The 230,686-nt window shown below is 45.5% G+C and carries 232 protein-coding genes, 4 pseudogenes and 1 riboswitch (2 of these 237 only partly in view); of the genes and pseudogenes, 42 read left to right on the top strand and 194 right to left on the bottom strand.

Annotation, left to right across the window (positions count from 1 at the left end; translation table 11 throughout):
- From BI182_RS05365 to BI182_RS05345, 5 genes are all read right to left on the bottom strand, one after another.
- Positions 1 to 545, bottom strand: the 5' end (the start) of a protein-coding gene (locus tag BI182_RS05365) for an AAA family ATPase (protein ID WP_286806021.1). The gene continues 4,372 nt to the left of window position 1, outside the view; only the first 545 of its 4,917 coding nucleotides appear in the window; the start codon lies at positions 543 to 545; its stop codon lies beyond the left edge, outside the window.
- 42 nt (positions 546 to 587) lie between these two features.
- The gene (locus BI182_RS05360; protein ID WP_070370774.1) at positions 588 to 1,709 is read right to left on the bottom strand and encodes a response regulator; all 1,122 of its coding nucleotides are present in this window, start codon (positions 1,707 to 1,709) and stop codon (positions 588 to 590) included.
- 153 nt (positions 1,710 to 1,862) lie between these two features.
- The gene (locus BI182_RS05355) at positions 1,863 to 3,446 is read right to left on the bottom strand and encodes a diguanylate cyclase domain-containing protein (protein ID WP_286806018.1); all 1,584 of its coding nucleotides are present in this window, start codon (positions 3,444 to 3,446) and stop codon (positions 1,863 to 1,865) included.
- A gap of 116 nt (positions 3,447 to 3,562) precedes the next feature.
- The gene (locus tag BI182_RS05350) at positions 3,563 to 5,401 is read right to left on the bottom strand and encodes an ABC transporter ATP-binding protein (protein WP_286806016.1); all 1,839 of its coding nucleotides are present in this window, start codon (positions 5,399 to 5,401) and stop codon (positions 3,563 to 3,565) included.
- A 3-nt stretch (positions 5,402 to 5,404) separates the two neighbouring features.
- Positions 5,405 to 7,132 carry an ABC transporter ATP-binding protein gene (locus BI182_RS05345; protein ID WP_286806014.1) on the bottom strand — a complete coding sequence of 576 codons (1,728 nt, stop codon included), beginning with the start codon at positions 7,130 to 7,132 and terminating at the stop codon, positions 5,405 to 5,407.
- Between the two features lie 367 nt (positions 7,133 to 7,499).
- Between BI182_RS05345 and BI182_RS05340 the strand changes: the two genes are divergently transcribed.
- Positions 7,500 to 7,949, top strand: a complete 450-nt coding sequence (locus BI182_RS05340) for a hypothetical protein (protein ID WP_286806012.1) — start codon at positions 7,500 to 7,502, stop codon at positions 7,947 to 7,949.
- A gap of 33 nt (positions 7,950 to 7,982) precedes the next feature.
- On the opposite strand, the gene BI182_RS05335 is transcribed toward BI182_RS05340, so the two are convergent.
- From BI182_RS05335 to BI182_RS05270, 14 genes and pseudogenes are all read right to left on the bottom strand, one after another.
- Positions 7,983 to 8,483: a DUF2798 domain-containing protein gene (locus BI182_RS05335; protein WP_070370771.1), complete on the bottom strand. Its 501-nt coding sequence runs from the start codon at positions 8,481 to 8,483 to the stop codon at positions 7,983 to 7,985.
- A 188-nt stretch (positions 8,484 to 8,671) separates the two neighbouring features.
- A complete protein-coding gene (locus BI182_RS05330; protein ID WP_148638579.1) occupies positions 8,672 to 9,181 on the bottom strand; it encodes a ferritin-like domain-containing protein in 510 nt (169 codons plus the stop codon).
- Between the two features lie 278 nt (positions 9,182 to 9,459).
- Entirely contained in the window at positions 9,460 to 10,197 is a 738-nt protein-coding gene (locus tag BI182_RS05325; RefSeq protein ID WP_070370769.1) for an SDR family oxidoreductase, read from the bottom strand.
- 82 nt (positions 10,198 to 10,279) lie between these two features.
- Positions 10,280 to 10,372, bottom strand: a pseudogene (locus BI182_RS05320) (cupin domain-containing protein); the annotation flags it as partial.
- 61 nt (positions 10,373 to 10,433) lie between these two features.
- Positions 10,434 to 10,754 (bottom strand): carboxymuconolactone decarboxylase family protein, encoded by a 321-nt coding sequence (locus BI182_RS05315; protein WP_286806008.1) that lies wholly within the window; start codon positions 10,752 to 10,754, stop codon positions 10,434 to 10,436.
- A complete protein-coding gene (locus BI182_RS05310) occupies positions 10,754 to 11,239 on the bottom strand; it encodes a flavodoxin (protein ID WP_286806006.1) in 486 nt (161 codons plus the stop codon). The genes BI182_RS05315 and BI182_RS05310 overlap by 1 nt, the downstream gene beginning before the upstream one ends.
- 47 nt (positions 11,240 to 11,286) lie before the next feature.
- The gene (locus tag BI182_RS05305; RefSeq protein ID WP_286806004.1) at positions 11,287 to 12,426 is read right to left on the bottom strand and encodes an aldo/keto reductase; all 1,140 of its coding nucleotides are present in this window, start codon (positions 12,424 to 12,426) and stop codon (positions 11,287 to 11,289) included.
- Positions 12,427 to 12,517: 91 nt separating this feature from the next.
- Positions 12,518 to 12,934 carry a cupin domain-containing protein gene (locus tag BI182_RS05300; RefSeq protein ID WP_286806002.1) on the bottom strand — a complete coding sequence of 139 codons (417 nt, stop codon included), beginning with the start codon at positions 12,932 to 12,934 and terminating at the stop codon, positions 12,518 to 12,520.
- A gap of 75 nt (positions 12,935 to 13,009) precedes the next feature.
- Complete coding sequence (locus tag BI182_RS05295) at positions 13,010 to 13,588, bottom strand: DapH/DapD/GlmU-related protein (RefSeq protein WP_070370764.1); 579 nt, start codon at positions 13,586 to 13,588, stop codon at positions 13,010 to 13,012.
- Positions 13,589 to 13,633: 45 nt separating this feature from the next.
- Positions 13,634 to 14,092: a hypothetical protein gene (locus BI182_RS05290; RefSeq protein WP_228879926.1), complete on the bottom strand. Its 459-nt coding sequence runs from the start codon at positions 14,090 to 14,092 to the stop codon at positions 13,634 to 13,636.
- Positions 14,050 to 15,234, bottom strand: a complete 1,185-nt coding sequence (larC, locus tag BI182_RS05285; RefSeq protein ID WP_286805999.1) for a nickel pincer cofactor biosynthesis protein LarC — start codon at positions 15,232 to 15,234, stop codon at positions 14,050 to 14,052. Before larC ends, BI182_RS05290 begins: the two co-directional genes overlap by 43 nt.
- Positions 15,231 to 15,977, bottom strand: coding sequence for a nickel pincer cofactor biosynthesis protein LarB (larB, locus tag BI182_RS05280; RefSeq protein ID WP_286805998.1), 747 nt, complete (start codon positions 15,975 to 15,977; stop codon positions 15,231 to 15,233). The genes larC and larB overlap by 4 nt, the downstream gene beginning before the upstream one ends.
- Before the next feature lie 188 nt (positions 15,978 to 16,165).
- Positions 16,166 to 16,555 (bottom strand): MerR family transcriptional regulator, encoded by a 390-nt coding sequence (locus BI182_RS05275; RefSeq protein WP_070370760.1) that lies wholly within the window; start codon positions 16,553 to 16,555, stop codon positions 16,166 to 16,168.
- A 159-nt stretch (positions 16,556 to 16,714) separates the two neighbouring features.
- Positions 16,715 to 17,866 carry an aldo/keto reductase gene (locus BI182_RS05270; RefSeq protein ID WP_286806236.1) on the bottom strand — a complete coding sequence of 384 codons (1,152 nt, stop codon included), beginning with the start codon at positions 17,864 to 17,866 and terminating at the stop codon, positions 16,715 to 16,717.
- 262 nt (positions 17,867 to 18,128) lie between these two features.
- On the opposite strand from BI182_RS05270, the gene BI182_RS05265 reads away from it, so the two are divergent.
- Positions 18,129 to 18,731 carry a hypothetical protein gene (locus tag BI182_RS05265; protein WP_286805996.1) on the top strand — a complete coding sequence of 201 codons (603 nt, stop codon included), beginning with the start codon at positions 18,129 to 18,131 and terminating at the stop codon, positions 18,729 to 18,731.
- A 109-nt stretch (positions 18,732 to 18,840) separates the two neighbouring features.
- Here the strand turns inward: BI182_RS05265 and BI182_RS05260 are convergent, their stop codons facing one another.
- The 9 genes from BI182_RS05260 to BI182_RS05220 all read right to left on the bottom strand — a co-directional run bounded on the left by BI182_RS05260 (position 18,841) and on the right by BI182_RS05220 (position 26,600).
- The gene (locus BI182_RS05260) at positions 18,841 to 20,193 is read right to left on the bottom strand and encodes a diguanylate cyclase domain-containing protein (RefSeq protein WP_286805995.1); all 1,353 of its coding nucleotides are present in this window, start codon (positions 20,191 to 20,193) and stop codon (positions 18,841 to 18,843) included.
- A gap of 169 nt (positions 20,194 to 20,362) precedes the next feature.
- Positions 20,363 to 21,160 carry an SDR family NAD(P)-dependent oxidoreductase gene (locus BI182_RS05255; protein ID WP_286805994.1) on the bottom strand — a complete coding sequence of 266 codons (798 nt, stop codon included), beginning with the start codon at positions 21,158 to 21,160 and terminating at the stop codon, positions 20,363 to 20,365.
- A gap of 214 nt (positions 21,161 to 21,374) precedes the next feature.
- On the bottom strand, positions 21,375 to 22,025 hold the full coding sequence (locus tag BI182_RS05250; RefSeq protein WP_250934177.1) for a DUF3786 domain-containing protein: 651 nt from the start codon (positions 22,023 to 22,025) through the stop codon (positions 21,375 to 21,377).
- Positions 22,018 to 22,560: a DUF2284 domain-containing protein gene (locus BI182_RS05245; RefSeq protein ID WP_250934178.1), complete on the bottom strand. Its 543-nt coding sequence runs from the start codon at positions 22,558 to 22,560 to the stop codon at positions 22,018 to 22,020. The genes BI182_RS05250 and BI182_RS05245 overlap by 8 nt, the downstream gene beginning before the upstream one ends.
- Before the next feature lie 72 nt (positions 22,561 to 22,632).
- Complete coding sequence (locus BI182_RS05240) at positions 22,633 to 23,070, bottom strand: MarR family winged helix-turn-helix transcriptional regulator (protein ID WP_070370753.1); 438 nt, start codon at positions 23,068 to 23,070, stop codon at positions 22,633 to 22,635.
- A gap of 141 nt (positions 23,071 to 23,211) precedes the next feature.
- On the bottom strand, positions 23,212 to 23,532 hold the full coding sequence (locus tag BI182_RS05235) for a hypothetical protein (protein WP_148638592.1): 321 nt from the start codon (positions 23,530 to 23,532) through the stop codon (positions 23,212 to 23,214).
- Positions 23,533 to 23,608: 76 nt separating this feature from the next.
- Positions 23,609 to 24,670, bottom strand: coding sequence for a HAMP domain-containing sensor histidine kinase (locus BI182_RS05230; RefSeq protein WP_286805991.1), 1,062 nt, complete (start codon positions 24,668 to 24,670; stop codon positions 23,609 to 23,611).
- On the bottom strand, positions 24,667 to 25,341 hold the full coding sequence (locus BI182_RS05225; RefSeq protein WP_286805990.1) for a response regulator transcription factor: 675 nt from the start codon (positions 25,339 to 25,341) through the stop codon (positions 24,667 to 24,669). Before BI182_RS05225 ends, BI182_RS05230 begins: the two co-directional genes overlap by 4 nt.
- Positions 25,342 to 25,478: 137 nt before the next feature.
- Positions 25,479 to 26,600, bottom strand: a complete 1,122-nt coding sequence (locus tag BI182_RS05220; protein ID WP_286805988.1) for a GGDEF domain-containing protein — start codon at positions 26,598 to 26,600, stop codon at positions 25,479 to 25,481.
- Between the two features lie 276 nt (positions 26,601 to 26,876).
- Between BI182_RS05220 and BI182_RS05215 the strand changes: the two genes are divergently transcribed.
- Together BI182_RS05215 and BI182_RS05210 are read left to right on the top strand one after the other, a co-directional pair.
- Entirely contained in the window at positions 26,877 to 28,370 is a 1,494-nt protein-coding gene (locus BI182_RS05215) for a DUF1538 domain-containing protein (RefSeq protein WP_148638596.1), read from the top strand.
- Positions 28,357 to 29,043, top strand: coding sequence for a P-II family nitrogen regulator (locus BI182_RS05210; RefSeq protein ID WP_228879983.1), 687 nt, complete (start codon positions 28,357 to 28,359; stop codon positions 29,041 to 29,043). Before BI182_RS05215 ends, BI182_RS05210 begins: the two co-directional genes overlap by 14 nt.
- Before the next feature lie 130 nt (positions 29,044 to 29,173).
- Here the strand turns inward: BI182_RS05210 and BI182_RS05205 are convergent, their stop codons facing one another.
- The 8 genes from BI182_RS05205 to BI182_RS17240 form a co-directional block, all read right to left on the bottom strand.
- Positions 29,174 to 30,247 (bottom strand): radical SAM/SPASM domain-containing protein, encoded by a 1,074-nt coding sequence (locus BI182_RS05205; protein ID WP_286805986.1) that lies wholly within the window; start codon positions 30,245 to 30,247, stop codon positions 29,174 to 29,176.
- Complete coding sequence (locus BI182_RS05200; protein ID WP_286805984.1) at positions 30,247 to 30,882, bottom strand: TetR/AcrR family transcriptional regulator; 636 nt, start codon at positions 30,880 to 30,882, stop codon at positions 30,247 to 30,249. Before BI182_RS05200 ends, BI182_RS05205 begins: the two co-directional genes overlap by 1 nt.
- Positions 30,883 to 31,033: 151 nt before the next feature.
- The gene (locus BI182_RS05195; protein ID WP_286805981.1) at positions 31,034 to 32,401 is read right to left on the bottom strand and encodes a phenylacetate--CoA ligase family protein; all 1,368 of its coding nucleotides are present in this window, start codon (positions 32,399 to 32,401) and stop codon (positions 31,034 to 31,036) included.
- On the bottom strand, positions 32,398 to 33,042 hold the full coding sequence (locus BI182_RS05190) for a TetR/AcrR family transcriptional regulator (RefSeq protein ID WP_148638601.1): 645 nt from the start codon (positions 33,040 to 33,042) through the stop codon (positions 32,398 to 32,400). Before BI182_RS05190 ends, BI182_RS05195 begins: the two co-directional genes overlap by 4 nt.
- Positions 33,043 to 33,143: 101 nt before the next feature.
- Complete coding sequence (locus BI182_RS05185) at positions 33,144 to 33,620, bottom strand: GNAT family N-acetyltransferase (protein ID WP_148638602.1); 477 nt, start codon at positions 33,618 to 33,620, stop codon at positions 33,144 to 33,146.
- A 106-nt stretch (positions 33,621 to 33,726) separates the two neighbouring features.
- Positions 33,727 to 35,067 (bottom strand): MFS transporter, encoded by a 1,341-nt coding sequence (locus BI182_RS05180; RefSeq protein ID WP_286805978.1) that lies wholly within the window; start codon positions 35,065 to 35,067, stop codon positions 33,727 to 33,729.
- A 107-nt stretch (positions 35,068 to 35,174) separates the two neighbouring features.
- Positions 35,175 to 35,798, bottom strand: coding sequence for a TetR/AcrR family transcriptional regulator (locus BI182_RS05175; protein WP_286805976.1), 624 nt, complete (start codon positions 35,796 to 35,798; stop codon positions 35,175 to 35,177).
- Positions 35,799 to 35,986: 188 nt separating this feature from the next.
- Positions 35,987 to 36,265 carry a GGDEF domain-containing protein gene (locus tag BI182_RS17240; RefSeq protein WP_353744749.1) on the bottom strand — a complete coding sequence of 93 codons (279 nt, stop codon included), beginning with the start codon at positions 36,263 to 36,265 and terminating at the stop codon, positions 35,987 to 35,989.
- Between the two features lie 122 nt (positions 36,266 to 36,387).
- On the opposite strand from BI182_RS17240, the gene BI182_RS05170 reads away from it, so the two are divergent.
- The gene (locus tag BI182_RS05170) at positions 36,388 to 37,617 is read left to right on the top strand and encodes a multidrug effflux MFS transporter (protein WP_286805974.1); all 1,230 of its coding nucleotides are present in this window, start codon (positions 36,388 to 36,390) and stop codon (positions 37,615 to 37,617) included.
- A 68-nt stretch (positions 37,618 to 37,685) separates the two neighbouring features.
- Here the strand turns inward: BI182_RS05170 and BI182_RS05165 are convergent, their stop codons facing one another.
- Genes BI182_RS05165 through BI182_RS05155 form a run of 3 tightly spaced genes read right to left on the bottom strand, consistent with a single transcriptional unit; the run spans position 37,686 to position 42,657 of the window.
- Positions 37,686 to 38,168 carry a flavodoxin family protein gene (locus tag BI182_RS05165; RefSeq protein WP_286805972.1) on the bottom strand — a complete coding sequence of 161 codons (483 nt, stop codon included), beginning with the start codon at positions 38,166 to 38,168 and terminating at the stop codon, positions 37,686 to 37,688.
- Between the two features lie 32 nt (positions 38,169 to 38,200).
- Positions 38,201 to 41,161, bottom strand: coding sequence for a bifunctional diguanylate cyclase/phosphodiesterase (locus tag BI182_RS05160; RefSeq protein WP_286805970.1), 2,961 nt, complete (start codon positions 41,159 to 41,161; stop codon positions 38,201 to 38,203).
- Positions 41,162 to 41,196: 35 nt separating this feature from the next.
- The gene (locus tag BI182_RS05155) at positions 41,197 to 42,657 is read right to left on the bottom strand and encodes an extracellular solute-binding protein (protein WP_286805969.1); all 1,461 of its coding nucleotides are present in this window, start codon (positions 42,655 to 42,657) and stop codon (positions 41,197 to 41,199) included.
- 352 nt (positions 42,658 to 43,009) lie between these two features.
- Between BI182_RS05155 and BI182_RS05150 the strand changes: the two genes are divergently transcribed.
- Entirely contained in the window at positions 43,010 to 43,426 is a 417-nt protein-coding gene (locus tag BI182_RS05150; RefSeq protein WP_228879999.1) for a hypothetical protein, read from the top strand.
- Positions 43,427 to 43,548: 122 nt separating this feature from the next.
- On the opposite strand, the gene BI182_RS05145 is transcribed toward BI182_RS05150, so the two are convergent.
- The 10 genes from BI182_RS05145 to BI182_RS05100 all read right to left on the bottom strand — a co-directional run bounded on the left by BI182_RS05145 (position 43,549) and on the right by BI182_RS05100 (position 53,913).
- Positions 43,549 to 44,088 carry a DUF6144 family protein gene (locus BI182_RS05145; RefSeq protein ID WP_286805967.1) on the bottom strand — a complete coding sequence of 180 codons (540 nt, stop codon included), beginning with the start codon at positions 44,086 to 44,088 and terminating at the stop codon, positions 43,549 to 43,551.
- Positions 44,089 to 44,252: 164 nt separating this feature from the next.
- The gene (locus BI182_RS05140) at positions 44,253 to 45,086 is read right to left on the bottom strand and encodes an AraC family transcriptional regulator (protein ID WP_286805965.1); all 834 of its coding nucleotides are present in this window, start codon (positions 45,084 to 45,086) and stop codon (positions 44,253 to 44,255) included.
- Between the two features lie 10 nt (positions 45,087 to 45,096).
- On the bottom strand, positions 45,097 to 45,603 hold the full coding sequence (locus BI182_RS05135) for a GNAT family N-acetyltransferase (protein ID WP_286805963.1): 507 nt from the start codon (positions 45,601 to 45,603) through the stop codon (positions 45,097 to 45,099).
- Positions 45,604 to 46,056 carry a DUF3795 domain-containing protein gene (locus BI182_RS05130; protein ID WP_070370728.1) on the bottom strand — a complete coding sequence of 151 codons (453 nt, stop codon included), beginning with the start codon at positions 46,054 to 46,056 and terminating at the stop codon, positions 45,604 to 45,606. It abuts the gene before it with no gap.
- Between the two features lie 94 nt (positions 46,057 to 46,150).
- Positions 46,151 to 46,510, bottom strand: a complete 360-nt coding sequence (locus BI182_RS05125) for a hypothetical protein (protein WP_286805961.1) — start codon at positions 46,508 to 46,510, stop codon at positions 46,151 to 46,153.
- 201 nt (positions 46,511 to 46,711) lie between these two features.
- Positions 46,712 to 47,599: a fructose bisphosphate aldolase gene (locus tag BI182_RS05120; protein ID WP_286805959.1), complete on the bottom strand. Its 888-nt coding sequence runs from the start codon at positions 47,597 to 47,599 to the stop codon at positions 46,712 to 46,714.
- A 314-nt stretch (positions 47,600 to 47,913) separates the two neighbouring features.
- The gene (locus tag BI182_RS05115; RefSeq protein ID WP_286805957.1) at positions 47,914 to 48,480 is read right to left on the bottom strand and encodes a DUF4256 domain-containing protein; all 567 of its coding nucleotides are present in this window, start codon (positions 48,478 to 48,480) and stop codon (positions 47,914 to 47,916) included.
- A gap of 152 nt (positions 48,481 to 48,632) precedes the next feature.
- A complete protein-coding gene (locus BI182_RS05110) occupies positions 48,633 to 48,992 on the bottom strand; it encodes a DUF4180 domain-containing protein (RefSeq protein WP_286805955.1) in 360 nt (119 codons plus the stop codon).
- Positions 48,993 to 49,308: 316 nt separating this feature from the next.
- Positions 49,309 to 53,091, bottom strand: a complete 3,783-nt coding sequence (locus tag BI182_RS05105; protein ID WP_286805953.1) for an SMEK domain-containing protein — start codon at positions 53,089 to 53,091, stop codon at positions 49,309 to 49,311.
- Positions 53,092 to 53,289: 198 nt separating this feature from the next.
- The gene (locus tag BI182_RS05100) at positions 53,290 to 53,913 is read right to left on the bottom strand and encodes a CatB-related O-acetyltransferase (protein WP_286805952.1); all 624 of its coding nucleotides are present in this window, start codon (positions 53,911 to 53,913) and stop codon (positions 53,290 to 53,292) included.
- Positions 53,914 to 54,377: 464 nt separating this feature from the next.
- On the opposite strand from BI182_RS05100, the gene BI182_RS05095 reads away from it, so the two are divergent.
- The 3 genes from BI182_RS05095 (at position 54,378) to BI182_RS05085 (ending at position 56,972) form a co-directional block, all read left to right on the top strand.
- Entirely contained in the window at positions 54,378 to 54,845 is a 468-nt protein-coding gene (locus BI182_RS05095) for a helix-turn-helix domain-containing protein (RefSeq protein ID WP_353744746.1), read from the top strand.
- Entirely contained in the window at positions 54,835 to 55,911 is a 1,077-nt protein-coding gene (locus BI182_RS05090; RefSeq protein WP_286805951.1) for an alpha/beta hydrolase, read from the top strand. Before BI182_RS05095 ends, BI182_RS05090 begins: the two co-directional genes overlap by 11 nt.
- A 218-nt stretch (positions 55,912 to 56,129) precedes the next feature.
- Positions 56,130 to 56,972: a nitroreductase family protein gene (locus BI182_RS05085; protein ID WP_286805949.1), complete on the top strand. Its 843-nt coding sequence runs from the start codon at positions 56,130 to 56,132 to the stop codon at positions 56,970 to 56,972.
- 27 nt (positions 56,973 to 56,999) lie between these two features.
- On the opposite strand, the gene BI182_RS05080 is transcribed toward BI182_RS05085, so the two are convergent.
- From BI182_RS05080 to BI182_RS05055, 6 genes are all read right to left on the bottom strand, one after another.
- Complete coding sequence (locus BI182_RS05080; RefSeq protein WP_070370721.1) at positions 57,000 to 57,947, bottom strand: alpha/beta hydrolase; 948 nt, start codon at positions 57,945 to 57,947, stop codon at positions 57,000 to 57,002.
- 111 nt (positions 57,948 to 58,058) lie between these two features.
- Positions 58,059 to 59,177: a radical SAM protein gene (locus BI182_RS05075; protein ID WP_286805947.1), complete on the bottom strand. Its 1,119-nt coding sequence runs from the start codon at positions 59,175 to 59,177 to the stop codon at positions 58,059 to 58,061.
- 9 nt (positions 59,178 to 59,186) lie between these two features.
- Entirely contained in the window at positions 59,187 to 59,336 is a 150-nt protein-coding gene (locus BI182_RS05070; RefSeq protein ID WP_175440916.1) for a hypothetical protein, read from the bottom strand.
- Between the two features lie 173 nt (positions 59,337 to 59,509).
- Positions 59,510 to 60,316, bottom strand: coding sequence for an MBL fold metallo-hydrolase (locus BI182_RS05065; RefSeq protein WP_286805946.1), 807 nt, complete (start codon positions 60,314 to 60,316; stop codon positions 59,510 to 59,512).
- 99 nt (positions 60,317 to 60,415) lie between these two features.
- Positions 60,416 to 61,240 (bottom strand): pentapeptide repeat-containing protein, encoded by an 825-nt coding sequence (locus tag BI182_RS05060; protein WP_084633553.1) that lies wholly within the window; start codon positions 61,238 to 61,240, stop codon positions 60,416 to 60,418.
- A gap of 110 nt (positions 61,241 to 61,350) precedes the next feature.
- Positions 61,351 to 61,905 (bottom strand): helix-turn-helix domain-containing protein, encoded by a 555-nt coding sequence (locus BI182_RS05055; RefSeq protein WP_286805944.1) that lies wholly within the window; start codon positions 61,903 to 61,905, stop codon positions 61,351 to 61,353.
- Between the two features lie 107 nt (positions 61,906 to 62,012).
- Here BI182_RS05055 and BI182_RS05050 point away from each other — a divergent pair, with 107 nt between their 5' ends.
- Positions 62,013 to 62,597 (top strand): LysE family transporter, encoded by a 585-nt coding sequence (locus tag BI182_RS05050; RefSeq protein ID WP_286805942.1) that lies wholly within the window; start codon positions 62,013 to 62,015, stop codon positions 62,595 to 62,597.
- A 90-nt stretch (positions 62,598 to 62,687) separates the two neighbouring features.
- On the opposite strand, the gene BI182_RS05045 is transcribed toward BI182_RS05050, so the two are convergent.
- The 4 genes from BI182_RS05045 to BI182_RS05030 form a co-directional block, all read right to left on the bottom strand.
- Entirely contained in the window at positions 62,688 to 63,464 is a 777-nt protein-coding gene (locus tag BI182_RS05045; protein ID WP_228880024.1) for an EFR1 family ferrodoxin, read from the bottom strand.
- An 18-nt stretch (positions 63,465 to 63,482) separates the two neighbouring features.
- Complete coding sequence (locus BI182_RS05040) at positions 63,483 to 63,800, bottom strand: alpha/beta fold hydrolase (protein WP_286805941.1); 318 nt, start codon at positions 63,798 to 63,800, stop codon at positions 63,483 to 63,485.
- Entirely contained in the window at positions 63,769 to 64,740 is a 972-nt protein-coding gene (locus BI182_RS05035) for a histidine kinase N-terminal 7TM domain-containing protein (protein WP_286805938.1), read from the bottom strand. The genes BI182_RS05040 and BI182_RS05035 overlap by 32 nt, the downstream gene beginning before the upstream one ends.
- 129 nt (positions 64,741 to 64,869) lie before the next feature.
- The gene (locus tag BI182_RS05030; protein WP_286805937.1) at positions 64,870 to 65,400 is read right to left on the bottom strand and encodes a prolyl-tRNA synthetase associated domain-containing protein; all 531 of its coding nucleotides are present in this window, start codon (positions 65,398 to 65,400) and stop codon (positions 64,870 to 64,872) included.
- A 293-nt stretch (positions 65,401 to 65,693) separates the two neighbouring features.
- Between BI182_RS05030 and BI182_RS05025 the strand changes: the two genes are divergently transcribed.
- Entirely contained in the window at positions 65,694 to 66,743 is a 1,050-nt protein-coding gene (locus tag BI182_RS05025) for a phospholipase D-like domain-containing protein (protein ID WP_286805936.1), read from the top strand.
- 216 nt (positions 66,744 to 66,959) lie between these two features.
- Here BI182_RS05025 and BI182_RS05020 read toward each other — a convergent pair whose 3' ends face one another.
- From BI182_RS05020 to BI182_RS04985, 8 genes are all read right to left on the bottom strand, one after another.
- The gene (locus tag BI182_RS05020) at positions 66,960 to 67,679 is read right to left on the bottom strand and encodes an ABC transporter permease (RefSeq protein WP_286805934.1); all 720 of its coding nucleotides are present in this window, start codon (positions 67,677 to 67,679) and stop codon (positions 66,960 to 66,962) included.
- A gap of 18 nt (positions 67,680 to 67,697) precedes the next feature.
- Positions 67,698 to 68,414 carry an ABC transporter ATP-binding protein gene (locus BI182_RS05015; protein ID WP_070370701.1) on the bottom strand — a complete coding sequence of 239 codons (717 nt, stop codon included), beginning with the start codon at positions 68,412 to 68,414 and terminating at the stop codon, positions 67,698 to 67,700.
- A gap of 81 nt (positions 68,415 to 68,495) precedes the next feature.
- Positions 68,496 to 69,035 carry a PadR family transcriptional regulator gene (locus BI182_RS05010; protein WP_070370700.1) on the bottom strand — a complete coding sequence of 180 codons (540 nt, stop codon included), beginning with the start codon at positions 69,033 to 69,035 and terminating at the stop codon, positions 68,496 to 68,498.
- A gap of 244 nt (positions 69,036 to 69,279) precedes the next feature.
- The gene (locus BI182_RS05005; protein WP_286805930.1) at positions 69,280 to 71,400 is read right to left on the bottom strand and encodes a hypothetical protein; all 2,121 of its coding nucleotides are present in this window, start codon (positions 71,398 to 71,400) and stop codon (positions 69,280 to 69,282) included.
- A 201-nt stretch (positions 71,401 to 71,601) separates the two neighbouring features.
- Complete coding sequence (locus BI182_RS05000; protein ID WP_070370698.1) at positions 71,602 to 72,015, bottom strand: DUF1810 domain-containing protein; 414 nt, start codon at positions 72,013 to 72,015, stop codon at positions 71,602 to 71,604.
- 308 nt (positions 72,016 to 72,323) lie between these two features.
- Positions 72,324 to 74,288: an oleate hydratase gene (locus BI182_RS04995; RefSeq protein WP_286805926.1), complete on the bottom strand. Its 1,965-nt coding sequence runs from the start codon at positions 74,286 to 74,288 to the stop codon at positions 72,324 to 72,326.
- Between the two features lie 140 nt (positions 74,289 to 74,428).
- Positions 74,429 to 74,995 carry a TetR/AcrR family transcriptional regulator gene (locus BI182_RS04990; RefSeq protein ID WP_286805925.1) on the bottom strand — a complete coding sequence of 189 codons (567 nt, stop codon included), beginning with the start codon at positions 74,993 to 74,995 and terminating at the stop codon, positions 74,429 to 74,431.
- 834 nt (positions 74,996 to 75,829) lie between these two features.
- Positions 75,830 to 76,639, bottom strand: coding sequence for an MFS transporter (locus BI182_RS04985; RefSeq protein ID WP_286805923.1), 810 nt, complete (start codon positions 76,637 to 76,639; stop codon positions 75,830 to 75,832).
- A gap of 37 nt (positions 76,640 to 76,676) precedes the next feature.
- On the opposite strand from BI182_RS04985, the gene BI182_RS04980 reads away from it, so the two are divergent.
- The 3 genes from BI182_RS04980 to rsgA all read left to right on the top strand — a co-directional run bounded on the left by BI182_RS04980 (position 76,677) and on the right by rsgA (position 78,770).
- Positions 76,677 to 76,841 carry a hypothetical protein gene (locus tag BI182_RS04980; RefSeq protein WP_286805921.1) on the top strand — a complete coding sequence of 55 codons (165 nt, stop codon included), beginning with the start codon at positions 76,677 to 76,679 and terminating at the stop codon, positions 76,839 to 76,841.
- Between the two features lie 470 nt (positions 76,842 to 77,311).
- A complete protein-coding gene (locus BI182_RS04975; protein WP_070370421.1) occupies positions 77,312 to 77,728 on the top strand; it encodes an RNHCP domain-containing protein in 417 nt (138 codons plus the stop codon).
- A complete protein-coding gene (gene rsgA, locus BI182_RS04970) occupies positions 77,715 to 78,770 on the top strand; it encodes a ribosome small subunit-dependent GTPase A (RefSeq protein ID WP_286805918.1) in 1,056 nt (351 codons plus the stop codon). The genes BI182_RS04975 and rsgA overlap by 14 nt, the downstream gene beginning before the upstream one ends.
- Positions 78,771 to 78,843: 73 nt before the next feature.
- Here rsgA and BI182_RS04965 read toward each other — a convergent pair whose 3' ends face one another.
- The 5 genes from BI182_RS04965 to BI182_RS04945 form a co-directional block, all read right to left on the bottom strand.
- Positions 78,844 to 79,584 (bottom strand): ABC transporter ATP-binding protein, encoded by a 741-nt coding sequence (locus BI182_RS04965; RefSeq protein ID WP_286805916.1) that lies wholly within the window; start codon positions 79,582 to 79,584, stop codon positions 78,844 to 78,846.
- 10 nt (positions 79,585 to 79,594) lie between these two features.
- Entirely contained in the window at positions 79,595 to 80,134 is a 540-nt protein-coding gene (locus BI182_RS04960) for an FtsX-like permease family protein (RefSeq protein WP_286805915.1), read from the bottom strand.
- 108 nt (positions 80,135 to 80,242) lie between these two features.
- Positions 80,243 to 80,608 carry a hypothetical protein gene (locus BI182_RS04955; RefSeq protein ID WP_286805913.1) on the bottom strand — a complete coding sequence of 122 codons (366 nt, stop codon included), beginning with the start codon at positions 80,606 to 80,608 and terminating at the stop codon, positions 80,243 to 80,245.
- Complete coding sequence (locus BI182_RS04950; RefSeq protein ID WP_286805911.1) at positions 80,586 to 81,032, bottom strand: hypothetical protein; 447 nt, start codon at positions 81,030 to 81,032, stop codon at positions 80,586 to 80,588. Before BI182_RS04950 ends, BI182_RS04955 begins: the two co-directional genes overlap by 23 nt.
- A gap of 327 nt (positions 81,033 to 81,359) precedes the next feature.
- Positions 81,360 to 82,823, bottom strand: a complete 1,464-nt coding sequence (locus tag BI182_RS04945; protein WP_084633519.1) for a protein adenylyltransferase SelO — start codon at positions 82,821 to 82,823, stop codon at positions 81,360 to 81,362.
- A 511-nt stretch (positions 82,824 to 83,334) separates the two neighbouring features.
- On the opposite strand from BI182_RS04945, the gene BI182_RS04940 reads away from it, so the two are divergent.
- Complete coding sequence (locus BI182_RS04940; protein ID WP_286805908.1) at positions 83,335 to 86,217, top strand: methyl-accepting chemotaxis protein; 2,883 nt, start codon at positions 83,335 to 83,337, stop codon at positions 86,215 to 86,217.
- 111 nt (positions 86,218 to 86,328) lie between these two features.
- On the opposite strand, the gene BI182_RS04935 is transcribed toward BI182_RS04940, so the two are convergent.
- The 3 genes from BI182_RS04935 to BI182_RS04925 form a co-directional block, all read right to left on the bottom strand.
- On the bottom strand, positions 86,329 to 87,075 hold the full coding sequence (locus BI182_RS04935; protein WP_286805906.1) for an AAA family ATPase: 747 nt from the start codon (positions 87,073 to 87,075) through the stop codon (positions 86,329 to 86,331).
- A gap of 82 nt (positions 87,076 to 87,157) precedes the next feature.
- Positions 87,158 to 87,844, bottom strand: coding sequence for an epoxyqueuosine reductase (locus BI182_RS04930; protein WP_286805904.1), 687 nt, complete (start codon positions 87,842 to 87,844; stop codon positions 87,158 to 87,160).
- A 155-nt stretch (positions 87,845 to 87,999) separates the two neighbouring features.
- On the bottom strand, positions 88,000 to 88,887 hold the full coding sequence (locus tag BI182_RS04925) for a DMT family transporter (RefSeq protein WP_286805902.1): 888 nt from the start codon (positions 88,885 to 88,887) through the stop codon (positions 88,000 to 88,002).
- 188 nt (positions 88,888 to 89,075) lie between these two features.
- On the opposite strand from BI182_RS04925, the gene BI182_RS04920 reads away from it, so the two are divergent.
- Positions 89,076 to 89,357 (top strand): hypothetical protein, encoded by a 282-nt coding sequence (locus BI182_RS04920; RefSeq protein ID WP_070370412.1) that lies wholly within the window; start codon positions 89,076 to 89,078, stop codon positions 89,355 to 89,357.
- Positions 89,358 to 89,538: 181 nt separating this feature from the next.
- Here the strand turns inward: BI182_RS04920 and BI182_RS04915 are convergent, their stop codons facing one another.
- From BI182_RS04915 to BI182_RS04905, 3 genes are all read right to left on the bottom strand, one after another.
- Entirely contained in the window at positions 89,539 to 90,465 is a 927-nt protein-coding gene (locus tag BI182_RS04915) for a ketopantoate reductase family protein (RefSeq protein WP_286805898.1), read from the bottom strand.
- A gap of 257 nt (positions 90,466 to 90,722) precedes the next feature.
- The gene (locus tag BI182_RS04910; protein ID WP_286805896.1) at positions 90,723 to 91,706 is read right to left on the bottom strand and encodes a serine hydrolase domain-containing protein; all 984 of its coding nucleotides are present in this window, start codon (positions 91,704 to 91,706) and stop codon (positions 90,723 to 90,725) included.
- 249 nt (positions 91,707 to 91,955) lie between these two features.
- The gene (locus BI182_RS04905) at positions 91,956 to 92,630 is read right to left on the bottom strand and encodes an epoxyqueuosine reductase (RefSeq protein WP_286805894.1); all 675 of its coding nucleotides are present in this window, start codon (positions 92,628 to 92,630) and stop codon (positions 91,956 to 91,958) included.
- 171 nt (positions 92,631 to 92,801) lie between these two features.
- Between BI182_RS04905 and BI182_RS04900 the strand changes: the two genes are divergently transcribed.
- Entirely contained in the window at positions 92,802 to 92,993 is a 192-nt protein-coding gene (locus tag BI182_RS04900; RefSeq protein ID WP_084633517.1) for a LysR family transcriptional regulator, read from the top strand.
- On the opposite strand, the gene BI182_RS04895 is transcribed toward BI182_RS04900, so the two are convergent.
- Together BI182_RS04895 and BI182_RS04890 are read right to left on the bottom strand one after the other, a co-directional pair.
- Positions 92,969 to 93,613 (bottom strand): GNAT family N-acetyltransferase, encoded by a 645-nt coding sequence (locus BI182_RS04895; RefSeq protein ID WP_070370408.1) that lies wholly within the window; start codon positions 93,611 to 93,613, stop codon positions 92,969 to 92,971. The two genes, BI182_RS04900 and BI182_RS04895, sit on opposite strands and share 25 nt — an antisense overlap.
- 130 nt (positions 93,614 to 93,743) lie before the next feature.
- Positions 93,744 to 93,941: pseudogene (locus tag BI182_RS04890) on the bottom strand (alpha/beta hydrolase); the annotation flags it as partial.
- A gap of 179 nt (positions 93,942 to 94,120) precedes the next feature.
- On the opposite strand from BI182_RS04890, the gene BI182_RS04885 reads away from it, so the two are divergent.
- Both BI182_RS04885 and BI182_RS04880 read left to right on the top strand, forming a co-directional pair.
- A complete protein-coding gene (locus tag BI182_RS04885; protein ID WP_070370406.1) occupies positions 94,121 to 94,501 on the top strand; it encodes an Rrf2 family transcriptional regulator in 381 nt (126 codons plus the stop codon).
- Between the two features lie 97 nt (positions 94,502 to 94,598).
- The gene (locus BI182_RS04880) at positions 94,599 to 95,198 is read left to right on the top strand and encodes a class I SAM-dependent methyltransferase (protein ID WP_286805892.1); all 600 of its coding nucleotides are present in this window, start codon (positions 94,599 to 94,601) and stop codon (positions 95,196 to 95,198) included.
- 198 nt (positions 95,199 to 95,396) lie between these two features.
- On the opposite strand, the gene BI182_RS04875 is transcribed toward BI182_RS04880, so the two are convergent.
- The 4 genes from BI182_RS04875 to BI182_RS04860 all read right to left on the bottom strand — a co-directional run bounded on the left by BI182_RS04875 (position 95,397) and on the right by BI182_RS04860 (position 98,559).
- Positions 95,397 to 95,795, bottom strand: coding sequence for a VOC family protein (locus BI182_RS04875; protein WP_148638647.1), 399 nt, complete (start codon positions 95,793 to 95,795; stop codon positions 95,397 to 95,399).
- Between the two features lie 220 nt (positions 95,796 to 96,015).
- Positions 96,016 to 96,921, bottom strand: a complete 906-nt coding sequence (locus BI182_RS04870; RefSeq protein ID WP_286805889.1) for an AraC family transcriptional regulator — start codon at positions 96,919 to 96,921, stop codon at positions 96,016 to 96,018.
- A 157-nt stretch (positions 96,922 to 97,078) separates the two neighbouring features.
- Entirely contained in the window at positions 97,079 to 97,519 is a 441-nt protein-coding gene (locus BI182_RS04865; protein ID WP_286805887.1) for a GNAT family N-acetyltransferase, read from the bottom strand.
- Positions 97,520 to 97,689: 170 nt separating this feature from the next.
- The gene (locus tag BI182_RS04860) at positions 97,690 to 98,559 is read right to left on the bottom strand and encodes a PhzF family phenazine biosynthesis protein (protein WP_286805886.1); all 870 of its coding nucleotides are present in this window, start codon (positions 98,557 to 98,559) and stop codon (positions 97,690 to 97,692) included.
- A gap of 207 nt (positions 98,560 to 98,766) precedes the next feature.
- On the opposite strand from BI182_RS04860, the gene BI182_RS17235 reads away from it, so the two are divergent.
- The gene (locus BI182_RS17235; protein WP_353744748.1) at positions 98,767 to 98,931 is read left to right on the top strand and encodes a transposase; all 165 of its coding nucleotides are present in this window, start codon (positions 98,767 to 98,769) and stop codon (positions 98,929 to 98,931) included.
- Between the two features lie 345 nt (positions 98,932 to 99,276).
- Here BI182_RS17235 and BI182_RS04855 read toward each other — a convergent pair whose 3' ends face one another.
- From BI182_RS04855 to BI182_RS04835, 5 genes and pseudogenes are all read right to left on the bottom strand, one after another.
- Complete coding sequence (locus BI182_RS04855) at positions 99,277 to 99,627, bottom strand: TIGR04076 family protein (RefSeq protein WP_286805885.1); 351 nt, start codon at positions 99,625 to 99,627, stop codon at positions 99,277 to 99,279.
- Positions 99,624 to 99,722, bottom strand: a pseudogene (locus BI182_RS04850) (VOC family protein); the annotation flags it as partial. The pseudogene BI182_RS04850 and the gene BI182_RS04855, both read right to left, overlap by 4 nt.
- Before the next feature lie 111 nt (positions 99,723 to 99,833).
- Positions 99,834 to 100,328: an NADPH-dependent FMN reductase family protein gene (locus BI182_RS04845; protein WP_286805883.1), complete on the bottom strand. Its 495-nt coding sequence runs from the start codon at positions 100,326 to 100,328 to the stop codon at positions 99,834 to 99,836.
- A 36-nt stretch (positions 100,329 to 100,364) separates the two neighbouring features.
- Positions 100,365 to 100,892: a putative immunity protein gene (locus BI182_RS04840; protein WP_148637281.1), complete on the bottom strand. Its 528-nt coding sequence runs from the start codon at positions 100,890 to 100,892 to the stop codon at positions 100,365 to 100,367.
- 41 nt (positions 100,893 to 100,933) lie between these two features.
- The gene (locus BI182_RS04835) at positions 100,934 to 101,416 is read right to left on the bottom strand and encodes a DUF7000 family protein (RefSeq protein ID WP_286805879.1); all 483 of its coding nucleotides are present in this window, start codon (positions 101,414 to 101,416) and stop codon (positions 100,934 to 100,936) included.
- A gap of 790 nt (positions 101,417 to 102,206) precedes the next feature.
- On the opposite strand from BI182_RS04835, the gene BI182_RS04830 reads away from it, so the two are divergent.
- From BI182_RS04830 to BI182_RS04810, 5 genes are all read left to right on the top strand, one after another.
- A complete protein-coding gene (locus BI182_RS04830) occupies positions 102,207 to 103,244 on the top strand; it encodes a PAS domain-containing protein (RefSeq protein ID WP_286805878.1) in 1,038 nt (345 codons plus the stop codon).
- A 92-nt stretch (positions 103,245 to 103,336) separates the two neighbouring features.
- Positions 103,337 to 103,810: a hypothetical protein gene (locus BI182_RS04825; protein ID WP_286805876.1), complete on the top strand. Its 474-nt coding sequence runs from the start codon at positions 103,337 to 103,339 to the stop codon at positions 103,808 to 103,810.
- A 21-nt stretch (positions 103,811 to 103,831) separates the two neighbouring features.
- Positions 103,832 to 104,476 carry an HD-GYP domain-containing protein gene (locus BI182_RS04820; protein ID WP_187389216.1) on the top strand — a complete coding sequence of 215 codons (645 nt, stop codon included), beginning with the start codon at positions 103,832 to 103,834 and terminating at the stop codon, positions 104,474 to 104,476.
- A complete protein-coding gene (locus BI182_RS04815) occupies positions 104,469 to 105,029 on the top strand; it encodes an alpha/beta fold hydrolase (protein ID WP_286805874.1) in 561 nt (186 codons plus the stop codon). Before BI182_RS04820 ends, BI182_RS04815 begins: the two co-directional genes overlap by 8 nt.
- 13 nt (positions 105,030 to 105,042) lie before the next feature.
- Positions 105,043 to 105,717 (top strand): uracil-DNA glycosylase family protein, encoded by a 675-nt coding sequence (locus BI182_RS04810; protein WP_353744744.1) that lies wholly within the window; start codon positions 105,043 to 105,045, stop codon positions 105,715 to 105,717.
- A gap of 231 nt (positions 105,718 to 105,948) precedes the next feature.
- On the opposite strand, the gene BI182_RS04805 is transcribed toward BI182_RS04810, so the two are convergent.
- From BI182_RS04805 to BI182_RS04690, 24 genes are all read right to left on the bottom strand, one after another.
- Positions 105,949 to 106,416: a GNAT family N-acetyltransferase gene (locus BI182_RS04805; RefSeq protein WP_286805872.1), complete on the bottom strand. Its 468-nt coding sequence runs from the start codon at positions 106,414 to 106,416 to the stop codon at positions 105,949 to 105,951.
- Positions 106,417 to 106,595: 179 nt separating this feature from the next.
- The gene (locus tag BI182_RS04800; protein ID WP_286805870.1) at positions 106,596 to 107,030 is read right to left on the bottom strand and encodes a GTP pyrophosphokinase; all 435 of its coding nucleotides are present in this window, start codon (positions 107,028 to 107,030) and stop codon (positions 106,596 to 106,598) included.
- A 99-nt stretch (positions 107,031 to 107,129) separates the two neighbouring features.
- Entirely contained in the window at positions 107,130 to 107,255 is a 126-nt protein-coding gene (locus BI182_RS04795; RefSeq protein WP_276495644.1) for a hypothetical protein, read from the bottom strand.
- A gap of 455 nt (positions 107,256 to 107,710) precedes the next feature.
- Positions 107,711 to 110,308, bottom strand: a complete 2,598-nt coding sequence (locus tag BI182_RS04790) for a heavy metal translocating P-type ATPase (protein ID WP_286805867.1) — start codon at positions 110,306 to 110,308, stop codon at positions 107,711 to 107,713.
- Positions 110,309 to 110,321: 13 nt separating this feature from the next.
- Entirely contained in the window at positions 110,322 to 110,696 is a 375-nt protein-coding gene (locus BI182_RS04785; RefSeq protein ID WP_099082814.1) for an ArsR/SmtB family transcription factor, read from the bottom strand.
- A 125-nt stretch (positions 110,697 to 110,821) separates the two neighbouring features.
- A complete protein-coding gene (locus BI182_RS04780) occupies positions 110,822 to 111,199 on the bottom strand; it encodes a hypothetical protein (protein WP_148637645.1) in 378 nt (125 codons plus the stop codon).
- Positions 111,200 to 111,213: 14 nt separating this feature from the next.
- A complete protein-coding gene (locus BI182_RS04775; RefSeq protein WP_148637646.1) occupies positions 111,214 to 111,426 on the bottom strand; it encodes a helix-turn-helix domain-containing protein in 213 nt (70 codons plus the stop codon).
- 179 nt (positions 111,427 to 111,605) lie between these two features.
- Complete coding sequence (locus BI182_RS04770) at positions 111,606 to 113,177, bottom strand: recombinase family protein (RefSeq protein WP_286805862.1); 1,572 nt, start codon at positions 113,175 to 113,177, stop codon at positions 111,606 to 111,608.
- A complete protein-coding gene (locus tag BI182_RS04765; protein WP_148637229.1) occupies positions 113,164 to 113,601 on the bottom strand; it encodes a recombinase in 438 nt (145 codons plus the stop codon). Before BI182_RS04765 ends, BI182_RS04770 begins: the two co-directional genes overlap by 14 nt.
- Positions 113,602 to 115,164, bottom strand: coding sequence for a recombinase family protein (locus BI182_RS04760; protein ID WP_148637228.1), 1,563 nt, complete (start codon positions 115,162 to 115,164; stop codon positions 113,602 to 113,604). It lies immediately after the preceding gene.
- A 61-nt stretch (positions 115,165 to 115,225) separates the two neighbouring features.
- On the bottom strand, positions 115,226 to 115,444 hold the full coding sequence (locus BI182_RS04755) for an SHOCT domain-containing protein (protein ID WP_148637227.1): 219 nt from the start codon (positions 115,442 to 115,444) through the stop codon (positions 115,226 to 115,228).
- A 204-nt stretch (positions 115,445 to 115,648) separates the two neighbouring features.
- Complete coding sequence (locus BI182_RS04750; protein WP_148637226.1) at positions 115,649 to 116,155, bottom strand: phage holin family protein; 507 nt, start codon at positions 116,153 to 116,155, stop codon at positions 115,649 to 115,651.
- Positions 116,156 to 116,219: 64 nt separating this feature from the next.
- A complete protein-coding gene (locus BI182_RS04745; RefSeq protein WP_148637225.1) occupies positions 116,220 to 117,548 on the bottom strand; it encodes a Kelch repeat-containing protein in 1,329 nt (442 codons plus the stop codon).
- Complete coding sequence (locus BI182_RS04740; RefSeq protein ID WP_148637224.1) at positions 117,538 to 119,271, bottom strand: collagen-like domain-containing protein; 1,734 nt, start codon at positions 119,269 to 119,271, stop codon at positions 117,538 to 117,540. Before BI182_RS04740 ends, BI182_RS04745 begins: the two co-directional genes overlap by 11 nt.
- An 18-nt stretch (positions 119,272 to 119,289) precedes the next feature.
- Complete coding sequence (locus tag BI182_RS04735) at positions 119,290 to 120,261, bottom strand: hypothetical protein (RefSeq protein ID WP_148637223.1); 972 nt, start codon at positions 120,259 to 120,261, stop codon at positions 119,290 to 119,292.
- Between the two features lie 15 nt (positions 120,262 to 120,276).
- The gene (locus BI182_RS04730) at positions 120,277 to 121,419 is read right to left on the bottom strand and encodes a phage tail protein (RefSeq protein WP_286805858.1); all 1,143 of its coding nucleotides are present in this window, start codon (positions 121,417 to 121,419) and stop codon (positions 120,277 to 120,279) included.
- A 14-nt stretch (positions 121,420 to 121,433) separates the two neighbouring features.
- On the bottom strand, positions 121,434 to 121,814 hold the full coding sequence (locus BI182_RS04725) for a hypothetical protein (protein WP_148637221.1): 381 nt from the start codon (positions 121,812 to 121,814) through the stop codon (positions 121,434 to 121,436).
- Positions 121,814 to 124,117 carry a phage tail protein gene (locus BI182_RS04720; RefSeq protein ID WP_286805856.1) on the bottom strand — a complete coding sequence of 768 codons (2,304 nt, stop codon included), beginning with the start codon at positions 124,115 to 124,117 and terminating at the stop codon, positions 121,814 to 121,816. The genes BI182_RS04725 and BI182_RS04720 overlap by 1 nt, the downstream gene beginning before the upstream one ends.
- Before the next feature lie 102 nt (positions 124,118 to 124,219).
- A complete protein-coding gene (locus BI182_RS04715) occupies positions 124,220 to 124,387 on the bottom strand; it encodes a hypothetical protein (protein WP_187389214.1) in 168 nt (55 codons plus the stop codon).
- An 11-nt stretch (positions 124,388 to 124,398) separates the two neighbouring features.
- Positions 124,399 to 124,800 (bottom strand): hypothetical protein, encoded by a 402-nt coding sequence (locus tag BI182_RS04710; protein ID WP_148637231.1) that lies wholly within the window; start codon positions 124,798 to 124,800, stop codon positions 124,399 to 124,401.
- Entirely contained in the window at positions 124,800 to 125,375 is a 576-nt protein-coding gene (locus BI182_RS04705; RefSeq protein ID WP_148637219.1) for a major tail protein, read from the bottom strand. Before BI182_RS04705 ends, BI182_RS04710 begins: the two co-directional genes overlap by 1 nt.
- Positions 125,376 to 125,720 carry a hypothetical protein gene (locus BI182_RS04700; RefSeq protein ID WP_148637218.1) on the bottom strand — a complete coding sequence of 115 codons (345 nt, stop codon included), beginning with the start codon at positions 125,718 to 125,720 and terminating at the stop codon, positions 125,376 to 125,378. It abuts the gene before it with no gap.
- The gene (locus tag BI182_RS04695; RefSeq protein ID WP_148637217.1) at positions 125,717 to 126,148 is read right to left on the bottom strand and encodes an HK97 gp10 family phage protein; all 432 of its coding nucleotides are present in this window, start codon (positions 126,146 to 126,148) and stop codon (positions 125,717 to 125,719) included. The genes BI182_RS04700 and BI182_RS04695 overlap by 4 nt, the downstream gene beginning before the upstream one ends.
- Positions 126,141 to 126,473, bottom strand: coding sequence for a head-tail adaptor protein (locus BI182_RS04690; RefSeq protein ID WP_148637216.1), 333 nt, complete (start codon positions 126,471 to 126,473; stop codon positions 126,141 to 126,143). The genes BI182_RS04695 and BI182_RS04690 overlap by 8 nt, the downstream gene beginning before the upstream one ends.
- Positions 126,474 to 126,609: 136 nt before the next feature.
- Between BI182_RS04690 and BI182_RS04685 the strand changes: the two genes are divergently transcribed.
- Positions 126,610 to 126,876, top strand: coding sequence for a DUF1413 domain-containing protein (locus BI182_RS04685; RefSeq protein ID WP_148637215.1), 267 nt, complete (start codon positions 126,610 to 126,612; stop codon positions 126,874 to 126,876).
- A gap of 4 nt (positions 126,877 to 126,880) precedes the next feature.
- Here BI182_RS04685 and BI182_RS04680 read toward each other — a convergent pair whose 3' ends face one another.
- The 33 genes and pseudogenes from BI182_RS04680 to BI182_RS04520 form a co-directional block, all read right to left on the bottom strand.
- A complete protein-coding gene (locus tag BI182_RS04680; RefSeq protein ID WP_148637214.1) occupies positions 126,881 to 127,192 on the bottom strand; it encodes a head-tail connector protein in 312 nt (103 codons plus the stop codon).
- A 37-nt stretch (positions 127,193 to 127,229) separates the two neighbouring features.
- Positions 127,230 to 127,442 (bottom strand): head fiber protein, encoded by a 213-nt coding sequence (locus tag BI182_RS04675; protein ID WP_148637213.1) that lies wholly within the window; start codon positions 127,440 to 127,442, stop codon positions 127,230 to 127,232.
- A gap of 7 nt (positions 127,443 to 127,449) precedes the next feature.
- Entirely contained in the window at positions 127,450 to 128,646 is a 1,197-nt protein-coding gene (locus BI182_RS04670; RefSeq protein ID WP_148637212.1) for a phage major capsid protein, read from the bottom strand.
- A gap of 15 nt (positions 128,647 to 128,661) precedes the next feature.
- Positions 128,662 to 129,348, bottom strand: coding sequence for a head maturation protease, ClpP-related (locus tag BI182_RS04665; RefSeq protein ID WP_148637211.1), 687 nt, complete (start codon positions 129,346 to 129,348; stop codon positions 128,662 to 128,664).
- Positions 129,323 to 130,576 (bottom strand): phage portal protein, encoded by a 1,254-nt coding sequence (locus tag BI182_RS04660; protein ID WP_148637210.1) that lies wholly within the window; start codon positions 130,574 to 130,576, stop codon positions 129,323 to 129,325. Before BI182_RS04660 ends, BI182_RS04665 begins: the two co-directional genes overlap by 26 nt.
- A 74-nt stretch (positions 130,577 to 130,650) precedes the next feature.
- Positions 130,651 to 130,968 carry a hypothetical protein gene (locus BI182_RS04655; protein WP_148637209.1) on the bottom strand — a complete coding sequence of 106 codons (318 nt, stop codon included), beginning with the start codon at positions 130,966 to 130,968 and terminating at the stop codon, positions 130,651 to 130,653.
- A gap of 70 nt (positions 130,969 to 131,038) precedes the next feature.
- Entirely contained in the window at positions 131,039 to 131,413 is a 375-nt protein-coding gene (locus BI182_RS04650; protein WP_148637208.1) for a hypothetical protein, read from the bottom strand.
- Between the two features lie 25 nt (positions 131,414 to 131,438).
- Entirely contained in the window at positions 131,439 to 132,062 is a 624-nt protein-coding gene (locus BI182_RS04645) for a DUF8426 domain-containing protein (protein ID WP_148637207.1), read from the bottom strand.
- 95 nt (positions 132,063 to 132,157) lie between these two features.
- Positions 132,158 to 133,759, bottom strand: a complete 1,602-nt coding sequence (locus tag BI182_RS04640) for a terminase large subunit (protein ID WP_286805848.1) — start codon at positions 133,757 to 133,759, stop codon at positions 132,158 to 132,160.
- A 35-nt stretch (positions 133,760 to 133,794) separates the two neighbouring features.
- On the bottom strand, positions 133,795 to 134,760 hold the full coding sequence (locus BI182_RS04635) for an N-acetylmuramoyl-L-alanine amidase (protein WP_148637206.1): 966 nt from the start codon (positions 134,758 to 134,760) through the stop codon (positions 133,795 to 133,797).
- 100 nt (positions 134,761 to 134,860) lie between these two features.
- Entirely contained in the window at positions 134,861 to 135,310 is a 450-nt protein-coding gene (locus BI182_RS04630) for a gamma-glutamylcyclotransferase family protein (RefSeq protein ID WP_148637205.1), read from the bottom strand.
- 31 nt (positions 135,311 to 135,341) lie between these two features.
- The gene (locus BI182_RS04625) at positions 135,342 to 136,244 is read right to left on the bottom strand and encodes an amidoligase family protein (protein ID WP_476756508.1); all 903 of its coding nucleotides are present in this window, start codon (positions 136,242 to 136,244) and stop codon (positions 135,342 to 135,344) included.
- A gap of 97 nt (positions 136,245 to 136,341) precedes the next feature.
- A complete protein-coding gene (locus tag BI182_RS04620; protein WP_148637204.1) occupies positions 136,342 to 137,016 on the bottom strand; it encodes a virulence protein in 675 nt (224 codons plus the stop codon).
- Positions 137,013 to 137,255, bottom strand: a complete 243-nt coding sequence (locus tag BI182_RS04615; RefSeq protein ID WP_148637203.1) for a DUF4314 domain-containing protein — start codon at positions 137,253 to 137,255, stop codon at positions 137,013 to 137,015. Before BI182_RS04615 ends, BI182_RS04620 begins: the two co-directional genes overlap by 4 nt.
- A complete protein-coding gene (locus BI182_RS04610; protein WP_148637202.1) occupies positions 137,252 to 137,461 on the bottom strand; it encodes a hypothetical protein in 210 nt (69 codons plus the stop codon). Before BI182_RS04610 ends, BI182_RS04615 begins: the two co-directional genes overlap by 4 nt.
- A 90-nt stretch (positions 137,462 to 137,551) precedes the next feature.
- Entirely contained in the window at positions 137,552 to 138,790 is a 1,239-nt protein-coding gene (locus BI182_RS04605) for a site-specific DNA-methyltransferase (RefSeq protein WP_148637201.1), read from the bottom strand.
- 20 nt (positions 138,791 to 138,810) lie between these two features.
- Entirely contained in the window at positions 138,811 to 139,353 is a 543-nt protein-coding gene (locus tag BI182_RS04600; RefSeq protein WP_148637200.1) for a P27 family phage terminase small subunit, read from the bottom strand.
- 107 nt (positions 139,354 to 139,460) lie between these two features.
- A complete protein-coding gene (locus BI182_RS04595; RefSeq protein ID WP_148637199.1) occupies positions 139,461 to 139,814 on the bottom strand; it encodes an HNH endonuclease signature motif containing protein in 354 nt (117 codons plus the stop codon).
- 118 nt (positions 139,815 to 139,932) lie between these two features.
- Complete coding sequence (locus BI182_RS04590; protein WP_148637198.1) at positions 139,933 to 140,349, bottom strand: sigma-70 RNA polymerase sigma factor region 4 domain-containing protein; 417 nt, start codon at positions 140,347 to 140,349, stop codon at positions 139,933 to 139,935.
- 1 nt (position 140,350) lies between these two features.
- Entirely contained in the window at positions 140,351 to 140,617 is a 267-nt protein-coding gene (locus BI182_RS04585) for a hypothetical protein (RefSeq protein WP_148637197.1), read from the bottom strand.
- A 45-nt stretch (positions 140,618 to 140,662) separates the two neighbouring features.
- A pseudogene (locus BI182_RS04580) lies at positions 140,663 to 142,016 on the bottom strand (SNF2-related protein).
- 34 nt (positions 142,017 to 142,050) lie between these two features.
- Entirely contained in the window at positions 142,051 to 142,323 is a 273-nt protein-coding gene (locus tag BI182_RS04575; RefSeq protein WP_148637196.1) for a VRR-NUC domain-containing protein, read from the bottom strand.
- 169 nt (positions 142,324 to 142,492) lie between these two features.
- The gene (locus BI182_RS04570; protein WP_148637195.1) at positions 142,493 to 144,853 is read right to left on the bottom strand and encodes a virulence-associated E family protein; all 2,361 of its coding nucleotides are present in this window, start codon (positions 144,851 to 144,853) and stop codon (positions 142,493 to 142,495) included.
- Positions 144,846 to 145,283 (bottom strand): DUF7768 domain-containing protein, encoded by a 438-nt coding sequence (locus BI182_RS04565; protein ID WP_148637194.1) that lies wholly within the window; start codon positions 145,281 to 145,283, stop codon positions 144,846 to 144,848. Before BI182_RS04565 ends, BI182_RS04570 begins: the two co-directional genes overlap by 8 nt.
- Entirely contained in the window at positions 145,270 to 145,518 is a 249-nt protein-coding gene (locus BI182_RS04560; protein ID WP_148637193.1) for a hypothetical protein, read from the bottom strand. The genes BI182_RS04565 and BI182_RS04560 overlap by 14 nt, the downstream gene beginning before the upstream one ends.
- On the bottom strand, positions 145,511 to 146,275 hold the full coding sequence (locus tag BI182_RS04555; protein ID WP_148637192.1) for a phage antirepressor KilAC domain-containing protein: 765 nt from the start codon (positions 146,273 to 146,275) through the stop codon (positions 145,511 to 145,513). Before BI182_RS04555 ends, BI182_RS04560 begins: the two co-directional genes overlap by 8 nt.
- A 96-nt stretch (positions 146,276 to 146,371) precedes the next feature.
- Positions 146,372 to 149,281 carry a DNA polymerase gene (locus BI182_RS04550; protein ID WP_148637191.1) on the bottom strand — a complete coding sequence of 970 codons (2,910 nt, stop codon included), beginning with the start codon at positions 149,279 to 149,281 and terminating at the stop codon, positions 146,372 to 146,374.
- 72 nt (positions 149,282 to 149,353) lie between these two features.
- Complete coding sequence (locus tag BI182_RS04545) at positions 149,354 to 149,494, bottom strand: hypothetical protein (protein ID WP_187389213.1); 141 nt, start codon at positions 149,492 to 149,494, stop codon at positions 149,354 to 149,356.
- A gap of 66 nt (positions 149,495 to 149,560) precedes the next feature.
- Positions 149,561 to 150,130, bottom strand: coding sequence for a DUF2815 family protein (locus BI182_RS04540; RefSeq protein WP_338076047.1), 570 nt, complete (start codon positions 150,128 to 150,130; stop codon positions 149,561 to 149,563).
- Between the two features lie 12 nt (positions 150,131 to 150,142).
- Entirely contained in the window at positions 150,143 to 151,309 is a 1,167-nt protein-coding gene (locus BI182_RS04535) for a DUF2800 domain-containing protein (protein WP_148637189.1), read from the bottom strand.
- Entirely contained in the window at positions 151,309 to 151,635 is a 327-nt protein-coding gene (locus BI182_RS04530) for an rRNA biogenesis protein rrp5 (RefSeq protein WP_148637188.1), read from the bottom strand. Before BI182_RS04530 ends, BI182_RS04535 begins: the two co-directional genes overlap by 1 nt.
- A complete protein-coding gene (locus BI182_RS04525) occupies positions 151,610 to 151,834 on the bottom strand; it encodes a hypothetical protein (RefSeq protein ID WP_148637187.1) in 225 nt (74 codons plus the stop codon). The genes BI182_RS04530 and BI182_RS04525 overlap by 26 nt, the downstream gene beginning before the upstream one ends.
- Positions 151,835 to 151,914: 80 nt before the next feature.
- On the bottom strand, positions 151,915 to 152,403 hold the full coding sequence (locus BI182_RS04520; protein ID WP_148637186.1) for an RNA polymerase sigma factor: 489 nt from the start codon (positions 152,401 to 152,403) through the stop codon (positions 151,915 to 151,917).
- A 645-nt stretch (positions 152,404 to 153,048) separates the two neighbouring features.
- Here BI182_RS04520 and BI182_RS04515 point away from each other — a divergent pair.
- The 3 genes from BI182_RS04515 to BI182_RS04505 are packed head-to-tail and all read left to right on the top strand — an operon-like array spanning position 153,049 to position 156,276.
- The gene (locus BI182_RS04515) at positions 153,049 to 153,984 is read left to right on the top strand and encodes an ABC-three component system protein (RefSeq protein WP_148637184.1); all 936 of its coding nucleotides are present in this window, start codon (positions 153,049 to 153,051) and stop codon (positions 153,982 to 153,984) included.
- A complete protein-coding gene (locus tag BI182_RS04510) occupies positions 153,963 to 154,445 on the top strand; it encodes an ABC-three component system middle component 2 (protein ID WP_148637183.1) in 483 nt (160 codons plus the stop codon). The genes BI182_RS04515 and BI182_RS04510 overlap by 22 nt, the downstream gene beginning before the upstream one ends.
- The gene (locus BI182_RS04505) at positions 154,438 to 156,276 is read left to right on the top strand and encodes an AAA family ATPase (RefSeq protein WP_148637182.1); all 1,839 of its coding nucleotides are present in this window, start codon (positions 154,438 to 154,440) and stop codon (positions 156,274 to 156,276) included. Before BI182_RS04510 ends, BI182_RS04505 begins: the two co-directional genes overlap by 8 nt.
- A gap of 595 nt (positions 156,277 to 156,871) precedes the next feature.
- Here the strand turns inward: BI182_RS04505 and BI182_RS04500 are convergent.
- The 6 genes from BI182_RS04500 to BI182_RS04475 all read right to left on the bottom strand — a co-directional run bounded on the left by BI182_RS04500 (position 156,872) and on the right by BI182_RS04475 (position 165,350).
- Positions 156,872 to 157,864: an Abi family protein gene (locus BI182_RS04500; RefSeq protein ID WP_148637181.1), complete on the bottom strand. Its 993-nt coding sequence runs from the start codon at positions 157,862 to 157,864 to the stop codon at positions 156,872 to 156,874.
- A gap of 375 nt (positions 157,865 to 158,239) precedes the next feature.
- Entirely contained in the window at positions 158,240 to 159,715 is a 1,476-nt protein-coding gene (locus BI182_RS04495; protein WP_148637180.1) for a restriction endonuclease subunit S, read from the bottom strand.
- Complete coding sequence (locus BI182_RS04490; protein ID WP_148637179.1) at positions 159,715 to 161,184, bottom strand: class I SAM-dependent DNA methyltransferase; 1,470 nt, start codon at positions 161,182 to 161,184, stop codon at positions 159,715 to 159,717. The genes BI182_RS04495 and BI182_RS04490 overlap by 1 nt, the downstream gene beginning before the upstream one ends.
- Positions 161,185 to 161,207: 23 nt before the next feature.
- Complete coding sequence (gene hsdR / locus BI182_RS04485) at positions 161,208 to 163,577, bottom strand: EcoAI/FtnUII family type I restriction enzme subunit R (protein ID WP_148637178.1); 2,370 nt, start codon at positions 163,575 to 163,577, stop codon at positions 161,208 to 161,210.
- Between the two features lie 474 nt (positions 163,578 to 164,051).
- Positions 164,052 to 164,498 carry a group II intron maturase-specific domain-containing protein gene (locus BI182_RS04480; RefSeq protein ID WP_286805834.1) on the bottom strand — a complete coding sequence of 149 codons (447 nt, stop codon included), beginning with the start codon at positions 164,496 to 164,498 and terminating at the stop codon, positions 164,052 to 164,054.
- A gap of 153 nt (positions 164,499 to 164,651) precedes the next feature.
- The gene (locus BI182_RS04475) at positions 164,652 to 165,350 is read right to left on the bottom strand and encodes a reverse transcriptase domain-containing protein (protein WP_286805832.1); all 699 of its coding nucleotides are present in this window, start codon (positions 165,348 to 165,350) and stop codon (positions 164,652 to 164,654) included.
- A gap of 708 nt (positions 165,351 to 166,058) precedes the next feature.
- On the opposite strand from BI182_RS04475, the gene BI182_RS04470 reads away from it, so the two are divergent.
- Positions 166,059 to 166,988, top strand: coding sequence for a recombinase family protein (locus BI182_RS04470; protein ID WP_286805830.1), 930 nt, complete (start codon positions 166,059 to 166,061; stop codon positions 166,986 to 166,988).
- Here the strand turns inward: BI182_RS04470 and BI182_RS04465 are convergent.
- From BI182_RS04465 to BI182_RS04435, 7 genes are all read right to left on the bottom strand, one after another.
- Positions 166,966 to 167,280 carry a recombinase family protein gene (locus BI182_RS04465; RefSeq protein ID WP_148638769.1) on the bottom strand — a complete coding sequence of 105 codons (315 nt, stop codon included), beginning with the start codon at positions 167,278 to 167,280 and terminating at the stop codon, positions 166,966 to 166,968. The two genes, BI182_RS04470 and BI182_RS04465, sit on opposite strands and share 23 nt — an antisense overlap.
- Before the next feature lie 407 nt (positions 167,281 to 167,687).
- Positions 167,688 to 168,986 (bottom strand): group II intron reverse transcriptase/maturase, encoded by a 1,299-nt coding sequence (gene ltrA, locus BI182_RS04460; protein ID WP_286805827.1) that lies wholly within the window; start codon positions 168,984 to 168,986, stop codon positions 167,688 to 167,690.
- A gap of 478 nt (positions 168,987 to 169,464) precedes the next feature.
- Positions 169,465 to 170,844: a 23S rRNA (uracil(1939)-C(5))-methyltransferase RlmD gene (gene rlmD, locus BI182_RS04455; protein WP_148637826.1), complete on the bottom strand. Its 1,380-nt coding sequence runs from the start codon at positions 170,842 to 170,844 to the stop codon at positions 169,465 to 169,467.
- A gap of 26 nt (positions 170,845 to 170,870) precedes the next feature.
- Entirely contained in the window at positions 170,871 to 171,245 is a 375-nt protein-coding gene (locus BI182_RS04450) for a metal-dependent transcriptional regulator (protein ID WP_070372282.1), read from the bottom strand.
- Entirely contained in the window at positions 171,217 to 173,199 is a 1,983-nt protein-coding gene (locus BI182_RS04445) for a YgiQ family radical SAM protein (protein ID WP_286805824.1), read from the bottom strand. Before BI182_RS04445 ends, BI182_RS04450 begins: the two co-directional genes overlap by 29 nt.
- A gap of 32 nt (positions 173,200 to 173,231) precedes the next feature.
- A complete protein-coding gene (gene cobS / locus BI182_RS04440) occupies positions 173,232 to 174,005 on the bottom strand; it encodes an adenosylcobinamide-GDP ribazoletransferase (RefSeq protein ID WP_286805822.1) in 774 nt (257 codons plus the stop codon).
- A gap of 165 nt (positions 174,006 to 174,170) precedes the next feature.
- On the bottom strand, positions 174,171 to 174,446 hold the full coding sequence (locus BI182_RS04435; RefSeq protein ID WP_148637829.1) for an HPr family phosphocarrier protein: 276 nt from the start codon (positions 174,444 to 174,446) through the stop codon (positions 174,171 to 174,173).
- A gap of 169 nt (positions 174,447 to 174,615) precedes the next feature.
- Here BI182_RS04435 and BI182_RS04430 point away from each other — a divergent pair, with 169 nt between their 5' ends.
- The 5 genes from BI182_RS04430 to BI182_RS04410 all read left to right on the top strand — a co-directional run bounded on the left by BI182_RS04430 (position 174,616) and on the right by BI182_RS04410 (position 180,070).
- Positions 174,616 to 174,828 carry a DUF1858 domain-containing protein gene (locus BI182_RS04430; RefSeq protein WP_070372286.1) on the top strand — a complete coding sequence of 71 codons (213 nt, stop codon included), beginning with the start codon at positions 174,616 to 174,618 and terminating at the stop codon, positions 174,826 to 174,828.
- 227 nt (positions 174,829 to 175,055) lie between these two features.
- A riboswitch (Lysine riboswitch) is annotated at positions 175,056 to 175,230 on the top strand.
- A gap of 158 nt (positions 175,231 to 175,388) precedes the next feature.
- The gene (locus BI182_RS04425) at positions 175,389 to 176,387 is read left to right on the top strand and encodes an aspartate-semialdehyde dehydrogenase (protein ID WP_148637830.1); all 999 of its coding nucleotides are present in this window, start codon (positions 175,389 to 175,391) and stop codon (positions 176,385 to 176,387) included.
- Positions 176,388 to 176,699: 312 nt separating this feature from the next.
- Entirely contained in the window at positions 176,700 to 177,578 is an 879-nt protein-coding gene (dapA, locus tag BI182_RS04420; RefSeq protein ID WP_286805818.1) for a 4-hydroxy-tetrahydrodipicolinate synthase, read from the top strand.
- Between the two features lie 9 nt (positions 177,579 to 177,587).
- A complete protein-coding gene (gene dapB / locus BI182_RS04415) occupies positions 177,588 to 178,343 on the top strand; it encodes a 4-hydroxy-tetrahydrodipicolinate reductase (protein WP_070372289.1) in 756 nt (251 codons plus the stop codon).
- A gap of 521 nt (positions 178,344 to 178,864) precedes the next feature.
- The gene (locus tag BI182_RS04410; protein WP_070372290.1) at positions 178,865 to 180,070 is read left to right on the top strand and encodes an aspartate kinase; all 1,206 of its coding nucleotides are present in this window, start codon (positions 178,865 to 178,867) and stop codon (positions 180,068 to 180,070) included.
- Between the two features lie 83 nt (positions 180,071 to 180,153).
- On the opposite strand, the gene BI182_RS04405 is transcribed toward BI182_RS04410, so the two are convergent.
- A complete protein-coding gene (locus BI182_RS04405) occupies positions 180,154 to 180,426 on the bottom strand; it encodes a late competence development ComFB family protein (RefSeq protein ID WP_070372291.1) in 273 nt (90 codons plus the stop codon).
- Between the two features lie 138 nt (positions 180,427 to 180,564).
- Positions 180,565 to 182,325: a diguanylate cyclase domain-containing protein gene (locus BI182_RS04400; RefSeq protein WP_286805814.1), complete on the bottom strand. Its 1,761-nt coding sequence runs from the start codon at positions 182,323 to 182,325 to the stop codon at positions 180,565 to 180,567.
- A 388-nt stretch (positions 182,326 to 182,713) separates the two neighbouring features.
- On the opposite strand from BI182_RS04400, the gene BI182_RS04395 reads away from it, so the two are divergent.
- Entirely contained in the window at positions 182,714 to 189,427 is a 6,714-nt protein-coding gene (locus BI182_RS04395; RefSeq protein ID WP_286805812.1) for a non-ribosomal peptide synthetase, read from the top strand.
- Positions 189,428 to 189,653: 226 nt separating this feature from the next.
- On the opposite strand, the gene BI182_RS04390 is transcribed toward BI182_RS04395, so the two are convergent.
- The 8 genes from BI182_RS04390 to BI182_RS04355 form a co-directional block, all read right to left on the bottom strand.
- Positions 189,654 to 190,460, bottom strand: a complete 807-nt coding sequence (locus BI182_RS04390) for a CPBP family intramembrane glutamic endopeptidase (RefSeq protein WP_286805810.1) — start codon at positions 190,458 to 190,460, stop codon at positions 189,654 to 189,656.
- 80 nt (positions 190,461 to 190,540) lie between these two features.
- Positions 190,541 to 190,909 carry an HsmA family protein gene (locus BI182_RS04385; RefSeq protein WP_148637837.1) on the bottom strand — a complete coding sequence of 123 codons (369 nt, stop codon included), beginning with the start codon at positions 190,907 to 190,909 and terminating at the stop codon, positions 190,541 to 190,543.
- A 98-nt stretch (positions 190,910 to 191,007) separates the two neighbouring features.
- Positions 191,008 to 192,348 (bottom strand): GGDEF domain-containing protein, encoded by a 1,341-nt coding sequence (locus BI182_RS04380; protein WP_286805808.1) that lies wholly within the window; start codon positions 192,346 to 192,348, stop codon positions 191,008 to 191,010.
- Positions 192,335 to 193,246: a BMP family lipoprotein gene (locus BI182_RS04375; protein WP_286805806.1), complete on the bottom strand. Its 912-nt coding sequence runs from the start codon at positions 193,244 to 193,246 to the stop codon at positions 192,335 to 192,337. The genes BI182_RS04380 and BI182_RS04375 overlap by 14 nt, the downstream gene beginning before the upstream one ends.
- A gap of 136 nt (positions 193,247 to 193,382) precedes the next feature.
- Positions 193,383 to 195,653 carry an HD domain-containing phosphohydrolase gene (locus BI182_RS04370; protein WP_286805805.1) on the bottom strand — a complete coding sequence of 757 codons (2,271 nt, stop codon included), beginning with the start codon at positions 195,651 to 195,653 and terminating at the stop codon, positions 193,383 to 193,385.
- Positions 195,654 to 195,818: 165 nt separating this feature from the next.
- Complete coding sequence (locus BI182_RS04365; RefSeq protein WP_286805804.1) at positions 195,819 to 196,622, bottom strand: EFR1 family ferrodoxin; 804 nt, start codon at positions 196,620 to 196,622, stop codon at positions 195,819 to 195,821.
- A 50-nt stretch (positions 196,623 to 196,672) separates the two neighbouring features.
- Positions 196,673 to 197,362, bottom strand: coding sequence for a molybdopterin-dependent oxidoreductase (locus tag BI182_RS04360; protein WP_286805802.1), 690 nt, complete (start codon positions 197,360 to 197,362; stop codon positions 196,673 to 196,675).
- A gap of 39 nt (positions 197,363 to 197,401) precedes the next feature.
- Positions 197,402 to 198,082 (bottom strand): DUF3810 family protein, encoded by a 681-nt coding sequence (locus BI182_RS04355; protein ID WP_286805800.1) that lies wholly within the window; start codon positions 198,080 to 198,082, stop codon positions 197,402 to 197,404.
- A 138-nt stretch (positions 198,083 to 198,220) separates the two neighbouring features.
- On the opposite strand from BI182_RS04355, the gene BI182_RS04350 reads away from it, so the two are divergent.
- Positions 198,221 to 198,787, top strand: coding sequence for a DUF6036 family nucleotidyltransferase (locus tag BI182_RS04350; protein ID WP_286805799.1), 567 nt, complete (start codon positions 198,221 to 198,223; stop codon positions 198,785 to 198,787).
- The gene (locus BI182_RS04345; protein ID WP_148637843.1) at positions 198,774 to 199,151 is read left to right on the top strand and encodes a hypothetical protein; all 378 of its coding nucleotides are present in this window, start codon (positions 198,774 to 198,776) and stop codon (positions 199,149 to 199,151) included. Before BI182_RS04350 ends, BI182_RS04345 begins: the two co-directional genes overlap by 14 nt.
- A 90-nt stretch (positions 199,152 to 199,241) precedes the next feature.
- On the opposite strand, the gene BI182_RS04340 is transcribed toward BI182_RS04345, so the two are convergent.
- From BI182_RS04340 to BI182_RS04290, 11 genes are all read right to left on the bottom strand, one after another.
- Entirely contained in the window at positions 199,242 to 199,574 is a 333-nt protein-coding gene (locus tag BI182_RS04340) for a DUF3427 domain-containing protein (protein WP_286806229.1), read from the bottom strand.
- Between the two features lie 19 nt (positions 199,575 to 199,593).
- A complete protein-coding gene (locus BI182_RS04335) occupies positions 199,594 to 200,181 on the bottom strand; it encodes a type IV toxin-antitoxin system AbiEi family antitoxin domain-containing protein (protein ID WP_070372305.1) in 588 nt (195 codons plus the stop codon).
- Positions 200,182 to 200,364: 183 nt separating this feature from the next.
- Entirely contained in the window at positions 200,365 to 200,532 is a 168-nt protein-coding gene (locus BI182_RS04330) for a DUF3810 family protein (RefSeq protein ID WP_084633741.1), read from the bottom strand.
- Positions 200,533 to 200,804: 272 nt separating this feature from the next.
- Positions 200,805 to 201,536 (bottom strand): type II toxin-antitoxin system HipA family toxin, encoded by a 732-nt coding sequence (locus tag BI182_RS04325; RefSeq protein WP_286805795.1) that lies wholly within the window; start codon positions 201,534 to 201,536, stop codon positions 200,805 to 200,807.
- Complete coding sequence (locus BI182_RS04320) at positions 201,511 to 201,756, bottom strand: HipA N-terminal domain-containing protein (RefSeq protein WP_286805794.1); 246 nt, start codon at positions 201,754 to 201,756, stop codon at positions 201,511 to 201,513. The genes BI182_RS04325 and BI182_RS04320 overlap by 26 nt, the downstream gene beginning before the upstream one ends.
- Positions 201,743 to 202,027 carry a helix-turn-helix domain-containing protein gene (locus BI182_RS04315; protein WP_070372307.1) on the bottom strand — a complete coding sequence of 95 codons (285 nt, stop codon included), beginning with the start codon at positions 202,025 to 202,027 and terminating at the stop codon, positions 201,743 to 201,745. Before BI182_RS04315 ends, BI182_RS04320 begins: the two co-directional genes overlap by 14 nt.
- A gap of 147 nt (positions 202,028 to 202,174) precedes the next feature.
- Complete coding sequence (locus BI182_RS04310) at positions 202,175 to 203,299, bottom strand: GGDEF domain-containing protein (RefSeq protein ID WP_286805791.1); 1,125 nt, start codon at positions 203,297 to 203,299, stop codon at positions 202,175 to 202,177.
- A gap of 72 nt (positions 203,300 to 203,371) precedes the next feature.
- On the bottom strand, positions 203,372 to 203,557 hold the full coding sequence (locus tag BI182_RS04305; RefSeq protein WP_286805789.1) for a molybdopterin-dependent oxidoreductase: 186 nt from the start codon (positions 203,555 to 203,557) through the stop codon (positions 203,372 to 203,374).
- A 334-nt stretch (positions 203,558 to 203,891) separates the two neighbouring features.
- Entirely contained in the window at positions 203,892 to 204,557 is a 666-nt protein-coding gene (locus BI182_RS04300; protein WP_286805787.1) for an alpha/beta hydrolase, read from the bottom strand.
- Positions 204,558 to 204,666: 109 nt separating this feature from the next.
- Positions 204,667 to 206,004 carry an NERD domain-containing protein gene (locus BI182_RS04295; RefSeq protein WP_286805785.1) on the bottom strand — a complete coding sequence of 446 codons (1,338 nt, stop codon included), beginning with the start codon at positions 206,002 to 206,004 and terminating at the stop codon, positions 204,667 to 204,669.
- Positions 206,005 to 206,071: 67 nt separating this feature from the next.
- On the bottom strand, positions 206,072 to 207,274 hold the full coding sequence (locus BI182_RS04290; RefSeq protein WP_070372313.1) for a type II restriction endonuclease: 1,203 nt from the start codon (positions 207,272 to 207,274) through the stop codon (positions 206,072 to 206,074).
- A gap of 247 nt (positions 207,275 to 207,521) precedes the next feature.
- Between BI182_RS04290 and BI182_RS04285 the strand changes: the two genes are divergently transcribed.
- A complete protein-coding gene (locus BI182_RS04285; RefSeq protein WP_286805782.1) occupies positions 207,522 to 207,974 on the top strand; it encodes a very short patch repair endonuclease in 453 nt (150 codons plus the stop codon).
- Here BI182_RS04285 and dcm read toward each other — a convergent pair.
- The 6 genes from dcm to BI182_RS04255 form a co-directional block, all read right to left on the bottom strand.
- Positions 207,959 to 209,161 (bottom strand): DNA (cytosine-5-)-methyltransferase, encoded by a 1,203-nt coding sequence (gene dcm, locus BI182_RS04280; protein ID WP_070369900.1) that lies wholly within the window; start codon positions 209,159 to 209,161, stop codon positions 207,959 to 207,961. The two genes, BI182_RS04285 and dcm, sit on opposite strands and share 16 nt — an antisense overlap.
- A gap of 498 nt (positions 209,162 to 209,659) precedes the next feature.
- Entirely contained in the window at positions 209,660 to 210,385 is a 726-nt protein-coding gene (locus BI182_RS04275) for a hypothetical protein (protein ID WP_286805780.1), read from the bottom strand.
- 261 nt (positions 210,386 to 210,646) lie between these two features.
- Positions 210,647 to 211,048, bottom strand: coding sequence for a phage holin family protein (locus BI182_RS04270; RefSeq protein ID WP_286805778.1), 402 nt, complete (start codon positions 211,046 to 211,048; stop codon positions 210,647 to 210,649).
- Positions 211,029 to 211,574 carry a D-Ala-D-Ala carboxypeptidase family metallohydrolase gene (locus tag BI182_RS04265; RefSeq protein ID WP_286805776.1) on the bottom strand — a complete coding sequence of 182 codons (546 nt, stop codon included), beginning with the start codon at positions 211,572 to 211,574 and terminating at the stop codon, positions 211,029 to 211,031. Before BI182_RS04265 ends, BI182_RS04270 begins: the two co-directional genes overlap by 20 nt.
- 492 nt (positions 211,575 to 212,066) lie before the next feature.
- Positions 212,067 to 212,291, bottom strand: a complete 225-nt coding sequence (locus BI182_RS04260; RefSeq protein ID WP_286805774.1) for a DUF2922 domain-containing protein — start codon at positions 212,289 to 212,291, stop codon at positions 212,067 to 212,069.
- A 261-nt stretch (positions 212,292 to 212,552) separates the two neighbouring features.
- A complete protein-coding gene (locus BI182_RS04255; protein ID WP_286805773.1) occupies positions 212,553 to 212,774 on the bottom strand; it encodes a DUF1659 domain-containing protein in 222 nt (73 codons plus the stop codon).
- A gap of 371 nt (positions 212,775 to 213,145) precedes the next feature.
- Here BI182_RS04255 and BI182_RS04250 point away from each other — a divergent pair, with 371 nt between their 5' ends.
- A complete protein-coding gene (locus tag BI182_RS04250; protein WP_286805771.1) occupies positions 213,146 to 214,576 on the top strand; it encodes a DNA cytosine methyltransferase in 1,431 nt (476 codons plus the stop codon).
- A gap of 39 nt (positions 214,577 to 214,615) precedes the next feature.
- Here BI182_RS04250 and BI182_RS04245 read toward each other — a convergent pair whose 3' ends face one another.
- The 8 genes from BI182_RS04245 to BI182_RS04210 form a co-directional block, all read right to left on the bottom strand.
- A complete protein-coding gene (locus BI182_RS04245; protein WP_286805769.1) occupies positions 214,616 to 215,653 on the bottom strand; it encodes a hypothetical protein in 1,038 nt (345 codons plus the stop codon).
- Between the two features lie 103 nt (positions 215,654 to 215,756).
- Complete coding sequence (locus tag BI182_RS04240) at positions 215,757 to 216,149, bottom strand: hypothetical protein (protein ID WP_286805768.1); 393 nt, start codon at positions 216,147 to 216,149, stop codon at positions 215,757 to 215,759.
- 643 nt (positions 216,150 to 216,792) lie between these two features.
- Entirely contained in the window at positions 216,793 to 219,258 is a 2,466-nt protein-coding gene (locus BI182_RS04235; RefSeq protein WP_286805767.1) for a DNA primase family protein, read from the bottom strand.
- Between the two features lie 293 nt (positions 219,259 to 219,551).
- Positions 219,552 to 221,507, bottom strand: coding sequence for a DNA polymerase (locus tag BI182_RS04230; RefSeq protein WP_286805765.1), 1,956 nt, complete (start codon positions 221,505 to 221,507; stop codon positions 219,552 to 219,554).
- 384 nt (positions 221,508 to 221,891) lie between these two features.
- Positions 221,892 to 222,317, bottom strand: coding sequence for a hypothetical protein (locus tag BI182_RS04225; protein ID WP_286805764.1), 426 nt, complete (start codon positions 222,315 to 222,317; stop codon positions 221,892 to 221,894).
- A gap of 647 nt (positions 222,318 to 222,964) precedes the next feature.
- On the bottom strand, positions 222,965 to 223,651 hold the full coding sequence (gene radC, locus BI182_RS04220; protein ID WP_286805762.1) for a RadC family protein: 687 nt from the start codon (positions 223,649 to 223,651) through the stop codon (positions 222,965 to 222,967).
- A gap of 311 nt (positions 223,652 to 223,962) precedes the next feature.
- A complete protein-coding gene (locus BI182_RS04215; protein ID WP_286805760.1) occupies positions 223,963 to 224,586 on the bottom strand; it encodes a hypothetical protein in 624 nt (207 codons plus the stop codon).
- A 445-nt stretch (positions 224,587 to 225,031) separates the two neighbouring features.
- Positions 225,032 to 227,686 (bottom strand): methyl-accepting chemotaxis protein, encoded by a 2,655-nt coding sequence (locus BI182_RS04210; protein ID WP_148636558.1) that lies wholly within the window; start codon positions 227,684 to 227,686, stop codon positions 225,032 to 225,034.
- A gap of 548 nt (positions 227,687 to 228,234) precedes the next feature.
- On the opposite strand from BI182_RS04210, the gene BI182_RS04205 reads away from it, so the two are divergent.
- Together BI182_RS04205 and BI182_RS04200 are read left to right on the top strand one after the other, a co-directional pair.
- A complete protein-coding gene (locus tag BI182_RS04205; protein WP_286805757.1) occupies positions 228,235 to 230,385 on the top strand; it encodes a lectin like domain-containing protein in 2,151 nt (716 codons plus the stop codon).
- A 281-nt stretch (positions 230,386 to 230,666) separates the two neighbouring features.
- A protein-coding gene (locus tag BI182_RS04200) for a DUF3298 domain-containing protein (protein ID WP_286805755.1) crosses the window boundary here: on the top strand, positions 230,667 to 230,686 show its start. The gene runs 1,210 nt beyond the window's last position; 20 of the gene's 1,230 nt are visible here — the first part of the coding sequence; it begins with the start codon at positions 230,667 to 230,669; its stop codon lies beyond the right edge, outside the window.

Below are 230,686 nucleotides of genomic sequence, written 5' to 3'. Positions count from 1 at the left end.
TCCATTAATTTCAGGATGATCTTTGACACCGCCCTGGGGATAGCCGGATTAAGATAATCGGGCGCCACCGGTTTTCTGGCAATGTGACAATGCGTCAACTCCAACATACTATCCGCCGTAAATGGTTTTTGCCCGGTGATTAATTCATACATCGTCACCCCGAGGGAATAATAGTTTGAACGATAGTCGACGGTTCGGCTTATTCGTCCCGTCTGTTCTGGTGAAATATAGGCAAACCGGTCTAAATCAAGAAATTCTTTTCTGGAGATTGTTATTTTTTTAGGCATCTGCATCGTTGTCATATCATTATGATCCACCGCTGGTTTTGCCATAAAAATATCGGGACTCACAAAAGCAAGAATCTGATTTTTTTTATGAATGTCTTCAATCGCTTTGATCATTTCAACAAATAACTTTAAAACGGCTGATAATGTATCCTTTGAAAGCGGTTGCTTGCCGCTTCTGATGCTTTTCAATAGTTGGCTGTCAAAATTTGCCAATCCCTGACGGTTCAGCTGACTAAAGCCAGGCTTTTGCTCCTGCATGTATCTTGCCCCCATAATTTTTACTTCTTTGACATTCCCTCTTTAAGCTTGTTCAAATGCTGAGTAAGGATTTGAAATCAATGTTTTCATATCAATATTTTCCCATGATTCGGCTTCTTTTTTAACATTCTGATAATGGGCAAGCGCCGCTTTTTTATTATTCAGCAAAAAATAAACCGCAATGATTTTTACATGAATCGAGGCATTAAAGGGAAAATTCTTGGCCAATTTCTTTAAATAAAGCAAGGCCGACTCAAATTTCTGTTTTAGAACCTCGGTTTCAACAATCTTTTCCATCAGCTCCAGATAACAAAGTTCCAATTCAGCCTGTCTTCCTGCTGCCCATAGATATCCATTATGCATTAAATAACCTTCCTGATACAACTCAATGGCCCGTTTTTGCTCTTCCAGATTGAATAGGCTGGCTTTAAATTGTTTATATAAGTCCAAAAATTCATCATAATCCCAATGATCCGGCCGCCATGTCAGGGCGCACTTGCCGCCATCTTTGCGGCTGCTATAAATGGCATTATGCAATCCAAAATGATCCAGATCCTTGCGCAATTGGTAAAGCGTTGTATAAAAAATAGATTGCGCCCGTTCGGTATCCCGATCATACCAGAGTTCTTCCATGATGTTTTCTTTGGAAACAGCATGGCCCTGTTGATGAATTAAAAAAGCCAAGAGTTCTTCCGCCTTGGCCGTCCGAAATTGCATCGTTTCGCCCTGCTCCGAAACCACCGAAAATCGTCCGAATGAACGAACTGACACATAACAATGCTTTTGGGGGCGACCTTGTTCTGCCCGTCTTTTTTTATAGCGCATCAAGGTTTTGTTGATTCGATCTGCGGTTAAGGGCTTTAAGATATAATCAAAGGCTTCAATTTCAAAGGCATCGACCGCATAGCTGTCGTAGGCGGTAACAAAGACAATTGCCACCTCTGGTTTGATTTCGTTGATTCGCCCGGCCAGTTCAAGCCCCAGCATCCCCGGCATTTTTATATCCAGAAAGATCAAATCGACATCAAGCATCGGTAAGGCTTCCATCAGCTCATCCTGATCGGAATAAGAGCCGCATACGTTTACCCCGTCACATGTTTTTAAAACACTTTCGGCTATTTTTAGAGCTGGTAGCTCATCATCTACAATTATTACTCGAATCATTGGTCCATTCTCCCTTAATGTGTTCTTTGTTAATCATATCATATTTTTTAGTTTTTATGTGATGGCGTCGCAAAAACTAGTCTAAAACCGCTACATATAAATGGCATTGAAGGTGATCCGTTTCAGTGTTTCAAACCAATCGATTGGCCTCGCTTAACAGGGCTGGTCGTCATAAAAAACCACTTGATTTCGGCCCGCTTTTTTTGCTCCATATAAAGCTTCGTCAGCCTTTTGATAGAGAGTCGCAAACGAACAGTCCGGCAATTTCTGATTGGTTACCACGCCGATGCTGATGGTAACCCTTTCTTCAAGAATATCGGCGGTTTCTTTTTGAACCATCATAAGAATGTGCTGGATAATCGCCTGGGTTCGTTTTTTGCCACAATCCATCAAGGTCAAGCTGAACTCATCACCGCCAATGCGGCCGATCAAATCATCTTTACGAATGCACTGCTTGATGGCCTCCACAACTTTCAGAATCACGACATCCCCGACAGGATGGCCGTAACGATCATTGACCGACTTGAATTTATCGATATCGATGACCATAAATTCCGCCTGAACCGAGCTGGCCGCATTGACATAGTCAATATAGGCATGCTTGTTGAGGATCTGAATATGACGATCCATCTCCGCCTGACGTTTCAGCATCAGCTTTTCAAGTCTGAAATTAGTCACATTGCGGATAACCGATACACTACCGGAATAATGATTGCGGTCACTGATAAAATGATGCTGATCAATTTCGTAATATAAGCTGTCGCCTGAATCATTTTCCAGTTCGATTTCAAGCGTCCCGTTTTTGCGCTCATCCAGAGCCTTTTGCCATAAGGGCTGGGCCTGCAAAAAGGCAGTATATTCGCTATAATCATAGCGATTCCGGTTTTGAAGCGCAGATTTTTTGTGACCCGGTGGAGCCTCTTTTTCGGTCAGCTGCCCAAAAAATCGTTCTGCCGACTGATTCACTTCAACAATCTCTCCCGCTGCCGATAAAACCACAATCCCATCCGGCAGGGAATTGATAATCCAATCCTTTGCCAGCGGAGCAATCTTTAAAAAATCATACCGATAAACACTGTAGGCAATAAACAGGTTGGGAATTAAAAAGATCACCGACATCGGAAACACTTCCTCGTATCCGGTCATCAGGTAATTTTTAACAATTAACAGCACCAAAGCCAGGGTAAATCCAATCAGAATGTAAAAAACCTGTTTCTGTCCGCTTTTAACAATCCGGATTTGAAACAGCATCAGAATAACGATGGAAGCAAACATCAGAGCAAAACGCAACAACACAAACATGTTTCCTAAAAATGTCAGTTCAACAACCAGATCCCATTGCCCATTTATTTCTACAAACTCCACCGATTTCCGGATCAGGTCGTGGCTCGGATTGGTAAAGGTCAAAACAATCCCAAGCAGGCTGAGCAAGGCTGCCAGCCACACCAAATATTTCAGAAAGCGGTTATTATTTTCGGTATATTCTATCACAAACCAGAGATTCGCCAGCGGAATAAATGCCATCCCTATCTGAATAAAATTTCGCCAGAAGACCTTTTCTTCATAGCTTTGGGCAAACATGCTAATCGTGGAACCTGCCACCCATAACAAAAGCAGGGCCATCGAGCATAAAAATGGCAACCCGCCTTTTTCGCTGCGATGCCGGTAACTGACCAAGACTAAAAAAAGTGTTACCAGTATCGTCGCAATATTAATGATTAAGACTGTCTGTTTCATATGTTCTCATCGCTTCCTGAATTGGCTTTTATTTTGAAGGTTTTTATGTATTGAATAAAAAAAGGGGGGATCCCCCTTTTGAGTTTGTCGCCTGCCAATATTTCAATCAGGCAATATCAGCCCGCCTCTGGCGCACCGGCAAATTGACTCTCATACATCTGCCGATAAAAGGTTTCACCGGCCAGGAGCCCTTTGTGGGTTCCTTTTTCAATGATGTCGCCATCCTTCATCACCAGAATCATATCTGCTGATTTGATGGTCGACAGACGATGGGCAATGACAAAGCTGGTTTTTCCCTCCATGATTTTAGCCATAGCATTCTGGATTGCCACTTCGGTTCGAGTATCGACGCTGGAAGTCGCCTCATCCAGAATCAATAGGGTCGGATTAACCAGCATCACCCGGGCAATCGTCAACAGCTGCATTTCTCCCTGGGACAGGCTGCCATCTTCACCAGCAATCACGGTATCATATCCTTGTGGCAGGGTCCGGATAAAATGATCACACCGGGATGCCGTAGCTGCTGCGACAATCTCCTCCCGGGTGGCATCCATTTTGCCGTAGGCGATATTTTCAGCAATGGTTCCGTTAAACAACCAGGTATCCTGGAGAACCATTCCCACGATCTTTCGCAACTGGCTTTTTGACAGCTCCTGAATATCGGTATCATCAATCAGAATACGCCCGCCATTTAATTCATAAAACCGCATCAGTAGATTAACCAGTGTCGTTTTTCCGGCCCCGGTTGGACCGACAATGGCCACCATTTCATTGGGTTTCACCGACAAACTGACGCCCTTCATCAGCATTTTTTCGGGGATATAACCAAACTGTACCTCCTCAAAGGTCACTGCTCCCCGGGTTTTGGGCAATTCTTGCAGCGTGGAGTGATCTGGCCGCTCTTCTTCCTCATCCAATACATCGAAGACCCGCTCCGCTGATGCCATCGCAGACTGGAAGGAATTAAGAAAATAGGAGGCTTGGGTAATCGGCTCGGAAATCTGGTTGACATACTGCAAAAACGCCTGGACAATCCCAATGGTCATGGTATTATTGACAACCAGAATCCCGCCGACAATCGCCGTCATGACAAAACCCAGCTGGGTTAGAAAGCGAATCACCGGATAAATGGCAAACATCACAAACTGGGCTTTTTTATTGGCTTCATATTGGCGCTGGCTGATGGCTTTAACTGTTCCCCGCACTGCTTCCTGACGATTAAAGGTTTTGATGATCAGATTCCCGGTGTACAGCTCTTCGATTTGACTGTTTAATTCCCCTAACGCCGACTGATTATCCAGAGCCACCTTGAAATTCTTAGCTGAAATCCATTTAGTAACGACTACACTGATAGACATGGCCAACAGAATCAACACCGTTAAAAAAACATTGAGCGACAACATCACCACGATACTGACTGCAATATTGACCGTACCATTAATAAACTGGAGTAACCCGGTTTTTAATACTTCTGCCACCCGATCCAGATCATTGGTGGTTCTGCTTAAAAGATCGCCGGTCTGGTGGGAATCATAGTAGCGCAGCGGCAGCCTGGTTATTTTTTCACTGATTTTCTGGCGCAGGGAAAGTACCAGCTTTTCACCCACACTGGCCATGGTATACTCTTGCACAAACGAGAAACAGGCACTAAGTAAATAGGCCGCTGCCAGCAGCATCAATGGCACACCAATAATTTCTGCCAACTCGGAAAAGCCTCCGCCGGGGCCGTTTACCCTTAAGTTGTCAATCAGAGCATCGATGGCCCATCCCATAATCAGTGGGGTCACAGCAAACAAGCCAATACTTAGCAGTGTTGACAAAATAATCAATACTACAGCAACTTTTTGCTCTAAAAGCAAAGCGATTAGTCGCTTAATGGTTTTTCTGGTATTTTGGGGTGCATCCGCCATTTCCGGGTCTAACCCTGATCGATCTTGTGTATTTTTTTCATCCATGACTTAACCCTCCCTTTTAACCTGAGAATCTGCAATTTCCCGATAGAGACTACAGTCTCTCAGAAGCTCTTCGTGACGGCCAATTCCCGCAATGCTTCCGTTATCCAGCACAATGATCTGATCCGCATCCATGATACTGCTGATGCGCTGAGCCACCACTATCAGACAGGCATCTTTCATAGCCAGTTTCAGTTCACTTCGCAGCGCCGCATCGGTTTGATAATCGAGTGCTGAAAAGCTGTCATCAAAAATATAAATGGGTGCTTTTTTTACCAGCGCCCGGGCAATACACAGACGTTGCTTTTGTCCGCCTGAGAAATTGCTGCCACCCTGGGCCACCGGACTCTGATATCCAGCTTCCAGCGTTGTAATAAAGGCCTCTGCCTGAGCAATTTTAACCGCCTGCCGTAAATCCGCATCAGTGGCATCGGGCTTACCAGTGCGCAAATTTTCAGCAATGGTGCCACTAAACAAAAATGCTTTCTGAGGGACATAACTGATGGACTCCCGCAGATCGTGCTGGGTCATTCTTCGGATATCATTTCCCGCCACCAGAATCTGACCTTCCTGAATGTCATAAAGGCGCAGCATTAATGCCGCAATGGTACTTTTACCGGAACCCGTCCCCCCGATAATGGCCGTGGTTTTTCCGGCTTCACAACAGAAGCTGAGGTTTCTCAAAACCGGTTCTTCCGCCCCCTGATAAGAAAAACTGACGTCATTAAAGACGATTAGCTTGCTGCCCTTTACGCTTGGCGATGCTACTGCTTCCCGATCATCGGCTATCTCAGGCGCTGTATCCAACACCTCGCTGATCCGTTCCAGACAGGCAATCATCCGGGGTACCATCACAATAACCATCGCCGACATCATTAAGAACATCAGAATAATCACGGTATATTGCATCACTGCCATAATGCTGCCGATCTGAGTGGTGGCCTGCAACACCAGATATCCACCAAACCACACCACCGCCACCATGGTAATCCCCATAATTGCCCACACCATGGGATTAAACATTGCAAAAATCCGATTGAGGTGAATCACATTGTCGGCATAGGCCACAAAGGTATCATCTGAGCGTTTCTGTTCATAGCTGGTATTATCAAAAGCCCGGATCACCCGCACCCCGACAACCGATTCCCGAACAATCCGATTCACCCGATCGACCCGTGCCTGAATGGTTCGGGAAACCGGGCTGGCTTTTTTAAAAAGAACCAGAATCAGAATCATAAAAATTACCATTGCCGCCAAAGGAATATAAACCAGCTCCATGCTGACCATCCCCGTCATCACCACAGCAGCCACCGCAATAAGCGGGGTTGGTAAAATCAATTGGGTGATCATGATCATGGTCTGTTGAATAATGGTAATATCCCCGGTGGCCCGGGTAATCATCGATGCTGTTCCGAATTGATTAAACTCGCTGATGGAAAGAAACTGAGTTTTGTCAAAAATCAGCTCCCGCATGTGTTTGCCGGTTAGTGATGCCAGATCGGCACACAGATAACTGCTCCAAAGCGAAATGAGGGCCGTGATTCCGGCTGCTGCCAACATCTCCAGACCAATCCAAAGAATGGTGTCAATGTCTTTTTCCATGATGCCCACGTTGATAATTTGCGCAACAAAAAACGGAACCAATAAAATTCTAAACACCTGCATCAATGTTACCAGGAAAATCACCCCCAGCATCCCTTTTTTGCTTTTTAGAAATGTGATTAAATGATTCATCTCCAAACTCCTCCCTTTTTACCCGAAGGCCTTGAGTAGCGATATTGCTATTTTTGCTTTATCATCATATTTAAAATTTCTACCCCCTATTTATTATTATATTTATCCAGATTAAACCGAATTTGAACAAAAACCTTATTTGCGTCCCGACGCTCCGAGCGTCCTTGCTTCTTTATGTTTAACCGAACAAATCAAGGGTATCAGAATAAGGCGATGCGGTAATGCTAGCCAATCTTATTTCAAGGACATGAACTCATGAGTAAAGTAAAAGAAACACGTCTGCCTTATCTAAACAATAGTCACTCCAACACCAACTAAACACTCTGCTCCCCGGGTTACTTATTTTCAACAGCTGTTCAATAATTGGATGACCGACTTTGGGTTAAATATGTTCCGGGGGCTGATTATCGGCACCACCATTGTGACTGACGACAATTTTGTCCTGATCGCCCCCACCCTGCTGCGCAGTGTGGATACAACCGGTTTTATCTCTGGGGTCATTGTCACCTTTATGACCGTCCCCTCCGTTTCCCAAGAAATTATTTTTTCGGTTGACTCCGGGAAGACCAAACCACTGACAGAATCAAATCCCTATGTCGCCTGGCTGCCCAAAAACCGTTGGCTACTGACTGTCGTTCTCTGCCTGCCGATCATTGTTCTGACCACCATCGTCTATTATGTGGTCATGAGCTTTTTCGGATTTGAGTCCCTGAATTTTTTCCAGTTTTTCTTTATCCGAATCGCTTATACAACCATGCTGGTGAAGGCGCTGGTTCCGCTTATTATGTTTCGCTACTTGCAGCCCCATGCGGTTTAAGCTCGGCCAAACAACACTCCATAAATTTTATAATCAGAAGCTTTCCGTATCCAATCGGCCATCTTTAATCTGATGCAATTTTACCATTACCAGTCTGGCCAACGGCTGGGCAATCAACGCTTCCACGGCAAATGAAATCGCATAATTTCGAGGCCATTTATAAAAAAACGAGCTAATTGGCTCCATGCTCACTTGCCGACTGCCGATCCAGGTACCGATGACTGTCAGAAAGATTGACATCAGGAAAACACTGCATAAAATATTCGCCAACATATGGGCAGAAAAACTGTCCTCTCTTGCGACAATCTTGCTGGTTAGCCAACTGGCCGGTTTGTAGGTCATTAACACCAATGCAATCACGGTTATCCAGATCAGCGGCATAATTCTAATCGCCTGGGCCCACACATCCATCCGAAAGCCAACTTCAAAACAGGTAATCAGCGGCGCAATGATGTTCACCGAGATGACTGAGATCACCGCCATAAACAAGGCAAACTCTTTTTTGCTTCGTGGCAATTTCATGTAAAAATCCATAAGCCATTTCCTCATTTCTTAATTTTTGAAATTCCGGCAAAAAAAAAAGCGCAAGACCAAAGTTGATCTCACGCTGAACCATTATACGCGCTAAAATTTCAATGCTTGTATTATACCCGAAGTAAAAACATTTTGTAAGTGAATTTTTTATTTTTTAAATTCGATCAGCCTGTTACAATACCCTGTTTTTAGCGACCAACTGCTCTTTCAAACGCTGCCAGATGACTTTCAGAAGCCAGCATTAGCGATTCAAAGACAGTTCGCACATTTTGAGGCAGGTCTTCAGCCAAAAAGCGCTGATACATATCAATGTTCATGATTTCTGCATCTACTCCGACCTGGTAGCTGGCTTTTAGCGAATCGGGAAGGACCACGTCAGCGGCGGCATCATTTACCGGGACAGCGAACCCTGACGCTTCAAACAACGGCAGTAAGGCGCTGATATGCTTTTCCTCAGCTTTCACGATGTTTTTATACGGCTTTACCGAACCATAAACGCTGATAATTTTTGCATATTCGGCCTGGGCTGCATATTCATCCTGAATGGCATAGGTCAACATTTCTTCCAGGGTGTAGCTGTCATCTGCCAGAGCCGCTGCAGATCCTTTTGAAACCTCTGCAGCCATAACATTGGCGGTAGCGAATAGAATCGACAAGACAAGGGCAGTAATTGACAGTAATTTAGCTTGTTTTTTCATACGACTCAACTCCTTAATCGTTTTTTCTATAGAAACATCTTAAGCCGATTCTGTGTCAAATCGATGTCAAAACGACTAATTTTGAAATTATCTTAAGCTTTCGTTCGTTTCGGCCTTGGATGAAACGATTGAAAAATTCACTTGCACCATGGAACATATCCGGCCTGGCCCATGACCTCCCATTCTGGAATGATGACATCAGACATACTTATTTATCTAATCGACAACCGAGGGCCCTACCGGATCATCACGACGATCATCCAATTCGAATTGATAAACTAGCCCCGATATTCCCAGTTCCAGTCGCCATGATAGATCATCCGTTTGTTCATCCCGCCATCAATGGTAATGGTTTCTCCGGTAATAAAGCTTTGCCCGATCAGAAAGAATACCATTTGAGAGATGTCGCTGGGATTTCCCACCTTACCAGCCGGGATCGCTGCCTTATCGGTTTGGCTGTGATCCTCCCGACCGTTTACTTCAATCCACCCCGGGGCAATGCAATTGACGCGTACCGCTGGCCCCAGTGAGATCGCCAAGGCATGCGTCAGGGCGACAATCCCGCCCTTGGCACTGGCATAGCTTTCGGTATCCGGCTCTGATTGAAAGGCCCGGGACGAGGCAATGTTGATGATATGACCCTGGTTTTTTATGAGCTGATCCCGGCACAGGCGGCTCAGTTCATAGGGTGCTTTAAGGCCCACTGAGAGGACATAGTCAAACATTTCATAGCTTAAATCGGACAAAATCCCTTTGTTTCCCTGACAGGCATTATTAACAAGCACATCAATTCGCCCAAGCTTCTTCATGGCAAAATCCACAAATGCTTTCAGACTTTTGGGATTGGCCACATCGCCATAAAAGTAAAACAGCTTGGCGTACTGGGCTTCAAATTCCCGGGACAAGGCTTCATCAAAATCCATAAAACAGACCTGATCCCCCGCCTCAAGAAAATCCAGACAAATCTGTTTTCCAATTCCATGTCCACCCCCGGTAACAAGAATTCCTCTATTCATCGCAAACCCCTTTCGATTCCTATATTTTTTTATTATATCACAACCCATAAAAATGTAATCCGTGGTTGATTACGCTCATGATTTACAATTGATCATAGACCACATCGGTTACCGGCTCCAGCCACTCATTGCTGGCACCTTCCTGGGGGACGGATAGCGACAGATGGGCAAATGCCGATACGTGTTCCAGTTCGTATTTTTCCATTTAATTTTCCTCTCGCTGAGTGTTTAAATGACTAAGCTTCATAAACTTCTTTGGCCAGAGCAAAGGTGGCCCAGGCATTGGGCCAGCCGACATAAAAGGCCAGGTGGGTAATCATTTCCGCCATTTCCTCGGCGCTGACGCTGTGATTTTGGGCATTGAGTATATGATACTTAAGAGAATTATCAAAAATCCCCTTGGTCATCAAAGCGGTTACGGTAATCATGCTGCGATCCCGTGCCGATAATTGATCCTCCCGGGACCAGACCTCGCCAAAGAGGACATCATCATTCAGTTCTGCAAATTTAGGAGCGAATTCGCCGAGGGCATCCCGGCCTGCTGTTTGTTTTTTCATCACTCCACCCCCAGTTGATTAACCCATTCGACCATCTCATCCTTTGACATTCTTGTGTTAAGCAGCCCGCCCTCTTTGATAATCGTTGTTGCTGACATACTGCCTTTCAAGTTTTCAATAGTCTTGCCAAAGCCGCTGCCCCCGGAGGTGGCAAACAGCACAACGGTTTTGCCGGAGAAGTCGTAACTCTCCAGAAACGTGTTGATCAGATGCGAGGCCACATACCACCAGATGGGAAACCCGATGAAAATAACGTCATAACTTTCCACATCCGCATTTTTATCCGCCAGCTCCGGTCGTGAGGCCGGATCATTCATCTCCAGGCTACTGCGACTCTTTTTGTCGTTCCAGTTTAAATCAGCTAATGTATAAATAACAGCCGGTTTAATTTGATATAGATCTGCCTTGACAGCCTCTGCTAACATCTTGGCAACCTGTTCCGTTGCGCCGCTGGCTGAAAAATAGGCGACTAATTTTTTGCTCATGCCAAAATTCCTCCTAACAATATTTTTTTAACTATTTTGTAACCGCATCACCAGGCCGGATCTTCGTCAAGCATCTTCTGGAAATCTTTCAGGGCTGCGGGAATGTCGATATTCTGGGGACAGACCTGTTTGCACTGGCCGCATTCAATGCAGGCACTCGGACGTTTGTCCTCAGCCATTCCGGCAATGGCCATAGGCGCAATAAAGCCCGGCTGGAACTTGTGGTCATTGTAATGATGCAACAGGGTGGGGATATCCAACTCCTGGGGACATTCCGCACAGCAGTATTTACAGCCCGTGCAGGGCAGCATCGTCAGCATACCATCTCTTATTTCTTCGACTACGGCCAATTCTTTTTCGTTCAGCGGTTTTGAGTCCTCAAAGGTTTTTAAATTGTCTTGTAGCTGTTCCCGGTTTGACATTCCGGATAAAATCATCTTGATGCCGGAGAGGCCCTGTAAAAAACGGAAAGCCCAGGCGGCTGTGCTTTCATTTGGTCGCAGTTCACGGAGCTTATTGGTGTTTTCTTCTGAAAAACTGGCCAGAGCTCCACCCCGCACCGGTTCCATCACCCAGATCGGGATGTTTTTGGCGACCAGCATTTCATAAATTTCATTGGCCTTCTGCAATTTCCAGTCCAGATAATTGAGCTGAATCTGGCAGAATTCCATGTGTTCACCATAGCGTTCCAGAAAACGCTCAATGGTAGGTTTCAGACCATGGGTCGAAAAACCCAGATGCTTGATCCTGCCGTTTTTCTTCTGCTCAATCAGGTACTCAACAATGCCCCAGCGCTCATCAAAATACACCTCGATGTTTCGTTCGTAGACATTGTGGATCAGATAAAAATCAAAATAATCAACACCACATTTCTCCAACTGTTCCTCAAACTGCGCTTTTACATCCCAGCTTTCCCGAACCTCATAGCCGGGGAATTTGCTGGCCAGGTAAAAACTGTCCCGGGGATAATTTTTAAGTATTTCTCCCATCGCCCGTTCCGAGTCTCCACCGTGATAGCCATAGGCGGTATCAAAGTAGTTTACCCCATTTTTAATCGCAACATCGACCATCTGAGCCGCTTCTTCCTGATTAACCGGGGCAAAAAAGCCTTCTCCGATGGTGGACAGGCGCATGCCACCAAAACCCAGCGCCGACAATTTTTTATCTTTAAACTCCTGATAAATCATTTTTTCCTCCAATTTCTAAATCGCAAACTTTTTTTATCGCTTTATTGTTGATGATGAATCGATTAACCCCTCGTAACTGATGGTTCTGTTTTTACTGGATTTTCAGTTTGTTATACACTTCATCAGTCACCGGTTCCAGCCATTCATTGCTAGCCCCTTCAACTAAAACCGATAAGGAAAGATGCGCAAAGGCTTCGTTGCTCACGGCCCCATGCCAATGCTTAATTTCCGGTGCAATGTAAACCACTTCGCCACTGTTTAAAAGCCGGGCATCCTTTCCCGCTTCCTGATACCAGCCACGGCCGCCAATACAAATCAGGATCTGGCCTGCGCCATGATGGATGTGCCAATTGTTGCGACACCCTGGTTCAAAGGTGACATTATAAATCCCCACCTCTTTGTCATTTAAGAGACTTAGATAGCTTTTACCAATAAAATAGGGGGCAAACGCCAGATTTTCCTCACCTAATGCGAAATCGGATACCTTTTCCAGTGCTTCTTTTTCCATAATCTCGCTCCTTTTTTGCTTTCATTTTTCATTATTTCCATGAAATTTGGGACAGTTCTTTTATGATTTCGTTATTTATTTCTGATTTACTTCAATCATTTTGATGCTCTTGGCCGGGACCCCGCCGACAATCACTTTAGCCGGGACATCTCTGTTAACCACCGCCCCTGCGGCGACAATGGCCCCGTCACCAATGGTAACCCCGGGAAGTACTGTTGCCTGGGCACCGATCCAGACATTGTTTCCAATTCGAATCGGCGCTGGATACATATCACTGCGTTTTTGCGGATTACTATCATGGTTGAGGGTAGCCAACACCACATTATGGCCAATCAGAACTCCGTCACCAATAAAGATGCCGCCCTGATCCTGAAAACGGCAACCTGAATTGATAAACACATTTTTACCGACGTGAATATTTTTACCACAATCGGTAGAAAATGGCGGAAACAACCCAAAAGTTTCATCCACTGGTTTACCTGTCAGTCTGGAAAATATTTCTCGAATTTCTTCCGGCGGATGATAACTGCCATTGAGCTCGGTTGTCAGTTTCAGAGCTTCCTGGGAGATGGCATGCATCATCAAATGGACTTTCGAGCCACCTTTAACTACTTCTCCCTGATTTAAGTGTTCTAAAAATTCATCAATATCCATTTATTCTCTTTAATCCTCCTATACTTTATCATTTGATCATCCCTGTTATTTTCCAAAAACAGTTACAGCCTGTTTCATTTTCTCAATTATCGGCACGCCAAAGGGACAGTTTACGATGCATTGACCACATGCGATGCATTCTCTGGCGTGGTGGTTAAGCAGCGCATAATGATCTTTAAGGGTCTCCGGCACCGCTTCCTGAATCAAGGCCAGATCCAGATATTTATTCACAGCGGCGATGTCAATCTTTTTTGAGTAGGGGGCACAATGGCCGCAATACATGCAATGTCCCCGGAATGAAGCATCAGGGGCATTTGCCAATATCTCACTATAGTCTTTCTCTGCATCACTTGCGGTTGCATAAGCCACCGTCGCCTGGATCTGTTCCTGACTGGATACCCCCACCATCACCGCGGCTACCGCCGGACGGGTTAACGCATAATGGAGGCATTGCACCGGTGTCAGCGCCTGTCCAAAGGGCGATTCTTCCTGACTGAATAACACCCCGGCAGCATGCGTTTAATGGTCCGCTTTAAGCCGGTGCTTTCCATCTGAATCCGCCGGATCCCGATGGTGGTGGTTTCCTCAAAAATAATCTGTTCCAAGGTTTCGATATCTGCTTCGCTACAGATCACATTGAGGAGATAGGCGGGTCGGTTCTTCTTCATATAGACCGGGATATAATGGACATCTCTGGCCCCAGCTTCAAATAATCGCTCCATCACAAAGCCCAGAATCTCACCGCCGCAGTCATCGATATTGGTTTCCAGTTTATAGATATCGCCGTTTTTCTTTGATTTGTCAGTGATCAGCATCGCCCGCAGCAGGCTGGGTCGATCATAGGTCCGTTTGCCAGCTCCGATGCCGGTTTTTTCAATCGCAAACTGCCTGGGCAACTGGTCACAGGTTTTGATGGCCGCCACAATGGCTGCCCCGGTGGGGGTAATCAGCTCACCGTTTGTATCGGTAATATGCAGATTCAGCTGATGGCTGGCGGCAATATGGGTCACTGCTGGCACCGGCACTGGAATCACCCCATGCTGACAGCGTACAAAGCCCCGGCCTTCATAAACGTCCGGCACAATCACTTCCCGGATATTAAGATTATCCAGACAAACAGCAACGGCCACAATATCGACAATCGAATCCACCGCACCCACCTCGTGAAAATGAACCCGCTCCCGGTCCACCCCATGGGCTTTGGCTTCGGCATCGGCAATAATCGAGAAGATCCGGATGGCCAGTGCTTTGGCATGATCGGTGATTTGAGCCTGGTTGATAATCTCAACAATTTCCGGTAAACCCCGATGATCATGGGAATGGTTCTTTTTTTCCTGATGCGGATGATGATGTCCTGGTTCTGTTAGGTGATGATGGGTGTGTTTTTCGCCCTGATGGTGGTGATCATCACCATGCAGATAGGCCATATCGTGATCATGGTTGTCCTGATCCAGAATGACCTGAAAATCACAGACATCCAGCCCCGCCTTTTTCACCCGGCTGATGACGGTCTCAAACCCGGTGATGGGCAAGCTTTTTAAAGCCTTTTTCAATAGCTGCTGATCGGCCCCCAGATCAAGCAGCGCTGCCACTGTCATATCGCCGCTGATGCCGGAATAACATTCCAGGTATAAGGTTTGGCTCATGATCGTACCCCTAAGCGGTTAATCTGGGTGGCCGTATAGCCGGCACCATAGCCATTGTCGATGTTCACCACCGAGATCCCGTTGGCACAGGAGTTGATCATCGTCAACAGCGCCGAAATACCACCCAGGCTGGCGCCATAGCCAACAGAGGTGGGCACCCCGATAACCGGCTTATCCACCAGTCCGCCGATGACACTGGCCAGGGCGCCCTCCATCCCGGCCACTGCAATCACGCAGTTGGCGCTCTGGATCACCTCAAGCTGCGAAAGAATCCGGTGAATCCCGGCAACCCCTACATCATAAAGCCGTTCCACATGTGAGCCAAAATACTCAGCAGTCTGGGCAGCCTCTTCGGCCACCGGGATATCCGCTGTTCCCGCCGAACAGACAGCAATTTTTCCAATTCGCTTCTTCCCCGTTTTTTCAATTTTAAGAATCCGGGAAATTTCGTCGTACTCAACTTGTGGATAAACGGCTTTGACCAATTCATACTGGTGGCGGGTGGCCCAGGTTCCCATGACTTCTCCATCTTCTTCATAAAGTTTCCCAAAGATACTCAGCAAATGAGCATCTGCCTTGCCGCTGCAGAAAATCACCTCGGCAAAACCGGATCGCAACTTTCTGTGGGTATCCAGTTTGGCATAACCCATTTCTTCAAAAGGTTGCCGACGAAAAAAAAGCTCGGCTTCCTCAATCGTCAGCTCCCCGTTTTGTACTTTTTTTAATATTTCCTGTGTTTTCATTTTTCCTCGTCTTATCACTTCTTTTTATTTTTTCTTTAATATATATTCTTTTTTAATTCGCTTTTATTACCTTGATACTATCAACTCTACCACCTGGAGTGCGCTCCAAGTCAATAGCCTATCTCAATTCTTAAAAAATCTCCGTCCTTTTTAAGAAACAGAGATTTCTTGCCGCTTATTTAATTCAGTTAAACATCCTTTTCTTTATCCCAGGACAGCACCCCGGTCACTTCGGCTTTTTCATAGATATCAATTTTGTAATTCAGCCGTTCCAGTGTCTTTTGCATATCATCCATTTTTTCCTGAAGCTTTTTTCGTTCATCTGTCAACAGTTCTTTCCGGGCGGAAATAGTTTCATCACCCTGCTGGGTCAGGGCACAGTATTCAATCAGGGCTTCAATGGGAATCCCCGCGGAGCGCATGCATTTTGCCAGTTCAATCCAGGCACAGGATACCTCATCATAATCGCGAACGCCGCTCTTAGTCCGTTTCACCGGCGGGATCAGGCCAATCCGCTCATAGTACCGCAGCGTATCCGGGGATAAATCATATTTTTTGCTGACTTCAGTAATGGTCATCACATATCACCTCGAATTTTCAAATTTTCTTATATATCATTTTAATGTTTTTATCTTATCTTAACCATATCACTTGGAGTCCACTCCAAGTCAAGCAAAATACTTTATTTCTTAAAAAAAATCTCCGTCCAATTAAGGCGGAGATTTTTAGCTTCAACTTTATTCTAAGGTGGCTCTGACATTTTTTAATTCCTCAATAATCGCAATGTTCTGGGGACAGTGTTCTTCACATTTGCCACATTCCATACAATTGGAGGCTTTGGCAGCTTGCGGAAACATCGTCTGGTATAGACCTTTGGCTTTGGGGAGGGCATCAAATAGATAGGCATTATTATAAAGTGCAAAATGTCCGGGAATATCGACCCCGGATGGACAGGGCATACAATACCGGCAATTTGTACAGTTGACTTTCATCTTTTCGGTGATTGTTTTCCTGGCAAAATCCACTAACGCCAGTTCTTCATTGGTTAGTGAATGGGCTGCCCCGGCATTGGCCGTATTGACATTATCAACCACCTGCTCTATCGTCGTCATGCCACTGAGCACCACCGAAACTTCTGGATGATTCATCACCCACCGCAGCGCCCACTGGGCCGGAGTTCTTTTGATTGGCGCATTCTCCCAGGCGGTTAAAACGTCCTGGGGTAATTTATCAACCAGGGCCCCTCCTCTGAGCGGTTCCATAATGGTAATCCCCAGTCCTTTTTCAGCCGCATATTCCAGACCTTTTTTACCTGCCTGATAGTTTTCATCCAGATAATTGTATTGAATCTGACAGAACGACCAATCATAGCTGTCGACAATTTCGATAAATAAATCAAAGTCATCATGAAAGGAAAAACCGGCATATTTGATTTTGCCGTCTTTGATGGCCTGATCCAGAAATTCAAGAACGCCCAGACCTTTCAGATTTTGCCAGAAACCGCGATTAAGACCATGCAGCAGGTAGAAGTCAATGGTATCCGTTTCCAGCCGTTTCAGCTGTTCAGCCAATAATCGCTCCATATCCGCCCGGGACTGAATCAGCCATGACGGCAGCTTTGTGGCAATTTTAACCCGCTCCCGATAGCCGCCCTTTAAGGCCCGGGCCACAAAGGGTTCACTCGCACCGCCTTGGTCAAAGCCGGTGCCATGATACGGATAGGCGGTATCAATGTAATTCACGCCATGATCAATGGCATAATGAAGCATGGTGATGGCCTTCTCATCATCAATCTTATTTTGAACCCCATCGATAACCGGTAACCGCATGCAACCAAATCCTAAAACTGAAACCTCTTCATTTGTTTTTCCGAATTTTCGATACAGCATCATTCAATCTCCCTTGTATTAAATTCAAACAATCTGATTATTGATCTACTCTTATTATAATCCCGTCCGAACTTTAGTCCAAGTCAATTTTTAACAAATCTACATTTTTTACTATTTTTTTTGCACCTGATTCTTAACAATCACGAACGTGCGATCTCCTCAACCACAGATTTCAACCATCGATAACCTCAACATCACCAGATCATCACAATACCCTGTTATAGTAATCCCATCACAAATAAAATTGAAAGGAATTTTAACCATGATAAAAAATAAAAAACTGCTCCTGACCCTGCTGGTTACAGCCACTATCAGCGGTCTTTTGCTGACCGGCTGTACTTCAACCACGGCAGAAACTAAAACGGCCACCACCAATGAGGCCGCCGCGTTTGAGGATAACGCCAGTTACGGCGAGGTAACCGCCGTCAGCGGTAGCACCATCACCTTAGCACTAGGCACCATGAATATGGGCGGTGGTCAGACCCCACCCGATCAAGGGCAGGCCCCGACTGAAAACACGACTACCGGAACTCCGCCAGAAAAACCGGCTGATGATCAGACCACGCCCCCAGCTGATGGCAGCACAACAGCTCCCAGCGAGGACACGACCGGAACCATGCCAGAATTTTTAACCCTCACCGGTGAAACCGCCACGATTGAATTAACCGATGCCATCACCCTGACGCAAATGAGCAATCAGAAGCCCGATCAGCAAACAGCTGGAAGTACCACCGCTACCGCGGCTGATATCACTGTTGGCAGTATCTTGAGAATCATCTATCAGACGGACTCCACTGAAATAGAGTCCATCGAAATCATGATGACCCAGTCAAACACTGCAGCCACTACCAACACGGCCCTTTAATCTTCTCTGAACGATCCTTTAAAAAACGCCTGATTTTCACTAAGAAAATCAGACGTTTTTTTACTCAGGTCCCAAGCCCTGTTAACCCATTTTCTCCAGGCCACTTGGGTTAACTGAGGGCCAGTCTTGATTTTTGTTCTTTCTTGTCAGCATACATCTCTTCATCGGCAATCTGCAGCAGGGCATCAATGTCCTGTCCATCCTCAGGATATAAGGAAGTCCCAATACTTAAGGTTAGTTTCTCAGAAAGGTCTGCCAGCGAAAACTCACTGGCAAAACTCTTTGCCAAGCGTTCTTTGGCTTGCCTAAGCTCCTGGCGATCTTTGATGTCCGGCAGGATCATCAAAAATTCATCGCCGCCCAGTCGGAAGGCCGCTTCATTGGCCCGAACATTTTTCTGCAAAATCCGGGCAGTCTCAATCAAAACCAGATCGCCGGTGTTGTGTCCATAGGTATCATTGATTTTTTTGAAATGATTCAAATCCATACTCATCAGCCCCACCTGGCGATTGTTTCGTTGGGCCGCAGCCAACACCATGGTCTGATACTCATTTAAATAATGACGGTTAAAAAGTCCGGTCAGGGAATCGTGACTGGACATAATTCGCAATTGATAATTGATTTTCAATGCACGGAAAGTCAGCCTCCCGGCCCCGGCGGCCATTAGAACCGCCAGCACAACGGCAATCCCTAAAATCAGCTGATTATTTTCCCAGCCGCCCTGAGGTGAAACAGCTACCTTCCAGTCAATAAAACCCGGATCGATGTCAAAGGTTAAGGACGACTCGCCAACAACAGAGGTATCCCCGTAAAATGGCTGCTCCGGATTCTGATTATTAAAGAGAGCGACATTTAATCCGGCCTTGTCGGCATAGCTATTGATTTCTTCGATAATCTGGTCGCCTTTAAGAACAATGCTGATCTGCCCCCAATATCCACTGTCTTGACGGACGATTGGCAGCCGGATAATAAAACCGGTTCCCCCCTGAACCAGATCGACTGGCCCCTGAAAGATTGGTGCCTGGTCATTCTTTACCTTGAGAACCAGGTCTTTCTGACTTTCAACCTTGGCCAGGTCAACACCAATGGCGGCGCTATTGCCTTCTTTAGGATAATTCCAGATAATGGTTGTATCCTGAATTACTCCAATATTTCTGATCTGATTTTCATTTTTGGATAGGAGATTATCCAGATAGGTATAAGCTGCCGTCTCATCGAGACCGGGATTTGTCTGGATATAAGCCTCAAAGCCCTGAACCAAGGTTTTATTGGTAAAAACCAGATGTTCCAACTGACTTTTGAAATTTATAAATTTATCGGTTGTTTTTAACATCTCCTGCTGTTTGAGGTTATGCATAAACATGCCAATGATCAATAAAAAAACGGTCAGCAGAAAAAGGGCTACTGTAATTGAAACAAGGATTGCCAGATTCTTTTTAAAATAGTTGCTACTCTGATCCATCTTTTTCTCCTGTTGCTGCATCAATGTTTTCTGACTTTAGTTTATCATCAAAACCGCATAAAGACCACTAATTAATCCCTGCTTCTGCTATAATTATCGACCGTTTATTCTGAATTTTTAGTCCTGGGGATTGATCCAAACGATCACGCAGCGGCTTTCACTTCGCCCATTAATGTTCATTAGCTGCCATCACCTTATTGATCATCCCCATGGCAATAAACGAATTGACTTTATAAAGAAACTTCATCACGTTGCAATCTTTACCAATATATGCCCGCAGCTTTTTCTTCTCCATGGTCTTGATGATCAATTCCGCCGCTTTTTCCGGGGTTAACACCATCTTAGCCTTGCTGCTGTCGGTTGATTCATTGCTTGCCAGGCTGGAATTTTTCTTGATATCGGTCGCAATCCCGCCGGGAATCACCACCGAGACTTTGACATTTGTATCTTTTAATTCGGACGACAACCCTTCGGTCAGTAGTTTTACGGCTGCTTTGGAGGCGCCATAGACACTTTGCCCCGGTACCGGTAAAAAGCCGCCCATACTGGAAACATTGACAATATGGGCTTCCGGACGACTCAGTAAATGCGGCAAAAAGGCTTTAACCATGTAGAGGGTGCCGTAGAAATTGATAGCCATGACCCGTTCGATTCGCGCCATTTCCAAGTCATTCAGCTCAACAAAGGGCTGAATAATCCCGGCATTGTTGATGATCCCATCAATCTTCCCATATTTTTCAATGGCATTTTTGGCAAATGCAAAGACAGCCTCCTTATTGGAAATGTCAACCACTTCGGTAAAGAGTCGGGGATTTTTCCCGGCCATCTGCACTGTTTCGTCCAATGCTTCGGGATTAATATCGACCGCCACGACCATGGCCCCTTTGCTTAAAAGCTGTAATACCAATTCTCTGCCAACACCATTTCCGCCACCCCTTACAACAATATTTTTTGCATTTACGTTCATTATTTTCTCCTTTTTTTCCTAAAAAATTTTTGATTTTTTATCGGCTTATTACCGGTTCTCTTGTTAATTTCTTGTGATAGCCTTATCATACGCCGCAACTATTTCATAACGTTAATATTTTGTTAAGTTCGTGTTAAAGTGACTATTTTCATATTTTTTGCACAAAAAAACACCGAAAAAGTCGGTGTTCACTTAAAAACCAGATGGAGGGTTGCTACTCCCATCCGTCCACGCTTCCATATTCCGCCGTTTTAAGCACTGCTCTGACAAGGCAGCCACATAAAAAAGCCAGACATTCAAATTCCAGAAATTCCGGTGCACTTTCATCAAATAGGGTTTGAATTTCAACTGGAAAATCATCATCGGCTTCCCGATAGATAAACTTAACCGGGATTTTAGGCAACACTTCCAACAGCCAGCTGCGACTATAGGAATCTCTAGAAAGCTCCGGTTCTCCGCCTAATTTTATAATGGTTTTGTCCAATTTATCAACGTCATTGCCAAAAGCTTTAATCAGCGGTGCGTCCATCATGTTGGCTTTTCCGGTGTCGCCACTTGAAAAAATAGTGGTCATCCGAAAAAGGTGTTTGAACAAATAAACCGGATCACCGGTACCCTGAGACAACACATAATGGATCAGGATGGAGCGATTATTAATATTGACCGGTTTCTCATCAGCTGGTATGACACCGGTATTGGTAATGAGATAATCGCGTTTTAAAAAATTGATGGTTATCTGCCCATCAGAATCAATGGGCAGGTTAAAACGGGCGGCGCTTTCCGCCAGGTTACACTCAGCCAACTTGGGCAATAAGGCTTCGTAAATAATATCGTAAGAGCTCGGCCTTGAGTACCGCTTATTCATTAAACAACACCAGGCTAAAATAGGTCACCGTATTGGCCCCATTATTGTATCGGATATTTAAGGCCGGGGCCATCTGCATCACCATAATCCCATAACTTTCGGTGGCCGGATACATTCGGTCAGGAAAGCGGCAGGGAGCATCGGGGTAAGTGCATTTTTTACAGACGGTGCATCCTTCCGTCGATAGCATCAAGGCATCTTTATCAAAGCTACGAAAAACCGCAGCCACCCGATCCGTCAAAGCCTCATGCTCGATCAGAGCCTGCATCCATCCTTTCATATCAAAACTGCTGGCTACTGCGGTGGCCGTGGTAAAGAGCATCGCCTTTTCATAGCCATAACATTTTTCCTTGCAGCTCTCCACACTCCCCACTGCTGGCGGGCAGGCCCAGGATTTATTATACATACCGCAGCTATTGCCTTCACAGAGATCCCGGACTTCTTTTGAAAAAATAATTTCATCGGGTTTTAAAAAAGCATATTCCAGAATCGGCAGTTTGGCCAGCTCTTTTTCAATTTCAGTTTGCTTATTCATTGCTACCTTCCTTACATTTTTTGTTTTTCCAACTTCACCTTTTAGTGTATCTACACGATATTGTTAAAAAAATCAAGGTTCTAAAACCTCAATTTTTAATAACAGCTCCTGGAGAATTTTTGTATCTTCCAATCCCAACTGTTCTTCAATTCTTTCCTGAGCCTGTTGCCAGTAAACATGGGCCAGTTCAATTTTTTCTTTACCAGCTGCCGTTAAACAAAGCTGCCGGTTTCGTGTTCCCGGCTGTGCAATATCATGGATCAACCCCTGCTGTTCAAGAGGCTTTAAATTGCGAACCAAGGTGGTCCGATCCAGCCGGATTTCAGCGGCCAACGCACTGACACTCACCGGTTCAATTGCCCGGATGTGTTTTAAAATTGAAAACTGACTGACACTGAGCTGGCTTGGAGCCAGGTAATGGTCGTAGATTTCGGTTATCGCCAGTGAGGCCCGCCGCAGATTGAGACAATTGCATACTGACGATTTTTTGTTTTGGTTTTCTGTTTTCATGTGATCACCTTTTTTCAGTGTATATACACGATTAGTATACATGAGTTTTGTTCCTTTGTAAAGTTGATTTGAATAATAATTTATTCAAATCAACTAAAAGATTGTTTAAATAATTTTACCCCTTCATCATGATAAAATCTTTCAATCGAATAACTGACTGGCCTTTTCACAGGCTTCATAAATCACATCGAAATTGCTTTCAATCATCGGATTCACCTGTTCAGTGCTTTTCTTGACATTTTTTTTATAAAGGAAATAGGGTAATCCCCAACCGATAAATCCCGGAATGGCCAGAACAACACACAGCGGAGTCATGGCAGCCAGGTAGGCAAAGGTTGCTCCGGCCATAAACACCGTCCCAACTATTCCCGCCCCCAGGGCTAATGCCATTGCTTTGGTATTTTTGGCACGTTCTAGCTTTTCAATATTGTTAAATGCTCTTTTAGCACTTAACCTTAACATTTTGTTCACCAAAAATGCCGCCAATAAAAAATCTCTCACTTTTTAGGTAAGAGCTTTATCAATTCAATATTAATTTTTATAATTTTAACGTTACCGTAAATGTTGTCCCCTTACCCAGCTCACTTTCAACTACAATGGTTCCCCCAATCAGTTCCACCACCCGCTTAACCAGGGCCAGACCCAGTCCGTTGCCTTCCTCAGCATGGGAGGTGTCGCCCTGATAGAAGCGGCCGAAAATCCGACGGCTGGTTTCGTCACGCATCCCGCAGCCGTTATCACTGACCCTGACAATGGCCAAACCAGCTGCGTTTCGCAACTCAATTTTTACCAGGCCACCTTCTGGGGTAAACTTGATGGCATTGGTCAAGAGATTATTCCAGACAATTTCCAACAAACTTTCGTCGCTGGCAATGGACACTTCATCCAGGTCGGCATCAAATTCAATGTTCTTTTCATCAAACTTTTCTTCCAGCGCCAGCATGCAGCAACGCAGCTGTTCATCCAGAGAATAGGTCTCAGTCTGAATGATCTCCTGGTTTTCCAGCTTGTTGAGCTTTAAAATATTGGTCACCAAGGTGGATAGTTTTTTTGATGCCTCGACAATGGTATCAATATATTCCTGTTTTTCATCCTGGGGCAAGGCTTCTTTTCTGAGCGCTGAGGCATAGCTTTGGATAATAGCCAGGGGTGTTTTCATTTCATGAGACACATTGGCAATAAAATCGCTCTTTAAGGTTTCAATAGTAGCTAATTCCTCCACCATCTTGTTAAAATCATCAATCAGCACCTCCAGCTCATCCTTTTTATTGTCTTTGCGCTGAGAATGAACGTGGACAGTAAAATCACCGCTGGCCACTTTTCGGGCCGCCTGACCGATTTCGGTCAACGGCCGCTGAAATCCGGTATACATAATAAAACGGGTCCCCAAACTGACAATCAGTCCCATAAACAAGGCATAGGACATCCCCACCAACGCCATGATCCAGGGATTTGCCTGGTCCAGCATCTGCTGATTAAAAATCAGCACCTGCCCGGCACTGCAAATTAATACCACCCCAAAGATAATTAAAAATTCTTTCCAGAAAGACCGCCTGGCATTGATCCGTTTATCTTTCTGCTCCCGATAACGAATTTTCATCCTTTAATCACCGCCTTGTAGCCCAATCCCCGGACGGTTACAATCTCCACGTCCTGACAGTCCGAAAGTTTGTCCCGCAGTTTGGTGATCGAAACATCCACGGTTCGGGGGCTGCTTTCGCTGTCATAGCCCCAAAATTCATCCATCAGCTGGGTCCGGGTAAAGGTTCGTTTGGGGTAAGATAACAACTTAAATAGAATGTTAAATTCTTTTACCGTCAACGGCAATTCGACGTCGTTGAGATAGGCAGTGGTTTCCTCTTCGTTTAAGACGAGCGACCCCGCCGTAAGTTTTCGCTCATTGCGGATATTAGCCCGCCGTAATAAGGCTACCACCCGTAAAAGCAGTTCATCCATCTCAATCGGTTTGACCATATAATCGTCAATGCCCAGACTATAACCTTTCTGCTTGGCCCCCATATCATCCCGGGCGGTCATAAACAGAATCGGGATGGCTTTATCCTGTTTTCTGATTTCAGCGGCAAATTCAAAACCATCCATTTCCGGCATCATGATATCCGAAACAATCAGGTTCACCGGTTCTTCCAGAATCCGGTCAAAGGCCTCGGTGCCGTTTTTACAACTGATGGCATGAAAGCCGTTATCATTTAGAAAAGCGCAGACAATGTAATTCAATTTGACATCATCTTCGACGACTAAGATATTGATCATTCTTCTTTCTCCTAAACTTGAGTAGCGGAAGTCATTATATCCTGATGATGTTAAAGATTTGTTAAAGTTTACCTGATAAAATTAAAATACGCCCGGTTCATTCCTCGTCAACCGGACGCATGGTGCTGGATGCGCTGCTAGGCTTCCAGCCGTTTTTCATAAATCTGATTCTGATTTTTCCCGCAGTTTTTGGCCAGATATAAAGCCTGATCAGCTTTTTCAAAAAACTCACTGGTTGACCAGCCGGAATCGGCATACTCGGCAATTCCACAGCTGAAGGTGATCTTCCCGCCCTCGTTAAAACCAAAATCATGGGCGCCGAATTCCTGGTGCATGTTATCAATCATAGCAACCACCTCGCCGATGGGGTGACCGCTGAACAACAATACAAACTCCTCACCCCCATAACGAAAAACCTGTTCCGTCCCCGGTGTATTGCGTTTGAGTATCTCTGCCAGAGCGATTAGCACCTCATCCCCCTTTCGGTGTCCATAGGTATCATTAACCTGTTTGAAATCATCCAGATCAATCACTGCCATGATCAGGGGTTTCCTAAATGTCTCCTCCTGATAAACCGCCTGACCCAAAACATCAACCATCGCCCGGCGATTTAAAAGTCCGGTGAGGGGTTCGGTTTTTGCTTCCTGAATCAGTTCCATCTGTTTTAAATAACTGTCATGGATACTCTGGGCCTGTTCGCTGGTGTAACGTGTCAGCACCGTTGCTACTAAATAGGCACAAAAGATCATGATCCCCGCCACCACACAATCCAGAAAGATTACTTCAACCGCCCTGTCCGCCTCAAACCGGGCGATCAGGAAAGCCAAAATCAACGAACCGTAGCTCAACCCGAAAATAAGACGGGTCAAGTTGATATCCAGGAAAATAACGGTAATAAATACTGCAATACAGGGCACACATAAAATTGCCGGAAAGGTATAGTGAAAACACTGCACACAGGCACAAATCAGAAAAAAGAGTAAGGCAACCGTGTAATTTTTGGCCTTCTCACTTGTTTTTTCAGATTTCAGGATAAAATAGGCTCCCACTATAAAGATAAGATTCAAAAACGTAGGCAAGGCCAGATAAAATACAAGATAGCGGATAATGACTGGGCTAAAGGGTTGATCATGTTTATTAAATACAAAGATAAAAAATTCCGCAACAAAAATAATGACCCCGATATAAATGCAGGTGCGAAACAGAACCTGTCGCCATTTTTCATGAAGTTCATGGTTGATTGTTATTAATTGGCGCATTTACATCCCTCGTTTCCACAAAATAAACCTTTTGTTCTAATTCACTTAAATAAATACTACTTTTAATTTGATCGATTTATGTTAAATTATATCATAAATACTAAATTTTGTTAAACTCTGGCTAGCCATTGTGCTAATTCTTTTTCTTTAGTATAATAAAGGCAGAATTGTTATCCTTGTCTTCGTTTCCAATTATAAAGCTTGCTTGATAATTCAAAACGCTGGCTGATTTTTATCTAGCAGCTTAATCGAATACAGTGGAAGGAGGTTGATCATGTGAATATACTTTTTGAGAAATTCAAAGAAGTTCTGGTTTCGGTTCTGCCAATCACCTTGATTGTCGTCATGTTAAGTTTTACCCTTGTTCCCATTGACACCCCTATCATGCTGCGTTTTTTGCTGGGAGCGTTTTTGATTGTTGTCGGTTTGACAATTTTTCTCTTCGGCGTAGATCTGGGTATTACCCCCATCGGAAGTCTGATGGGAACCCATATCGCCAAAAGCAATAAGGTTTCAATCGTCATTCTTTCTGGTTTGATACTTGGTTTTTTCATCTCGGTGGCAGAACCGGACCTCCATATTCTGGCCGGTCAGGTGGCGCTTGTTTCTGCCAATGTCATTACTAAAACCGAAATCATTCTCTGTGTTTCGGTCGGGATTGCGCTGCTGCTAACAGTTGGTTTTTTGCGCATTATTTATAACAAATCCCTAAGCCTGCTCCTGACGCTCATCTATGGCGTCATTCTGATTGTTTCTTTCTTTTCTTCCCAGGAATTTCTGGCGATATCTTTTGATGCCTCCGGAGCCACTACCGGGGCACTGACGGTTCCCTTTATTCTGGCACTCGCTCTGGGAATTTCATCATTAAAGAAGGGTAAAGCCTCAGAAGATGACAGTTTTGGTCTGGTTGGCATTGCCTCGACTGGTGCCATCCTGGCGGTAATGATTATGAGTGTTTTAAAGGGTACCAAAGAAATCAGCGGCAGTCTTGACAGTAGCCTTTCTGCCTCAACTGCAGTAATCCTGCCTTTTATCAATAAACTGCCGACGGTTCTTTACGAGGTGGTGCTGGCTCTGCTGCCGATTGTTATCATCTTTATTGTTTTTCAGATGATCTCCTTTAAATTAAAAAAGAAGCCTCTCAAACGCATTATCAAGGGTTTAGTTTATACCCTGATTGGTCTGGTGCTTTTTTTAACCGGAGTCAATGCCGGATTTATGGACGTGGGAACCCTGGTCGGTTATACTATTGCCAGCATCGACAATAAAGCGGTGCTGATCGCCATTGGGGCACTCTTGGGTCTGGTAGTTATTCTGGCTGAGCCAGCAGTTTATGTATTGACCAAGCAAATTGAAGATGTCACCAGCGGCTACTTAAAGCGAAAGGTCGTTCTGGTTGCCTTATCGCTGGGGGTATCGCTGGCGGTGGGCTTGTCGATGTTGCGGATTATTGTTCCTGAAATTAAGCTCTGGCATTATCTGCTGCCCGGCTATATCCTGGCAGTGGTTTTAAGCTATCTGGTGCCCAAACTGTTTGTCGGGATGTCTTTTGATTCCGGCGGAGTTTCTTCCGGCCCAATGACAGCAACCTTTATCCTTGCTTTTGCCCAGGGTGCGGCCGAATCCATCGAAGGCGCCAATGTGCTAGTCGATGGTTTTGGACTGATTGCCATGGTTGCCCTGATGCCGATTATTGCCCTGGAAATTCTGGGCCTGATCTTTAAAATTAAAACAGTTAAAGGAGGACTCTCCGAAAATGAGTACTCATGAAAATTTAATCACAAAAAAGAACTATGAAATCCTGGCCGTCATTGTCAATTTCGGGGTTGGTTCCAAGATCCTGCAGCTGGGTAAAAAATGCGGGATTTCCGGTGGAACGATCTTTTTGGGAAAGGGCACCCAGCATTGCCTGGTCAATGATTTTCTGGACATTTGTGATGAACGCGTCGAAGTGGTTCTGATGATTGCCCAGACCGGAAAAATTGAAACAGCTGCTGAGGAAATCAGCCGTAAATTCAAATTTGCCAAAGCCCATCACGGGATTGCCTTTACAGCTGAGTTAAATAATTTTTTAGGCGTTCGAAATTGTTCCTATGATAAAATACATGAAGACAAAGGAGTCAATAAAACAATGTATGAGGCCATATTTGTGATTGTCGATCGCGGCAATGCGGAAACGGTTGTCGGCGCAGCTGAGGCCGCCGGTGCCAACGGCGGAACCATTATTAATGCCCGGGGTTCGGGTGTTCATGAATACGCAAAACTCTTTGCCATGGATATTGAACCGGAAAAAGAAGTCGTGATGATGATTTTGGAAACAGAAAAGACGGAAACGGTTGTCAATGCCATCCAGGATGCTACTGAAATGGACAAGCCGGGAAATGGAATTATCTTCACGATCGGCATCAACCGAACCTATGGCTTATACCAAAATAATCATTGAGACAGACCCTCGGCTGATGATTGAAAACTTTTTTTATCGACTTTTTCTGAAATGTCAAACAGCATCGTATGTTTTAGGCAAACACACGATGCTGTTTTTAGTTTGATGTTTTAATCGCTTATCCTAACGGCTAAGCCCACAATTTTTCAACCTGTTCTTTTTCCTCAAATAAGGTACACCCACCATGATGTCCGACCCGTTCGGCCAGCTCTCGGAGATCTGCAAAATATTGGGAGCGGAGTACCGCTTCCACCGAATCACTGGCCAGGTTCTGTTTGGCGTGGGGTGAAAAGGGACAGGGCTCGGCATCACCCGTGGGATTGATATGAAAAAATCCCCGCCCGGAAGCCAGGCAGCCGCCCATTTCCTCCTCATCACCGGGAAAAGACAAAATCACCATCCGACGAAAGCTTTTTCGGAGCTCAAGGCAAAGGGCTTGAAGTTGCTTTATTTGGGTTTGCATAAGAACCAGATCCTCGGTTCCTTCTTCCGCCGGGACATATTCCACATAGAGGGTCACACCGCAACCCTTATCCTCCAGCACTTCAAGAAAGTCATTGCTGGTCACCAGCGGCAAGTTTTGCCTGGTGACAGTAATGGCCGCCCCAAACAAAATATTGCGTTTTTTTAAAGCTCCCATGGTCATTTCAATCTGCGCATGGGTCCCTGCCCCACGGCGATCATCAGTTTCTTTGGCATTGCCTTCGATGCTGAGAATCGGGATCAGATTGCGATGGCTGTCCAGAAACTCAATGGTCTCCTGGTTCAGCATCGTGCCATTGGTAAAAATCGGAAAGATCACATTGGGGTAGGCTCCGGCCAGATCCAGGATATCCCGGCGTAAAAAGGGTTCCCCGCCAGCCAGCAAAATAAAGGCAACGCCCAATCTTGCCGCCTGATCAAAGATATGTCCCCATTGCCCGGCATCCATATCCCTTTTTCCGCTACTGGTACCGCAACTACCGCCAGCCCGGGCATAACAGCCAGCGCAGTGAAGATTACATTGCGAGGCAATACTGGCAATCAGAAATGGCGGTACATGGAGCCCTGCTTTTTCCTGCTGCTTGCGACGGGCCGTACTTTTAGCCAGCTCCGGCAACAGTCCCATTAAAAAGGCCCGGCCTTTGGCATTATTCAGATAGAATCGGCCAGCGGTTGTCATAATCTGGGCGATGCCCTGATCCATCATTTTATTTAAATTCATCAGCTTTCCTCATTTCGTATTTGATAAATGGCTGCAAACTGTTCAATATGCGCCATCAGCAGAGCCAGTGCTTCAGCTTCTTTTTCCGGCCGCTGGTCATATTGGCATAACAGGGTGTAAAAGGGCCCGTAAAATTGTAAGGCAATGATCTGGGGTGGCCCGTCTCTGAAACTTCCCTGCCTGATCATCTCCCTAAATAAGTCGGTCTGAAATAAAATCGCATCGTTAAAAAACCAGTTGTACAAGGTTTTGGCGGCATCATCACTTTTATACTGCTCAATCGTCAGCATTCGACGAAACTTGGCAGCCTGTGGGTCTTTCAAAAAAAACAGAAAAACAGCCTCGCAGGCTTTCTTAAGCCAGATCAGATCATTACGGCCATATTCCCGGGCGACACTTTCCATCTCGCCCTGGGGCAACCGGTAAAAGGTCACGGTTTCTTCAAACTTCTGATTCATCCACATGAGCAAGGTATCATAAATGGCCTGCTTACTGGAAAAATGTTTATAAAGCGAGCTGTCTTTGATGCCCACCGCCTTAGCGATTTCTTTAACCGTTACACTCTGATAACCTTTCACTGCAAACAGACTCAGTGCTTCTTCTAATATTATTTCCCTGGTATTACGTTTTGTCATCACTTCTCCTTAATCATCCTGCTAAAACAAAAGCTAGTGTTCACTAGCCTTAGTATAGCTAATGAACGCTAGCCTGTCAAGCTGTGTTTCAAAAATTTATTTTGATTAGGATATCTGCATCGGCTATTTCTATCAGGATCGCCACTTCAAATTATTCGGGTTTATTGATAATATGCTTAAACTTTCCACTTTGCGGATGCTGCATCGGCATCAATTCAGAAAAAGCGATCTGGGCATTCGTCACCCCATGATTGGCCAGAAAATCCGCCAGGTTTTTCTGTGCTGCTTCAAATAAGCGCTGTGGATCATACCCGGTACCAGGGATGATTCGCAACTCAAGCTGATTCTGTCCATGAGCAATCAGCTGAAACCGGAGGATCCCATGGATTTCTTTAAGGGTTGCGTAAATCGCCAAAGGCGAAATTCTGATGGTCTTTCCATTTTCATAAAAGGTCAGAATATCATCGGTACGGCCCTCAAGGGTCAGCCAGGGTGAGGGATTGTTGCAGGGGCAGGGTTCATGATGCATGACCACCCGATCAGTGATCTCGTAGCGGATGAATGGCTGGGTATAATTATAAAGATTGGTAATCAGGATCTTATCCGACTGCACCCCATCCGGTACTGGCTGATTTTGATGGTCAACTGGCTCGACAATGATCCAATCATCATTGATATGAAAATGCTTTTCTGGACATTCACAGGCAATGGTGCCGCCTTCAGTACAGGAATATGTAGTTTGAACCGGGCATCCAAAGGCATCTTCCAGATCCTCACGAAGCTGATCACTCAGGTACTCACCACCAGTCATAATGATAACCGGAGCGATCTTAAGATGGCCCTTTTTTTGTTCATCAATAAGCAGTTCAAGGATGGTCGGATAGCCCCCTAACATCGTCGGTTTAAAGGCATTCAGTTCAGCGACGATCCGGGGAAGTGGATAAAGGGCACTGATCACACCAAACTGTCTTTTTTTCCAGGGCATCGATAACAATCGGGCCCGAACCGAACTATTACCCAAATAAAAACCGCCCGTTGCAAAAACCCCCATGGTTTTTCCGCCGCCTTTCAAAAAGGCCATAAAATCTGCTCTTCTGGCAAAGCTTCGCATGATGTTGATTCCCGCCATGACATTATTGGTGGATCGGTCGCATAGAGCTACTAAAGGATTACCCGTAGAACCACTGGTGGTAAAGACCAGATACTTCCCTTTGATTTTTCGCCCAATATTGTCCAGATCGGTCATAAAGGTTTCCACTTCCTTTAAGGTGATGTCTTTTGTGGTTATCCAGTCATCAAAATGTGCCATCAGATCGACTTTATTCGTTGGTGGCAAATCACTCAGATTAAAATTCTCGCCAATGTTTTGATAGTGCGCACGATAGTAGGGACTATTCTGTTTGGTATATGCCACCAGGCTGCTCAGCCGCTCTGCTCTAATTCTGTTTTTTTCAGAATCGCTCATTTTTCTATCGCGATAACAAAACCAAATCGCCTTCATTAAGCTGATTTTTTTCATACTGATCCACCTTCCTTAACAACTCCATTTAACATGAAATCAAGGTACTCTTTTATTTCTGTTTTAATCTCTGCGGAATGCTCAAAAAATAATTTCGGATTCTCTTTATACCGTTCCAGATATCTATTTATAATCGCCCCCAAATAGATCGTTATGGCATCTTTTAGTTTTTCTATATTTATTTCTTTCAGTTCAAGCGCTGCAATGGCTTTTTCCATAAGCTGCTGGGATTTTTCACGGGTGCTGATCATATACCGCACAATCAGTTCATTCTTTTCATTAAGCACCTTCGCACTCATTTCCCGGGCCGCCATATTGACTAGGTGCATTTCGCTGGGATATTTTTCGCATAATTTAAACTTTTCATCCGCATAGGAAAAGATCATTTCATAAAAACCGGTCTGATCCGGTGTGGGAATATCTGTAAGCAGCCGTTTTAAGGCAACCTCCAAACAATATAGATAGAAATTTTTCTTATTGCCAAAATAGTGAAACAGGAGCCCTTTTGAGATCCCACAGCTTTTAGTAATCTCATCGGTACTAGCATCCATATAGGATTTTTTCGAGAATTCAGTAATTCCGCTCTGGATGATGGCCACTTGTTTTTCGTCCGATATTTTTTCAAAAGATTCGCTTGCCATAAAAACCTCCTTTGACTCGCTAGTCAATATGTGATTTAAGAATACACCCTATTGACTGACAAGTCAATAGGGTGCCGATAATTGTCTCCGCTTTTCAGGAACTATTTCTCTTTTTGATAAACCCCGTAGTGTTCATCAAAAATATAGCCATTGGCTAACAGGGCTTTGCAGGATCCCCGGTTCTCAGGTTCCGGTTGAACAACGATCCGTTTTGAGTCGGAAAGCCCAAAAATCATTTCAGTCAGCAATTGAACCGCCTTTTTGCCATACCCTTTGCCTAAACAGTCCGCCTCTCCAATGAGATAGTCAATGCTGTAGGTGCCGTTCTGCGGGATATGGGAATAGCATGCCTCATTGGCATCGAGACATTTATAATACTGGCCAAACCCGATGGGCATTTCTTCCCACTCGACAATGAAGTGGGTGATCCATGAAAAGGTACTGTCTCGCAATGTCACTTCCGCAATCCAGTCTTCCGGTTCGGTATACCATCTTTTGACATGGTCTTTTTTTAGCCACTCCTTAAATATGGGTAAGTCATTATCTTCAAATCGTCTGAGTTTTATTTTTTGAGTCACCGTGTGTCACCTCCCTTGTTCAAGCTTAGTCGATTTCTTGCCGGAAATCAACTGTTAAGGCCACTCTGCTTTGTTGTTTTTTTCTAACCTCATCAGAAAATTATTGCTACCAGGATTCTAGCAGCTGTTCATCTTTGACTGCCGTCGCTTCCAGAGTTCTGACACTTCTTAACCGGGCTATCACAATCCCAACGACGGCCAATCCGATTCCGGTGATGATAATCAGCAGGGCGTTGCCTCTGCCAACTCCAGACCCGATTATTGCACTAATTCTCATGGCCAATTCGGTGTCGCCCTGCATAAACGGTTCAAAGATTCCATCAGCTAACATTCCCACTGCCAAAAATGAGAGAATATAACCCATCTGGGTAATCAGACCAATCAGACCAAAGGCCCGTCCCTGAACCGAATTATCCAAATTAGTTCGAATCAGCACCTCGGCGCCAATCTGGATGGCTGGCATAAAGACAAACATCATAAATCCAAACCCGGCGATCAAAACCAGATTTTCGCTGACCCCAATCAGAGCAAAGAAAACGCCACAGCCAAACAATCCCATTGACAGCATCCGCAGATAAGATTTTGGTTGCTTGATCATGCTGATGCCGATGCTTCCAACCATCATTCCCATGGCAATGACAGTGGTCAGAATTCCCAGCTCCCGTTCACCAGCAATGGCCAGGATCAGTGGCTTGCTAAGCATCTGCACAAATCCCAGACAGAAGGTGGCAATCGTCATTACGATAATCATCGTGATGATTCCTTTTTTGCCCCGGACGGCGGTGATACCCGCCCTCAATTCACACAGAAACCCCGACCCGATCACTGTACTTTTTTTGCTGGTCAAGCCTTTTCTGACAAATGCGATAATCAGAACCGTGGTAAAAAAAGTCAGCATATCGAGGATAATCAGGGTGCTGACCACAGTCACTTGCAGCAACAGACCGGCAACGACTGGAGAAATCAACAGCTTGGCACTGCCAGCCAACTGAACCATGCCACCCGCCCGGACAAAGTCTTCCTCCGGCAAGAGGTCGGTAATCGTGGCCTTAAAGGCCGGTTCTGTCAGGGCTGAAAAAATTGAGCTGATCCCCACGCCAATACAGATTACCACCAGGGAGGGCTGAGGGCTTAGCACCGCTGCCAGGCAGATCAGTACCGCCAATCCGGATAGTAACTCACCCAGAATCATCATCAACCGTCGATCATAGCGATCCGCCAATACACCACCCACTGGGGCCAGTAGGATCGCTGGCAAAAAGGCGCAACTGGCAAAAATACCGGTGGCTCCCACTGATCCGGTTAGCTTTAAAATATAGATGGCAAGCCCAAAATCAGTCAAGCCACTGCCGATGCTGGAAATAAAAGCGCCCGCTACCAAAATCATAAACTTCTTCATTGAGTGCTGTTGTTGTACGCTACCTGCCTGTGTTTTTTGCCGTTTCATAATTGTTCCTCCTGTTATTCTGGATTTTTATCACGCATCAACCCGTGTATCGACCCACGGTCGATACACGGGTAAAATTTTTTACAAATGTCCACCTATCTATTAAGTTAGGCAAACATTTGTAAAAAGTCCTCTAGTTCTCCTGCTCGGGTTCCCAGCATTCTTTCCATATTGGCCAGAAAGCCCTTAACCTTGACCGGATAAGCATCCATTTCCCAATCCATAATATTGCAGTCAAACAACATATGTCCCAGTAGTAAAATGGTTTCAATCGTTTCCCTTGGATAATCCAGATGAAAAAGATCAGCAGCGATTCCTTCGGCCACTGCGACTTCCAACAGCGGCGTCATCCGCTTGAGCATGGCCTTGGTGTATAGCTGTTCCAGTTTGGCATTCTCCACCTTGTGCATTTGGTCCCTGATTTCCTCCGATCCTTCAAACTCCGGAGACTGAGCCATAATCGCCATCATAATCCGATCGATCAGCGGCACCGATTGATCTTTTAGGATGCGTTCCGCCCGTTTGGCGCCTTCTTCGACAATATCCAGGATGATAGCCGCCAGCACCGCTTCCTTGGAAGCAAAATAATAATAAAAAGTACCTTTGGCAATATCCACAACCTTTAAAATATCATTCACCGAGGTCTGTTCATACCCCTTCGTGACAAAAAGCTCCCGGGCCACCATCAGGATTTCCCGTTTGCGGACTTCTCCTTCTTTGACAGTCTTCATTGAGCCCCTCTCATTCTTTCGACCTTCGGTCGATAATTGAATAATAAAATAAATCTTGCTCTCTGTCAAGATTTATTTTTATTACGGTTTTGAGGAACCCATCAACTACAATGAACGTTCCGATAATTTCTCCTAACTAAGGACTCGCCAAGAGAATACTGTATAGCAACAGACCGCTTCAACTGGTTTTATTGTACCGCAATGGTAAGCTTTGTTTTGCGCCTTTGTTTTTTTTCAAGTTTATCTGCATACATTTGCTGATCGACATGATGATAAAATTTGGTTAGATTTGACCATGTCTTGACATCGTATACGTCTGTCCCGATTGCCACCTCAAGGGGATATTCCACCTGGTTTTCGGCACATTTAAGATATTTTATCATCTGGAGAATCTTGAGCTTAATGGCTGTTTCCTCGGTATTTTCCATCAGGATGGCAAATTCATCGCCACCAATTCGATAACATATCCCTTCCGTCTTTTTATCTTGATCTATCGATATAATTACTTGAAATCTAATCTATTTGCATTATAATATTAAATAGGGTTAATAAGTAATACCCACTTAAATTTATAGGAATGCGAGAAACGATGAAAAAACAAACAACTATTTCTAATAAAAACACCAGTGGACAAAAATACCTGGGTGATCGGGGTTTATTGATCTTCCTGGTCTTTCTAAGCGCTTTTGCCCCGCTATCTACCGATCTATATCTGCCAGCGCTACCGACCATGACTGCCTATTTCAATGTTCCCGAATATCTGACAAATCTGACCCTGATTCTGTTCTTTATCTTTTTTAGCGCCGGTATTCTGGTTTGGGGGCCGCTCAGTGATAAATATGGCCGCCGCCCGATTCTACTGGTCGGAATCACTGGCTATGCCATTGCCAGCCTACTCTGTGCCGTTTCCGGCAGCATTTATCAGCTGATTTTTTTCCGGGTTTTGCAGGCCATCGGCGGCGGTTCTGCCAGTGCTGTGGCCACTGCCATTGTCAAAGATGTCTACCATGAACGACAGCGAGAGAAAACTCTGGCCTTGGTTCAATCGATGGTCATTATTGTCCCGGCTGTTGCCCCAGTTATCGGGGCTCTGTTACTGACCTTCACCTCTTGGCGGGGGGTCTTTATCATCCAGGCTCTACTGGGACTCATTATCCTCTTGGGTTCCATCATTTTTCAGGAATCAATCGCACATCGGGGATCCGGAAATATTCTCCATACTTTGGGGCGACTGGGGGTCGTTCTTAAAAACCCGGGTTTTACTTCCCTGCTGATTATTTTTTCCCTTTCCAGCATCTCCGGATTGGCCTTTATTTCATCATCTTCTTATATTTATCAAAATGATTTTGGAACCAGCAGCCAGGTTTACAGTTACTTTTTTGCCTTTAACGCCCTGGCGATGCTGTTGGGACCCTTGATTTATATCAAACTATCCAACCATTTCAAGCGCTTTTCGATCATTAATCTCTGTTTTGGCATTACCATCTTAAGCGGTCTGGCCATTATTCTGTTCGGTCAGAGCAACCCCTTTATCTTTGCCCTGGCTTTATTTCCCGCTACATTGGCCGGTAGTTGCTCCCGTCCCCCCAGTGCCTACCTGATGCTGGATCAACAGCCTGAGGATGCCGGTTCAGCCTCTTCACTGATGGGTTCTTTTGCCACCATCATGGGCAGCTTGGGGATGATTATCATTTCCTTTAACATGGATCATCTGATTCCCGTTATCGGCGGGCTCAACATTATTCTGGGCTTGCTTTCCGGCGGATTATGGCTGGCCGTGACTAAAACACCACTGCTTCGTAAAATCAGAGAGACCTGATTGCTGTAAATTCTTTTGAATGAATAAAACTGCCTGATCCGCAAAACGTCGGGTCAGGCAGTTTTATTTTATGCGCCAATCAGTTTGCTGATTTGTGCTAATTTTTCATTAATATTTTTGTCCTGCTGCTGTTTGGGTTCTGAAAAATCAAAATTGCCAAGAATTTGATTGCCAGCGAGATGGGTCTTCATTTTCTCAAAACACTTGTCTGCACCACCGCCACGATGGGTGGCGATCAGAACAATCTTCTTTCCCGTGATATCATAATCTCTGAAAAAAGTATTCAGTGGCGGTGCCAGGGTATCGGCCCAAATCGGCGTGCCAATAATCACCGTCTCATACTTTGACAGATCGATGGCCGGATTGATAAGTTCCGGACACTCCCCAAATTTGGCGCCTTTCCCCCCAACCACATACTTGCTGATCTTCCCGGTGGGATACTCTTTCTGCGGTTTCAGTCGATAAAGATCAACCTCCGCATTTTTTCCAATTTGCTGAGCGATAAAATCCATATTCCCTTCCAGTGAATAATAAATAACAGCGGTTTTCATTTTTTTGCCCCTTTCATTTTTTAATCATTGTTTCATTCTTCCAATAAACTTTGGGTGACTTTCTTTTGTAATGCCTGAATTTCATTTTGCAATTCCGGATCGATTATCGCAAACTCAAACGTCGGCCGACCCAGATAAAACCCCTGAGCATAATCAATGCCCATCGCAATAACCGTGGCCAGATCATTTGAGGCTTCAATACCTTCGGCCACCACCTTGACGCCCTTGTTATGACAAAATTCGACCAGATTAGCAACCAAATTCTGTTTGTCCGCATTGTTGTTAATCCCCTGAATCATCTCCATATCAATCTTTATAATATCCGGCAACAGCGATAAAATCCGGATCTCATTGGAATAACCGCTACCAAAATCATCCAGAGCAATCGCCATCCCATTGTTTTTGATATAGTGTATTTTTTCAGATAAGAGCTCGATGTTGCGGCTATCTTCCTCGGTAATCTCGATGACAACCTGTTTGAAATGTTGACGATATTGCGTTTCAACAAACAGGTGATCTTCATCATTCAAACGCTGGCTGGGAATACTGTTGATAAATATTTTGCGTTCTTCAAGTTCCTCGGCGTACTCATCAAAGATCTGAAACGCCATCAAAATGATCATTCGTTCCAGTTGTGCCAGTTTTGACTGAGCTGCCGCTACGGCTAGAATTTCTCTGGGATTTTTGAAATTGTCCAGTAGGGGCCGCATCAATGCCTCATAACCCATAATTTCGCCGCTTTTTAAATCAACGATAGGCTGAAAGGCAAAGCGAATCAGCTGTTCATCCAATAAACGATTAATGGCCTCACGGTTTTCCAGCAGATAAGACATCTGCTGATAATACTCCCGATTGAATTCAAACAAACGACCTTTTTCCTTGTGTTTGGCCTCATACATGGCAAAATCTGACCGTTTCAGTAAATCCAGAACGTTGCTGGCATCCTGGGGATACCAGGCCACCCCCGCCGAAAAACGAATCTGATTCTCATTACCATCCGGTGTGGTCAATAAAAAAGACTTCCCGTAAGGATAGAGGTTTTGAATTATCTGGCGGAGCTCATCCTGATTGCCGTAATCATGGAGGTAGATGGCAAACTCATCCCCGGAAATCCGGGAGACAATACCGCTAAACTGTTCGAAATAGCGGAAAATTTCACTGGCCCGGATAATCAGCCGATCCCCCACATCATGGCCAAACGTGTCATTGATATATTTGAGATTGTCCAGATCAATGAAAATCATCGCCCCAATTTCATCGGGCTTTTCTGCTATTCTCCTTGTCGCTTCCCGTTTCAAGGCGGTGTTGCTAAACAGCCCTGTCAATGCATCATAATCCAGCTCATTGGTTAACCGTCGTTTTTCTTCAATGTCGTCGGTGACATCCTGAATCACCCCGACCAGTCCATTGGGCGACTTGGCCTCGAGAATCCGCAGCCACATCTGTTTTTCGGTATAGGCATCGTAATACTCATAGATATTTTCCTGCCCTGCCACCGGTTTTTTGGTCACCTGCTGATAGTAGCGGGACCAGTCATCCTGAGATACCACACTACCGGGATCCAGATGGAGCAGCCAATAGACAAAATCGGTGAGGATCACCTGGTTGTTTTCCAGCACTTCGTAACCGCCAATCGGCAACAAACTCAATTCCAGTATTTTAGAGGTGGTTTTAGAGACATTCATCAAGCGCTGGTTTAACAATTGCACGGCTGTCGTCAGGTCATCAACCTCCCGCATACCCGTGGGTTTGAAATAAATCTCATCGTAGGGCGACAGTTCCCGGACGTATTTTGACAACCGCGAGATCTTCCGGGTAAAAAAGTAAACCAGTACAAAAACGGCCCCAAAAGCCAGGACGGTGGTCAGCAAAATGCTGTATATCAGTTTCTCCCGCACGGATACCGAATTTTCCCGCAAAACATCTTTTGGCACCAGACAAGCCAGGGTCCAGTTCTGATCGGCAAAAGGCGAATTATCACTATATACTTTCAGTTTCTGAACGGAAGCAACCATTGTCCCCAGTGCTCCCAATCGGGTTTCAAAAATTCCCTCGTCCTGTCCTTTTGTGAGTTTCAATTGCTCTCCACTTTTTAAATAGGTTTCTGCTAAAACCCCACTGGGAATAAACCAGTCCAGATTCAGGGTCTGATCAATCATTTGGGTAATCACATAAAAACTGTTGTGATAAAGCAAGTCAGAATCCGGTAGATAATGCTGGCTGAAATAAGGCATATCAATTTCGATCCCCATCACTCCATAGCCATTCCCATTTTCATCCAGAAGCGGCAAGGTATAGGTAACAACCTGCTGATTGTCTTTTAGCAGATCCCGGGGCGGCGCCCAATAACCATACCGCTCCATTTCAGCATTTTTAAACTGACTGCTGGCCCAGATTGGTTTCTCATAAAAATCGAAGACTCCGGCTGAATTTTCTCGACGCAGATCCAGATTCCAGCGGATGCTGGTAGCCATGGTGTATTGTTTAGATACCGCAATCGGACCAATTTCCAGTAAATAGTTTGACGTCGCACCACTATCCGGAGTACTGTTGCGAATATATACCGCCGAATGCGCCGCAGAATCACCTTTATTCGAATTTGAACCATTCAAAACAAAGAAGGCCCCGGTCACCTGGTTTTCTTTCAGGATTGTTACCAGCGACTGACTGGCCAGCAAAGCCGTTTCATTATACGCCAAATCATTGAGATACAACTCATCGGGAGTACTGCCCTGCTGCTGAGCTAACAAAATTAAGGCGGCATTGAGTTGTTCGGTCTCGCCGGTGACATTCGCAATCGTCTGACCCACCGACGCATCAAATGTTTTCTTCCGTGTTTCGGTGGTATTGTTCAACAATCGCACCGCTTCAGCATCCAGAATGAAAAAGACCTGGGATACCCACAGTGCCGATAGTAAGGCCAGGCTTTGAAAGGTGACAATCAGCGCCAATAATATATTTAACTGTCTTCGAAGGGTCCAGGTCTTTTTCATGTAAGTTTCCTTATCAACTGTTTTTTTAAGCTTGATTATTTTTCAACATAGGCTATCCCGGACTCATCAAGCTGGCTGCGAATAACGGTCAACCACTCTTCAAACCGGGCATTAAGATCCAGCGCTACCAGTATTTCCGCTTCTGACATGCCCTGTTCCTTTAATACCATAGCATTTTGACGGCCAGCTTCACCCATTGCCGTCAATGATTTTTCCAGCGTCGTTCGCACCTCATAACTGCCTTTAAAAGGAAGTGACGCATAGGTTTCCCGTTCCATGATCTGATCCAGAGCGATCTCATAGACTTTTGCAATATTTTGATCAGCCGCTGTTCCAGCACTTAAAGTCCCCAACGATGTTTTAAAGGCTTCATTCTCGTAAGCGCCAGCTTGCACTGGCAGGTACCCGGTAGTCATGGCAAAATCAATATTCTGCGCTTCTGCAGTAAACCATTTTAGAAAAACGGCCGCCCCTTCCTGCTTAGCTGGGGTCGAGTTGGTCACACTCATCCCTGCCCCCTGCTGGATTGCGTCGGGGCTACCACCGGTAAAGACCGGGTAGGACAGCGCCAGAAAATCGATGGGTTGCTGTGTATTGTCTTTTTCGATCCAGGTTGGGAAATAGGCTGCACCCGATGATGAACCAACGTAGGCTACCAGATCCCCGGCTTTAATATCATCTGACCGGAATTTGCCGACCGCGTTGAAGTAACCCAGGCTCATACCTCCGTAATAGGTATCAAAGATCTTTTTCATCACTTCCCGGTTTAACACGACCTGCTGATTTTTGCCATCGATGACTTCAACCCCCAATTGCTTGTTGCCGATGATGATATAATTTGCCACCGAATCAACGCCCATCAGACTTTTACCATCCCCGGTGGTTTCCGGTGTCTGAGCATCGGTCCAGTTATAATAGCTCTGCGCCGCTGCATAAACCCCTTCCCAGGTGCCAAGCTTACTGGCATCCAGACCACTTTCTGCGGCAAATTTACTCCAAGCAGTTTTATTAACATAGAGCAGCTCGGTACTTTTGACAATCGGCAGAATCAGTAGCCGCTCGCCATCAAATTGGCCACTGTTTAAAAATTCTTCCACATACAGCCCCTTTTCGGCTTCGGTAAAGTAATCGTTTAAATCACACAATTTTCCCAACGCATCTATTTCTAACGCCTTATCAGGATAACAGGAGAACAAATCCGGCATGGCTTCGGCATTGATCACGCCATTGGCGGCATCAGTCACCGCTTTTTCGAGTTCCGCAACACTGCCTTTGGCAACCGCATTAACCACCACTCCTTTTTCGGAACCCACACTGGTGTTAAAGGCATCCACCGCTTTTTCCAGGGCAATCTTATTATCCCCCACATAATAATGCCACAGGGTAATCGAAACCGGATTTTTAGGATCGAGTGCTGTCTTTTCCCCGGTTGAGCAGGCTGTCAGGGTGATCAACATGCTTAAAACCAGACAGGCTAGTTTAATTCTTCTTTTCATTTGCTTTTGCTACTCCTTTAATTTATGAATCCCAAGATTTTTACGCTGTCACTAACACTTGCCCTCAACTGCTGATGCTTTTCTGATTTTAGCTTGTGTATTTTTTGTTGCTCTATTTCAGAAATTTTCTGTCATTTACTGAATATTTTATCAGAGGTTTGACTCAATGAAAAGAACTATTCCAGAAATAAAAGTCTCCCAAAGTCTTTTGATATGATAAAATTGCGGAAAATTAACGACGTTCCGAAATCGCCCAAAATACAACCATCTCATTTTTTGAAATAACTTGAAAACCTACCCTCAATCCTTTATACTTTAGTCATTTCTATTTATTGTAACAAGGGAGCTCAAAATGACAAAAAACATTTGGATTCACGGATTAACCTTGCTTTTGATCGTGATTTTATGCGGCTGTTCGGTCAAACCGGTTGCTGAAAGTCAACCTTCATTAAGTAACAATGACCCAGCTCAACTCATTGGTAAATGGGAATTCGTGGGCGACAATGGCTACTATGAAACCTATGAGTTTACACCAGATCATCAGGTTATTATTGAAAACCGCACCCTGGGGAAATGGGTGAAGGTTGTTTATACGTACGAAGATGTCTCGGGGCTACTTGTCCTCACTAATGGGCAGCGCTTTGAAAGTGATCAATTCATTGGCACACTGGATAACCTTGGGATGATCAATTATCATGTTGATAACCATGCTTTATTTATTTTTAATAATACCTATAACCGTGTTGATTCCTTTTCTCAATCTCATTAAGCTTGTTTCCTTTTACGTCCACTACCCCAAAAAGACAAACGCCGATGCGGCATTTTTATCTGCAACATCGGCTTAGGCCTAAACTTTGGTTATGCTCTTTAGTATTTCTCCTGACAATATTTTTACTTCCAGATATCTTTTTCAGGAATAATTTTCATCAGACAGTTGTTGTCACCCATTTTGATGCTTTTCAGAAGCTCCACCTCTACCTGACACTGGAATGCTTTTTCGAAAAGCACCTGGCTGTAACCGGTGGTGCATTGACACCAGGTATCCGTCTCCAGCCGGTCAACGCCTTCTAACATTGGGCAAGGGCAAAATGGAAATTGGAGATAGAGCTCCCCCTTATTACTATAAAGCCCCGCAGCATTGGCTTTGGCCTGACTACCGAATTCTTCCAGACTCGCTGATTCGGCGACCAGCTCATTAAGTAGCGCCAAGCGCTCATCCATGCCGTAACCACACTGGCAATTTCTGCGAATCTGCACAACCGTGTCGCGATCAAACTGCTTTTCCAGCCGTTTCATTGTCGCTTTAACCCAGCTCGGGTTATTCTCCGATTCATCCGAACCAACTACGATTGCTTTAGCAACCGCCTCGTTGCTTTGATCTTTGACCGCCTGAAAAATAACCTGTTCCTGAATTTTTCTGATATCAAACATTTTAACATCCTCCGTTTTTGTTTTATCATCCGTTTGGCTTTTTGAAGCAGGCCGTTATTTGTTTATTTTCCAATAAAAAAACAAACCTCTTTCAAATCGACCCCTGTCTCTTGACAACTATCATTATAAAAAAAAGTCTGTTTCATTACTTCTGAATTCTTGCGCTATTTAACGGGAATGCATAAATCCATGATCACCTGGCTGTGCGCTCGGTCAATTTGGCGATAAATATTAAGACCATAGCGTTCATCCATTTCATAACCGCTGTCTGGCAGCCAGATATTATAAATGCCCTGAAGGGTTTCATAGATATCCTTGATCAGCCCATCAAAGCGGTAAACCGCAAATTTTCCAGCGCCGATCATCGTGCTGTTGGAACACTCACCGTTGGCATCGATAGTCATACACAAATCGTATAAACATTGGCCGACCCGGGTAATGGCCGGATCATCATAGTAGCGTTCAATGAGGAGGGTATCGGCATGAATCTCTTCATGATGTTTGGCCGTAAAAACTTCCCACTGGGCGCCCAGATCAAGGTAATTTCCCAGATACCGCTCATAAAGCACCCGGAATTCGGCTAGTTGCCGGATCTCAATCTTCTGATCATACCTTTCAAAGACCTGAAATCGTGCCAGTTGATCGGGACGATAGGGGTGAGGGGCATCGCTGGTATTCACGGTTTTGCGAAATTCTGCCGGGGAACGATGATGGTGCTTTTTAAATGCGGAGCTGTAGTTTGACGAACTGTAGCCATAACTGCTTCCGATAGTGGTAATTGATTTATCTTTGCCGAGCTTCATTTCAATAGCGCTTTGTTCCATTTTTAAACGCTTGATAAAGGCATACACCCCTTCACCAGTTTCGGCTTTGAAAATCCGGCATAAATAATACTTGGACAGATGACAATAATCCGCCACATCAGTGATGGTGATTTCCTCATTGAGGTTATCAATAATAAATTCAATGGCTTTACAGACGCATTCATTTTTTAGCATCGTTTTGTTGTTATTCCCGGATTAACGCATAGAGTTTCATATCCTCTATCTGATCATTTTTGACAGCATTCTTTCTAAGGATTCCTTCCACCTGAAAGCCAGCTTTTTCAAGAATGCGGCATGATCCCAGATTTCTAACAAACGGTTCCGCAAAAATCCGGATGATATCGGTTGTTTCAAAAATCAGTTCACAGATCTGTTTAACCGCCCGGGTTCCATGTCCCTGACCCCAGTCGGACTCGGCAATATAATAACCCAGCTCGCCAGTTCGAAAATGGATGTTTTCTTTGCGAAACACCCCAATGCTGCCTACGATCCGATTGCCATCGGTAACGGCATATGCAAAGATTTGATCCTGATCGGCATCCAGCATGGCCTTTATATATCCTTTTGCATCGTCAATGGTATAGGGATAGGGTAAGCCGTCCCGTAGATTCGCCAGAATTTTCGGGTTGTTTAGCATCTCTGAAAGTGGCTCCGCATCTGTCATTTTCCATTTGCGTAGAGTTGTTTTCAATTATCTTTCCTCCTCATTCCAGCGGTAGCGTTTATTTTTTCGCAAAGTCTCAAGATCACACTGCAGACAGAGCCCATTATGACAACAAATTGGTTCCCCACATTTAGGACATGCCCACCGCTTTGTTTCGCTTTTTAGAAACGCCGCCATCCCATTTTTCTGGAGCGCCTTCAGGTTTTCAATCATACTCATATGATATTTGGTCCGATAACGCTTATCAAGGCCCTTTAGGCGCTTACAGGGGAAATCACGACATTCATAACAAAAACGAACCTGCCCATTTTTTAAAAGCTCACAGCTGTCACCCATATGGGTGCAGTTTTCGCCCCTTGGAATACAGCCGGGGCAGTATTTCCGATTAAAACCCTGTTTTTTTAAATCATACTTTTTCATTTGATAGGCGACACATAAGCTGCAATTCATGCCGCAGGGGGCAATCAGGTTTTCTTCCATCACGAACACCTCTCATTATTCATCGCACAATTTTCTATAAAACATTGCCTTATAAACATGAAATCATTTGAAGCAAACTAAATGCCAATGGCTATCAGCCGAATGGTATGGCAATTTTGGCATACATCGTCAATAAACTTAGGCCAACGATAACAACATATGGTGAATACTTAAACAATGGATCTTTAAGCAGTTCGACAAACATGATAAACAGTCCGACCAGGAAAGCGACCAGTCCAAAATTAAAAAAAACGGTCCTGATACTAATGATTTCCCACGGCAACATGATAAAATTTATATAACCCGAATGTGAAAAACAGATTAATAAACAGGCCACTGCCACAAAGGCATTTGACAGTCTAATTGATGGCTCAATATTTTTTATTGTCCTTGATAGCATGATCAAATACACGACGATAAGCATAGCGCCACATAATAGCAACAGATCATTCATCTTCAGCCTCCAGTTTTGTTTTTTTGTCACATCTTCGCTGTTTGGCTTTTACACATAAACAACGACTACCGATTGTTTATTTATTGTAACATGTTGTTTCTGAGCTGACAAACAAAACGTCCTTTTTGCTTTTTAAATCGATCAAAAAAAGAGCGTGTTACACTACGCTCTCTTATCACTGATAATTCAGAATCCCGTCATCTATTTAATCGAAGCTTCATAAATCGATTGGATCGATTCATCTAATACCTTGTCAAATTCTGCATCACTCTGACCAACATTGAGACCTTCGGTCAGAGCTCTTGAGAAACTGGCAATCAGTTTCGGATTTTTAGTCAGTTTGATGTTGGACTCTTCCCGGGAATACCCGCCGGATAAGGCAACCGTTCTAACGACATTCGGATGGGCAATTACCTCCTGATAAAAATTATCAACGTCGGGAATGGTCAGCTTAAACATGATCTGACAACTTGGCTCCAGCGCTTTCAGATGTTCAAGAATTTCCTGCTTGAGAATCGCTTCCGCTTCTGCCTTGTTGGGAGTATGAATATCCACTTCCGGCTCCAGAATTGGAATAAAACCGGCCGCCACGATGGCTCGCCCGACTTCAAATTGTTGATCAACAATGGCTTTAATACCAGTTGGATTTGCTTCTTTGATAACGGACCGCATTTTGGTTCCAAAGATATTCCGTTCTTTTGCCCGAGCCAGCAAGGCATCGAGATCCGCAATCGGTTTCATCAACTGAACACCATTCCCCAGATCCAACAACCCTTTATCCACTTTTAATATCGGTACGATTCCTTTAACATCCCAAAGATAATCGGCACTGTATTTATCATCCACTTTTAAATCCATTGTTTTTTCAAATAGAATCGCTGCCAGAATTCTTTCTTTAGTAAAGGCAGGACTTTTCATAATTCTTGTTCGCATTTCATGAACCATTTGAAACATCTCAGCTTCATCCGCATATGCTTCTTTGGGAATGCCATAAATCGCCAACGCTTTTGGAGTGCTGCCTCCGCTTTGATCCAGGGCGGCAATAAAACCGTTGTCATTTTTCATCCGTTCCAACTGTAACATATTCATCAATACACCTCCGCTTATTTTATGCTCTATTTGTTTTATGCTCTATTGTATTATACACCTTTCGAAGGCTTTTGGAACCACTTTTAAAATATTTTTTACAAAAGAATTTTTCAAGGGATTTATTTGATCCCGCAAGGACGCTTGTTTCTAGGGTTTTTGAAAGAAGCAATAAGTTATTCTTATTTAATCACCATTAAATATTTTCATTATAAGAATATATGTCGATTTTTTTGCACTATATAAACTGCATCGGCAAATGTTTTTGTGATGCTCATGCCCATAAATCCGTTTCTTCGGAAACCATCTGTTCAAAGTCAGACTCTTAGCTCCCCACGAAAGCCTCTTACCCCATAATAAGAAGGAGCACTGTTGTGATAGACAAAAACATGGTCGTAACGACGATCCCCAAAGAGCGCACCGCCACGTTTTCTGATCTCAGCCGGTGTTTTTAGCCAGCTTGACGTTTTTGTATCAAAACTCCCCAGTTTCTGTAATTCCCGGTATTGTTCTTCAGTTAATAGTTCGATGTCCATGGCGGTTGCCATATCAATGGCGCTATTCTCCGGTTTATGTTCTTTCCGTGAATCCAACCCTTCACGGTCGTAACAAACATTTCTACGGCCTTTAGGACTTTCTTCAGAGCAATCATAAAAAATGTATTCCTTCGTATCCTGATCATAGCCAACCACATCCGGTTCACCGCCGGTTTCTTCCATTTCATTGAGCGACCATAGTTTTTCTGGTTTAACTTCCAGTTTTTCCTGAATCTCAACCCAAGTTAAACCTGGATGCCGGTTCATATTATTCTTGAAACGGACACTCAAAAGGTTGAGTAGCTTTTCACGCTGTTCTAAAGGCAATTCTTTTATTACATTTTTCATCATGAAACCTCCTTGAAATTATCAGAATTCATTATTGAAATGTTGCGTTTGCATTAAGCTTTTTCCATACCTGCATCTAAAGCCACTTATTAAATTGTTTAAAACAGATTTTTCATTACATGATCATGATCGCTTTTTTGACGAATATTATTTTAACCTAGTTTCTTCAACGCTTCTTCCACATCTGAAACAAAGTACAGATGTTTGCCCTGATTCGATTCATAAATAAAATCACGGAGCGCCTTGCTCGTATGCCCCGAAAAATCACCGATGATTACCAGCCGGATGCCGTAATTCACATATTTTTGGGTGATTTCTCCGGCAAGCCGGGTCTTCAAATCAAAAAAATCTTCTGTTATGGCTTCTTTATCGACAATGATCGCGTCACATTCGGTTTCATAGCGTACTGTCGCCATCAAATCCAATGCTGACTGAACATCGGTAAGGATCGGCGTGCTTGTGCGGACATAGGCAATATTTTTGCCTTTATTGTTTAGTGTTTCGATTTGCATGTTTTCCTCCGTTGTTTTAAATTTCGTTTGGCAAAGGGGTTTGTCTTTAGGTTATGTTAATGTAAATTTTATTGGAAATCAATAAGCATGGCAATTCTAGTCTTGTATTTTAATCCATATAGTTTCCTATTTTTCATGATTGATTAAATAAAGTTTACCTTTACTTATTGTAAAACTGATACTCTGATAGTTGTTACCAGGAAAAGTTTTCAGCCATACTATTTTTTCATATTTTAATTAGATCAGTGTTTTTGCTTAACATTTTTTGCAATATAATATTTCATAAATTGATAACTGTCTCTTTTTCTCTTTGTTATCACTCAACCATGAAATAATTATAAACAGAATCATCACCTAACCAACATGCCATTGCACGACTCCTCACAGTAGAATCTGGATGGGCTACCATCTTTTCCAGATAATCCTTTCGATCATCTCCATTTAACCATTCTTGATTATTTAACCGCCTTATGAAATTGAGTGTTAATACGGTTTCCTCCCCATTGGCCAATCTCAAAATCGATTCTTTCCTATCTTTCAAACAATGACTCGGCAAATCTAAAATAACTGAAAATATATAATTCGGTACTTGCCGGTTTATCAATCTTTCAAGGCAATTATCTAAAAATACACCATCCTCTACTAGTATCTGCTCTAATCCAGCTCTAGCTACCTTTGACATATCAGAATTTTCATGACCTATATATGTTATAAGATCCTCTTTGGGACATTGCTGCATAGCTAGTAGCACCTCAATAAAACTACCGAGTGGTAGATCTCCACCTGTATTGCATTTAGGACAAAAACCTCTCTCGTCTAAAATTGCTCCGGATTTACACTGTTGACAAGTGACTTTTTTATTAAGCCATAATTCAAATTGTTGTTTTATTGTGTTTATAAGTGGTTCTTTGATGTTTTCAGGATAGGATTCCTTTTTTTCGTTCAATAGATACTTGAGCACAGCTTTAGCTACATCGGGTTCATCACTATTAAGACCCTTTTTTACAATTCGTAGCCATTGCTCCCAATTAATTGGTCCTTGGCAATCGTTCAAATTATCATAAAGTTCATGGTAACATGGTAGATCATTACTATCCAAGCGCTTCAACATTAAGCTCATGGAATTTTCTTTGAAAATACGCGGTAACAACCAGCCGACCCGTGCCATCACGTTAGAATCTCCACGGAAAAGCAGCTCACGAATTCCCCCCTTCATTCCTTCTTCCTCTGAATTAGCCAGAGCAATTAACGCTGACGGAATTCCCAAGATGTCTGAGTTACTACAAAGACCTTCGACAATATGACCAATAGGTATCACTCCTCCGGTTCTCTCCCAAAGACATTCTGCTGAAAGATTGCATCTAATCTGATCAAATCTGGATGTCTCCATATCTTCTCCGTTTTTTAGCAAATAATACAACTCCTCTTTTAATCTATCCACATCAATCCCACCAGCTAGACAAGCTGCTTTCAAAATCGATTTGGAATAGCTATTCGACAAATCGTATTGCAGAACCATCAATTCACTGATAGGCATTTCCATCAAGCCAATAACCTGTAACAATTTTGAATACTCTGGACATATCTTCATCGGATTTTTTATCTCTGTTGTCCCATATATATCTACTAATATCTGAACCAGCATACCTAGATTATCCTCTAATTTCTGGTGCGATTTCATGAAATCAGCAATAGAAAATTTGCTCTTCTGTTGATAATACTCATCAGCCCACTCTTTTTCGCCTACCTGCTCCAGATATTCCTGTAAAATTTTCATTCCAGCAACCGTGCAGTGATCGTAGTAGATATGCTTAATTGCATCTATGACCGGTAGATCTCTCTCTGCAATTTTTAATCGTTTTACGGTTTCTTCCATATTTTTTTTAGCAAGCCCCTGATACCCTCTATCCGGATTTTTACCATAACAAATAATGAAATTCCTAAGAACATCGTAATCCTGTTCCTCTACAGGAATACGCAAATACACGCTATAGGATGAATCACGAATCCACATGAAATTTGTTTGAAGTAAACGCAACAACACCTCAGTATGCCAATTTAGGGATTTTCCTTCCATTTGCCATATAGCTTTTGCCGCTTTGTTCGATAAATATGGATTATCGGACTGCAAATACTCCAGTAATTTATCATACAATGCCTGTGGACCTTTTGAAGAATGTTTCTCTCCCACTCCTTCTGCTGCTAAAAAGATAGCTCCATTAGGCAATTGACTCCCTTGTTCTATCTCCAAAAGCTTCTCGATAATTGATATTTCATCCTCACAAGCAATTGCCATTCGTATCGACTCATGCCAGATGCTTTGACGATAATGCGAATTAATCCACTCTTGTTTACTTATTTCTGTCATTTGACTGATGTATTTACCTGCAAGAAACTCACCGATATTCAAGTGCAAAAACAGGTACCGTTCCTCTCCCTGAAAATAACTACAATCTAAGATCCCTCTCTCTGACCAGAAATCTACACATATTTCTGCCTTCTGCCGTCCTACCAGCTTTCGACACTCTAGTTCTTCCTCAAAGCACGTTCCGACATATTCTACAATCTTACTTTTCGTGTACACCCCTTGGTACATTTCGTCAACATGATTCAGCATATAAAATGCAATAATTTCGCTTCCTCGCAACAATTCTGATTCACTAATTTTTTTCGCATTTTCTCTACTAGATCTTTGCAACCACTCCATCAAAATCTGTTCGTATAGTTCACATCGATACTGTCCGAAAAATTGCTTCCTTATACTCATCTGAAGTAAGAACCCCAATAAGAGGGGGCTCCGACATGCCAAATCTCGTATCTTTCTCTGAATTAGTTGTTTCTCAAACCACCCTATACATGATTCCAAATTCTCCGGTTCGAGCTCTTCTAATATTTTTTCCACATACGAATTCAAATGATCCGGATTCAGTGTCTGTATCTCCAGATGCTCAAAATCTTCCAAAGGCAAAAAATCATAACCAATAGGACGACTAGTCACCACGATTTTTACAGATTGATGACCTGTAGACCATGCACTGATTTCTTGAGCAACTTTTCTCCTGATATCCCCGCATTCGTCCAAACCATCCAGAAATAAAAATTCAAACTGTCCCTGAACCTCTTCCTTTTCTAGTTGAAAATCTAAGGACTGAACCATGGCACTGCGAAGTGCTTCATCAAACGACTGTCCAGTTCTTATGTATCCAGCCACATCCATCAGGGATACTTTAATTGACCGACAACCTCTTCTTAAAGCTATAAAGAGCAACTTTTTGCATAAGGTGCTTTTACCCATTCCTGGCCCTGCTAGAACGACGGTTTTTCTTCCTGTCTCCAATACGGTTTCCACATCATATACATCTTTGTCTCTGGTTGAATACTCATGGTATGCTGTCAGCATTGTTTCTTTATCATTTTTGGATGTTTCCATCTTCAAAAGATCATCTCTCTTGATCAACTGTAGTTGAATCCAAGTTTTCTCTATTGGTAACTGTTTTCCCAACCCAATAATCATGATATGGCTATTTTCCCTCTTGACCAGCTCCATATAGGCATCTATTTTTTCAATACTCGCATGATTGACAGAACCGTCGCATTTCAGCTCCCATTCTAAATACTCTGTCAATTCCTTAAGCTTTCCTGGCTCCATAGACTGACAGTAATTTAAGATTGTACCGAAATCTAAAATATCACTTTCAACATCGAATTGGAGGTAACTTTCCCAGCTTTGATTGTCCAGTTTGTATGTTGCTTTTTTTCGACCAAGGATAAAGATCTTTAATTTTGGAAATGTTTTATATCCTTCATTTCTAATTACCATTTCGATGGTTTCTCTAAATTTAGTTACATCATTTCTTCTTGTTACCTGAATACCAATTCCATTTTCTCGATTTCCTAAGTCGATTCCGGGGAAATTTGCTTTTTCCTGGTTGAGGTTTTCCGTATTATAGGTAAAGCAGATATTTAAAATTCGGTTTGTAATATCTTCCCATACAATGTTCGCATTATTCAGATTATTCTTCGCTAGACTTTTTAATTCTATTTCCGCAATGGAGAACATCCTGTGTATTCTATTTATATAGTCTTCCCTGCGAGTCATAACATTCGCTCCCATCCTCGATCATTAGATATTATTTATCTTTAATACTACTAGTTCGTTTCGTTATCATATTTATTCCATTATACCTCTTTGTTTCGCTCATTTCTACAAAACCCTCAATCAAACAATAAAAAACGAGGCGCCAAAATTTTTCATCTCAACGTCTCGCCATTTATTTTTTATTGCAAAATCACATTTTTATAATTGACCGATATTTCCACACATAATATCATTTAATTTTTCACGCAGTTGTTCCTTATCCCAATCCCACCAACAAAGCGACTGCAATTTTTCAATTGTTTCATCGTCGAATCGCTTTTTAATCGGTATTGCAGGCACACCACCGACGATTGTGTAGCGCTCAACATCTTTAGTGACAACGGCTCTGGTTCCGATGATTGCGCCATTGCCAATATGCACTCCCGACATAATAACAGCTTCATAGCCAATCCAGACATCATTTCCAATCACAATATCACCTTTTTTATCCCAGGCTTGGGTAACATCTTTCTGTTCAAGGCCATATTCTTCCCAAAATAACGGAAATGGATAAGTCGACAGCGATTTCAACGTATGGTTGGCACTGGTAAAAATGAACTTTGCACCGCAGGCAATGGAACAGAATTTACCAATAATCAATTGGTCATGATTGATGGGATAATGATATAACACATTATTTTTTTCAAAATCAATGGGATTATTTACGAAATCGTTATACATGGTATAGTCGCCAATCTTAATATTATGATTGGTAATAACAGCATTCAGATAAATGGTCTGAGTATCACCAGTCCGCGGATAGGTTTTTCCCGGAATGGACATTTCAAATCCTCCTAATCGTTTAATAGATTTACTTGTTTAATAAATTTTCAAATCTATTCCAGCCTTTACAATGCAACATTTCATTACTTTCCCACCTTTCCTATTCCATTTTAATTTAACTGAAGATGACCTTCAATCTTTTTTTCTAAAGCACTTCTCGCTATTGTATCGAAGCACATGATGATAAGCGAAGCCTTCAGTTACAAGTATATATTCTGTCTAGGCTTATCCACATCACCCTCCTTATTTTGCCTTAGATATTTTATCAGATTTTGAACGTTTTGTTTTGACCATTCTTGCTGTCTTTTATCACTGATTGTTCTCACCCGTCGTTTTCATTGTGAATACAATGTGACGACGTTGCATAAAGCAACCAAAGCTGACATTTTTTGCACCATTGTGTTAACATCAATTGATGGATGTCGTTGCGGAAAACTGGTAGAATAAGCTCAGGTGGTGAAAATATGAAAAATATGATAAGTGTGAATTTGCAGACCCTGCGAAAAACCCATCAGTACACGCAAGAAGATGTGGCTGAGAAGATCGCCGTTTCCCGACAATCCGTTGCTAAATGGGAAAACGGTGAAAGCTTACCGGATATGAATAAATGCATTGCCCTGGCAGCACTTTATAACATTTCCCTTGATACCCTCGTCAACGGTATTGAAACAGTTGGCGTACCCCTACCGCCAAAAGGCAAACACGTTTTTGGCACGGTGATTGTCGGTGAACGCGGACAAATCGTCATACCCAAAAAAGCCCGGGACATCTTCCAGATCAACCCCGGCGACAGCCTGATGATTCTGGGTGATGAAAATCAGGGCGGTCTGGCCCTGATTGATACCAATCAATTCATCAGTCAGTTTGAATTTGTCAAACAAAGTTTGAGCAATGCCGATCAAACCGCGAAGGACAACGAAAGTGAAGATTAAAAAAATGCAACTAGCCCTGATTGTTCTGGTATTTGTGGTAATCGGCATTGCCGTTGCCCTTGGTTATTTTTTTTACAGCAACTTACATCCGATCGATGATCACTATCTCAAACAAACCCTTGCCGCCGGCTTTACCGAGCAAACAGTCACGCTTGATAGTGGTTCGGTTATTAATTATGGTGAGGGCCCAGATAACGGCCCCGCTCTGCTGTTAATCCACGGTCAAGGCGTATCCTGGGAGGATTATGCGGCAGTTCTGCCTAAATTGTCGAAGAACTATCATGTCTTTGCAGTGGATTGCTTTGGCCACGGTCAATCCAGTCATGATCCGGCGCTTTATTCCTGCGCGGTAAATGGCCAAGCGCTAATCTGGTTTATGGATCATGTCATCGGTGAAAAATGCTTCGTATCCGGTCATTCTTCTGGCGGTATTCTGGCGGCCTGGCTAGGCGCCAACGCACCCACACGGGTTAGCGGCCTGGTTCTTGAAGATCCCCCGCTCTTTTCCGTCACGCCAGCGGAAATGCAAGAAGGTGCTGGCTGCTTCGCCTGGAAAGATACCTTTATGACCATTCACAGCTTTCTAAACCAAACAGAGGAAACCGATTTTGTTGTATACTATTTTAAAAATGGTTACATGACGTCCCTTTTTGGTGGTCTGAAAGAACGGGTGGTTCTAGCCGTCGAAACATTCCGCCAAGAGCACCCCGACCAGGGGCCCCGAATTTTCTGGATTCCCTATTCCTGGATGCGGTTGATGAACACCATTGATCATTATGATCTGGCCTTTGGCGAAGCCTTTTACGACGGTTCATGGATGCATGGGATCGATCAGGAAACCCTGCTAAAAGCGATTCCAAGTCCGACGATTTATCTCAAAGCCGAAACGAATTATGGTCAGGACGGCGTTTTGTATGCCGCCAATAGCGATGCCGATGCCGAAAAGGTTCAGACTTGCCTCTCCAATTACGAAACCATGACCATTAAATCCGGTCATGACATCCACTATGAACATCCCGACTTTTTTGTTTCTGCATTAAAAAAACTGCAGGACAAAACAAAATAATTTGCCCTCCTAACCAACCTGATGGCTGGCTTAAAAAATTCAGAACTTCTTGCTGCTTAAAAACCGGCGATTGTCATTGACAATCGCTATTTATGTTGTGTAAAATATAATTGTCTAAAATATTGTCTGTTTTGTATTTCAGGCAATGACGAACGTACTGCAAATGCTGCATTCCGTTTGTCAAACGCCTATGGATCATTATTCGAAGGAGAATCATCATGAAGATTAAATTTCCAGTTGAAGAAACCGTAAAAAAACGCTATAGCGTCCGAAATTATCAGGAACGAGTCATTGAAGCGGATAAAATAAGCGCCATTGCAGCTTTTATGAAGACGTTGAATAATCCTTTTGGCCCAACTGTCACCTTTCACACCCTTGATATTAAAGCCAACCAAACCAGCCAAAAGCTTGGCACCTACGGGGTCATCAAGGGTGCCAGTCACTATATTGGTGCAACAATTACCCCGGAACCCATGGCACTGGAAGCGCTGGGGTATGAATTTGAAGCCCTGGTTCTTTATCTGGCTGATCAGGGTCTTGGCAGCTGCTGGTTAGGGGGCACCTTTGACCGCCGCAGTTTTTCTACGGCAATGCACATCGATGACGGTGAACTTTTTCCGATTATCAGCCCCTATGGCTACGCTGCCGAACACAAGCATTTTAAAGAAAAAGCAATGCGTAAACTAATCAAGGCCGATCAACGTAAAAACTGGCCGCAATTGTTTTTTAAGGATGATTTTCAGACCCCACTGACCGAAGCAACCGCTGGCGATCTGGCCTTTGCTCTGGAAATGGTCCGGTTAGGGCCATCGGCCTCCAATAAACAGCCCTGGCGGATTGTCTTACTCGATGGTAACTGTCATTTTTATGAGGCAAAAGAACCGGGCTATAGTAAGGCCTTTGCCTACGATATCCAGCGGGTTGACTTGGGCATTGCTGCGGCCCACTTTGATTTTGCCACCCAGGAAGGCAACATCAACGGGCATTTTGTCACCACTGCTGCGCCGGAACTGACCTTACCGCAGCACCTGGAATACGTCTTTTCGTGGATCAGGGAATAATGTGACCGCAGCAAACCTGTTTCAGCATCATCGGTTCAGCTCGATTTCACTGTGGTAAAAAGCCTTTTTCAGGGCCTCAACCCGTTTATCAAGACTTTGTCTGACAATTGCACTGTCTTCGGCGATTTCAAAGCCGTGGATGGTGCCTTTGGTCTGGTGCAATTCTGCCATAATTCCGTTTTCTTTTAGGGTCTCGGCAAAAAGAATGCCCTCATCCCTAAGACAATCAAACTCTGCCACTTCTACATAGGCTGGCGGTAAATTGACAAACGAAGCAGCTTCCATCGGCGATGCATAGCCCCGTTCCAATGAACAACCATCCTTTAAATAGAGTTTCCACATCTTTTCATTCTGCCTGGCATTCCATAGTGGCGTATCGATGTATTCTTTCATCGAATGGGTATTAAGCCGGGCATCCGTAACCGGATAAATCAGCATCTGAAAACAAAGCGCCGGCGCCCTTCGATCCCGGGCCATCAGACACAGACCGGCAGCCAGAGCGCCACCGGCACTGTCCCCGCCGACCCCTATTCGACTGGGATCGATGCCAATTTCGGCGGCATTCTGATAGACCCAGTGAAGGGCAGCATAGCAATCCTCCAGCGCAACCGGAAACGGATGCTGGGGTGCCAGCCGGTAATCCACAAAGACCACCTTGCAAGGAGTATGGCTGGCGTAGTCACAGATCAACCGCTTATGAAAAGCGGCCGATTTCAATACAAAGGCACCACCATGAAGATAAATCAGACAGGGCAGCCGCTCCTCTGACGCTTCCGGCTCATAAATAATCAGCTCCACCGGTTCATTTTGATAGCCACCAATTATTATCCGGGTTTCTCGAACCCCTGGCTCCGGCGGTCGTTTATTGAAACTTCGTTCAATCACCCCATTCATTAACGGCAACAATCTTTCGGGAATTGGTGTTTTGATTTTTTCATATTTTTTAAAATCCGGATGGATTGGGTATTTGGTCACGTTTTCTCCCCCTGGGTCAATACAGCGCTGCAAATTTCATCGCTTTTTCTTTTACCAACTGTCTTTGACAGTTCATTTTTCAGCTACTCACCGCTACTTGATTATCCCTTTTTAAATTGTCAACGGCCGATAAGCCGCCGGCAGTTCTTCTTCAGTCAGAAATTCAAAGCCCTCATCCCGCAAAATCGGCAGGAAAAAGGTGTAAGGAATCCGGGAAAATTCACAGGAATAGTTGCTGGCCCCAAACCACATACCCGCTTTGCCGCTTACGTTTAACCCTCTGGCAAACTTGGTATCATTTGAACAATCATGAACCACCAGATCCCAGTTTTCGGTATCGGCAATGGCCATCAATTTCAAGGTCAACTCACGACTCCAAATCGGCGAGATATAACCCCGGCGGGCAATATACATCAACTCACCCATATAGTTATCAATATTATTTGGATTCAGGTGCAGCTCGGCGCAATTGATAAAATCAAGTCCGGTTCCCAAAATGGCGGCTTTTTTCTGGAAAAAGGCGTCAAAAAATTCGGGGGTCATCGGAGTTTCGATCCCCACCTTGGCAATGTATTTTTTAGCCGTCGCAATCATTTCAATCACCTTATCGGAGCAGTTGGAGGCTCCCAAATTAAAGCGGATCTCATTTAAACCGGATGCCCCCAGTTCTTTTAAGGTTTCTTCAGTGGCCAGGGTTCCATTGGTATAAAGATGCTGATAAATACCGGCCTCACTGAATTTTTTAATTACCGGATAATACAATTCAATTTCCATAAATGGCTCTAAAAAGACGTAAGCAATCCCCGTCGGGTGTTGTTGGATCGAAAGCAGCAGATCGAGATCTTTTTCATAGAATTTAGTGCCGCCAATTTCCCATAATCCTTCGCCCACCGGGGCAATGTCGTCAAGTTCGCCGTAGTTGTAGCAGAATTTACATTCGATATTGCATTTATTGGTTTTGCGGATCGCACTTAAACCCGTCCCCAGCAGGCAGGAACGGCAGCCCGGGGGAAACTTGCTTTCATCCCCAACATAAAGGGTGCGCTGCTCCAGGGATTTCAGATTTTTAATGTCTTTTTTCAGTTTAGTGTTGCGGTGCTCGATGGCCGCCTCAATCTGGGCAAAAGTCGCATATACGATTTCCTGCTGATTGGCCATCAGTTCTTCATCTTCCGGCAGCATCGCAAAAAATTCAAACCACATCAACGCATCTTTTTTTGATATTTTCAAACTATTCTCCTAATCATTGGCTTCTTCTTGTTTTTCAATGGTTCTGAGGGCATTGCGCAATGCATCCCGAACCGACTCTTCGATATGGTTGGGAATTACCATTACCGCATCAAGGGCATCGATCAAAATCCGGATCTTATCTTCCTTGCTCATTTTCATCTGTTTGTTTCCTTTCATATTTACACAGCTTTTTTTCATTATCCCTATTCTATTGGTTTATCCTGAAAAAATCAACCCTTGGGCTTAACCCAGATAACTGCGCCATCGACATTGCTTATCAGCCGGTTGGTGGCGCTATTGGTTATTGCTGTTATTGCTGTTTTCGATATATGTCACCATATCAAGGATAATCCCACCGCGACTTCCCGGACGGGAATCTTCTCATTTATTTTTGCTTTCACCGCAAAAGAAACACAATGACAGGGGTAAAGGTTTATAATCTGGTTTTCTGCAAAATAAGCCTGGGTTTTAAAGAGCTGTTCATCGAGTTCAAAGAGATGAAAGCCGCCGATCACCCCATTAATCCGCTGATCCTGACAGATTTCTTTGGCATACTCAATAATATTGCAGATACCACTGTGGGAACAGCCAGTGATAATAACTAGTCCCGTCTCACTCTGATAGACCAGCGCCGAATCATCCAAAACGGCATCTGCAACCCATTGATCATTTTCACAGCTCATCCCGATTGGCTGCTGTCCTTCAAAATCAAACCGCCGGGGAATTTCCCCCAGAAACAGAAGCTTCTCACTGAGCCAGGTGGGCTGACTTATCAGTGACAGCTGGCAGCACTGATCGAGCTGCTGGCGTGATAGTGGTGAACCAATTGCTTCACCTTCATCCTGTTTTTGATTAAAACACCGGGGATGGGCTATCAGCTTTGTGTTTTGGAGACTCATCTGATTCACCAGATATGCTAATCCGCCGGTATGATCATTATGCCCATGGGATAAAACAATGGTATCCAGCAGATTCAAATCAACTCCCAATTTTTTTGCATTGTGAATCAAAACGTCCGAATATCCGGTATCAAACAGAATTTTCTGACTCCCCTCCTCAATATAAAAACTCAAAGCCGGCTCGCCCAGAAAATACTGATCAATATACGTGTTGTTATCAACTAATACCGTTAATTTCATCTTTTTCTCCTGATTCAATTACACAAGCCCTCCCATTTGGAAGTGCTTTTATTTCTGCGATCACCATACCACTATTGATGATGATCCGTTGCCTCACCGCTACCAGTGCAAAGGCCGCACCAGGTTTTTAGGTAGTTTTGTTTCTGTATTTCCGCTGGCTGCGTTAATCTGCATCTGGGTTAAAAACAGACTCTTGCTTAAATCCGTATTTTTGATGTTTGCGTCACGAAGATCTGCACCCAAAAAATTGCTTCCGCGCAGGCTGGCCCCTTCCAGATTGGCAGCAATCATCAACACCATGCTGAAATCACTGCCGTCAAAATTTTTCCCACTCAAATTCTTGCCAAGAAAATTCTTGGTCATCTTTTTATTTGCGGGCATCACCGCCACCTGGTGGCTGATCTGTTTAAGTATTCGATTAACCTTTTCCCGATAAGCCGCTACATCCGTGTTTAACATTGCATCCGCTGCCTTCGCGGTCAGCTGCTCATTCTCCACAATCAACGCCATGATCTCTGTTTGTTGCTTCTGATCAGAGCTTATCTCCCGGGCTTCCAGCAGGTACCAGGCCATTTGATGGAGCTGAAACACCACCGTAAAGGTCTGAAACAGTTCCTTTGCTTTTTGAGGATTGGTTTTCCAATTCCCATCTTCACCCATCTTTTGAGTCACTTTCTGACCGGCGCCAAAGCAGTCGTAGCCCAGACACCCTTTCATCTTTTGCTCTGCCAAACGGTCATGGATATCACAACGAAAATCTGAACGCAGATGCCGACAGGGCACCCCCGCTGCTTTATTCTCTGGGAATCCATCGGTTTTCATACAATATAGAGCGACACAACACAAGCCGCAGCATTTTTCGCAGTCAATGCGAAGGGCCTTCTGCAAATCGGCCACTTTATCCATCATTTCACTGTTTGTCATTCTCTCACCACCGGTTCATTGTTTCTATTATTTGATTCATCCTGACCAGACTATTAATCATTTTTGATACATCCATCCGATGCTATATTTTTGTCTATCTTGGTTCGATCTCAGTTCTCTGAATAATAAATAATCATACTAAGACTGGCCGTGGTTATCCCCATGTTTCGATAGGCATGAGGAACATCGGCTTTAAACCGAATTGAATCTCCTTTTTCCAGCCGAAAGGTTTCTGCCCCGACAGAAATCTCCACCGCCCCTTCAAAAACTGTGACGTATTCTTCGGTTCCCTGAATGTGGGGTTGGGCAGACATCTGCCCATTTTCAACAATTTCAATACGGTAGGTCTCAAACAACTTTTTTTCATCAAAAGGAAAAACAGGATAATTGATGTATTTTCCATCGTCTTCCACCAGTGGTGTAACCGATTGAGCCAGGATCACCATGGTCTCTTCCGATTGTAAATTTAATAAAGATGAAAAGGATATTTTATAACCGTTGGCAATTTTCCACAGCACCGAAATCGTTGGATTCACATCCCCCTTTTCTATCTGGGCCAACATACTCCGGGAAACTCCGGTTTCCCGGGCTGCGGCATCCAGAGTCAGCTTCTTAGCTTCCCGTATCTCCTTGATATTTTTTCCAATAATTAAAGTGATGTCCAAAAAAACCTCCTATTGACAATATATTAAACTTAAAGTACAATATATTGAATTCTTGTATAGTGTACTTTAAGTTTAATATACCATCATATTCTTAGGAGGTCAATTCGATGTTCAGTTTTTTCAATTTTTTAACCTATGCAGTGGTAACGGCAGTCACACCAGGCCCCAACAACCTGATGTCCATGTCCATTGCCCGGCAATCAGGATTCAAACAGGCCCTCCCTTTCAATTTCGGTGTTTTCTTTGGATTTTCAGTGGTGATGTTAATATGCACCTTCTTTTTCACAATGCTTTCATCCATGTTTCCCATGATTAAAACCCCGATGGTGATCATCGGGGCTCTCTACTTGCTGTTTCTAGCTTATAAAACGTATCAAAGTTCATCTGAAATCAAGGAAAGTCTGACCAAAAGCAGCTTCGTCAGCGGTTTCTTGCTGCAGTTTATCAATCCTAAAATTTATCTCTATTGCCTGATCTCCATGGAAGTCTACATCCTCCCTTATTTTTCTCATGATTTTCCTATGCTGGTCTTTTTTTCTGGCGTGCTGTCGCTGATTGGCTTTGCCTTTACCCTGTGCTGGGCCTTCTTTGGCGCTCTCTTTCAGACGCTTTTCTCAAAACATGCCCGGCTCACCAATACCATACTAGCCCTGCTTCTGGTTTATTGCGCTGCTTCCTTATTTTTTGAGTAGTGAAGGCAGTTAGAATTTGTCAATGATGTCTATTCCTCCGTTTCTATAAAAACCATGGTGTCATAAATTTAACGCCTTCGGTATTCGTAATCAAAAATCGTCGCTGTACAACTGGTGAATTCCCGGATATTGTTTTTTAACCGGGGCATGCAACAAGACCGTAATTGCTTGTTGCGGACACTGGTTGACGCAGCGATAACAAAGGGTACATTGACCGTTTTGCAAAATCCCGCTGTCTACCTGCTTCAAATTTTGCATCGGGCAGATTTTTATACATTTACCGCAGACAGTACAGGCGGCACTAATTTTTACATCTTTTTCTGCTTTTTTCTCAAGCCTCACAAAGGAACGGCGCTGTAACAAGTACCCGCTATATTGGGACAAAACATTAAAACCCCTTTTTTTAACAATGCCGCTGCTTAAATCCCTGCCGACCCGCTCTAGTTTTGCTTCTGCTTTACTAAGATAGCGGTTGATTTTTTTATTGTCCTGCACCGGAAAAATCGGCAGATTGCAAATGTTGTTGGGCATATTGAAATGCTCCGCATATAAAATTTCCACTGCAACACCATCCAGCAGATCGGTAAAGATCCGGGCTCCATCACCCGAGAACATCAGCTGCGTACAAAAAATAATCAGCTTTTTGCCCTCAAAACAGCTTTGATGGGCGATAATAAAATCCCGCATAATACGTGGAACACAGGAACCATAAATCGGGTAGCAGACCGCGACGGTGTTTGTCGTTGTCAATACTTCACTAAAATCAATCGCCTCTTCAATCGAAAAACAGGCGGCATTCGTTTTCTCTGAAAAACGCTCGGCAATGTATCGGGAATTTCCGGTGCCTGAAAAATATATAGTAACCATTAATCCTCCTCGTCGGCTTTACTTTTCTATCCTGCCACAACTAAAAAAGTTGCTCAACAGCGGATTTAACACCGCTGGCATTCGCAGCGAAAAATCATGTCGCCCCCCTTTTAAAAAAAGTGTCTGACAATTCTGATTGCGTTTGCCCAGCTCAACAACCGAGGTTTTTATTTCACTGAATTCTTTTTCACCACAAACTGCCAGCATGGGAATTTTCACTTTGGCATAATTTGGTTGTTCATCCAGAAAAATTCGATCCTTAAACCAGGCCACATACTGTTCGGGGGTAATTTTTTGGGTGTAATCAACCAGAAAATCCTCCTGCACCTTGGACAAATGCCAGTATTTTGCCTGCAGTCGCAGCAGCCCCGACAGCCTGGACGTCCGTTGTGTCCAGATCCCCTTCGGTCAAGGAAATACCCAGTTCTCCCAAAAGCTGACTGGCCATTTTGTTGTAATCGATGATGATATTTTGCTGGCTGACCAGCAGGATGGCGTCCCGGTTGGACTCAAAAGCCTTACTCCGGGCCCGAGCCTTGGCCGACAGAAAATCATACTTCCAAATAGCGATAACCACCATCAGGCAGGTTAAGGGCAGACAGATCGCCATATAGTCGATGATAAATCCGAAGGGTTTGAAATATGAAAGCAGCAATCCGATTGTTGCCGTGATAGACGCAATCACAATCAGCCGAATCTTCCCGATCTTCTGCTCCCGGTTTTTCATAAAATACACAAAAAACAGCCCCAGGGTAATAATAATCATCAGCATGGAATGGATACTCTGGACAAACATCCACGGCCCGTAAATTCGGTTTAACAAAAGTTTGTCGCCCTGATATACGAAATCAACCGTGGCAAAATAGAGATGATGATAATCGTTGGTTAATCGCAACACCATGGTTATTACCGGAATAACATAGATAAACAGACTCAGTAACACCCGGTGTCGGGCAAAGTGACCGGTATACATTAATCCCGCGGTTAACCAGAAGGCTGAAACAAACGGAATCCCCAAATACTCAAACTGGTTCCAGAAGAGGATCTGGGCTTCGGTATTGGAATTGAGTTCCATGGCATAACCAAATATGTAGATACCAATCGCAAAGCTCAACGCCAGCATAAACGTTGCATAACCAGTGCTATTAACTGACTTGATATGGACCGCCCAGTAAATTGCAGTAAACAGCATCACAAAAAAATAAATATTGATTAGATTGTAACCAATCATTAAAGCTACCCCGTTATTGTGAAAATACTTCTGTGCGCTTATCATATCATATCCCACCCTCAGTGTGGATGATTTTCTTTGGGCGACCAGCTTAAATATCAAACCCATTTTATTTTCTGGCCGAAAAAACGGCGCCTGTGAAACGCATAGAACGCTGCGTTCTTTTTCGATTGCTTATCCGAGGTTAATCACCGCAACCGAACTGCTATGGCTTTTAATCAGCTCAATTAGCGCCTCTGTTTTCAGCCAGACTGTCATCGTATTTTCATTTGGATGAATGCCGATCAAACGATTGCGAAAGAATTCATCGATAAATACTTGGACTCTTTTGTCCTTGTCGTTTAAGACGCCAAATGGTGTTACCGAGCCTTTCTGCAGTCCCAGAATTTCATTCAAATCCTTTTCGGAAGCAAAACTAAGCCGCCGTGAGCCAATTATTTCCTGGAACTTCTTAAGGCTAACGAGCTTTTCTTCGCAAACAGAAATCAAATAATAGTGTTTTTTCTTATCATCCCGGACAAACAAATTCTTCGCAATGCAATTGGCATGCGGTAATCCCAATTTCTTCATTTCATCAATCGTATATACCGCTTCATGTGCAAGGGATTCATAGAAAATGCCCGAATCATCCAATAATTTCAACACCTCTTGTTTTTTAACCGGCATACTGATCACCCACCAGGTTTTCATGACTGATCGTAACAATATCCATCTCACCACCATAAAATTTATCCATTATTACTCCCTCCGATTCACTCTAACTATGTATCTTTTAGCACCAAAAGCTTCCTTGACCATTATTTTCATTATACGCCTGTCATCCACCTTCTTCAATTCTGCAGATCTATTTTATCAACTTTTATTAGCACCACAGGATCTTCTCGCCTTTATCACTGATCCCATATTGTTTCCTTGTGATTTTATGATTAATCTTGAGTTTAAACGCAGATTCGTTATATAATGAAAACGATTCATTATGATAAGGAGATATGATCACAATGGCTAATAGACTATGTTCCAAAAAAACGTTTTTCCTGAAACTATCAACATTGTTCGTAACCGGGATTCTCATGGGAGGATTGCTACTGGGATGCAGCAACCCAAAAACAGAGAGCAAGTCCGAACCCCCTGCCACGCCAACTTACACCCTCATTACCCTGCCGGATGATGGCTATCAGAAGATTTATGATTTCATCGATTCCGCCAATAAAAGCATTGATATGACCATGTATGCATTGATCGATTCCAATGCTGAAGCGGCTCTGATTGCAGCGGCGCAACGGGGAGTCAATGTCCGGGTTCTGCTGAATTCCAATGCCTCTGACGGCGGCACTGTGGGAATGAATCAGCCAGCCTATGATAATTTATCGGCTAACGAGGTTCAGGTTGTCTATTCCTGGGACGGTGTTTTATGGCATCAGAAAAGCATCGTGGTGGACAATCAGAAAGTGGCTATCATGAACTGCAATCTGGTCGCCCAATATTATCCGATTCTCCGCGACTACGTGGTGATCACTGATAATCCGGCCACCGTGGCAGGGGTTTCCATCACCTTTGAGGCGGATTATACCAATAACACTGTCGCGCCTGTAGCTGGCGATGTCCCGGAAGGCTCTGAACTGGTCTGGTCCCCCGGCGCCGAGAAACACTTTACCAAGCTGATTGACTCTGCCCGACCCGGCACCACCCTCTATGTTGAAACCGAGCAACTTGATAGCACGGTTCTGGAGAACGCCCTCATCGATGCGGTCAAGCGGGGCGTAACGGTTAATTTTACCATGACCAATACCGGTGAGTTTACCGACGGCTTCGATACCCTAAAGGCTGGTGGTGTCAATGTCCATCTCTTTCCACAAAATGCGCCCATCTACATTCAATCCAAGGCCATTTCGGTGAATAATGAAACGGTCTATATTGGCAGCACCAATTTTACCACGACCAGTACCAATGCGGATCGAAATGTGGGCATTATCACCCAAAAGAAGGACATCGTCGATGGTCTGACAGCCACACTAATTCAAGATTTTCAAGAAGCCCCTGCATACTAAAAAACAACCAGAAGGCCGGATCTTTTTAGATCCGGCCTTCTGGTTAAGCACTCAGCAACGATCAACAAACCGACTGCTTTTGCCAATCCAGGGGGGAATTACTACTGCTACATGACCACTGTTTCAGATCAGCTTTATCCATTGTCTCTATGCCATTGCTTTATCACTCAACCATCAATCCTGACGGTTACGCATGTTATTGCGTTGCGACTTCTGTCAACGCTGATCATTGGCTTTCAATGACCAGATCGCCAGTAATAAGGCCAACCCAAGAAAACCAGCCAGCACGAACAAACTGAAGCGCCATTGCAGATAATCCCGAAGGAGAGCACCCCGCAGACCGTTTAGAAACCATTGGAAGGGATTGAATCGGCTAAGCTGAATAACAATGGCCGGGGCCGCATCAAGCGAATAAAAAGCGTCACTGAGCAACAGCAGACTCATCGAAATAAGATTTGCGGTAATGCTGGTTTGCGCTTCGGTTCGGCAAAGACGGGAGACAAAAAAGCTGAGCAAAACATAGCCCATCCCTGCCACCAGACAGACCAGCCCGGTCATCAGTAGCGCTTCTGGGGAAAGGCCAATCTGAAAAGCCAAACTGCCAACCGTCAGAACCAACAGGCCGCAAATCAATGAAACCAGCGTACCCGCCCCGGAGGTACTGACAACAAAAGCAGATAAGGGCAACGGGGTAACTTTGAGCAGCTGAAAGACGCCCCGACGACGCTGTGCCAGCAGTGAAAACACAGTGGTCGTCAAACCATAAAACAAAATCCCCATGGCCATCATCGCCGTTGTGATGCGGATCGCATAGTCGGGTTGATGAACCAGATAGCCTAAAATGAGGGTCCCGGCAATCGGCACCTCAATCGACCAGAACAGTAAAAACGGTTCCCGCAGGGCCGATTTGAGGGACAGCATAAAAATAGTATTCATATTAAACACCTTCTCTTTCTAATTGATCGGCTGAACAGCCGGTGTTTGGGTTAATTTCAAATACAGTTCATCAAGATTGGCAACGCCGTTTTCGGTAATCAGTTGTTTCGGGGCTCCTTCGGCAATGATTTGACCATTGTTCATAAAAATAATGCGATCAGCCAGGGTTTCCACTTCTTCCATATCGTGAGAGGAAAACAAAACCGTCTGATTATTGTTGACCATCTGGCGAATCAGCTCCCGAATTTCATGACTGGCCCGGGGATCAAGTCCGGCGGTGGGTTCATCAAGAACGATCAACGTGGGCTGATGGACAGTCGTCACTGCCAGGGCCAGTCGTTTTTGCTGACCCAGTGACAATCGGATCGCCGGAGTATTTCCGGTATCCCCGAGTTGACAGGCTTCCAACCGGTTCTGCAACTCGGCCTCACTAAGCCTGATTCGATACAGAGCACTGAACAAAGCCAGATTCTCCCGGGCTGAATAGCCTTCAAAAAATGGCGTTGTTTGAAGCTGAACGGCCAGATGCTGTTGATAATCGGTTCGCCAATAGGTAATCGATCCCTGATCCGGCGACAGAATTCCCAAAAGCATGGCAATCGTCGTCGATTTGCCAACCCCATTGGGGCCAATCAGAGCTACAATCTCCCCTTGGCCGATAACCATATCCAAACCTTTAATCACCACTTTATCCTGAAATTTTTTTGTTAATCCCTTTGCTTCAATTAAATTCATGGTTTTCTCCTTACTTCTATTTGTATATTCAATGTTGAGTATGAGGGTATTTTTTTCTCCCTTAATCTTAAGGGAGAATTTTCAGTCCTTTGATTCCAGCAGCTTAATGGCATTTTCCACCAAATCCTGCTGTTGTTTGACAATCGCAAACATGCTGTCAAAAATCAGGGTGGTCATCGGTGGGATATTCTGATGCATGGCGATTTCTTTGAGTCTGAGACCGCTTTCCAGAGCTTCCTGCTCGGCCGTCAAATTGTTAAGCTGACGCTTTAAGGCCTTTAATGCCACCTCAACCGGCAACTTCTCAATAAATGACAATCCTGAATACAAACCGGATGGGTAATGAACCGAGGGGTGCCCCAGCGAATCGGCAATCAACTGCGTCAGGTGTGCACGGCCATCGTCAGTGATCCGATATACTGCTTTTTGGCGATTCCCGGTCTGTTCAATCCGTTCGATTTCGACCAGATTTTCTTTTTCCATTTTCTTTAAAGCGTGATAAATTGAACCGATCAAAACGCCCCCCCAACGTTCGGCATCAGAGATCCGCAGCATCTGCTGAATATCATAACCGGACATCGGCTGAACATCGAGAAGTCCTAAAACAAGGATCCTTGTCATATTAATCCCTCCAATACTCTACGTTGAGTATTATATATTGATCATTTAATTTTGTCAACCTGAAATTTGACATTAATCCAACATTCAGAGGAATTTTGTCTGAAAACCTCTATTTCCCGACCACTACAATAAATTCGTTTGCTTTTTTTCTCTCCTGAATATGCAAAAATCGGGACATGGTTTTTCAAGCAAACTTGAATCCATGTCCCGCGCTTTATTGATTACGCTTCATTTTGAACGCTGATCAGGCTGCTGTTTCATAAAAAGCAGCACTACCGGTGTCAAAGGCGGTGCCTTTTTCCACGAGTACAATTTCAATTCCTTCCAGTCGGTATCCGTATCCAGCCGTACCGGACTCTGCGCCATTTGAGGCCCAGCCCAGCCAGCCCAGATTCTCAACCTGAACCCGGTAATAAACATCGTATTTATCGGCTTGTGTCCCGGTTAACTGAATTTTAATGGCTTCCAATCTTAAACTCTGGCCTTCCGTCCCGGACACCGTTCCATCTGCGACATAATCCTGCCAACCAATATTCTGGACATGGGTGGCATATTCAATCCCCAAGCCATCAATCCCACTTTCAATGGTAATGCCTTCCAGTCTCAAGCTCTGGCCGACGGTTCCTGACAGGGCACCGTCAGATACTGCATTTTGCCAGCCGATGTTCTGGACATGGGTGGCATAATTAATATTCCCGGTCGCCGCTAAATCGCCATCATAGGCTACCCCATTAACATACAGGGTATAACCATTTGTATCCAGGCCGCTGGCATCGCCGTCAAATTCGGTGATGTATGAATCCCCGGTGAGCTTCCAGGAACTGCCCTTTTCCAGAGTCACTTTCAGGGTTGCAGCGGTGGTTTTATCACTGTTAATTGAACCAGTAAACGTTGAACTATCCTGAAGGATCAAATCCAGGGTTGAGATGGCATCCACAGCGATATCCCCAGTCAGTGTCTGCTTTGAAGCGGTCAAGCTACATTTCCCACCGTTTGAACCGGCCGTTCCCCAACCCCGGCTGCCATCATTTCCAGCCACGGTTAAGAGATTACTATCAGCCGCCAGAGTCAGATCAACATTGCTTAATGCGATTTGGGACTCGGTATTGGTGACGTAGAACATATCACCGCTATTGGCTGTCAGCGAGCCATCGGTCATCTCAAAGCTGCTGTTTCCGACTTCGGCATCCCCGGACATGCTCTGATACAGCATCACGTTATGGATGTTATCCGCATCGGAATTCCCGGTGGAGCCGGTCATATTTCCGCTGACGGTACAGTTGTTCAATGTAACTGAGTTTAGCCCTTCCACCACAATGGCTTCGGATGTTTCAGCGTTCAGGGTGGCATCATTGATGGTGATATCCGCTGTACTGTAGACGGCTGGAGCGCCGGTGCTGCCGCTGGTGGTGTAGGTACCGCCATCAACAACCATGGTTCCGCCCCCCCGGTCACTTCGAATGGCGGCTTTAACAGTGGAATTAACAGTCAGGTTGCTGGCATAAAGATTTCCTCCACCAGCCACTTCGATGCCGCCGGCATTTCCACCGGTGACATTGATGGTGGTATCTTTGATGTTAATGGTGGCCCCGTTATAGGCAAAAACCCCGTTTGCTCCTTCGGCCGTTGCGGTCACACTACCCCCGGTAATATTCAGGATCGCATTGTCAAGAGCCAAAATGGCGGCATTGAGGCCGTAGAAACTGCTGGCATCACTGCTTGAAGCGGTGCCAGCAGTTTTTTCAACGGTCACCCCATTCAGATGGCCGGTGATGGCTCCTTCAGCCCGCAGGGCATTTTCATCATCGTTGGTTGAACTGTAGGTACCGCCACTTAAGCTTTCACCATCGGCCAGCAGGTATGCCCCGGCACCGGTGGAAACCGTGGCACCGCCGCCACCTCCGGGAGCTGCGCCAGGAGACCCACTTCCCGATATAATTTCAATGGAGGCAATGGTATCGGTGCCAGTGGTATAGGTGATTTTAAGCACTGCTCCGACCACAATGTCGGCCGCCGTGGCTTCTGAGCTTGCAGCTGACGTTTCGGTCGCTGTAGCAGAGCCACCGGTGGTGCCTGCTTCCGGAGGCTGTCCCGGCGACGCCTTGGTAATTGCCATATCATCGGTCAGGGTAAACGTTGAACTTTCACCGGTCAGAGTGAGCATTTCAGGCATTTCTCCCGGCGTTTCTCCCGGTGTTCCGGTATTCTGATTCAGGGTTCCGATGGCGATGGTTACTTCTTTTCCATCCACCTTCGTTACCTTGCCGTAAATGACATCTTCTGAAGCGGCACTGGCTGGAAAGGCCGTCAATGCCAGACAGGCCGTCACAATTAAACTGGTTAATAAACGCTTTGACTTTTTCATTTTTATCTCCTTTATCGATGAATGAATTGTCTCTTTAGCATTTATTGTAATCAGTTAACGTGATGATCAGGTGATTAATCTGTCAAATTCAAGTGATTTTTTCGTAATACCGGTAGGATCTCATGATGGGGACCGGAGCGGGATGTTTGCTGTGAAAACCATATTGTATTCTGCTTTCATTCAGATATGTTGGGTTATTTCTCACTTATCTAATAGATTAACGGTGATTTCATCCAGCGCACCACCAAAATATTTGTCCAGCACCGCCTTAAACGTCGGATTTCCACCGACCAGATAAAACAGGGTCATCGATGATTTCAGCTTCAGATCATCGGGCCGACCAAACACCGCTCTGGCATCACTGGATTCAAACTTTAAGAGTTCACCGGAAATCTCCAACAGCCGCATCCCCAACAGTGGATGCGCCAGATATGCCTTGGCTTCCGCCCGATTCTCAATTCCGTAATACCGGGCAGTTTCACTCCGGCCCAGGCCTTTAAGCTGGGGAAAAATATACCACATCCAATGGCTGCGCTTGCGACCATTTTTAATTTCCATTAGTGCCTGTCCATAGCTTTCTTCCTGAGCTTTGACAAAACGTTCAATTGTATCCATCGGTCTTTCCTCTCTTTCATTATCCTTTGGCAGCTTTTATGATGATTTTATCATAATACGGGCATTAGCGACATCGATTTGATTTTATTTATCATTGCCTTTAAAAGGGAAAATGGCCTGATCCATACAGATTGATATGCAAGGATCAGCCACTATTATTTTCGCTGGCAGGAGGATCAAAAGCATCTGCCTCCCGCCAGCTTTTTAGTTCCTAAATCAATAAAGACCCTGCTTCCATCTGGTTGCAGGGTCTTTACTGGCTATTTTCTTTTTTACATCCATCTCCCAGGTTTTATTCTTCCCGGAACTCAAAGCATCCCGTCTTTTAAAATATCATGGTCTTTTAGTACTTTTTCAATCACGGTTCCCTTTGTAAAATGAATGATTGGTTTTTTTATCAAATTCAGCGGCCCCGGCAATTCAATTTCCAGTGGTGATTTTCCATCCATCAGTTTTACACTGCTGTCGAGCAGCTCCCGAATATCATAGACACTGCCCCAAACTTCCGGCACCCCTCTGTCAACACCAAGCAAACCATAGACCGATTCCATGGCGGTTCTGACTGAATACTCGGTTGTAAAGACGGTATCTCTGGGGGTTTCGGCAAACTGACCCAGAAAAGCAAAATTAACGCAGCCATCCGGAATGACATCTGGTCGATCGCCTTTGGTTCTTGGCATGAAAAAGGCGGTAATATAAGGCATCATGGTTGGCACACAGATGGCACTGTTTTCAGCCAGTTCATCAATTTGATTGACTGGCACACCCAAATGATACAACCATTCTTTGGTAATTTCTTTGCCGGTACACTCTTTCATTGGTTTTTTTACGTAATCTCCCAATACATCTGAGAACAGGCCATAGACCCATACACACACCTTGTTTTTATCCTGATCTTTAAACTGCCCCTGTCTGTTAATGGTCCAGCTGAGCAGCCAGGATGAATCCATGCAGCTGACAATCCCACCGGTGACAACTTTCCCGCTTTTCGGATCGCGCTTACAGATATTGGTGAGATATGGCATGATTTTATCGTCTAAGGTTGTGATTGTTGCTGATTCCCAATTTGTTTTCTTGATATCGGAGCAGAACTTTTCCGGATTTCCAAAGGCCGGATCCTGCTGGGCGATATTTTTCCATAAGCTCCAGCTGCCGCTGGTTCTCACTTCGGCGTCCCCATTTGGCGCATGATTCTGGTCGCCGTAAATGGTGCCCTCGGTACAGCTTCCGTTTGTCACAAATACCAGATCATTTTCTGTCAGCACCAGCCCTTTTTCAACTCCATTTACCTTATATTCAATTGCTTTGGCGACCTTTTTATTTTCCGCAATCTCAAAGATGACATTGGTTACCTCGGTATTGAATTCAAAGTTAACACCAGCAGCTTCCAGATATTTCTGCATCGGTAGAATTAATGATTCATACTGGTTGTATTTGGTAAATTTCAAGGCGCTAAAATCCGGTAATCCGGCAATGTGGTGAATAAATCGTTGAAAATAAAGTTTCATCTCCAGCGCACTGTGCCAGTTCTCAAAGGCAAACATCGTTCGCCAGTAAAGCCAGAACGTCGAATCGAAGACCTCTTCATCAAACACATCCTCAATGGTTTTGTCGTATAAATCTTCATCTTTGGTCATAAAGAGTTTCATGATTTGCATGCAGCCCTTCTGACTCAAGTTAAATTTCCCGTCGGTCTGGGCATCAACGCCCTGGTTTCTGGTAGCTCGACACAATGAATAATTGGGATCTTCTTTGTTTAACCAATAAAATTCATCCAACACCGAGGCGCCCGGTATTTCAAGCGACGGAATACTGCGAAACAAGTCCCACAGACACTCGAAATGGTTTTCCATTTCCCGGCCTCCCCGCATCACATAGCCTCGGGTCGGATCTTCAATTCCATCACAGGCGCCACCGGCGATATCCATCGCCTCGAGAATATGAATGTGGGAGCCCGGCATTTGTCCATCCCGAACAAGAAAACAGGCGGTTGCCAGTGCCGCTAAGCCACTGCCGACAATATAGGCGTTTTTTTCTTCGACGCCTTCCGGTTTTCGGGGGGTTGCAAACGCTTCGTAATTACCATTGGTATAATAGATCCCCTTGCTGTTTTTTTCATGTTTGCCACGTTCGGTGTTCCGGTAATTGGAATCCTGGGAAATTTTCTTTTTCTCTTTATTTTCTTTCAGCTTGTTTTTGACCACCATTGCAGTGGCACCGACGCCAGCTACTGCCACGGTTGCCAATCCGACTTTCACTTTTTTATTTGCCATTAAATTATCCTGCCTTTCATCACGTTTAACGTTAAGTGATTCTTTCTTTATGGTAAAGCTTTTTTAATGATTTATCAATTTACAAAACAGGCAGAATGATAAAAAAACTGATCACTCGGCCTGTTTTGATAAAAAATTCCTTATTCATGACGTTTGGCTGCAAAATTTAAAATTGAATTGGCAATATTGCCGCTGAGGGTTGTGCTCATTTTGTCAACAATGACATTCGGATCCTCGCTCATGCCCTTTTTAATCCAATCCAGCATTATTCCCACAAAACCGTATTTGTAAAACTCGGCAATAAAATTCATCTCTGCCTCGGTGATTGATGTATTTTTGGCCTGTTCTCTAACCACCCCTTCCAGCAGTCCATAGGTTAACTGATATAAATAATTTTCGATCTGCTCTCGGCTCACCGAACGATAAACATTCAAAATAAAGGGTTTGTTCTCTAAAACCGCTTCAAACAGCTGCAGCAAACCTTCCTGCCAGGTATAATAGGTTTTTTTCCCCTGCAAGGCTCTTTTGCCGTCTTCTTCACAGCTCCATTCCACTAAATCATAGATATCCTTAAAATGGTAGTAGAAAGCCATTCTGCTGATTCCGCAATCCGTTGCCAGATCGCTGATGGTAATCTTATCAAATGGTTTTATCAGTAATAGTTTTTTTAAAGATACTTCCAAATCTGCTTTTGTCGAATTTGACATAATCGCTCCCTTCTGTTTATAATTGTTTAAATCGCTCGCCATAATTAAATAAAAAAACTCCGACCAGAATAATTGTCCCACCAATCACTCTCGACTGCCCGGGGATTTCACCGGCAATTAAAAAACCCAATACACTGGTCAAAAATGGGGTTAGAAAGATATAATTACTGACCTAGCGGTCTTTTGGGCTACAGACACACAGAGCCTTCCTCCTGGCAACACAGGCAATGGCGCTGAAGAATAGGCCCGGAATCAGAACATTGACTCATTGCATTGGCAAATCGCAAACGCCAATTCGCTTTACATTTCTTTCGCTACCCCAGATACTCTTAGCTATGACCATTTTTTGTATTGAAAAATGCTATCTGCATATATAATAGCACATTGATAAGCCAGAGATAAAAATATGTTTCGAATTTGGGAAATCTGATACAACACAATAAAATTCTGAAAGAAAAAGTCATTGCCGTTGATAACAGCGCTTTGAATGAAAATAAAAAAGTCCAGAGTGCTTTAGAAATTTTCTGCCTGAACTTTGATCTGGAAAAACCAATGTGGTTTGACAATAACACAAAGAACTGCGTCAGATTTCCATGACAACTTTTCGGGAAGACCCATTTATTGAATCCATTTGGTTTGATTATTTAGAAATCGAGATGATCGACGATGGTAAAAAAGCTGTCAGCAACTTGACAGCTTTTTTATGTTGGATTGAGGGACTATCGTGTTTATCAGGTGCATTCTTTTAATGCCTGTTCAATCATCACGTTGCCAATGCTACTCCTGCGTTCTATCGCCCAATCCTGACTTTGGTTTGCTACCTGGTCGGTCGAATCAGCGATTCGGTAACTCATCCATTATGGCAACCGTTTTTACAGTTTCACCCTTAATCATTTTTAGGCTTCTTGTCGTCGGAGCTTCCCGCAGAAAGAGGGCGCAAACAAATCCAATTGCAGCAATGACGACGCAAAACAGAAAAACATCATGAATTGAATTGGCCAGAACGGTTTTTGCCTGCATATACGCATCGTCGAAATAGCTCAGGTACAACTCCGATACCTGGGATCGAATGGTTGCCACTGTTTGTGGATTTGTAATGACTTGGGTGTTTTTGAGCATTTCCTGTATTTCCTGGGGTAGTTGGGGCATCATCAGGCCTGAAAATCCATCACTCAGAGAATTTGTCATGATCACACCGTAAACTGCTGAACCAATCTGTTCTCTTGGGGCAACGTTTTGCGCATTCACATTGGTAATGGGCATACTCATCCCCACACCAAAACCCAAAATTACCATAAAAAGAATGGCACTGGCATAAGAGGTTTTAACACCCATGGTGGAAAGGAGCAACGCCCCCACACCCATAATAAGAAACGCTGCTGCCGACAGTATTTTTGCTTTACCAACTCGTGAAACAAGCCGACCAGTGATATTACTTGACAGGAGCAAGCCCAGCATCATCGGTGTTATGACAGCTCCGGATGTTGTCGCCGACGAACCAATCACCCCCTGAACAAAGTATGGAAGATAGAGAACCGTTGAAAACATAATCGCCTGAGAAAAGAAGGCAATCATGAAGGATACATAAATCGCACGATCTTTGAAAAAATTCATTTCACCGATTCCAGCCGTTTCGTTTGTCATGCTTGTGTCATTATTCCAATTAATCTTGAGCGTAACCATGGATTCGAAATATAATGATACTGTCTATATCAATAGAACCAAATTTACCATCACCAATACCAATGACGATCGCAATGTGGGAATTATCAATCAAAATACTGACATCGTCAGGAATCTGACCACCACACTGGCGCAGGATTTTGAAGGTGCCACTGCTTACTGAAAATTACGATAAGGGCATGATAAAGATAGGCACCATACTGATCGATATCGCTCTTATCCGGCACAACCGTCACCACCAGCAGATCCTTGGCCACCGTCGGACGACCCTCTAGCACCCAAGTGGCAGCATTCCTCAAAAAATTAATCCCTTTGCATTAGAACAGCAGCGTTCTTTATTCAGCAGATCCAACCAGATTCCAGAAAAAACTTGAAAATAACAGTTGAAAGCATTAGAATAAAGCTGTGCAATCAATAAGATAAACAGCATTTGATCAGCGCCTTTCTTGGGCAGTCACTCTGACAAATACTCCGTTTATCATCCTGTCTTATTTGCATTGATCGTCAGATTGAAAGGAGTCTTTATGTTAAAACAAAATAAAGCAGAGAGTGTGGCAGACCGGGAGGTTTGCAAAATCTAATCTCTGCAAAACCTCCCGCATCGTATCCAACATACTTTCAGGAGGAAAAATAATGAAATATTCAAATAGAGAAAAAAATCTTTATCAGCATCAACCCTGTCAGGAGAGTTTCTTCTGCCAAAATTGTGGCCATGTCGTCTCCTTTACCGGTGCCGGAACCAAACACCGTAATCATTGTCCCCATTGCCTATTCAGTCTTCACGTTGATGTTTTACCTGGCGACCGCTCTGCCAATTGCAGTGGTCTGATGGAACCGATTGGCGTCTGGATTCGCAAGAATCAGGAATGGGCGATTATTCATCGCTGTCGCCGCTGTGGCCACCTTAGCTCCAATCGGATTGCCGCCGATGACAACCCCATCATGCTGATGTCCATCGCCGTCGCCCCTTTGGCCAATCCCCCCTTCCCGCTGGAAAAAATGACCCAGGTTCTAAACGATACCACTGGTGACAACAATGAGCAGGATTGATCTGAGCACCTACGGTTTGAGCCCATCATTGGGTTTGGAAGCCACGCACTATCCGGAACTTTTTGTCGCTCGCATTCTGTCCCAGTCCAAGGGAATCTACCGGGTTATTTCCGAACAGGGCGAATTTTTCGCCGAATTGTCGGGGCGGATGCGCTACGAAACGATTGAGACCGCCAATTTTCCGGCTGTCGGTGATTTTGTGATGCTTGATCGTCCCTCCGGAGACCAAGGCAATGGCATTATTCACCATCTGCTGACCCGCAAAAGCGTCTTTATCCGCAAAGCAGCCGGATCATCCAGTCAGGCACAGGTGATCGCCGCTAATATTGATTCGGTCTTTATCTGCATGTCCGTCAATAACGATTTTAATCTGCGTCGACTGGAGCGCTATTTAAGTCTGGTCTGGGAAAGCGGCGCAACCCCGGTAGTCGTGCTGACCAAAATCGACTTGACTGAGGATCTGCTGGCCAAATGCCGGGCGGCGGCAGCAATCGCCATCGGCGTTGATATCCTCGGTATTTCAACCCTGCAAAATGAAGGCTTTTGGGATCTCATGGCCTATTTGTCAGTAGGTCAGACCGCCGCTCTGCTCGGCTCATCCGGGGTTGGAAAATCAACCCTGATCAATTGGCTAAGTGGCGCCCAACGCTTTGATACCCAGATGATCCGAAGTGATGACCGGGGTCGTCATACCACCACAAGACGAGAATTGATCCGTTTAGCCGATGGTGGCATGCTGATCGATACCCCGGGCATGCGTGAAATTGGCATGCTTGATGTTAACACCGGCTTTGATCGAACGTTTCGTGATGTGGAAGCCCACCTCGATTCTTGCCGTTTTCGCAACTGTACGCACACAAACGAGCCCGGTTGCGGAATCGCAACTGCCATTAAAGCAGGACAGTTATCTGCCCAACGCTGGCAGGCCTATCAGAAGCTGACCGACGAAAACGACTATTTCGAAAATAAAGCGGCCTTCTTAAAAAAGAAGAAGGAAAAATTTTATCAGATCGCCCGTTTAAACCGAAACAATAAAAAATAGTCGTTTCATTAAAAGACCTTGCCCGAATGGTTTTATCCTGGCAAGGTCTTTTTTCATCTCAAAATGCGCCCATTTAGCTTGTCTGGGAATTATTAAATTGTAGCCCTTTAAGCCAATTATCCAGTTCCAAGACCGAATCGCCACCTTTTCTAAGTTCCTTACTGGCCGCAATCTGTCCATCCCGGATGTAAAGGACTCTTTTGGCTTTTGCTGCGACTCTGGGGTCGTGGGTAACGATCATGATGGTCATGCCCTCATTGTTCAGGTCTTCTAGTATTTCCAAAACTTGGTCTGTCGCCTCCGAATTCAGGGCCCCGGTCGGTTCATCCAAAAAGAGAATCTCGGGATTGTTAATCATCGCCCGGCAAATCGACGCACGCTGTAGCTGCCCACCAGACACTTCCTTAATATCACGATTCTCAATTCCGCTAATCGCCATCCGCCTCATCAGTTCCGAGGCCCATTTTCTGATTTTCTCTGGCAACTCTTTTTTTGCTACCAGTCCCGGCAGGATAATATTGTCATAAATCGACAGATTTTTTAGCATTTGAGCATTCTGAAAAACAAAGCCCATCTTAGTCAGTCTGAAGCTGGCCAGTTCCTTTTCTGATAATTCACTGATATTGACCCCCTCAAAGATTACCTGACCGACACTGATCTTGTCCATTCCGCTGACGCTGTATAAAAGTGTTGACTTTCCCGAACCGGATGGCCCCATCACGGCCGTAAAATCGCCTTTTTCAATTCCAAACGAGATGTCATTCAATACGTTTGTGTCCTTAAAGGACTTACTGATGCCTTCAATTTTTATCATTATTGGCTCCTTATTCCATTATTTGATCTCTGATGTGATAGCTTCCAACCGGATTGGTTCCAATCATTACGGTCATAACCACGACCCCTAATTGCACGGCTGGGCAAAGCAGATAAGCCCAGAGTGGCGCTATCAGCAATTTTATTTTAGTAACCCCGACCGTCGCAAGCATACCTGCAAAAATAACTTCCCCAAGGGTATTGGCCAACAGCGTTCCGGCGATAATCGCAAGCACCTGAATTACCAGAAGCCGGATTCCCAACTGGATTTGAATATCCCGGGTGGAAAACCCGATCGCTTTTTTAAGGGCAATGGCGCTGTGTTCTCTGGCCATCATCAGCTGAAGAAACATAACCGTAATCAAAATAGTCAGCATTAAGGAAATCACCGCCGCAACCCCTTGTACCTGGTTCATATTTGCAATAACGCTGCTGAGGGTCTGGAAAACAAACGCATCGCATGGGGTAATCTTACTGTTAGGTAACACCGTTCGCATTTTTGTAACGTGATTATCAATATCAATGCCCTCCCGAAGATCCAGATAGATCATATATCCTTCAATATCCTTACGATCAAAGTCGATGGCGGCTTTGGCGGTTTTTCCGCCATAGGTAATGTCTTGATAAATACCACAAACGTTAAAGACGTGTTCTTTCCCCTAATAAATTATTGTTATCGCGTCGCCGACTTTTTTACCCAGATCAACCGCATTCAGATATGAGAGGGCCAGATCATTTTTTTCTGTGGGGGCCTTCCCTTCCAGGTATTCTAATGGAAAAACCCCATTATCGCCGTTCTGCACCCGTACATATTCCCATTCACCCTCGACATTTTGGGACTGTACATAACCATTCTGGTAGACTGTATAGCGTTCAATATCCGGGTCATTTTCCAAATAAGCTATCGCCTCCTCTTTTTGTTGCTCTAAATTGTTGCTGTATTGTATGTCAATGTGCACATCACTTTTGCCAATGCCCATATAGGTCAGAAAGACCGGGTTATTAATGGTGTTGTTCATATTCATGGGAAGCAGAATCAGGAAGGAGGAAAAGACAAATATCAAGAATATTACCACATTCTCTTTCCATTTGCATTTGAGTTCCCCCAAAGCCATTGTCCATCAGGCACTTTTCCAACGATTCGCCATTGCAGATAATCTGGGCGTTATTCACATCCAGCATCCTGACTACCAGTGCATCCTCCAGATAATCTTGCTGGGTAACAAAATCCGCAACTGCCTGTTCATCATAGTCGCCCTTGTGCATCTGCACATATTCTGGCGGCACGGCCATCTTATTCAAACCATTTAACGACGACAGCATAATCCCGGTAACCCTTAATCCACCGGCCATAAAAACAGCTGAAAGAATCAGAAATACGGCCAGGGCAATTGTGATAACCCGGTTTCTTTTAAAGTCCTTGCGGACAAGATTCAGCAATAGTTTCATATTCAACCTTTCAAATTGTTATCGACTTACCGACCACGGGTCGATATGCGGGTAAAAAATTATCGACCTTCGGTCGGTAAGGAAATTTTACATTTTCTTACTAAATATGTCAAGTACCTTTTCTAATTTTTAAAAATTTGTGTTCTGGAAAATAATCAACTCTTTCACCTATACTAAAAAAAACTGTTTCCCGTCAATTAAAAAATGACTTCTATCCTCAACGTTTGCTTGGTTTTGAGCATAAAAGTCATTTTATCCCACGGGGACATTTTATTCGTCATCCCCATCGTTTCCATCTTTGTTTTGAAACAATGCCTTATTTAAAAATCATGTCCCGCAATAGGTCTTATAGGGATGATTCGATGGTTCGGGTGGGGTCATAAACTCCTGATTAAGCGAATGATAGTCGTATGGTGCTTGCAACACTGCTAATAACCGCTGCAGAGGCGTGAAATCATCCTGTTCATTAGCCGCTTGCAAAGCTTTTTCAACCTGATGATTTCTGGGGATGACCACCGGATTTGCTTGTTTCATTAACTGCTTGCTGTCATCATTTGTCTGCTCCTGTCTTTCGAGGCGGGCTTGCCACCGCTTCAGCCACTCTTTAAAGGCATCACTTTCGTATAATTCAGACGATTGGGTTTTCTCAAGGGTTAAATCAACAAAGGTATTGGTATAGTCGGCCTGATACGCCTTCATTAATCCCAATAAGTCGGCAATCAACCGCTCATCTTGCGGATCTTCATTGGCAATGCCCAGCTTTAAGCGCATTCCCTTTAGCCAGTCGGCCTGGTACAATGACGGATAGATGCGCAGTGAGTCTTCGACTAATTGTAGCGCCTGTTGCTGATTGTCATCGACTAACGGGATTAAGGTTTCGGCCAGGCGGGCCAAATTCCATAAGCCAATATTGGGTTGATTCCGATAGGCGTAGCGTCCCTGCAGATCAATGGAACTGAATACCGTGGTCGGATCATAGTGATCCATAAAGGCACAGGGCCCATAATCGATGGTTTCGCCACTGATGGTCACATTATCAGTGTTCATAACCCCGTGAATAAAACCGACCAGCTGCCATTTGGCAATCAGCGCCGCCTGGGCTTTGATGACTGCATCCAGTAAACCCAGATAGCGGTTTGATTCCGCCAAAAGCCCGGGGAAATGGCGGTTAATGGTATAATCGGCCAGAGCTTTAACATCGGCGGTGGTGCCCCACTGAGCGGCATATTCAAAGGTCCCGACCCGAATATGACTGGCTGCCACCCGGGTTAAAACAGCCCCTTTGAGCAAGTTTTCACGATAGACCGGTTCACCGGTTGTCACCACTGCCAAACTGCGTGACGTCGGAATGCCCAGATAATGCATCGCTTCACTGATCAGATATTCCCTCAGCATCGGGCCCAATGCCGCTTTACCATCGCCACTGCGGGAATAAGGCGTTCTCCCTGATCCTTTGAGTTGGATATCAAAACGCTGGCCGGCTGGTGTGATCTGTTCGCCAATCAGCATCGCCCGGCCATCGCCAAGCATGGTGAAATAGCCAAATTGATGCCCGGCATAAGCCTGAGCGATCGGTTTCGCATTTTCCGGTAAAGCCTGACCGGCTAAGATATCAATCCCGGCCTGACTCCTTAGCACTTCGGCATTCAAACCAAGCTCTTCTGCCAAACGCTGATTCAAAATAACTAGTCGCGGCGCACTGACTGTTTCTAATTTAAGTGGGGTATAGAATAATTCCGGCAATTTTGCGTAACTATTTTCCAAATTCCAACCGCTGTCATTTTTTTCCATTGTAGTAACCATTCCTTTCGCTTCACTCAAGGCTCCAGGTAACCTGAAGCAAGGTGCCATTTCTGATTGCGCCTCCGTCTTTTAGACCACTAGCACATTTGTGATGGCATGACCACAGAAATGACACACTGCCATTCCATATCAAAACGACCAATCTTCTTTACTTTTTCCCTCTCCAGTCCTTATACTCAACATATGTCCATTTTACAGGCATTTAAACAATGTTTATCCGGATGTAATCGCGCATTATGATGTGGATTGATAAAAATACTAAAGAGCTTAATCAGATTTCCAAGACAACTTTCGTGAAGACCAGTTTATCCTCAATCCTCAGTAAACTCAGTCCGCTGATGCTGCTGGTCAAAATGATTTTATTTATAATAGTCATAAAACTAAACACAACCGAACGAAATTTACATATTATTTACATAAACATCGGGTAAACATCTTGATTATTAACCAGTTTTAGTTTATAATTATTATAATTTAAATAAAAATAGGAGCGTTTATAATGAAATGGTTTTACAACATGAAGATCAGAACAAAACTTTTAGCCGGATTTATGCTGGTTACTGCCATCGTCGGCATTGTCGGCTATGTGGGGATCTCAAATATAAAAGCATTGGATGCATCCAGCTCGAAACTGTATGAACACGTGACGCTGCCAACCTCGGCCAGTGGCGACATGGGTATTGAGTTTGGGAAGATCAATAGCTACATCAGAGATATGATCATTTCCGATGACCCCGCAATCATTGCGGAGAATGCCGATAAAATCGCTGCGAGCCGTGAACAAATTACCCAACTATCCGAGTCCTTTGAACAGAATATTCTCGATGAGGAGATGCAGCAACTGTATCAGCAGTTCATCGATTCCCGTCAGGTTTATGCGACCGAGCTGGAAGCGGTGATGGCCTTGGCTGGCCAGAATCAGGACGAAGAAGCCCTTGCCCGGATCGCAACTACCGGGGCTCTCGGAATTGCCTCGCAGGCCGAACAGGATGCCCTGGAAGAACTCCACGATATGACAGTGGAGGATGGTCAAGAACTTTCTGAAGCCAATCACAACCAGACAAACAACGTTGTAACCACCATGACGGCCTTGATGGTGATCGGCGTTCTAATGGCCCTGTCTTTGGGTTTTTTCCTCAGTATAGCCATCAGCCGTATGCTTAAAAAAGCCGAGTATATGATCAAAGAAATGCGGCTCGGTCATTTGGGCGAGCGGCTGAATATGAACAGCCGTGATGAAATTGGCCAGATGGCCATGGCGATGGACGGACTGGCAGATGATCTGCAAAATGTGGTGATTGCAACCATGAACCAGATTTCCGAAGGCGATGTTTCGGCAACGCTTGAAGCCAAAGATGACCGGGACGAAGTCTCACCCGCACTGATAAAGACCATTGCAACCATCCGTGATCTGATTACGGAATCAACCTTCCTGTCCCAGGCCGCAGTGGAGGGACGTCTGGACACACGCGGCACGGCAGATTCCTTTATGGGCGGGTTTAGAGAAATCATTAGCGGAGTCAATGCAATGATGGATTCACTGGTTGGCTACATTGATGTCATGCCCAACCCGGTTCTTATCATTAATAATAACTTCGAAATTCTCTATATGAATGATTCCGGTGCTCAGACGGCAGGCCTTTCCAAAAAAGAAGTCCTCGGCCAGCCTTGTTACCGTCTATTTAAGACATCTGATTGCCATTCGGAAAACTGTGCCTGCACCCGGGCGATGCGTACCGGTAGTGCAGCAACCAGCGAAACCGATGCACACCCAAATGGTTTAGATCTTGATATTTCATATACCGGGTTGCCAATTACCGATCATTCCGGAAAAATTATTGGCGCCATGGAATTTATCACCGATCTGACGGCCATCCGCACAGAAGAACGGCGGATGATAAAAATCTCGGATTATCAGCAAAAACAAACCCAAAAGCTGGTGACCGAACTCACCAAACTTTCCCAGGGGAATACCGATATTATTATTGATCTTGCTGCCTGTGACGCCGATACTCAGACGACCTATAATACCTTCCAGATCATCAGCGACGCTGTCAGTCAATGTGTGGCATCGATCAAAGCACTGGTTCAAGACGTTGGCATGCTGGCCCAGGCCGGTACCGCAGGCAACCTCAATACCCGGGCGGATATCAGCAAACATCAGGGCGATTTTGCCCGGATTGTTGACGGCGTCAATGCGACTCTTGATGCAGTGGTAGCACCAGTTCAGGAAGCATCAGCGACCTTAACCGAGCTGGCCCGGGGGAACCTGAGCGCCGGGATGGTAGGGACTTATCAGGGCGATTATACCATTATCAAGGACAATATGAATCAAACCGTCGCCTTCCTAAAACGCTATATCAGCGAAATCACCACTACCTTAGAAGACATCGGCCGGGGGAACCTCGATCAGCACATCACCACCGACTATCTAGGGGACTTTCAGGCCATCAAAACAGCTCTGAACGACATCACCTCCAATCTCAGCGCCACCATATCCGACATTAATATTGCCGCCAGTCAGGTTGAAATCGGCTCCCAGCAGATTTCCGATGGTGGTCAGGCCTTGTCCCAGGGGACCACCGAACAGGCCAGTGCGATCCAGCAACTGACCGCTTCCATTGAAGAAGTCGCTGCGGAAACCAAGAAAAATGCCATCAATGCCAATGATGCCAATGATCTGGCCTTGCAGGTTCGAAGTAATGCTGAAGTGAGTAATGATCAGATGGATAAGATGGTTGCCGCCATGGTGGACATTAACGACTCTTCAAAAAGCATTTCCAAGATCATCAAAGTCATCGATGATATCGCCTTCCAGACCAATATTCTGGCTCTGAACGCCGCCGTTGAAGCCGCCCGGGCGGGCCAGCATGGCAAGGGCTTTGCGGTGGTTGCCGAGGAAGTCCGCAGTCTGGCTGCCCGCAGCGCTGAAGCCGCTAAAGAAACCACCGGTCTGATTGAAGGCTCCATTGACAGAGTCAATGCAGGCACAAAAATTGCCGATCAAACCGCAGAAAGCCTCAATGAAATCTTGACTCAAATCCAAAAAGTGACCGATCTGGTTGGCAGCATTGCCCAGGCATCGAACGACCAAGCCACTGAAATCGCCCAGATCAACCGGGGCATTGAACAGGTATCCGAGGTCGTTCAAACCAACTCGGCCACCGCTGAAGAAAGTGCCGCCGCCAGCGAAGAGCTTTCCGGCCAGGCTGAAATGCTTAAACAGATGGTGGCTGCCTTTAAAATCAAGGATTCCAACACATCGCGTTCAAGCACATTGCATTCATGCGAAACGGAAACAGTTATCCAACCCGTAAAAACCACCCGTTCACCTTCGTCTGAAATTACGATCAATCTGGATGATGACAACGACAAATACTAGTCTGACATCACATTTATTGGCACGATTTTTTTATTTCGGATTTCGAGTAACCGGGTCAACTCCGCTCATGATGTTTCTCATCTTACGGCATATTAAAGGGAAGTCGGGTCCTTATTCCTCAGCCAAAAGATAATGGAGCATCTTTTCCGGATTCTCAAGAAAACGCCGGGTCAGTTGATAATGTTGGGTCTCCCGATAATTGACCGTATCAATACCGCTATCTGATAACTGATAGATTTCCGCCTGCGGATAAACCATCAGAATCGGGGAATGGGTGGCAATAATAAACTGTGACTTCTTTTTGACCAAGTCATTGATTTGCACCAGCAGAGTCATCAGCCGACTGGGCGAGAGTGCCGCTTCCGGCTCATCCAGTAGATAAAGACTCTGACCCCTAAAGCGGTTGGCTACCAAGGCCAGAAAGCTCTCCCCGTGAGACTGCTTATGCAGCGACCGCTCACCATAAGCTGTTTTTACCTGGCTCCCAAGTTCCGCTTCGTAAACCTCGTCCAAATAGCTGGCTGCATTATAGAAACTCTCCGCCCTCAAGAAAAAACCATCCTTGGGATACGCATTTCGCGTAATGGTCAAATGCTGATGCAAGTCCGAATGCGTGGCACTGGTTGAAAAGTTAAAATTGCGGCTTCCACCCTCAGCATTAAAGCCAAAGGCCACTGCAATCGCCTCCAAAAGCGTTGACTTTCCGCTTCCGTTTTCACCAACCAGAAAGGTTACCGGACTGCGAAAGCACAACTCCTTCATTTGCCTTAAATGGCTTACCACCATCAGCTGATGAAGATAGGAGTCTTCAGCCACCGGCGAGCTGAGTCGTACACTGGCAATATATTTTCGTTCCAACTGAGACTCCTTTCAAATTTAGTTAGATTTTATGGTTAATCCAGACTTTTCCAATCCCGTAAATCAAGACTGCTCATCCAGTTCAGCCAATCACTGTCGTTTTCCCAAAGCGCACTGGACAGACGCTACGGCAGGTATTACATAGCACCGTTTCAAACCCTTTTGCGTTTGTTCCATAAGTATTCCTGCGGCACAACTTCTGAGTAACCGTCCCTTCATTTAGTGCCTGAGCCGGACAACTTGTCAAACAGCGCGTACACCCCTCCAGACAAAGCGGTTCAGCATAGCTATCGGATGTGATCTTGAGATCCGACAGAATTGCCCCGACAGTTAATCGGTTCCCAAACGCTTCATTCAGTAACATGGTATTTTTGCCCATGGTTCCAAGCCCAGCATTCACTGCCGCATGTTTCATGGAGATTAAGCCCCGACCTTCCATTTCTTCACTGTTCCAATAATCATATGGCCAATCACAGGGCACCGGAACCGCCGTCGCATTATACGTATCTTCGATAATTCGTGCTACCATCATTAATATCTGATCGATTTTGGGAATGGTCAGATTATTAAAATAGCCATATAATAAATCCGGTTTCACCTCATACAGTCCCTTAGGCAATGCAAATCCCATTACCACAACTACCTGGCAGTCACGATAAAGATCGTGTGGGTGAAAACCCGCCGGGGCCTCAATAAATCGTTCGATACCGGCAAAACCACAAACATCCGCACCCAGATCCAAAACTTTTTTTCTGATCGCTTCTTTCATATTCCCTCCATTCATGCTCATTGTACCTTATTAGTACCAATGGTGCGTGATCTTCTTTCTTATGTCAAGCGGTTTATTTATTATAGCATTTCCCTTCTTGGTCTGCGCTTGTTTATCGGCATTCTGATTCTTCCAATCCTGTTATACCGCTCGTTTTAGCTAACATTTTCTGAATTTTTTAACCGCTCCCCATAATTAAACAAAAAAACGCCCGCTAAAATAATGATCCCGCCAATCACTGTCGACTGCTCGGGAATTTCACCCGCAATTAAAAAACCCAGTATACTGGTCAGAAAAGGCGTTAAAAACATATAATTGCTGACCTGAGAGGTCTTTTCTGCCAGGGACAAGGCCTTTGTCCAGGCAACGTAGGCAATGGCACTGGAGAATACCCCCAGGATTAGAACATAGACCCATTGAATCGGCGGTGCATGAATTGCCTGGTGCATCGCCCCCGGCAGAAAAACCGCCAGCAGAATCGTTCCCCCAAAAATACTGTAAGTCGCAGTTTCCAGAGGTGCATACGTTTTAGTGAGCTTCCGCTGCAAAAGATTGTAAAAACTTAAAACCAGCGCTGCCAAAAAAAGCCATAAAACCCCGATGTTTATTGACAAAGCCCCATCAATCAGCGTTAAATAGGCCACCCCACAAAATTCCAGTCCGATCGCCAACCATTGCAGCCACGTCAGCTTTTCCCGATAAATGATACGGGCCAACAACGCCGTAAAAACTGGTGCGGTGGCAATGATAATACTGCCGGTGGCTGCCGAAACCATCTGCTGACCCTGATTAAAAAAGATCATATAGAGAAAAAATCCCAGCGCTCCGGACAAGAGAAACATCGGCCAATCGCGTTTTTTGGGCATTTTCATCTTTATCACAACAGCCACACCCAGCAAGCTCAGTGAGGCGATCAGGTAACGCAAAAATCCCAGACTATAAACTGAAAAATAGGTTAAGGCCAGCCGGGTCAGCACATAAGCCAGTGACCAGCACGCAATTGTGATTAACGCATAAAGCTGATATTTTTCCTTAAACCCCATTCTTTTCTCCTTTTGTGTTCTTCGGCATGGCTTGAGACGTTTCGTTCCCATCCCATTCTTCAAGCGAAAACGCAATTCGCTTTACATTTCTCTCGTCACCCCGTATACTCTAAGATATGTTTGTTTATAAGCATTTAAAAATGCATTCCAATTATATAATAGCACATCAATGAACGAGAGGTAATACTATGTTTCGCATTTGGGGAAAACTCATAAAACGCAATAAAATTCTGGAAGAAAAAGTAATTGAAATTGATAACAGCACTTTAACTGAAAACGAAAAAATTCAAACTGCTTTAAAAACCTTCTGCCATGATTTTGATCTGGAAAATCCGATGTGGTTTGACAAAAATACAAGAGAACTGAGTCAGATTTCTAAAACAACGTTTCGCGAAGACCATTTTATTGAATCCATCTGGTTTGATTATTTAGAACTCGAGATTATTGACGATGGTAAAAAGAAAGCTTAACGCTGTCCTGCAAAGCCATTTCTGGAATGTTCGTCAGAAACAGCCATGTAATTTAAAGTCTAAACACCCCTGTCTCATACTCCTGGGGGTATCGTCAGTCGCCTTTTTCAATACTCGATGATAGAGTATTGAGCGCTCTGCCTTCAATATTAACAGCCGAAAACTTGAAAATAAAATGCGCCTATTTAGAAAACTGATGATAGTCCTTTTCAATGGCCATGATTTTATCGTAGAGCATGGCATTTACCGGGGTCTTGATGCCATGCTTTTGACCAAGTGCCACCACCGTTCCAGAGAAGAGCGCCACCTCGCTGGGGCGTTTTGCTTCGACATCCTGTCTCATGGACGGCTTTCCGGTATCGCTCAGGGCATCCACCACGCCCAGCCAGTAGGTGATATCCGCTTCATCCAGAACTACCCCTTCCTGCTTGGCCACCGGAATGACCTCGGCCATGGCGGCAATCATCAAATCCCGGGCTTTACCCGATTTTTTGACGCTACCAAAATTCTGGCCACACACTGAAACCACCTGATTAACCCCAACATTTAGCATAAACTTCGACCAAATTTTACGATCCATCCGGTTATCGATCTGATAGGCGATGCCCACCCGATCAAAAAACTCTTGAACCCGCATTATTTTCTCAGTGGGTTGATCATCCGCCCGATTGCCAAAGCAGATCATCCCGGCATTGGTATAAGTCAGGGCATTACCTGATTTAAGGGTGTCCATCCCCTGGGCACAGGACCAGATCAAATTTTCTTCCCCAAAGGCTTCCCCAATAATGGCTTCACTGGTAATCCCGTTTAATAGTGACAGCATCAGTGTATCCGGCCCGACACATGGCCGGACGGCCTCAATGGCATCTCTTAATCCGTTTATTTTAACGGCAAAAATAATCAGATCGGCTTTCTCAGCCTGTTCCGGTGTTTTATAGTGAAACCGACAGGGTATCCCATTGCAGAAGACACCATTCTTCTGATAGTTATTAATCCGCTTTTGATCGGCGATAATGGTCAGATCATCCCCGATTTGTTGGGCGATCCGGGCTCCAAAAAGAATACCCAGAGCGCCCAAGCCAATGATCGCTACTTTTTTTATTTTCATGCTTGCCTCACTTTTTTAAAGGATTTTAAAAAATTCCTTTCTCGATCCCAAATCGCTATACATTGCTATACATTGCGGGTTTCGATCCAGCTCCTGAAAAATTCCAATTGTTCTTCCGTATGAAAATAATGTTCACCCTGTTCCATTATGGTTAACGCACAATTAAATTTCTGTGTTCTCATTTTACCCTCAATTATCTCTTTTTATAGATTAGACCTGCCATTTTCATTGTTTTTATGTTACTGATCCTTTCGATTTCACATCATCCCGTTTTCAAATGCCGGTTCAATCATCGTTTTGATCAATTCGATGCAATCCCGGGTATCCGGTACTAAAAGCGACGCAATCGCAATCACCATGTTGTTCTTGTTATTGACGTAAATCACATTGCCACCATCGCCCAAGGCTGCAAAGCTGTGAGCCTGATCATCAATGATCCACCAGAGATAGCCATACAAAAGCTTATCCCAGCGGCTATGCTCCTTTGTGCTTTCTGCAATCCAAGCAGCTGAAACAAGCTGTTTTCCCAGCCACCTGCCACCGTCTAAGTGCAGCTGCCCGATTTTTGCCATATCCTCCGGTGTCAGAAATAAACCCCAGCTTCCCGTGTTAATTCCCTGGGGATCAACCACCCAACCACGGGTGGTTTTATCATTCATCACTCTCATATGCTCTTCTTCACTGCGCAACAACAGATTATGGGGAACCGTGATTCCCATCGGCGCAAACAAATATTTCTCAGCAAAATCAAGAATTGACTGACCGGTTGCCCGAGCCAGAATCCCTGCTAAAATGTGGGTACCACCAATGGCCGAATAATTGAATTCTCCGATGATGCCATTTCCACCTAATAAATCAAGCGCATCCTGAATCGGATTTTGACTTGTAAAGAATAATTCATACGGTTCCGTTTCGTACTTATAGGGAGCGGTCATCGTCATCAGATGTTTGAGGGTAATCTTCTGAATGGTTTTTTCACCGTCTTTAACCTGATAATCCGGAAAAAACGCCAACACCTTCTGATCCAAGCTACCAATATAGCCTTGATCAATGGCAATTCCGATCAGCGCCGAAAGTACGCTCTTTGTTACCGAGTAGACATGCACTGCATTATCGGCCGTATACCCATTAAAGTATTTTTCGTAAACTTTGGTGCCGTTTTTTTGCACAATCATACCGGCAATATTCCCATAATCTCGGTTTATTGCTGTTTCAATTTCATTAATTCTTATTTGATTCATTTAATCATTCTCCTTTAAGTGATAAAGGATATCCTTGTAATTTAGGATAAGTTGATTAAAAATTATTTGCAAGCTAATTTTTAAAAAAGATGAACCGATCTTACCTCATCGTTCATTGGTTTCGGTTTAAAATCAGTTTTCTTCTGGTCGCTCCTCAATCGTTCATTGCAGGTGCCTTTTATGTTTGCCTGGAGTTTATTGAAATTAATACCCGGCAAGCCTTTTTTCATACCACCATTGCACATTAGCTTATGCCAGGCCTAATCCCATTGGGCAAACAGTCCGGCATTGATTGCATACGACGGTGTCATGGCCTCGTTTGGTCTTACCAAAACTGTTTACTCGGCACAGTTTTTGTCTGACATGACCTTCGCCAATTGCCGCTGCGAGACAGCTTTTGATACATAAATCGCACTGTTCCAGACATACTTCAGTAGCCAGTTCATCGGATTCGATTTGAAGATCGGTCAGGACACACCCGATTACCAGGCGGTTTCCGTATTCGTTGTTGAGCAACAATGTACTTTTGCCAAGCGTCCCGATTCCGCTAAGATATGCCACATGCTTCATCGACAATAGACCACGTCCTTCCATTTTTTCTTCATCCCAATAGTCATAGGGTGCATCGCAAGGTAATGGTACGCCAATCCCCTGATACGTCTTTTCTAAAAAGACGGCAGTCTGAAAGGCAAGCCGATCAACCAGAGGCAGCGCGAAATTATTATAATACGCATAGATCAGTTGGGCTTCCGCCAGGAAGATGCCTTTAGGAAGCGCAATTCCGAAGGCAATCACACTTTTACAGTCTGGAAATAGATCAGCCGGATGAAATCCGTCTGGTGCTCCTACAAATCGTTCAATGCCTGCAAATCCACAAATTTCCGCTCCAAAACTGAGTGCTTTTTCACGTAATTCTGTTTTCATATCACCCTACTCCTTTTCATATCCATCTTAGTTACTCCTTATTTTATATCAGATACGGGATTTTTATTGTCCCGACAGTAGGTTTACTATAAAATAATCAATCTGTTAAACAAAGTATTTCTATTATAATAATCGAAAATTTCGATCGTATCGAGAAAGGCGTTTACTCTCGTGGACTTAAAGCAACTAAAAACCTTTGTAGTTTTGTCAAAGAACAAGAACTATACCCGAACAGCCGATGAGCTGGGCTACGCTCAATCCAGTATTTCTGCTCAAATTCAGCAATTGGAGCAGGAACTAAACACAAAATGTGACATTTCGTTTGTCATAAAGCATTTTCACCGAATAATTGAATGGCTGTGAATAAAAAATTCTTCCTGACTTGGCTGATATTTTTTCTCCAGGCTTTCCAAACCCGCATCGAAGCGCTCCGCTTCTTGTTCATCGATTTCAAATACCGGACTTTGATGGTAGACCCATTTTCTTCCGTCCAGGACTTCCGGTTTCAGTTCTTTGACCATCATTGCCGATGGATAGATATCATTTTCTAGACAGATATTATATCGCTTGCAACTCTTAAAGCCACGGCTGACATAATTATTCGGATTCCCAAAGATGACAATCACATCATAGCCCAGTGCGACAGCCAGTTCAAAGGAATACTCAATTAGTTTTTTTCCATAACCCTTTCGCTGATACTCCGGCAAAATGCAGACGGGCCCGAAGGTTAAAATCTCTTTTTCTGCCCCGGACTCATCAATCAGTTTTGCTCTCGTATACATGATATTCCCGATGATCTGATTATCAACTTCAATCACCAGATCCAATGCTGGTAGAAAATCTTCGTGGGATCGCATAACATGAACCAGGTAGTGCTCATTACACCCCGGGATATATAAATTCCAAAAACATTTTCTGGTAATTTCTTCTACTCGCTGATAATCGCTTTCTTCTTCATTCCTGATCTTAATTTCTTTGTCCATGTGTCAAACTATTCCTTTCTTCCTACTTAATCGGATCTTGTTGCTTAAGCTGTTAGAATGTAGAGAACAATAGGTATGTCGTCTTCCTTTCTTGGACTTTGCGTCCGTATATTAGACTGATAACCAGCTCCTTATTTTTGTGTTCACCATGCTCCGGCAGATCAAAGTTCAACACCTGATATCCCAGTTGTGTCAATTTTTCCGCAACTGTCACGATGACCGCATCCGTCTTGTTTGACATATTGCCATGAACAGCAATAAATAGCTTCGCTGAATTTTCGCCCCAAATAACTTTTCCGAATGACAAGGGGGCGTTTCGTTTTGCTATACCCGTCACTTCATTGCCGACTTTTTTCAAGTATATCACAGCTTGATGGGCATGACAAAAAAACTCCCTGTGTCATAGGGCAAATCTATTGCTGATAAAAATGTTATTGACATTTCAAATCTTGTCGCTTACAATCAAAGACAAATACAGTCTGTATTTTTCTTTGTGGAGGAGTAATTATGAAATATACGAAAGCAACGGATTATGCCTTGCATATAATGGCCTATTTCATTAAGCAGGAAGGCACTAACAATTTTAGTCTTCAGCCATTAGCGAGTCATATGAATATTTCACCTACCTACCTGTCCAAGATACTAACCCAATTAGTAAAGGCTGACCTTATTCAGTCTACTGCGGGTGTAAATGGTGGCTATAGTCTTAGAAAACCTAAGACTGAAATTAGCTTTTATGACGTCATAAAAGCCATTGAAGGTAGCGGCGCTCTTTTTACTTGTGAAATGAACGAGAACGGTGCTTGCCCAATCGAAAAGGTTATGAGAGATGCTGAAGAGAAAATGGTGAACGATCTTAAGGAAAAACGGTTTTACAACATTATCTAAAAGATGAGCGGGCAACAGATGCAGTTTTAACTGCTCATTTTTTTAGCGCGATCATAGACAAATACAGTCTGAATTATATTTTATAGGAGATTTTATCATGGAACATAACCAACCGGATCAAAAATTTTTAACCAAAATCGCTTTTTTAGATAGTAAACAAAGAGAGAGTCTGATTCCACCCGAAGTGCTTATTAACCAAATGCCCATTCATAAAAACCATACCCTACTTGATGTGGGCGCTGGCTCAGGATTTTTTACGATTCCGATGGCAGCGAGGACAGTGGGAAACGTTTATGCCATGGACCCTGACAAACGCATGCTCAACGTCATCGAAGCCAAAGCATACGAAAAAGGACTTCACAACATTGAACCGCTTCAAGAGACCATTGAGAATTTAAGTCTTCAAAATGACAGCATTGATTTTGTTATGGCTTCTCTAATCCTTCATGAAGTAAGGTCACTGACGACAGCGCTCAGCAAAATATTTGAAGTGCTATCAGTCGGCGGTCACCTATTATGTCTTGAGTATGAAAAGGACGACTTGATTGTCGAAGGCCCGCCCATGTCGATTCGTATTCAATCAGCGGAACTCGAAAAAATATTGTTAACAACTGGCTTTGAGATTGTGCAGAAGCGTAAAATTAATGATGCTATCTATACTGTTCTGGCAGTTAAACCCAAGAAACAACATGTTTAAAAGGGCATTGCAAAAGGGAACTATGTAAAAAATGAGCACGTTGGATTTGCAATCCAAACTGCTCATTTTTTGTCGCAATTAAAGAAAACTCCAGTCTGCCATAGATCACAAGGCATACAAGAAAACCTTTTGTGATCTGCGAAAAAAGGTATCTTTATGACTTAACTTTGCTCATTGCCTCAAGTTTACCAGGGAACATTAATCCTCGCCTTTTACAAAAGAACCAATCTCGATCAGGTTTCCCTCTGGATCAGCAATATAACAGGTGCGCTGACCCCAAGGCTCTGTTGTTGGTGGCATGACCGGCTGGCCACCTTTTGCGGTAATCTCAGCAAACTTTCTGTCCACTTCGTCAAAATTTTCAACACTCAGTGCAATTTCAAAATGTCCATTGACGCCTTGTGCATAGCCAAATCTGCGCCCGGTCATCGCTTCAAAATCCTGTCTGCCAAAGAAAAGAAACAGCGTTCCGTCTTTTTCCAAATAGACATTGCTGGTGTCTTCTGATTCTTTAATTTCAAACCCCAACACCTCCCGATAAAAACGGATCATGGTAGCCATATCCTTTACAAACACCCCGACGCCTTCTAATTTCATTATAAATTTTCTCCTTTGGTTTTTGCCGCCATTTTATCATGGGAAACATGACACCTGTATGTCACGTATGTCTAAAAAAATATTACGGGTGCTGTTATCGCATCTTCTCAAGGTTTTTAAAGAATTGTGAGAGAACCGTCCGAATTATTTCGTTTTATGAACGATCATCAGTTAACATGTCTTCTCACAATTCGATCATTATTCTGTGATAACTTGAAAGCTAATTGGTCAGCTTCAGCCAAACCTCCATGCTTGTCGTTTCGGGTGAATGGCTTGAGTAACGCTCCGCACAAAAGAAATCAGTCGACAAATTTTTATTTGGCAGCCAAACCTGATACAGGTATTGCTGGGCCTTGTATAAAGCATCCATCACCAGCTCTTTGAAGTTCTCGGCTTCAAAACTGCAAACAATGTAGTCTCCTTGCGGCAGCTCCCAACTGCTGATATTTTCCGGAATTACAGCCGCTTGGGCTGTTCCGCCGGCAAAATAACAAAAGTAGCCCTCCTCAGAACAAGGATAGGTCACCCCAATTTCTTCGACATCATCGGGAAGCCCTAATACTGCCCCCTTCTGCCGATGAAAATCCCGCCAAAGGGTATCCAGGGGATCTGCACCGGATTCCGTCCCCAGGCCATTTAAAAACTGGACCGGCAGCTTTTTCTCGAGTCTCACAAAAAAGGCCGGTTCCCTCAGCTTCTGCCGGTTAATCTCGAGGACAATTCCCTCCGTGATAAGCGGTACCCCTTCATCAAGCAGCACATAGTTAAGTAGCAGCTCCGGTTTAGTCATATAATTCAGTGCAGTCGGATTCTTGCGGTATTCACTTGGTGTCATCCCAAAGGTATCCTTAAAGGTTCGGGAAAAATTCTCGTGCGATGAAAAACCCAACTCCAATGCGATATCCAGAACACGCTGATCCGCTTGCAGCAACGCCTCGGTTGCCTTGGCCATTCGCCGTAACCGGATGTATTCGGCCACCGGCTTTTTGACTAACCGGCTAAACAGACGCTGAAAATAAAAGGGTGACAGGGCAGCCATCCCGGCCAGCTTTTCAATTTCAATTTCCTCAGTCAAATGGTCTTCAATAAAATCAATGGTTTCTTGTATTTGTTCCCATGCATGCATTTTAAAGCACCTCCTTGACTGATAGCCTATCACGATATGCCAAACAGCGCTTGACTGGGTCTGCCTTTTTAGCGCAAGCTACTGTAAAAGTCGCTGCGTTTGGCCCCCAAATATAAGCGCTTAAGCCATAACTGGTGATAGTCAGGATCATAATCCTTCATCGCTCTCGCTTCAGGTAGACCATATCAACAAGCTGTGTCCCATCCTCAAACATTGGATGGTCATAATTGTCCGTAAAAAAGTTTTGTATCCGATATGATTCTGTAAATCCACATTTCTGATAAAAACAGAGGGCCGAAGGAACATCACCCGTTCCTACAAGCATTGTCTTGCAATCGCTGTAATGAAAAAACAGAAAATCGATCAGTCCTTTTCCATATCCCTTTCGCTGACAATCGGGCATAACCGCAATGTTCTTAAGCTCATAAATACCCTCTGCCTCTTTCGTAACCACACACTCGGCTTTAACGCCATGATCATCCAAAACAAACATGTCCCCACGCTCAAGGTACTTGTCGATCATGTCTTCCTGTTCATCAGCCAATAAAAGCAAGTCGATATATGCTTTCTTATTGCTTGTAACTTTCCTTATATTCACCAGTATTTACTCCTATATTAAAGCTCAGATCCACACAAAAATCCATTGTAGAGTCTTTCCCGACGCCCCATTCTAAACCCAGGAATCGATCCATCTTCTTTTTCAAGAATCTCACCGTTTGATGGGCATGACAAACGAAGCGTCCCGACGTCATTTGTTATAGCTATTGTTTATACTTCAATATTAATTTCCGTTAGATTTAGAGCTTTTCCACCAACTCGAACTTCATGTATTTCATCGTTTTCCACGCTTATCGAAATCATAATCTCCGATGGCCTGTTCATTGAGTCTCCCTGCGCAAAAGACACGTTTTTAGCGTATTCAGGCGTAATCTGATTATACTTAAGCAAATAACACGCCAATGCGCCGTTTGATGTTCCTGTTGCCGACTCTTCAGGAATACCATATAGCGGTGCAAAGTTACGACAATGGACACTTGAATTGTTGAGCGAATTACGTGCATACAAATGATACCCAATTACGTTGTATTTTTTGCTGATATTAGAAATCATGGAAAAATCCGGCTTAATGCCACAAAGCACATTCATATTTCTGATTGGTATGATGATATCTTTGATTCCAGTCGATACAATCTGTACAGGCAATGCTTCATTTATGTCAGCTACTGAAATATTTAGAGAATCCGCAATTTCCGTTTTTTCTATCATCTCATAAAAGCTTGGCTTCGCTTGATTCATCATAATCGAAGCGTCTTCTCTCACCGCAACATTTAAAATGCCCGCTTTTGTCTCTTGTGTGTAATTTCCACACTGAATATAACCTTTTTTAAGTAACGTCGAAAACGTTCCGATGGTGGCATGACCGCACAAATCGACTTCTTCAGTTGGCGTGAAAAAGCGTACTCTGAAGTCGGCAACATCAGATTTCATGACAAAAGCAGTCTCACTGAGACCAACGATTCCAGCGATCTTTTTCATATCATTTTCAGATAGCTCATCAGCGTTTGTCACAACACCAGCCGGATTTCCTCCTATTTCAGTCTTTGCAAATGCATTGATTTTAAAAACCTTAATTTCCATCTAAATACCCCCGTAGCAAAGTTTAATCGGCGCTGTGTCCCCTCGACTCAATTCACCGTTTTTCTCCCAAATACTTTTCTGCAATTTTTATGCAAGGTCGGATTCTCAGTGATATTTTTGCTTCAATCAGATGCTGATTCGATGTTGAAAATGGCAATTCAGACAATGAATAAAGCTATTTAAAAACCGGCTTACTACGATACCGGAATCAAAGTCTTTATTGGGTATACCAGATATTGGCCCTGTCTATACGCTTGCATGCTTGCAAAATTGGTTCAGATTGAACGGTTTGAAGACAAAGCCAAAATTGCCAAGTATGCCGGGCTTTATTGGAAGCGAAAACAATCCGGCAACTTTAACCGTCACCACTAAAACTGGAAACTACTATCTCGTTATTACCTGGTCGAAGCTACCGACTCGGTCATGCGAAGTGAACCAGTTTATCGTTAATACGATCTCAAAAAGCAACCTGAAGTTCCCAAACATCAGCACAAACGTGCCCCCGTTCTTACCGCAAGAAAAATAGTGCGCATGGTGGATGTGCTACTACGCAACCACCAACTCTATGCACTAGAAAGGAGTGTGTAATATCGATTTTTAAATCGATGCGCATATCCTTTTAAAAGCCTGATACTATTAGGTCTGTTTAGTGTTGCCTCTTTCAAAAATAATCACTAGATTTTTCTTAAACATTATATTGATTTATTACTACAAGTCTCACTGCTGAAAAAAATTTCCTTTATAGAAATTTACATTATCGGTCTTATTTGCCGTCATTTTAAAACAGACACATCCATCCGGACACACATAATCCTTGATATATTTCTCTGATCCACCTACATTCATCAAATCTCCGCCGCTTCTTACTGCCTGCATATCTGCAAAGAGAATCTGCATCATCTTTGAGCAGATTCCATATCCCTGATTATTTACGGGACAACCGTAGGTGCAGGTATATTTATCCCCTATCTCTTCGCCGTTGCGGCAGTAATGCTCGGTATGATCACTGCGAAGAAATCCAGTAACTTCTATCTCAAATTCAAATTCTTCGTCGTACCACTTTTTCATGCTTGCATTTCTCCTTCATTAGTAAATGATCCTATTTCAATCAAATTGCCTTCAGGATCTGCAATATAGCAGGTCCGCTGTCCCCAAGGTTCGGTAGCGCAAACAGGCCTTTCAGTCCGGGGCTCGTGTTGTACTTCTGGGCGATGTCGAACAAGGGCTTCCGTTCTCAGTCCTTTTATATGCATTCGTTGATTGAAAAACTTATTTTAGACCCCAGCTACAATTTTTTGTGCAAAGTCGATTGCTGCTTTTAAATCCTCTGCGTTTGGATGCGTTGCGGAAACAAATAATATCCTACCCTTGCAAACAAATTCGTCAAGAACTTTTATTCCCTTTTCTTCAAGTATATTGCATACCGCAATCTGCCTTTGACTGCCTGAAGCGCAGCTTGTTACCAACGCTGCATATTTGGGCATGGGTGCCTCAAACGTTTTTATGTATGACAATAATTCTGGCATACTGGCACCCCCATAAATACCGCCAACGATAAAAAGCAAATCGACATCATCCAAGGCCGGATTCTTAGCGATATCTTGGGCTGTAGTATTCAAAAATAAACCGATCGCTTCCGCCAATTTTTTTGAATGTTTGGTTTTCGTTGCATAAATGACAGCAGTCTTCATCATTTTCAATACCTCCAGTACTTTAATCATGATAAGGGGGACACTTCCCGCCAGTTCCCAAAGATCTTCTTTCTGCAATCCCACCTGTTTCCCTTTTTTTGCGCTTTGTCCGATTTAACAGTTCCAGTTGATTTTTGCCGGGTTTCTTTCATGCTCCACTGCCATACTGCGCAAAGCGGCTTCGATACGACCACACTCTGCGGCGGCACAGTGTTCAATTTCATCCCAGCTTGCCGCTGTCCCGAGCTGATCATAGGCGACTGCCAAAGCGCCATAAAAAGCCAAACCGATACAATGCCGGGCGGAATGAATGGTCGATGCCGATTGACCAATGGCCCGGGCCACCGCTTGCGCCACCGGATTTCCCTCTGCATCACGGGCAGCGCCATGACAGGCGAGAATTTTCTTTTTTGCCTGGGGCAGTTTAATCGTCCCTGACAACCATTCTCGAGCCGCCTTCAAAGCCTGCTGTGGTCGCAGATCATCCGGGTAGTCCCGCTCCCATAATGGTAGTAGCCTCTCTTCACAATAAGTAATGGCCCAGTTTGCAAGGGTTTCTTTACTCTGCGTTTCAATTAACCTCATCAGCGATTGAATATAAGGCGCTTTCCAGTCACATAGCATTTTTCTCGTTTTCGGCATGGTTATTCCCCTTCTTGTCAGGCATAGTCAGCATCAACTTTTTATTTTATACGATTGACTATCGCCGCAACAAATTTCTCAACTCCATAATCAATCGTATCGATCAAGAGCGCCTGATCTTCAAAATCTGGTGTGCCTGTCAATATGCATTCAGCGACAGCGTCCTGATTATTTTCATCATGAAATACACTTATTTCATCTGAAAGGCTATCAAGTATCGATTGATGTGTCCTGGCAATATTGCGGTTCCGCGCCGAAAGCCATACCTCGAAAGACCCTTTTTCATGTAAATACACAATCGCAATTTTTAAACCTTTTTCTTTTAATGGCTTCGTACTCAAAGAAAAATAGGACATGTCCAGATATCCCTGATAAATGTTGCTGACATCGTAATGTGGGTATTTTTTAATAAAAGCGGCTCTTAATTTACCTATAAATGCCAATATCCCTTTGTATGCAATTTGGATTTCACCTTGCTGCAACTGCTGAGTATACGCCGCTATTTGTTCGTTAATCGTTTTCATCCTTTTACCTCCAACAAATTTGATTTAGCTGTTTTAAATATATCACAAACGAAGCGCCCGCAAGACAAGGGCATGACAATCGAAATCTCCCCATGTCATTTTTTCCACTTCGATCCAATTACATTTGATCGCACCCCGCTTTACTGCCTAGAGAAAATGCTTGTTCTGTTTAAATTCAGCGTTTTTGATGTAAGGATAATCAGGAACTCTTCAATTGCTGCAAAAAAAGCCGGAAATCCCGTTATAATAAGCAGATGATTACCCAAAAAAGGGTAGACGATCGGGCAGAAAAAGAAAAACAGGCCCGACACTTTATTTAAACTGGTATGAATAATTGTAATCTGCTTAAATTTTATTTATGTCCATTTAAATCTTCCCACAGCAATTTGTTTCATTATACCATATAATAATGGTTTCTGCGGCAACGCCCCTCATTTTTTCGATGCAAGTTACTGAAAAGTTTATCAAAATAACGTGCTACAAAAGAAATTTTTCTTTTTCTGCCAAAAACGCACAAACAGATGACAAGGGGACGTTTATGTCATCAATTGAAATTAATGATTTAAAGTTTCTCTTTCGAACGTTAAATGTGTATCCTTGTAAGATAAAAGCTACCAAAATGATGAATCGTATTTTAATGCAGACAAACGTTTACAGCAGAATAAAAAACGATTACATCTAATCGAATGTAACTCTGATTCTCTTCCAAAATTAAATATTCAAACGTTTAATAATATGATAGTATATTTGTAAAGTCGAAAATATATACTATATTTATGAGGAGAGCACGATGAGTAGTGGGCAGGTATATCTCTTTTCAAATGACCATAGAGCAGCATATGAGATGTTTCCAATGCCTCTTGGTATATTTCAGTATATTAATGGTAAAGTAGTTACTTTGTTGGTATCAGACGGCTTGTGTAATTTTATAGGTGAAGAACGAAGTCAACTTATTGATCATTTTAACAACAATATGTTTGGAAATGTTCATCCTGATGATGCCGAAATGCTGGCTAGACTTGGTTACCGTTTTGCAACCAAACAAGATTCCTATGATATTACCTATCGCACCAAGTTATATGGTCAGAATGAATACCGCTATGTCCATGCAGTTGGACAATTTCGACTGATGGAAGATGGTACGAATCTGGCTTTTATTGAATATCTTGATATCACAGATTCAGAACAGATATTAATACAGACGTTACAGGAGTTTGAATCACCAAAAACACGTTTTTTCGATGAAAATATGGGTGCAATGGTGGTGGTCTCCAGAAAAGAAAAACAATTACTCTATTTTAATAAAGCTGTATGTCGCATGCTCCCACCTAAAATCAACTATGACAGTGGAATGACATTTCAACAGTATTTTTATAGCGATTTTCCTAACTCAATGAAAAAAATATTTGATATGGTTGACATAGGGCCAAAAGTGATTGAGGAACCGAATACGCATAGAAATCTGGAGGTAAATGTAATTTCCTCATCTTGGAATGATGAACCTGCCTATACAATATATTTTTATGAATATCAAACAGGGGATTCAGAAATTAACCAGGACAATATGCTTCGACATAAACGGGTGGCTTTTAACAACATCATGTTTACAGGAAGCACCAACAAGCTTCCATTCTATCAAAATGGGTACAGGGGTTTTCGGGTATGGAATTTCACTCAAAATGAAGCGATCCTTGATGAAGGACATGATTTTATTTATGACAGTACAAATGATGGAAAGACCTTTGATAATTACATGAATTGTCTGCATCGAAAGTCTATTGTGAAAGAAGATGACTATTTTTTCAATATCTGTCAAAAAAGCATATGATCTTTAGATATGAAAGCAGATCATACCCAAGAAATAGAACCCTCACACTTCAGACAAAAGAGGGGCGGATCTATATTGCCCTGGAAATAACGATGATGAAATCCCCGGATAGCGGAGAAATATTCATCAAAGTGTGGGAAGAAAACGTCACTGATGAGTTAGTGGCTGATATGATGATGACGCAAATCATCAAAAATGAACATGACTATATTGCCTATATTGATTTGTCGGCTAATAAATGCCGGTTTATTTTCGGCAAAGGCCAGGATCAGAATCGGAAAAATTTCGATGTCAATCTAAAAGCGTATTTTAAATCGTCTCGGGGCTTTCAGCAATTTGCACGTTATTTTGGACAAGAATTTTCCAGCCAGGATGGTATTGTAAATTATATTAATGAGCGCTGTGGAGAAGATGGATCTTTTTTTCATGTTTGTGAACTTCCAAATGGGCAATTAAAAAAAATGTTTGTTCAGACAATTGATCGAAGTAATCTGATCTATTACCTTCAATGCAGTGATGTTACCGATATTTTACGAATCGAAAGAAATCGGGAAAAAGAACTTTAAGAAGCACATTATAAGGTAATGATGGCAAATAGAGATTTGCAGGAAGCAGTTCAGGCAGAGCATGCAAAAGTGGAAAGTATCTTACTGCAAACTATTCTGTCGGTCAATAATGCGTTGGACGCAAGAGATGAATACACTTGCAGACACTCCGAACGGGTATCGGAGTATTCAGCAGAAATGGCACGACGTCTGGGCTGGTCAGAAAAAAAGGTGGAAAATCTTTATAATATAGCCCTCGTTCATGATATTGGCAAAATTGGCATCCCAGATGCATTACTATTGAAGCGAAATGCATTGACCGAGGAGGAATATGAACAGATAAAAAAACATGTCGAAATCGGAAGTATTATTTTAAAAGATTTCACAGCGATTGAAAAGGTTTCAGAAGGAGCTCTTTATCATCACGAGCGCTTTGATGGGACTGGATATGCCTATGGTTTGATTGGAGAAAAAATCCCTATTGAGGCACGAATTATTGGAATAGCCGACGCCGTTGATGCTATGAACAGCACCAGACCATACCGCGAACGACAAACCAGAGATTATATAATTTATGAACTTAAGAATGGTCGGGGAACGCAGTTTGACCCCATGCTTGTTGATGTAATGCTGGAAATGATCAACGATAATATTTTAAACCCAGATTTTGAACCCCAGAATGAATGATACGATTGATGCGAAAAAAATATCGAATGGTGTTGAGAATGTGCCGGGCGGCTTGAGCGAAACGGTCGATTCGCAATTTATCGTATGGCTTTACATAAAGATCCCCGGTATGCTTAGGATGCTTAACCGAAGGTATATTAAGAAAGACCATGCGGCGATGAGAAAATTGCTGGAGTCTATTTATGTGGGTGGTTCAAAACCAACGGATCCGGACCGATTGACTTCAATTCTTGAGGATGAGATAAAGGGTAAATATCACTATGGCGAAAATGACATGGACGACTGGCAGTTGAGCTGCATCGGACCGTTCCGATTAAAGTGGACCCTTCTTGACCGGCTTCCGTTGATTAAATGTCCGACACTCTGGCTAAGAGGAGCGGACAGTGTTCTGGTGAAGCAGTTTGAGATTGCCAACGCGGTAAAACGGGTTACCGACAGTGGCACAAAAGCCGAGTTGGAAGTCATTCCGAACGCAGGGCATATCCTGCCGCTTGAACGTCCTGAACAGGTCAATGCGGCGGTAAAAGCGTTTCTCGATAAGACGCACCAATAAACAGATCTCTACGTTGTTATTCAAAAAAGTGCATCCGTTCAAACAGAAAAACACAAAACCGCCATTAGATGACTTCAAAGGAGTATTAAAAATGAATGTGAGAGCCGAATTAGAAAAAGCAGTTGGCGTTGCAGAAAATATCCAGTTAAATGATATAGAGCTTGATCCCCTGAAAATCAAGACAATCATGATAAACGAGGTCGTTCCAGCCGACCCCACTCAAGATTTTTACGGACAGCGTGATGCCGATTACTTGACAACAACGATACCACTTTTTCAAAAGTCTGGATTGCCAGTCAAGGATATCCAGGATATCTTGCACATGGGTGTCTATATTACAAACGCAGTCAAAACACCTAAGTCAGATTACACAATTGAAAAAAACAGTATCGAAAATAGCTTACCCTACCTGGAAAAAGAGCTTTCCTTATTCCCAAATGTCAAAGTAATTATGCTCATGGGCGACGTTGCCAAAAAAGCGTTTAACATGTTGGCCAAAAAGACAACCAAGAAAAATGTCATTCCGGCGGTTGCGACCTACAAGTTGCGAAATAGCGAAATCTATTATGGGCATATTCGGGTGATGCCGTCTTATATTATGACAGGCAAAAATATTCTTATTGAGAAGTCAAAATTTGCAATGGCTTCTGAGGATATTGCCACAATGGCCCGCATCATCAATTTTTGAATCAGTTCATATAATTATGGGAGGGTTTCCACATAATATCCGATCATATTATTTCTGCATAAATTGTCGATTATCTCTGTGATAATGTCCTTCATCGTTTCTCCCTGGTGGTTATCTACCATGTTATTGTTTTTGATCTCACTCCATATCATCTTACCCGTTCCCTATGACAAAGGGGATGAGAGGAATGTCAATGGAACGCTGTTATGCAATTACCGAATCCTCCCCATATCATGTCTCGAGCAATCCCGGTTTTTTCTCCATAAATACCAGATTCAGATCTTTTGACAGCGGTTTGATTTTGAATTGGACAAAGCCGAGGCGTTTATAAAGTCTTAAATTTCTAAGACTTTGATCACTGGTAAACAGTTCTTGTCGTAGTCCGGAGTTGTCTTTTTCAATTTCTTTCAGCAGTGCTGTGCCGATGCCATTTCCCTGATAATCGGGATGTACAATCAATTTGCCGATATAGAGCGTATCATTGTCAACAAAACCTCTGACCGATCCAATCAGTTCATTTTTTTCATTTACGGCTTGATAGAATGTTCCTTTTTCAAACTCCAGCAATACTTCTTCCAGTGTTTGGGTCAATGGCTGAATTTCATAATTATTTAACAGTCTCGCTTCGCTCTGGTATGCTAAATACTGAAGTGATAAAATATTTTCAAGATCTGCTTTTTCTGCTTTTGTGATTTTCATGTTTTTCCTTCCCCGGGCATTGTGAGGATGCTCTAAAATCTAGTCTGCATAATCAAAGTACCTAATCTATTTATGCAAATACTTTTGTATTATTTTTCTATCTTTTGGGCAAACGGACAAGATACCCAAAGGATTTCCAAACTGAATGCATGACAAACGAAGCATCCCCCGTGTCATATTTATTCAATCTCTGATGATAACGCTGCTAAAATAGTTTCAACCGCTTTTTCATATTTTTTAATCCGTTCCTGATCTTTCTCGGTTGGCTTTTCAATACGTGTTAAATCCATATTATCAGCGATATCTGCCAGTTTCACCCGACAGGCCGTTTCATTTTCTATTACTCTGCCAATAAATGCATCATAACATTCTCCATCGCGCTTAGTCAGGCAATCCAATACCTCAATGACTTCTTCTGAAAACCTCTGTTTACGTAAATCTTCAAAGGAAAACTCCGAATCTTCTACGACATCTTGCAATACTGCACATATTCGTTCCAGATCATTATCTCTTGAAAGCATCACTCGGAGTGGGTGTAATATATAGGGTGCTCCGGCTTTATCAACTTGCCCAGTATGAGCAATTGCAGCAATTTCGATTGCTTTATTTAACATTTTAAACCTCCATTTCGCCGCTATTGCTCACGGCACACACAACTGGTTATCAAAAAGCTTTACGCTATAAATGACGAGGGGCCGTTTCATTTGTCATATTTACCGCTTCAATGCCTGTTCTACTATCATCTTACCCAGACCCAGCACCCGACTCAATTGACGGATACTGCTGTCCGTTTCCTGCTGAATCTGTCGGATCAACTGGTTTCGCTTTTCAACAAACAATTCGCCCAGATTTTAATATTCGCTGTTCTGACTCAGCATATCTTAAGCTGTGCATCACTCAATCTAGATTTTTGATTGGTTTCGAGGCATCCTGATTTTCTTTCTCCGAAAAAACGAACAAAATCTGCCACCGTTGGGAAATAGTCTTTGATAATCTCAACATCAAGTGCAGTCGGATTTCCCTGATAGCCCTGGATAACTTTATCATAACTACTCCATGGTCATTCTTCCAGTCAGGCAATCATTCCCGCTTTTAGGGATTACGGTGAATGTACCGAATTACCCTCTTCTGATTTTTTCAGGTGTATCACAGCTTAACGGATATGACAAACGAAACGTCCCCGTGTCATCCAAATCTTTTTCATTTCGCAATTACCTAAGATAAATTTAAATACAGATACCCCTTGATTTTATCTTTGAGGAAATAAATCAAGGGGTTAATAATTCATGTAGGCTTATATACTTTTTGTATTCATTACTCTCATTGCATTTAATATTGCGATTATTGCCACACCCATGTCAGCGAATACAGCTTCCCACATAGTTGCAACTCCCACCGCACCAAGTGCAAGGAATATGGCTTTAACCCCTAATGCAAACACAATGTTTTGCATCACAATGTTCCTGGTCCTTTTTGCTACTTTAATTGCAGTGACAATTTTTGATGGTTCATCCGTCATGATAACTATATCAGCTGCTTCAATTGCAGCATCAGACCCCAAGCCGCCCATTGCCACGCCGATATCCGCTCTTGCAAGTACCGGAGCATCGTTGATGCCATCACCAACAAATACAATTTTCCCCTTATGAGATTTCTTGGCTTCCAGGGACTCGATTTTTTCTACCTTGTCAGCCGGTAGCAATTCTGTATATACCTCGTCGATACCCAGCTGGGCTCCTATTTTTTCGCCTACAGACTTCCTATCGCCGGTTAGCATTACTGTAGTTCTAACACCTACTGCCTTCAATCCTTTAATCGCATCAGCTGAATCTTCCTTCACAGCGTCTGATATTACAATATTTCCTGCATACTTCTTGTCTACTGCAACATGTACTACTGTACCTAGAGTCTCAACTTCCTGATATATAATGTTTTCTTTATTCATCAGCTTGCTGTTTCCGGCAAGAATCTCTTTACCACCAACTTTAGCCAGAATCCCATGACCTGCAATTTCCTCATAGTTTTCAATTTTAGTAATATCGACATCTTTGTTATAGACTTTCAGAATGGACAGTGCAATTGGATGACTTGAATGACTTTCAGCAAATGCCGCATATTCAATCAATTCCTCATCAGTAAAATCGGCTTGGGGGTTAACATCCACAACCTCAAATATACCTTTAGTTAAAGTACCTGTCTTATCGAAAACAACCACTTCAACATTGTTCAACGCTTCAAGATAGTTGCTGCCTTTTACTAATATCCCCCGCTTAGACGCTCCGCCAATCCCTCCGAAGAAGCCCAATGGTATTGAAATCACTAACGCACATGGACAGGATATAACTAAAAACACTAATGCTCTATATATCCAAGTAGCGAAAGTTGCATCGGGGATCACCAATGGAGGTATGATTGCTAAGGCTAACGCTCCAAACACTACAATCGGAGTATAGGAACGCGCAAATTTTGTTATAAATTTTTCTGTAGGAGCCTTCTTACTGCTGGCATTCTGAACCAGATCCAAAATTTTAGATACAGTTGAATCACCAAAATCCTTTGTTACCTCTATAGTCAAAACACCATTTTTATTAATGAACCCGCTCAGCGCATCATTTCCAGGCTCGAGTTCACGGGGAACAGATTCACCTGTCAACGCAGCAGTATCAACCATAGAGTTTCCTTCTATGACCTTGCCATCGAGGGGAACTTTTTCTCCTGGTTTAACAATGATAATGTCGCCTATGTTTACCTCTTCAGGAGATACTTTACGAATCTCATCGCCAACCTTAAGATTTGCATAGTCAGGTCTTATATCCATCAAAGCACTTATTGATTTTCTGGAGTGACCTACCGCTATATCCTGGAACAGTTCACCTACCAGATAAAACAGCATAACAGCTACGCCTTCTGGATACTCTCCAACAAAGAAAGCACCAATGGTAGCAATACTCATTAGAAAATGCTCACTGAATACCTGTCCACGGGCAATACCTTTTATTGCTCTTAAGACAACCTCTCCACCAACTATGATATAACTAATAATAAATAAGGTAAGTTCAAGCCAATTTTGGAAATTAAAGATGATTCCCACGGCAAATATTGCTCCACCGACCACAAGTCTTATGATTTCTTTTTTGTTGACACCTTCTTCTTCCTCTTCATTATTTTCTTTTACGTTGGCCTTAGATGTATCCTTCTCAAAAACAACCTTAACATCCGGTTCGATTTTTTTTACAATGCCTTCAATCTTCTCATTTAACTCAGAGCGGTTGACTTTCGGACTTATTTCCAGTGTTAGTTTCTTCGAAACAAAATCTACTGCAGCAAATTTCACTCCTTCTAGACCGCTTATTTCTTTTTCCATTTTAGCTGCACAATTCGCGCAGCCAAGTCCTTCAAGCATTACCATGCTTTTGTTCACCCTTTTCTTCTCTTCATCAACTATTTTAACATCCGGCTCAAGTTTATTTACAATGGATGTTACTTCTCCAAGAATTTTACCAAATTCCTTTTTATCGACCGCTTCAATTGTCAGCTTCTTAGATACAAAATCAACGGTCGCACTATTTACTCCTTCGAGGCTTTGTGTTTGAGCTTCAATCTTTGCAGCACAATTCGCGCAGTCAAGTCCTTCAAGTATTAATACTTTTTTATTGCTCTTGTTAACGGATTTTTCTTTAACTACCACATCCGGTTCGTGCTTGTGCACTATGGTTTCAACTTGCTGTAGTGTATTCTTATACTCTTGCTCTGATTCAGTTTCTAAAGTCAATGTCTTGTTCATGAAGTTCATATAGGCTTTGACTCCATTTAATTTATTAACCTCATCTTCAATTTTAGCTGCACAATTTGCGCAATCTAAACCTTCTAAAATTACTTCCTTCTTTAACATTACTGGCCCTCCTTTACTTTCTTTCTTCTAAAATATGAATTAATCCCTGGTCAAATATTTGCTTTACATGTTCATCTTCAATAGAGTAGAATACAATCTTTCCTTCTCTTCTGCTCTTTACTAGTTCAGCCTGCTTTAAGACTCTTAGCTGGTGTGAAATTGCTGATTGTGTCATATTTAATAAGAATGCAATATCGCAAACGCACATCTCTGCTTCATCTAACGCCCAGAGTATCTTAATTCTTGTTGAATCCCCAAAGACCTTAAATAGCTCCGCAAGATCATATAGAGTTTCTTCTTGAGGCATTTTTTCTCGAACTTGATTAACAGTATCCTCATGTATAACATCACAGTCGCATCTTTCAGCTGGTTGAATTTTCCTTGCCACATTACCACCTCCAATATTTCAATTGTATACTTGAACAGTTATTCATATGTTTTATTTTACTACCACAATAATAAGATGTCAATAGATACTTGAACAGTTATTCAAGTGAACGAGCAATATATTGTCTATTTATACTTGTTGCCTTTTTTATATTTCATAACTAGCCGTCCAAACAGCGGTATAAGTCGTTTAATAATTTTTACTCTCGCTCTGCTACCAACAGGGACATCTACTATTTCAGCTGCAGAAATGAAGAGCCACTCATCATAAGACATTTTAATAAAGCTAAATACTGTCTGTCCAATATTAAAATTCTTTTTATTTCCATACCATCCCCAGTAAGAACAGTCAGTGATGCCACTATCCTTTTCATCCTGCCCCAGAGATAACCACTTATCAATGTATGCAATACCTCCAGAACCTTCCGTCATATTCAACTCGATTCTGCTATTATCTATTTCTGCCGCTGTCAAATTCAATACATCATTTAATAATAGTTCCACCGTAATCCACCACCTTACCCTTCTCTTTTCACATAAGTCAGTACTATATCATATCCAAGAGCCTCCATCATCTGCACAAATGTCTTGTTTACCACACCATCCTGTTTTTTGATGATACGATTCACATAGGATTTCGTAGTATTGACGTCTTCCGCTATTTTTGCCTGTGTGGTTCCATTCTCTATACACTTAACTTTAACATCTAGTTCTATATTATTTTTAATCATATTCTACACCTCTGCTTGTTTGCTCTCAACTTATTTCACAAATCAGATAACTTATTGTACTACAATTTTTTGGAAATTTCAATTAATTCCAATTACCCCAACGTAATAGATAAACGAAGTTTTTGCAACAGAAAACACCCTGCATTTCTGCAAGGTGCTAATTCCTGTAACCTATTCTTTTATCTTTTCACATCAACTCTTGTGCCTGACTTAAATTCCACCGAGAATTTTTCCTCATAAACTGTTACCTTTTCAACCATTCGTCTCACAAGAGATTCATCATATTCCTCTATCTGCTCCACCTGTTCTGCAAGAAACTCCTGCATCTCGGCAATTCGCTGTTTCAAGCCTTCTCGTTCCGCATTCTCTGCCATAGCATTCTGCTTTAATTCTCGCAGACGGTCTATCTCATCAGCAAGGTCATTATAATCCTTTTTGGCATTGGCTCGTTTCAGCAGTTCCTTTTGCAATTCTTCCAGTTTGGCATTGATGCTTTCCATAGAACCTTCGTCCTCCAAAGCAAGTACCGATGCAATGTTCTGCTCCAAGGCTATAAGCATATCATCCTTGCCCCCAAGTGCTATATTGATAGCTTTTACAACAGCCTCTTGTAGTTCCGTTTCCTGAACCGTTTGTGCATCACAGTAGCTTGGACCATGTTCCACCCTGCTGACACATCTCCACACAAAGGAATGCTTCCCCCTATTGTTCCATGCAATTCTCCGGTAAATGTCTCCGCACCTTGGGCAGTAAACGATGCTAGATAATGCGTACTTACTGCTGTAGATTCTTTTCTTTCTGTTCTCACCGCTGTGAAGATTCGCTCTCCTTACCATTTCCTCCTGCACCTGCATATAAAGGTCGCGGGGTATGATGGCTTCGTGGCTGTTTTCCACATAATACTGAGGAACAATTCCGTTATTCTTCACTCGCTTTTTGGTAAGGAAATCCACCGTGTAGGTTTTCTGTAAAAGTGCATCACCTATATATTTCTCATTCTGTAGTATTTTCTTCAAAGTTTCTGGCCTCCACCTTGCTTTACCTGCCGCTGTAAGAATGCCATCTGCCTCTAGACTTTTACCAATCTGCGCAAGGCTTGCTCCTTGTAGGTATTCACAGTAGATTCTCTTTACCACTTCTGCTTCCACTGAATCGACAACCAAATTCCCATCTTCATCTTTGGTATATCCAAGGAATCGGTTGTGGTTGACCTGCACCTCGCCGTTCTGATAACGGTACTGAAGCCCCAACTTGACATTCTGTGATAGTGACTGGCTCTCCTGCTGGGCAAGGCTGGCCATAATGGTAAGTAGCACTTCCCCCTTGGAGTCCATGGTATTGATATTTTCTTTTTCAAAAAAAACAGGAATGTTCTTTTCTTTGAGTTCCCGAATAAACTTTAGGCAATCAAGGGTGTTTCTGGCAAATCGACTGATCGACTTGGTAATAATCATGTCGATATTCCCTGCCATACACGCTTCGATCATGCGATTGAATTCTTCACGCTTTTTTGTATTCGTACCGCTGATGCCATCGTCTGCAAAAATTCCGGCCAGTTCCCATTCGCTGTTTTTCTCGATAAAATGGGTATAATGGGCCACTTGAGCATCGTAGCTGGTCGCCTGCTCTTCACTATCCGTCGAAACACGACAGTAGGCCGCTACCCTTAATTTCGGTTTTTTCTGCTCATTGACCGTATTCCCCACCCGTCTTCTAGCGGGAATGACCGTTACATTTCTACTTAATTCCATCACTTACCTCCACCTCACTTTCGACCAGACTATAGGCGTATTCGGCCTGTTTGAATGGATCTGAAAATTTATCAATCACCTTGGGCATCTTAAATCTCATTAAACATTCCGGTGTTTTCTGATCATTCAGCTCACGAATTCTTCCAAGTGATCTGGCTTTTTCCATGCGCTTTGCTTCAGCTTTCTCAAAGAGCTCTTTATCAATGATTGCCGGATAATAGGCATCGCCCAGATAGCGTTTGTTCCTAAGCATCCTTCCTGCACAACCATGATGCAGTTTTAATCCAGCTGTTTTGGCGGCAACAGTCAGTGCCATGCCGGAAATATAGACATTAAAAAATTCTCTGATTCTGGCCGCCTGTTCTTCAGCCACTACAGCCTGGCCATCTTCGATCCGGTAACCGTAAGGTATGCTTCGCCCCATCTATTTCACTAGCCTTTCTCTCAATTTCAGCCCACATTTCAGTTCGAAAACCAGCTCTTTTCGCGACAACACCGTTATTCTTTCCACATAGGAAAGGAACAATTCATCATCATATTGGGTGAGCATTTCACTTTTTGAGACAAATTTTATCAGCTTCTTCAATTCCTCCGTCCGAGACATATCTCCCCCGATGAAGTGGATCAGGTTTTCCTTTTCGTCACGCAATAATTCTGCCTGCCGACTCAATTCATTGCTTTCCTTATTAAAAAGCGCCGGATCCAGATAACCGCTTGCCATCAGATTCGTCAGCACCTGTCGCTGCTCGATGTTTTTCTCCAGTTTTATCTCAAGCTCATTGATTCTTTCCAGCCGACTGTTGTCATTCTGGCCTTTGAGACTGTTTGCCAACGGTTTTAAGATAAGCTTTTGTCCAAATATCAACTTGTTCATCATCGTTAAAAAAGCGGCTTTTATCCGATCATCCAGAATATACTTCATGGAACATTCAGCAGTATTTTCAATATGTCTGGAGCAGCACCAGGCAATTTCAGAACCACTGGGTTTATAGTTGATTCGGCGCTTGTAGTTGCTGCCGCATTCCCCGCATTTTATTTTTGCTGAAAAACCATATCGGTTATGGAATTTTTCGGTCTGATCACTAATCCCTTTTTCTCTGCCCCGCTGTTTCAATGCGGCATTGGCCTTTTCATAGTCCTCATGGCTGATGATTGCTTCATGATGCCCCTGTACCAGATATTGATCCTGATCGCCATAATTCTTATGCCGGTTAAAGCTTTCATCTGTGTATGTTTTCTGAAAGAGCGCATCCCCTGTATACTTTTCATTCCGGATAATTCCCCAGATTGTTGCCGAAGTCCATTTTCCGCCTTTTTTAGTGGGAACTGCTCTTGTGTTCAAATCGTCAGCAATGGCCCCAGTCCCTTTCCCTGATAATGCTGATGCGAAGATTTCTCTGATTATTTCAGCCTGATCAGGCACAATAACCATCTCCCCATCTTCATTCTGATAGCCATAGGGCGGATAGGAAATGATGAATGTACCATTTTGAAAGCGCTTCCTGACACCCCATTTTTCATTTTCAGAAATGGACACCGATTCATTTTCAGCCAGACTACTCAGAATCGAAAGCATCAATTCACTCTCCATCGAGCCGGTGTTCAGGTTCTCTTTTTCAAAAATGATATGAACGCCAAAATCCAGAAGCTTTCTGACCAGTTCCAGGCAATCGGTTGTATTTCGACAAAATCGACTAATGGATTTTGTGATCACAAGATCAATTTTACCGCATTCGCAGTCAGCAATTAAGGAAAGAAGCCCATCCCGTTTATCTTTCTTTGTCCCAGTAATGCCCTTGTCGAAATAAATGCCAGCATAATCCCAGTCCCTGTTTGCCTTGATGTAATGATCATAGTGGACTTTCTGGTTTTTAAGGCTAACCAGCTGTTCGTCACTTGCCGTTGATACCCGGCAATACGCTGCCACCCGAGTTTTTTTCTTCCCTTCGAAATCCCTGTTTTGTTCGATTTTTGTTATCTTTTTCATCAACTCACCTCACCTTCCGTAGGTCACATGTTACCTCTGAAAGCCCTTGATAGCAACGAATTCAGGGCATTATCTCAGCTAAATGAGGCGAGAATGTTCTGCGGTTCAGTACAGTTATTTGATCGAATTCGCCCCTGGTTATCAGCCCTTCTTCCAGCAGTGATTCCAGTATTTTCTGGGCAAGAAAATAGTCGTATTCCCGTTGAATTTCTTCTTTTGTGAATCTTTTTATGGCAACTACCGGTATCGGCTGATCATCTGTGATTTTTGTTACCTGCATGGTTGTTCCTCCCATCCGAAGGATTGATCTGTTTCCTTCTACCGATAAGCGAAAAATCCATGTGAATCGAACCCCCGGACATAAAAATAATGCCCACCAGGAAAAACTCCTTCGTGGGCACTGCTAGAATACTGTTATTTAATTATATCTTTGTGGCACCCGGCTGAAAACTTTCCCTCACGGATGTGGACAACTTGATCAATTTTATTGTTTCAATCCGGTTTTATCGGCATTATCCTCATTCCCTGCTTGTTTCTTCCCACCATCAACAGCTGTTTCATTCTCCATCTGGGTGCGGATATTCTGGGTCATCTTTTCTAAGAATGGTGGAAAGTTGACATTCATATCCTTCATGTTTTCTAAAATACTGATGATCTCATTGCAGATCAGCCACACGGCTACGAAGGATGCGATGACAAAATTGACTCGGGCATCGACTCCGATATACTGACTGGCATAGAGTAAGGTGTAATCAAGAATCGCACCAACAGCAATCAGGTAAAACAAACAGACCTTTTTCATAATGCCTTGAAAGCCTTTGTAGCTCGAGATCTTATTGCCCCGATACTTGGCTGCAGCCAGTCCAGTGATATAATCAAAGGTGGCCAGGACAAAAAGTAATATGACTGGTACGGCCAACATGCCTAGCCAGCCGGAAAGAGCAGTAAAGGCCACGATGACAACTAATTTAATTTTATCTAGATATTCCATTTTTAGTTTCTCCTTCAAATTTATTTTTCTCTATTAAAAAAGAGCCCGAAGGCTCCACAATTGTTTAGATCAGATTCCACTGGGCGTTATTATAGTAGTAGGCTTCGACCTTTTGTGCTTTGTTGTTGGCATCTCCTTTATATACATTGGATACTGGGAGTTTAATGTCAATGCCATGCTGGTTAAAGAGTGCAACCCGATGACCGGATGTGAGACTGGAAATCAGCAGATGGTTTGATTCCAAAGTGACATCAGCAGTGGTTTTTATCACCCGGTTGGCAGCACCACTGCCGCAGAAATAAAAAATGTCGGTGCCATAAGAAATAATGGTGCCGCCATTAGAATCCCAAGCCAGCCCACTTGAAACCGTTGAAAGGGTATTCGTCAGGGTATCCAGCTTAAAAATGCTATTATCCCAATAAATATAAATATCCGTCCCCACTACGGCGGCTCGACAGTTTGTATACCCCGCTGGCAAATTTGCTACGATCGTGTACGTATCAAGAAGGGTATCATATTTACTAATCCGTGATGTCGCTGTACCCCCTGAATTGCGACCGCCGATCAGGTAAATATCCGTCCCAATAACCGCGGTACCGGCTTCAACGCAGTGATTTAATGTTGCCGCAATCATTGTAAATGTCTGCGACACGGTATTAAAGTAATACGCTTTCGTGACAATATAGGAGTTTGAAAAACTGGTTGAATTATAGCCGCCAAATAGATAGATCCTTGTTCCAACTGTGGCGTAAGCAAATGACTGCCAGCCATGATTACCATCATTAGTAATGGCAACCGCAAGCTTTGTCATGGTCTTTTCGAGGATATCATATTTGTAGATGTCCAAGGACATGGTTGAATACTTAAGTCCGCCCAATAAATAGATAAAGTTCCCAACCAGCCCAGTGGCTGTATATCTAAAGTAGTTGGATGGCATCGCCACACCCGTGGATATGGTTACGAGGGTATCCAGGTTATAAGTCAGGATCTTTGGACTCATGGTATAGCCTCCTAAGAGATAAACCAGATTACCAACCCGCTCAGCACAACCACCGACGCCACTGACAATTTCATTGGTAGCAGCATCAAGGATATCATTCACCCGGGTAGTCGCATTTAAAACACTGGAAATATCGCTATCAAGTTTAATATCTGAAACCGGAGTGCTTTTGACCCACAGCTTTGTCGTATCTTCTGGGGCGACATCCCCAAAATGAATATTAAACTCCGCACTGGCCGGGGTACCGATTAGCAGACCATCAATCAGTCCTGAATAGCTATTAGTGGGGGTCCCGGATGGAATGGCGACGCCTTTGCCGATCAGCGAGGTTTTAATATTGGAAAGATCAGTGATGGCCGTTTGAATGTTTTCACTTAAGGTTTTAGTTGCCATTTAACGCTCCTTCCAATTGATTATTGAGGGTGCCAAGTTGGGTTGTAATAGATGTAATAGCAGATTCAGCTGCACCCAGCCGTGTTCCCAAAGGATCAAACCATGCCGCTTTATCAACTTCAGTGAAATAGTCCACGCCCTTGACGGGGGAATAACCGGCAGCACCCGCTGGACCAATCGGACCCACATCACCGGTATCGCCCTTTTCGCCTTGAATCCCTTGTTCACCAATCGGACCCTGAATTCCGGGATCACCCGGATCGCCTTTAGGTCCCTGAATGCCCGGTTCACCTTGTGGTCCGGCTTCACCGGTCAAACCCTGCAGTCCTTGGATCCCTTGATCACCTTTTGCGCCGGGCAGACCTTGGATTCCCTGAACGCCCTGATCACCTTTCGGACCTTGAGGACCCGTTTCTCCCGTCAGACCCTGTAGTCCTTGAATTCCAGAATCACCTTTATCACCCTTGGGACCTTGAAGACCTGGCTCACCCTGAGGTCCCGTTTCACCTGTCAAACCCTGCAAGCCTTGAATCCCTTGATCCCCTTTTGCGCCGGGAGGACCTTGGATACCTGGAATGCCCTGATCGCCTTGAGGACCAGCTTCACCGGTCAGACCCGGCAACCCTTGAAGTCCTTGATCTCCTTTTGCGCCGGGAGGACCTTGGATACCTGGAATGCCTTGATCACCTTTCGGGCCTTGGATCCCTGGCTCGCCTTGAGGACCAGTTTCACCGGTGAGACCCTGCAGCCCTTGAAGTCCTTGATCTCCTTTTGCGCCGGGCAGACCTTGGATTCCAGGATCGCCTTTATCGCCCTTAAGGCCTTGTTCGCCTGGTTGTCCGTCAATGCCGGGATCGCCTTTTGGCCCTGGCAAGCCAGGTTCTCCTTGAGCACCATTTTCTCCCGGCAGCCCTTGAGGGCCTCGTAACCCAGGATCACCTTTTTCACCAGCCGGTCCTTGAAGGCCAGCATCCCCCGGATCGCCTTTTGGTCCTTGAATTCCCGGAATACCCTGTGGGCCAGTCTCACCAGATGGCCCTTGGGGGCCTTGCAATCCAGGGTCGCCTTTTTCACCGGCTGGACCTTGAAGTCCAGCATCACCCGGATCACCTTTGGGGCCTTGAATGCCGGGCGGACCTTGCGGCCCAACTTCACCAGTACTGCCTTGAGGCCCAGGAATACCGGGATCACCTTTCGCTCCAATAAACTCCCCGGCATCAGCGCGTTCCACAACGATTAGTGCTTCACTACTGGCATGATCGGCTTTTTTCATTACCGATTGTGCATCTTCACCCAGTTTTATCATTTGCTGCTCCCATTGCAAAAGGAGTGACGGTTCAAAGGGTGGTTGGGGTGTATCAGCCTTAATTGATTGGTTGATACGGATCAATCCTTTTTCGCTTTGCCAAACCGGAATACCAGGATCCGCTTTTCCTTCCAACTGCACTTCAAAAGCCAAAATCCCGGCAGCCTGGGTTGTCGTAGCGGTCAGAATCCAGATAAAACGAACAGAATCACCATCGATTACCGGTATCATGAGAATCCGATCCGTCAAACGACCTAGTTCCGTTTTGACATGAATATTAAAATCGGTCACGTTAAGGCCATCATTCATTCTAGGAATCTCAAATACCAAACACTGAACCAGATGATCGTATTGACTCACGATCATCTCATCATAAAAAAGCTGTTTCTCTTTGACAGTCACCTTAAAATTTCGCATAGAATCTCCTTCCAAGTTTTACTCCTCCTCCGAATAATCCGGCCAATCGGTGATGGTCTCAACCACATCCCAGTTTTTATTCAGTGCCACACTCAGTTCGCTTTGAGAAAGCTTAGCGATATTGGCGGCGCCCAAACCAATGGCCAGCTTATCTTGACCCGTACGATCAGTCAGCCCCGCCAGTACATTTCTCAGACTGCTCTTGGTTAGATTGATACAGGGCGATAGGTCAATGGAAATGTTGACATTGACCAATTTCAACTCTTTAAGATTGGCTCGGCCCTCAAACATTCCCATTCCATATATGGCGTTGGTCATATCCAAATATGGCACCGACACTAATGCGGCGCAACCAGAAAAAATCCCCTGCAAGCGATAAGCGCTAAGTTTCATCGTAAATTCTTGAGGGACGGCTTGAAGTTTTCGACAGCCGTTAAAAAACCCGAGATAAAGGGCCACACTGTTATCATCAATGAAGACTGTTGCCTGGTTTAACAGATCAAAGTAGGCGATATCCGTCCAGAGACAGGGATACCAATCCACTGATACGCCATCAAAGCAGAAATAGGTCTCGCCGTATTCAATTGTAGCAGGATAAACCGTTGGATTATTGGGAAAATACATGGTCCAAACGACCTTGGTGGTCGGATATACTGCACTGACCCGGCTGTTGGAATAATTCCAGATATGTTCAACGCCGTATGTTGCCGCTGAATTATGATAGGTCTGTCCATCAGAGGTGACAACGGTGCCTTCTTCGAAGAAGAAATCATTGACCAAGTCTTTGGCATAGTGCATCCGCAGATAGCCGATTCGACCTTGTGCTAAGGCTTCCCATTGGCTTCTGGCCCAGACCATATCGGGGTTGGGCTGCCAGTGAAAATCGCTTTCTTCCGGCCAGACAATTCGGCCATTAATCATCGCTTCGACAATCGTCAATCCATTTGCCTTGAGGCCTTCAATCTCACGACCGTTAAATTTAATTCCCATCACTTACCTCATTTATCATACATACTTCAGGTACAAGGTGTTCGCATCCATCACTTCCGGGTAGGCTTCAACACAGAGCCATTTTTGACCGCCAAAGTATTCATTCATGTATTCATTGACGGCTGGGGGGACGTTTTTATCAATTGCTTCTTTGATATCCTCCGTTTTTAGCTTTGTGATCGTCGATTCAAAATCGGTAGAGACCCGTCCCAACTCTGCGATGTTCTTTTCCGGAGTATCCGGATAGCTGACTAGTTTGACAATCTGATGCTCCACTTCAATCCCACGAATCCGATCAATCAGTGTGACCTTATCACCAATGGCAATAGCTAGGATTCCATATTGATCGGGCAAAAGGCTGGCCAGATCAACCACCGAAGCGGTATAGACCCGATTGGGGATGGATAAACCAACTACTTTTTTCTGAGCCGCCGCCAGCAGTTCTTCCTTTAGCTGATAACGTTCATCGACCCAGACCTGGGTAATGACCTTACTGGTATATTGGTAATTTTCGACATAGGCCTTGCCGCCATTGATATCCTCAAAACTCAGTCCATCTTTGCCAAAGGCATACAGCCGGGTGACCAAGTCAAAGCTGTCTCCCCGGAGTTCACATTCTTTGATGTTGAGTTCATCGGAAAAATGAACGCCTTTATTGGTATAGCCTTGAGTCGTCGTGACGCGGATAATCTTCCCGATACAATCATAGCGAAAAATCACCCCGAATGTTTTTTCAGCCAGTCGCAGCAGATCCAGGGCATTTCCGGATTCCAGGGACAGTGTTTTTATCGATGTGATATTCGCAGCACCAATGAAAGACCAGCCCGTCCCAGCAAGAAGCTGGGTCAAAAGTCCAGTCAGGGTTATATCTTCTAATTGAAACAAGTGATACCCCGCCACCATAAAGTCCGATAAATCCAAAACGCAGCCAATGATGGTGGTTTGACCCCGTTCATCAATGCTTTTTATAACATAGCGGTTATCATCGGTCACAATCAGGTTTTCTTCAATCAGATCTTTATACAGTGGGTGTTTGACATAGATTTCAAAGGATAGGGTATCTTCACCGGTTTCCAGCAGTTCAGTAACATAGCAATTATCCAGCTGATCCAGTTCACCGATCGGCGTTTTGTTTTGACCCAGTAAGCTTAATATCATCATTTCACCTTTTTCTACCCAGTGGTTATCATCACACAATCAAAAACAAACACAGCACTATAATGGCGGCTTGAGATTTGATTGATCTGGGTGCTCACCAGCATAGAGTCAAAGCTCTGGCCTTCGATAAAGCGGTTGTTGAGGGTCACCACACATTTTTTCAAAGCCTGTTTTAACGCCTCAATATCAGCAAGCTTGCCGTTTTTAAAATAGCATTCCACTGCCAGTTTGCTGAACCGTTCCTTGGTTTTAAAGTAAATCGGCTTCGCAGCATTTTCTGGCCAGAAATAAGATGGGCTGTAGTCGCCCGGCGTATAAAGGCTGTTGGCATAAGTCGCATGGAAGGTTGATAATAGTACCGGTCCATTGCTATTGGTAATGTCGCAAACTGCCATCAGATTTTACCTCCTCGTAAGCTAAACGCCAGATCCCGAGAAACAATCGGGGTGATCGAATGACCCACGGCTTTTTTATCCAGCTCGACGGTGGTGTAGATATAAATCGGTGTGGCACTGCCACCATCCAGCAAGCCACTATCTCGGTTGGTTGATGAAGTTCTTCCGGTTAACCCATTTGATTGGGTACTCACATCCAGGGTGGTCGGGATGGCACCGAGCATATCGCGAGTGACCATCGCCATTTTTCTGACAAAACCAATCCCAACGCCAGCACCCATGTTTTCTCCAATATCCGCATACACTGTCGATGGTGAGTGCATCCCTAAGAGATTTCTGACACCGTCCGTAACGCCACCAAAGAAACCGGTGACCTTATCTGAAAGCCACTGCCCCATGGACATGATCCCGTCCCATAAGCCTTTGACGATGTTGATCCCCACATCATAAATCGCCTCAGCTGCCTGTCCCAGACCGCTCACGAGAGCGATAATGATTTCAGGCAGCGCCGCAATCAGTGTGGGAATGGCGGCAATCAGGCCGGTGACCAGGGCAATGATTAAGTTGATCCCGGTTTCAATAATCAGCGGCAGGTTATTAACAAAGTAGTTGATAAACGAATTGATCAGCTGCGGCAGGGCTTCAATGAAAATCGGTAAAGCATTGATCAGTCCTTGGGCCAAGCCTGTGATTAAGGCGAGAGCCGCTTCAATTAAGAGTCCGGCGTTATCCATCAGGGTTTGGGCCATCAGGATGACACACTCGACGATCTTTGGTACCAGTTCTGGCAGTGCCTCAGCAATCCCGGTAATCAGAGTGGCCACCATCACCATAGCACTTTCGAGAATAGCCGGAAGATTGTCCAGAATCCCCTGGGTTAAGGCCAGCACCAGCTGGAGAGCACCATCGGTTAGTTGTGGCAGAGCCGAAATCAACCCTTCCAGAAGTGTGAAGATCAATTGATTGGCGGTATCGAATAGCATCGGCAGATTAGCAAGCAGTGAACTGCCCACCGCTCCAACGATGTCCATTCCCACCTGAACAACGGCGGGCATGTTACTCAGGACCATATCGGCAATCCCGCCAACGGTACTGCCAATGACCTGGGAGATTTTGGTAAAGTCGCCACCAGCATCTTGCAGGCCTTTGGTAAAGTCACCCAGCAGCGCCACACACTCCTCGGCCATAATCTGAAGCTGGGGCAGCAGTACCGTGCCAAGGGCATTTTTAGCTGCATCGCTGCCGGATTTTAAGCGCTGGACACTGTCGTCAAATTTCCCCAGCTGGGCCAGGGTTTCATCACTCAGCACAGCGCCCATCCGTTTGGCTTCGTCGGTGAGTTCAGCAATGCCGGCTGATCCCTGGGCAATCAGGGGATTTAATTCCTGAGCCGATTTCCCAAATATCTTCATGGCCAGAGCATCCCGTTCCGCGCCTTCTTCCATTTTGCCGAGAGCGTCAATGGTTTCCCAATAAACATCTTCGCCATTTCGGAGCGAACCGTCTGCATTTGCGACAGATATTCCTAATCGATCATAAGCTTCAATCATATCCGCTGAACCATCCCGAGCTGAAGACATCGACCGGATCTGTTTGGCCATGGAGCCAGTGAGGGTTTCCATAGAGACATCGACTAACTCTGCCGCATATTTATAAGCTTGAAGACTTTCAGCCGATACTCCGGCTACCGTAGCAGTCGTCAGGATTTCATCGGCATAGGCAGCAGCTCCTACCGTCATATCGGTTAAAGATTTGGCCGAGGAAACGGCTGCAGCACCTACCGCGACAAAGGCGGTACCCATGGCGATACCGATGCCTTTGAGCGTCCCACCTAACGCACTAAATTTACCGCCGGAACTTTCTGCTTTATTGGCGGTGTCATGAAGAGACTTGCCAAACTGCTCGGCCTGTTTTTCGGCATCATCAAACTCATCTCCGATTTCAGTCAGGGCTTTTTCATTTTGTTTGATTTCATGCTCCAGCCCATTGAGGTGGGCCTTGGCATTGTTTAGTTGGATCGCCCAGTTCTGGGTGCGCCGATCATTCTCGCCAAAGGAGGTGGCAGCATTGTCCAGGGCTTTTTCCAGGGCTTTGATCTTATCCTTCTGGGCATCCATTTCTTTGTTTAATAATTGATTCCGGGCGGTAACCGCTTCGATGCTTTTATCCTGTCGGTCAAACTGAGACTCGACCAGCTTCATTTCACTGCCTAGCACCTTAAGGGATTGATTGATATCCCGGAGGGCGTTCTTAAATTCTTTTTCGCCTTCAACCCCGATTTTCAAGCCAAAATTATCTGCCACAATGCATCACCTCCTTGATTTTTGGCATGAAAAAACACCATACGCACGATAAGCTGGTGTTTCGATTGCTAAATATTCTGATGTAATTTCTATGGTATTTTCTCATGGAATAATATCATCAATGGTCCATTCCCGTTTTGGTTTCTCGATCCCCAAGAACTGTTTATGACAGGTCCAAAGATCAAGCAGCTGACCCAGTGGCATCAGCCAGACCTGATCCTCAGAACGGTTTAAATGCACCGTGCCATAATATAAAAGTCGAGTAAACAATGCGGCATCATCTACTCGACTTTCACGTTTTTTAAGGGTTCACCATCAGCGGTATTATCCTCGCTTTCCACATGACGCTTGGTGCCACGCATCATGGCTTCGGTGATGGCATTTTTATAATCAGCCAGCTCCAGCGGGGTGGTTAAGAGCTCGACGGCTTCTTCGGTAAGCAAGGGTTTCTTTTCTTCATTTTGAAGATTATGAATCAGGATGCTTTGGTTGGCCAGCAGGGCAATCAGCCAGGTTACCTCATCCAGAGCCATTTCAAAGTTTTCATTTTTCATTAGTGTTTCACCCAGGTTGGCAAGGCCGCCATAGCGTTTGGCGATTTCCTTGGTGGCTTTGGTGGTAAAGATCAGCGGATATTCCACACCACCGATTTTTACCTTTGCCATTCGATCAGTATCCGTCATCATGGGGTACCTCCGATACTGGCCATGGTATTTAACCAGGTCTTTGCTTCAGCCTCGGTTGGAAAGGTGGCTTCTTCTTTCCAAACATCCAGCATATCGGTTAGGATGGTGCCTTCAATGGTCGGGGTTTGGAAGTTGATGGCTTCCCCTCGAGTTTCCATACTTTCAGATGGGACACCAAATTTTACCTTGGTGAGCCAGATGGCTCGAAAGCCACGGATATTGTTTTTAATGCTGGTGGCATAAAAACCGACTCCGACAAAAGCGCCATCGTCGGAGCCTTTGGCAGTCATTTTTTTATTGGTCCCAGATTCAATAGTCGTCAGGGTATGCCCTAAGATAAGCGCTCGGGTTTCATAGTCCAGATGATCCCCATTGAGTGTCAGCTTACCGGATTTAAACTCTTTGACATTTTCAATGATCCGGTCATCGCCCCGCAGCACCCCTTCATTCACTTCGATATTCATATCAGCTTTGATCGCATAAGCCATAATTCGGCCTTCTGCATAGCTAGTGTCGGTTTCGGTTTCTGTCAGTTTTGAACAGATGAGATATTTAAGTCCTATTTGTGCCATTTATACTTCCTCCACTTCATAGTCTTTTGCCACATCGATGGCATAATGGTAATAGCCGGTGTCGTCTTCATGACCAACATAACGCCGATCGGTGATGACAAACCCGGCTTTAATTAAAGCTGTTGTGAGTCGATTTTTTAAAACAATGTAATTGTTCTTGCAAAAAATCGAAATCCGTACCTCCTCAACGGTGCGAAGGGGTAGATCGTCGCCGTAGAGTGCAAAGGTATCTGTCAGCGGGGTCACCACCATATACTCATAGGCGGGTTCTTCCGAAAATTTCCCGGTTTCCACCGAAATATTGAGTCCACTAATGATCTGATTGAGTTCGATTAGACTGTTCATAGGCTTTCGATCTCACTTTCCAGTTTGTTTTTCATCGCTTCAACACAAGCCTTTCGCGACTTTGCCCGGGCTGGTTTTAGAAAAGGTTTCGGCAGTTGGCCGCTTTTGCCGTATTCCAGAATATTGGCAATCTTGGCATTGCTTTCGCCACCGGAGCGGGGTTCGGAAAAACCAATTTTAAGATTGTAATTACCAGCGCTGTCTTTTTTCACCGGGGATATCCCCAAGGCCGCTTCCAGCTCGCCGGTGGAGCGACTCTTAAGTTTCGTTTCACTGCCAATGACCGCGCTGAGATTGCTTTTGACTTTTTCAAGCACCACGTCACCGCCTGCTTCTAAAACTCTGGGAATGATTTCATCGGACTTTTCAGCAAGGGTTGAAATTTTGAGCAGAAAATCGTCTGGCATTTTGATCGTAATTTTAGCCACTGGTTTCCATCCTTTCACAGAGCGCTTCGATGTACATCCCGCGACCTTTCACATCCTCAACTGAAACGATGTTATAGCGCCCGGTATCACAGGCGATTACCATACTGGTTTTAACAACAATGCCGGGAATACTACGAAAGCGAAAAAGCGCTGAGGCATTGGTAAAAATGGCTCGATTTTTCCAACTTTCATTGCCATGGCGATCCTCCTTATAGGCTCTGATTGAAACAATAATCGTATCGCCTTTGTTTACAAACCCTTCCGCATCCTTGATCGGTTGGGTGCTGATCAGATCAATAAAGGTATTCATTTTTCCGTAGCTCATGATAACCAAACCTTTCAAATAATAATCAAAACGTTCAAAAATAATTCTTGACATATTCTTTCCACTATGATACGTTAACAACATAAACATAGTAGCTACTAGCTACTATGTAAAAATATTAAAGGAGGGCAATATAATGCCTATTTCAAACACTCCAATTACAAAAAGTACTTCTTTAACAGATTTGATTACCTATTCACAGACTGAAATTCAAAACCTATTAGTTGATGAGGAGTTCATGGTACGCGATCTATTCCTCGGCTATGAATGGAGTCGAATTGATGTAGGTAACCGCACCCGTCTCGGCAGTTCATTTTTTGCTTTTGCTCAGGGGGCAGGCGCTACACAAGTTTTACCTTTAGGTAAAACACCACAAAACCAACAACGATACAGGAAAATATAATATTTTACACCTTCCAATCCTTATTCATTTGCAACAGCCTGTTGACCACAGACCAAACCTGGCTGCTGGCCTGAACATTGTCGGCAAAAAAGCCCCCGGTGCTGCCATCCCGGCTTTCATAGAAATGGGAGGACAGCATAATCACCGCCTGTTCGGTGGTCGGGTGCATGTCATGCTTTGAGTAAAAGCCATCTTCTTTTTTCTGATAGCTTTCTGCATAAGCGATGGCAGTAAAGATCAGGTTTTGTAATAGCGCATCGTCTTGGTTATGCTCAAGAATCAGATTGGCTTTGACTTTTTCCAGGAGTGTCTGCATCACTGCCACCTCATTTCATTAGTATATTTCTGATTGATTACTCTAACTTCATCAAACCCGCTGCTTTAAGCTTTGCAAGCAGGTCATTAAAATCCGTTACTAATCCCGCAATGGTAGTCGCGGTGCTATCGACTTGATTGGCAGCTTGGGGTAGGCCCAATAAAACAGCACCCTCTTTCATTTCGAGGGTGCCGCCAATCACGGTTTTATCACCGCCATCGGTTGTATAGTTCTTTGTGGTATAACTCATGGTCCACCTATGCCTTTTGTTTCAGGGTCTTAATGGCTTCTGGTAAGATCAGCTTGCCATCGACTCGTTGGGTGGCCATAAAACCCACCTGGCCAGTGGTAGCGAAAAGTTCATTGAGCCGTTTAAAAGACCGGCCTTGACGGTCCGCCACCCAGTAATAGCTAAAGTCACCAAAGGCGATGGTCTTAGCGCCAGCTGCGATGTTTGGCACATAAGCCGAGGTTTTTACTGGTCGATTGAGAATCGTATCGGGGGTTCCAGCGGTAATCGATGGCTGCCAGATATAGTTGCCATTGCCATCTTTGAGTTTCCGGATGGCTTTAACGGTCGCATCGTTGAGAATAAAGGTAGCACTTTTACGGTAGGGGGATTTAAGAGCATAGAACAGATCCATGATCTCATCCACCGTAATGGCGGTGGCACTGGCTGCGGTAATCCCATCCTGGGCGCCGCCGGTGGCATTGAAGATCCCGGTTGGTTTACCGTTGCCATCACCAATGAAGAATGCTTCTTCCTCTTTGGCACCGATGCGGCGGGCGAATTCTTTGGCAATATAGGCTTCCAGATTAAAAATGGAATCATTGAGCAGTTCTTCAGAAACCTTCAGCATCGTTCCCAGCTTATAAGCACTGATGGAAACCTGACCAAAGGAGTCATCGCTCTCAGGTACAGCTCCTTCTTCATCAATCCAGGATGCCGTCCCCTTGGTGGCCACCACCGGGATTTTACGATCGCCGCTGGCGGTGGTGATAACCTTGGCCAGAGTTCTAAAGATATTTTCTTCTTCCAAGCCTTCCACCAGGGTGCGTTCAAACTCATCGGGAACCAGATAGCCACCTTCACTGTCGCTGCCAATTTGCAGGGCATTGGTAATCTCAAAGCTTAAGCTTTTATTGCGCATGGCGTTCCAGAATGAAGCTGCATACTCATCGCTGCCACGACCGGTTTTCGACTCAGTAATACCAGTTGGTTTTCCGGTAATCGGGGTATTGATCGGTTTTGAAAACTCCAGATCCAGGGTCTGTTGACGCTCCAGGCGATCAATCTCTTTTCCCAGATTTACCACATCCGCTTCCATTTTTTCATAGACTTCAATATCGGAAGCCGCTAAGATGCCATCCTGCCCCCGTTTCTGATCGAGGAACGCCTTCGCATCCTCCCAGATTTTGGCTCGTTTTTCACGTAATTCTAAAATTCTTTTCATATCAGTTTCCTCCACTTATTTAATCAAATTTAATCGTGTCTCAAACACGTCAACCGGTATTCCTTTAGGGGTTATTAGCTTAGGGATTAGCTTATCCAGCAGGGAGTTGGTCACTGCCTGCCGGGAAAAGCTGTAATTCTGGGCACCATCACAAGTCTCTCGTTCATCAAAGAGCATTTCATCTGCAAAGCCTAGTTCTAAGGCCTTATTGGCGTTAAGCCAGGTCTCACCGTCCATCAGTTTTGACAGTTTCGCCCGGGGTTGGCCGGTTTTAAGCTCATAGGCATTAATAATGCTCTCCTTCACCTCTTCCAACATTTGGATGGCTTTTTTCATTTCAGCACTGTCGCCAATCGCCACCGTCAAGGGGTTGTGAATCATCATCAGACTGGTGGGCGAGACCTTGACGTTTGTTCCGGCCATGGCAATCACCGAAGCAGCACTAGCAGCAATTCCATCAATCTTGACTGTGACATTGCCCTTATAATCCATCAGCATGTTGTAAATTTGACTGGCGGCAATGCAATCCCCGCCGGGACTGTTAATCCAGATATCAATGTCGCCTTCACCAGAGACCAGTTCTGATTTAAACTGCTTGGGTGTCACTTCGTCGCCGAACCAGCTTTCTTCGGCAATGGCGCCATTCAGGTACAGGGTGCGTGACCCATCTTCATTTTTAATCCAATTCCAGAACTTCTTCATTCGTTTCCTCGCTTTCATTTGTGTTGGTATTTGCAAAGGCACCCGCATCCTCCAGTTTTGTCATGGCACCATTAATCAGGTAAAGATCACCGCCCAGTTCTTCTGGGATTTGATTGAGGTTTTCCAGCTCCCGGATATCATTAGTGGACAACCAGCCGTTTTGCCTGCCAGTGGCGTAGCCGGCCATGCGGGAAGCATAGTCCCCACGCAGTAGGCCATCCACCGAAAAGCGGATAAAGTATTGGCTCTTTTCACTGTCACTGAGTAGGGCTTTCTGCATCGATTGTTCCCAACGAATCACCCAGGGATCTAAAGTGTATTTGACAAACTCCAGCGACTGCTGCTCAATGTTGGAAAAACTGGACTTCTCCAAGTCTCCAATCATATGGGGTGGGATCCTGAAAATCCGGGCGATTTCATTGATCTGAAACTTTCGGGTTTCCAGAAACTGAGCCTGTTCCGGGGGAATGCCGATGGAAGTGAAGCGCATCCCTTCCTCTAAAACAGCAATCCGATGGGCGTTGCTGCTGCCCTGATAGACAGCGTTCCAGCTTTCCCGGACCCGTTTGGGATCTTTAACAACACCAGGATGCTCCAAAACGCCTCCCGGATTGGCGCCGTTGCTAAAAAACTTGGAGCCATACTCTTCAGTGGCGATGGCCATCCCGATGGCGTTTTTGGCCATGGCAATCGGTGAATAGCCGATTAATCCATCAAAACCAAGGCCCGGGATATGCAGAACCATTTCTTTGCGCATCACTACTTCACCCTTATCGCTCTGATATCTGTAGAAAAGTTCTCCATTTGAGGCTCGATCAACCGTTATTTTGTCTGGCATTAAGGGATATAGCGCCAACACCTGTCCCCTTCCATCCCGAATAATCTGAGCATAAGCATTGCCCCATAATAAAAGATGACTCATCAATGTTTCTCGAAACACGAAAGAAGTCATCTCCGGATTTGGTTCATGCTGGAGGAGCTGATATAAGCAGTGCCCCTCGGCTTTTTCTTTGCCATTGTCAGTGTACTGATAGGTGTGAAGCGGTAAGCTGGCGATGGTTTCGGCCAGGATCCGCACACAAGAGTAAACAGCGGTGGTCTGCATCGCCGTTCGTTCATTGACAGTTTTCCCGGCGGTGGTCCCACCGAAGAAAAAACTGAAGGGGTTGTTGTCCAGATAGTTTTTTGGTTTATCGCGAGAATGGAATAGATCTCTTAATCGACTCATGGGTTCCTCCTTAAAAATGGGTGTAAAAAAAGCACCGTTCATTTCTGAAAGGTGCTTGGCCATATAGATTTGAGCTATTTTGTTTTTACGAATCCATCTTCAATTCGATTTAAGATTGGACAAAAATAGTTGTAATCATGAACAATATTTGCTTCAGTATTTGACATTGAGGAAGCAACACTCCCAACGTATGCAGGTGGCGATGAACACGGTCCTTTTTCATATGTTGCTGCAATTGTCTCTAATTGGTTTTTAAGAACATCAGAAAATTTTGCAAACAGTTCATATGAAGAAAATTTTGTACCGATGTTTGAAGACAAAATATCATTAATCTCATTCCATACTGGAATAAGGCAACCTTGATTATTTAAAATATGCATCTCTGGGTTCATTTAAAATCCTCCTGTTTTTTAATTTCTAATTTTTTCTCAACACTTTTTATTTGATTGGCTACGCTTTAGTTTAAGGATGTGCAGGTGGGTTATTTAATAAGAAGTAAGTGATTCCTTTTATCGGAATACCACCTTTTTCATACCTACCAAAGCCCCAAACGTCTTTTCTTTCAATCATTAGCTCGAAGAGTATTAATCCAAAAAACAATCCAGACTGCGTCACATTACAGTTGCAAGCCTTAAATAGCGGTTCATAAACCGTACCTTCCCAATGACTCCCCGGTATCCAGCTTGAAGTGTTTATGTCACTCCCATCAATTCTGTTATTTAATTCGTTAATAACCTTTTGGTAATCATCATCGGATAGTTTTTTTCGCCATTTTTGATATTCTTTCTCATGAGGTACGCTCTTTATGTATTTTCCTGCTTCAATAGAATATAACATTGGAAATCCCCCTTAAATTTTTGTATTAACTCTTTTTCAGTTTGATTAATTCTCCCGCAGCTTTTAGCCTTCTATCCGGATCTTCCGATTTTAACTCTTGTTCCAATACGATTAATGCTTCTTTGAATAATTCTTCAAATTTTTGAGAATTTTCATCTACAATTGCAGTGGTATTGTTTGTCAGCAAGTCCAATTCTGCTGTTTCTAACGATTTGGGATATTTGCAAATCGTATTACGGTTTGCCATTAATTTTTGGATATCAGCTGGTAAGTCTGATAATTTTATTTTATTCACCCACTGTATTTTTCTTCTGTGACACATCCCGTCATCATCATTGTCAAAGGCTGATTCATAATAATAGTCATCCGCAATACCAACGTGTGCGTATTCTTTCTCACTAATTAATACGATATCACCCTTTTGAATAGTATTTACGAATGTATTAACCTGTCCAAGGGCATTTCCTAATTTGTGTCCAGTCAGATTGGGATATTTTTGTTGAAGTCTGGTCCGAATCTCATCCTTTCCAACGTTCTGTAAATTATCGATTCCTGGCCACCCAATGCAGACGAAACCATCTTGAATAAATTCATTTACACGATCTTTAGTTTTATTATGCGGTTTTGTTTTTAATTGAAAAACTTCCATAACTAGATTCATCCCCTTTTCGTATTTATGCGTCACGAAGCGTGACGTTTCTTACGTTTAAGATACACCTTCTAATTATTTTTGTCAATGTTTTTTTATAAAATTAAAATCCCACGTTCATCATAAACACTCCCACCAATATTCCCACCACAACGAATCGCCCGATCCAGTGCCATAATCGAAGCCACGGCCCCATCAATCCGCTCGGTGGATTTCTCTTTATCCGGTTTGATGTTTCCAGCCGGATCAGTCCGTACAAAGATGTTATCCATCATCCACCTCAGCACCGGATGGCCACCATGGGCGATCTTCTCCTCCAAGGTCAGCTTCATCAGCTCCTTGGTTGGGGGTGACATATCCTTAAAACCTTGACCAAAGGGTACGACGGTAAAACCTAATCCTTCGAGGTTCTGTACCATTTGAACAGCTCCCCAGCGGTCAAAAGCGATTTCTCGGATGTTATACTTGGTGCCCAGTTCATCGATGAAGTTTTCGATAAAACCGTAATGGACCACATTTCCTTCGGTTGTTTGCATCTGTCCCTGCTTTTCCCAAACGTCATAGGGGACGTGATCACGCCTCACCCGCTGTTCGATATTTTCCTCTGGGATCCAGAAAAAAGGCATGATGACATACTTTTCATCATCATATTTCGGAGGAAAGACCAACACAAAGGCAGTAATATCAATCGAACTTGAAAGATCCAGGCCGCCATAACACTCTCGGCCGAGCAGCTCGTCCGGGTCAATCATCTGACTACACTGATCCCACTTTTCCATCGGCATCCACCGAACCGACTGCTTCACCCATTGATTGAGCCTCAGCTGTCGAAAGAGATTCTCTTCAGCGGGGTTTTCCTTGGCATTTTCGCAGGCAACCTGAATCTTTTCAATGTCAACGGTGATGCCCATGGATGGATTGGCTTTTTGCCATACCTTGGGATCGGTCCAGTCCTCGTTTTCTCCGGCACCATAGATGACCGGATAAAAGGTTGGATCAATCTTCCTTCCAGCCAAAATATCCTCAGCCTTCTGATGAACCTCCCAGCAAATGGAATGGCGGTCAGTTCCGGCGGTGGTGATTAAAAAATACAGTGGTTGTTTTCTGGCATCGCCGGAGCCGTGGAGCATGACATCATAGAGGTTTCGATTGGGTTGGGCATGTAATTCATCAAAGACAACCCCATGAACGTTAAGACCATGTTTCGTATATGCTTCTGCCGATAAAACCTGGTAGAAGCTACCCAGTGGCTTGTAGACCAGCCGCTTCTGGGATAGGATCGGTTTGATTCGGGATTTTAAAGCTAGACACTGATCAACCATATCCACGGCCACATCAAAAACAATTGAAGCTTGTTGGCGATCGGAGGCACAGCCGTAGATTTCACCACCATGTTCATAATCGCCACAGGTTAGAAGCAAGGCCACTGCAGCAGCCAGCTCACTCTTGCCTTGTTTTTTGGCTATCTCAATGTAGGCCGTGTTAAACTGCCGGGCCTGATTGGGTTTCATAATCCCAAAAACATCTCTTATTATCTGCTCCTGCCAATCAATCAGCTCAAAGGGCTGGCCATGCCATTGGCCTTTGGTGTGCTTGAGACAATTGATAAACGAAACGGCTAGATCGGCTCGGTTCTGATCAAAGATGGATGTCTTTTGTATGAATGGGGTTGGTTGATAATTTTCCAGATAACGCATGGCCGCCTGCTCCTTTCTTTGAGATAATGCTGTTTTTAACTGTTAAAATAGGTCAGGATTCCTTCCAGAATGCCTTGCGCTTCCAGCTCAGCGCCGCCATTACTAAAGAAATGACAGTCACTGGGCGATGTGGCAAACAGACCTTCGGTAATAATCGCAGGCATGTTGGAGTAGGTAACGTCAGAATCATCTCGCTGGATAATGCCCCGGTTGGCTAAACCCATGCGATTGCACAGCCCATTAAGTACCAACTGGGCCAGTCTTAAGCCATTGGCACTGCCCGGATAACAAATGACCAGGGTACCGCTGGATTCCGGACTGGCTGATCCGTTGTGATGGATGCTGACAAAAATATCGGCATTGTTCTCATTAGCGATAAACGGACGATCACTTAGGGCCATCCAGTGATCATCGGTTCGGGTATAAACAACTCTGAATCCCCGTTCTTCTAGTAATTGACCCAGCCGCAGGCTCACCAACAGGTTCATATCCTTTTCCTGGAGGTTGCCGCAGGCTCCCGGATCTGATCCGCCATGGCCGGGGTTGATGCAGACCAGCTGACCGTTTCCAGCTGTCAGCGGTTTAACGTTTGGTGTCGGACTGGTCGTTTCAGTTTGATTAACTGCTTGTGGTATTTCTATCCCCAGTGATTTCAAGGTTTCAGTGCCAACAATCCCATCAACAGCCAGCCCATTCCTTCTTTGAAAATCAGTGATAGCCGCCTGGGTTTCCGGACCAACAGCGCCGTCCGCCGTAATACAGTAGCCATTTTTTGTGAGCGCTTCCTGAATCAATCTGATTTCGCCCATCAGGACGACGTCGGACTTATCGCCATAAATACCATCCTGGTCCAGTCCGTGGTAGGCTTGCAAGGCCAAAACCGACTTTTGGGTTCTACTTCCGAATACGCCGTCAACCGTTCCGGCATCATAGGCGCAGAAGTTTAAATCCCTTTGCAATTGGGCCACATCGGTACCCATCGTTCCACTTTCAAGATACATATTTTTTCCTTTCCTTGCTGGCCATTAGGCGGGTGTAGTTGTAATAATGACCAACAAAAAAGCACCCCCAAAAGAGATGCTTTAAAATACTATTTTCTGTTTAACTGATTGCTGCCTCGGCTGAATTACTGACTGCCTGCCGCAAAATGCCTATATCAAACCCGGCGGTTTTGTAGCCTTCCAAAATGATGCTGTAGTAGTAACAGCTTGGCAGCCCCAAGGGGCGGTTCTCATTCATGAGGTAGACCATGGCATTGGTCAGCCGTTTACCCAAGCGGACGGTGATGGTTTCTTTTCGATAAAGAATCGGCCAGCCCTCATAGTGGTCCAGAGCCGCTTCGTCTTCCGGGGTGATTTCCCAGACCAGCACCGGCACCTGACTACCCTGTTGGGGTTTAATGGTGGCTACCGCGCCATCGTGGGGGCCTTTAAAGAACAGTTGGTAGCCATCAAGGATGATGGACTCAACCACCCGAGCGGTGGGGCAGCGTTTGGCCATTTGGGCCAGATTTAAGTTTGAGCCATAGGCCAGATAGAGTTTAGTCTTCATGTCTTTTTCCTCCTTTTGAACCGGGGGCAGCTCATGCCACCCCGTACCGCCATGCTGCCGAGCCGGTCAGGGCTGCCGTTAAATGTTCGCGACAGTTGGCAAACTCGCTACCAATAAAGCCGATACGGTTTAAGTAGGTGCGCATGGCAAACTTTTCATTTTCCACTTGGGGCTTCTTGGCAGAAGCACACTTTTGGGTTAATGCCTGATTGTTGATAGCTAGAGCCAAAACAATGTAGCTTCTGATTTTTCCGGCGTGGAGGGTGCTGTTGAAGCCCCGCAACTCGACCGTATGGTGGCCGGTAAAAAAGCTGTGCAGGTTCAGGAAATGGTAGCGGCTGTTGTGGTAGTGAGTGCTGCGGCTGTCGTTGTAGCCGTCATACCAAATATCTTCAAGTTCGGCCATGGTGGTGGGCTTCTTATTTTTCAGTTTTTCGATCAGAATACCATCCATCTTTTTACAGTAGACCATTCGCTGAGGAGCAATCTCCAAAGCTTTGTAGAAAAGGTCGTTCTTGCTAGCGATGATGTTAATGAAGTTTTTAATGCTGCGGGGTGAGTGGTCTTTTCCATCCAGATGGATGTGGATGCCGCAGGAGCTGTTGGTAAATGCTCCGGCTCGTCTAAGCAACCGTACCAACTCTTGCAGGGTGTTCATGTCTTCCCGGTAGGAAAGAATCGGGCTGACCAGCTCGACGCTGTAGTCTCTGGTAGCTGCTACCCTTCGTCCCTGCGATTTTTTCTGGCAGTTGATGCTGCCGTCGCTCATAAACTTCCAGACCCGGCCATCCGGGGCGGTGACCTTTTTGGTGTCATAGTAGGACCCGCCTTCTTCGTAGGTGCCGTTTAGGAAGCTGGCAGCAACTTTAGCAGCCTTTTCTCTGGTAATCCCGGTGAACTCAATTTCAATCCCAAATTTTGCTGTTAACATCATTTCGTACTCCTTTAAAGTGTATTTGTTCCTTTTGCATGTACATATATCACTCTAAACGACATTAATAGCAAGTCAATTCTTTAGAAATACAAAAGAATTACTCTGTGTCTGATTTTTTTCTGCTTTTAAAAGCCGCACTACCTGACAACTTCGACAAAAGAATTTTTCGAGTGGTTTTATATTCGTCTCCGATAAAACCCAATCGTAGTAAGAAGCAACGAAAAGCGTATTTTTCATTGATCATGGTCTTTGCGATCGACGATATACGCTTTTGCGTTTTGGCCATCTCACAAATGGCGGCAATAAACTGGGTGTATGCTAGGATGGCTTCGGGCTCCGAATCAGCTTTAAACCAAGGGAAGGAAATGGTATCCTGAGACTGTTCAACCGATAGTGCTTCAATGCCAAGGGCTTTTTTAATCAGCTCACCTTTTCCTGTAATTAGATTTTCAAGGTTTGTCATGGCTTCATCGGTGAAGCCTTCCTTGGGTATTTCAATAACGAGAATGTCATCACTTTCGTTTTCGGTTGGGTTTTCTGCTTTTTCAAACGTGAATCCTTTTTCCCGGAGGTTTTCCAATAGGCTATCGACTACCGTTTCGAGAGTCGTTTCAGCAACAACCAGGGTTCCTTGCTTATCCACCTCAAAGCTACCAATGGTGTAGGCAAAGGATGGTACCCCTTGGTAGATGGGTTGAAATTGCAGTATTTCACCAATAGTTGCCACCAGAGTCTTTCGATCACAGTCTGTAAACTGGTATTTCATTGTCATGGTCGTTCACCATTTGCCCTTTCGTCTTCACCGTTTCTATCAATCACCAGCCAGGAGTCAACTCCAGCGATTAACCCAAGGCGACTGCCACAGTCCCAGCGAACGTGAATGGTACCAATGGCATCAATACAGTCCACTGTACCGGTTGCCCCTTTAGGAAGTGTTGAGTAGGGATCATACATATAAATCAGCCGAACCCGGTCGCCTTTTTTGACATGTGTTAAGCTTTGAGGTTTCATTTTTTGCCACCATTTTTCTTTTTACTGTCGAGAACCAGCTCAAAGCGCTTTTCATAAATCAGACCTTGTAATTCTGTGGGTCCGTAGATGAGCACTTCGTCGCCATTTTCGCTGGTGTCCGCAAGGACGATGTCTTTACCGTAGCGGCCAACAACCTGGTAGACTTTCTTTTTGTTTCCGGTTATGAGTAATGTACCTTTGTTCATGATCTTATCTCCTTTAAATGTAGTTTTGTTGTGTCCATATATCACTCAAAAGGTAGTAATTAGCAAGTAGTATTTGACATCGTTGGTTGGTTATTCGTCTTTTAAAAGGTCGGAATAAGGAATCGTAGCACCATTTCGAATAACAGAAATCCCATCGTCGGACCCAGTGGTTTCGATGTAGCGTTTGACAATCACGTCGCAGTATTTGGGATCCAATTCTGAGGTGTAACAGACACGCCCCATCTGTTCACAGGCAATCAGGGTGCTGCCGCTGCCACCAAAGGAATCCAACACGATGTCGCCTTCTTTACTTGAGTTGCCGATGAAATAACCACATAGACCAACCGGCTTCATGGTCGGGTGTTCGCCGTTTCGCAGTGGTTTATCAAACCGGATTAGAGTTGTCTGTTTCCGATCGTTATACCAGGCATGGCCAGCGCCTTCTTTCCAGCCATAAAGGACCGGTTCATGCTGCCACTGGTAGTCCTGTCGGCCCATAACCAGAGAGTTCTTGACCCAAACCAGGCATTGCCTTAGGACGTACCCGGCTGCTCGAAAAGCCGTACGAAAATTGTACCCTTCGCTGTCAGCGTGGAAAACATAGATGGGTGCACCCTTTTTTGACTGTTCAAACATCCGCTCAAAGGCCGCGGTCAAAAACTCCAGGAAGGCTACGTCTCCAAGCTTGTCATTTTGAATCTTGAGTTTTTCCTTAGTGCCACCATGGTAGTCAACATTATAAGGTGGGTCGGTCAGAACGAGGTCCGCCATCTGGCCTCCCATCAGGGTATCAATATCGTCTTTCAGGGTGGAGTCTCCACAGATGAGTCGATGTTTTCCTAGCAACCAAACATCGCCGAGTTGGGTCATCGGATTTGTGATCTCTTCCAAAGCCTGGTCCGGATCAAAGTCATCCTCCTTAGCATCCTGTTCGCCAAATAGTTCATTGATTTCAGTCATATCAAAACCGGTCAGTGATAAATCAAAACCGCTGTCATCAAGATCTTTAAGCAGATCAGTTAACAGCGGCATATCCCAATCACCGGAAACCTTGTTAAGGGCAACATTTAAAGCTTTTTCTTTTTCATCATCCATATCGACAACCACACAATCCACTTCTTTTTCGCCCAACTGGGTTAACACCTTAAACCGCTGGTGGCCGCCGACAATATTGCCAGTCCGCTGGTTCCAGATGACCGGCTCTACATATCCAAACTCTGTAATAGACCGCTTGAGCTTCTCATACTCGGCATCGCCGGGTTTGAGATTTTTTCGGGGATTGTATTTGGCATGTTTTATTTTCTTCACAGGTATTTTTTGAATTTCCAATCTGTTCCCTCCTATATTTTTTATTCGCCACGTCGGGCCGTCAACAACCGCTCCATCACATCATCATGGGGATTGCTGCCTTTAAATTCCTGAGCGCAGTTTTCTTTAACCACCTGATAGATTTGATACCAGAGGTTATTTGACAATTTCATAAAGCTTTGAGACATCGAAACAAAGGGCGACGGGATCGCATTGCCAGTGGTGGGATGTTTGGCTAAAAAACCAAACTCGGTAATCGATTCTTCACACTGGATCCAGCGGGATACCGCCATGGCGTACTGCTCAATGAGTTGCGTCGTCACATGCTGGGCGCATCCCCGTTCAGCCAGCCATTGCCAGGTAATTTCATAAACTTCAGCCGCCATCAGCGTTTTGCCACTTTTCTGGATGGCACTGAGATAGTCTTTGGGCGGTGGCATGTCTTGGCCTTCCAGCTTGGCAGTGTCGGAAAATTCCAGCACTGTCAACTTTCGTTTACCAGGGTTACCGTCCATCAGCTTATCCACTAATGCTTTTTTCTTTTTTCCGGCTCCGACTCTGGAACCACCGTGACCGTTGGCCATCTAACACACCGTCCTTTCCTGATTTTTCCTATACCACCTCTTGAAATCGCGGCTTTTCGCACGTGCCCCCCTACCCGTTGCATTTGCAACACGTTTTAGCGATTTGACTACCCCCACCGGCCACCTTCTCGAGCGGTGATGGTAGAGTGACAGCTGCTGCACAAAGCCATCAGGTTCTTTTCATCGTGAGTACCACCCTTTGACAACGGTTTGATATGATGAACTTCCTGAGCCGGGGTCAGCTTTCCTTTTTTTAAACACATCTCACAAAGGGAATTGTTTCTAATGTAACGATCTCGAATGCGCTTCCATGACCAACCGTAACGTTTCCGGGTCTCAGGGTCACGCTGATACTTATTGTAGTGTTGCTCCGATAATTTCTGGTGCTCCTCGCAGAACCGGTCAGCGGTTAATTCTTTACATCCGGGGTAGCTGCAGGGTCGCTTAGGTTTTCTCGGCATAGTATTCACCTCGTTTTGGGCATAAGAAAAGCCACCATGAGATTTCTCCCGTGGTGGCCTGCGCCTACTTTTTTCACAATACCATTATACCACATTGGGTATTAACATCAACTCTCATTTACTCTCCACTTTCGTTGACCACAATTTTCTTTAAAGCCCGATCACGCATTCGATAGGTGTGCTGGATACTAAAGCCCATCTTGATGGCAATTTCCTCCCAGGTACAACCGCAAAGGAATCGAAGCTCAAGCAAAGTCTGAAATTCCTTATTATCCACAGCTTTAATGCTGGCAACAATCCGCCGCTTAATGTCGATCAACTGATGGATGTCCCGGTCAATTTCTATTTGAAGGTCAACAATCTTTGCAACCATATCCGCCATCGAAGAAATGCTCTGGTTGGGGCTGCGGGGCATACCGCTGATGGTTGCGGTGCATTTTGTCGCCAGTTCATTTAACGAATTAATCTGTTCTAGTTTACTGTCGATGCGAAGGTCCAACCGGTAAGCTTGACTTAAAAAATCCAAAGCAGTCATTTTAGCCCACCTCCATTTCACAAACCTTTTTTAACAGGACCTCACCATCCAGGGAGGAGAGCATTTCAAACCATCCAGACCGGAAGAAGCGCTCAGCCGCATCCCGTTCATTCTCATTTTTGATAACTTTATCTCGCAGCGCATTTTGTTGAGAATCGTTATCAAGCTCTGGCGTGTGGGGGTGATGCTTCAAAAATCGAATTGCTTTTCGGTAGTCTTTAACTGCCTCTATAATAATCGCACTGGCTAATCTTTCATAGGATTCCATAGTCGTACCTCCGAAATAGTTTTCCTCAGATTGTCATTGATTGTCTCATATTTTCAGATCAGCTTTCACTGCATCAATCAGTGATTGCTGTGTCAGGTTCTTTTCATATAGGGCTTTTAAGATCTGCTCGTCAATGGTGCCTTTTGTGATTAGGTGCATGATGATCACGGTTTTGCTGCTTTGACCCTGACGCCATAGGCGGGCGTTGGTTTGCTGATACAGTTCAAGCGACCAGGTCAGCCCGAACCAGATGAGGGTTGATCCACCAGATTGCAGATTCAGGCCATGCCCAACTGAAGCCGGGTGAATCACTGCTACCTGAATTTTTCTGGCGTTCCAATCAGCGATGTCCTGGCTGGATTTGATCTCCCTAACAGTGAAACTCTTCTTGATGCGCTGGAGGTCATGCTTAAACCAATATGCGACGAGAATCGGCTTTTCATTGGCGGCTTCAATTAAATCCTCTAAAGCGTCCAATTTCCTGTCATGGACTTCAATGGTATCACCATCATCAGAATAAATGGCTCCGTTGGCCAACTGGCAGAGCTTGCCGGAAAGGGCCGCAGCATTGGCTGCGGTAATATCACCATCGGTTGTTTGAAGAACCAGATCACGCTTTAATTCCTCGTAGCGTTCTTTTTCAGAATCAGAGAGCTGTACTTCATGTTGGGATAAAACCAGTTCTGGCATTTGCAAGTGATCCGTCGATTTCATTGAGATAGTAATATCGGCGATTCTGGAATAGATCGCTTCTTCGGCACCCGGTAACGGTTTATAGGAAAAAACGACCTGTCCGTTACGCTTGTCTGGTTTAAAATAAGTGGTGCGGTACTGGCCAATGAAACGGCCTAAACGCACACCTTGATCAAGTATTCTAAATTCGGCGAATAAATCCATCAAACCGTTTGAACTTGGGGTACCAGTTAAGCCAACGATGCGTTTGACCTTGGACCTGACTTTTAAAAGTGCCCGGAATCGTTTTGACTGGTGATTCTTGAAAGAGGATAACTCATCGATGACCACCATATCAAAATCAAAGTAGACACCACTCTTTTCAATTAACCACTGTACATTCTCCCGGTTGATGATATAAATATCCGCCTGCTTTTTCAGGGCCGTCAGTCTTTCCGATTCCGTGCCAACTGTCACCGAATATTTCAAGTGATTGAGATGTTCCCATTTTTCGATTTCTGATGACCATGTATTTCTGGCTACCCGCAACGGGGCAATTACCAGAATTTTATGAACGTCAAAGCTATCAAATAAAAGATTATTAACGGCTGTCAGTGTGATAACGGTTTTGTCAACCCAAGCCCATATCCAACAGCAGGGCTGTAATTTCATGGTTTTCAACATACTCAATCGCATATTTCTGGTAATCATGTGGAATGAACTTCATGTGGCATCACCTCCAATCTTTTTTTGTTCCATTTTCAGATGACATCAAGCATCTCTCCAATTTTCCCATCATCATCCAGAACATAAACTGCGAAGCCCAGACGCTTTAACATCTCATGCCTCACCATTTGCAATGGCCGTGGTTTTTTACCAGGAGCCTTCACTTCGACAAAGGCCAGTCTTCCACCCGGTAAAAGCACCAATCTGTCAGGCATTCCATCTAAACCCGGAGAGACAAACTTCGGGCAGATACCGCCCATCTTTTTTACAGCTACTGACAGTTTTCGTTCGATTGTTTTTTCTCTCATACATTCCATCCTTCTTTTTTCAGCAACAAGCAACAACTAGCAACACCATTTCCTATAATTACTACGCGGGCGTATACGGGCACAACAAACCTATTCCCTATTATTTAAAGCCGATAACTAATATAAGGGATATAGTTGTTACAGTTGTTGCTTAGCACCGTCAAACTCTCTATTTATCAGCGTTTTCCAACTGACAACAACTTCTTTCATAAAGGCGCTGCTTGCCGTAGATGGGACGCTTCCTGACTTTTCCGGTTTTTACCCAGCCATCCACCTTTGCCATCAACGCCGCGATCGCATAAGAGTCGGACGGTTTCAGATCGGAAAGACTGCGCCCGTAGCATTCGCACCAAATTTCTGCATTGCTGACAGTCGTTCGTTCCACCGTTCCTAACGGGCTTGTTGGTGCGTTCGTTTCGGCCAGATAATTTCTGCGGGCATACGCATCCATGCTTTCCCAGCTTTCTGGCAGCAGCGTGTCGAGGTATTCCTCCACCATGCCCTGGCGCTCGTCCACTTCCATGGCATCACGCTGGGCTTCTTCAGAAGCACGAAGCATCTCGCCCTCAAGAAACAGTTTTTCGCCGCTTTGATAATAGTGCTTTGCCTCAGACCAGATCTGGTCCCGTTCGACTTCTGAGAAATTCCAGGTTTTGATCTGCTCTTTACGGTTGCACTTCACCACCCAGAAACGGCGATTGCCGGTAATATCACGCAGATAGCCACGCTCTCGGTTGACGGATGCGATAATAATACACTGCCTTGGATGGCTCTCCACGGTTCTACCATAGCTGGGCCGATACTTGTCATCGGTTGTCGAAAGGAAGGCTTTGACTCTTTCAATGTCTGCTTTTTTCATCCCGGCCAGTTCGCCAATTTCGACAATCCAGAAGCCCTGCAGTTTTTCTGCGCCGGATTTATCATTCATATCGGTGAGTGACAGCGTATCCGAATAATATTCTTCGCCCGCCAGATCTTTAAAGAAGGTACTTTTGCCAATCCCCTGGTCGCCGTCGAGGACAGGAATGCAGTCAAATTTTGTGCCGGGTTTATAGATTCTCGCCACCGCCCCTGCAAATGTCTTGCGGGTAACTGCCCGGATATATGGGGTGTCTGCTGCATCAAAATATCGGATCAGCAGATTCTCCAATCGTTTCGTTCCATCCCATTCCGGGAGTTTATCAAGGTAGTCACGGATGGGGTGAAAATGCCGGTCATCGGCAACCTTCACAAAACTGACATCGTGGTTTCTACTTGAAAACGAAACATAGCGTACATCGATTAAAGCTTTTAGCTGCGCTGTGTCTGCATCCCTCCAGAATGGATTGCCGCTTGGTCGATCCCATGGAACAGCTCCGGTAATCTGGATCCGGTTGGCCATTTCATTAAATGCAAAATTCGAAAAATCAGGGTCATTATTGAGAATTAGCACTTCATTCCAGACGCTATTATCCAGCACACTGCTTTTGGGCTGATATTTTAGTCTGGTTGTCCAGTCATCCGTGTCGGCAAAATCTTCTTCCAGCAACGCTTCTCGCGCTTTTGAAAGTTCCGATTTCACTGCGTCATCGCTCACTGCAAACTCAGCCATTAGGCTGAAGGACTTCTTTTCATCTACATCACAGAATTTATGAACCCGCACCAGGTCAAAAGCATTTAATTCTTTTTCACAAGCTGGATCGGTGCTGTGATGGGAATAAGCAAATTTGCCATCGTACACCACCACCCCGGCGCTGCTATCAGCCGGAATATAATCGTACCGCCCCGGCAACACCGAGGCTTCATAGACATCTGAAAGGAATGTCTCAATCGCCTCCTGGATGCTATAAGCCCGGCAGAAGGCTCCGACCACACCGGCTTTTTCAAGGGGATCCTGCTGGCGAAGCTTCTTGTGATCGGAGGCCTGACTTTCCCGTGAAGAGGTTGGCAGTAGCGAGCAGTCACGCCAATTAGGATGGGCGCTGAGAAAACTATCCGGATCAAGCCACTCCCCGTCGATACGTTTAAAAATATACTCCCCATTTGAAGGGGTGGTGGGCCAATACATCAGCTGATGGGGCCGATAGGAACATTCGTCAAAGCAATCCATGTTCCACTCTGCGGCAAAATATCTGGCAATGGCTGTGTATTCATCCGGCGTTACATCGCGGGTCATGGGAATAATAATCCGGATTCTTGGTGCTTCCGGGATATGCCCGTGGGTGGTATAAAGACAGGCGGTATATTTGCATAGCATCTCAAAACGCTCAATGAAGTCTTTATCCGCATGGTCGGCGTCATGAGTTAGCATCGAACGACAGACTACAGAATCCCGTTTACGGCTGCCGTTTTTAAGGCTTCCACCGACAAAGCCGCCCTTATCCTTGGTCCGATCCCGCTCAGTCTTCGGGAGTTTCGGGTATTCTTCCACCGTCTCCGGGGTACGCACTGTGTGTTCCAGTCTTTGGCATAAGTCATCAAAGGTTATTTTCTTATTTGACCATTTCTTCGCATAGCAGCTGTTGCCGTATGCGATTGGCAACTCACGCATTCTGCTGTCCCCCCTTCGCCTTTCTTCCGAACCATCTGATTTTCTGGTTTCGTTTTGTAGCTACCGCAATCTCCAGTTCCATCCCCTTTGTGACCTGACTCCCAAACACCCATAGTTCGTCACACTTGCCCAGCAGCACGTAATTCATGAACATCGCCATCTCCCTCTCAACCGGATTGGCATCATCCATAAACTGAGGAAACAACAGATGCGGTGCCAGAGGAATGCAGTTTCGCTCCAAGGCAAAGCGGCAAAATTGTCGGGCGTTCTTGACATTCTGATCCACATCGCCGGAGTACGGCGAACAGACATATACCAACGGTTTATAGTCGGCTTTCTTTTTAGCCTTCTCTGATTTCATGACACTGGTTAATGCGTCATAAGCAGTTGGATCATAATAGCCCTCGCCGTTTTTCTTACTGATGCTCATTGCAACCACCTCCTGAATTTTCTGCCATCACAAGTGCCATCAAAAACGCCACTGAGAAAATGCCCAACTCATCGGTTTCAAGCCACAGCTGGCCATTCTCATCGACAAAGCCTCTGACCATCGTCGCTTCAAGCTCTGCCGATTGCGTCAGCTTTAACGGTAACAGCCAATCAAGCAGTTCACTAAAATCAGCGATGTTTACATTTTTATCTGCGTTTTCCAAATTTCTAGACATAAGCTTCCTCCATTTCCTGTTCAATCAGCGGGATGATGCCGTCTGCTTTTAACAGATCATAAATGAACAAACGTCCCTTTTGGGTCCAATACGTGTGGGGTTTGATGTGCTGTTCCCCATCCGAACCGGCGTAATTGTGAGTTTTAGTGCTGGTGTAGCCTTTTTCTGCATATTTCTGATACAACAGCCAGATATCTCCCTGTTTAAACTGAATTTTTTTGTCGTGAAGATAGTGGTTCATCCATCTGGCAGACTTACCAAAGTCTTTGGCAATAACTGATATTGTGATAAGATCTTTGCAGTTTAACACCACATCGTAGTAGCTCACTTTCGGCTTCATTTCGACAATCTGCTGATTCTGGATGGCAACGGTATCTGCCAGCTCAGTATTTTTAGATCGCATCAGAGCCAGCTGGGAATCGGCAAACTGCAATGCTCTTGCCATAATCGCTTCCGGACTATTCCAGGCTTTTTCCAGATCCAGAAAATACTGGCGACATTTTCTGCCTATTGCACTACGCTGAATCATGCAGATTTCTTTGGCCATATCCATCGTCAGCTGGTGTTCAATTGCAGGTCTTCCACCATTACTTTCCGACAAAAATGTCGAAAAGTCTAAACCTTCCACAAAACCATAATGACACATTCTTGGAAACCACTTATCGTAGGGCGTTTTCACCTGCAGGGTTTCATGTAAATCCCGGCCGCTTACAGTGGGCCGCTCACTGTCAAAACTGATTCTGACTAATTCGCTCATCCGAATTACCTCCTGAAATAAAATAGACAGAGGTATCATCACCTCTGCCTATAAGCGAAGAATCCGCATCAATCGAACCCCCAGTATTAAGAAATATTAATCTTTTTTATAAAAACTGCATTCATAACCCTCGGCATGAAGCAACAATCCTATAGCCCAGGTCGGTGTTCTTGCCATTTGCTCACAGATGGCTGAAAGAGACATGCGCATATCCGCTTCAATTATTATTTCATCGTGGACATGGGCCACAATCAAACAACACCTGAGTCTTTTCATTGCTTCAGCCAAAATATCCCGACTGATTGCCTGAACGATGTTCTCGACAAACTTAGGCCCATAACTCTCAATCCGCTCCCATTTCTTTGTGCCACCAACCCCTTCATAGGTCACCGATTCCCCACCAAAGCGATTCTCGCCAATCCGGGGTTTTACATAAGCCAGTTTTCTGCCGGAAGGAAGGGTGATAAATAAAAAACCACTTTGATACGAAAAGTAGATGCCGTGGGTTTCCGTTGGAATCTTTTGTTTGACACACTCTTTAACCGCACGATCCACCGCCCACCAGAAATGAACAATGTTGGGGTTTGCCTGACGCCAGGCATCTACCAGAGGCTTCAGTTCATTTTCCTGCATCCCCGATTCCAACGCTCCCATGGCCTTTAGAGCACCGACTGATCCGCCGTACCCACAGTTGTGGACGAGTTTCCCCGATACGGTAAAACGGTGATGTGGTCCGGCATTTCGTATGTCATAAAGTCGAGCCTTGCACTGATTAATCTCCAATTTTTTCTTTTTTCGAATACTGCTGTTTCTGCATCCTGGATTATTTCGTCCCTGCTTAATCCTACCGATAATTTTCGAACAACCACATTTCTTACATAAGGCCAATATTCCTGAGAAAAATGGCTGAGCACCGTACACCTTTTGTTTTGGTTGTTCTCTGAATGTGTCACAAATCGTAGATTGCCCGGTGCATAATTCTGATCGTTGTTGATCCGATCGATTTCCAACTCTTTTGGTGGCAAGCCAAACGTGTTTATTAAGTAAAGTCCGGCTTCGGTAACACTTGCAAAAGCAAATTTTATTCCTCTTGCACCATAATTGTGATAACCCGCATCGTTGGGATTTTCGCAACGTTGTTTTGCTGCCGCGAGTCTTCGATCCAACCAAAGCGGAATCTGCCTTGGTTGAGAACAACTTTGACATCCTTTTGATTTCCCGCTTTTTAAATTGGAATACTGTTGCCACTGAATGCTTCCGCAACCGGTACACCGGGTCAGTACATAACAATGATTCATTTTTTTGTTCCATCTTTTCTCGGATGAAATAATCTTCACCCAACCGAATTGCTGTCCCACCATATCCGGTTTGTATGAGATGTGCGCCGCTGGCGGCGGCGATTCCAAATTGTATCGGCTGCGATTGCCCCTCAACCCACACGAGGTGGTCTGAGGTTGCTGTAAGACCGTCATAGGTTATGACCTCTCTTTCCCCTTTAAAAACAATGCCTTCATGACTCACCCAGTTTTTTCCATCCCAAAGTTGATGGAAAAGGGTTATTTGCTCAATTGGAACCAACCCTTGATCAGTTAAGACAAGTTGTCCTTTAGCTATACAGGCTAACTCGGCCTGTTTACCTTTCTGCCGGAGATCACTATTTTCGCCATGTTTGACCACATTGCAGTGAAACATTTTTCCCGCGGTTGCACAATAGATGTCCCCGTTATCAGCAAAAACATCCATCCTCCAACTTTCACTTGCAAGCCAGGATAAAACTCTTGCTTCAATCGCTGAAAAATCGGCAACAATAAACTTCATGCCTTCTCGTGGTACAAAGGCAGTCCGGATCAGTTCTGATAGTACTTCCGGCACTGAATTATAAAGCATTGAAAGCGCATCCTCATTTCCGCTTCGAACCAGGGCTCTGGCCTGTTCCAGATCAGGCATGTGATTCTGGGGGAGATTCTGAAGCTGGATCAGGCGGCCCGCCCATCGTCCAGTACGGTTAGCTCCATAGAATTGAAAAGTTCCTCGAACCCGGCCATCCTCACAAACCGCATGTTGCATGGCCTGATATTTTTTCACCGAGGATTTAGCCAGTTGCTGCCGCAGCGAAAGCACTTCTGCCAGGTGTTCCGGAGCCGTTTTTAACATTTCAGCAACAGCTTTTTTTCCAAGTGTATCGGTTTCCAAACCGTTATCAGCCAGCCAATTTTTCATCTGCTGGACTGAATTGGGGTTATCCAGATTGGTAAGTGCCTGCATCTGTGTAATCAACTTTTCTCGTGAAATCTGATCAATGGAAATCGCCTGTTTGACAAAGGGCATATCCAGCGCGATACCCCGGTCATTAATCTCCTGATCAAGATGATACTCATCCCAGACAAAATCAGGCACAGTGGTCTTAGCCAGTTTTTTCTGGATAGCTATCTCAACCTCAACGTCCCGCTGATTATAACTTTTAAAGCGTTCCCATTTTTCCATGTCATGCTCCGGCATATTGCGGATACGGCCACCGTTGGCTTGGGTGCTTTTACACGGCATGCAGAAATACCGGATCAGATCTTTTCCTTCCTTCAGCTTCTGATCTTCCAGGCCCAGCACCGCACCAACCCCTTCCAGTGACAGTGGTAGTCCCATATAGGCCGACCAGATCATCGTACATCGCCATGCCGACGGATCCAGATAACCGCTAACCGAATCAGATGCGATACTGTAACTGCAAAAATCCTGGGGATAATTCCGTCTCAGCCACACCGACAAGCATACACGCTCAAACTGACTATTAAAGGCCCATTTGATCACGGTGTCATCCACCAGTGCTGCAATCACTTCTGGGGGTATCTCTTCACCATTGGCCAGATCAACCACCTGAACCTCGCCGCCATCCACCGCATATCCGAAAAGCAGAATGTCAAAATTAGGTGACTCTGAATATTTGTATACACCACTTTTTGACAAGTCCACATCAGAGAACGACTCAATATCAATTGATAAATTTTTCATTTCCAAATCTCCGTCCTTTTATAAACAAAGGCGGCTGGGATTAATCCCATTGCCGCCCGGTGATGCTCTTTGTTATAGGTTCTGCTGATCTTTCTTCTTCTTTCGTTCGGCACGGATATCGTCACGAATGAAGGTTAGAAACATATACGCACTGCCGCTCATATAAATAACGGCGAGTCCCACCAATAGAACTGTTAAAATCTGATTAACCATTGTTTTTCCTGCTTTCTAAATTTGTCTTTGTTGACCAATTGCCATCACTTTGATTATTTGTCCGTTTTAGGCCAGGAAGTCATCATCGTCTTCGGTTGCGAAATCGTCCTCAGCTCGTGATTTTCCGCCAAGATTTTCTCCATCTTTAATCTTTTGCAGGTTGTTCAAGTTGCAGGCAATGCCTTTATTTCCGTTGGTATTGAATGCATAGAAACTAATACTGGCCCGCCCATAAACCCCGCTGTAGACTTCAGATCGGTCGATGATTTCCTGGCGATCAGCATCGACGATGCCGGGAGCAGTGGTACTGTTGGCATTGAGGAAATAGCAGTTTTCATAGGCGGGATCATTGGGTCGTTCCTCATTACCCAGTCGCAATGGTTTTTTTAACACCGATAATGCCGGAACGCTTTTCCCTGTACCTTTTAGTTTAGATTCGCCTTCCTTATAAGCTGCTTCAATTGCGGCTTTGATTTTTGTCACGGTTTTTGTGTCTGACATCGGAATGATGAGGCTGACACTGTATTTCGGGGTGCCACCATTAATGCTCTTTGGCTCCCAGACGTTCACATAACTCCAGCGGGTGTCGGGTCCGGTAATTACCTTCATGGGATTTGCATTTTTTACATTTGACATAATATTTTTCTCCTATTCTTCTATAAAATCATTTTTGGCTGTATTCATTGCCGGTCGCTTGTCACTTTCCGGCACCAGTGTTGGTTTGCCCTGGGGTCGGCAGATGAGCTGACCAAGGACTTCTTCGAATTGTTTCTTGCCAAGTATCGATGTCATTGCGGTTATACCCAGCAGTTTCTGTTCATAGGGATTAAATCCGGCTTCAACAATAGCATCCGCAACTGCCGTTTCATCGACATACTTGCGGTTGGCTCGGCCTTCGACCAGTTTCCATCCCGCCCATTCTTTACCAGAAATCGCTGCTTGTAGGGCAAACGCCTTGACGTCCGATGCCCAGGACACCAGATCATCCACTTTTAGTAGAATCGCTTCAATTTCATCATCTTCCAGGACGGCAGGCTTCTTAAAATCATAAAGGGCCAGCTCTAGGTTGCATTCGGCACGTTTTCTGCAGGTCGCTTTTGCCTTACAGAAATAGCAGTGTTCTCCAGATTCAAATTCACCTTCGCCTGCATAGGCAAGTCGGGCGGCTGGAGCAAGAACATCGTCGGCCCACTGCAGCAGTTCGGCTTTCGACAACGTATAGGTACTGATGTTCTCCCGTCTTGGCTGGTAAATTGTAATGTTAATGGTGTCAATATCATAGATACCATCAAACAGTTCCAGCCCTCCCAGGGCATAACACATCATTTGGGAATTTCCTTCCGCCCCGATTAGCGAATATTTCCCAAACTTGAAATCACATACCGTTAAAACCACATCAGCAATAATTACACAGTCGCCAGTTCCAAATCCAGCTTCTACCCACCTGCTAAAATCCAATCGCTGTTCAATTAATACCACCGGATCGGTGCAAATTTCTTTTGCTTTAGCCACTTGTTCTGTTACATAGAGGGCATAATTTTCGGCACTGTTTTCCATTTCCTCATCGTAAAAAGAAAGTTCTGCCGTTGGATCCGTTGTTTTCATGCCAAGCATCGATTCCAGTTTATACTGGCAAAGGCTATGGGCTTCACTTCCCTGTTTTGCATAGTCACTGCCCTTATCTTCGAAGTTTTCACAGAGTCTGGCCGATGGCGGGCATCGGATCCAGCGATGGCTTGATGAAGCTGATAATAAGGCATGACTCTGTTCAGCAGGTTGTGTGCCTTTGTCATTAATAGCTTTCTGCTTTTTCATTACAGCAACTCCGCATCTTTTAGCAGCGCCAGATATTTTTCCGTGTCGATCTCCGACAGCTTGGATGCTCCGTACTTTGCCAGTAGATCTCTTACCGCCGCAGTATGGCCCATGCGGGATTTATCAGCAAGTACAGCTCTCACATCTTCCAGTTTGATTTCTGCCGGTTCTTCAAGATTCTCAACGATCGGTTCTTCCGCAGGAACAGCTTGACTTGCCACTTCAACTAGATCATTTTCCAGCATCGCATCAACAACCGCCTGCAGGCTGTCAGCCAGGGATCGTACATCGGAAATGACGTCAAGCAGTAGTTTTGTTCGACTCATGGCCTTTACCTCCTCCAAGCTGATGGATTTCCACCGTTTCAACCGAATCTCCGGGAGTGAGTACCAGTACATTTACTTTTTCGCCAAACAAAAGTTTCAGCAATTTGTTCCGAACCTGCATTGACCCACTTTTAATAACGGAAGAAGTTCTACCGTCAGGTTGTGCAATACTAATTGACACCTTGTGTTTCAGACTCATAATTTAGTCGCTCCTTTCCGGGAATGTTTTCATTCCTCTGTCCATATGCGAAAATCAGGGGGGATTCGAACCCCCCTTTTTCAGATTTTCTTTCTTAGATTATTAAAGATCTTTTTCAGTCTATTCCTTATTGCTGCCTCAGTGACACCTTCTTCGGCTGCAATATCCACGTAGGTGCGTCCTTCATAAAACACTTTTTGAATCAAAACTTTTTGTTGCAGCTGGAGGGTATCAATCGCTGTTTTTAATTTTTCCAACCGAGCCTCGTGCTCATCTGCGTCAATTGACTTAATGAGTGTCTCCACCGGGTTGGGTGCCGGGTCTATAAGATAGGGATTTCGGTCGGTAGCGTCATCATCGCTCGTATCTTGGTATGATTCCAGATGCACTGGAACGTGGTAATTTTCTCGACGTTCAGCATCGAATTCCTGATCATCCCATGCATGAAGTGTAGAAATCACTGTGTTGGTCACACCTTCTTCATCAGGCGTAATTTTAATTTTTGATCCATCAACTGAATAATAAGTGTAGCTGGGCCGATTCTTCTCTGGGGTTTTAAACTTTCTCATAAAGTTCCTTGCCTTTCCCCTGGATGGTTTGGACGACAAGGATACAAAAAGAGCCGATGCACCAATACACACCGACTCCAATACCTAAAAATGGCATAGTAAAGCACGGTGGGTACATCAGAGCATGTCCACAGCTAAGCTGTATTCAACACTCTTGATGTATCCCGCCGCCTTAATGCGCATCTCAGGCTTTGAGATAATTTTGTTGTAAATTTTTACTACTTTATTTCACAATTAAGAGATAGGCAGGTTGATTATTTAAATATATCTGACTATCTTTGCAAGGCTATTTCTTCTTGCCTGATTTCTGTGCCAAAGCACTTCCTGCTACTGACTTGGAACTTTTGCCGTAACGACTGTCTTTCAAAATTTTGCTTGCTATAGAAGCCACTTTCTTTGAAGTCTGTTTGGAGTTCTTCATCGCTGTTATTATTCTCACCCCCTTTTTGTTACGGAAACTCTTTCCTTTTACCAATAATTTTAATATAATAGATTATACAGAACTCTTGATCGAAGCCTTTATCATTGGATTGATTTCATTTTATCAAATCAGTACTTTCAAAAATCGGACTGGCCGGACGCTTACGGACACTTTCGGACTGGGCTATAAATATGCAAATATTTCATTGTAGGGGGTGCAACATTTTGAAATTTTCCGACTATGCTCAAGGACTTTCACCATTTTGTTCCGGTGGAATGGATAGACCGAGCTATTTTACTCAATTGATTGGAAATTTTATTCAGGACGCTGTTATGGATGCTTGTGAGATTCTCCAAAATAAAGACGATACGCGGTATCGATATATAAAAGGATCTCGACTTATTCAACCAAAGGATGCCCAGTATATCTATGATCATCGAGATACCGATAAGTTCTCAAGTTGGCTCGATGATCAAATGGACAATTCTGATTCCTTCGAAGCTGTCTCTAAATGGTTGGATGATTGCGAAATTCCACATGACAGCAACCATATTCCTAATACTTGTGCCGAACTTCTGGAAACAATACTTCTCGAAATTATTAAAGGCCAAGATCTCTCATCTGATACTTCCGAGAACTTCGATTATGATTTTGAATTAGTAAATGAAATTAACCAAAAAATTAAATCGCTCCCCAGACCAGCTGAAGTGCCAGTGCCAGAGGAAGCGACGATTGAAGAATATAATTATATCCATGAACTTTATTGTGCTTTTGGAGATGCTGAAGGTAAGAGTACTTTTGGAAAATCCGATTTATCGAGTTTTCCTGAATATGAAGAAGATCTCGCTGACCGACGCATCGATTTCTACGCTGCAGAATCCATACAGCGTGGGGTAATGGAACTCGGTTGTGGTGGTCTTTCAGATCAGTTTGAGGTGTTAAAAGATGAAACTTACACTTGTGTTAGAGATACCGCAAAACGTATACATCCAAATGGATATGAACGTATGCTTGCCGTCATGGAACAAGCAGTTAATTTGGACTTGAAAAATTATTTACTTAGTGCATCACCATATTGGATAAGTGGAAAAATCAAAAAGGGAGTCTGCCATCAATTAGTTAATGATGGCCAACTGAAATGGGTGAAAAAGAAAAAATGAATGAAATGACGGTACTCGGGTCTCCATTTGAAATATCATTTCGCATTCTTCTTATGCTTAACGAAATAGGGAATGTAGAATTAGATGTGCAAAGAATTTGCGCCATCGACTTTATTGCAGTATATGCCGCAGATTTTAATCTCCTTGACGAAAATCTCCACGGTTATGGCAATTACCGTTTTAGTGAGTATTCAGCCAGGAGAGATTTAGTGACGCTTGCTCTAAAAATTCTTGTTCTTAATGGTACAATTATTTTTTTGTCTACCCGTAATGGATTCGGATACAAGATTAGCGAAGCTGGGAAAAATGTATGTCGTTGTTTAATCGATTCCTATTCAGATGAATATCGCATTGCTATTCGAGCGGTTCTCAAAAACCTCGATATATCAGATGATCGCGCTATGCTAAAGCGTATTAATCAACACATACTTTATTCTTTGCAGGAGGTCAATAATGAATAGGTTTTATTTTGAAAAGCTGATTGTTTCCGGTGGAGGCCATAATAACTCTACTATCAATTTTAAGCCAGGCTTGAATTTAATTATTGGACCGTCTAACACTGGAAAAAGTCTGATATTTGATTGCATCGATTACGTCTTTGGTTTCACACCAAAACCAGATCGTCCATCAAAAATAGTCGATAATAACAACGGATATGAAAAGATTGCCCTTTATTTAGTAACGGCTTCAGGGACGGTTGTTCTTGAGCGGACAATTGGTGATGCAAAGATTTGCGTCAGTGGCTCAGATACAACCATTGAACATGGCACTTATAGCACCAGCAAATCTGCCAAGAAAAATATCAATGCCGTTTTTCTTAAACTTCTTGGAATTCATGAACCACACGAAATTCTGTCAAGCCAAACCGGTAAAACGCAAGCCTTAACATGGCGAAGTATACTGCACTTGTTTTTTATGCGACAGGCCGACATTGCAAGGGAAACATCTGCACTTATAGTACCTGGCGGTTATGGCAAAACTGCATCACCGGCGGCATTACTGTATCTACTAACCGGACAAGATGCTGATAATTTAGAAAAACCTGAAAATCCAGAAATAAGCAAAGCAAAAAGAAAAGCGTTAACGGATTACATTCGCGATAAGGCTGATCGTTCATCCAAACGCCGGGAAGAGTTGGAAGTAACACTTTCCAATACTGGAACTAAAAATCTACATGATACGCTCGAAAAGATTCATGAAGAAATTAACACAATACAGAAAGAACTTGATGAAGCGGCAAATAAAAGTAATAACCTCATGTCACAGATTTATGCACAAAATAGCAAGCTTTCTGAATGTAACACTGTTATACATAATTTTTCTGTATTGCGAAAGCAATACCAATCTGATATTAGACGACTTGGTTTCATTGTCGAAGGAAAAAGAAGTGTCTCAGCACTTCCCCCAACAAAACACTGTCCATTCTGTGACAACGAACTGATTGTAGATCCAAAACCACATTTCATTGCCGCATCCTCTGCCGAACTTGAAAAAATAAAAGGTCATCTTACTGAACTTGAAAAAGCGCAACGGGATATCGATAAGCAAAGGCAAGCAACTACTGACAACTTAAAAGACCTTGAACAGCAAAAAGAGTCTGTCGATACTTTTATATCTATGCAGCTTCGTCCACAACTGTTAGAGTTCAAAGGACATCTTGAAACTAATCTACTACTTATGAAATATGCTGGCGAACTCGAAGCAGTTCGTCAAAATGAAACACAGTACAAAAGTGAACTTTTTGAAAAAGAAACTGAAGAAACACCAGAAAATCCTAAATACAATATTTTAAGCTATTATGACTATGATCTTGTCTATGGTTTTGAGAATAAGCTCATCAAAATATTAAGTGCCTCTAAAGTAGGTGGTGCAACAACCGCACGGCTTAATATGACTAATTTTGATATTGAAATCGGTGGTTTGAAAAAAGCTGTTTCTATGGGTGGTGGTTTTTGCGGTATTTTGAACACAATTACCACTCTTGCGATGAGTGCATACCTTATCGAACGTGATTGCAAAGCCCCAAGTTTTTTTGCAGCTGATTCGCCATTAACACAGCTATCAGAAGCTGATCACATTGAACAGGGAAATACAATTAAATTAAATTTCATTCAATATCTCATCAATCATGCATGCGAACGACAAGTTATCATTATTGAACAGAAAAAACGCATGCCTTTCGTTCCTCAAGAAGATGATGAGAGCGGAATTCATGTCATTGAATTCTCTCGAAATATAGAATCTGGTAGATATGGATTTCTAAACGATGTTTATAATCCAGAGGATAGATAATTCAGTTAATTGTTCTTGGTAAAACTATCTTGAAAAAGAATAAAGATAAATTGATGCAAATGGTAAAGTAGATACGACCTAATATCAAACGGCTGCGGCCATGCTCGCCTACATCAATACACATGCGCTAGGCTTCAATGATGGGACGAATTATATCGATGAATGCATTGATATCAGGCAGAGCCGGGAAACCTTTAAGATGATCTTTGACCTGATGGGCCAAGGACAGCATTATGAAATGATGATGGGGACATGAAAGATTGATTTCTGGAGAGATTATAAAAAGCCGACCACTGGATCACTGCAGGTAGTGTTCCAAAGCCTTGAGCAGCCATTCTGTGACTTTCATTAGCGGTTATCCCAGCATCACAATTATATAAACTGCTAAATCCGATAATTTTAAAAAAGAATTAAAAAAAAATAGCCACATAACCCGTAAACCCTTTAAAATCAGGGTTTAAAAGGTTATGTGGCACTTGTTTCACGCTTTTCGGGTTATCCCCAAGCGAATGTTTTGGTGAAACAGCGGCATATCGAAAAGTTTACCTTTCGAAGCTGTCTGCCGAGATCAAATCTTGACAGATCCCAAATTATATTATATCGATTCCAGAATTTCATTTTTCCAATTTGGATGGAATCCGGATAGAAAAATTATTTTGTCAAAATTCACAGATTTAAATTTCTCGCGATATATACTAAATAAAGTATCTATATTGTCAATAAAGCTTATATACTCTTCTTTCTGCGTAACCAATTTCAAAACAGCCACAAGAGCAAACAGGTCACTTTTTTCTATTTTTTCCTGATTGATCGCTTCAGATTTGAAATACTTTGTGAATAGGGTTGATTTAAGCTTTGTATTTAGTTTAAACAAAAATAGTATTTCTTCATGGGCGCATACATTCCTGAACAGATTAACGGCTTTTACTATTTGGGCCATTTCACTCGTGTCGACTTTCTCATTGGAATCATATTCTTTTTTGAAATCACTGCTAAATCCTTTAGCAATTTTCGCTCTTATTCTTTCGTCAATGGCCGAGTAAAAATATGACATATTCCCAATTGTTAGGCTATTTACTAGCACCCATAAAGGAACACATTTATGATTTTCAATGTAGTGGCTGATGTATACACTTTTTGCTCTACTGCCATTAGTATTCTTGTTCAACTCACTAGAGAGTACAGAGATATTTTTCAATACCTTAGTAAGGTCCTCTTTTTTCTGAGAATAGTTCCCTACGTTTAGATATGCATATGAGTCTCTATATTCATCTGAGAAATTGTATGCACACGATGTTTTGAAATGGGTTTCAAATTTCAGCAATACACCTAACAATAACATCCTCAGGTCCCTATCGTAACAATATAAGCTATATAGTTCTTCAAATCTACAACCTTCAACATATTCTTCCGGTTGAAGTAATGCCCCTCCAAGATCTCTTTTCAAAAATGGCTTTTTATATCCATTGACTACATTATAGTAGTTTTCTTTGGAAAGTATACTCTTCGCAAAATCGACATCATCTACAATGAGTTTTCTAGATTTAAGCTTTTCTACTTGCTCGTCTAAAGTATGAAATGGTTTCAAAACAACATCCCCTAAATGAAAATAGCCTCACCGCGGACGGTTAAGGCTTGATCTGTGTCTTCATTGTATATCAACAACTGATAAAATACAATAACTTTTTTAAGAAACTTTTGAAATAATTCTTAATTAAAGAAAGGACAGCATTATGAGATGATGATGGAAGCATAGAGAAAACTGTCATATCCAGGGGCAACTAAATAAATTAGCCACATAACCCATAAACCCTTTAATATCAAGGCTTTACGGTTACTGTTATGTGGCGCTAATTTAAGGTATCCACCATAACAAACGATGGGATTTTTCACGCAAGACCCAGGCGCAATTACCATTTTGAGAAGTGGTAAAGATAAAACCACCCTAGTGAGTGAAATTCAATTACTTCACGAGTTGCTTTGTGTAAGGTAGAAGTTTTTCTAGCTCATCAACAATACGTTTCTGTTCATTTAACGGAGGCAATGGAAGAATTGTATTAGCAATGTCTCTCATAACCCAATTTTTATTACCCACGCCTCTGGTATTTTCCCTAGCTTGAATCTGTACAACAGGGGCTTTTATAGCATACATAAAATATTTATTAAAAATCAAATCTGTATTAAATTTTAAAAGTGCAACACTAACGAATAGACTGAACTCTTGATCGTTATCAACAATTACGGGTATCCCTGTAGTTCCAACTTTTGTTAAGAGAATATCATCTTTTTCAGGATTGCACCTTTTATATAAAGAGTCATGTTCTTCTTGAGAGATGAATTTGGTATTTGAGAAATCCATCTTACCTCCACTTACATCTTTAACAGATATAAACGGAACTCCAGTAACAGTGTACTTAGGGGTGCTGTGGGTACCGTCAGTTAATTTATTTAGCAGATTACCCAACCTAACCCACTTCCAATTCTCCGGAATATCAAAAGGAATCTCATCCTCTGTAATCTCGGGAAGCGCCTTGGTCTTTTTAATCTTGCCTTCCTCAATCAGCTTTTTCTTCTCTTCTTGAATCTGCTGATAAAGCTCTTCAGCCGTTCCATCTTCTTTTCGCTGCTCAACCAGCTTGCCTTGGATGGCATATTGCAAAATCGACTTTTGCATATCTTCCGGGAACTTTTTATTCAGCATCGCCACTTCAGAATAAGCTACATCGTATTTTTCGACATAAGGCATCATTTCTTCGATTTTTGCTACAATACGCTTTTGTTCTTCGAGTGGGGGGAGTGGAACTACCGACAGACCAAATTCACTGCCCGATATCTCTTTGAATGTTGTACCAGACGCTCTGCTGATAATCTCATTAGTTCTGGAGATCAAGCAATAATAGATGTATTCATTTATTCTGGCTTCGTATGGAACTAGAGATTTAAAACCTTGGTTTGTAGCTAATGCATTTTCTGCAATCGCAATATACCCTATCGGCGCACGACTTGAATAAATTATCGTTCCCTTAGGCATCAATCTAGCTGAGGAACCTTTTAGACCTTGTTCAGTAATAAAGCGTTCTCCGCTTTTCACATATTTACCAGGAACAAATTTCATATCAGCAGGAGTCAACCAAGGAATATCTCCACCATTCCAAAAATCGCTGCTTCCAGTTTTTGGTGTACCCCCTCCAACTATTTCTCCGATCTCCGCTAGTCTAACCCATTCCCAACTCTCCGGAATATCAAATGGAATCACTTCTTCATTGATTGCAGGTAGCGGCTTCTGCTTTTTAATTTTACCTTCCAGAATCAGCTGTTTCTTCTCAGCCGCTATCTTTTCTAATAATTCCTTCGCAGTTCCTTCTTCTGCCCGCTGTTCCACCAGTTTCCCCTGAATTGCAAGTTGAAGGATGCTGTTCTTTAAATCCTGTGCCTTCATTAATTACCACCAAGCATTGAAGTAATCTGTTCTAATACATGATCAATTTCATCATTCAGTGACGCCCGCTTTTCTTGATAAACTTGAATCAAATCCATTGGCTCAAGGATCACTTCTTCTTCATGAGGAAATCCACAGAGGTCGATGTTGTAACTTCTTTCGATGATTTCGCTGGTAGTATAGCACTTTGCCTTGGGGAAACCATCCACTTCGATTTCTTCCCGGTTATCCCACCACGCCAGGGCCGCACCAAAATGTTCCAGCTTCATCGGTCTGGTTTTGGAGAAGTTCTTATAGCCTTCCGGCATATCCATGCGATAGAACCAGGTTTCTTTGGTCGGTTCGGTATTATCAAAAAACAGGATATTGGTTCTAATCGATGTATAAGGGGCAAAGACGCTGTGCGGCATTCTCACCACGGTATGAAGATTAAATTCACCGAACAGCTTTTTCTTAATATTGAACTTTGCGTTATCAGTACCAAACAGGAAGCCGTCGGGAATGATCACGGCGCATCGGCCATTTTTCTTAAGTCGATACATAATGACATTCATAAAAAGATCTGCCGTTTCGGAACTTCTGAGCTCTGTCGGAAAGTTGGACTTGACGCTGTCTTTTTCACTGCCGCCATAGGGTGGATTCATTAAAACCACATCAAACGGTTCCATCTTCCGCATATCTTTGTAGTCCATCTCCAGGGCATTGCCGTGAAGGATATTGGGATCATCGATATCATGAATTAGCATATTGGTCACGCAAAGCATATGTGGCAGGGCCTTCTTTTCAATCCCATAAACAGATTTATTATAGATTTCCCGGTTCTCAAGGGAATTCTCTACCTGAGTTTCCAGCTCCTGTAAAGCTGAAGTCAGAAACCCGCCGGTACCACAGGCGAAGTCGCCGATTTTTTCACCCAAGACCGGCTTAACTACTTTCACCATAAAGTCTGTCACGGCTCTTGGTGTGTAAAACTCACCGGCATTTCCGGCGCTTTGCAGATCCTTGAGGAAGGATTCATAGATGGTCCCAAACTCATGGCGTTCCTTGTATTCGGTGAAATCAATCTCATCAATGACATTGACCACTTGTCTTAGGAGGACACCGTCTTTCTGATAGTTATTGGCATCCTCAAAGGCATAACGGACAATGACTTGACTCATCGGCGTTTCTTCATCAATTTCCAGATTCTTCAGGGTTGGGAAAAGGGTGTTGTTGACAAAGTCCAGGAGCGCATCGCCAGTTAAGGCTTCCCCATCTTTTCTATCGACGGCCCAATCACGCCACTTGAGTCCAGCTGGAATAATGGATGTGTAATGATCGTTATAAAGCTCCCAGGCTTCTTCTTTTGCATCATATATTTTTAAGAATAGAATCCAGACGATTTGTTCAATCCTCTGGGCGTCCCCGTTGACACCGGAGTCATTTCGCATCACATCTTGAATTCTCTTTACAAAGTTACCAATTGCCATTTTTATTTACCTGCCTTATCTATTTATGCGTAATATATCTCGTTTTCTAATTCCTGGACGGCCTTTTGATAGGCTTCTTTGCCACCAAAGGCTTTAACAATTTTCATCGGACTGCCGATCTTGGCAAACTCTTCCAGCTGCAGTACCTTTGTTTCTTCTATCTCTTTAATGCCATCATTCGCATACTTATCAAGGAGTGCTGCGATCACTTGCTCGGCAACATCCGAATATTTGTATAGATAATGCCTTTTCTTCACATTCGCTGCCCGTTCTTGTTTTGTTAGTGGTTTTTTATCATAAGCAATGTGACAAATAAGATCAAAGTCATCCAGCTCCGTTTTACCCAATTCCTGTCTTACGGCTTCAAGCAGCACCCCATCATCTTGAAGTTCATCAATGATGGCCTGTTTTTTCTCGGCTGCTGTCCAGGTGCGAAGAAACTGATCCAAACGGGCATACTGCTGGAGGATGTTTTTCCTGGTGTAGTCAATGAGGCTTTCGGTAATGAGCTTCCCGTCTTTATCGACGTACTGAACCCGTTCTGAAAGAACCTTAACAACAACATCGCCGACATAATATTTTCGCGGCTTATCTTCACCGTCATCATTAAAGGCTGGCGTATCGCCGGTTTCATAGTCGGCATGTTCTTCTTTGACCCCATCATCGCCGGTATCTTGTCCAGAATCATTTTCATCTTCAGTTTCCGGTTCATCCACGGGATCATCCGAACCGAGGTCAATGACCACTTCCGGTTCTCCATCAAAAGCCGGATCCGCAAAGAGTCGGCTGGCATTACGGAAGTCCATGATACTGAAGTAGGTCTTGCCATAGTCTTCTAAAAGGCGTGTGCCCCTGCCGATGATCTGCTTAAATTCGGTCATGCTGTTGATATTGTTTTCCAGCACGATCAGTTTACACATTTTGGCATCGACACCGGTGGTCATCAGTTTGCTGGTTATGGCGATGACCGGATAGGTGCTTTCTTCATCAATGAAGTTCTCCAGCTGGGCCTTGCCGATATCATTGTCCCCGGTAATGCGCATAATATAGCGGTCATTTTGGGCGTATAAATCTTTATTTTCATTGATTAGTGCTTGACGCATGCGTTCGGCGTGTTCAATGTCCACACAAAATACGATCGTCTTGCTGAAGCGGTCTGTTTTAGTTAAAAATTCGGTGATTTTTGATGCAATTACGCGGGTACGGTCATCAATGACTAATTTTCGGTCAAAATCTTTCGCGTTATATTCCCGGTCTTCAATCTCATAGCCATGCTTATCGACTTTGCCTGCTTCTGGCCGATAGCCTTCAAGGTCACGATCCAGGCCAATGCGAATCACTTTATAAGGAGCCAGGAAGCCATCATCAATTCCTTGTTTAAGGGAGTATTCATATATCGGATCCCCAAAATAAGTGAAGCTTGATGCTTCTTTTGTTTCAACGGGTGTAGCTGTACAGCCCACGTGGGTGGCTGAAGAAAAGTAGTCCAATATCTTTCGCCATGCAGATTCTTCTTTGGCACTACCTCGATGGCACTCATCAATCACGATGAGGTCAAAGAAGTTGGGCTTGAACTGCAAATAAGCCTCTTCACCATCATCGCCGGCAAGCTGCTGATAAAGGGCCAGATAGATTTCGTAGGAGCTGTCCAGGTTTCTTTTCTGCACCTTAGTCATCTTGCCACCAAAAGGCTTGAAATCCCCTGAAATGGTCTGGTCAATCAGGACATTCCGATCCGCCAGGAAAAGGATTTTTTTCTTAAGTCCGGACTTCCATAAACGGTAAATAATCTGAAAAGTCATATAGGTCTTCCCAGTTCCGGTGGCACTGACCACCAGTATCCGCTCTCTCTCCTTGGCCACGGCATCGACGGTTCGGTTGATCGCTACCCGCTGGTAGTATCTGGGGGTTTTGTAATTCGGGATATAGTAATAAGGCTCAAGCATAACTTTTTCTTCTGTCACACTGATGCCTTTATCGATTCGATAACGCTTGTATAAGTCCTCCGGTGACGGAAACGCTGCTAATGCAAGCTGTCTGACTTCACCCGTGATCAAATTCTGTTCCACAAAGCCATCGCCATTGGATGCATAGACATAATCAATATCTAAGGCTTTGGCATAGTCAATCGCCTGCTGAAGGCCAGCACCTACTGCATGATTATTGTCCTTGGCTTCAACAATGGCTAATGGAAAATTGTTCTTGTAAAAAAGGACATAATCCGCCCGTTTCTGTTTGCCCCTGGCCGTGATATTGCCACGCAGGATAATCCTACCGGCGGTAAAGGCATACTCTAACCTTACTTGTTTTTTAATATCCCATCCAGCGTTAGTAATCGCTGGTGTTATGTATCTGGCTTTGATATCTTCTTCTGACAATTGTCTTTTCCCCATGAATTTCTTCCTTTCCAAGGATGCAAAATATCGTTATGAATAGTATAACATAGCGCTAAACGAAACAGGCAGAAAAACTTACATTATTGTTAGGTTTTCATATGATAGAAGATTATTCAAAAAATAAACACCAAACAGAAAAAAGCCACCTCATCACAAGGCGGCCTTTATTGCATCAAAACTATATTCATATTTGTAAAATCAAAGCTGTCTACACAACCTATCCAAAAATAATCCCGTCAACTCAACCTGACCATTGATATTTTCTCGATTATCAATATTGTAAGGGATTCTGGCAGATTGGTAATATTCAAAAATCTTTAAACCCCGTAATTACCGATGTTTCAGACCTTTCAGCGGTTTATTTCTCTACCCTTGATAGAGTAGAGCAGTGGGGTTGCCACCGCCCCCTCATCAAACCGTACGTGCGGTTTTCCCGCATACGGCTTTCCGATATTCTTCTTCCTTCAGCATTCAGCCGCAAATACTTGCTAGTCCTGCCTGCAATGTCAATTCTCCGACCTTTGCCGCATTTCCAAACCTGTAATTGCGTTGTTTCTTCCGATTGTACCACCGGGTAAATTTGTGATTGATGTACTTCTCTATCTTCCATAACCATGGTCTTGCGAACCGTCTGGCATAATAATTTCTCATCCCAATAATTTTAGGATTGAGCAGCTTCACCATTTCTTCCATGCTCCACAGTAGTTTGCTCGGACTGGAAAACACCTCTTTGATGTTGGCTCTCATTTTCTTCATAGCCTTTTTGGATGGAACTTGCTGTAATGTCCAATACCACTTCCAGCTTTTATTTCTGAACCGCTGAAACCTGTTGTTAAAGCCAAGAAAATCAAAGCTATCTTTTCCAAAGTACATATCAACAAACCTTGCTTTATCCCTGTGTAATGTAAACTCAAACATGTACATCTTCCTTATCTCCGAGTTCAAAGCTTACTCTGCCTGTTCTTCCAGTCTGCACACTATAACAACATCATCTGAATATCGTACCAGCTCGCCTGCGTGCCAAATACTTTTATTCCAGTATCAACCACAACTATTCAGACTTATTTTGGATTAAAGCGGTGATATAACAACAGCCCACGGTGCTCCAAGTGTACTTTCGCTGTATTGTCCAGCTTCAATCACTCCTGCTTTCAGCCAGCCTTTTATAAGCTTCAGCACCTTGCGGTCAGTTATCCTCTGCTCTACCAGTAAAAGTAGTTTATCGTGGCTTATACTGCCGAAATAATCTTTAATGTCGGCATCAATTACCCACAAAGCACCGCCTTTATCAGCTGCTTCGAATATCCTGTCCATTGCCTGTAGTGCACTTCTTTTTGGTCGGAATCCATACGAACAAGGCTGAAAATCAGCTTCAAATAACGGCTCGATTACTATCTTTGCCGCCATCTGCACTATTCTGTCCTTAATCGTAGGTATTCCTAATGCTCTTTTCTTGCCATCTGCCTTTGGAATATAGGTTCGTCTGACAGGTTTGCACCGATATTTCTCTGTCTGCAGTTCTTCCGCTATTTCGTCCAGCAGTTTTTCTTCGCCGTACGCTTTCACGTCTAAAATGCTAACTTTATCAACTCCGCCTGCCCCACCATTTCTTTTTACCCGTTTCCATGCTTCCTCCAAAATATCCTTTCGGTATATCTTGTCATACATCGCATAGAACTTTCTCTTTCGGTCAGCTTTGGCTGTAAGGTATAGTCTGTTTTGAAAGTCTCGTACTTTTTCATGGGTGTTAATAGCTTTATCGGCAATCACCAGTACCTACCTCCTCTACAAACTTGAATAAAGTTGTGCCCCTTTCCTATGTACAGTTTTGTTGTCTGCACAATCATTGGTACTATGAGCACTTCTGACTGCCTCTTTGCAGGACTGCAATTTCACTTTCGCTTATATGCGTCCTCTTTACAGTTGACTGTGCAAAGTAGGCTCTCTCCAGTTCCGACAAATACTTTCCTAACGTGTCGCTACCTCTACACCGCAGGGTTCTTAGGTATTGCATTTAGGGTTCTTCATACCGTCTGCTGTCTTCGCCGTTGATGTCTCGGCTCGACTCCCTGTTGTTCCCTTTCGGGAAAGTCAATAACGGTGCGGCAGTATTCACTTTATGTTACGACCCATCAGTTTGTCTGCTCCTTTCAGAACATTCCGTAACGCTTCAACGTATGAATTACTCCATACGCTGGTTACTGACTAAGTGGCTGCCCTACCTTTACCCCTACAGGACTTTCACCTGTTAGCATTTGCCAGCTTCGCTGGACGCACACATCAATACTACCGTCTCCACATGAAATTATTAGGCTATTTCACATTTTAAAATAATCTAGCTTGAGTCCTTAAATTTAGCTATTTTGTGTAACCAATATTCTCGTTATCTTCTATTTTCAATTAGGCTATTCTGCAATTTGATGTTATACTGATGATTATACTATATTCTCACAGAAAAAATAAAAATGAGGTGTTCATATGGATGAAGAAAAGAAGGTGACTATTATTCCTGCCACCAGTACCACCAAAAAGGCAGATAAAATGGTCGTTATATATGCTCGTGAAAGTTCTAATACAGCAGAGCAACTTAAAGCCTTATCATCACAAATATCAAAATTGACTCAAAAAGTAGCCAGTCACCAAGGTTGGAAGCTATATGACACTTTTTTAGAAATTCATACCGGAAAAACTGGATCAAGCCGAGAACAATTTAATCGCCTGCATTCTCAGGCGTATGCAGGACTAATAGACATTGTCATCAGTACCACTATTGCACGATTCGGTCGCAACACGGAAGAAGTAATCGAATCCTTGAGAATATTAAGAGCATGTGATGTTCAAGTTATTTTTGTAGATGATGGTCTGGATTCATTCAAAGACAACGACACATTAATGATTGAATTATTCGCTGCTCTTGCTCAAGCTGAAAATGAAAACCGTTCGGAAGCAATCCAATGGGGCCATGAAAAACGTGCCTGCCAAGGACAATCAAAACTCTACAACCGCAAAACTTATGGCTACAAAAATGGTACTCAAGGAAGTCTAGAAATTGTTGAAGACCAAGCCGAAAATGTTAAATTAATTTTCAATTTGTATCTCTCCAGTTTGACTACTCTTGGCATTATTCGAGAGTTAAAAAAGCGCAATATAAAATCACCTACCGGGAAAGATCAATGGTGCAAACGTACTATTGATACTATGCTTAGTAATGAAAAGTATACAGGCCGTGTCATCTTACTTAAAAACAATGAAAAAGTTCCGAGTTACGAATTCAAAGAGCATCACGATCCTATTATTTCAGAGGAAATTTTTGATGCTGTTCAACTTGAGAAATCCAAACGCAGCAATATTGAAAATGGCAAACGTAAATCTTGTAAATACAGTTCTAAAAAGCCCAATCAAGAATAGTATAAATTTGTTCCATTCTTGATAACTTAATGATATTTTCATCATTTAGTCGATCCAATTCTAATAGTTCTTGAACCATATCAAACATTTCTTGTGTTATAATTTCTTTCCCAACTACCGCAGGATTCTTCAAAATTTGAACCACATCCATTTCAGGAATTTGATATTCCTGAAATGGTTTATTGTCTCTCATTCCAATACCGTATTCTTGAAATTTTTTATTAATCTCATCCGGAGTCATTCCCATAAAATACATTTCAAAAATATCTTCAATATCTTCTCTTTCTAGCATGATAACATACCTCCTTTTGGTATGTCTATATAGCCATAATTCTTTCTATTTAGCAAGTAATAGCCTACTTAGTTTTCAAAAAATAGTATTTAGGCTATTTTTACAACACTCCTAACAACTCGAACTATAAGTATCGATTCTATCTCCACAACCTACTAAAAGTAATTCTGTCCACTCAACTATGCGACTTTTCACAAAACATTAATCCCTGCAGTGCCGCCATTTAAAAAGGATTCTGCTATTCCAACTTCGCTGGAATGGCAGAATCCCTTTGTTTCACCACTTTTTAACGGTTTATTTCTAAACCCGTGATAGAGTAGAGCAGTGGGGTTGCCACCGCCCCCTCATCAAACCGTACGTGCGGTTTTCCCGCATACGGCTTTCCGATATTCTTCTTCCTTCAGCATTCAGCCGCAAATACTTGCTAGTCCTGCCTGCAATGTCAATTCTCCGACCTTTGCCGCATTTCCAAACCTGTAATTGCGTTGTTTCTTCCGATTGTACCACCGGGTAAATTTGTGATTGATGTACTTCTCTATCTTCCATAACCATGGTCTTGCGAACCGTCTGGCATAATAATTTCTCATCCCAATAATTTTAGGATTGAGCAGCTTCACCATTTCTTCCATGCTCCACAGTAGTTTGCTCGGACTGGAAAACACCTCTTTGATGTTGGCTCTCATTTTCTTCATAGCCTTTTTGGATGGAACTTGCTGTAATGTCCAATACCACTTCCAGCTTTTATTTCTGAACCGCTGAAACCTGTTGTTAAAGCCAAGAAAATCAAAGCTATCTTTTCCAAAGTACATATCAACAAGCCTTGTTTTCTCACTGTGTAATGTCAATTCCAGCTTATTCATAATCCATTTCACCGCTTTTAAAGCTTCTTCTGCCTGTGCTTTCCGTTTGCACAATATCACAAAATCATCTGCATATCGTACCAGCTCGCCCAGGTGCCCAAATCTTTTATTCCAGTATACATCAAAATAATTCAGATATATGTTGGATAAAAGCGGTGATATAACTCCACCCTGCGGTGCTCCAAGTGTACTTTCGCTGTATTGTCCAGCTTCAATCACTCCTGCTTTCAGCCAGCCTTTTATAAGCTTCAGCACCTTGCGGTCAGTTATCCTCTGCTCTACCAGTAAAAGTAGTTTATCGTGGCTTATACTGCCGAAATAATCTTTAATGTCGGCATCAATTACCCACAAAGCACCGCCTTTATCAGCTGCTTCGAATATCCTGTCCATTGCCTGTAGTGCACTTCTTTTTGGTCGGAATCCATACGAACAAGGCTGAAAATCAGCTTCAAATAACGGCTCGATTACTATCTTTGCCGCCATCTGCACTATTCTGTCCTTAATCGTAGGTATTCCTAATGCTCTTTTCTTGCCATCTGCCTTTGGAATATAGGTTCGTCTGACAGGTTTGCACCGATATTTCTCTGTCTGCAGTTCTTCCGCTATTTCGTCCAGCAGTTTTTCTTCGCCGTACGCTTTCACGTCTAAAATGCTAACTTTATCAACTCCGCCTGCCCCACCATTTCTTTTTACCCGTTTCCATGCTTCCTCCAAAATATCCTTTCGGTATATCTTGTCATACATCGCATAGAACTTTCTCTTTCGGTCAGCTTTGGCTGTAAGGTATAGTCTGTTTTGAAAGTCTCGTACTTTTTCATGGGTGTTAATAGCTTTATCGGCAATCACCAGTACCTACCTCCTCTACAAACTTGAATAAAGTTGTGCCCCTTTCCTATGTACAGTTTTGTTGTCTGCACAATCATTGGTACTATGAGCACTTCTGACTGCCTCTTTGCAGGACTGCAATTTCACTTTCGCTTATATGCGTCCTCTTTACAGTTGACTGTGCAAAGTAGGCTCTCTCCAGTTCCGACAAATACTTTCCTAACGTGTCGCTACCTCTACACCGCAGGGTTCTTAGGTATTGCATTTAGGGTTCTTCATACCGTCTGCTGTCTTCGCCGTTGATGTCTCGGCTCGACTCCCTGTTGTTCCCTTTCGGGAAAGTCAATAACGGTGCGGCAGTATTCACTTTATGTTACGACCCATCAGTTTGTCTGCTCCTTTCAGAACATTCCGTAACGCTTCAACGTATGAATTACTCCATACGCTGGTTACTGACTAAGTGGCTGCCCTACCTTTACCCCTACAGGACTTTCACCTGTTAGCATTTGCCAGCTTCGCTGGACGCACACATCAATACTACCGTCTCAACGTGACCAGTTCCCGGGAACAGATCCACCGGCTGAACGGTTTTAATAGCATAGCCAGCTTCGGTTATAAACTTTAAATCCCGGGCCAGGGTTGAGGGGTTACAGGATACATAGATAAGCTTGGGGGTGCCCAACTCGCTGATGGCTTGCAGCAAGGATTCGTCACAGCCTTTTCGAGGCGGATCGAGAACGATCAGATCGGGTTTGACTCCTTCATCTTTGATGATCTTGAGCATTTCATCTTCAGCCCGACCCAAAAAGAAGCGGGCATTGTCGATCTGATTGAGGCCAGCGTTTTCCCGGGCATCAAGAACTGCATCGCCGACGCTTTCAATCCCGATGACCTGTTTGGCCTGAGCCGCCAGATAAAGCCCGATGGTGCCGGTACCGCAATAGAGATCAAAGATGGTTTCTGTGCCGGTCAAGGCAGCAGCCGATTTGATGGCATCATAGAGTTTTTCTGTCTGCAGCGAATTGACCTGAAAGAAGGAGTTTGGTGAAATCGAAAAACTGAGATCCCCGATCTGCTCCACCAGTCGGGCCGCCCCGTAGACGCAGAGACTTTTTTTGCCCAGAATGACATTGCCTTTTTCCCGGTTGATGTTGGCGTAAATACTTTTGACATTGGGAATTCCGGCGACGATGCCCTCAATAATGGCCTGACGTTGACTTAACTCCTTACCGTTAATGATCAGGGTGATCATGTTTTCGCCCTGGAGGTTGGTACGCTGCAACACCCCCCGGAGATAACCCTTGTGGGTGCGCTCATCATAGATGCTTAAATTCAATTCCTGAACCAGCGCATTGATGGTTTTGATGGCCGCCGCTGCTGATTCCGGCTGGTTGAGGCAATCGTCAATATGAACCAGCTGATGAGATCTTTTGGCATAAAAACCCATTCCCTTGCGATCCAGTTTAAATTGTGCCTTATTGCGGTAGCGTAACGGATCTTCCATGCCGATAATCGGCGCCACTTCGAGCTCTTTAAAGCCCCCAATCCGTTGGAGTGCATCCCCCACCATCTTAGCCTTGGCCTTAAGTTGGCCCGGATAACTCATATGGCGGATCTGACAGCCGCCGCATTGGTCAAAATAGGAACAATCCGGGGTGACCCGAACGGGTGATGCCTGGCTGATTGACAGTAGTTTTCCCTGGGCGTAGGTTTTTTTGACATTCTTGATCTCCACCTCCACCACATCACCGGGCAGGCCACCGTCGACAAAGACAATCATGTTATCAAGCCGACCCACCCCTTCCCCACTATGGGTAATATCAATCAATTCCATGGAATACTGCTGTCCAACTTCTAACGGGTTGCTTGTTTCGTTCATTCTTACTTCCTTAATTTTCTTATTTTTTATTGCTCGAGATAAGCCTTCATTTTTTCGAAGGTTTCATCCGAGATAATATGCTCAATACCGCAGGCATCCTGTTCCGCATTGGCCAGGGACACATCCAGGGCTTTGACCAGAAACTCGGTAATCAGCCGATGCTTTTCATAAACCTTTACCGCCCGGCTTTTTCCAGTTTCGGTGAGATAGATCTGGCCATAGCGTTCATGTTCCACATAGCCTAATTCCTTAAGCTTGCGAACCGCATCATTGGCACTGGCCTTACTGACCTTGAGTTCCAGGGCAACATCGGTAATCCGTACCCCTTTGCCGTGTTTTTGACTCTCCAGATAAATGGTTTCGATATAATCCTCAATGGATTCTGTTAATTTTTTTTCCATTTTTACCTCTGCTTTTATCTTTTTGATTTATTTTTGATTGCTTTGCCTGAGCTGGCTTGGCAGGTCTGGTTTTATTGGTTTTTTTAGCCTGGGGTGACCGCGATTCGGATTTTTTTACCTTAGCCGGAATCAGTGCTTTTTTCCCTGTGCCGATTAAATCGTCCCGATAGGCTTTGGTCAGGGCCTCATGCACCAGCAGATAATTCTCCCGTTTGTTATACTGCACCAGCGCCCGCTGCATGTTTTTTTCCCGGCCCTTGGGTACATAAACCGCTTCCATCGTCAGCGGGTTGACACCAGTATGGTACATGGCCGTTGCCACCGAACCCGGTGTCGGGTAAAAATCCTGAACCTGTTCCGGGAAAAAGCCCATCTCCCGGATGTATTCCGCCAGTTTGACGGCATCCTGGAGGGTACAGCCCGGATGGCCGGTAATGAAATAGGGCAATACAAACTGGTTTTTGCCCAGCTGCCCATCAATCTGCTTAAACTGCCGGACAAAGTTTTCATAGACGTTAAAGGCCGGTTTGCCCATGTGAGCAAGCACCGTATCGGATACATGTTCCGGAGCCACCCGCAGCTGGCCGCTGATATGGTGCTCCACCAATTCCCGAAAAAAAGCCTTGTCCGGGTCCAGCGCCAGATAATCATAGCGGATTCCCGAACGGATAAACACTTTCTTGATTCCCGGCAGTTTCCGGACTGCCCGGAGTGTCTCCAGATACGGCTTGTGGCTGGGATCAATGTTTTTGCAGGGGGTTGGAGCCAGACACTCCCGATCTTTGCAGTAACCCCGGACTGCCTGCTTTTTACAGGCCAGATGGGAAAAATTGGCCGTCGGTCCGCCGATGTCGTGGATGTAGCCCTTAAAATCAGGCTCTTTTGTCATTCGTTTGGCTTCCCGGACAATTGAATCGCGGCTGCGCATCTGGACATATTTGCCCTGATGTATGGCCAGGGCACAAAAGGTGCAGTTGCCATAGCAGCCCCGGTTGGCAGTGATACTGAACTTGACTTCGTTAAGCCCCGGCACACCCCCGACCGGATCATAGGCGGGATGCCAGCGATAGGTAAAGGGCAGATCATACAGATCATCAAACTCCGCCTGGGAAAGCGGCGGTTGGGGCGGGTTCTGCCACAGATAACGGTTGCCGGTGGGCTGAATATAGACCTGTGGGTCATGGGCATTATTGCTCTGATAAATCTGGGCAGTCGCCTCGGCATAGGCCTTTGTATCGGCGCTGACACTCTCGGTGGACGGCAGCATAACGCCTTCCCCGGCTTCCCGGCTGATTACCGCTGTGCCCCGGATTTGGGTCAGCTGATGTACCGGAATGCCAGCTTCCAGGCCTTCGGCAATCTCAAGTATCGCCCGTTCGCCCATGCCATAGACCAGCAGATCGGCCCGGGAATCAAAAAGAATCGGCCGTCTCACTTTCTCCTGCCAGTAATCGTAATGAGCGAAGCGCCGCAGGCTGGCTTCGATTCCACCAATAATCAACGGGATTTCACCAAAATTTTCACGAATCTTGCCGCAATAGACAATCGTGGCCCGATCCGGCCGCAGTCCGGCTTTACCTCCGGGGGCATAAACATCTTCCTGGCGGCGTTTTTTGTTGACGGTGAAATGATTGACCATCGAATCAAGGTTGCCAGCAGTGACCAGAAACCCCAGCCGGGGGGCGCCCAGCTGCATAAAATCGGCGTTTTCCTGCCACTTGGGCTGGGCAATAATCCCCACTGAAAAACCCCGGGACTGGAGCACCCGGCCGATAATCGCCGCCCCAAAGGAGGGATGATCGACATAGGCATCGCCAGTCACGAGTATAAAATCGCATTGGGTAATACCCTGGGTCTGCATTTCTTTTTTGGACATTGGCAGGAACCCCTTATTTTCTTTGGGGGTTTTATCGGCTCGGACTTTTTGCCCGGAATCCTTGCTTGACTTATTCATTCATACCCTTTCTTAATAATTTTTCACATTTTTTATATTAAACCGCTAAAAAGATTGAAATATGCCGGGAAGTTAATCAGGATGATTGCAAAGACCACCATAAAAAAGGTCTGGTTAAGTTCAATGGTCATCCCGATGGTGTCACCTGTCATCCCGCCGATTTTGTGCTGGAGATTTTTCATCAATAGCAATGCCGGCAGCAGACCGATCACGGCCGTAAGCAAACCCGGTAGTCCCAGAATCAGGGTGGCATAACCGAGTAGTAGCACCAGATAAATGATAAAATGGTGGAGCTGGGTCATTTCCACAAAGCGCTTGCCCAAACCACCGCCACCGGGAGCGTAGGTGGAAAAGCAGGTCGACATGATCGCCATTGTCCGGCCGAATACCGGCATGACCAGCAGGGCACTGCTGTACTCGGGCAGAATCATCGTATAGGCCATCCAATTGGTTAGTATAATCAGGATCAGTCCGATGGCGCCAAAGGCTCCTAACCGGCTGTCTTTCATGATTTCCATCATCTTTTCCCGATCCCGGGCTGAAAACAGGGCGTCGGTGGTATCCGCAAAGCCATCCAGATGGAGGCCGCCAGTAAGCCAGATATAGGCAATCACCATCAGCAGCGCCTGCAGCTGAACAAAGTGGATCAATGAAAACAGCTGGGCCGCCCCATACAGGATCACCCCGATAAAAATCCCCACCAGAGGGATCAGAATCATTGATTCATAAAACTCCTCGGCACTGACATCATTAAGCTTGATTGGGATGCGGGTAAAAAATGATATTGCAATCAGTAGTTTTCTCATGTTGTTCTCCAAATATACTCTTAAAAATTCATAGTTTTTTGTTGTTTTAAAAATTAACACTGAGCTTACGCCAGTTTTTCCCGAAAAAAGAAAAGCATGAATTTGCATTCATACTTTATCCGGCCATGGTTTCTGAATTTTTGTTTTTAAAAGATTTTTATTATCTTAAACTTCATCCACAAAATCAAAACGATTTTCAATCATTTGTTTCAATTGTTCAATGGCCCGCTTTTCGTCATCGCCATTCGCTTCGATTTGTATCTCGTCACCTTTTTGAACAGCTAAAATCATCACACCCATAATGCTTTTGGCATTAACCCGGGTTGTTTCTTTTTTGATATAGATTTCGCTTTTAAACTCATTGGCTTTTTGGACAAAAAGAGAGGCTGGTTTTGCATGGAGTCCGGCCTTGTTATCAACGATTACTTTATCAACTATCACAATAATCCACCCCTTTACTATAAAATTCCCCTATGTTAGTATTATAACCCTAGACTGCAATTTTAGCAAGTCAACGACTTTTATTTCTTTTTAACTTGTAAAATCTTTTTTTAAGTTTTATAATGTATCATATGTCAAATGTGATTAACACTTTGCGGAGGTGAAAAAAATGAAAGTTACTAAAGATATGGGTATCCTTGATGCCGTTAACGCATATCCGGATTCTGTCAACGTCTTCCAGGCTTATGGCATGCATTGCTTTGGTTGTATGGCAGCACGTTTTGAAAGCATCGAAGAAGGGGCATTGGCCCACGGCATTGATGTCGATGCCTTGATTAAATCAATTAATGACGCCATTGACGCTGTTGATTTAACAAAATAGTTTAAGGTTGTCGCTAAACTCCCATACCGACCAATTGTTAATCTGTTGTCCGCTCCGATGCGTAGGGTCTGACCCCTAGGTCACAACATGATGTAACAATTGTCGGTACTGGGTTATCTTTTTTGATAGTCTGAGCAACGCATTTAATCAATGCGTTGCTTTTTTTGTTTTTTTGTCAATACCCCTTGAAATCACCAGGAATAATTGTTACAATGGTCAGAATCGAATATTACGATAGAGGTGCGGACTTTAAGATTAACGACGGTGACCATGGCTAATGGGATGACACGTTGTGAAAGGAAAGCTCGCCGAAGGATTATTGTTTGCCACCAGTTTTCCTGGGCTTACTGTTAAGAGCAGTGAGACTGTCATCATTTTTAATGATGGAGTGCTATCTAAAACCCAATGGAAGCTTTTTTTGAGCATTTCTTTGTATTTTAGCCGGTACCCGTTACTGGCTTTTTTTAATTTCAAATGGAAAATTGCGAAATGAGATATTGCGGTGAGCTTTGCTGTTGTAAATTGCGCAATTAACTATAATTTCAATTTTTGGAGGTACTATGAAATCTTATAATGTTGCAGTTGTTGGCGCCACTGGGATGGTGGGACAGAAAATGCTTCAGGTCCTGGCGGAACTTAAGTTCCCGGTCAAGAACCTGTATCCGATGGCATCAAAACGGTCGGCTGGCAAAGAAATTATTTTTAACGGAAAACCCTACGTGGTTCAGGAGCTTTGTGATGAAGCTTTTGACCAGGAGATTGATATTGCCCTGTTCTCTGCCGGTGGTGACACCAGCGAGCGCTTTTCGCCGGTGGCGGCAGCTAAAGGCGTCATCGTCATTGACAACAGCAGCGCTTTCCGGATGGACCCCACCGTACCACTGGTGGTGCCGGAAGTCAACCCGGAAGATCTGGACTGGCACAAAAACATCATTGCCAATCCCAACTGCTCCACCATTCAGGCGGTGGTGGCTTTAAAACCGCTCTATGATGCTTTTGGCATCGACCGGATTGTTTATTCCACCTACCAGGCGGTTTCCGGTTCCGGAGTCAAGGGCTATGCCGATCTGGAAAACGGGATCAAGGGCGAAGATAATGCCTTTTACCCCCACCCAATTGCTTATAACGTCCTGCCTCACATCGATTCTTTCCTGGACAACGGCTACACCAAGGAAGAAATGAAGATGATCAACGAAACCCGGAAAATTCTCCACGACGACAGCCTGCGGATCACCGCCACCACCGTCCGAGTACCGGTTTTTTACAGCCACAGCGAAAGCGTCAACGTGGAGCTGAAAAAACCCTTTGAGCTGGATGCCATCCGCAAGCTTTACAGCGACGCCCCGGGGATTGTTCTCCAGGATGACCCGGCCAACAACGTCTACCCACTGGCCCGCACCGCCGAAAACACCGATGAAGTCTATGTCGGCCGACTGCGTCGCGATGAAAGCGTCGATAACGGCCTGAACCTCTGGGTCGTCGCCGACAACATCCGCAAAGGCGCCGCCTCCAACGCCGTCCAGATCGCCTTCGAACTGGCTAAACGGGGCCTGATCTAGGCTCATTAATTTAGTGCCGTTGGCTTTGCTACCGCTATACAGCAAACAGTTTCTACACTGTACGGCGGACAGGCTATCGCCTGTTCGCCTACACGTTACGAAACTGTTTCTGAATACCGGCATCAAAGCAATCAAGGTTATGCTCGTTAACGAACATAGATTAGAACACTAACCCAGTACCGACAATTGTTACATCATGTTGTACGCATCGGAGCGGACACGGCAAAGCCTGTCCGATTCCGCAGCGAACAACAGATTAACAATTGGTCGGTACGGTATTATACACAAAAACCACAATCAAAGGAGATTGAAATGAGTATTTTTACAGGAAGCTGTGTCGCCCTGGTGACCCCGTTTAAAGATGGGAAAGTTGATTTTGAACGCTTTCATAAGCTGATTGACTGGCAGATAGAAAAGAAAACCGATGCCATTCTGATTGCCGGCACCACCGGTGAAACCTCAACCCTGACTGATGATGAGCATCTGGCGCTGCTCCGGGATGCCGGTAAATACATCAACGGCCGGGTGCCCTTTGTGGCCGGAACAGGCAGTAATGACACTGCCTATTCGATCATGCTATCCCAGGAAGCCGAAAAAGCTGGTGCTGATGCCTGCCTGATTATCAACCCCTATTACAATAAATCGACCCAACGGGGCATCATCGCCCACATCACGGCCATTGCCAATGCCATCACGATTCCGGTGATCATCTATAATGTCCCCAGCCGTACCGGCATGAACATCTCGGTAGCCACCATTAAAGAGCTGAGCAAGATCCCCAATGTGGCGGCGGTTAAAGAAGCCAGCGGCGACATCAGCCAGGTCACTGAAATTGCCCGGGTCTGCGGCAATGACATTGACATTTACAGCGGTAATGACGACCATGTTCTGCCGATCCTGGCGGTTGGCGGCAAGGGCGTGATCTCGGTCTCGGCCAACATTATTCCTGAAGATATGCATGAGCTGGTGGCCAGCTTTATGGCCGGGAATATCGAACGGGCCCGGGAACTGCAGTTTAAAACCAACCTGGTTAACCTGGCAATGTTCTATGAAACCAACCCGATTCCGGTTAAAACCGCCATGGGCCTGATGGGTCTGGATTCCGGTGAAATGCGACTGCCACTGATTGAGATGGAAGAAGCCAATAAAGCCAAACTAACTGCAGATTTAAAAACCTATGGTTTACTATAGGAGGTCGCAATGATCAATATTTTACTCAGCGGCGTCTCCGGCGCCATGGGTGGCACCCTGCAGCAGATCATTGCCGCCAACCCCGACACCCAGGTGGTGGCGGGCTTTGATCAGCAGGCGCTGACCACCCTGCCCTTTCCGGTTTACAATGATCTGACCAAATGTAACGAGGCGATCGATGTAATTATCGATTTTTCTCACTTTGCGGCCTTCCCGGCCATTTTCGGCTTTGCCCGGAGCCACAAAATCCCGATTGTGATCGCCACCACGGGCTTGTCTGAGGCTGATCTGGCCGCCATTGATGAAGGGGCCAAGGAATTTCCGGTCTTTAAAACTGCCAACCTGTCATTAGGCATCAACCTGATTGCCAAGATGCTGACCGAAATGGTTGCCAAACTGGAGCAAGGCTTTGACATTGAAATTATTGAGAAGCACCACAATAAAAAGCTGGATGCCCCCAGCGGCACCGCCCTGCTTTTGGCCGACGCTATCAACGACGGTCTGGCCACCAAAAAAGACTACACCTACGGCCGTTACGGCCGGGATGCCAAACGCAGCGACAACGAGCTGGGCATCCACGCCATCCGCGGCGGCACCATCCCGGGTGAACACTCGGTGATCTTTGCCGGTAATGACGAAATCATCGAAGTCAACCACATTGCCCTGTCCAAAAAAGTCTTCGCCGAAGGCGCTGTCAAAGCCGCCCAATTCCTGGTCGGCCAGGCCCCCGGCCGCTATGACATGGCCATGGTCGTCAACGACTAGTTGACGACCATGGCCCTCAAGGCGCTTATATTAAGTACTGTTAGCCTAGCTACTGGTTTTCATAAAGCAATTTCTACACTGTACGGCGTACAGGCTATCGCCAGTTCGCCTACACGTTACGAAATTGATTATGAAACCCGTATCCAGGCAATTGAGTCTAGCTGTAAGCGCCTAAAAACAAAGCACGCACCAGTACCGTTAACAAGAAAACACTGTTTTTAATTCTTACCTTGAATCGTGAAACGTTTTGTATTATACCCAAGTAGTACCGACAATTGTTACATCATGTTGTTCGCATCGGAGCGAACAGGTTGATAAACCTGTCCGATTCCGCAGCGAACAACAGATTAATAATTGGTCGGTACGGAATTAAGATGCAACCCCCGATCTTAAGACCTCCGTGTAAGAATTACAGAGAATCGTATCGGTACGGTATTTCACATCGCCCCCCACACCATTAACAGAAAGGATCACATAACAGTCGACTTATCATAGCTGCTACTGATTTAGAGGTTCATCACATGAATATTGTTGTGCAGAAATACGGCGGAACCTCAGTAGGTTCCACCGAACGGATTATAAATGTTGCCAAGCGCATCATTGCCAAAAAACAAAGCGGCCATCAGGTTGTTGTGGTGGTTTCCGCCATGGGCAAAACCACCGATGATCTGGTCAAGCTGGCTTATGACATCAACCCCACCCCCCCCAAGCGAGAGCTGGATCGGCTTTTGTCCACCGGCGAGCAGATTTCCATTTCGCTGCTGTCGATGGCCCTGCAAGCCCTGGGTCACGACGCCATTTCCTTTACCGGCCCTCAAGTCGGCATCCGCACCAGCGGCCGCCATACCAAGTCCAGGATTGAAGGAATTGACACCACCAAGATTTTAGAATCGTTAAACGACGATAAAATTGTCATTATTGCCGGGTTTCAGGGCGTCAATGAAAATGATGATGTCACCACCCTTGGCCGGGGTGGGTCGGACACCAGTGCCGTGGCGCTGGCCTGTGTGCTTGAGGCCCCCTGCGAAATCTACACCGATGTCGAAGGCATCTACGGGGTTGATCCCCGGCTTTATCCCCAGGCCAAGAAGCTCGACACTGTATCTTACGAAGAAATGCTGGAAATGGCCAGCCTCGGCGCCGGGGTCATGCATCCCCGAGCCATTGAGTTGGGCAGCAAGTACGATACCCCCATCTGGGTCGCCTCCAGCGAACTGGAAATTCCCGGTACCATCATTACAAAAGGAGAAAACAACATGGAAGGACAATCCATCACCGGCGTGGCCATTGACAATGACGAAATTATGATCACCATCCGTGACGTTCCCTTTGACCGGAACATCACCTCCCAGTTTTTTAGTCAATTTGCCACCAAAAGCATTAACATCGATATGATCAGCCAAAGCGCCCCGATCGATGATCTGATCAATATTTCATTTACCGCCCCGGCTTCCGATCTGGCTGATGCCAAGAAAGTTCTGGCCGCTTTTCAGGACAAACACCCTGGCATCGGGGTGATTATCAACGAACAGGTTTCCAAGCTCTCAGTGGTTGGGATCGGGATGCGCAGCCAGTCCGGCGTCGCCGCCAAGTTTTTTTCCCTGCTGGCCGATAACAACATCCAGATGCTGATGATTACCACCTCCGAAATCCGGATCAGTTGTATCATTCCCGAAAAAGACAAGGATCTGGCAGTGACAGCTACCGCCCAGGCCTTCGATTTATAAAACGTATCGGATCACAAACAAAATAAGCCAGCATTTCAGACCCTGAGGTTTGAGATGCTGGCTTTTTATTGTTGGGCAGCGGTTTATGATTGTTTGGGATGACGGGGATTTTTTGAGACGATATCAATGGCCCGGGTCAGCTCGCTGGTCAGATCGGCCTTATGTTGGGTCGTCATTTCATCGATTTTAGAAAACAAGAGCCCTTCATGAGTCACAAAATAAGCGGGTTTTAGCTTGTTCAGGGCAATCGCTTTAATATCTTCAACACACAGCTCGCAGCGGCAAATATCCGGATACTGTTTGAGCATGTGTGGTAAAAATGAATCAACCGCATCCTCCATGTAATTTTTTAACATCTTTTCCCTCCAAAGTTTGTCGATTTAGTAATTGATTTTATCGATTCAGATAAACACTTTCCTGACATTAGTATACTATTAAAACAACGCCATTTCAACCGTTTTCAGCTCACGATTCGATATTTGTTGTAAACATGACTAAATTTGCCTTTGCCCGCATCCCGTTTGCTCCGTCAGCACCCTGCTTACAAAAACCCCGGCAATAGTCGGGTCAAATTGGGTACCAGCGCCATGAACGATGGCATGAACCGCCTGACTGGGAGACAGGGCCGGATGATAGGGCCTGTCACTGACCATCGCATCATATGCTTCGGCAATGGCGATAATCCGGGCCAGCCGAGGAATTTTTTGGCCAGACAGACCCTTGGGGTAGCCACTGCCATCCCACCATTCGTGATGGCTAAGAATGGCTAGGGCAATTTCTACCATATCGGCGGCAATGTTGGTAATATGGTAACCTATTTCCGGGTGGCGTTTAATCGCCAGCCATTCTTCCGGGGTCAAGGTCCCGGTTTTATCGAGCAGGCCCGGGGCCAGGGTGACCTTGCCGATATCATGGAGCCGGGCCGCCCATTCCAGAGCTGCCAGCTCTTTTTCGCCCAGCCCCATGGCCTCTCCAATTTGCCGGGCATACTGGCTGACCATCTTGCCATGGCTTTTCTCAGCCCCGCATTTCTGATAAAGCGATGCCATAATCAGGCGGATGGTCATGTCCCGAACCTGGGGTTTCATCTGCAGTTTATGTTTATACATGTAGTTTTCAGCGTTCTTAAAAACAGCCAGGACATCTTCGGACAGATTTTTTTTGGTGTCCCAGCCAAAGGCCATTGAAAGCATTCCCTGATCAACCGGGGCCAGGGCCACAGCCTGGTTCATCCGCTCGACGATTTTGGCGGTGGTTTCTGTATCGGTATTGGGCAGCAGCAATACAAACTCATCGCCGCCCCAGCGGGCCGCCACGTCGTTGGGGCGACAGAATTTTTTGAGCATTTTACCGGCAGCATAGATCACCTGGTCGCCGGTCAGGTGGCCAAAGGCATCATTGATCATTTTTAAGTTGTTGATATCGCCCATGATAATCGATAGCGGAAAATGACGGCGGCCATCGATCCGCTTGAGTTCCTCTTCGAAATAGCGGCGATTATAAAGGCCGGTCAGGTGATCATGGTAGCTAAGGTATTCAATCCGTTTATTTTGCGCCACCCGCTCGGAAACATCCCGAAAGATCAGCACCACCCCGGTGGTAGCCCCGTCTCCGTCTTTTACCGGGGTGGCACTGTCCTCGATATGAAAGCAGTGGCCCTGGCGGTCGGTGATCACGGCATGGTGGGATGAGACGGTGCTGTGATCAGTTTTTAGGACCTCATCCACCGGATTGGAAACCTGATATTCGGGATTCTCATGGGACAGCTGAAAAACCAGCTCGAACCGTTTTCCCTGGGCCTCGTCACTTGACCAGCCGGTCAGTTCTTCGGCGACCCGGTTGAGTAGCGTCACCCGTTTCTCCAGATCAACCACGATAATGCCATCACCGACGCTTCTCATCACCCGGTCGAGATTTTTGTGACTGCTTTCTAACTGGTTGATCAGAAAATAAATCCCCGAGGCGACAAACAGCAGGATGCTGGCCCGCAGAATCGGCGCCATCAAGAATGCTCCCTGACTGAGATAATCCATGATGATGTGGAAGCCCCCCAGAAAAATCGCCACCTGAATGACGTAGCGTTTGTACCAGAGACCGACTAGCACAATCACCACATAAAAGAGGTGGGTGTAAACCACATCAATGCCTTTAAAGTAATTAAAATACACCGCCACAAATATCGTTCCCAGAAGACAGAGGCCGACGATGGTCATCCGGATTTGATGATTGGCGGTAATTGATTGCGATCTTTCCATAAATGTACCCTCTTTTCATTGCTTTGCTTGCCGGGACAATCACCGGTCGGTTGCTGCTGGCCTTTTTTAATTGGGACTGCTTCTTTAACAAACTGCGGCTGTCGATGCATTTTTGTTGTTTTGTTCCATGCAGTTCGCTTTTTTTACTACTTTAACTAAACTTTTTTCTATTTTACCATAATAGCCCACCCCTGAACAGACTTTTAATCAACAAGGCTGTCTCTTTCCGCCGGGGTTTTTAATAATGATTCGGGTGCTCAATCTAAAAAATAGTCTCACCAAACAAATGTTATGGTATAATAACAATAAAAAATTTACGATCTCAGCAAAGCACCAACATTTTGCTGAAACTCATAAAATTATGCATCCAGGAAGGAATAATTGCCCCATGAATGATCTTAATGACAAACAAACCCCGCACAACGCAAAGGTTTCTGCCACCAGCGCAGCTGCCGCGGATGAGAGTCTTCGCTATTTCACCGGCATTTTTAGCGGACTGGAAATTGATTCTAAGCCGATTTATGATTTTCCCGAAAACTTAAGCCGCACGACCGTCCCTGAGGCCTGGGTGGGCAGCGATTTTTCCCGCCGCTTTGCCCCGGCGATAATCAATACCCGGCTGACTGCCGCTGGAATCACCGCCCCGGTACTTTTTTTGACGGCCTTTGCCTTCACCCTGGCCAAGTTTAGCGGCCAGGACGAAAGTGTTTTTTGTATTTTGCCCAGTGATAACGCCGATGGCATTTTGCCTATGTATCTTAAAATCGATGAAGACGCATCAATTAATGACTACCTTAAGACTGTTCAGACGAGCTTCTTAGAAACCCGCCGCCACAGTGGCTGCGCTTTTTCGCAGCTGGCCCGGGAGCTTAGTCTAAGCTCTGATCTGCGTTTTGTCTTTAATGAAAACCCGGAACAGCCGGTGGACCTCGGCCACGCCCATCTGGCGGCGGTAGTCAGCCCCAAAGGCAACAACTTTGCGCTACGCCTGCATTACCGCAGCGATTTATATAAAAAAGAAACCATTCTCAGCTTTGCCGATCTGTTGGAACGGACCATCGGCGGCTTACTGACAGCTCCAAAACTCTCAGCCATTACCCTGATTTCGGAGGCTGACCGGCTCCGCTGTGAAACCTTTAACCACACCACCGTGCCCTACGACGCCAGCCTGACGATGGTCTCGATGCTCAGAAACCAGGCCCAAAAAACCCCGGAGCACATCGCCGTGGTTTATCAGGATGTCTCGCTAACCTATCGTGAGCTCGACCTTGTCACCGACCGGCTGGCCAAACACATCAAAAGCTTTAGTTTCGGCCGGGAGGATATCATCCCAATTCTGCTGCCCAAAAGCGAGCTGATGACAATCGCCTCAATTGGGGTGCTTAAGGCCGGGGCGGCCTATCAGCCGCTTGATCCCTCCTACCCCAGCGACCGGCTGAGCTTTATGATTGGCGACACCAGCGCCCGGTTACTGATTGCCGATGAAGCCCTGCTGGGACTGATCCCTGACTACAGCGGTCAGCTGATCCTGACCAAAGACATTAAGGACCTGCCGGACAGCACTAGGGAGCTAAGCGACCCTGCGCCTGAGGATCTGATGGTGATGCTCTACACCTCCGGCTCCACCGGGGTGCCCAAGGGCGTGATGCTGGAGCACCGCAATCTGGTCTGTTTCTGCCACTGGTACAACCGCTACTATGATCTGGACGAGACCGCCCGGGTGGCCGCCTATGCCAGCTTTGGTTTTGACGCCAATATGATGGACACCTATCCGGTCTTAACCGTGGGCGGCACCCTGCATATTATTGCCGATGAAATCCGCCTTGATCTGCTGCGGCTAAACGATTATTTCGAAGCCAATGGCATCAGCCACATCTTTATGACCACCCAGGTGGGCCGCCAGTTTGCTGACACCATCACTAATTATTCGCTTAAGCATCTGTCAACTGGGGGTGAAAAGCTGGCCACCATCCACCCGCCCCGCTATCATTTCCACAACCTCTATGGCCCCACCGAAACCGCTGTCATTTCCACGTGTTTTGAGGTGGATAACCTCTATGACAATATTCCCATCGGTAAGGCCGTGGACAATCTCAAAACCTACGTGGTTGACCGCTATAAACGGCAGCTGCCCATTGGCGTCCCCGGGGAGCTTTGTATTGCCGGGATGCATGTCGGCCGGGGCTACTTAAACCGCCCCGAGGCCACTGCCGCTGCCTTTGGCGCCAACCCCTTTTGTGATGTCGCCCCTGATGACCGGATCTATTATACCGGCGACATTGTCCGCTATCTGAGTGATGGCAATATCGAGTTTGTCGGCCGCCGGGATGCTCAGATCAAGATCCGCGGTTTCCGGGTCGAACTGACCGAAATTGAGGTGGTGATCCGCCAGTTCCCGGGCATTCAGGACGCCACCGTCGTCGCCTATGATGATCCCAGCGGGGTCAAGTACATTGCCGCCTATGTGGTGTCCGATACCCCAGTTGACGTTGCCGCCCTCAACGCCTTTATCGAAGCCGAAAAGCCGCCCTATATGGTCCCGGCGGTAACGATGCAGTTAGAGGCCATTCCGCTCAACCAGAACCTGAAGGTCAATAAAAAGGCGCTGCCGCTGCCGGTTAAACAGCAGACTGATTTGACCCCACCGCAAAACCCCACCCAGAAGCAGATCTACAACTGCGTCGCCAAGATTCTCGGCCACGATCAGTTTGGCATTGCAACCGACTTGCAGGAGGCCGGGCTGACTTCAATTGGCACCGTGACCTTAAATGTCCGCCTGTCCCAGATCTTTGGGGTAGCAGTGCGGAACCGGGATCTGAAAGAACATAACACGGTTGCCAAACTGGAAACCTTCCTGACTGCCGCCGCAGCCACGATCCCGGATAACGATGGCCCCAAACTGACGGCCTATCCGCTGACCCAGACCCAGCTGGGCTTGTTTGTCGAATCGATGGCCAAACCCGATGAGCAGCTGTATCATATTCCCTTTTTGTTTAAGCTCCATCCCGATGTCAACCTGCCGCGGTTTAAAACTGCTGTAGAAACGGCCATTTCGGCCCACGCCTACCTCAAAACCCGCTTCTTTATGGATGATGATGGCGAAATCATGCAGCGCCGCCGGGATGAGGCCCCCTTTACCCTGCGGATTCGGGATTATCTGGATAAGGACAAGCTGGTCACCCCCTTTAAACTGATTGATGGCCGACTCTTTAACGCCTCATTGTTTGCGACCAAAGACGGCAACTACTTCTTTATCGATATCCACCACAGCATCTGCGATGGCACTTCGCTGGTGATTTTAATTGAAGACATTAACCGGGCCTACGCCGGGGAAGCACTGGAGCCGGAAAGCTACAGCTCTTTTGACGCCGCCCGGGACGAACAAATACGCCTGGCCAGCGCCGAGTACGCCCAGGCTGAGGCTTATTTTGCCGACCTGTTTTCCGGCTGCGACACCCATTTTTTACCCGGCCCGGACAAAAGCGAGAGCGAAAAAACCCTGGGGATTGTCAGCCTGATCCCCGATCAGCTTACAGTCTCTGCCGTCGAGCACTACTGCGAAGCCCAGAAGATCACCCCCAACGCCTTTTTTGTCGGTCTGTTTGGTTACCTGCTGGGCCGCTACACGAATAAAAACCACAGCGTCTTTACGACCATCTACAATGGCCGCAGCGATTCCCGGACGGCCCGGTCGATGGGGATGTTCGTTAAAACCCTGCCAGTTACCTGCAGGCTTGATGCCCCGGCCAGTGCCCTGTTTACCGCCACCAAAAATCAGCTTATCGACAGTATGGATCACGATCTCTACTCCTTTGCACAAATCAGCCGGACCTTTGGCATCTCAGCCGAAGCGATGTTTGTTTATCAGGGCGATAACTTTGAGTTTGAAACCCTGGCCGGTCTCCCCACCGAAGCCCTGGAGGTGATGAGCGAAGGGGTCATTGCCGCCATTTCGGTAGAGGTCTCAATCCGGGAGGGCCGCTACTATTTCCGGGCCACCTTTGAGAGTAACCGCTACGAGGACAGCTCGATGGATGCCCTGCTATCCAATCTGGCACTGGCCGCAAAACAGGTGCTGACCACGGACGATCTCAATCAGATACAGCTGCTCTTTGATGAGCCCCGGGAGATGGTCAATGACCCCCGTTTTTACGGCCATACCTTTGTTGATCTGTTTACGGATGCGGCCGCCCAATATCCCGAGCAAACAGCTATTGCCGACCGCAAGGGCAGCATCAGCTATGCCCAGCTTGACGCCGCTTCGGATGCGCTGGCGGTGCAGCTGCTTGGCGCCGGGGTCAAAAAAGGTGACTTTGTCGGCGTCCTGTCGGGCCGCACTCGGGAATTTTTAATTGGTGTCATTGCCACCATGAAGGCTGGCGCCGCCTATGTGCCGCTTGACCCCGAGTACCCGGAAGACCGGCTGCGCTATATGCTTTCCGACTCAGCGGCCGATATTTTGCTTTATGTCGATGACTACCAGCACATGACCCGCTTTTTCCCGAACAGGCTAGTCAGTCTGGATGCCGTCACCGCCAGCGGTTTTTTGCCGGCTGATAAAAGCTGGCAGACCGCCAAACCCACCGGCAGCGATCTGGCCTATATGATCTACACCTCCGGCTCCACCGGCAAGCCCAAGGGGGTCATGATTGATCACGCCAACCTTAGTAATCTGATCATGAACGAAACCATCAATCAGCAGGTCAGTGAGCAGACCCGCTGCGCCCAGTATTCGAGCTTCTGCTTTGATGCCTCGGTCTTGGGGATCTTCCCCTATCTGGCAAACGGTGCCCTGGTCTATCTGTTTGCCGAAGACGACCGCAAGGATGCCGTCAAGGTCTGTCAGATTCTAAAAGATGAGGCCATCAACGTGGCCATCTTCCCGACCCAGATGGGCGAAATCATCATTGACAGCCTGACTGGTGACTGTAGCCTGACCCATATCATCGTCGGTGGCGAAAAGCTTAAGCATTATTACGACCGGCCCTATACCGTTGTCAATGCCTATGGCCCCACCGAAAGCACGGTTGAGACCACCTTCTTTAATGTCGATCAGGAATACCGCAATATTCCGATTGGCAAGTCACTAATCAACGTCCGCTCTTATGTGGTCGATGACCAGCTTGTGCCGGTGCCGATCGGGATGCCCGGCGAACTCTGCCATGCCGGTCGCCAGATTGCCCGGGGCTATCACAACCTGCCCGAAAAAACCGCTGCCGCCTTTGTCCCCAGTCCCTTTGCCAGCGGCCCTGATGATGGGGTACTCTACCGCACCGGCGATATGGTAAGGCGCCGGGGCGACGGTCTGATTGAATACATCGGCCGGATCGATTCCCAGGTTAAGATCCGGGGCTATCGGATTGAGTTGTCAGAAATTGAAGGGGCGATGCTGGCCCACCCGGGCATCAAGGAAACTGCCGTGACGGTGCTTGAGCAAAGCGGCAACCAGTACATTATCGGTTACTATACCGGGCCGGAAGAAGCGCTTGACCCCAAGGTCTGGCACCATCTGCTGCTTTCGCAGCTGCCCGAATACATGATTCCGACCTTTTATGTCCTGCTTGACACGATGCCGCTGACCCCCGGCGGCAAAGTCGATAAAAAAGCCCTGCCCCAGCCGGAAACCGGGATTAAGACCGCCGACTATCTGGCCCCGGAAACGGCGCTGGAAAAACAACTGGCCGAAATTTTCGCCACCACCCTGGGACTGGAAACCGTCTCGGTGCTGGACGATTTCTTTGCCATCGGCGGCACCTCAATCTCGGCCACCAAGGTGGCGATGAAGTGCCTGAGCCTGCAGATCCCGCTGGCCTACGCTGACCTGTTCGAGTACAAAACGGTCAAGCAATTGGCGGCCTTTGTTGAAAAACACGTCGCCGCAGCAATTGACCCCAATGACCGCATTAAAAACTTTGACTACCCGGCGCTGGCGCAAGTGCTGGCGGCCAATACGCCCGACAGTCTCCCCGGCCTTAACACCAGCCCGCTGGGTGACATTATTTTAACCGGTGCCACCGGCTTTCTGGGGGCCCATATCCTAAAGGAATTCCTGGACCATTATGACGGCAGCGTCACCTGCTTTATCCGTCAGGGCAAGGCCCGGTCGTTACAGCAACGGATTGAAACGATGCTGGTCTACTATTTTGACCGCGATTATGCCGAGCTTTTTGGCAGCCGGATCTTCTGTGTTGAGGGCGATATCACCAATTTAGATAGTGTGATGGCGCTATCTGATGTAGCGGCCGATACGGTGATTAACTGCGCCGCCTGTGTTAAGCATTTTGTGGCCGATGATACGCTTGAGAAAATCAATGTCGAGGGGGTAGAAAACCTGGTGGCACTGTGCCTGAAAACCGGCAAGCAGCTGATTCAGGTTTCCACCGTCAGCATCGCCGGCGAAGGCAAAAATGGCGCCCCTCCCCGGGAGAAACGGATTAACGAAAACGAGCTCTACTTTTCCCAGAGCCTTGAAAACGCCTATGTCCACTCCAAGTTTCTGGCTGAGCGGGCGGTACTTTCGGCCATCGCCAAGGACGGCCTGCGCGGTAAGATCATGCGGGTCGGCAATCTGATGAGCCGCAACAGCGACGGCGAGTTCCAGATCAACTTCCTCCACAACGGCTTTATGCGGGGGCTCAAGGGCTATAAGATTCTAAAATGTTTCCCCGTCGGGGGGCTGAGTCAGGCGGTTGAGTTTTCACCGATTGATCTGACCGCCGAGGCGATTTTAAGGCTGTCCCAGACCAACCGCGACCTGACGGTGTTTCACCCCTACAATAACCACACCGTCTATATGGCTGATGTACTGGCCGAAATGAACGCCTACGGCTTTGCCATTAAGGTGGTCTCTGACGCCGACTTTGACGCCGCCCTGCGGGCCGGAATGGCCGATGCCGAGGTGGCCCCGGCGATTTCCGGGCTGATTGTCTATTTAAACAGTGATACCGTTAATCACATCTACCCGATTGACCCCGAAAACCACTTTACCACCGAAGTGCTCTACCGGATCGGCCACCGCTGGCCGCTGACCAACGAAATCTATCTGCATAAGTCCATTGCTGCCCTGGATGGGCTGGGCTTCTTTGATATTGACGAAAATTAAGGGCCTAAAAAACAGGCCGCAACACATCGCTGCGGCCTGTTCTTGTCGGTACTGAGTTATCTTATGTTTTTGTCTGAAGCCGGTCACCCGGCTATTTTTGTTGCATCCGTTTTTCACCCTTCACAAAAATGCCCCGCTTATCAAGCCGATATTCCGATACCATCTCAGGCCCTTCCGCTACCGGACAGGTTGGTCTGATCCCACTCATTGGCGCTGCCTGCGGCGCTCAGGCCAGAGGCTTGTTTTTATCAAGATACGCCACCACTGCCCAGGCCGTCAGGCTGGTCAAAAACAGTAACGGTGTTCCCGGAAAAACCAGCATGATCGCAAAACTGACGGTGTTGTTCAGGGCGTGGAACCCCATCACCAGTGGCAGTGACTGGGTTTTCACGTAAATGAAATTGGTGATATAGTTCATCGCCACGATTCCGGCAGTGAAACCGACCAGGGTTGGCAACAGCACCCAGGGGCCCTGACCGAGGTAGAGGATCACCATCAGCGGATAGTGCCAGACCGCCCAGATGATCCCGCCCTTCCAGGTGGCCAGCCAGAAACCGGCCGCTTTCTGGCGCAGATAGGGAAATAAGAAGCCCCGCCAGCCCAACTCCTCGGTACCACTGGTTAGAAAATTAGAAATAAAGTACAGCCCAATCAGACCCAGCAGTGCTCCGGGGGTTGCCTCACCGGGGTTAAAATAGCCCAGTATCAAGCTGACGACCACCGTGGGAATGCCGATCATCAGAGGCAGTAGCACCGCCAAGACAGCAAACCGTTTCGCCGCAGGTTTACTGATTGGTTTCTGTTCACCCCGGCCCACCAGCAGGAAGCCGATTAACGGGCCATAGACCCCCAACGCAAACAGCAGTTGCGGCAACCAGCCTTTGTCCGCCGGGACTAACGCCAGCAGATCAAAAAGGGTGCCCCCGGTAAGCAAGCTATAGCCGCTGGTCAGGCTGATCAGATAGGCTCCGATCCAGCAGAACCAGGTCCAACCGAAGGCAGCAATAAGATAAATGCGCAGGTTTTGTTTCATGGTGGGTACTCCTTTAGTCAATCGAAATCATGATACCCGATCAGCCGGGTCAATTAACAGTGCTTTATCTAAAAGCGCAGTTAAAAGGCCACCCCAAAGATCGCCCCGGAAACAAAAGGAATCAGCCAGATCAGCCAGACGATCAGACTGAGTTTATGAAAATTGGCCCGGGCTTTCTGATCATTCCTGACCAGCACCACCGTGGCCCAAACGGCATGAAAGAGCATCAGCAGAATCGCCAGCAGGCCGGTGATACCATGAAAGCTCAACAGCGTGACCCCGCCAGCCAGTTCGCCCATCAGCATGGTTCCGATGGTATCACACACCAGTCCAAGATAAAACACGACCAGATGCCACACTTTTAGCTGGCCCTGAAGCTTCTCGCTCCAGACCCCAATCGAATAGAACACCAGTGCCATCGTAATGGCGGTACTTGCATAAACTAACATTATTGATCCTCCTGTTTTTGACCTTCGATAAAAATGACCCGATTTGGGATCAACGACAAGTGTATGCGGGTGGGACGGCCGCTCCCGGCCCGTTTTTATCAATTACTGTCCGGCCCGCCCTCGACTCGATTCCGGCCCCGTTTTTTGGCTAGATACAACGCATCATCCGCCCGCTTCATGACGGCATTAACCGCTTCTTCCGGAATATATTCCGCAATCCCAAAACTTGCTGTCTTGCGCACCACAATCGGAAATGAGTGTGCTTCAAGGGCTTTCCTTAACCCATTCGCAAGTGTTTTTGCACCGTCAAGATTTGTTTCGGGACAGATAATCAAGAATTCCTCCCCACCCCATCGCCCGATGAAGTCGGTTGGCCGGATCTTCTTCTTTAAAACAGTCACAAATTCTTCCAGCACCATATCGCCGACTTTATGACCATAGGTATCATTTACCGCCTTAAAGCTATCAATGTCCAGCATGATAATTGCCAGCGGATGGCTCGTCTGATTTGCTTTTTGAATTTCCAGGCCGAGGATTTCTTCCGTTTTTTGCCGATTATAGATCTGGGTGAGTTTATCGATACTCGAAAGTAAGACCAGTTCTTTTTCCCTGATTTCGATGGCCTCGGACATTTTTCCGATGCTTTCAAGTATTTTTGAAAATTCAATGATTTTGTTCGGGGGATAGGCGATCTTATAATTTCCTTTACTGATTTCCTCAGTAATGCCAATGATCTCATTGAGCGGTTTAAATAATTGTCGCAACACCGCATAAAGGATTAAAAAAAGCACCAGTGAAAAAATCACAATCACCGGAATAAACCGGATCAGGTTATTGATAAAAATATCATTAACGGTATTCATATCAAAACCGGTCCCGATATAAGCAATTATGTTGCCATCGAAATCTTCAATGGGGTAAAAGGAAAAGCCCATTTCCCGGTTATTGATTGTTGCTGTTGCAAATATAATTTCCCCACTTTCAGCGGTGCCAAGACGATTCCCGAACGCATTTTTGTCAATCGGGATGGTCGATAACATCACCCCATCTTCGGCCCAGATGACGATTTCCTTATTTACTGAATTTTTAATCTGTTCCAGAATGGGGTCCCCTAATTCTTCTGTGACCACGGTCACGCCCTTGGGTTCACCCGAATAGATCCGGTCAACCCCTTTTAAGAATAATCTTCCTTCTTTTAAAGCGATGACGCCGAAGGGCTCAATGCTTGAAAATTTGTTATCGGCGCTGATCATGTACTGGATGTAGTTCTCTTTGCCGGTATCCATAAAACTGTCTTCAATACCCGGTACATCCGCCAGGGGATTGGCGTTGCCATCAAAAAATGCGACATTTTTGACCGAACTACTCGCTGCATATAAGGTCTTACCAAGGATTCTGCTTAATTGAAACGATAATTCTTTGTAGTTAAAGGGGCTCATCTTTCATTGCCAACTCGATCGCCGTGTACATAGCGGTATCAATTTTTTTCATCATACTCGTAATGACCGTCCCCTTGGCAATATAATCCTGATCACTGTCAACACCAATTGCATAGATGCCTTTTTCCTTACAGGCTTCAATCGCCCCGATCCCGGTTGCCCCCGCCACGGTATAGACCACATCCGCTTGCTGGGCGATCAGCTCATTGGCCAGTTCATAGCCACGGTTGGGAACCGCAAAAGGGTTATCACCACCCACAATTCTTGAAGCAATCGAAACCTCGGGATTCACATAAACGGCACCCTGTTCATAGCCATTTCGAAATTCCTGAAAGATCTCCGTATCCTGAGCCCCGATATAGCCGATGGTATTGGTTTTGGTCACCATGCCAGCCACTGCGCCGACCAGAAACGAACCCTCATTGGTCTTAAAAGTCAGGGGGGTGACATTGGGGGCTGCGACAACGGAATCAATAATGACAAACTGCACATCCGGATATTCCTGGGCAACTTTTTCACAGGCATCTTTAAATAAAAAACCCGTGGCGATGACCAGGTCATAGTCTTCCTTGGCATACTGTCTTAAATGATGGGCACCATACTCGATTTCAGTTTCAATCGAGGTGGCCGGTTCTGTATAACTAAATTCGATTCCCAGTTTTTCCTGAGCCAGTCGGGTACTTTCATAGGCTAAGTCGTTATATGATTTGTCGCCCAAACCACCAATCGATAACACAATGCCAACCTTAAAGGGCCTACCCGCCGCACTTTGTCCGGATTCGGCACTGTCAATTTTGATATTTTCATTATTTTCTCTATTTATTGCCACATATTGAGCAACGGCACCGGTTATCACAATACAGAGTATCACAATAAGTAACTTTGAAGTTTTAGACATAAGTTCCCCCTTTACGCCCGTGTGTGTTCTGGTCTTATTATAACTGATTTGTGCGGTTAATGAACAGACTTTTAATTTGACTTTTACAGTTAAAACGTCACCAAAAAGCCATCATTATTGTCGATCCGCCGGGTCATCACCAGTGGGATACCTGGTCAATAAAACGGTCGACCAGCCGGGGGTCAAACTGGCTACCGGACTGAGCACGTAATTCCCGGATGGCGTCTTCGTGAGACCGCGCGAGCTGGTAAACCTGATCATGGGTCATCACGTCATAGGCATCGACAATAGCCAGAATCCGGCTGTTAAGCGGGATCTTCTCACCACTGAGCCCCGAAGGATAGCCAGACCCGTCCCATTTTTCATGATGATGGAGGATTTCCTCGGTGACGACATGGAGTTCCGGCACATTGGCGGCGATCCGGTAGCCGATTTCCGAATGGGTCTGCATGATCTGCCATTCTTCCTCGGTGAGGCGGCCGGGCTTGCCAAGGATGTGATCGGGAATCCCCACTTTGCCGATATCATGGAGCATCGTCAAGAGAATCAGGCGGTTTTTGGCTTCAACGTTCAGGCTAAGCCGCTCGGCCAGCTTCATGACGTGATCGGACAGGCGCAGGGTATGGGCCTTGGTTTCGGACCGTTTTTCATCGAGGGCGGCCAGCAGGGCGTTGATGGTGGTGCCCCGCATGCTTTTGCTTTCTAACAGCTTGATCTGATACATCATTTCCTCGGCTTTTTTAAGGACCGGCCCGGGTTCATCATCCCGGCTCTGTTTGAGCGCCATCCCAAACGAGACACTGGCTTCAATGGTGCCGTTGATGCAGATGTCCTTCAGCTGCTCCTTAATCTGTCTGACCAGCACTTCGGCATCCTTTAAGTCCGAGCCAGGCATCACAATCATGAATTCATCGCCACCCCAGCGGATCACCTGATGGCGGGCACCGGCGGTGCGCTTAAGGGTTGTGGCAATATCCTTAAGCAGCAGATCGCCGATGGTATGACCAAAGACGTCGTTGGTCATCTTCAGGCCATTGACATCGCCCATCACAAAAGCCATCGGATGGATCAGTTTGATCTCTTTCTGGCTGAAATACTGCTCATAAAAGCGCCGATTGTAAAGGCCGGTGAGCTCATCGTGATAGCTTAGATATTCAATGCGGCGTTTCTTTTCCCGGGACAGGGTAATATCCCGGAAGACCATGACCACCCCGCCGATGTCGCCGTTTTGGGTGCGGATCGGGGCGATGCTGGTTTCGATGGGAATCATCACGCCATCCTTTTTAAACAGCACGGTTGGCGCGGTGATTTCGATGCTCTGGCCGTCTGCCAGCACCCCGGCCACAAGCCCGGTCAGGGGCTCTCTTGTATATTCATGACAGATCCGAAAAATCGCCTCAAAGGGTTTACCCAGCACCTCTATGCTTTGCCAGCCGCAGGCCTGCTCAGCCGCCGGATTGAGAGTGCTGATGCTGCCTTTGGCATCGGTGGTTATGACCCCGTCATGGATGGCCTCCATGGTGGTTTTGTAACGCTCCTTTTCCTGATAAAGGGCGGCCGCGTTCTGTTCCCGTTCGGTGGCGTCGGTGATCACCGAAAAGAGATAGGGCTGACCGTCAAGCTCGAGCGGACTGGAATGGACATCGACCATCCGGATTTCGCCGTTTTTAAGCCGATGGGGAAATAAAAAGTACCGCTGCTGCCCCGCTAAGGCCTGGTGGCGCAGCGCATCAACCGCCGCCTTAGACAGGGTGTTGATCTGGTCAATGGTCATGGCCGTGATCTCCTCCAGGCTATAGCCGTAAAAGGCCAGGGCCGCCGGGTTGGCCTCGACAATCCGCCCGGACGCCGGTTCAATCAGCAGCATCGTGGCGGTGTGGGTCTGAAACATCGCATCAAAGCGGGTCGTGGCCAGATGGTTTTTTGCCATCCAGTCCTTAATCACTGTGGTATTTAGCTCTGTCACCACAATATAGTCCTGGGTAGCACCGGAAACCGGGGTCATCCGGCACATCCGCTCTCTGATTTGCCCATTCCAGCAGGCCTTGGCCTTAAAGAGAATGGTTTTTCCGCTTTTTAGGCAATCGTCGGCGTTTTTTTCATAAACCTTAAAATAGGCTTCCCCGAGCACGGTTTTTAAAGGCTGATTGCGAATCGCTTTCTGGCTGTAACCGGTTAGTTTTTCGTGCTCCCAGTTGTTATGGCAATAGACCCAGCCCGCTGCAGTTTTAAGCAGCAGCGCCATCGCCTCGGAATTGTACTCCACCATCATCTCCAGATAGTCTGCTTCGGCTGGCCGTCGGCGCCAGCCTTTTTTGACTTTGGGGGTCATCGTCGCGGCCTGAGCCCCGGTGTTTTTCTTTTTGGTAATCCGTTTTAACAAAAAGTTCTGGTCATGCTGTTTCATCGTTTCCCCTCTTTCTCCCAAAAGATAGTTTGATTTCGATTCTTCTTTAAACGTATATACCCCGGTTTGGTGGTTTCTATCGTTTCAGGAAACAGGGCGGGTGATTACAATGGCGGACAAAACCAAAATGCAGCGCCGTCGCTGGCTGGCCGCATCACTTAAAGTTTAGGCCTCCGGTCCCTGATAGCGGGGGAACTTCTGGGGATCGGTAAGAACGCCGTCGATGGTGATGGCGCCGGTGGGACAAAAATTATAGCAGCGCATGCAGGCCGTGCAGCCGGATGAAAAAACAAACCGGTTGCCCGTTAGCCGGATGCTGCCGGTGGGGCAGTTCTCGACACAGGCCATGCAGCGGGTACAGCTGGCGCCATCGACGCCGAGGGTCTGATAAAATTTGGCAATTGCTTCGGGGACTTTTTTGCGGATCATCGCCCCAATCATCAGTTGCGGCCCGTGGCCTTTGATCCGCTTGCGACCGGCCATCAGGCAATCGACCAGGCGCTCCAGTTCCTTTTGATCCTTTACCATCCGCTTAGCCAGCTTGGCCCGGTCCAGCGGTTTGCTGCTGGTGACATTATTGCAAAGCCGAATATTCACATAGGCCGACAGGATCAGCCCCGATCCGGCTAGCAGCTTTTGCATCTCGGTGGGGCCAAAAGCGTTGACATAACCATAGGTGTTGATGGCATAGGCGCTTTTGGCCATTTTCTGCGGCCTGACCAAGCCCACCACCCGGCTTATAAAGGCCCGCATGATCGGGGGAATGTCGCCACCGTAGATGGGGTTGGTAAAACCGATGGCATCGGCTTGGGCGATCATCCCCCGGAGCTCTACATCTGTGAGGCTGGTCTGGATATCGATGGATACCACATCGGCCTGATGGCCTTTTTCCCCGACGATTCGGGCAAATTCATCAACGGCCCAGCGGGTGTTGCCGGTGCCGCTAAAATAAAAGGTTGTAAATTTCATTTTTTCTCCTTGTCAATCATCACAGTATTTAAGCCGGGTCGGCAGGCATTTTAATTCACGGTGGCGTCGTTGTCATAGCCCCGCTTTTCCCAGTAGCCTTTGTAGTTTTCATCACTGGACAGTTCGATTTTTGTCACCCAGCGGGCCCACTTATATCCCAGTTTATCTTCGGCCACCACAATAAAGGGAAAACCCATCGACGCTGGCAAGGTCACGCCATTGGCGGCATAGGCCAATAACATATCTTTTTCTTTAATGGTTGATAGTGGCATCGCAGTGGTATAGCCATCGACGCCGTGAAAGATCACCGTGGTGGCCTCGTCTTTGACTCCGGCATCCGCAAGCAGATCGGTGATCCGGACCCCTTCCCAAAGCACCGTGGCTTCCCAGCCTTCCACGCAATAGAGGGTAATCAGGCGCTGGGCCCCTTCTTTTTCCAAGACCTGTTGATAGCTTAAACTTTGGGGATTCTCGACCAGGCCTGTGAGCTGCAGCTGATAGCTGTTAAGATCGACTTGCTGAATCCCGGCGATGGAATTGTCCCGGGGGCCGATGGCCGGGTCCAGTTGAACCCCCTGATATTCCCGGATTTCTTTTTCCTGATAGCGGTTGGCCGTCGCCTGGGAAACCGCATCCTGCTGGCCAGCATTGTTTTCTGAAAACCAGCTCATCGGATTGACCAGGTAAACGGCAATCCCCAGGGCGGTCAGTGCCCCCACCACAATAATTGTTCGACGCATGGCCTTGTCCTCCTTATCTTTTTTAATTAGATCATCGGATCATGGTCTCAATCGGTTTAAGTCAATCGGTACGGGTATTCGGATTGGTGATGGCGGGGCGGCCGATGCATAACAGGCCACCTCATCCTGATTGAAGTAGACGCAGACTCCGACATACATTTTTGCCAACAGCTGTATCGACAGCACGGATTGTTGTGCATAATAATAAAAATCATCCGGAGCCCGCAGCCTGAAGTCATGATCTTCACCGAGTCTTTCTCTTGTCTGTCCCATTTCATCGGCAAGTGATTGACACAGTTTCACCAGTTCCTCCTCGCTGTAGGTCTCCTCATGATATGGGGTATAGGCTAAGAAAGAATCCCGATAATTATTCAAGCCCCCCAAGAGAGTAAACCAAAAATAGATCACGCTGGCCATCGCAACGATGCCCAAGCTAGCACGATAAACGGCCATCCCCCGGTCACCTTTACTGATGATAACCTGGTGCAGATAATAACCAAGGTATACTGGCAAAAATAATAAAACCGCGACCGCCAGCCATTCACTGACCGAAAATTTTACCAGCGAAGGTAAAAAACCCACGGCATTTGACACTATCGGATATGCTGTCCGGCTGTATTGTTCCGCCCAGTTTGGATGATATTGGGCATATTGATTAAGCAGATAGGCCACCACTCCCGGTAAGATAACGAGCCATCGCAGCGATAAAAATTTTTTCATGATGCCCCCCTTTGATATAGTTTAAGATTGACTAGTTAATATCTCAATATCCATTTTCATTATCAAGGGTTTTTGGCCATAACGTATGGTATAATATTATCACTAAAAGCGGACTCCGCTTGTCTTGGAGGTAATACGATGGATGCTCACCCTAATATCGGACTGCTGGATAAAAGCAAACTGCTGGAAATATTCGACTACCTGAACCAGCAGCTTAAGGAAAATGCGATGCAGCTGGAACTGACCATTTACGGTGGATGTATTATGACCATGGTGTTTGATAATCGCCCGGCCACCAAAGATATCGACTGCGTGTTCAGCTTGGCCAATGACAAATTGCTGGAACATATCCTGAAGAATACCCAGTTTGTTTTTGACCTTTCTGATGGCTGGATCAATGATGAAATTAAAGAACCGCTAAAGTCGATTATCGCCGAAGAATTGGAAACCTTCAAAAGCTATTCCAACCTGAAAATCCTAAAGCCCAAAGCCGAACAACTGCTGGCCATGAAAGTTCTGGCTGCCCGACCGGAACCGGCCAAAGATTTTACTGATGCGGCGCTGCTGTGTAAAACCTTGAACATCACCACCAAGGCAGCGCTGCTGGCGACCATTAAAGTTTTTGTCCCGCTGCGGCTGCTGGGGGAACGACAAATCAATTTTATAAAACATCTGGGGGAGGATCTCGGTTATGATTGGCAATAAGTATTTGAAAAATTTGTACAACTATCCCGATCTGGACACCAGCCTCAACCAACTGCTGGAGCTGCTGTTATCAAAAGACCCGGCTTTTCTGGAGAGTCTATCCGTGCCACTTGATATCGCCGCCCTGGACAAATCCGAACGCCACTATCTGACGATTATTTTTGCGATCATTGACCATCAGCTCCAGCTTTTACAAATCCCGGTTCCCAACTGGATCAGAGACCGCGCTTTTTGTTTTGATGAACCCTACTTCCACTCGCGTCACCTCAGTGACTTTGACAAGGTCAAGCTCCAGTACACCGTCCCCGGCCCCTTCCGGGCCCGACAGGTTTATCTTGACCCGGATGGTCTGAAACGGGTTTAGTCATCAGCATCCCGACCTTCGGTGCAGAGCTCATCCAGGTAGCCATCATCGATAGCCGAACCGGGGCTATTCGACCCGGTTTTTGCCCAGCTATTTCGCCAGATACAAGCGTTCATCGACCCGGTGCAAAACCGTATCCAGATTATCGCCATTTTTAAAGGCCGCCTTTTCCCATTCTAGCAAACGACACACATCCTCATAGGAATATTTTTGATACAGGGAGAATGATGATTTTCGATAGGGCTTGCCATAATACTTGGCATTGCGATATAAACCATACTCAATTAATTCCATCAGACCGGTTTTAAAGCGGTCATCCTTTAGTTGTTCATAAAACGAAGCGGCTGGGCGTTGGTCTTCTAAAAAAACGGCATTTTCAAAGCTGTTTCTGGCCGCCCCAACCTGAAATTGATTGGATAAGATATTATGGATTCTGCATTTATCAAATCAGCACCTCCAGATAGGTTTTTAAAACATCACTACACTTTAAACGTTCGGCATAACGATATAGTTTATTGATGTTGCGATCTTCTTTTTTTAAATATTTGGTCAATATTTCTTTAGTTTCTTCAATCCCTATCTTGTTACGGTAATAAATAATATCTACCACCGTTTTTTCAATGTCATAAATCTTAAATCTATTTTCTCCTGTCCATTGCTCAAGAATTCCAGTTTCATAACGTTCTTTCTGGAAGTAATATAAATTGAATGTTGGCCAGTCTGGTAAAGTTGTGATGTTTTTTTTCCTCGGTAAGGCAACATCAATTGAATCCGGCCGATAATTGGACAAACCATAATATACCGCGGCGCTCATCAGGCAAATAACACCAGTTGGCGCATAAGCATAAACATAGATTAAATCTGAAACTTCGCCGTTGAAATTGCAATTTTCATAGTTACTTTTATTCAACCTGTTGAGCTTACCTTCTTCAACAAATTTATTAATTTTGTAGTAGCTAAATCCCAGTTTTTGTAGTTCTTTTGTATTAATGATTTTTTTATCTTCAGGTATTTGTAGTTCTTTTTTCATTTGCCCTCACTCCATAAGCCAATTATACCCAGAACGCCGGTTATTATCAGTATTATTTTAAATGAAATGCGGCTATTTTATAGATTAGCCGCATTTCATTTAAAATTAAATTATTAAATTGCTGGTTCACTAGTCAAACCCTCAAGATCTAAATCAACTTACCCACCAAAATGCTGTGCTGACTTAGGTTAATAAGTTGTCGTCAGGCACTGTCAGAATTATGGGATCGTCCTGCTGCCGGCAGGCCAGATAGGCGATGAAATTATCCTCATCTTCATACATAAAACCACACTGATGTGCCAGTTCATGGGTCATCGTGGCCGGAATCATGTATAAATTGATGGCAGGCACCGTCAGCCTTCAAAAGCCCAGGATTTTTTCAAATCGCTGGTAAATCTGTTCGGGATCAATGCTGACCGTTGCCGGAGCATCACTGACTCATCTGTTTTTGTCACACAAGTGGTAAGCGGCAACGATATCTTTTATGGCTGTGGCAATATCTTTTGCTTTTTGATCCTTGATCCCAATTTTCCTGGCGACTTCCAAAATATCGCTAAACCCTGGATTTTTACCGTTGCCATTAACGCAGGTGGCATGTTCGCCGCCAATCGAAACACTATCCGTTAAATCATAAGCGGGTGAAAGAATCCAGCCCTGTTTTTTTCATCATAAAGAAACGTGAAGTTCTTCGAATGATCATCGCGATTATGGGCAAAAACATTGAAACACATCAGCCGATACATCTTTTCAACCTCAGAAAAATCTTTTGTCAATTCCAGCGTCAATTTCATCAGAATGTTGTAATCCAAATTGGGGATACGATGGGAAGTTTCCAGCATCCCACTTACTGAAAGCATATGAATCCGTTTTTTCTTACCCTGTTCGTCCTGTTTTCGGTCAAATCTTTGGGTGCCAAAATATCCCGGACCAGTATTTGAGGTAAAGAGCTTTGTTTCCTCCATCTCAATACCGCATTCTCTGGCACACAAAGAATATCGATATTCCTGGACCCCAATGCTTTTTATATCTTCTGATGAAGGAAATTTGATGATCCAATCGATATCATTGATCTTTGTTAAGATCTTCGGTCTGGCCCCGCCGGAAGAACCGCCAAGACTGAAGAGATCATCCAGATTATCCGAATCGTCCGTTATGAGCATCTTTGCACACTCAGCTGCAATTTCATCAAGATCAACGGCCGGATTCGATAAATCAAAGTGATGAACCGGTTCATAGGTCAATGCGCCCATCCCCGATGAACCAACGATGGCCAAACGATCCAGACTACTGATTTCAAAGGGATTGATATGATTTTTTAATAACAACCGATCAACCAGCAACACGCCCCCAGCCATCCGGAAGACTATCCGCAAACACTCCAAATAAGCCTTCAAAGGGATCAACCTTGGGAATAAAGACACGCTGCACCAGTGGCAGTGAAAATGGGCTGATCGAAAAGCCATCAGACAACCATTCTTTGGTATATTCGAAAGCTACCTGCCGATTCTGGTAAAGTGCCATGACCCCCACAGGCCGATCATGATACCGAACCGTCAGTTTTTTAATCCTGTTCATCGATTACCTCCTGGATGGATAAAAAAGGTTGCTCCGCAAATAAGTTAATCAGTTCATCTTCACAGTTTAAGGCAATAGCGATTTTTGTCAGGGATAATAATGAGATTTCCCCACTGCGTTCAAACCGTTTCAGCGAACCCAGGCTGACCCCTGATTTTTCACTCAGTCTTTCCTGTGACAGCTTCTGCCGTTTACGGATGCTGCGAATTCGCCGGGCAATTAATATACCGATTTCGAGGGGTGTTTTTTGAGTTAAAAATTCTATATTCATAGTTAATATATTAGCTGACACGAGTGTTTTTGTCAATAATTAGCTATTATATTAGCTGACTTAATTCGTTTTTTGCAATATGTTGATAAGTTGCGGTCAGGTACCTATCCATCTTACAGGTAGCCATCAGCGATGGCCGAACCGGGACTATTCGACCCGGTTTTTGCCCAGCTTTTTCGCCAGATACAAGCGTTCATCGACCCGGTGCAAAACCGTATCCAGATTATCGCCATTTTTAAAGGCCGCCACCCCAAAACTGCAGGTAACCTGGCCGGCGGTTTCGAAGCGGTGTTCGGCGATAATCTTCTGGAGCCGCCAAGCCACTACCATCGCCGCCTCGCGCTGGCTGTCCGGGAGAATGATGACAAACTCTTCCCCACCCCATCTGGCAAAAAGATCGCTTTGATTGAGATTGCGCCGGACGATCCCGGTCAGTTCCTGCAAAACCTGATCGCCGATCAGATGCCCAAAACGGTCGTTGATGGCTTTAAAATCGTCAATATCAAACATGATCACGGCCAGATTCCGGTCGGTGTCGGCGATACTGTTCGCCAGTCGGGCATATTCCTGATTAAATTTGGCTTTGTTATCGATCCCGGTCAAGGCATCGGTTTCGGCCATTTTTATCAATTCAATGGTATGCAGATATTGGATTCGTTTATAATAATTGACACTGTAGGACGAAATACTGCTTAGCACAATGACGATCACGATGTGAATGATCGCAGCCAGAAAATCAGACCGATTGATTGCGGTAAAACTGACGCTGACAAAGACGAAATAGCCGATGCTGACAAACAGCGCTGTAAAAATAGAAAAAAGCCACCGGTTATTGATCAAAAAAACAGCCAGAATAATAATCATCACGCCAAAGGCCTGAATCAGGATATTCGGGTTGGGAATTTGGTTGGAGATATAAATAAACGACATGGCAATCAAGATTTCCAGTCCGGTAAACCAATAGATCAGCGATTCATAGCGGGTGACCCGCCTGACTTTGAAATACAAAACAAGCATGGCGGCCAGCACAACACTGCGACTGATAAAGACCGCCCTGAAAGCATCGGCCGCAGTGATCAGAAAATACTCCGGGATGATAAACGAAAAATAAACCATGGCGGTTATGAGAATGGTAAACGACACATAATTGATATTCCTGGCAATTTCGGCATTATAAAAGGCTTTTTCCAGTTCCTTATCCCGAAATTGGCCCCATTGAAGTGCCCCACTGGCGTTATTTTTTTTTGTTCCGACGGTGTTATGGTCTTCCATTGCAACCCGCTTTCCATAAATTTGAATAGTTGGTTCTATTCTACCATAATGTGGGCCGGGCTGACAGGCTTTTTAATTCACGGTGGCGTCGTTGTCATAGCCCCGCTTTTCCCAATACCCTTTGTAGTTTTCATCACTGGACAGTTCGATTTCACTGACCCAGCGGGCCCACTTATAGCCCAGTTTATCTTCGGCCACCACGATAAAGGGAAAACCCATTGACGCCGGCAGGGCCACGCCATTGGCTGCATAGGCCAATAAGATCTCCTTCTTATTTTTTTACGCCGGGCCGCTTGAAATTGCTGCCCTGGACAAATCCGAACGCCACTATCTGACGATTATTTTTGCGATCATTGACCATCAGCCCCAGCTTTTACAAATCCCGGTTCCCAACTGGATCAGAGACTGCGCTTTTTGTTTTGATACGCCCTACTTCCACTCGCAACACCTCATTGACTTTGACAAGGTCAAGCTCCAGTACACCGTCCCCGACCCCTTTCCGGGCCCGACAGTTTCGTGATCCCGATGGTGTAAGAAACGGTGATAAAATGCTCATATGGGGGTGCGGTTTTATTCGGATTCAGTACCTATTTTATACCAGCCACTGCAGCCCCCTGGCCAGGCGACCCTGGGCGTCGTCAAAATGGTTGCCGGGGTTTAGTTCAAAAATAGTCTTTGCTCCCAGGCTGCAAAGCTGCTGTTCGGCGGCGATGGTTTGGTCTTCCACCACCCCCAGACGGCTATTGCGGGTGATCTTTTCTTTATCGCCCAGCGAAAAATACGCCCGTTCCGGTATCTGCAGCGGCTGATTCTTTAAGATAAAATCCCCAAAGCCATCATACCATAGCGAGCCGGAGATCGACCCGACCCGGGTAAACAGATCGGTCCGATAGATAGCATAGAGGGCAAACAGACCGGCCAGGGAATACCCGACCAGTACCCGGCAGGCTGGCGTCAAACCGAGGCTTGCTTCCACCGCCGGGACGATGGTGTCTGTCAGTTCCGCCAGATAGGCGTCAGCCCCGCCGCCGAAATCCGCGCCGCCCTTGAAAGCTCTTGGGGCGGGCCAGGGCGACAACTCGCGATTCCAATCGACCTGGTCGATGGCCACCAGAACCGCATCCACACCCGCCAGTTTGATGGCCAGATCGGATAGCTCCGCCCCCGCCATGTGGAGATAGATAATTGAGTCGCTGGTAGCTTTTGGGTCAGCCATCACCGTAACGTGTCGTTTACCAATTTCGATAATCTTATTCATTTTCTTCACCTTTTTTAACCACCTGAGAAATGCCAGGTCTTATGGAAATGCCTGCCCGTTTGTTTCGGGCTTAGCGCGACAGTTCGGGGGAGATTTGAAATGGGCTTTTTCACCCTTTTGAGACACCAATCAGTGCTTCCACTTTCTGTTGCAGGGCCGGGTTTGTCAGCCAGATGGTGGTTTCAAAGACGTCCGGAAAAGCAAAACTACGGGCAGTTGCTGGAAACTTGATGATAATTTCATGGCGGCTGACACTTTTGACGGTACCGGTCCCGAAACTCTGGTGATTGACTTTTTCGCCGACTAGCTGAGATGGTGACCAACGTGGGTTTTGGTCAGCCTTGGGTGGTTTTTCATCGTACTGTTTAGCCGGATTGATCACTGCCAGAATAGCGGGACCATACTTTTCACTTTTAACCGGCCCAAAACCCGGTAACCGCTGTAAGTCGGCCAGTGTTTTTGGTTTTTGGGTGATCAGATTCTCCAACTGTTGATTATTGAAAACCACGTAGGCCTGGACGTTTTCTTTCCGGCTGGTGGCCAGTCGATAGGCTTTAAGACGGGCAATCAGATCGTCATTTTGCGGTGATGACACGGTGTAAGGTGTGGCATCGGTCTCCCGAACCGCCGCTTTTTCGCTTTCCGGTAGCGGGGCACTGCACGTCTTAGGTGGTGCCGGGGCGGCTACCGTTACTCCCGTCAGGATGGCTTCATATTTTTGGGTGTAGTCGCTGGCCAGTGGCTGATGCAAAGCTAGAATTTTTTCTGCCCAGGCTTGCATCGCTTTTTCACTGGAAGCCAATTCTTTTGACTTTTTATTCTGATTCTTGATATGGTTAATCAGCTGATCGGCCCGGATCACCCGATCCTTGACATCTTTTTTGGCATACTTGGCATTTAACACCGTCTTGGGATTGGCCAGCACGACTATTGATTGATGAAAATTGTCAAAGCCACTCTGAAAACCAAGGCGCTTGATCGGATTGGTGGCTTTTGCCAGCCGGAGCTGCCGATACACTTCCAGATGCCGCTGGTTCTGGGTAATCGGTGAATAGATCCCTTCTCTAACCGTGCGGCCATTCCAGGGATAGCTGCGGACAAAATTGCCCTGGTTATCAATCTCGATGTTGCCATAAAGGTTCTTGCATTCGATAAAAAAGACCAGCTTCCGGGTGACCACGACATAGTCAATCTGGGCGGTCAGATCTTCATGCTGGAGATGCAGGTCGTGGATAATGCACATCGGCATACCGGAGTTTTTCAGTTCAAAGGCAATGTTTTTCTCACCGACTTCGCCATAGCTGACCAGGGATAGCTCCCGGGCAATATCATCTTTGAGCTTGCCGGTGGCCTGGGCATGGAGTTCTTTAAGCCGGGCAATCTGCTGGCTGGTATCGGAATCTTCTTTTAAGAAGATGGGGGTGGTGTTGGGGGTGAATAGGGACATGGGGACCTCCTTTAAAATGCAAACAATATCTCAATTTATAATATATTCTGGGTATAAATTTTTCTATCTACCTTTGCCGTTCTTCTACAAACTCAAAAAATTGATTGACATCCATCAGCCAGGCCTGCTGTTTTGTGTTGAAAGTCTGATGCAGCGGTCTGGGCACTACCAGCTGGACATTATTATAGATCATTTCATCCGTCTGATTCTCACTGATTGCAGCTTCCATGGTAATCAGATGCTTATGTGCAATCCTCTCTGCTTCCGGCAGTACCTGTCGCCAGCGATCCTTACAGGTTGTTTTTGCACCAAGCATGGTTAGTAGATCTGTGCTGAAATCGGGATTATGGTAGGCGTCGATTGATGGAAAAATAAAATCCGGTTTCGAGTTATTCTCCGTTTTTTTTGTCCTATCATATTGTATTCCTCTGTTCTGCAACAGACACTCCACATGGTTTTCCAGTGCACTTCCTGCACGACTCTTACGTCGATTCTGCACTGATAGCGAAAAACTGATAAATGCATCCACATCGTCTTCAAATCCGGTTTTAAGTCGCTCCCTGATCAAATACTTCTCCAGAGTCCGGAAAAGCATTTCTTCACGCTCCATCCAGCTAACAATAAGCTCATCCGGGCTTTCTCCCAGATTCATATTTACTGTAGACCGGGAAAATTCAGAAAATACCCTTGTTTTCGGAAAGGTGCCATTGAACTTTTCAAGGATCAGCTCCAGATACTGTTCGCCATCTTCTTCAATGGTAATGCCTATCTGCTCCAGAATGTATTTTGAAGTGAAATCAAGACGGTTATGTTCCTTATCAAAGTCTGCTCTGACAGAATAGTCCGATTCAGCAGGTTCTTCGAGGCCGAAGAGCCATCTGATCTGATTTTCAATTGTTGAGTCTTTTTCGGTAAAAATTACCAATACATGATCATCAGGTCTTAATGCCAGAAAAAGAGTATCCCCGGTAGAAGCCTGGGAAAATGCCTCAGTAGTCGAATAATACAACCTGTATTCAGAACGTTTCGGATCATTTTCCCTGGCATCATACCAGGTCAAAAAACCCTCCTCAACGTTCGGCCATTCATCAGTATCATTCAAATAGATAAAATGGGCCGGATAAACCTTTCGTGTCGCCCCAAAAATTCTTTTCAGAGCAACAGCCCCATTAAATTCGTGTTGATTACTGGTCGCTTTATCCACTTCCACTGCGCTCAGTTCTTTTTGAGCCACTGCTTTGAAATACTGTGAAAGGTACCCTTTTTTCATTCATTTTCTCCAATCATCAATCTGTTTTAACTCTGAACTATTTATATTAAAATAATGAATCAAATCATTCTATGTTGAATTAATAATAGCATTATGACATCTGATACTCAACACTATTTCAGAAAACATGTTTGATTTTTTCGATATTTCAGACGTTCATCATATTTTTATGGTATTATCAATAATATTACGAACAGTAAGTAAACGGATTTTAATTTACTATTGTTCCTGGAGGTGATTTGTATTTATGGATAAAACAAGCAAAGCCCGTCGTAGTGTAAATATGTCAAAAATCAGATCAAAAGATACTTCTCCAGAAATATTTATTCGTAAAGCTCTGCATCAGCGTAATCTGCGTTTTCGGGTAAACTACAAAGCAATCGCCGGCACCCCGGATCTCTATTTCACCAGGAATCCTACTGCGGTTTTTATCAACGGCTGTTTCTGGCATCGTCACCCAAACTGTCAGGACGCCACAACACCAAAAACGAATTCCGAATTCTGGCAAAAAAAATTTTCGGTCAATATCCAAAGAGATGTACGTACCATTGCCACCCTGAAAGCGACCGGTATCCGCATCCTGATTATCTGGGAATGTACAATAAAAAAAATGATGAAAAGCCAGCCTTTCTGCGACGAAATGCTGGAAGTCATCATTCAATTTATAAAAAGTAATGATTTTGATTATCTGGAAATATGAACTGTTTGAGCGGTTTGACCCGGTTGTCCTCTTTTGAAGCTTTCACCAAAGTAGTCAAACTTCAGCTGGACGTTCCCATTGCGGCCTTCAGGATTTTCAATAAATTCGATCATATTACTGGCAATTTCAGCAACCAACGGCACCACAATCGAATTACCGAATTGCTTGTAGGCCTGTGTATCGGATACCGTAATTTTAAAATCTTCCGGGTATCCCTGCAGTCTGGCGCATTCCCGAGGTGTCAGCCGTCTGGGGTTTTTCCCTTCCTGGTAGATCAGGATTTCCGAGCCATCTTTATAATAACGGGCACTGAGGGTTCGGGTTACCCCGTAACGATCCGGCAGACCAAAGCCAAAACCGTTGCCTTTTTCTTTATGCTTGCGCGAATATTCCTGCAGGTAATTCCACAGTTTATCTGACAATGTATACTTGGCGTCCACTTCTCGTTCCAGAATATCGTTGAGAACCGGCTTTTTCTCCGTCTTATTGAGTCTGCAATCGAAATCTATTTCCTGACCGAACTTCTGTCTGTCAAACCCGACGATATAAACCCGCTCCCGATGCTGAGGGACAAAACCCTGGCCATCCAGTATGTATGGAAAAACCTCGTAATCCAGCTCATCCAGTGTTTTCATGATGATGTCCCAGGTACGTCCCTTGTCGTGACTTTTCAGGTTTTTCACGTTTTCCAGCAGAAACGCTTTAGGCCGTTTTTCATCCAGAATCCGGACCACATCAAAAAATAGCGTGCCCTGGGTTTTATCCTTGAAACCATGATCCCGGCCCAGGCTGTTTTTCTTGGATACCCCGGCAATCGAAAACGGCTGGCAGGGAAAACCGGCCACCAGTATATCATGATCCGGTACTTCTTTTTCATCGACCTGGCGGATATCGCCCACCGGCATTTCCCCGAAATTTTCATAGTATGTTTTCTGGCAATATTTATCCCACTCGCTGGAAAACACGCACTCACCACCGTTTGCTTCAAACGCCAGGCGCATCCCGCCAATACCCGCAAAAAGATCGATGAATGTAAACGCCTTGCCGGTGGCACTTTTTTTGTTACTGAGCATATGCAGCACTGCTTCACGCACGACTCCCTGCACACTGATCTCATATTTTTCTGAGCATTCTTTCAACAAACCATATATTTCATCTTCAAAATGTAGATTTATCTGTTTGGACATGTTTCACCTCTGGGAATAATTTCGTAGTTATTTATTCCCATTATAGCGTTTTACAAATAAAAAGACAAGAGATATAACGAAATCCCAACAGGTACAGCAGATTTATTACAATCTATCTTTAATTTATTTTGACAGGTAAATCAATTTGTTTATAAGTGATCACCAGGTTTTCCCGATTTACAACATATATCGGTCAGTATAAATATATACCACCCCGTCTTTTTCGTAGAAGGCTTTAAAACTATGGTAGAGATCATCGACATCAATTTCCAGTATAATATCGCTTTCGTTATAAAAGACCGCTGCACCGTCATCTTATAGGTTTTGGCCATGGCGTTGTTTTCGAGGTTTATTAAAAATATGTGCTTTCTCTTAAAAAGCGATTATATCGGTGCTGCGTAAAATCGCACCCCCCCATCCGGCAGTGTGATCCGGATGGGGGATGAAATGATCGGCTTGTGATGGCGTTAGCCGGGGCCTGTTATCACAACGGTGGTATCAACCACGCCGTTGGTCATCTTGCAGCGCTTTTATCACGGCCCGGGCGTCGCTGTCACGGCCAGCCGGAATCAGCAGGTGGACCTGATCGTCAAATTCCGCCTTGCCGTAACGCATCCGCTCGGTACTGTGATAGTGAAGCTTCAGGTAGTGCCGATCATTTTCTGAAAGCCACTCCGCCGCCGCCGTCAGGGTATCACGTTGATTAAAAACCGGGCGGACATTGCCCCAGATCAGAAAATGGCGGCCGATTCGGGTTTCACAGGGGGCCGTCAGAATCTGTTGTCGGAGATAAAGGTGATAAAGACCCCGGATGACCCAGGGCAATCCCGCCGGCAGCAACAACCACAGCCATTGCCAGAGCGGCGGTTCGGGAAACTGCTGATGCAGAACCACCACAAAAATACCGCCGATCAGGGCTAGACAGCCAGCCGTAAAAGGTGCCAGCCAGCGGTTTCGCTGGCGCTGCCAGGCCAGCAGATCCCGGGCCACTTGCCGGGCTTCGGCCCGGGAATAAGACCAGCTCACCAGTACCGGGTCGGTTTCCGACCGGCCCAGACGCTGGGCCCGGATCACCAGCACCGGAACCAGCAGCAGCAACAACACCAAAAAGCCCAGCGCCAGCCCCCAGACCAGCTCTGCACCGATCAGCAAGCCGGCAATCAATCCCCCAGCAGCCAGCAGCAACAACACCAGCAACCACCAACGGAAAACCTGTTTAATCATAAAACCTCCTTAAAAACGGGTTGGATCTGTTACTTTCGGGCATCAGTCTCTAAAACTGGTGCGCATGACTTACGCCTTTACCAGTCAGGAACCGGATGGCCGGCGGGCCCATGCCGATTTCAAACGTTCAGCTTCTTTGTCATTATTATAAGTTATTTCCTTTGAAAATGCGATTATATTCTTCTGATAAAAACCAAAAACCCCCATCTGGCAGTGTGAACCAGATCGGGGTTGCGATGAAATGATGAGCTTGTGCTGGTGCTAGCCGGGGGGATCATCCTCCTCCCCCAGTTCGGCCACCACCTGTTTTAGGCGTTTGGGGATCGGGACCCCGAGGACGGCCAGGTTTTCACAAATACTCAGACCCTCGTTAGCGAGGTAGAAGAAGATCATCGCCGAGCGCAATGGCGCCCCAGCCCCACCCAGCAGGGCGGTATCCAGCAGGTGGCCGATGCCGACCACCATAAAGATCAGTACCTTTTTAAGGATACCGAGGAACCCCCGGGCACTGGACAGCCGCAGATGCCAGGCGGCGGCCAGCACCCCGGTCAGATAGTCGAGCACCACAAAGGCGGTCAGGCACAAAAGAAAGCCGTCCCAACCGCCGAGGAACTGACCGAGGAGACCCCCGAGCAGCGCCCAGCTACACCGCCAGATGGACAAAGCCTTCGGCCTCGTAACGGATCGCCAGCAGACCCAGGCTTTCTGCGATGGCGGCCACCGTGGCAATCGCGATGCCCGGGGCGTAACAATCGGCGGCCTGGCCAAACAGGTGCCGGGAGTTGTCGACCCCGCCGACTTCACTATTGCGCCTTTGGCAGCGGACCCCGGAGGTGATGATCACCGGGACGTTCAGGGCGTTGCGCAGGGCTTCGAGCTTTAACAGCAGCTCCAGATTCATTTCCGCCGGAAAACCATCACAATAAGCGCCACCGCAGTCGCAGGCAAATTCCTCCCGGGCAAAATGCGGGGTCGAACCGTCGCTGTCAAAGGAGATACGGCCAAGCGCCTCGGTAAAGAGGCGGTTTTCGGTGAGCACCCCCACCTGGCCATCCGGGTCCAGCCCGGCATCCTGCTGAAAGGCTTTAATCGCCTTGGTTGTTTTGGGCCCAGCCCGGCCGTCAATCGGCCCGGGAGCATAGCCCCGGGCGGCCAGGGCTTCCTGGACTTTTTTTAAAAATGGGTTCATGTGTATTCCTTTCTGGTTTTTATTTTTGGTGATGGTATTTCGGCCATCACCGACAGTTCCGGGCGGTCAATGACCACCCCTACGAGATGATGCATGGTGTTATTATTTAGTGTACAACGCCGTCAATTTCTGGTGTGTAGGGGCGGCATACCCGCCCGGACATCAGCGTGAATTTAAGATCAGCGTTTGCTTTGCTACCGACGTTCCCGGGCGGTCAATGACCGCCCCTACGGGATGATGCATCAGCCAGGTGTTTCGAATCAATACGTCTGCTGGTGTGTAGGGGCGAACCGTGTTCGCCCGGTCACCGAAACCGGTGACCCCTTGTTTTCAGAAGTAAAACCAGTACCGACAATTGTTACATCATGTTGTACGCATCAAGGCGGACACGGCGATAGCCTGTCCGAGCTTGTAGCGAACAACAGATTAACAAGGGTCTGACCCCTTGGTCATTGGTCGGTACGGCTGCCAGCCGAAACCTCTGCCCCCCTCCTAGCTCATGCTAAAGGTGGTGGTATCAGTGACCACCAGTTCGGCCTTGGCCTTGGAGATCAGCTCCATGCCGTCGGGGGCAAAGATGTTTTTGCTAATGATCCCCGTCATCGCGGTGTTGACCGCATCCACTGTCAGTCCCGGCTTGGGATTGGGAATCGACATGGTGGTGGTTTTCAGATCCGACCGTTTAAAGGTCAGTTGCAAGATGGTATTTGCTGCCATTTAGTTCCTCCTTTCTGTTAGATTGAATCATTCAGCTGATGCCAGCCGAACCCCAGTGCCGACAATTGATCGGCATGGCTTGTCGCAAGATGATGCAGTTTAACGCACAAACAGTCGTCGCTTTGTGACGGTTTCGCAAACGATTCTGTAACGTGTAGACGAACAGTCGCTAAACTGTACGTCGTACAGTGTAGGAAGTGTTTCGCGCAAACCGGCAACAAAGCTCACGGATGTTTGTTAATGCGTCGTTCATCATCAGCCTTAAACCGGCGTGATCAGGCTTACTTCCTGCTTAATGACTTCTTCCATCACCGGCTGCTGCAGCCCGGCAATGATCACAGCCACATCATAGATGTCGGCATCGGTGGCGGCGGCTTTGACATCGCCGTAGGTTCGGCTGGTAATTTTTTCCTTGCCATCAACCATGCCGTGGTTGGAGCGGATCTGGAGCTTCTGTTCCAGAAAATCAGTGGTTACTGCCATCTGTGTACCTCCCTTCTGTATTTGTCTTTAGTGTAGCATTAAGCTTAGATGGCTTTAAATGGCGTGTTGCAGATTATATTCAGTGTTTAGTTGCAATCAAAAAAAAGTCCCTATCCAGGAGGCTTGTTGACTTTTCGTTTATTACATCGTTATTGTTATTCTTTTCAATCAGCCTGGCACTGACAATGTTGCCTTCATTAAAAAACTGTTACCATGGTTTTACTTGGGTTAAAACGTATCCACATCGTTCATGTTGAAGTCAGGATGACGGCTATACGTGACTGCTATCCCTTCCCCTCCAAGGATTTTTTACTTGACTTATTTCGTCAAAACGAATAGAATGTATTAAACAGAAAGAGGTGAAATGTGAAATGAATCGGTTTTTAACAGTTTGCGACATCGCTTCAAAATGGGAAGTATCACCCCGAAAAATTCAATTATATTGTAAAGAAGGACGCATTCCTGGCGCCTTTAAGCAAGGTGGCGTCTGGTTTATCCCTTCCCAGGCTACAAGGCCTATTCATTTGAAACCGGGTGTAAAAACAAAGCCCATTGAACCACCACTCCGGGTTTTATCGCTGTTTTCTGGTTGCGGTGGGATGGATCTTGGTTTTGAAGGGGGTTTTTCGGTATTAAATGCAGCGATCAATAAGAAAATTAACCCGGATTGGAATAGCCGCACCATCGATAAGCATTGGTCACGCCTTCAAAAAACTCGTTTTCAGACCGTTTTTGCCAATGATATCCGAGCTGATGCAAAAAGTGCCTGGTTAAACTATTTTAGAAGTAGAGGCACCCCCAGTACAACCTATTATTTAGAAAGCATTGTGGATCTGGTCAAATTGCAAAAGGAAAATAATTTACCTATTTTCCCGTCCAACATCGACGTGATCACCGGTGGTTTCCCGTGTCAGGATTTTTCAGTTGCCGGTAAACGAAAGGGCTTTGATTCGGATAAGTCCCATACCGGAAAAAACAAAAACTTGGATAATCCCTCAATTGAAAACCGCGGCCAACTCTATATCTGGATGCGAGAAGTCATTGCACTTGTTCAACCTCGTGTATTTATTGCCGAAAACGTCAAAGGTCTGACCAATCTCAACGATGTTAAAGAAATTATTGAGCATGATTTCGCAAACGTGTGCGATGGTGGTTATCTGGTTATCCCGGCCCGGGTTTTGAATGCAGCAGAGTTTGGTGTCCCCCAAAACCGGGAGCGGGTGATTTTTTTTGGCTTCAGGAAATCGGCTTTAAAACCGACAGCCTTAGCCGCCTTAACCTGCCCGATCATCCCATCGGAATACGATCCCTATCCGATCCCAACCCATGCGACCTTTCCAACTGCGGATTATAAACCGTTGGTAACAACCCGTCAGGCCCTTGATGGTTTAGCCGAACCTCAACAGTCAAATGACCCTGCCCAACAAAAATATTCAAAAGCAAAATTCATGGGAAAGCACTGTCAGGGACAAATTGAAATAAACCTGGACGGGGTTAGCCCAACGATTCGTTCCGAGCATCACGGCAATATTGAATATCGGCGACTCAGTCAGGAAAATGGCGGCACCCACCATGATGAACTGGCAACCGGCTTACCGGAACGACGCCTGACAATCCGGGAATGTGCCCGCCTCCAGACCTTTCCGGACGATTATGAGTTCATCCTGCCTGCCGTTAAGGGTTTAAAAAATGTGAGTGCATCCGATGCCTATAAACTCATTGGTAATGCCGTTCCGCCGCTGCTTGGTTATCACCTGGCTAAACGGCTGGAAAACAATTGGGATATGTACTTTAAAAAATAAACCAGGAACACTGTTATCGCAGCATGCCTGGTTTATCGATTAGTCGTTGATGATTTCTGCCAGCATTTTTTTTAGATTGCCGTCAGTCTGATTCTCCTTCTGGATTTGAGCGCTTGCCAACCCGATCCAGGTTTCTTGTCGTTGAGAAAAACTGTCAGAAACCGGCACACCCCAATCCGCACTTAAACATTCGGAATCCGCATTTTTTAATTCAGCGATCACTGCAGTTCTGTTTTTATGGAGGGTCTCAAATATACGGGGACGCTTTGGATAAACATGCTTCGATGTTTTCACCGTCGTTTTTCCTCCGGCTGAAAAACTGTCTCGTAAACTGGGATCAATAATACTTTGCTCCGTCGCCAACCAGGTGGTGAAGCGGAAATATTTTTTATTATCACTTGAAAAAAGTTCCGGATAATGGACAAAAGCATAGCCTTTTAAGCTTTCTTTTTCCGGATCGGATAAATCTCTGAAAAATCGGATGGCGGCGGGGGTGCTTTCGGTGAGCCACCAGGCTTTCTGGCCTTCTTTTTTAAAATAGTCGGTGATCAAACCGATTGAATTCTCAGATTCAACCATCGTTTTGTAGGGAATTCCGGATATTTCAAAGAAATTTTTTCCTTCCGGTATATCCATGTCAATTGCATATCTCGGACTATGGGTTACCACAACATTAGCGACACACGCTTCATAATTTTTAGCTCTGAATTGATAATTTCCTTTTGATAACTTGCCAAAAATGATGACTGTTTCAATCAGATCGGGTTCGCTGGTGCTACCCATCACACTGTTGCCATTAATACGCCAGGCCTTTCCGTTACCTGTAGAACTTTTAACTTCAATCCCATATTTACCATTTTTTGAGATTAAGATGATATCGGGGAAACGATGGCTTTTCGGTTTATAATCAATGTCCACCACAAAACCATAATGATTCAAGGCTTTGTGAACCGCATTTTTTACAATGGGTTCAAAGTCCTCTCCACCCTTACAATTGTCAATAGTAGATGATTGTGATTCTTTTTCTAAAATTTTAATCGTCTTTTCGATGGTTTTTCTGAATTCTTCTTTGTTCATTTTGCGCCTCTTTCTCTGAATTTTTGTGATCACAGAATACCGATAACAAGCAGTCATATTTTATCATATCACAAAACAATTTTATATCACGGTTTTATCGCAATCAAGGTTCTGAATTATTTTTTATTCGTTTCGCTAGCCCCAGCCCCCGGGCATGGAGGCGGTAGACCCAGCGCAGATCATAGCCCATGGCGTCGGCAATCTCGGCAAAGGGCTGGTCATTGATATAGCGGCGGGTCAGCAGCTCCTTAATCTGGGGGGTTGGCTGGCTGTCAATGGCGGTGATCAGGGCCTGATAAAGCCCTTCCAGCCGACGGCTGTCCCGGTCAATGGCAGCCCGGAGGGTTTGCAGCCGGGTGCGGCTGCGATGGGCCGGGGCCGGGGTGGCCCGGTAGATCAATGCCAGCTGTTTCTGGGTGTGGGCCAGATACTGGCGGTGGCGCCAGATCCGGGCCTTTAGCTCGGTGATCTCTGCTTTGATGGTTTTGATGGACATGGGAGAGCTCCTTTCTGATGGTTGCGGTGGTGGGGGGTACTGTGAGACCAAGGGGGCGGGCGGTCAATGACCGCCCCGACGAAATGATGCCTGGCTTTGATTGGGTTTGTAGGGGCGAACCGGGTTCGCCTGCACATCGCCGTCAATTTTAAGACTGCCTTTTGCATTGCAACCGACCTTTCCGGGCAGTCACGGACCGCCCCGACGAAATGATGCCTGGCTTTGATTGGGTTTGTAGGGGCGAACCGGGTTCGCCCGAACCACGGCGAAGATTTTACAATCGACGTTAAGTTTCTAACCAAGGGTTCCGGGCGGTCAATGACCGCCCCTACAGGCTGATGCATGCCGTTTTTTTCAGCATTATAAAGCAACTAAAAATCCTTTAACCGCCACTGGGCGGGGGCCGTTATTTTTGGCGGTATCCAACGTTTGGAAGGGGTGGAAGGTGTTTGGGGGTAAAAAAACGCGTGTATATATTTTATTCTCTTTTTTTCTCTAGCGCTGAGTTTGCAAAAAAAGCCTTCCACCCCTTCCAAAGCCTTCGCTAAGCCATTTGTGACCTTCTCAATCCCTTCCAAACCCCTTCTTTTGGGGGTTTTTGAAATAACGATTTCGCTTCTTTGTATCAATTCGTGCATCCCCTTTAAAAATCAGCAAATTCCGTGAGGTCAATACCGCTATACATTGACCGTCTGGTAATATTTTCCTTCGTTTTTTCCACCATCCCACAACTTTCTTTCAACTCCATAAAGAATCGTTTCTGGCTGACCGGCCGCAAGCCCGAGGCCCCGCTGTACTGCTGGTAGGCGTGGTAGAGCTGGGCTGCCGAGACCTGCCGCCCGTCCGCCACCAGGCAGCAATCCGCCACAAAGGAGCGCACCGAGCTGCCCGCCACCCGATAGCTTTCCAGGGCCGTCTCGCTGGCGGCGGAGCTACTGAAGCGATAGCCATTGCGGCTCAGGCGGGTAAGGCCCACCAGGGCCCAGTTGAGAATCCCCGGGGCTTCCCGGCTAAGCTTATCCTTTAAATGGAGATCCCGCTGCGCAGGCGGTTTGGGTGGCCCAAAGGGGATGATCACCAGGCGGCGGTAAAAGGCCTCGCTGCGGTCGCCGAGATTTTTGGGGATGCTGTTGCAGGAAAAGACCAGTCGGGCGGTGGTCTTAAAGCTGTAGGGATCCTTGTTTTTGCGCTGGGCGGTCAGCCAGTCCTCCCCGGTGATGCTCTTAAACAGCGAGCTGTCTTCGATGCTGCGGGAGGGCAGATCGGCAAAGATATTGGCCAGTCGGCCGTCCAGCTCGGCGGTCAGAAAGGTCTCGCCAAGATTCTGCCAGGCAATATTGGCCACATTGGCCGCCCCCAGAAGCAGCTCCTGAATTACCAGAAGCAGGGTCGATTTACCGGCGCCCCCTTCCCCCACCAGCACAAAGGCCTTCTGGGCCCGGGTTTCCGGCACCAGCAGATAGCCGCACAGCTCCTGCACCACCACCTGGCTGGCCGGGTCCAGACAGTCGTTTAAAAATGCGGCAAAAATCGGCGCCGTCGCCTGGGGATCATAGCGCACCGGCAGCTGAATGGTTGAGAGCAGCTGGGGATCATGGGGCCTAAGGGTACCAGTCCCCCGGTCATAGAGGCCGTTTTTTAAATTGATCATGGCTGTGTTTTGATTCAAGTTTTCGGGACTGCGGAGGATTTCCATCGTCCACTGGCCCAGAATGTCGTTGATCTGATACATCCCGACGTCATCGGTGCGCAGGTATTTGCGGATGATATGCTTGATGTGCAGCTCCTCAACTTTTTTATAGACCCCACCCAGATACTGATAATAGCATTGCCGGGAATAAAAAATGTTTTTATGAGCCGCCAGGGCGTTGGCCAACACCCCGGGGATCAGCCGCAACCCGGTTCTGGTTTGGCGATACCAGGGCGGCGGTGGCACCTGACCCAGATCCTGGGGACGCCGGGCCGGACACTGGCCCCGCCGGGGACAGTTAAAGCCCCAGGCCAGAATCGTTTCACAGGTGAAGGCCCCGGTGCCCGAACGACGGTACTGCTCAATTTTGGCTGTCGTGGCGGCGACACTGTAACCGGGATGGGGAGCCGACAGCCGATGGATGGCCGCCTCGCCGCCGGGGATATCGGCCAGATTGGTGATCATCGGATACCACAGCGGTTCCGGCAGGGTGGCGGCCTGCTGCTGACAATACTTTATAAAATCACAGCCCCGCAGCAGCTGCTCCAGATCAAAATCCCCCCGGGGCAGAGAAAGGGTTACCCGGTCTTTATGACCGGCTTTTTTACCCGTTGCGCCCCCCACCCCAAAGCGGGGATCAGCGGGATGAAGTTCACTAAGCACCGCCGCCAGATCGGCTTGAGTGTAGCGCCTCCCGGGTTCAAACAGCAGACAGCAAACCGCCAGTGGCTCAGCCTTATGGTGGTTAAATCCCGGCAGCCGCATCACCCGGCTGGGGTTTGCAATCACCGGGTCACCGCCAAAATGGGCCGCCAGCTGTTTCTGGAGGGGAGTGAAACGGGCCAGGCTGGCAGGGTCGGCGGTGTGATCTATCGCCACTGACTTCGCATTTTTACGGATATCAGTGGCTATTTTCTCGCATTCTTCCCCAAATACATCGCTATATTTATCCATATTTATAATATCAGTGGGTTTATCCCCCACTTCCTCCGTCAGCAGCCAATAGCCGTGCAGGGATTTCCGGGTTCGCACCACAATCGACGGGGCCAGCGGAAAGGCCATCAGGTTGTCCCATTGGCGATCAAGCGGCAGATCGTCGGCTTCGACAAACTGGGCCGCCACCCCGGTGATCTCTACGTCCCGATGGCCGCCGGGGTTCACCACAAAAAAGATCCCCCGCTGTTCGCCATCATTCTCGGCCTTTAGCGCCTGAAGCAGGGTGCCATCTGCCAGTTCCGCCGCCGTCACTGTCTTGTTGCGGCCGCCGCCACGGCCCCCAGCCCCCTCGGCAAAGCTCCTAAGCCCATAGGGCCCGTCATGAAAGGCGGCCAGAAAGGCCGCCACATCAATATCCAGCGGCGTGACCGCCTCCCAGATCGTTGTTTTTTTATTCTTCACACTCTCACGTTTCTCTTTCATCACTTTTCTCCATCTATTCATTCAGCCGGTTTGGTAACCCAACCGGTTCCGGGCGATCACGGATCGCCCCTACAAACTTATGCCGCCGGTTGGTACGGTAAACACCGGCCGGGTACGGCAAAAACTTGATTCAGGGGCCGACATTTATCACATCATGTTGTGACCTAGGGGTCAGACCCTACGCATCGGAGCGGACATGGCAAAGCCTGTCCGATTCCGCAGCGAACAACAGATTAACAATTGGTCGGTACGTCAGGGTGACACAATCCCTTATTCCGCAGCGGCTCCAACCACTAACCCTTAGTCGCCCCGTTAATCCCCGGCTGCCACCCCACCAGCGACCCATAGCGCTGGCCGACGGAAACTTCCACCGCCAGGGGGACATCAAAGCCCGGGAAGGGCATTGCTGTCATGACGTCAGTGATCCAGGCAATGGCCTCGGCCAGCCGGGGGGTCGCTACCTCAAAGACAATCTCATCATGAACAGTCAACAGCGGCTTGATATAGGGCCGGTCTCCCAGTCCCGCCTCCAGATTCACCATCGCCAGTTTTAAAATATCCGCCGCCGTCCCCTGAATCGGGTGGTTCAGGGCGGCCCGCTCATAATGGCTCGAAAGTCCCGGTTCCGGCGCATTGATCCCCGGCAGGGTGCGGCGCCGGCCCAGAGCCGTATCGACGGTTTCATAGTAACAGGCAGCCTGGCGGGTGGCTTCCTGCCAGGGTGTAAGCCCCGGATAAGCCCGCCGGAGATTAAAAATCATCGCTTCACAGGCCAAAAGGCTTAAGCTGACCCCGGCCTTGACCCGCAGAATCTCCTGAAGCCCCCGGGGATAGAGGCCGTAAAAAATCCCAAAGTTGATATTCTTGGCCACCGACCGCCGGGCCTTGTAGTCGGGATGGCTCTTGTCCCCGGCCTCGGCCAGGGTGATGCCATAGACCGCCGCCGTGGTGACGGCATGGATATCGCCACCCTCCCGGTAGACCCGAAGCAGGTTGGCATCCCCGGTAAACCAGGCCCCGATCCGCAGCTCGATCTGGCTGTAATCCACCGCCACCAGCGTGGTGCCCGGCCGGGCTATAAAGAAATCCCGAACCGGAATGCCGTGGGCCGAACCTGCCGGCAGATTCTGACAATTGGGCTGGACCGACGAAAACCGTCCGGTGGCCGTCCCCAGCGGGAACAACTGGGTGTGGATCGCCCCGGTAACCGGATTAATCTGCTCTTCCAGCCCCAGCACATAGGTTTTATAAAGCTTATTAAGCCCCCGGTAGGCTAAAATCGCTTCCAGATAGGCAACCGCCGGCAGCCCCTCTTCCCGGCAATGGCTGATCAGCTGCTTAATGGCATCCTCATCCAAAGCCGCTTTGCCGGTGTCGGTACGTTTTTTAACCGGCAGGCCCAGATCAGAAAAAAGATAGGCCGACAGATCATTGGTGGCGGCATTTTTGCCCACCCGCACCGGTCGAGCTCCACCGTTTTCCAGATCGTTCCGGTAAATCCCCAGGCGCTCCCGACAGACGGCGGATGCCGCTGCAATGGCCGCCGCATCCGCCCGGAAGCCGCTTAATTCCATCCGGGCGGTAAACAGCGCCACCGGACTTTCAATGCCTTTTACCAGGCCTTCATGGGCCGGAATATTGGCCAAAAACCAGTCGTTTAGAAGAAAATACAGACGCCTGGCCAGATCGGCATCACTGCAGGCGTAGTCGATGGTGGGCTGCGCCCGGGGATCAAGATCGGCAAAACTGCCCAGCCCGACCACTTCCACAAAGCGGGGCAGCGAAAGCCCCAACCAATCCTTAGCCAGGGTTTTTAACCCCACATCGGCCAGCCGCCGAAAATGCCCTTCTTCCTTATAGACCAGCTGAGCCGCAGCCATGGTGTCGTAGACCGGCGCCACCATATTAATTCCCCGGGCCAGCAGAAACTTGGCCTCAAAGGCCAGGTTATGGGCAATTTTTATAACCCCGGCGTTTTCAAACACCCGGCGCGCAAGAAAATCAAACATGGCATCGGCATCGGCATTATCAAAATCCCGGTGATGAAGCGGCAGATACACCCCACTACCGGCCGCCACCGCCAGCGACACCCCGACAATCTCCCCCCGATGGGGGTCCAGGGCCGCCCTGGGATCATCCCGCCACGCCGTCTGGGGGGCCGTTTCAAAATCAAAGGCAATGATCACAGCATCCCCTAAATAATCCGCCACTACCGCTACATCTCTTGTCATCCGATAATTAGTTTTCATTTTATTCCTTTCTAATTTGCCGGGAAGTGACCACAGGAAACCTGTTTACAGGGCCCAAAACAAACCTTGATACAGGAGCCGACATTTATCACATCATGTTGTACGCATCGGGGCAGACACGGCGATAGCCTGTCTGATCCCGCAGCGAACAACAGATTGATAAATGGTCGGCTCCGACCACGCACCCCAGCGGGCCCAAGCCCACGCAAAAAAACCGCATGTACACAAACTCCTGGGCCACTTCCCTAAATTTGCGAACATCCGGTATCTTAGTCACTCTGTTAAAACAGGCGCATCTTAACTCAGTATCATTTCACATCAGCACTCTTTAATTGTCCTTTTTCCCTTGGTCTGGCTTTCCCGCCAAACCGTCCTCCTTTTTAATTATTTGATCCCATGGGAAGAAAACTGCCCATCACGACTGCATTTCACATCAACGATCGCATCCCCATAGACAACGTGGTAATCCAGCACCCGGTGCTTACAGGCCTCACAGAACAGCTGCTTGAGCTGCGGCAGCACTTCCTGATGTTCACTTGAAGTCCGGGGAATATGGCGAATCGCATTGCCCTTGACTTCAACCAGAATCCGCTCACGCGAGCGCAGGCATTTAAACCCAATCACCAGACAGGCTTCCCAATGGTTGACCCGGCACAAGACCCCACGACAGCGGACCCGGGCCTGTTTTGCCTTCATCGCTCCGAATCGGCAGGTTTTTAAATGGGGACACCGGACCGTCGTAATGCCCAGCTCATTTTCCGCCAGCCCACAATCCTGATTCGTATTTTTTCCATTTCCATTGACGTGCATTTCTTTACCCTCGCTTTCGTTACGTCACCGATGGCTGAACGAGTATAAACCGAATCGAATACTGACCATCGGTTCTTTGCCACAAACTACCTTTATCCTCCTTTCAATCTATAACCATGCAATGCCTAGTGCATTGAATACAATTATTATAACAAAGATGTCAAACGTTTTCAGCAACTTTTGCTGATATTTATTTGCTATCGTCGTAATAATCAATATTTTACCCCTGCATCAATTTAGACAATTGCAACAGTCAGATGAGGAAACCGAGGAACATCATTTTTCAAAAAATAAAAAAATCCGACAATTTCTGTCGGCAGCATCCCAAATTTCTAGACAAGACTTTGACCGCCATTTTAAAAAAGGGGTTTCTTCTTCGATCCCCTTTTCAAAACCTTCTTCTCTCTAAACTTCAGCCAATGCCGTGGTACCTTACCCTCCCCCTAACTCATCGACAGCTTAAAACTGGTCTGATATTTTTTATAGTGTTTACCGTAGACTTCCCCCTGAACCGGGTTTTATCCGAATAAGGATTGCGGTCGGTTTCCTGAAGGATTTCCAGCACTCGGAGCAGCTTTAGTTTAGTATCGGCCATCGTGTTACCTGCCTCTTATTATTTGTGTTCATAGATAGTCTATCTTCGCCCCTCACAAGACCCGGTTCTCGGCAAAACTGTAATAGCCATCCCCGGCCACAATGATATGATCCACCACCGGAATGGCAATGGCCTCGGTGGCCTGCCTGATCCTCCGGGTGACATCAAGATCGGCCTGGGAGGGCCGCTGGCTGCCGCCGGGATGATTATGGGCCAGGATGATGCTGGCGGCCTGATGGCGCAGGGCAGTTTCGACAATCAGCCGGGGATAAACCGGGGCTTCGTTGATGGTGCCTTCATGAAGCAGAGTCGCCTGGTTGACCTTGTTCTGACTGTCCAGACAGATCACATAGAATGCCTCGTTAAGCCGCCCGGTAAATAACGTTTGGGCGTATTCGCCAGCGGCGGTGGTACTGCCAAGCACCGCCTTGGGTGCCAGCTTGCCCTGCTGGTAGCGCCGGGCCAGCGCCGGAATCAGGCTCAGTAGCAGGGCGGTGTTTTCGGTGACCCCGACCAACGCGCTAAGATCCCGGGGATCGGCGTCAAAAACCCCGGCCAGCGAACCATAATGACTAATCAGCCGATGGGCCAGGGCGTTTGTATCTTTCATCGGGATGGCGTAAAACAGCAGCAGCTCCAGAATCTGATGGTCCTCAAAATTGTCGATTCCTTCGCTGATGACCCGGGCTTTAAGCCGCTTACGGTGACCCTGATGGGGGTTTTTAGGCTTTTTATCCATAGCGTCTCCCTTTCCTGATGCACCGTTTGCCGTTGGCGTGCATTGCTTTCATTATAAGCCATCTACCCTCGGATGCAAACATAAAATTGGCCTGATGGCAATTTTTGTGAAGCGCAAAAAAAAGCAGCCCCCCAGGAGCTGCCTCAGACTGTCAAAAAAGATAACCCAGTACCGACAATTGTTACATCATGTTGTGACCTAGGGGTCAGACCCTACGCATCGGAGCGGACACGGCGTAGCCTGTCCGATTCCGCAGCGTACAACAGATTAACAATTGGTCGGTACGGTATATCAACAACCTGACCGGACGGTCAGGCGGGGCCAGCCACAAATTCTGATCCGACCACCAGACCCTGGGGCAGGTTAAGATAAACAACCGCATAGGAGCCATCGGGGTTGAACCAGCCCAACCCGGTAACCTGCCTGGTACTGCCGGCTTCCGGTTTGCTTAGGCTGACTTCAATGCCATCGCTGCCCATCACATCCTGAACCTCGTAGAAGGGCATCCCGACAGCCATCCGGTAGGCCTGTTTGTCGGTCACCGGAAAGGGGTTGAGCACCGCCAGTTCCGGGGATCGGCCCGCCGGTAAAAGCCGTTTGGCAAAAACGGCATCGTCTTCGCCAAAGCGGATCAGAACCCCATAGCCGTTTGCCGGATCCCGATAGGCCACCTGGCCATCGTCCTGAACGTCCCCAGGAACCGCCAGCATCGCTTCAAGCTGGGCTCGGGGCTGATCCAGGGTCACCGCCAGATAAAATTTCATGGCCGCCTGAGCCGCCGCCGCTTTGGCCGGATTAACCGTGGTGGTGACGGTCGTTTCCGCTATTTTGGTCGGATTATTGGTGGCAGTCGTAGCGGTGCCACAGCCACCAAGCAGCAGCCCTAGCACCAGGGCAGCCCCCAGCGGTGCCAGTTTGTATTTTAAGGATCGCATCAACAGTTCCCCCTTTATTATTTAGATTATCGGTAATTGCAAAACTGCCGTGAGCTTTGCGCCCAGTTTCGCACGAAACAATTGCTACACTGTACGGCGTACAGTTTGCTGAACTGTTCGCCTACACGTTACACAATTGTTTTCGTGAAGGCAACGAGCCAATCACAAGCTTGCTTGTAGTTGGCGACTGCCCGCGAACAATAAGAAATTCGCATTGCGATTTCTTATTGTTGTGGAAACTGAACCCAAAGCAACCATTGTTAAGTGTTTTTTCATTTCGCAATTACCTAATTTAGATTAGTAAGTGGATGTTTTTATTGATACCCCCGCCCCGGCAGTTTAATCAGCCAACATCGCTCCGACCATAAAAAAACCGCCTGGAGACAAGCAGTTTACTTGTCTCCAGGCGGTATGACTGTTGATTGCTTTTTTTTTAAGCCTACGGCTATTGCTGAGGTGCCCGCCTTCCCACCAGCAGACCGACCACCTGGCCACTTTGTTTAATCGGTGCAACATCAAAGATAACCGCTTGATTGGTGACCTTACTGATCGTCTCTTCAGAAATGGCCGTATCGCCCTTGAAGCCCGCCTCATACCAGAATTCACCCCAGGCATCAAACTCGCCGCCACCGTTTATGTACTTGGCATGACCGTCCAGATCCATGACCGCGATGTCCTGATACCCCATTGGGACCACTTCAGCGGCAATCGTGTCCACCTGGGCCTGCCAGTTCATGGTGATGACTGGCGCCTGCTTGGCCAGTTCAGCCAGTAACAGCAGTGCCTTGTTATCGTCCTCGGTACTGGTTTGTTTTTTACTCTTAAGTTTAAAGCTACTGATCATTTGTTTTAGTATTTCAGCCTGACCAGAAAGCTCTTCGGCCGATGCGGCACTTTCTTCGGCAGTAGCCGAGTTGCTTTGGACAACAACGGAGACCTGCTCGATTCCCTTGGTAATCTGGGCGATCTCGGTGGCCTGATCATTGGAGGCCCGGGCAATGTTGCCGACCAGACCCGTCACTTTTTCGATTTCATTGAGAATTTCAACCAGGCTTTCGGCGGTTTCATCGGCAATTTTGGTGCCCGCCGCCACCTTGTCGATGGAACCTTCAATCAGACCGGTGGTTTGTTTAGCCGCTTCTGCACTGCGGGCCGCCAGCGTTCGGACTTCTTCGGCCACGACCGCAAAACCTTTACCATGCTGTCCGGCCCGGGCGGCCTCGACCGCCGCGTTGAGGGCCAGTATATTGGTCTGGAAGGCGATGTCATCGATCACCTTGATAATCTTGGAAATATTTTTGGAGGATTCGTTGATATCGACCATGGCCGAGACCATTTTGGCCATTTGTGCATTCCCCACTTCAGCATTGCTACGCACCTCCTGGGCCCGCTGGTTGGCTTCGTTGGCATTTTTGGCGTTACGTTTGGTTTCCGCCGCCACTTCTTCAATCGACGCGGTGAGTTCCTGAATCGAACTGGCCTGTTCGGTGGTGCCCTGGGCTAAGGCCTGACCGCCGTCCGATATCTGGATGGCACCCGCATTAACCTGTTCGGCGGAATCATCAATTTCCTTCATAAATCCACTTAAACTGGTGGTAATACTATTGATGACCAGCTTGGCGGCATTAAAGTCGCCATGATAATAAGCCCGGATTTCCTGGGACAGATCGCCCTCACCGATCAGCTGCAGCAATTCGGTAATGTCCGCCACATAATTTTTTAAGAAGTTGATGGTGCGGTTCATGTTTTCTTTAATTTTGCCATGCTGCCCTTGATACTCGCCGGTCATGGTAAAGCTCAGATTTCCTTTTGACAGTTCATCCAAGGCTTCCGCAGTTGCCTGAATCGGTTCGATCACCGCATCCAGAGTCTGGTTGAAACCAGCAATGACCTTGGCATAATCACCACAGAACCTGGCGGGATCACCACGATGATCAAGATCGCCGGCAACCGCCAGTTGGGTCATCTGATCGGCTTCGCTGACCAGGGCATGGATATTTTCAATCATCTGAATCAGACTGGGTATAAAGTCATCCGCATCACAACGTTTTCCGGTAGCGACCAGCTCATCGTAGTCCCCCATATTCCCATTGGCGACATTGTTGACAATGGCATGAATATAGTTGAGCTTATCGTGAATCTCATTGACCGATATGGCCAGATCGCCATAGATGCCTAAATAGTTGCCCTCAACCCGGGCGGAAAAATCATTGAGGCACAGGCGCGAAATGACATCACCGGTTTCGGTTAAGGCTCCCAGTCCGTCAATGCAGGCGTTGATGTTACGTTTAAGATCGTTGAAATCACCTTTGTATTCGGTGGTGATTTTTGGTGGAATCACCCCGTTGCCGATCCGTTCAATCGCCTTGTTGGCAACCTTGAGCGGTTTGACAAAGGTGTTGATGACATTATTCAAAGAAATAATCATATCTTTATAACCACCCGCATACTCATTGGTATTGCCCCGGTAGTTCAATTGACCGTCGGTGGCGGCATTGCCAAACTTGATGATGGCATCGTGAACCCGATTCATTTCCTGGCGAACCGCAATCATCGACGACGCCAGCACATCATCGGCTGAGCGGGGGATGATTTCCACGGCAAAATCGCCCTGGGCTATTCGTTTGGCGGTTTCGGCCAGGTCTTTATTGTTTTGAATCATGGTTTCAAAAGACCCCATTAAATCACCCAGTTCATCATGGGCAGCAATTTCTAAATCCACCTCAACCTTTCCCAGTGCCACCTGATCGGCCACTTCTTTGATGCGGGTAATCGGTCTGCAAAACGTGTGCGCCATCACATAGGCGCAGGCTCCGCCAATTAAAATAATAACGAGGGCACAGAGTAAAATCTGATTGCGCAGATTGGCAATCGTAACCTGAACATCGGTTGTGGCTGGATCGGTTAAAGCTGCTGCCCCCAGATTAATGGCCAGCATCGCCAGTACCAGCACCCCCAGTCCAATCAAGGCGGTTGTCAATAACAGCAGCTTGGTCGATATCCGCGATTTGCGGTGAGCTGCAACTGGCTGCGCCGCCGTTTCTGGGCCGGCAGTGGCATCGGTCACCGGATCAATCATTGGTTTTTGTTCGTCGTTCATACATAATCCCCTTCCATGTAATCCTTTGCTGTGCCCTGGAAAATTTTTTGTTCTATTCATGCGGTCATTCCGGATCGCTCAAGCACGTATCAGATCACCATTTGTTAAATTTTCTACAATCATTCTTATTATATCCCTTCTCAGAACAAATTTCTATCCTTTTACAATAAAAAATCACTGTAAATTTTTACTGCAATTGCTTGAATACCACCCAGTGCTGGTTTGTTTTGTTTCAAAAAAGCACAAATATTTACCCTAATGGTTCCCACATTTTTGTTGCGGTCAAGAATAAACCCTCAGGATGGTGGTATATCACTTATAACAACCATTCGGATAAATGCGCCATATGATCTTTTGTTGTCATGCCCAATTCATTCACACCGGATCGTTCGGTCATTGTGAAATCAAAAGCATTCACCATCGGCTGCTTTGAGTACCGTCTCGACGACCTTCCGTAAAAAAAGTGTTTCGTGAAAAACTGATCGCAACGCTTACGGCAGTATTGCAATGACCCAACCTGATTGTGGATAAAAGAAAGGATGTTCAAAATGAAACGACGAGTCAAGCACGCTTTAACCGTGTTCCTCATTGGTCTGGCCAGTTTTTTGATCGTCTCGCCCGGCGTCTGGGCGAATGATCCCCCCACCCTTACCCAAGCCCCCATAAACCCCGAATTTGTCCAGTATCTGTCCGATCTGGAAGCCGGATCGATTCCGACCGCCACCGCCACCGGTTATGGTCTGGGCTATATTCCCGAACCGCTTAACCGGGTCGAAACGGAGGCCACCGACAGCATCGACACCGCCAGCTTCCCGGCCAGCTATGATCTGCGCTTAACCGGCCGCCTCACCCCTGTCAAGCATCAGGGTAACCTGGGCGTCTGTTGGACCTTTGCCAGCCTTGGCTCGCTGGAATCGACCCTGCGACCATCTGTCACCGCCGATCTGTCCGAAAATAACATCCGCTGGAATCACGGCTTTGACAACGGCCCCGAAAGCGGCGGCAACGCCAGCATGTCGCTGGCCTACATGGCCCGCTGGAACGGTCCCGTCAGTGAAAGCAGCGACCCCTACCCCACCGGCCAAAAAACCGGTCTGGCTCCCATTTATCACATCCAGCAGGCTGAGTTTCTGCCCAAATCAGCTACCGCTTTAAAGCAGGCGCTGATGGATGGCGGCGCTGTCTTTACCTCCCTTTACGCCAGCGCTGTGGATAACCCCAGTTACTTTAACCAAAACACCTCGGCCCTCTACTACAATGGCTCAGCCGGTACCGATCACGCCGTGCTGGTGGTCGGCTGGGATGACAACTACGACCGCAGCAATTTTGCCACCCCACCGCCGGGAAACGGCGCCTGGATCATCAAGAACAGCTGGGGCAGCGATTGGGGTGACGACGGCTTTTTCTATCTCTCCTACTACGACACCTATGCCACCAATTCCTTAGCTGCCTTTAACAATGCCGAAGCCACCACTAATTACAACCGCATCTACCAGTATGATCCCCTGGGTAGAACGGCATCCCAGGGCTACAACACTCCCGACGGGTCAGCCTGGGGAGCCAATATCTTTACCGCCGCCGCCAGTGAAAACCTGACCGCCATTTCCACCTATTCGGCTGGCCCCAATACCACCGCTGAAATCCGGATCTATACCGACGTTTCCGCCAGCAACCCCAGCAGCGGTCAGTTGCGAACCACCCAGACTGTCACCTTTGCCCAAGATGGCTATTACACCGTAAAACTCAATACCCCAGTGGGACTGACCGCCAACCAAAAATTTTCGGTGGTGATCAAGTACGTAAGTCCCCAGGCCAGTTCGCCGATTCCGATGGAAACGGTCATTTCCAATTATACCAGCCAGGCCAGAGCCAATGCCGGGGAAAGCTTTATCAGCTATGACCTCAATGGCAACTGGTATGACACCGGCGCCAATGATGGCGACAATGTCTGTATCAAGGCCTTTACCGGCGGCCAGAGCGCCGTCACCTTAACCGGCATTGCCATTACCACCCCAGCCAATAAGCTGGTCTATCAGCTGGGTGAGTCCCTGGATCTTTCCGGTCTGGTGGTCACCGGCAGCTACAGCGATGGTTCCACCCGGACCGAAACGGTGACAGCCGCCAATGTCAGCGGCTTTGATTCATCCACCACCGGCACCAAAACCCTGACCATTGCCGTCGGCGGCCAGACCACCAGCTACACGATTACTGTAAAAGGTGCCGCAACTTCCGACGTAGATGTCTATTACCGCACCCATATTCAGAACGTGGGCTGGCAGTATGACTGCAAAAACGGCGAAGTCTCCGGCACCTCCGGCATGGGTTTACGGCTGGAAGCGATCCAGATTCAGTTGGTCCAATCCGGCTACGACCTGGGCGTCGCCTATCGCACCCATATCCAGAACATCGGCTGGGCCCCCTGGCACTACGACAAAGAAGTCAGTGGCACCTCCGGCATGGGTCTGCGGCTGGAAGCCATTGAAATTCAGTTAGTCGGCGCCGACGCCGACCTCTTTGATGTCTATTACCGGGTCCATTGCCAGAACTTCGGCTGGATGGGCTGGGGTAAAAACGGCGAAATGGCTGGTACCTCCGGCTACGGCTACCGCCTCGAAGCGATCCAGATCGAGGTCGCCCCCAAGGGCACCTACTTTAGTGTTGACTCCGCCGAGCAACCGCCTTATCAGGTAGCCAATTGACCACTGACCGGGCTGAGGTCGGCGCACAATACCGTACCGACCAATGACCAAGGGGTCAGACCCTTGTTAATCTGTTGTTCGCTACGGAATCGGACAGGCTACGCCGTGTCCGCTCCGATGCGTAGGGTCTGACCCCTAGGTCACAACATGATGTAACAATTGTCGGTACTGGATTAGTTTTTTGAAGTTCATCTGGGCGAGAGTCTGACCTGTGGTCATTATTAATCGCCCGAATCACCAAACCGGTATCAAGACAAACCGATGAAAGCGAGGTTAACAAAATGAAAAACAAATTGTACCG

Source organism: Acetobacterium sp. MES1 (assembly GCF_002237635.1).
Taxonomy (GTDB): domain Bacteria; phylum Bacillota; class Clostridia; order Eubacteriales; family Eubacteriaceae; genus Acetobacterium; species Acetobacterium wieringae.
Note: the sequence above shows the minus strand (reverse complement) of the source record. Positions and strands in the feature narration are given on the sequence as shown.

Excerpts from the sequence above, each read along its gene's own strand:
- BI182_RS04650 (WP_148637208.1), bottom strand. The coding sequence starts at position 131,413 with ATGTTATATTCTATTGAAGCAGGAAAATACATAAAGAGCGTACCTCAT.
- BI182_RS04345 (WP_148637843.1), top strand. The coding sequence starts at position 198,774 with ATGATTGGCAATAAGTATTTGAAAAATTTGTACAACTATCCCGATCTG.
- BI182_RS05045 (WP_228880024.1), bottom strand. The coding sequence starts at position 63,464 with ATGGTTACTATATATTTTTCAGGCACCGGAAATTCCCGATACATTGCC.
- BI182_RS04660 (WP_148637210.1), bottom strand. The coding sequence starts at position 130,576 with ATGAGTCGATTAAGAGATCTATTCCATTCTCGCGATAAACCAAAAAAC.
- BI182_RS05195 (WP_286805981.1), bottom strand. The coding sequence starts at position 32,401 with ATGAAAAAAATCAGCTTAATGAAGGCGATTTGGTTTTGTTATCGCGAT.
- BI182_RS04290 (WP_070372313.1), bottom strand. The coding sequence starts at position 207,274 with ATGAAAAAAGGGTACCTTTCACAGTATTTCAAAGCAGTGGCTCAAAAA.
- BI182_RS04510 (WP_148637183.1), top strand. The coding sequence starts at position 153,963 with ATGGGTGAAAAAGAAAAAATGAATGAAATGACGGTACTCGGGTCTCCA.
- BI182_RS05010 (WP_070370700.1), bottom strand. The coding sequence starts at position 69,035 with ATGACAAGGATCCTTGTTTTAGGACTTCTCGATGTTCAGCCGATGTCC.
- BI182_RS04570 (WP_148637195.1), bottom strand. The coding sequence starts at position 144,853 with ATGCGTGAGTTGCCAATCGCATACGGCAACAGCTGCTATGCGAAGAAA.
- BI182_RS05125 (WP_286805961.1), bottom strand. The coding sequence starts at position 46,510 with ATGAATGATCTGTTGCTATTATGTGGCGCTATGCTTATCGTCGTGTAT.
- BI182_RS05095 (WP_353744746.1), top strand. The coding sequence starts at position 54,378 with ATGAAAAATATGATAAGTGTGAATTTGCAGACCCTGCGAAAAACCCAT.
- BI182_RS05340 (WP_286806012.1), top strand. The coding sequence starts at position 7,500 with ATGACCGACTTTGGGTTAAATATGTTCCGGGGGCTGATTATCGGCACC.
- BI182_RS04635 (WP_148637206.1), bottom strand. The coding sequence starts at position 134,760 with ATGTATCTTGAAAGTGGAACGATGGGTACCGATGTGGCCCAATTGCAA.
- BI182_RS04260 (WP_286805774.1), bottom strand. The coding sequence starts at position 212,291 with ATGGCAGCAAATACCATCTTGCAACTGACCTTTAAACGGTCGGATCTG.
- BI182_RS04205 (WP_286805757.1), top strand. The coding sequence starts at position 228,235 with ATGAAACGACGAGTCAAGCACGCTTTAACCGTGTTCCTCATTGGTCTG.
- BI182_RS04630 (WP_148637205.1), bottom strand. The coding sequence starts at position 135,310 with ATGAAGACTAAACTCTATCTGGCCTATGGCTCAAACTTAAATCTGGCC.
- BI182_RS04815 (WP_286805874.1), top strand. The coding sequence starts at position 104,469 with ATGAATGATACGATTGATGCGAAAAAAATATCGAATGGTGTTGAGAAT.
- BI182_RS05110 (WP_286805955.1), bottom strand. The coding sequence starts at position 48,992 with ATGCAAATCGAAACACTAAACAATAAAGGCAAAAATATTGCCTATGTC.
- BI182_RS05200 (WP_286805984.1), bottom strand. The coding sequence starts at position 30,882 with ATGACAAAACGTAATACCAGGGAAATAATATTAGAAGAAGCACTGAGT.
- BI182_RS05145 (WP_286805967.1), bottom strand. The coding sequence starts at position 44,088 with ATGTTTGATATCAGAAAAATTCAGGAACAGGTTATTTTTCAGGCGGTC.
- dapB (WP_070372289.1), top strand. The coding sequence starts at position 177,588 with ATGATCAATATTTTACTCAGCGGCGTCTCCGGCGCCATGGGTGGCACC.
- BI182_RS04385 (WP_148637837.1), bottom strand. The coding sequence starts at position 190,909 with ATGTTAGTTTATGCAAGTACCGCCATTACGATGGCACTGGTGTTCTAT.
- BI182_RS04495 (WP_148637180.1), bottom strand. The coding sequence starts at position 159,715 with ATGAAGGCACAGGATTTAAAGAACAGCATCCTTCAACTTGCAATTCAG.
- BI182_RS04480 (WP_286805834.1), bottom strand. The coding sequence starts at position 164,498 with ATGTTTGAGTTTACATTACACAGGGATAAAGCAAGGTTTGTTGATATG.
- BI182_RS04390 (WP_286805810.1), bottom strand. The coding sequence starts at position 190,460 with ATGAAACAAAACCTGCGCATTTATCTTATTGCTGCCTTCGGTTGGACC.
- BI182_RS05140 (WP_286805965.1), bottom strand. The coding sequence starts at position 45,086 with ATGCTAAAAAATGAATGCGTCTGTAAAGCCATTGAATTTATTATTGAT.
- BI182_RS04995 (WP_286805926.1), bottom strand. The coding sequence starts at position 74,288 with ATGGCAAATAAAAAAGTGAAAGTCGGATTGGCAACCGTGGCAGTAGCT.
- BI182_RS04755 (WP_148637227.1), bottom strand. The coding sequence starts at position 115,444 with ATGCAGGTAACAAAAATCACAGATGATCAGCCGATACCGGTAGTTGCC.
- BI182_RS04610 (WP_148637202.1), bottom strand. The coding sequence starts at position 137,461 with ATGAACAAAGGTACATTACTCATAACCGGAAACAAAAAGAAAGTCTAC.
- BI182_RS04775 (WP_148637646.1), bottom strand. The coding sequence starts at position 111,426 with ATGATTAAAAATAATATAGAACTAGATGTTAAAGTTAAGTGTATAGAG.
- BI182_RS04575 (WP_148637196.1), bottom strand. The coding sequence starts at position 142,323 with ATGAGAGAAAAAACAATCGAACGAAAACTGTCAGTAGCTGTAAAAAAG.
- BI182_RS04360 (WP_286805802.1), bottom strand. The coding sequence starts at position 197,362 with ATGCGTCGAACAATTATTGTGGTGGGGGCACTGACCGCCCTGGGGATT.
- cobS (WP_286805822.1), bottom strand. The coding sequence starts at position 174,005 with ATGAGAAAACTACTGATTGCAATATCATTTTTTACCCGCATCCCAATC.
- BI182_RS04405 (WP_070372291.1), bottom strand. The coding sequence starts at position 180,426 with ATGTTAAAAAATTACATGGAGGATGCGGTTGATTCATTTTTACCACAC.
- BI182_RS05150 (WP_228879999.1), top strand. The coding sequence starts at position 43,010 with ATGACAAAAAACATTTGGATTCACGGATTAACCTTGCTTTTGATCGTG.
- rlmD (WP_148637826.1), bottom strand. The coding sequence starts at position 170,844 with ATGAACGAAACAAGCAACCCGTTAGAAGTTGGACAGCAGTATTCCATG.
- BI182_RS04275 (WP_286805780.1), bottom strand. The coding sequence starts at position 210,385 with ATGATTAAACAGGTTTTCCGTTGGTGGTTGCTGGTGTTGTTGCTGCTG.
- BI182_RS05050 (WP_286805942.1), top strand. The coding sequence starts at position 62,013 with ATGTTCAGTTTTTTCAATTTTTTAACCTATGCAGTGGTAACGGCAGTC.
- BI182_RS04365 (WP_286805804.1), bottom strand. The coding sequence starts at position 196,622 with ATGAAATTTACAACCTTTTATTTTAGCGGCACCGGCAACACCCGCTGG.
- BI182_RS05250 (WP_250934177.1), bottom strand. The coding sequence starts at position 22,025 with ATGAATAAGCGGTACTCAAGGCCGAGCTCTTACGATATTATTTACGAA.
- BI182_RS05305 (WP_286806004.1), bottom strand. The coding sequence starts at position 12,426 with ATGATTTATCAGGAGTTTAAAGATAAAAAATTGTCGGCGCTGGGTTTT.
- BI182_RS04295 (WP_286805785.1), bottom strand. The coding sequence starts at position 206,004 with ATGTCCCTATTCACCCCCAACACCACCCCCATCTTCTTAAAAGAAGAT.
- BI182_RS04450 (WP_070372282.1), bottom strand. The coding sequence starts at position 171,245 with ATGGAAAAAAAATTAACAGAATCCATTGAGGATTATATCGAAACCATT.
- BI182_RS05155 (WP_286805969.1), bottom strand. The coding sequence starts at position 42,657 with ATGAAAAGAAGAATTAAACTAGCCTGTCTGGTTTTAAGCATGTTGATC.
- BI182_RS04870 (WP_286805889.1), bottom strand. The coding sequence starts at position 96,921 with ATGCATGCATGGGAACAAATACAAGAAACCATTGATTTTATTGAAGAC.
- BI182_RS04750 (WP_148637226.1), bottom strand. The coding sequence starts at position 116,155 with ATGGAATATCTAGATAAAATTAAATTAGTTGTCATCGTGGCCTTTACT.
- BI182_RS05310 (WP_286806006.1), bottom strand. The coding sequence starts at position 11,239 with ATGAGCAAAAAATTAGTCGCCTATTTTTCAGCCAGCGGCGCAACGGAA.
- BI182_RS04520 (WP_148637186.1), bottom strand. The coding sequence starts at position 152,403 with ATGAGAAAGTTTAAAACCCCAGAGAAGAATCGGCCCAGCTACACTTAT.
- BI182_RS05065 (WP_286805946.1), bottom strand. The coding sequence starts at position 60,316 with ATGAAATTAACGGTATTAGTTGATAACAACACGTATATTGATCAGTAT.
- BI182_RS04985 (WP_286805923.1), bottom strand. The coding sequence starts at position 76,639 with ATGACAAACGAAACGGCTGGAATCGGTGAAATGAATTTTTTCAAAGAT.
- BI182_RS04840 (WP_148637281.1), bottom strand. The coding sequence starts at position 100,892 with ATGCCGAAAACGAGAAAAATGCTATGTGACTGGAAAGCGCCTTATATT.
- BI182_RS05350 (WP_286806016.1), bottom strand. The coding sequence starts at position 5,401 with ATGGATGAAAAAAATACACAAGATCGATCAGGGTTAGACCCGGAAATG.
- BI182_RS04585 (WP_148637197.1), bottom strand. The coding sequence starts at position 140,617 with ATGGAATCCTATGAAAGATTAGCCAGTGCGATTATTATAGAGGCAGTT.
- BI182_RS04880 (WP_286805892.1), top strand. The coding sequence starts at position 94,599 with ATGGAACATAACCAACCGGATCAAAAATTTTTAACCAAAATCGCTTTT.
- BI182_RS04835 (WP_286805879.1), bottom strand. The coding sequence starts at position 101,416 with ATGAAAACGATTAACGAACAAATAGCGGCGTATACTCAGCAGTTGCAG.
- BI182_RS04685 (WP_148637215.1), top strand. The coding sequence starts at position 126,610 with ATGCCTATTTCAAACACTCCAATTACAAAAAGTACTTCTTTAACAGAT.
- BI182_RS04505 (WP_148637182.1), top strand. The coding sequence starts at position 154,438 with ATGAATAGGTTTTATTTTGAAAAGCTGATTGTTTCCGGTGGAGGCCAT.
- BI182_RS04730 (WP_286805858.1), bottom strand. The coding sequence starts at position 121,419 with ATGATATTAAGCTTACTGGGTCAAAACAAAACGCCGATCGGTGAACTG.
- BI182_RS05170 (WP_286805974.1), top strand. The coding sequence starts at position 36,388 with ATGAAAAAACAAACAACTATTTCTAATAAAAACACCAGTGGACAAAAA.
- BI182_RS04745 (WP_148637225.1), bottom strand. The coding sequence starts at position 117,548 with ATGGCAACTAAAACCTTAAGTGAAAACATTCAAACGGCCATCACTGAT.
- BI182_RS05255 (WP_286805994.1), bottom strand. The coding sequence starts at position 21,160 with ATGAACGTAAATGCAAAAAATATTGTTGTAAGGGGTGGCGGAAATGGT.
- BI182_RS04625 (WP_476756508.1), bottom strand. The coding sequence starts at position 136,244 with ATGATGTTAACAGCAAAATTTGGGATTGAAATTGAGTTCACCGGGATT.
- BI182_RS04590 (WP_148637198.1), bottom strand. The coding sequence starts at position 140,349 with ATGACTGCTTTGGATTTTTTAAGTCAAGCTTACCGGTTGGACCTTCGC.
- BI182_RS04640 (WP_286805848.1), bottom strand. The coding sequence starts at position 133,759 with ATGCGTTATCTGGAAAATTATCAACCAACCCCATTCATACAAAAGACA.
- BI182_RS05070 (WP_175440916.1), bottom strand. The coding sequence starts at position 59,336 with ATGAAAATGAGCAAGGAAGATAAGATCCGGATTTTGATCGATGCCCTT.
- BI182_RS04320 (WP_286805794.1), bottom strand. The coding sequence starts at position 201,756 with ATGAACAGGATTAAAAAACTGACGGTTCGGTATCATGATCGGCCTGTG.
- larB (WP_286805998.1), bottom strand. The coding sequence starts at position 15,977 with ATGAAAACACAGGAAATATTAAAAAAAGTACAAAACGGGGAGCTGACG.
- BI182_RS04645 (WP_148637207.1), bottom strand. The coding sequence starts at position 132,062 with ATGGAAGTTTTTCAATTAAAAACAAAACCGCATAATAAAACTAAAGAT.
- BI182_RS04470 (WP_286805830.1), top strand. The coding sequence starts at position 166,059 with ATGGATGAAGAAAAGAAGGTGACTATTATTCCTGCCACCAGTACCACC.
- BI182_RS04245 (WP_286805769.1), bottom strand. The coding sequence starts at position 215,653 with ATGAACAAAGAAGAATTCAGAAAAACCATCGAAAAGACGATTAAAATT.
- BI182_RS04860 (WP_286805886.1), bottom strand. The coding sequence starts at position 98,559 with ATGGAAATTAAGGTTTTTAAAATCAATGCATTTGCAAAGACTGAAATA.
- BI182_RS05300 (WP_286806002.1), bottom strand. The coding sequence starts at position 12,934 with ATGGAAAAAGAAGCACTGGAAAAGGTATCCGATTTCGCATTAGGTGAG.
- BI182_RS05270 (WP_286806236.1), bottom strand. The coding sequence starts at position 17,866 with ATGCTGTATCGAAAATTCGGAAAAACAAATGAAGAGGTTTCAGTTTTA.
- BI182_RS04400 (WP_286805814.1), bottom strand. The coding sequence starts at position 182,325 with ATGGAAAGATCGCAATCAATTACCGCCAATCATCAAATCCGGATGACC.
- BI182_RS05165 (WP_286805972.1), bottom strand. The coding sequence starts at position 38,168 with ATGAAAACCGCTGTTATTTATTATTCACTGGAAGGGAATATGGATTTT.
- BI182_RS05245 (WP_250934178.1), bottom strand. The coding sequence starts at position 22,560 with ATGAATAAGCAAACTGAAATTGAAAAAGAGCTGGCCAAACTGCCGATT.
- BI182_RS05295 (WP_070370764.1), bottom strand. The coding sequence starts at position 13,588 with ATGGATATTGATGAATTTTTAGAACACTTAAATCAGGGAGAAGTAGTT.
- BI182_RS04230 (WP_286805765.1), bottom strand. The coding sequence starts at position 221,507 with ATGAAAACTAATTATCGGATGACAAGAGATGTAGCGGTAGTGGCGGAT.
- BI182_RS04545 (WP_187389213.1), bottom strand. The coding sequence starts at position 149,494 with ATGGTTAATCAGATTTTAACAGTTCTATTGGTGGGACTCGCCGTTATT.
- BI182_RS04550 (WP_148637191.1), bottom strand. The coding sequence starts at position 149,281 with ATGAAAAATTTATCAATTGATATTGAGTCGTTCTCTGATGTGGACTTG.
- BI182_RS04465 (WP_148638769.1), bottom strand. The coding sequence starts at position 167,280 with ATGCTAGAAAGAGAAGATATTGAAGATATTTTTGAAATGTATTTTATG.
- BI182_RS05130 (WP_070370728.1), bottom strand. The coding sequence starts at position 46,056 with ATGGAAGAAAACCTGATTGCCCCCTGCGGCATGAATTGCAGCTTATGT.
- BI182_RS04825 (WP_286805876.1), top strand. The coding sequence starts at position 103,337 with ATGATGAAATCCCCGGATAGCGGAGAAATATTCATCAAAGTGTGGGAA.
- BI182_RS04595 (WP_148637199.1), bottom strand. The coding sequence starts at position 139,814 with ATGCCGAGAAAACCTAAGCGACCCTGCAGCTACCCCGGATGTAAAGAA.
- BI182_RS05275 (WP_070370760.1), bottom strand. The coding sequence starts at position 16,555 with ATGACCATTACTGAAGTCAGCAAAAAATATGATTTATCCCCGGATACG.
- BI182_RS04875 (WP_148638647.1), bottom strand. The coding sequence starts at position 95,795 with ATGAAATTAGAAGGCGTCGGGGTGTTTGTAAAGGATATGGCTACCATG.
- BI182_RS04375 (WP_286805806.1), bottom strand. The coding sequence starts at position 193,246 with ATGTCTAAAACTTCAAAGTTACTTATTGTGATACTCTGTATTGTGATA.
- radC (WP_286805762.1), bottom strand. The coding sequence starts at position 223,651 with ATGGATAAAAAGCCTAAAAACCCCCATCAGGGTCACCGTAAGCGGCTT.
- BI182_RS05120 (WP_286805959.1), bottom strand. The coding sequence starts at position 47,599 with ATGAATATGTTACAGTTGGAACGGATGAAAAATGACAACGGTTTTATT.
- BI182_RS04335 (WP_070372305.1), bottom strand. The coding sequence starts at position 200,181 with ATGAAAAAAGAACTACAAATACCTGAAGATAAAAAAATCATTAATACA.
- BI182_RS04315 (WP_070372307.1), bottom strand. The coding sequence starts at position 202,027 with ATGAATATAGAATTTTTAACTCAAAAAACACCCCTCGAAATCGGTATA.
- BI182_RS05060 (WP_084633553.1), bottom strand. The coding sequence starts at position 61,240 with ATGACAAACAGTGAAATGATGGATAAAGTGGCCGATTTGCAGAAGGCC.
- BI182_RS04940 (WP_286805908.1), top strand. The coding sequence starts at position 83,335 with ATGAAATGGTTTTACAACATGAAGATCAGAACAAAACTTTTAGCCGGA.
- BI182_RS04555 (WP_148637192.1), bottom strand. The coding sequence starts at position 146,275 with ATGAGCGAATTAGTCAGAATCAGTTTTGACAGTGAGCGGCCCACTGTA.
- BI182_RS04975 (WP_070370421.1), top strand. The coding sequence starts at position 77,312 with ATGAAATATTCAAATAGAGAAAAAAATCTTTATCAGCATCAACCCTGT.
- BI182_RS04535 (WP_148637189.1), bottom strand. The coding sequence starts at position 151,309 with ATGAAAAAGCAGAAAGCTATTAATGACAAAGGCACACAACCTGCTGAA.
- BI182_RS05005 (WP_286805930.1), bottom strand. The coding sequence starts at position 71,400 with ATGAAAAAGTCAAAGCGTTTATTAACCAGTTTAATTGTGACGGCCTGT.
- BI182_RS04920 (WP_070370412.1), top strand. The coding sequence starts at position 89,076 with ATGTTTCGCATTTGGGGAAAACTCATAAAACGCAATAAAATTCTGGAA.
- BI182_RS04885 (WP_070370406.1), top strand. The coding sequence starts at position 94,121 with ATGAAATATACGAAAGCAACGGATTATGCCTTGCATATAATGGCCTAT.
- BI182_RS04790 (WP_286805867.1), bottom strand. The coding sequence starts at position 110,308 with ATGTTAAAGAAGGAAGTAATTTTAGAAGGTTTAGATTGCGCAAATTGT.
- BI182_RS04355 (WP_286805800.1), bottom strand. The coding sequence starts at position 198,082 with ATGAAAAAATTTTTATCGCTGCGATGGCTCGTTATCTTACCGGGAGTG.
- BI182_RS05190 (WP_148638601.1), bottom strand. The coding sequence starts at position 33,042 with ATGGCAAGCGAATCTTTTGAAAAAATATCGGACGAAAAACAAGTGGCC.
- BI182_RS05000 (WP_070370698.1), bottom strand. The coding sequence starts at position 72,015 with ATGGATACAATTGAACGTTTTGTCAAAGCTCAGGAAGAAAGCTATGGA.
- BI182_RS04615 (WP_148637203.1), bottom strand. The coding sequence starts at position 137,255 with ATGAAACCTCAAAGCTTAACACATGTCAAAAAAGGCGACCGGGTTCGG.
- BI182_RS05160 (WP_286805970.1), bottom strand. The coding sequence starts at position 41,161 with ATGAAAAAGACCTGGACCCTTCGAAGACAGTTAAATATATTATTGGCG.
- BI182_RS04830 (WP_286805878.1), top strand. The coding sequence starts at position 102,207 with ATGAGTAGTGGGCAGGTATATCTCTTTTCAAATGACCATAGAGCAGCA.
- BI182_RS04760 (WP_148637228.1), bottom strand. The coding sequence starts at position 115,164 with ATGAAAAAGATAACAAAAATCGAACAAAACAGGGATTTCGAAGGGAAG.
- BI182_RS04530 (WP_148637188.1), bottom strand. The coding sequence starts at position 151,635 with ATGAGTCGAACAAAACTACTGCTTGACGTCATTTCCGATGTACGATCC.
- BI182_RS04690 (WP_148637216.1), bottom strand. The coding sequence starts at position 126,473 with ATGAGCTACGGAAAAATGAATACCTTTATTGATCTGATCAGCACCCAA.
- BI182_RS04325 (WP_286805795.1), bottom strand. The coding sequence starts at position 201,536 with ATGGCTGGGGGCGTGTTGCTGGTTGATCGGTTGTTATTAAAAAATCAT.
- BI182_RS04960 (WP_286805915.1), bottom strand. The coding sequence starts at position 80,134 with ATGATCTATCTGGATCTTCGGGAGGGCATTGATATTGATAATCACGTT.
- BI182_RS04255 (WP_286805773.1), bottom strand. The coding sequence starts at position 212,774 with ATGGCAGTAACCACTGATTTTCTGGAACAGAAGCTCCAGATCCGCTCC.
- BI182_RS04425 (WP_148637830.1), top strand. The coding sequence starts at position 175,389 with ATGAAATCTTATAATGTTGCAGTTGTTGGCGCCACTGGGATGGTGGGA.
- BI182_RS05015 (WP_070370701.1), bottom strand. The coding sequence starts at position 68,414 with ATGAATTTAATTGAAGCAAAGGGATTAACAAAAAAATTTCAGGATAAA.
- BI182_RS04925 (WP_286805902.1), bottom strand. The coding sequence starts at position 88,887 with ATGGGGTTTAAGGAAAAATATCAGCTTTATGCGTTAATCACAATTGCG.
- BI182_RS04950 (WP_286805911.1), bottom strand. The coding sequence starts at position 81,032 with ATGAAACTATTGCTGAATCTTGTCCGCAAGGACTTTAAAAGAAACCGG.
- BI182_RS05020 (WP_286805934.1), bottom strand. The coding sequence starts at position 67,679 with ATGAATACTATTTTTATGCTGTCCCTCAAATCGGCCCTGCGGGAACCG.
- BI182_RS04210 (WP_148636558.1), bottom strand. The coding sequence starts at position 227,686 with ATGAACGACGAACAAAAACCAATGATTGATCCGGTGACCGATGCCACT.
- BI182_RS04700 (WP_148637218.1), bottom strand. The coding sequence starts at position 125,720 with ATGAACAGTCTAATCGAACTCAATCAGATCATTAGTGGACTCAATATT.
- larC (WP_286805999.1), bottom strand. The coding sequence starts at position 15,234 with ATGAGCCAAACCTTATACCTGGAATGTTATTCCGGCATCAGCGGCGAT.
- BI182_RS05175 (WP_286805976.1), bottom strand. The coding sequence starts at position 35,798 with ATGAAGACTGTCAAAGAAGGAGAAGTCCGCAAACGGGAAATCCTGATG.
- BI182_RS04770 (WP_286805862.1), bottom strand. The coding sequence starts at position 113,177 with ATGGAATTAAGTAGAAATGTAACGGTCATTCCCGCTAGAAGACGGGTG.
- BI182_RS05035 (WP_286805938.1), bottom strand. The coding sequence starts at position 64,740 with ATGATAAGCGCACAGAAGTATTTTCACAATAACGGGGTAGCTTTAATG.
- BI182_RS04710 (WP_148637231.1), bottom strand. The coding sequence starts at position 124,800 with ATGACGGATACTGATCGAATGGCAAAGGTAAAAATCGGTGGTGTGGAA.
- BI182_RS04980 (WP_286805921.1), top strand. The coding sequence starts at position 76,677 with ATGGATTCGAAATATAATGATACTGTCTATATCAATAGAACCAAATTT.
- BI182_RS04490 (WP_148637179.1), bottom strand. The coding sequence starts at position 161,184 with ATGGCAATTGGTAACTTTGTAAAGAGAATTCAAGATGTGATGCGAAAT.
- BI182_RS04805 (WP_286805872.1), bottom strand. The coding sequence starts at position 106,416 with ATGAAAATCACAAAAGCAGAAAAAGCAGATCTTGAAAATATTTTATCA.
- BI182_RS04250 (WP_286805771.1), top strand. The coding sequence starts at position 213,146 with ATGAATCGGTTTTTAACAGTTTGCGACATCGCTTCAAAATGGGAAGTA.
- BI182_RS04705 (WP_148637219.1), bottom strand. The coding sequence starts at position 125,375 with ATGGCACAAATAGGACTTAAATATCTCATCTGTTCAAAACTGACAGAA.
- BI182_RS04765 (WP_148637229.1), bottom strand. The coding sequence starts at position 113,601 with ATGGGGCGAAGCATACCTTACGGTTACCGGATCGAAGATGGCCAGGCT.
- BI182_RS05265 (WP_286805996.1), top strand. The coding sequence starts at position 18,129 with ATGATAAAAAATAAAAAACTGCTCCTGACCCTGCTGGTTACAGCCACT.
- BI182_RS05230 (WP_286805991.1), bottom strand. The coding sequence starts at position 24,670 with ATGAAAATTCGTTATCGGGAGCAGAAAGATAAACGGATCAATGCCAGG.
- BI182_RS04235 (WP_286805767.1), bottom strand. The coding sequence starts at position 219,258 with ATGAAAGAGAAACGTGAGAGTGTGAAGAATAAAAAAACAACGATCTGG.
- BI182_RS04445 (WP_286805824.1), bottom strand. The coding sequence starts at position 173,199 with ATGAATAAGTCAAGCAAGGATTCCGGGCAAAAAGTCCGAGCCGATAAA.
- BI182_RS04675 (WP_148637213.1), bottom strand. The coding sequence starts at position 127,442 with ATGAGTTATACCACAAAGAACTATACAACCGATGGCGGTGATAAAACC.
- BI182_RS05240 (WP_070370753.1), bottom strand. The coding sequence starts at position 23,070 with ATGAAAACAGAAAACCAAAACAAAAAATCGTCAGTATGCAATTGTCTC.
- BI182_RS04915 (WP_286805898.1), bottom strand. The coding sequence starts at position 90,465 with ATGAAAATAAAAAAAGTAGCGATCATTGGCTTGGGCGCTCTGGGTATT.
- BI182_RS05335 (WP_070370771.1), bottom strand. The coding sequence starts at position 8,483 with ATGGATTTTTACATGAAATTGCCACGAAGCAAAAAAGAGTTTGCCTTG.
- BI182_RS05260 (WP_286805995.1), bottom strand. The coding sequence starts at position 20,193 with ATGGATCAGAGTAGCAACTATTTTAAAAAGAATCTGGCAATCCTTGTT.
- BI182_RS05105 (WP_286805953.1), bottom strand. The coding sequence starts at position 53,091 with ATGACTCGCAGGGAAGACTATATAAATAGAATACACAGGATGTTCTCC.
- BI182_RS04990 (WP_286805925.1), bottom strand. The coding sequence starts at position 74,995 with ATGTCAAATTCGACAAAAGCAGATTTGGAAGTATCTTTAAAAAAACTA.
- BI182_RS04395 (WP_286805812.1), top strand. The coding sequence starts at position 182,714 with ATGAATGATCTTAATGACAAACAAACCCCGCACAACGCAAAGGTTTCT.
- BI182_RS04680 (WP_148637214.1), bottom strand. The coding sequence starts at position 127,192 with ATGCAGACACTCCTGGAAAAAGTCAAAGCCAATCTGATTCTTGAGCAT.
- BI182_RS04800 (WP_286805870.1), bottom strand. The coding sequence starts at position 107,030 with ATGTTAAATAAAGCAATCGAAATTGCTGCAATTGCTCATACTGGGCAA.
- BI182_RS05210 (WP_228879983.1), top strand. The coding sequence starts at position 28,357 with ATGAGTACTCATGAAAATTTAATCACAAAAAAGAACTATGAAATCCTG.
- BI182_RS04350 (WP_286805799.1), top strand. The coding sequence starts at position 198,221 with ATGGATGCTCACCCTAATATCGGACTGCTGGATAAAAGCAAACTGCTG.
- BI182_RS05180 (WP_286805978.1), bottom strand. The coding sequence starts at position 35,067 with ATGAAACGGCAAAAAACACAGGCAGGTAGCGTACAACAACAGCACTCA.
- BI182_RS05025 (WP_286805936.1), top strand. The coding sequence starts at position 65,694 with ATGGCTAATAGACTATGTTCCAAAAAAACGTTTTTCCTGAAACTATCA.
- BI182_RS05205 (WP_286805986.1), bottom strand. The coding sequence starts at position 30,247 with ATGAATTTAAATAAAATGATGGATCAGGGCATCGCCCAGATTATGACA.
- BI182_RS04565 (WP_148637194.1), bottom strand. The coding sequence starts at position 145,283 with ATGAGCATCAGTAAGAAAAACGGCGAGGGCTATTATGATCCAACTGCT.
- BI182_RS05345 (WP_286806014.1), bottom strand. The coding sequence starts at position 7,132 with ATGAATCATTTAATCACATTTCTAAAAAGCAAAAAAGGGATGCTGGGG.
- BI182_RS04525 (WP_148637187.1), bottom strand. The coding sequence starts at position 151,834 with ATGAGTCTGAAACACAAGGTGTCAATTAGTATTGCACAACCTGACGGT.
- BI182_RS05225 (WP_286805990.1), bottom strand. The coding sequence starts at position 25,341 with ATGATCAATATCTTAGTCGTCGAAGATGATGTCAAATTGAATTACATT.
- BI182_RS04215 (WP_286805760.1), bottom strand. The coding sequence starts at position 224,586 with ATGCGATCCTTAAAATACAAACTGGCACCGCTGGGGGCTGCCCTGGTG.
- BI182_RS04225 (WP_286805764.1), bottom strand. The coding sequence starts at position 222,317 with ATGCACGTCAATGGAAATGGAAAAAATACGAATCAGGATTGTGGGCTG.
- BI182_RS05235 (WP_148638592.1), bottom strand. The coding sequence starts at position 23,532 with ATGTTAAGGTTAAGTGCTAAAAGAGCATTTAACAATATTGAAAAGCTA.
- BI182_RS05360 (WP_070370774.1), bottom strand. The coding sequence starts at position 1,709 with ATGATTCGAGTAATAATTGTAGATGATGAGCTACCAGCTCTAAAAATA.
- BI182_RS05330 (WP_148638579.1), bottom strand. The coding sequence starts at position 9,181 with ATGAAAAAACAAGCTAAATTACTGTCAATTACTGCCCTTGTCTTGTCG.
- BI182_RS04735 (WP_148637223.1), bottom strand. The coding sequence starts at position 120,261 with ATGGGAATTAAATTTAACGGTCGTGAGATTGAAGGCCTCAAGGCAAAT.
- BI182_RS04965 (WP_286805916.1), bottom strand. The coding sequence starts at position 79,584 with ATGATAAAAATTGAAGGCATCAGTAAGTCCTTTAAGGACACAAACGTA.
- BI182_RS04655 (WP_148637209.1), bottom strand. The coding sequence starts at position 130,968 with ATGAACCCAGAGATGCATATTTTAAATAATCAAGGTTGCCTTATTCCA.
- BI182_RS04895 (WP_070370408.1), bottom strand. The coding sequence starts at position 93,613 with ATGGACAAAGAAATTAAGATCAGGAATGAAGAAGAAAGCGATTATCAG.
- BI182_RS04380 (WP_286805808.1), bottom strand. The coding sequence starts at position 192,348 with ATGAGCCCCTTTAACTACAAAGAATTATCGTTTCAATTAAGCAGAATC.
- BI182_RS05085 (WP_286805949.1), top strand. The coding sequence starts at position 56,130 with ATGAAGATTAAATTTCCAGTTGAAGAAACCGTAAAAAAACGCTATAGC.
- BI182_RS04855 (WP_286805885.1), bottom strand. The coding sequence starts at position 99,627 with ATGAAAAAGTGGTACGACGAAGAATTTGAATTTGAGATAGAAGTTACT.
- BI182_RS04820 (WP_187389216.1), top strand. The coding sequence starts at position 103,832 with ATGGCAAATAGAGATTTGCAGGAAGCAGTTCAGGCAGAGCATGCAAAA.
- BI182_RS04930 (WP_286805904.1), bottom strand. The coding sequence starts at position 87,844 with ATGAAAGAAGCGATCAGAAAAAAAGTTTTGGATCTGGGTGCGGATGTT.
- dapA (WP_286805818.1), top strand. The coding sequence starts at position 176,700 with ATGAGTATTTTTACAGGAAGCTGTGTCGCCCTGGTGACCCCGTTTAAA.
- BI182_RS04910 (WP_286805896.1), bottom strand. The coding sequence starts at position 91,706 with ATGAATCAAATAAGAATTAATGAAATTGAAACAGCAATAAACCGAGAT.
- BI182_RS05220 (WP_286805988.1), bottom strand. The coding sequence starts at position 26,600 with ATGCGCCAATTAATAACAATCAACCATGAACTTCATGAAAAATGGCGA.
- BI182_RS05315 (WP_286806008.1), bottom strand. The coding sequence starts at position 10,754 with ATGAAAAAACAAACAGCAGGCCGGGATGCCCTCGGCGAATTCGCTCCT.
- BI182_RS04670 (WP_148637212.1), bottom strand. The coding sequence starts at position 128,646 with ATGAAAAGAATTTTAGAATTACGTGAAAAACGAGCCAAAATCTGGGAG.
- BI182_RS04725 (WP_148637221.1), bottom strand. The coding sequence starts at position 121,814 with ATGGCAGTTTGCGACATTACCAATAGCAATGGACCGGTACTATTATCA.
- BI182_RS04665 (WP_148637211.1), bottom strand. The coding sequence starts at position 129,348 with ATGAAGAAGTTCTGGAATTGGATTAAAAATGAAGATGGGTCACGCACC.
- rsgA (WP_286805918.1), top strand. The coding sequence starts at position 77,715 with ATGAGCAGGATTGATCTGAGCACCTACGGTTTGAGCCCATCATTGGGT.
- BI182_RS04310 (WP_286805791.1), bottom strand. The coding sequence starts at position 203,299 with ATGGAAGACCATAACACCGTCGGAACAAAAAAAAATAACGCCAGTGGG.
- BI182_RS05115 (WP_286805957.1), bottom strand. The coding sequence starts at position 48,480 with ATGAAAAATGTAATAAAAGAATTGCCTTTAGAACAGCGTGAAAAGCTA.
- BI182_RS04955 (WP_286805913.1), bottom strand. The coding sequence starts at position 80,608 with ATGAATATGAACAACACCATTAATAACCCGGTCTTTCTGACCTATATG.
- BI182_RS04370 (WP_286805805.1), bottom strand. The coding sequence starts at position 195,653 with ATGAAACAGCATGACCAGAACTTTTTGTTAAAACGGATTACCAAAAAG.
- BI182_RS04300 (WP_286805787.1), bottom strand. The coding sequence starts at position 204,557 with ATGAATAAGATTATCGAAATTGGTAAACGACACGTTACGGTGATGGCT.
- BI182_RS04410 (WP_070372290.1), top strand. The coding sequence starts at position 178,865 with ATGAATATTGTTGTGCAGAAATACGGCGGAACCTCAGTAGGTTCCACC.
- BI182_RS04740 (WP_148637224.1), bottom strand. The coding sequence starts at position 119,271 with ATGCGAAATTTTAAGGTGACTGTCAAAGAGAAACAGCTTTTTTATGAT.
- dcm (WP_070369900.1), bottom strand. The coding sequence starts at position 209,161 with ATGTCCAAACAGATAAATCTACATTTTGAAGATGAAATATATGGTTTG.
- BI182_RS05325 (WP_070370769.1), bottom strand. The coding sequence starts at position 10,197 with ATGAATAGAGGAATTCTTGTTACCGGGGGTGGACATGGAATTGGAAAA.
- hsdR (WP_148637178.1), bottom strand. The coding sequence starts at position 163,577 with ATGGGGAAAAGACAATTGTCAGAAGAAGATATCAAAGCCAGATACATA.
- BI182_RS04285 (WP_286805782.1), top strand. The coding sequence starts at position 207,522 with ATGGATAAAACAAGCAAAGCCCGTCGTAGTGTAAATATGTCAAAAATC.
- BI182_RS04540 (WP_338076047.1), bottom strand. The coding sequence starts at position 150,130 with ATGTCAAATGTAAAAAATGCAAATCCCATGAAGGTAATTACCGGACCC.
- BI182_RS04600 (WP_148637200.1), bottom strand. The coding sequence starts at position 139,353 with ATGGCCAACGGTCACGGTGGTTCCAGAGTCGGAGCCGGAAAAAAGAAA.
- BI182_RS04240 (WP_286805768.1), bottom strand. The coding sequence starts at position 216,149 with ATGTCCATCAAAACCATCAAAGCAGAGATCACCGAGCTAAAGGCCCGG.
- BI182_RS04905 (WP_286805894.1), bottom strand. The coding sequence starts at position 92,630 with ATGAAAACAGAATTACGTGAAAAAGCACTCAGTTTTGGAGCGGAAATT.
- BI182_RS04945 (WP_084633519.1), bottom strand. The coding sequence starts at position 82,823 with ATGGAAAAAAATGACAGCGGTTGGAATTTGGAAAATAGTTACGCAAAA.
- BI182_RS05100 (WP_286805952.1), bottom strand. The coding sequence starts at position 53,913 with ATGTCCATTCCGGGAAAAACCTATCCGCGGACTGGTGATACTCAGACC.
- BI182_RS04265 (WP_286805776.1), bottom strand. The coding sequence starts at position 211,574 with ATGAACCCATTTTTAAAAAAAGTCCAGGAAGCCCTGGCCGCCCGGGGC.
- BI182_RS04430 (WP_070372286.1), top strand. The coding sequence starts at position 174,616 with ATGAAAGTTACTAAAGATATGGGTATCCTTGATGCCGTTAACGCATAT.
- BI182_RS04560 (WP_148637193.1), bottom strand. The coding sequence starts at position 145,518 with ATGTCTAGAAATTTGGAAAACGCAGATAAAAATGTAAACATCGCTGAT.
- BI182_RS05355 (WP_286806018.1), bottom strand. The coding sequence starts at position 3,446 with ATGAAACAGACAGTCTTAATCATTAATATTGCGACGATACTGGTAACA.
- BI182_RS04620 (WP_148637204.1), bottom strand. The coding sequence starts at position 137,016 with ATGACAATGAAATACCAGTTTACAGACTGTGATCGAAAGACTCTGGTG.